Source organism: Geodermatophilus poikilotrophus (assembly GCF_900111455.1).
Taxonomy (GTDB): domain Bacteria; phylum Actinomycetota; class Actinomycetes; order Mycobacteriales; family Geodermatophilaceae; genus Geodermatophilus; species Geodermatophilus poikilotrophus.
In genome coordinates this window covers 1-226,542 of sequence record NZ_FOIE01000006.1, presented here as the reverse complement: position 1 = coordinate 226,542, position 226,542 = coordinate 1, and the positions used below count along the sequence as shown (strand labels likewise).

The window sequence follows — 226,542 nt, the reverse complement described above, 5'->3', positions numbered from 1 at the left end:
CGTAGCGCTCCCGCCAGCGGCCGACCACGGCGTACCCGGCGGAGAGGACGACGTCGCCGGTGCGCTCGCCGGGCTCGATCCGCTGGGCCAGCGCGGCGCTGGTCAGCCCGATCCGCGGCCGCAGCTCGAAGACGTCGACCGCGCCGAGGGTCTCGCCGAGCAGCGTGACCGTCCCCCGCGTGGGGTGCATCTGCGCCGCGGCCAGCTGCAGCAGCGTCGTCTTGCCCGCGCCGTTCGGACCGAGGACCACCCAGCGCTGGTCGGCCTCGACCGTCCAGTCGATCCCGCGCAGCAGGCACGTCTCCCCCCGGACGACGTCCACACCCTGCATCTCGACGACCGGATCGCTCGACACGCCCCCCATCCAACCAACCCGCACCGCACCCGCGCCGCTGCGACCCCGGGTCGGCCGGTGCTGTCAGGATCGCTGCCGTGCACAGCAGCCCGGACGAGTACGAGGTGTGGCCCGGTTCCCCCGCCCCCCTGGGAGCCCACTGGGACGGCACCGGGACCGACTTCGCGCTGTGGTCGGCCGGTGCGCACGCGGTCGACCTGTGCCTGTTCGACGACGACGGCACCGAGCACCGCCTCCGGCTGCGGGAGAACACCCACCAGGTCTGGCACGGCCGGCTGCCCGGCGTCGGCCCCGGCCAGCGCTACGGCTACCGCGTGCACGGCGGCTGGGACCCCAGCTCGGGGCTGCGGCACAACCCCGCCAAGCTGCTGCTGGACCCCTACGCCCGGGCGGTCGACGGCGACCAGGCCCTGCACCCGGCGCTGTTCGGCTTCCGGTACGAGGGTGGCGAGGGACCCGACCCGCGGGACTCCGCGCCGTACGTGCCGCGCGGCGTCGTGGTGCACGACTCCTTCCCGTGGGACGGCGACCGCTCCCCCACCACGCCGTGGTCGGACACGGTCATATACGAGGTGCACGTCAAGGGCGCGACGATCCGGCACCCCGACGTCCCGCCGGCTCTGCGCGGCACCTACGCGGGCCTGGCCCACCCCGCGTTCATCGAGCACCTGCAGTCCCTCGGCGTGACCGCCGTCGAGCTCCTGCCCGTGCACCACTTCGTCAGCGAACCGCACCTGCTGCGCCGCGGACTGAGCAACTACTGGGGCTACAACACGCTGGGCTACTTCGCCCCGCACGCGGCCTACAGCTCCTCCGGCACCGCCGGGCAGCAGGTCACCGAGTTCAAGGCGATGGTCAAGTCGCTGCACGCCGCGGGCATCGAGGTCGTCCTCGACGTCGTCTACAACCACACCGCCGAGGGCGACCACACCGGCCCGACCCTGTCCTTCAAGGGCATCGACAACGGCGGCTACTACCGGCTGCGCGAGGGCGACCCGTCCCGCTACCAGGACTACACCGGCTGCGGCAACACCCTCGACGTCCGCCGTCCCCAGGTGCTGGCGCTGCTCATGGACTCGCTGCGCTACTGGGTGACCGAGATGCACGTCGACGGCTTCCGCTTCGACCTCGCCGCGGCGCTGGCTCGCTCGATGCACGACGTCGACCGGCTCTCGGCCTTCTTCGACGTCATCCACCAGGACCCGGTGGTCAGCCGGGTCAAGCTCATCGCCGAGCCCTGGGACGTCGGCCCCGGCGGCTACCAGGTCGGCAACTTCCCGCCGCTGTGGACCGAGTGGAACGGGCAGTACCGCGACACCGTGCGCGACGTGTGGTCCGGCGCCCGCGTGGGGGTGCGCGACCTGGCCTACCGGCTGACCGGCTCCTCGGACCTCTACCGCTCCGACGGCCGCCGTCCCTTCGCGAGCGTCAACTTCGTCACCGCCCACGACGGCTTCCCCCTGGCCGACCTGGTCACCTACGAGCGCAAGCTCAACGAGGCCAACGGCGAGGAGAACCGGGACGGCGAGAGCCACAACCGGAACTGGAACTGCGGCGTCGAGGGCCCGACCGACGACCCGCAGGTCACCGCGCTGCGGGCGCGGCAGGTGCGCAACCACCTGGCCACGCTGCTGCTGTCGACCGGCGTCCCCATGCTCACCGCCGGCGACGAGCTCGGCCGGACGCAGGGCGGCAACAACAACGCCTACTGCCAGGACAACGAGATCTCCTGGCTCGACTGGGCCGACGTGGACGAGGACCTGCGCGCCTTCGTCGCCCGCCTGGTGCGGCTGCGCCGGGACTCCCCGGTGCTGCGGCAGGAGGCGTTCTTCGAGGGGCACGAGCTCCCCGACACCGGCGGCACGCGCGACCTGGCCTGGTTCGCCCCGGGCGGTGCGCAGCTGGACACCGCCGGCTGGTTCGACACCGGGCTGCAGACGATCGGGATGTACCTCGACGGCCGGGGCATCCGGCACCGCGACGAGCGCGGCCGGCCGGTGCAGGACGACTCCTACCTCGTGCAGCTGCACGCCGGCGCAGAGCCCGTGACCGTGCACCTGCCCGGCGCCCCGTGGGCCGACGGCTACGAGTTCGTCGTGTCGACCGAGTGGACGACGGTCGCGCCGCCGCGGCCGACCGTGGTCGCGCCCGGCCCGATCGAGGTGCCGCCGCGCTGCGTCTGGCTGCTCCGAGTCCTCCGCCGGCCCTGACGCCGCGGCCCGGTGCCGTCCCCTGCCGCACCGCCGGGGTCCCTCGTGCTGTGCCGGTACCGCAGCGTCGGCACAGCGCGGGGAACGCCGGCAGTGGCCGGCTCAACGCTCTCGCGGGCACGGCCACCCTTCAGGGTCCCGCGCCGAGCCTGCGAGGCGTCGGGGGAAGGGTGGTCCTTCCTCAGTCGGGCTGCTGCTCGAAGGTGATGACCGTCCACCCCAGCAGCAGGCGGTCGCCGTCGGAGAGCGGGTGGGCCACGCCGGGCTCGAGCTGGGTCCACTCGGTGGCCTCGGGACCGGCGACGTGCGTGCCGTTGAGCGACCCGAGGTCGACCAGCGACACCTCGCGGCCGTTGCGCTGGATCGCGGCGTGCGCCGAGGAGAGCACGTTCTGGGTGTCGGCGATGGGCACCGGCCGGGCGGAGCCCGCGGTGACCAGCTCGTGGTTGTCCGGACGGCGGCCGAGCACGAGGTCCTCGTCGACGGTCACGACCAGGCCGTCGTCGAAGCGCAGCACCGGCGCGGGGGCGGCCTCCGGCTTCCAGAAGGCGGTCGCCTCGCCCTCGTCGTCCTGTGGGCGCGAGGGGGCGGCCGTCGCGCCGTACCCGGAGGACCCGGCGCTGCTGAAGCCCGCGTCGGAGCCTGCGGTGAACGACGGCGCCGCCTGCGGGGCGGCGGCCGACGACGGGTGTGCTGCCGCGGCCAGCTGCAGCATCGCCCCCGAGCCGGGGACGGTGCCCTCGATCAGGTCGTAGGCGACCCCCGGCGGCATGGTGGGCACCGGCTGGCCGGGGCCGACGTAGAGGGTCTGGCCGAGCTGGAAGCCGCTGGCGAGGGTGCAGCCGTCGACCGACGAGCCCGACACCGGGACGCCGTCCACGGCCGGCTGGCCCTTGCCGCACCACAGCGCGGTGCCGTTGCCCGAGCCGCCCGCGGTGTCGACGAGGACGAGCGCGAAGGACGCCGAGCTGCCGCCGAGGACGGCGACCTGACCGGCGACCGCCGCGAGGACGCGCTCCGCGCCGGGGCCGGCCACCCCCAGGCAGGCGTGCAGCGCGGCGACCAGGGCCGGCGAGCCGGGGGCGTCCACCCACAGCAGGCCGCCTCCACGTCGCGCGACGACGGAGTCGCCTGGCAGGACTTCACAGCGGTCGGGCATGGCGTCCAGCCTAGAGGCGACTCGCCCGACTGGGTGATCCGTCCTCCCCGCCACGCCGATCACCGGGCGGGCGGTCGGGACCGGTGCGACCGGCGTGGCAGATGTGTCCTCCGTGGCCCACTCCGAGCACGTGGACCGGGCAGGCGGCGGCCCCGTCCCGGGTCCCGCCCTGTGCTCGCGGAGGGTGGGGAGGACGGGCCTCCTTCAGGCGCTCGCCACGACCCCCAGCTCGGCCGGGTCCGCCAGGTGCTCCGAGTGCGGCAGCACGCGCACCGTGTAGCCGAAGGCGCCGGTGCGCTCCAGGGGCAGCGTGGCGGAGAACCAGTGCCGCGACCCGTCGGTGTGCTCGTGCGCCATCGGCAGGGTGGTCACCTCGTGGAGGCCGTCGGCGTCGTCGACCCGTCCGTAGGCGGCCTGCACCTGGACGTCGGACGGCGTGAGCCCCGGCAGCTCCACCTCCGCGCGCAGCGCCAGCGTCGAGCCGATCTCCGGGGTGTCGCCGGCGCCGGTGGCCTCGACGTGGGCGACCCGCACGGTGCTCCAGCGGTCGAGCAGCTTGGCGCGCCAGCCGGCCTCGGTGCGGGCCGCGCCGTAACCGGACTCGGCCATGTCCCGGGACGAGCCGGCCGCCGGCACGTACAGCTGCTGCACGTAGTCGCGCACCATCCGGGTCGCCAGCACCTTGGGGCCGGTCTCGCGCAGCGTGTGCCGCACCATCTCGACCCACCGGCTGGGGACGCCGTCCCGGTCGGTCTCGTAGAAGCGCGGGATCACCTGGCTGCTGAGCAGCTCGTAGATGGCCCGGGCCTCGATGTCGTCGCGGCGCTCGGGGTCGGCGACGCCGTCGGCGGTGGGGATGGCCCACCCGTTCTGGCCGTCGAACCACTCGTCCCACCAGCCGTCGCGGATGGAGAGGTTCAGCCCGCCGTTGAGCGCGGCCTTCATGCCCGAGGTACCGCACGCCTCCAGCGGGCGCAGCGGGTTGTTCAGCCAGACGTCGCACCCCCAGTAGAGGTAGCGCGCCATGCCGATGTCGTAGCCGGGCAGGAAGGCGATGCGGTGCCGGATCTCGGGGTCGTCGGCGAACTTCACCATCTGCTGGATGAGCTGCTTGCCGCCGTCGTCGGCCGGGTGGCTCTTGCCGGCGATGACCAGCTGCACCGGGCGCTCGGGGTCCAGCAGCAGCGCCCTCAGCCGCTCGGGGTCGCGCAGCATGAGGGTCAGCCGCTTGTAGGACGGGACCCGGCGGGCGAAGCCGATCGTGAGGACGTCGGGGTCGAACGCGCTGTCGGTCCACCCCACCTCGGACTCCGCGGCGCCGCGGGAGAGGGCGGTGTCCCGCAGCCGGCGGCGCACCTCCTCGACCAGCCGGCCGCGCAGCATCCGGCGGGTGCTCCACAGCTCGCCGGAGGGGATCCGGTCCACGCCGTCGAAGTGCACCTCGCCGCCGGCCTCGACCGGGTCGCCCTGGCTGCTGGCCTGGGTGCCCATCTCGACCAGCTCGCGGGCGGTCCACGTCGGTGCGTGCACGCCGTTGGTGATCGAGCTGATCGGCACGTCGCCCTTGTCGAAACCCGGCCACAGGTAGTTGAACATGCCCCGGCTGACGTGCCCGTGCAGCCGGCTGACGCCGTTGGCGCGCTGACCCAGCCGCAGGCCCATGTGGGCCATGTTGAACTTCGTCGGGTCAGCCTCGGCGCCCAGCGGGATCAGCTGGTCCAGGGGGACCCCGAAGCCGGCGAAGTAGCGCTCGATCAGCGCCCGCGGGAAGCGGTCGATGCCGGCCGGCACCGGCGTGTGGGTGGTGAACACCGTGCCGGCGCGCACCGCCTGCAGCGCCTCGGGGAACGACAGCCCGTGCGACTCGGTGAGCTCGCGGATCCGCTCGATGCCGAGGAAGCCCGCGTGCCCCTCGTTGGCGTGGTAGACCTCCGGCGCCGGCGTCCCGGTGAGCTGGCAGTAGGCGCGCAGCGCACGCACGCCGCCGATGCCGAGCAGCATCTCCTGGCGCAGCCGGTGGTCCTCGTCGCCGCCGTACAGGCGGTCGGTGACCCCGCGCTCGGCCGGGGTGTTCTCCTCGATGTCGCTGTCGAGCAGCAGCAGCGACACCCGGCCGACCTGGGCCCGCCAGACGTGCGCGAACAGCGTGCGCCCCTCGGGCAGCGGGACGTTGATGACGACGGCGGTGCCGTCGGGCTGGCGCAGCAGCTTCAGCGGCAGGCCGTGCGGGTCCAGCGACGGGTAGTGCTCCAGTTGCCAGCCGTCGGCCGACAGGCCCTGCTCGAAGTAGCCGGCCCGGTACAGCAGCCCCACGCCGATCAGCGGGACACCGAGGTCGGAGGCGGCCTTGAGGTGGTCGCCGGCGAGGATGCCCAGCCCGCCGGAGTACTGCGGCAGCACCTCGGTGATACCGAACTCCGCGGAGAAGTAGGCGACCGTCGCCGGCGCGCCCTCCCCCAGCGACTGGTACCAGTGCGGCGCGGACAGGTACTCCTCCAGGTCGTCGACGACGTCCTGCAGCCGGCGCACGAACCGCCGGTCCCTCGCGAGGGTGGCCAGCCGCTCGGCCGAGACCTCGCCGAGGACCTTGACCGGGTCGCCGTTGCAGGTCCGCCACAGCTCCGGGTCGAGCGCCTCGAAGAGGTCGCGGGTCTCGGCGTGCCAGGACCAGCGGAGGTTGGTGACGAGGTGGGACAGCGGCACCAGCTCCTCGGGGAGCGATGCCCGGACGGTGAACCGGCGGAGAGCGCGCACGGGGCGAGACTACTGACGGGCGCCACGGCCGCCGCCAGAGCGGTGCAGCGCCGGACGCGTCAGGATGAGCCATGGCCAGCCGACGCCCCGGTCACCCCGCCGTCCCGCCCGTCCCGCACCGCGAACGGCAGGCCACGGCGGCCGATGTGCTCACCCGACGGGCCCTCGATAGCGTGGCCGGGATGACTGGCCGCGCTGACCTCCGCCTCGGCATCACCGATGTCGCCCCCGTCGTGTCCTGCGGCGCGTTCTCCGCGCGCGCCGTGGTCGGTGAGCACCTGCCGATCACCGCGACCGTCTTCCGCGAGGGCCACGACGCCGTCGCCGCGAACGTCGTCTGGACCCCACCGGGCGGGGACGGCGCCGCGCCGTCCCTGCACCGGATGGAGCGCTTCGGCGACCAGCCCGACCGCTGGCTGACCACCGTCGTCCCGGACCGCGAGGGCCGGTGGACCTATCGGGTGGAGGCCTGGAGCGACCCGCTCGCGACCTGGCACCACGCCGTCGAGGTCAAGATCGCCGCCGGTCAGGGGCCCGAGGAGCTCGCCAACGACCTGGAGGAGGGCGCCCGGCTGCTCGACCGGGTGGCCGCCGAGGCCGACGCCGACTGGCGCGACCGCGTCACCGAGGCCGCCGCCGCGCTGCGCGACACCTCCCGGGAGCTGCCCGCCCGGGTCGCCCCGGCGCTGGCCGAGGCGGTGCAGCGGTACCTGCACGACCACCCGGTGCGCGAGCTGGTCACCCCGGGGCCGGAGTACGAGGTCTGGGTCGACCGGCCCCGCGCGCTGTTCGGTTCCTGGTACGAGTTCTTCCCCCGTTCCACCGGCCCGGTCGTCGACGGCCGCCCCACGCACGGCACGTTCGCCACCTCGGCCGAGCGGCTGCCCGCCATCGCCGACATGGGCTTCGACGTGGTGTACCTGCCGCCGATCCACCCGATCGGCACGGTCAACCGCAAGGGCCCGAACACCGCCCAGTTCCCGGGCGGCAACCCCTACGAGATCGGGCCGGACGACCCGGGCTCGCCGTGGGCCATCGGCAGCGCCGAGGGCGGGCACGACGCCGTCCACCCGCAGCTGGGCACGATGGAGGACTTCCGCGCCTTCGTCGACCGCACCCGCGAGCTGGGCATGGAGGTGGCGCTGGACTTCGCGCTGCAGGCCGCGCCCGACCACCCCTGGGTCGAGGCGCACCCGGAGTGGTTCACCACCAAGCCCGACGGCACGATCGCCTACGCGGAGAACCCGCCGAAGAAGTACCAGGACATCTACCCGGTCAACTTCGACAACGACCCCGAGGGCATCTACGCCGAGTGCCTGCGGGTCATCCGGGTGTGGATGGACGCCGGGGTGCGGGTCTTCCGCGTCGACAACCCGCACACCAAGCCGCTGAACTTCTGGCACTGGCTGATCTGGACGGTCAAGGAGACCGACCCGGACGTGCTCTTCCTCGCCGAGGCCTTCACCCGGCCGGCGATGATGCACCAGCTGGCCCGCATCGGGTACACGCAGTCCTACACGTACTTCACGTGGCGCACCGGGCGCGAGGAGCTCGAGGAGTACGGCCGCGAGCTGGCCACCAACAGCCACTACATGCGGCCGAACTTCTTCGTGAACACCCCGGACATCCTGCACGCGTCGCTGCAGCTCGGCGGCCCGCCGATGTTCAAGATCCGCGCCGTCCTGGCGGCGATGATGAGCCCGACGTGGGGTGTCTACTCGGGCTTCGAGCTCTTCGAGCACGTCGCGGTGCGCCCCGGCAGCGAGGAGTACCTCGACAGCGAGAAGTACCAGCTGCGGCCGCGCGACTGGGCCGCCGCCGAGTCCTCCGGGCGCAGCCTCGCGCCCTACCTGCGCCGGCTCAACGAGATCCGGCGCGCCCACCCGGCCCTCCAGCAGCTGCGCACGCTGCGGTTCCACTCCGTGGACAACCCGAACCTGATCTGCTTCACCAAGACCGACCCCGGCTCGCAGGACGCCGTCCTGGTGGTGGTGAACCTCTCCAGCCACCACACCCAGATCGGCACGACGTCCCTGGACCTGCCGGCGATCGGACTGGACTGGTACGAGCGGTTCACCGTGACCGACGAGCTGACCGGCAACAGCTGGGACTGGGGCCAGTTCAACTACGTCGAGCTCGACCCCTACCGGGAGCCGGCGCACGTCTTCTCGATCGCCTATCCCCGGCAGGTCCGGGTACCGCCGCCGGTGTCCTGAGAGAGGACCCGCCTCCCCCCACCGCTCGCCAGCTCGCGACGGGCCCCGTACCCACCCGCTCCCCCCTGCAGAACCGAGGGCGACTTCCTGCGATGACCGTTCCCGTCCCCGACCTCCCAGCCGGCCGCCCCGAGGCGGCGCCGTCGGCGCTGCCGGCACCCGGCACCGACCCCGAGTGGTACAAGCGCGCGCTCTTCTACGAGGTGCTGGTCCGCGGCTTCGCCGACAGCAACGCCGACGGCGTCGGCGACCTGCGCGGCATGATCGACAAACTGGACTACCTGCAGTGGCTCGGCGTCGACTGCCTGTGGCTGCCGCCGTTCTTCGCCTCCCCGCTGCGGGACGGCGGCTACGACGTCAGCGACTACACCGCGGTGCTGCCCGAGTTCGGCGACATCGAGGACTTCACCGAGTTCCTCGCCGCCGCCCACGCCCGCGGCATCCGCGTGATCATCGACTTCGTCATGAACCACACCTCGGACCAGCACCCCTGGTTCCAGGCCAGCCGCAGCGACCCCGACGGCCCCTACGGCGACTTCTACGTGTGGAGCGACGACGACACCCGCTACGCCGACGCGCGGATCATCTTCGTCGACACCGAGAGCTCGAACTGGACCTTCGACCCGGTGCGCAAGCAGTACTTCTGGCACCGGTTCTTCTCCCACCAGCCCGACCTCAACTTCGAGAACCCGCGGGTGACCGAGGCGATCCTGGACGCCCTGCGGTTCTGGCTGGACCTGGGCATCGACGGTTTCCGGCTGGACGCCGTGCCGTACCTGATCGAGGAGGAGGGCACCAACTGCGAGAACCTGCCGGGGACCCACGAGATCCTCAAGCAGGTCCGCAAGGTCGTCGAGGCCGACTACCCCGACCGGGTGCTGCTGTGCGAGGCCAACCAGTGGCCGGCCGACGTCGTCGAGTACTTCGGCGAGGACGGCGACGAGTGCCAGATGGCCTTCCACTTCCCGGTGATGCCGCGCCTGTTCATGGCCGTCCGGCGGGAACAGCGGTTCCCGATCTCGGAGATCATGGCGCAGACGCCGGAGATCCCGGACAACTGCCAGTGGGGCATCTTCCTGCGCAACCACGACGAGCTGACCCTCGAGATGGTCACCGACGAGGAACGCGACTACATGTGGGCGGAGTACGCCAAGGACCCCCGCATGAAGGCCAACATCGGCATCCGCCGGCGGCTGGCGCCGCTGCTGGACAACGACATGGACACCCTCGAGCTGTTCAACGCGCTGCTGCTGTCGCTGCCCGGCTCGCCGGTCCTCTACTACGGCGACGAGATCGCCATGGGCGACAACATCTGGCTCGGTGACCGCGACGGCGTGCGCACCCCGATGCAGTGGACGCCGGACCGCAACGGCGGCTTCTCCACCGCCGACCCGCAGCGGATGTACCTGCCGCTGAACCAGGACCCGGTCTACGGCTACCAGGTCACCAACGTCGAGTCCCAGCTGCGCAACACCAACTCGATGCTGCACTGGCTGCGGCAGATGATCCACGTGCGCAAGCAGCACCCGACCTTCGGCCGGGGCAGCTACGCCGAGATCGGCTCGCGCAACCCGACGGTGCTCTCCTTCGTCCGCGAGTTCGGCGACGACGTGGTGCTCTGCGTCAACAACCTCTCCCGGTTCCCGCAGCCGGTGGAGCTGGACCTGCGCCGCTTCGAGGGCTACACCCCGATCGAGCTGACCGGCCGGGTGGAGTTCCCGCAGATCGGCGTCCTGCCCTACATGCTCACCCTCTCCGGTCACGGCTTCTACTGGTTCGAGCTGGCCAAGCCCGCCGAGCCGGTGGAGGAGCCCACCGAGACCGACGACACCGCGGTGGCCGACTCCCTGCTGGCCGCGGGCCTCGTCGGCTCCGGCGAGGAACCAGCTGCAGGCGACACGGCCGACACCGGAGGAGCCCGATGAACGCCCTGACCGGACTGCTCCGGGAGTGGATGCCGTCGCAGCGCTGGTTCGGCAGCAAGGGACGGGAGTGGGCAGGCGTCACGGAGGAGAGCTTCTTCCTCGACCGCTCCCACCCCGTCCTGTCCATCCACCGGGTGACGGTGACCTACAGCGACGGCGCCACGGAGACCTACCTGGTCCCGCTGTCCTGGCGGGACCACCCGGCCGAGGAGCTGAGCGCGGCGCTCGTCGGCACCGTGCCCCACGAGAACGGCGAGAACTACGCCTACGACGCGATGCGCGACCGCGAGGCGACCGCCACCTGGCTCACCCACCTCGCCGAGGCGGCGACGGTCGGCCCGATGCGCTTCGTGCCGGGCGAGGGCGCCGAGATCCCGGCCGGGCTCCCCGGCGACGTCCTGTCCGCCGAGCAGAGCAACACCTCGCTGGTGTACGGGCAGGAGGCGATCCTCAAGCTGTTCCGGCGGCTCGAGCCCGGCCTCAACCCGGACGTCGAGGTCCACAGCGCCCTGCGCCGGACCGGCAACCCGCACATCGCGCCGCTGCTCGGGCACGCCGAGATCGACCACGACCGGGACGCCGACACCCCGCCGGCGACGGTCCTCATGCTGCAGCGGTTCGTGCCCAACGCCAGCGACGGGTGGCGGCTGGCCACCGCCAGCGTGCGCGACCTCTACGCCGAGGGCGACCTGCACGCCGACGAGGTGGGCGGGGACTTCGCCGCCGACAGCGAGCGGCTCGGCGCGGCCACCGCCTCGGTGCACGCCGACATGGCGCAGGTGCTGCCGACCGAGGAGGCCGACCGCGACTGGTTCAACACCGTCGCCCGGCAGATGACCGAGCGGCTCGACGCCGCGATCGAGGTCGTCCCGCAACTGGCCGAGCACGCCGACGGGCTGCGTGCGGTCTACGCGGCCGTGGCGGAGAACCCCGAGCCCGTCGTCCGCCAGCGGGTGCACGGCGACCTCCACCTGGGCCAGGTGCTGCGCACCGCCACCGGGTGGATCGTGCTCGACTTCGAGGGCGAACCCGCCCGCCCGCTGGCCGCGCGCCGCGAGCTGGACAGCCCGATGCGGGACGTGGCCGGGATGCTGCGGAGCTTCGACTACGCCGCCCGCCACATGCTCGTGGAGCAGCCGGGTGATCAACAGCGCGCTTACCGCGCGCAGGAGTGGGCAGAGCGCAACCGGAGCGCGTTCTGCGCGGGCTACGCGGCCGCGAGCGGCATGGATGCGTGCGGCAACAGCCCGTTGCTGCGCGCCTTCGAGGCGGACAAGGCCGTCTACGAGTGCGTCTACGAGGCGCGCAACCGCCCGCACTGGCTGATGATCCCGCTGCAGTCGCTGTCCCGGCTCACCGCCGCGGGTCAGCGCGGCGAGCCACGAACCTGAACACCGGCACCGAAGAGGACGGCGAGCCATGACACCCCCGGACGACACCGAGCGCACCACCGACTCCCCCGGTACCGACGGGCGCGCTCCCGCGACGCGGGAGGAGCTGCAGGCCGTCGTCGAGGAGCGGACCGCCGAGGCGCAGGCGGCGGAGGCGGAGCCGATCGTCAACGCCACCCCGGCGCGCAAGCGGGCGGCGGCGAAGAAGGCCCCCGCCGCCAAGAAGGCCCCCGCCGCCAAGAAGGACGCGCCGGCGACGAAGGCTGCCGGGGGGACGACGACGAAGCGGACGACGGCCAAGAAGACGGCGGCTGCGGCGGCCGACGGCGAGACGCCCGCGAAGCGGGCGCCCAAGCGCGCGCCGCGCGCGCAGGCTCCCCAGGGCGACGTCGTCGCAGAGCAGGGTGGCACCGCCGAGCCGGTGGTCGCCCCGGCGCCGATCGCCGAGCCGGGCAGTCCGAGCGGCGCTCCGGCCGGCCAGCCGGAGCCGCCGAGCCCGGACCCGGCGGAGCCGAGCACCCCGCAGGCCCCGGACGAGGACGGCGGCGCGGGCCCGGCCGAGACCGCGCCCGCGGGGACCCAGCCGCCGGGGACCCAGCCATCGGAGACCCGGCCCGCCGAGGACACCACGTCCGGCACCGGGCCGGAGGCGGCGGCGGCGACCGTCCCCGAGGGGCAGGCGCCCGCCGAGGAGGGCCTCGCCCAGCAGGAGGCACCCGCCGAGGTCAGCGAGGAGCAGTTGCGCGCCGTCGTCGACGGCTGGTCCCACGCCCCGCACAGCGTGCTCGGTGCCCACCCGGCCCGCGACGGGTGGGTGGTCCGCACGCTGCGGCCCGACGCGGTCTCGGTGACCGTCGTCGACGAGGACGGCGCCCGCTACGACGCCCGGCAGCTGCACGGCGGCATCCACGAGGCCCACCTGCCCGGGCAGCCCGGTGACTACCGGGTCGAGGTGACCTACGGCGACGGCGAGGGCGGCACCAACACCTTCGTCGTCGACGACCCCTACCGCTGGCTGCCCACGGTCGGCGAGATCGACCAGCACCTCATCCGCGAGGGACGGCACGAGCGGCTGTGGGAGGTGCTCGGCTCGCACGTGCGGCGCTACGACACCCCGCGCGGCCGGGTCGAGGGCGTCTCCTTCGCGGTCTGGGCGCCCAACGCCCAGGGCGTGCGGGTGACCGGCGACTTCGACTACTGGGAGGCGCGCGCCTACCCGATGCGGTCGCTGGGCGCCTCCGGCGTCTGGGAGGTCTTCATCCCCGGCGTCCAGGTGGGTGTGAAGTACCGCTACCACGTGCTCGGCCGCGACGGCGTGTGGCGGCACAAGTCCGACCCGCTGGCCTTCGAGACCGAGGTGCCGCCGCTCAACGCCTCGATCGTCACCGAGTCCCACCACGAGTGGGCCGACGACGAGTGGCTGGCCGAGCGGGCCCGCAGCGGCTGGCACGAGCGGCCGATGAGCATCTACGAGGTGCACGCGGGCTCGTGGCGGCAGGGCCTCTCCTACCGGCAGCTGGCCGACGAGCTGGTCGACTACGTCGTCGAGCACGGCTTCACCCACATCGAGTTCATGCCGCTGGCCGAGCACCCGTTCGGTGGCTCGTGGGGCTACCAGGTCACCTCCTACTACGCGCCGACCTCCCGCTTCGGCAGCCCCGACGACCTGCGCTACCTCATCGACCGGGCACACCAGGCCGGCATCGGCGTCATCGTCGACTGGGTCCCGGCGCACTTCCCCAAGGACGACTGGGCGCTGGCCCGCTTCGACGGCACCCCGCTGTACGAGCACGGCGACCCGCGCCGCGGCGAGCAGCTGGACTGGGGCACCTACGTCTTCGACTTCGGCCGCTCCGAGGTCCGCAACTTCCTCGTCGCCAACGCGCTGTACTGGTGCAAGGAGTTCCACGTCGACGGCATCCGCGTCGACGCGGTCGCCTCGATGCTCTACCTGGACTACTCCCGCGACGAGTGGGTGCCCAACGTGCACGGCGGCCGGGAGAACCTGGAGGCGATGGCGTTCCTGCAGGAGATGAACGCCACCGTCTACCGCGAGGTCCCCGGCGTCGTCACCATCGCCGAGGAGTCGACCGCCTGGCCCGGCGTCACCCGGCCCACCCACCTCGGCGGCCTGGGCTTCGGCTTCAAGTGGAACATGGGCTGGATGCACGACTCGCTGGGCTACATGTCCAAGGAGCCGGTGTACCGCGGCTACCACCACAACCAGCTGACCTTCTCGATGGTCTACGCCTACTCCGAGAACTACGTGCTGCCGATCAGCCACGACGAGGTCGTCTACGGCAAGGGCTCGCTGCTGCGGAAGATGCCCGGTGACCGGTGGCAGCAGCTGGCCAACCTGCGCGGCTACCTCGCCTACATGTGGGCCCACCCCGGCAAGCAGCTGCTGTTCATGGGGTCGGAGTTCGGCCAGGACGCCGAGTGGGCCGAGAGCCACTCGCTGGACTGGTGGCACCTCGACGACCCGGCGCACCGCGGCGTCCTGCAGCTGGTGACCGACCTCAACGCCCGGTACAGGGAGACCGCCGCGCTGTGGTCCCAGGACGTCGACCCCGCCGGTTTCCAGTGGATCGACGCCAACGACGCCTCGGGCAACGTGCTGTCCTTCCTGCGCTACGGCCGCCCGGAGGCCGCCGGGGACGGCTCGGAGGGCGCCGATGGCGAGGCGCTGGCCTGCGTCGCGAACTTCTCGGGCACCCCCCACCACGGCTACCGCATCGGCCTGCCGCGGCCGGGCACCTGGCGCGAGGTGCTCAACACCGACGCCGAGGGGTACGGCGGCTCGGGCGTCGGCAACCACGGCTCCGTCGAGGCGGTCGAGGAGCCCTGGCACGGCCAGCCCTACTCGGCCACCCTCGCCGTCCCGCCCCTGGGCACCGTCTGGTTCGTGCACGACTGAGGACCTCCCCGCCCCCCACCAGTCGGTGAAGGGCCCCGTCCCCCTCACTCCTCGCACGCTCGGGGTGGGCCTCCGGACGGGGCCCGCGGGGCCCTGGAGAGGGGCCGTTCCCGCACGTCACGGGGTCGCGCCGACGCCCGGCGTCGCAGCTCCGGGGGCGACGGCACCACCGCGATGGGACGATCCCAGGGACATGCCTGCCTCCTCCGTGCGCCGCGCAGCCGTGGCCCTGCTCACCACGGCCGCGCTGCTGCTGGTGTCCGGCTGCTCGGTCGCCGTCGTCGGCCTGCCCAGTGCAGCCCGGCCCCCGGCCTCCGACATCCCCTCCGCCGAGCTGCAGGTGGTCGGCGCCACCGGCGGCCCGATCGACACCCTGGCGCGCAACGCCCTGGCCGACCTCGAGGCCTACTGGGCCCAGCAGTTCCCCGACGTCTTCGGGCAGGACTTCGTGCCGCTCCAGGGCGGCTACTTCAGCGCCGACCCCAGCGACGTCGACCCCGGCGCGTACCCGCAGGGCATCGGCTGCGGCTCCGACCCCCGCGACGTGGAGGGCAACGCCTTCTACTGCCAGGCACCGGACGCGCCGAACTCCGACTCCATCAGCTACGACCGCGCCTTCCTGCAGGAGCTCGCCGAGCAGTACGGCCGCTTCATCCCCGCGCTGGTGATGGCCCACGAGTTCGGCCACGCGGTGCAGGGTCGCGTCGGCTACCCCGACTACTCCATCTCGGTGGAGACCCAGGCCGACTGCTTCGCCGGCGCCTGGACGGCGTGGGTCGCCGACGGGGAGAGCGAGCACACGCAGATCCGCGCACCCGAGCTCGACGAGGTGCTGCGCGGCTACCTGCTGCTGCGCGACCCGGTGGGCACCAGCATCGACACCGAGGCGGCGCACGGCTCCTACTTCGACCGCATCTCGGCGTTCCAGGAGGGCTTCCAGGCCGGCCCGACCGCCTGCCGTGACAACTTCTCCGCCCAGCGCCCCTACACCCAGGGCGCCTTCTCGACAGCCAGCGAGGCAGCGAGCGGCGGGAACGCGCCCTTCGGCGAGGCGCAGCAGATCACGGCCGACGCCCTGTCGGAGTTCTGGGGCCTCGCGTTCAACCAGGTCTTCGGCCAGGCGTTCACCCCGCCGCAGCTCGAGCCCTTCGAGGGCAGCCCGCCGAGCTGCGCCGCCGACGACCTGGACCTGGTGTTCTGCGCCGACGAGGACCTCGTGGGCTACGACGTCGAGGACCTGGTCGGCCCGGCCTACGAGGAGCTCGGCGGCGGCGACTACGCCGTCATCACCGCCGTGTCGCTGCCCTACGCCCTCGCCGCGCGCGACCAGCTGGGCCTGTCCACCGACGACGAGGCGGCCATCCGGTCCTCGGTGTGCCTCACCGGCTGGTTCTCGTCGGCCTTCTTCGACGACGAGCTGACGGCCGCCGACATCTCCCCCGGCGACATCGACGAGGCCGTGCAGTTCCTGCTGGCCTACGGCACCGACCCGTCGGTGGTGCCCGAGGTCTCGCTGACCGGCTTCCAGCTGGTCGACCTGTTCCGCAACGGCTTCTTCGAGGGCGCCGCCGCCTGCGACGTCGGCCTGTAGCAGAGGCCCCCTGCAGGGGCCGCCGCGAGCCTGCGAGCGGTGCGGAGGACGGGGTCGGCTCTCAGTACAGGGCGAGGGTGAGCTGGCGGCGGGCTGCGGCGACCCGCGGGTCCTGGTCGCCGACGACGCCGAAGAGCTCCACCAGGTGCCGGCGCGCCTGGTCGCGGTCGTCCCCGGCGGTCCGGCGGACGACGTCCAGCAGCCGCTCGAAGGCACCCTCGACGTCCCCGGTGCCCAGCAGGAAGTCCGCGGCCCGCGCCTGTGCGGCGACGTCGTCCGGAGCGGCGTCGGCGGCGGCGAGCGCATCCGGCCCGGCCTCGTCGGCGCGGCGGAACAGCTGCACCTGGCGCAGCGCGAGGCCCGCCACCGGGTGGTCGGGCTCGGCGTCGAGGATCGACTGGTAGGCGGCCTCGGCGGCGGTCAGGTCACCGCGCTCGAGGGCGGCCTCGGCGACGTCCAGCCGTGGGTCCTCGGCTTCGCCGGGCTCCTCACCGGCACCCGGGACGGCGCCACCGGTGGTCGCCCGCACCAGCTCCGTGACGAACTGCCGCGCCTGCTCCTCCGGGATGGCACCGGTGAACTCGGCGACCAGCTGCCCCTGCCAGACCGCCTTGACCGCGGGGATGCCCTGCACCCGCAGGCCCTGGGCCAGTGCCGGGTTGGCGTCGACGTCGACCTTGGCCAGCACCCAGGAGCCGCCGCCCTCGGCGGCCAGCCGCTCGAGCACCGGGGAGAGCTGCTTGCACGGCCCGCACCACTCGGCCCACAGGTCGAGCACGACCGGCACCTGGAAGGAGCGGTCGAGCACCTCGGCCTGGAAGGTGGCCTCGGTGACGTCGACGACGGCGGCCCCCGGGGCGCCGTCCGGCGCGGCGGCACTCGGCGGGGGCGCGGTCTGGGCCCGTGCCGCGGCCTCGGAGCGGGCCTTGACGGCGGCGAGGTCGACCGCGCCGGCGAGGGAGGCGGCCAGCTGTGCCTGCTGGGCCTGCGCGCGCGGGTCGGGGCGTCCGGGACGGGTGGGCTGCATGACCTCGATCATCCCACCGCGGCCGGAGCGGTGTCGGGGGTGCCGGGGCTCAGCGCCCCGCCGTGCCGTCGTCCGCCACGTCGCCGGCGCCGCGACGGACCCGCTCGAGGATGGCGAACAGCGTCTCCAGCTCGGCGTCGGGCACGTCGCCGAGGCCGAAGTCCAGTGCGGTCAGGGCGGCGGTCGCCTCCTCGACGACGACCCGCCCGCGGTCGGTGATCGCGGCGAGCACCCCCCGCCCGTCGGCGGGGTTGGGACGCCGGTCGACGTAGCCGGCGGCGACCAGCCGGTCGATCGCGTTGGTGACGCTGGTCGGGTGCACCATCAGCCGGCTGCCGATCACCTTCAACGGCAGCTCGCCGGTGCGGCTGAAGGTGAGCAGCACCAGCACCTCGTAGCGGGCGAAGGTCAGCGCGTGCGGCCGCAGCGCCTCGTCGAAGCGGGCGAGCAGGATCTGCTGCACCCGGAAGACCGAGGTCGCGGCGCGCATCGCCGCGGCGGGGCCGAAGCGCTGCTCCCACGACTCCCCGGCGCGCGCGATGGGATCGAACGGCAACCCCAGCGGACGGACCATGGCCCCAGAGGCTACGGGGACCGGCGCGCCGCCTCGTCGACCGGCGAGCCGGGCGGCTACCGGCGTCCGGAGACCACGCCGACCCACCACCGAACGAGCCGGGCGGCTACCGCGGGGCGGGGCTCAGCCGGGGGACGTGCCGCAGCCCGAACACCTCGCGCAGCGCCACCTGCGCGGCGTTGTCGCCGCAGGCACCGTGCACGGCCGGCCCGGGCGGCGTCGCCGACGAGGCGAGGTAGACGCCCTCGACCGGCGTCTTGTAGGTGTTCCAGCGCGGCACCGGCCGGGCCAGCATCTGGCGCAGCGTCGCCTGGCCGTTGGAGATGTCCCCGCCGAGGTAGGTCGGGTTCCACGCCTCCATCTGGACGGCGTTCTTCGTGGCCCGCTCGACGACCGTGTCCTTGAAGCCCGGCGCGAAGCGCTCGATCTGGTCCTCGATGGGCCCGGTCATGTCGATGTCCGAGCCGTGCGGCACGTGCACGTAGGCCCAGAAGACGTGCCCGCCCTCGGGAGCGCGCGTCGGGTCCGGCACGGTCGGCTGGACGGCCAGCACGTACGGGCGGTCGGTGGACCTCCGCTCGTTGGGGGCCCGCTCGCCCTCGATCGTCTCCTCGAGGGTCCCGGCGACGTGGATGGTCCCGGCCCGCCGCACCTCGGGGTTGGTCCAGGGCACCGGCTCGGACAGGATCCAGTCGACCTTGAAGACGCCCGCACCGTGCTCGTAGCGGTCCACCCAGCGGCGGTAGCCCTCGTGCACCCGGTCGCCGGCCATCGACACGAACGCCTCGGGCGTGGTGTCCAGCAGCACGGCCGGGACGCCGTCGAACTCGCGCAGGTCGGTGACCAGGTGGTCGGTCTCGACCTCGCCGCCCTGCTGCTCCAGGGCGGTCACCATCGCGTCCGCGAGGTTCTGCGACCCGCCCTCGACCAGCGGCCAGCCGACGTGGTGGCCGAGCATCGTCAGCAGCATCCCGAGCGCGGAGGTGAGCGGCCGGGTCAGGTCGAGCATCCCGTGCGCGGCCGCCCCGCCCAGCAGCGCGCGGGCACCCTCGGTCTCGAAGTGGCGGTGCGCGAGCCAGCGCACGTTGGGCAGCCCGTTGAGCCCGAAGTGCGCGATCTGCGGCACGCTGCGGGTGGGCAGCCGGCGCAGCCGGCTCGTCAGGAAGAAGTCGACGACGTCCTCCCCGTGCTCCACGAGCGGCTCGAACAGCCGGCGGTAGGCCGGCCCGTCCGGCCCGAGGCCGGCCGCGGTCTCCGCCAGCGAGTGGTAGGCGACCGAGGCGCCGCCGCCGTCGAGGGGGTGGGCGAAGTTGACCTCCGGCTGCACGAGGCGGACGCCCCGGCTGGGCAGGTCGAACTCGCGGAAGAACGGCGCCGCGGCGGCCATCGGCTGCACGATCGAGCAGACGTCGTGCCGGTACCCCGGCCGCATGAGCTCCTCGGTGCGCATCCCGCCGCCCGGGCGGCCGGCGGCCTCGACGACCTGCACCCGCAGCCCGGCGGCAGCCAGGCGGAGGGCAGCGGCGAGCCCGTTCGGCCCGCTCCCGACGACGACGGCGTCCGGCTTCCCGTTCACCCCGTCATCGTGCCCTCAGCGGCTCACAGCCGCCCGAGCAGCGCGTCGGCGGCGCGGAACGGGTCGCTCTCCCCCGCCACCACCTGCTCGGCCAGCGTGCCCAGCGCCGCGGCGCCGCGGACGTCACCCATCCGCTCCCGCAGCCCGGCCAGCGCGATCGCCTCGATCTCACGTGCCGCGCGGACCACCCGGCGGCGGTGCCCCTCGCCCGAGGAGCCCAGCCACGCGCGGTGCTCCCCGATCGTCCCGACGAGCTCGTCGATGCCGGTGTCCGAGGCCGCCACCGTGCGGCGGATCGGCGGGCGCCAGGCGCCGGGGAGGTCGTGCCGGCCGCCGAGGGAGAGCGTGTGGCGCAGGTCCCGCACGATCTGGTCGGCGCCGTCCCGGTCGGCCTTGTTCACCACCAGGACGTCGGCGACCTCGAGGATCCCGGCCTTCGCCGCCTGAATGCCGTCGCCCATGCCCGGCGCGAGCAGCACCAGCGTGGTGTCGGCGAGCGAGGCGACCTCCAGCTCGGACTGCCCCACGCCGACGGTCTCGACCAGCACGACGTCGCACCCGGCGGCGTCCAGCACCCGCAGCGCCTGCGGCGTGGCCCAGGCCAGCCCGCCGAGGTGGCCGCGCGAGGCCATGGAGCGGATGTAGACGCCGGCGTCCCCGGCGTGATCCTGCATGCGCACCCGGTCGCCGAGCAGCGCCCCACCGGAGAAGGGGGACGACGGGTCGACCGCGAGGACGCCGACCCGCAGCCCGCACTCGCGGTAGGCGCGGACCAGCGCGGTCGTCGTCGTGGACTTGCCCACCCCGGGCGAGCCGGTGAGCCCGATGACCTGGGCCGACCCGGTGTGCGGTGCCAGCGCGGCGGCGACCTCGCGCAGCGCCGGGCTGGCGTCCTCGACCAGCGAGATCAGCCGCGCCACCGCGCGGGCCTCGCCGTCCCGGGCGCGGGCGACGAGGTCCGGGACGTCCACGGCACGCCGCCCCCGCCGCCCACGGGGGGCGGCGGGGGCGGGCGTCCGGACGACGGTGTCCTCCGAGGTCACGCCTTCGCGGGCACGTGCAGGATCAGCGCGTCGCCCTGCCCGCCACCGCCGCACAGCGCGGCGGCACCCACGCCACCGCCGCGGCGGCGCAGCTCCAGCGCCACGTCGAGCACGACCCGGGCGCCGCTCATGCCGATCGGGTGGCCGAGGGCGATCGCGCCGCCGTTGGGGTTGACCTTCTCCGGGTCGATCCCGAGCTCCTTGGTGGAGGCCAGCGCGACGGCGGCGAACGCCTCGTTGAACTCGACGACGTCGAGGTCCGCGGGGTCGATGCCCTCGCGCTCGCAGGCCCGCTTGACGGCGCGCGACGGCTGGCTCTGCAGCGTCGCGTCGGGCCCGGCCACGACGCCGTGGGCGCCGATCTCCGCGATCGGGGTGATCCCCAGCTCGGCGGCCTTCTCGGCGCTCATGACCACGACCGCGCAGGCGCCGTCGGAGATCTGCGAGGCGGTGCCGGCGGTGATCGTGCCGTCGGGGGCGAAGGCCGGCTTGAGCCGCGACAGGGTCTCCACCGTGGTGTCGGCGCGGACGCCCTCGTCGTCGCGGAACTCGATCGGGTCGCCCTTGCGCTGCGGGATGAGCACGGGGGTGATCGCCTCGTCGAAGACGCCGTTCTTGCCCGCGCGGGCGGCCTTCTGGTGGCTCTCGGCAGCGAAGGCGTCCTGCTCCTCGCGGGTCAGGTCGTACCGGCTGTTGGCCTGCTCGGTCAGCGCACCCATGGCGACCTGGTCGAAGGTGTCCGACAGCCCGTCGTGGGCCATCGCGTCGACCAGCGTGGCGTCGCCGTACTTCGTGCCGGTGCGGGAGCCCGGCAGCAGGTGCGGCGCCTGGGTCATCGACTCCTGGCCACCGGCCACGACGACGTCGAACTCGCCGGCGCGGATGAGCTGGTCGGCCATCGCGATGGCGCTCATGCCGGAGAGGCAGACCTTGTTGACGGTGATCGCGGGCACCGTCATCGGGATGCCTGCGGCGACGGCTGCGGGACGGGCCGGGTTCTGGCCGGCACCGGCCTGCAGCACCTGCCCCATGATCACGTACTCGACCTGGTCGCCGGCGATGCCGGCCCGCTCCAGCGCCGCCTTGATCGCGATCCCACCGAGGTCGGCGGCGGAGAAGTCCTTGAGCGAGCCGAGCAGCCGACCCATGGGGGTGCGGGCGCCGCTGACGATGACCGAACGGGACATGACTGCCTCCAGGGGCGGGCCGCCGACGCCGGCGACCGCGGGGTCGGTAGCGCCGCACCGCGGGGACACGGCGCTGATCCCTCGCAGGATAGGACGCGGGCGGCGGCGCGGTCACCGGCGTGACGAGCGTCTCGGTGCGTCCGACGGTACGCCGCCGGGTAGCGCACGAGAGACCAGTGATCTAAGACGAGGGAGGCTCCCGTGCCCCACCTGGACGTCGGCACCGAGAACGGACACCCGATCCGGCTGCACCACCAGGACGTCGGCGCCGGACGCCCGGTCGTGCTGATCCACGGGTGGCCGCTGTCCGGCCGCTCCTGGGAGGCGCAGGTCGGCCCGCTGGTCGAGGCCGGCCACCGCGTCGTCACCTACGACCGCCGCGGCTTCGGCGACTCGTCGCAGCCGTGGGACGGCTACGACTACGACACCTTCACCGCCGACCTGCACGCCCTGCTCGAGCACCTGGACCTGCACGACGTCGCGCTCGTGGGCTTTTCCATGGGCGGTGGCGAGGTCGTCCGCTACCTCGCCACCCACGGCACCGAGCGGGTCAGCCGTGCGGTGCTCGCCGCCGCCGTCCCGCCGTACCTGTACAGGTCCGACGACAACCCGGACGGCGGCCTGGACGACGCCACCATCGAGCAGTTCCAGCGGGGAGTCGTCACCGACCGCCTCGCCTTCCTCGACGGCTTCACGACGACCTTCTTCTCGGCCGGCGACCGGGGCCTGCAGGTCAGCGAGCAGCAGCGGCAGTACGCGCTGCACATCGCCGCGGCCGCCTCGCCGAAGGGCACGCTCGACTGCATCACCGCCTTCGGCCGCACCGACTTCCGCGGAGACGTCGCCGGGATCACCGTGCCGACCCTGGTCGTCCACGGCGACTCGGACGCGATCGTGCCCTTCGAGGTCAGCGGCGAGCGCTCGCACGAGCTGATCCCGGACAGCGAGCTGGTCGTCATCGAGGGCGGGCCGCACGGGCTCAACGCCTCGCACCCCGGGCAGTTCAACGAGGCGCTGATCGGCTTCCTGCGTCGCTGACGGAGGACCCGGCCGCCCCCACCGCGGAAGGACCCCTGCAGCCAGGTACCCGAGGGCCCGTCGCGCACCTGTGTGCGGCGGACCCTCCCCTGTGTGTGTCCGACCCACCTGTCGTCTGAGACGTCTGGTCCGGGAGGATGCCGCGATGACCACCGATCCGCGCACCGGCCTGCCGGCCGAGCTGTTCACCACGATCGACCACGTCGGCATCGCCGTCCCGGACCTGGACGAGGCGCTGGCCTTCTACGCCCAGGCCTTCGGCGTGCACTCGGTGCACGAGGAGGTCAACGAGGAGCAGGGCGTCCGCGAGGCGATGCTCGCCGTCGGCGACGGCGACACCCGCATCCAGCTGCTCGCCCCGCTGACCCCCGAGTCGACGATCGCCAAGTTCATCGGCCGCTCCGGCCCGGGCCTGCAGCAGCTGGCCTTCCGCGTGACCGACGTCGAGGCGGTCAGCGCGACGCTGCGGGAGCGCGGCCTCCGGCTGCTCTACGACGCCCCGAAGAGGGGGACGTCGGACAGCCGGGTCAACTTCGTCCACCCCAAGGACGCCGGCGGTGTCCTCGTCGAGCTCGTCGAGCCGGCGGCGTCCGCGCACTGACCGCCCGCACCCGACCACCCGACGGGTGGGCTGACGCTCTACCTACCGGCCGGTAACATCTCGCGCCACCGCACTGCCGCTCCACCGACTCACGAGCCGACGAAGACCCGGGAGACCCACGTGTTCGAGATCAGGGACGCCATCCTCGCCGACCAGCTGGATGCCCTCGCCGGGCTGCCGGTGCCGGAGTCCTACCGGGCCGTGCTGGTCCGCAAGGACGAGCAGGACATGTTCGCCGGCCTGCCCGCCAAGGACAAGGACCCGCGCAAGTCGCTGCACGTGGAGGAGGTGGCCACCCCGGAGCTGGGCCCGGGCGAGGCGATCGTGGCGGTGATGGCCTCCAGCGTGAACTACAACACCGTCTGGACGTCGATCTTCGAGCCGGTCTCCACCTTCGGGTTCCTCGAGCGCTACGGCCGGCTGCACGACCTGGCCCGCCGGCACGACCTGCCCTACCACGTGGTCGGCTCGGACCTGGCCGGCGTCGTGCTGCGGACCGGCCCGGGCGTGAACCGGTGGAAGCCCGGTGACGAGGTGGTCGCGCACTGCCTGTCGGTGGAGCTGGAGGACCCGGCCGGCCACGACGACACGATGCTGGACCCGCAGCAGCGGATCTGGGGCTTCGAGACCAACTTCGGTGGCCTGGCCGAGCTCGCGCTGGTCAAGAGCAACCAGCTGCTGCCCAAGCCGGCGCACCTGACGTGGGAGGAGGCGGCCGCTCCGGGGCTGGTCAACTCCACCGCCTACCGGCAGCTGGTCAGCCGCAACGGCGCGGGCATGAAGCAGGGCGACGTCGTGCTGATCTGGGGCGCCTCGGGCGGGCTGGGCTCCTACGCCACCCAGATGGCGCTCAACGGCGGCGCCATCCCGGTCTGCGTGGTCTCCAGCCCGGAGAAGGCGGCCATCGTCCGCTCCATGGGTGCGGAGCTGGTCATCGACCGCTCGGCGGAGGGCTACCGGTTCTGGAAGGACGAGGACACCCAGGACCCCAGGGAGTGGCAGCGGTTCGGCAAGCGGATCCGCGAGCTGACCGGCGGGGACGACGTCGACATCGTGTTCGAGCACCCGGGCCGGGAGACCTTCGGTGCCAGCGTCTACGTCGCCAAGAAGGGCGGCACGATCGTGACCTGCGCCTCCACCAGCGGGTTCCTGCACCAGTACGACAACCGCTACCTGTGGATGAACCTCAAGCGGATCGTCGGCTCCCACTTCGCCAACTACAAGGAGGCGTGGGAGGCCAACCGGCTCATCGACAAGGGCCTCATCCACCCCACGCTGTCCAAGGTCTACCCGATGGAGGAGGTCGGGCAGGCCGCCTGCGACGTGAAGAACAACTGCCACCAGGGCAAGGTCGGCGTGCTCACCCTCGCCCCCACCGAGGGCCTCGGCGTCACGGACGCCGAGAAGCGCGAGCAGCACCTCGCCGCGATCAACCGGTTCCGGGGCGTCTGAGAGGACCCCCTGCCCCCGCCGTTGGAGGACCCCGTCCTCCCCGTCCCTGGCGAGCCCGGGATGAGCCCCTGGACGGGCCGGCGGCGGGACCCTGCAGGAGGGCCGTTCCGGGAGGTCGCCGGGCTCGGCGCGGGCCCCTGGAGGGCGGCCGCCCTGCGCTCTGCGGGGTGCGGGCACGTGGCGCTGGCCGGTGCCGTGCTGGCACCCTGCAGGGTGGGCCTGACGACACGCCGGCCCGCCCGCCGACTCTGCGAGGATGACCGCATGACCGATCCCCGCCGCGACATGCTGCCGATGCGCGAGGCCCAGCACTCGTTCGACGTGGTGCTCCGGGGCTACGACCGGCACCAGGTGGCCGAGACGATCGAGCGCCTCGAGGCCGACATCCAGGTCGCCCTGGCCGACCGCGACGCGGCGATGAGCCGCTCGTCCGACCTCGCCGGCCAGCTCTCGGCGCTGCACGGGGAGGTCGACCAGCTGCGGCGCAAGGCCGCGTCCTCCGGGCCGACCACCTTCGAGAACCTCAGCGAGCGCATCCAGCACATGCTGCGGCTCGCCGAGGAGGAGGCGGCGGAGATCCGCCGGTCCGCCGAGCAGGAGGCCCAGGCGCTGCGGGAGCACACCGCCGCCGAGGAGCGGGCGATGCACGAGCGCCACGCCGCCGGGCAGGCCGAGGTCGACCGGATGATCGCCGAGGCCCGGCAGAGCGCCGAGCAGATCGCCAGCAAGGCGCAGATCCGCGCCGACGAGCTGGTCGCCAAGGCCCAGGAGAAGGTGGCCCGGCTCGACGCCGAGTCCCAGGCCCGGCGGGCGAAGGTCGAGGAGGACTTCGAGATCGCCCAGCGGGCCCGCCGGCAGGAGGCGGCGCGGCTGGACGAGGAGCGCGACCGCTCGTCGGCCCAGGCCGCCGCGCAGCGGGTCGCCGCTGCCGAGAAGCACGCCACCCAGCTGGTCAGCGACGCCGAGGCCGCCGCGGCGGCCATCCGCGCGGTGCGCGACGAGCTCACCGGCCGGCTGCTCGAGGCGCGTTCGCTGCTCGAGCGGCTGCCCGACCTCGGCGACCGGCGTCCCGAGCCGCAGGCCGGTTCCCGGCGGCCGGCGCCGGCAGTCCGCCCGCAGCCGACCCCGCGCTCCTCGCAGGCCCAGCCCGAGGCGGCCCGCGACGAGCAGCGGCCGGCGCAGCCGATCGGGCCGGTCACGGCTCAGCAGCCGGTGGCGCGGCCCACGACGGCACCCCAGCCGGCGCAGCGCCCCGAGCCGCCCGCGGGCAACGGCGAGGCGGCCGCGGCACGTCAGCCCACCCGCCCCCCGGCCCCGCCGACGCAGCCCGCCCTCACCCCGGCGGCCGACGCACCGGCCCAGCACGGAACGCCGGACCAGGAGACGACCCAGCAGCTGCGGCCGGTGGCCCTGGGCAGCACCGCGACCCCGGCGCCGTCCAGGGTCGACCCGCCGACGCTCGTCCAGCCGGCGGTCCAGCCCGACGCCGCCGACACCGGCAGCCAGCCCGCCGTCCCCGGCCGGCGCTGATCGCGGGCCGCTCCTCCTCGGCAGCAAGCGCCGCACGCCCGCTCCTGGGCGGCCCCGGCCACGGACGCCGGGACAGGGGCGCGGTGCTGCTCCGCCGCGCCCGGTCCGCCCACGTCTGACGGGCGGCTCGGCGTCCTGCTGCGCGGCCGGGGCGTGCGCGGAGGAACGCCAGGACCGGCGCCCGGCCCTGAGACCGCTGGAGGAACCGTGTCCCGCTGGACCCGCGTGCTGGCCGTCACCGCCGTGACCGCCGGGGCGGTGCTCGTGCCCCCGTCCGCGGCCGGCGCCGCCGGGACCGGGCTGTTGCGCCTGGCCCACCTGTCCCCCGACACCCCGGCGGTCGACGTGTACGTCGACCCGGTCGCCGACCCCGGTGACGGGACGGCGCTGCTCACCGTGCCCGGCGTCGGCTACGGGACCATCTCCGGCTACCAGGACCTGCCCGAGGGCGCCTACACCGTCAGCGTGCGCGCGGCCGGGGCCGACCCGGCCACCCCGCCGGTGCTGTCCACCACCGTGCAGGTCGGCAGCGACAGCGCACGCACCGTCGCCGGGGTGGGCCGCTTCGCCGACCTGGGTCTGGAGGTGCTCGAGGACGACCTCGCGCCCCCGCCGTCCGGGCAGGCGCGCGTGCGGGTGGTGTCCGCCGCGGCCAGCGCGCCGACCCTCGACGCCGCAGCCGGCGGCACCGGGATCGCCGGGGACCTGGCCTTCGCCGAGACCGGTGGGTACACCGCCGTGCCCGGCGACGCGGCCCACCTGCAGGTGACCGTGGACGGCGAGCCGACCGAGCTGCCGCTCGACCTCGCCGCGGGCTCGGTCTACAGCCTGTTCGTCCTCGACCGGCCCGAGGGCGGGCTGACCGTGCGCACCGTCCTGGACGGCGCGGGCTCCGGTGTGGTGCCGACCGGCGGCGTGGAGACCGGCGCCGGCGGTACCGCGGCCAGGGAGCTGGAGCCGGGTCTCGTCGGCGGCGCGGTCGGGCTCACCCTGCTGACCGGCCTGGTCCTGGCCCGGCGGTCGCGGCGGGGCTCCCCGCGGCACGCCGTCCGGTCCTGAGGCCCGGCCGGTGAGCCGTTCCCAGCCGCGGCGGCCACTGCTGCCGCTGGTCCGGGGGCTGCTCGCCGCCACCGCGGTGGTCGCCGGCACGGTGGCACTGGTCCTCCCGGCGCCGGGAGGGACCGCCGGGGCAGCGCCGGCCGCGCACTCCCCCGTCCCGGTGGTCGCCGAGCGCGGCACGGAGCGGGCGGCGACGCCGCCGGTACGCGTGCGCGTGCCGGCCATCGGCGTGGACAGCGAGCTGCTGCGGCTCGGCACCGACGCCACTGGCGTCCTGGTGCCGCCGGACGACGTCGACCGGGCCGGGTGGTTCGCCGACGGCGCCGTTCCGGGCGACGTGGGTCCGGCGGTGGTCGCCGGGCACGTCGACTCGGTCGACGGGCCGGCCGTCTTCGCGCGCCTGGGTGAGCTCGGGCCCGGTGCCGAGGTGCTCGTCGACCGCGAGGACGGGACCACAGCGCGGTTCGCCGTCACCGGGGTCGAGCGGCACCCGAAGCGCGACTTCCCGACCGAGTCGGTCTACGGGCCCACCCCGCGGGCGGAGCTGCACCTGGTCACCTGCGGCGGCGAGTTCGACCGCTCCACCCGCAGCTACGAGGACAACGTCGTGGTGACGGCGGTCCTGACGTGATGGAACGGCCTCCTGCAGGGGCCCGCCGCGAGCGTGCGAGCGGTGGGGGGCAAGAGGTCCTCCCTCAACGGCGGTGCACCCGCGCGGACCAGCAGGGCGCGTGCCAGTGCCGGCGCCGTTCGGCGGCCGACTCGGTGTCCCAGGGGTCGAGGTCGGAGTCGCGCGGGTAGGCCGGCCAGGTCACCAGGTGCGGCGTCCTCGGCAGGATCTCCTGGTCGCACCCCGGGCAGCGGTAGGTCTTGCCGCTCGCGGCGCCGGTGATCCGGCGCACCACCCAGTCGCCGTCGGCCGCCTCCTCCACGACCTCGGGACGGCGGAACGGGGCGCGGCCCGCAGGCCGCGACCCGTTGCGCCCGCTGCGGCGCGGCACCGGCTCAGCGGCGCGCGTGGTCCCGGAACCCGCGGCCGGTCTTGCGGCCCAGGTACCCGGCGGTGACCAGGTGCTCGAGGAGCGGGGCCGGCGCGAAGCCGGGCTCGCGGAACTCGGTGTAGAGCTCCCGTTCGATGGCCAGGGACACGTCGAGGCCGACGACGTCCAGCAGCTCGAACGGCCCCATCGGGTAGCCGCAGCCGACCTTCATGGCGGCGTCGATGTCGTCGGCGGTCGCGTAGTGCGCCTCGAGCATCTTCACCGCGTCGTTGAGGTACGGGAACAGCAGCGCGTTGACGATGAACCCGGCCCGGTCGGTGCAGGACACCGCGTGCTTGGCCAGGCGCTGCGACACCGCGTGCGCGGTCGCCGCGACGTCGGGCGCGGTGGAGATCGTCGAGACGACCTCCACCAGCTTCATCACCTGCGCCGGGTTGAAGAAGTGCATGCCGACGACGTCCTCCGGCCGGCCGCTGGCCTGGGCGCACTCGATGACCGGGAGGCTGGAGGTCGTCGTGGCCAGCACGGCGCCGGGCTCGGCGATCTCGCCGAGGGCGGCGAACAGCGCCTCCTTGACCGGCAGCGACTCGACGACGGCCTCGATGACCAGGTCGCGGTCGGCGAGGTCGTCGAGCGACGTCGTCCCGCCGACCCGGGCGAGCACCTCGTCGCGCGCGGCCTCGTCGAGCCGGCCGCGCTGCACCTGCTTCTCCAGCGACCTCGCCAGCTCCCGGTGCACCGCCTCGACCTTCTCCGGCGACCGGGCGACGAAGCGGACGTCGTAGCCGCCCTTGGCGACGACCTCGATGATCCCGGTGGCCATCGTCCCGGAGCCGACGACGCCCACCGTGCGCACCTCACGCGCGCCCTGCGCGGCTCCGCCCTCGGCCGGGGTCTGCGCGTCGGGCACCACCTCCGCGGAGTCCCGGCCGGCGTAGGTGTAGAAGCCGCGGCCGGTCTTCCGGCCCAGCAGGCCCGCGGTCATCATCTGCTTGATGATCGGGGTGGGCGCGTGCAGCCGGTCGCGGGACTGCCGGTACATCGTCTCGAGGATCTCGTAGGCGGTGTCGATGCCGATGAGGTCCATGAGGGCCAGCGGGCCCATCGGCAGGCCGCAGCCCAGCCGCATGGCCGCGTCGATGTCCTCACGGCTGGCGTAGCGGTTCTCGTACATGGAGACCGCGTGGTTGAGGTAGCCGAACAGCAGCGCGTTGGCGATGAAGCCGGCCTTGTCGCCGATGGTGACGTCGACCTTGCCCAGCCGCTCGGCCAGCGCCTCGACGTCCTCGACCACCGGCTGCTCGGTCACCACCGTGCGCACCACCTCGACCAGCTTCATGACCGGCGCCGGGTTGAAGAAGTGCATCCCGATGACCTTGCCCGGCCGCCCGGTCGCCACCGAGATCTCGGTGACCGACAGGCTCGAGGTGTTGGTGGCCAGGATGGTGTCCGGCGGGCAGATCTTGTCCAGCGCCGAGAAGATCTCGCGCTTGAGCTCCAGCCGCTCGGGCACGGCCTCGATGACGAGCTCGGCCTGCGCCAGGTCCTCCAGCGAGGTGCCGAACCGGATCCGGCCGAGGATGGCGTCGCGCTCGGCGGCGTCGAGCTTGCCGCGCTGGACCGCTCGTCCGGTGGAGTGCTCCAGGTGCTCCCGTCCGCGGGCCACGGCTGCCTCGTCGACGTCCACGGCGGTCACCGACAGGCCCGCCCGGGCGAGCACCTCGGCGATGCCGGCGCCCATGGTGCCCAGTCCCACCACGCCGACCTCGGTCAGTTCTCTGGCCACGCTGCCATCTCCTCTGCGCCGGCACCCGGCCCCGGGCACCCCGTCCGCGATCGGGGGCAGTCTCGCACCCGGACCGCTCGCGCCTGCTGCCGGCCGGTAAGCCGGGCGGCCGCTCTGCAGGGGCCCGCCGCCGGCCCCGTCCCGAGGCTCACCCCCGAGCCTGCAAGGGGTGAGGAGGACGGGGTCCTTGTTCGGTGGGGGCAGAGGGTCCCCTCTCAGAACAGCCGCTGCGAGGGGTCGTCGGTGCCCTTGAGGACGGCGTAGTCGACGGTCAGGCACTCGATGCCGCGGTCGCCCGCGAGCACCCGCGCCTGGGGCTTGATCTCCTGGGCGGCGAAGACCCCGCGCACCGGCGCCAGCAGCGGGTCGCGGTTGAGCAGCTCGAGGTAGCGGGTCAGCTGCTCCACGCCGTCGATCTCACCGCGGCGCTTGACCTCGACGGCCACGGTGCTGCCGTCGGCGTCGCGGCAGAGCAGGTCCACCGGGCCGATCGCGGTCGGGTACTCGCGGCGGACCAGCGACCAGCCGGCCCCGAAGGTCTCGACGTGCAGCGCGAGCAGCCGCTGCAGCTCGGCCTCCACGCCGTCCTTCTGCAGGCCCGGGTCGACCCCGAGCTCGTGGGAGCTGTCGTGCTCGACGGACTCGATGGTGATGATCAGCTGCTCGCCGGCCTTGTTGGTGACCGTCCAGGTGCCCGCGCCGTCGACCAGCTCGTCCCTGAACGAGCACGGCGGGGTCATCCAGTTCAGCGGTTTGTAGGCGCGGTCGTCGGCGTGCACCGACACCGACCCGTCGGCCTTGACCAGCAGCAGCCGCGGCGCCATGGGCAGGTGGGCGGTCAACCGCCCCACGTAGTCGACCGAGCAGCGGGCGATGACCAGACGCACGGGGACCGACGGTACCGAACCGGCAACGAACGGCCCGGGGCGACGGGGGGCCCGCCGCAGCACGGCATCCTGGCCCGGTGAGACGCGCCGCGCTGCCCGCCGTCCTGGCCCTGCTCGCGCTGGTGACCGGCTGCGCCGGCAGCGGTGGCGGCGGTGGCGGCAACGCCGCAGCTCCCCGGCCGACGCCCGTCGCCGACGGGCCGGGCCGGCTGGTGCTGGCGGTCGAGCACGTCCGCGGCTTCACCACGCCGGAGGCGCTGGCCGCCCGGGTGCCGCTGGTCGCCGTGTACGGCGACGGTCGGGTCGTGGCCCCCGGAGCGCAGATCGAGGTCTACCCGCCGCCGGCGTTGCCGTCCCTGCAGGTGTGGCGGCTGGACGCCGACGGCGTGCAGACGGTCGTCGACCGCGCCGTCGCGGCCGGCGTGACCGACACCGCCGACCTGGGCACCCCACCGGTCGCGGACGCCCCGGCGACCCGGTTCACCCTCGTCACCGACGAGGGGACGGCGGTGCGCGAGGTCGAGGCGCTGTTCGAACTGCCCGAGGACAGCGGGCTCACTCCGGAGCAGCAGGCGGCGCGCGGGGAGCTGCTCGGCCTGCTGGAGGTGCTGACGTCGCCGGAGCCGCTGGGCACCACCGGCTCCGGGCTCTACGAGGCCGAGGCGGTGGCCGCGGTCGTCGCACCGTGGACGCCGCCCGCCGACCCCGCGCTGGTGCAGCCGGAGGCGTCCTGGCCCGGCCCGGCGCTGCCCGGCGAGCCGCTGCCGGGCGGGCTGGGCCTGTCCTGCGTCGTCGCCCGCGGCGCCGAGGCCGAGGCCGTGCTCACCGCCGCGGCGTCGGCCACCACGCTGACGCCGTGGGTCGCCGGCGACGGCAGCCGGTGGTCGCTGACGCTGCGCCCGCTGCTCCCGCACGAGGCCGGCTGCGCCGACCTCGCCGGCGGCTGAGACGACGCAGGCCCGGCTCCTCCGGACGGGAGGGCCGGGCCTGCCGGTGGCCGGGCGGCCCCGTCCCGGGTCCCACCCCGAGCCGGCGAAGGGTGGGGAGGACGGGGTCCTCCTTCAGGCGACCGCGGGCTGGCGCAGGTCGTCGTCCACCTCGACCCGGGCCACCGGGTCCACCGTCGAGTTCGACCGGTAGCGGTCAACGTCGAGGATGCCCTCGCGCTTGGCGACGATCGTCGGGACCAGCGCCTGGCCGGCGACGTTCACCGCGGTCCGCCCCATGTCCAGGATCGGGTCGATCGCCAGCAGCAGGCCGACGCCGGCCAGCGGCAGGCCCAGCGTGGAGAGGGTCAGCGTCAGCATGACCACCGCGCCGGTGACCCCGGCCGTGGCCGCCGAGCCGACGACCGAGACGAGCGCGATCAGCAGGTAGTCGGTGAGCGACAGGTCCACGCCGAAGAACTGGGCCACGAAGATCGCGGCCAGGGCCGGGTAGATCGCCGCGCAGCCGTCCATCTTCGTCGTCGCGCCGAGCGGCACGGCGAACGAGGCGTAGGACCGCGGGACGCCGAGGTTCTGCTCGGTCACCCGCTCGGTCACCGGCAGCGTGCCGATCGAGGAGCGGGAGACGAAGGCCAGCTGGATGGCCGGCCAGGCGCCGGCGAAGTACCGCAGCGGCGAGAGGCCGTGCAGCCGCAGCAGCACCGGGTAGACGACGAACAGCACGAGCGCGAGGCCGGCGTACACGGAGCCGGCGAAGACGCCGAGCGAGCCGAGGGACTCCCAGCCGTAGCTGGCCACCGCGTTGCCGATCAGGCCGACGGTGCCGATCGGGGCCAGCAGGATGACCCACCACAGCAGCTTCTGGACGATCGCCAGCGCCGAGCGGGTCAGCGCCAGGAACGGCTCGGCCGGCTCGCCGACCTTGAGCGCGGCCACGCCGATCGCCACGGCCAGCACGATCAGCTGGAGCACGTTGAAGGACAGCCCACCCTCGGCCGAGGACTGCAGACCGAGGATGTTGGCGGGCACCAGACCGGTGAGGAAGTCCCACCAGGAACCGGTGGTCTCCGGCGGGGCCTGGGCGGCCGCGTCCACGGAGCTGTTGCGGCCCGGCTGGGTGAGCAGGCCCAGGCCGATGCCGAGGGAGACCGCGACGAGGGCGGTGATCGCGAACCACAGCAGCGTCTGCCCGGCCAGCCGGGCGGCGTTCGAGACCTGCCGGAGGTTGGCGATGCTGACGATCACCGCAGTGACGACCAGCGGCGGGACGAGGACCTTCAGCAGCGTGACGAAGGTGCTGCCGACGGTCTGGAGGGTGCTGGTCAGCCAGTTGGGCGTGCCGTCGGCGACGGGACCCAGGTCGCGGGCGACGAGCCCGAGGGCGACGCCCAGCACGAGGGCGAGGAGGACCTGCGCCGCGAACGGGACGCGGCGGAGACGAGCGAGCACGGGAGTGCCTTCCGGGGACTGGTGCGGGAGGGGACGACGGGGCGCGCGGGCGCTCAGGAGTCGGCCGTCATCCGTCCGAAGTCGAGCGCACGCCGCCGGGTGAGGTCCCATCTGTCGCGCACGTCAGAGGACAAGGCGCAGCCGGCGTCGCTCCCATCCCCCGTGTGTCCACTCTCACCGTGCGACCCCCTGCAGCCACGTCGGCCCCGTGCCGGGCCCCGCCGTGAGCTCGTGGAGGGTGGGCAGGACGGGGCCCTAGTCGGCCCAGACCGGGCGCCGCTTCTCCAGGAACGCCGACATGCCCTCGACCGCCCCGGGGAGCTGGCTCGCGGCGGCCATCACCTCGACCGCGGTCGTGTAGGCGTCCCGCTCGGGCCGGCCCAGCTGGGCGTGCATCGTCTGCTTGCCCCACGCCTTGCTCGCCCGGGACCCGCGGGTCGCCCGGGCCATGAGGTCGGCGACGGCGTCGTCCAGCTCGGCGTCGGGCACCACCCGGTTGACCAGCCCCCAGTCCAGCGCGGTCGCCGCGTCGATGACGTCACCGGTCAGCGCGAGCTCCATCGCGCGCTTGCGGCCGACGTCGCGGGCGATGGCCACCATCGGCGTGTGGCAGAACCAGCCGCCCTTGCCACCCGGGGCGGCGAAGCCGGCCGACTCGGCGGCGACGGCCAGGTCGCAGGAGGCCACCAGCTGGCAGCCGGCCGCGGTGGCCAGGGCGTGCACGCGGGCCAGCACCACCTGCGGGACGTCGTGCAGGGCCTGCATCAGCTCGGTGCACAACTGCAGCAGGCTGCGCACCTCGGGGACCGGCCGGCCGGCGACGTCGGCGAAGTCGTGGCCGGCGCTGAAGACCGGCCCCTCCGCGGCGATCACCAGGCCGGCCGCGTCGCTCTCCCCCACGGCCGTGACGGCGGCCAGCAGCTGGGTCAGGTGGTCGCGGGACAGGGCGTTGCGCTTCGCCGGCCGGCACATCGTGAGGGTGACGACGTCGCCGTCGCGTTCGACCCGGGGTGCGCCCTCAGCAGTCATGCAGCGACCACACCACGGGGAGGCGGGTGGGGGCAACGGGCTGGCAGTCTCGGGGCGTGGAACCCGAGCCGGTCACCGGCACCGCACCCCGGCCGGCCGGGCGCACCGTGTTCACGCAGGGCTGGCGCGACGTCACCTTCCTGCACTGGGCGGTGGACCCGGCACTCGTCGCCCCGCTGCTCCCGGCGGGCACCCGTCCCGACCTGCTGGACGGCGCCACGTACGTCGGGCTGATCCCCTTCCGGATGCGCCGGATCGGCGTGCTCGGCGCGCCCGGCCTGCCGTGGGCCGGGTCCTTCGCCGAGACCAACGTCCGGCTGTACTCGGTCGACGACCGGGGACGGCGCGGCGTGGTGTTCCGGTCGCTCGACGCCGACCGGCTGCTGCCCGTGCTCGCCGCTCGCTGGGTGGCCGGCCTGCCCTACTGCTGGGCGCGGATGCGGGTGCGCCGCGACGGCGACCTCGTCACCTACACCTCCCGCCGGCGCTGGCCCGGTGCGCGCGGCACGGGCGGGCGGATCGTCGTCCGGGTCGGTGCCCGGCTGCCGGACCCCGGTCCCCTGGCCGGTTTCCTCACCGGCCGCTGGGGGCTGCACCAGACGGCGTCCGGCCGCCTGGCCTATTGGCCCAACGAGCACCCTGCCTGGCCGCTGCACGCCGCCGAGCTCGTCACGTGCGAGGAGGACCTGCTGGCGGCGGGCGGCCTGCCCACCGTCCGCGGCGCACCCGACAGCGTGCTGTTCTCCCCGGGCGTCGACGTCCGCTTCGGCCCCCGCCTGCGGTGACCCGGGCCGGGCATGATCGCGGCATGGACCCCGTGCGCTTCGGACTGGTCGGGTACGGCTTCGGCGGCCGGTACTTCCACGCCCCCCTGCTGGCTGCTGCGCCGGAGGTCGACCTCCTCGGCGTGGTGACGACGTCGGCCGAGCGCCGGGCGCAGGTGACCGCCGAGCACCCCGGCCTGCGCACGTTCGGCTCGCTCGAGGAGCTGGCCGACGCCGGCGCCGAGGCGGTGGCGATCTCCACGCCGGCGGACACGCACACCCCGCTGACCGAGCAGGCACTGGGTCTGGACCTCGCCGTGGTCTGCGACAAGCCCTTCGCGCTGGACGCCCCGGCCGCGGAGGGGACGGTGCGGCTGGCCGCGGCCCGCCGGCTGGCGCTGGCGCCGTACCAGAACCGCCGCTGGGACTCCGACTTCCGCACCGTCCGGGCACTGGTCGACGCCGGCCGGCTCGGCACGGTGACCCGGTTCGAGTCGCGCTTCGAGCGGTTCCAGGCCGAGCCCGGCCCGCCGGCCGCGGGCGGCGGCACCCTGCTGGACTTCGGCAGCCACCTGGTCGACCAGGCCCTCGTGCTGCTCGGCCCGGTGACGAGCGTCTACGCCGAGTGGCGGCTGCGGGAGACGGGCCTGGACGACGACGTCTTCGTCGCGCTCACCCACGCCGGCGGCGCCCACTCGCACCTGTGGGGCAGCTGGAGCCAGGGCGCTCCCGGTGACCGCTTCCGGGTGAGCGGCACGGAGGGCGCCTACGTCGTCGGCGGGCCGATGGACGGGCAGGAGGCCGCGCTGCTGGCCGGGCAGACGCCGGCCACGCTGGGCGAGCGGTGGGGCGCCGAGCCCGAGGAGCGCTGGGGGCGGCTGCGGCGCGGTGTCGAGGGTGTCGTGGTGCCCACCGAGCGCGGCCGCTGGGACACCTTCTACCCCGCCTTCGCCGCCGCCGTCCGAGCAGAGGGGCCGGTGCCGGTCGACCCGCAGGACGCCGTCGCCACCGCCACGGTGCTCGACGCCGCCCGCCGCAGCGCCATCGAGGGCGTCGTCGTCCAGCTCTGACCTGACCGGCCCCGTCCAGAGGCTCACCGCGAGCCTGCGAGCGGTGAGCCTCTGGACGGGGTCCTCTCAGAGGCCGTTGGCCTCGCGGACCACGTCGACGATCTGGCCCATGATGTCGGTCAGCCCGAAGTCCTTGGGCGTGAAGACCCGGGCCACGCCCTGCTCGCGCAGCAGGCGGGCGTCCCCGTCGGGCACGATCCCGCCGACGACCACGGGGACGTCGTCCAGGCCGGCCTCCCGCATCCCGCGCAGCACGGCCGGGACCACCTGCAGGTGCGAGCCGGAGAGCACCGACAGGCCGACGACGTGCACGTCCTCCTCGACCGCGGCGCTCACGATCTGCGCCGGGGTCAGCCGGATGCCCTGGTAGACCACCTCGAAGCCGGCGTCGCGCGCGCGGACGGCGATCTGCTCGGCGCCGTTGGAGTGTCCGTCGAGGCCGGGCTTGCCGACCAGGAAGCGCAGCCGCCCGCCGAGCTCCTCGCCGGTGGCGCGGACCCGCTCCCGGACGTCGGCCAGCGTCCGGTCGGCCGCACCGCCCCCGGCGGCCGCGGCGACCCCGGTGGGCGCCCGGTACTCGCCGAACACCTCGCGCAGCACGCCGGCCCACTCCCCCGTCGTCACGCCGGCGCGGGCGCAGTCGAGGGTGGCGTCCATCAGGTTCTCCTCGGTGGCGGCGACCGCGCGCAGCCGCTCGAGCGCCTTCTGCACCGGCTCCGGGTCGCGCTCGGCACGCCACGCCCGCACCGACTCGCACGCCGCGGCCTCCACGGCCGGGTCGACGACCTGGATCGCCGCGTCGAGGTCGGCCAGCAGGGGGTTGGGCTCGGTGCCCTCGAACCGGTTCACGCCGACGACGACGTCGTCCCCGTTCTCCATCCGGCGGCGCCGTTCGGCGAGCGAGGCGACCAGCTGGCCCTTCATGTAGCCGGACTCGACGGCGGCGACCGCGCCGCCCATCTCCTGCACCCGGGCCATCTCCCCGCGGGCGCCCTCGACCAGCTCGGCGACCTTCCGCTCCACCACGACCGATCCGGTGAACAGGTCGTCGTACTCCAGCAGGTCGGTCTCGTAGGCCAGCACCTGCTGCAGGCGCAGCGACCACTGCTGGTCCCACGGCCGGGGCAGGCCCAGCGCCTCGTTCCACGCCGGCAGCTGCACGGCGCGGGCGCGGGCGTCCCTGGAGAGGGTGACCGCGAGCATCTCCAGCACGATCCGCTGGACGTTGTTCTCCGGCTGCGCCTCGGTCAGGCCCAGCGAGTTGACCTGGACGCCGTAGCGGAACCGGCGGTGCTCGGGACGCTCGACGCCGTAGCGCTCGAGGGTCAGCTCGTCCCACAGCTGCGTGAACGCGCGCATCTTGCACATCTCCTCGACGAAGCGGACGCCCGCGTTGACGAAGAAGGAGATGCGCGCGACCACCTCGCCGAAGCGTTCCGGCGGCACCTGGCCGGAGTCGCGCACCGAGTCCAGGACGGCGATCGCGGTGCTCATCGCGTAGGCGATCTCCTGCACCGGCGTCGCCCCGGCCTCCTGCAGGTGGTAGCTGCAGATGTTGACCGGGTTCCACCGGGGCATCGCCGAGACCGTGTAGGCGACCATGTCGGTGATCAGCCGCATCGAGGGCCCGGGTGGGAAGACGTAGGTCCCCCGCGACAGGTACTCCTTGATGATGTCGTTCTGCGTCGTCCCGGCCAGCTCGCCGACGTCGTGCCCCTGCTCCTCGGCGACCGCCTGGTAGAGCGCCAGCAGCCACATCGCGGTGGCGTTGATCGTCATCGACGTGTTCATCCCGTCGAGCGGGATGCCGTCGAAGAGCGTGCGCACGTCGCCGATGTGGGTCACCGGCACGCCGACCTTGCCGACCTCACCGACGGACAGCTCGTCGTCGGGGTCGTAGCCGGTCTGCGTGGGCAGGTCGAAGGCGACCGACAGACCCGTCTGCCCCTTGCCGAGGTTCCGCCGGTACAGCGCGTTGGACTCGGCCGGCGACGAGTGGCCGGCGTAGGTGCGCATGACCCAGGGGCGGTCGCGCTCCTCCGAGGACGAAGGGAACGGCATGCCAGCGGAGTGTAGGGGTGTTACTGACCAGTAGCGAGGCCCCCTCCGGGTGTCCCCCGGTGGCACACTCGCAGGCGCCGAGAGGAGGCCGGATGACACCCGTGGCCGGTACGCACTACCTGGCGGGACCGGTGATCGCGTTCGCCGTGATCGCCGGGCTGGCGCTGTTCCTGCGGTGGGCGTTCCGCGGTGAGCCGCGCCGTCGTCCCCCGGCGGACGACGGTCTGCTCACCCGCGTCGCCACGCTGTCCGGGCGGGAGTCGGCCCTGGCGCTGCGCGCGGTGCTCTCCGACGCGGGGATCCGCTCCACGGTGCGCGCCACCGGCGCCCACCGCGCGGAGGTGCTGGTCTTCCCCGAGGACGTCGATCGCGCCCGCGTGCTGGCCTCGTCGTTCCCCGCCGGCTGACGGGGCCCTCGTGCCCCCGGACCTCGCTCCGCTCGGCCACCCTGCACGAGGCCCGATCGGGGTTCAGAGCGGGCGATCGGGCGGCGCGGCCGGGTCCGGCGGTTCCTCGGCCTCGCTGCAGCGGCTGACCAGCCACGGCTGCAGGTCGTCGAAGCCGCGGACCGAGCGGCGGTGGAGCGGCTCGATCCGGTAGCCGGGGTGCTGCCGGAGCCGGGCGGCCAGCTCCCGGTCGACGAGGACGCTCCCGGCGCGGGCCACCGTGGTCAGCCGGCTGGCCAGGTTCACCACTGACGAGTAGACGTCCCCGAGCCGGGTGAGCACCCGGCCGTGCGCCAGGCCGACCCGCAGCGGCGGCCGGTCCACGGCCCCCCACCGCTCGGGCAGCGACAGCCCGATCTCCGCCGCGGCGGCCGGGTCCGCGGCGGTGAAGAGCACCCCGTCGCCGACGGTCTTCACCACCCGCCCGCCGCCGCGCGCGACCACCTCGGCAGCGGTCGCCTCGAAGTCCTCCACCATGACGGCCAGCTCCGCGCCGCTCATGCCGCGGGTGCGGGTCGTGTAGCCGACGAGGTCGGCGAAGCCGACGGCCAGCTCGCGCTCCTCGCCACCGGCCGGTGCGGCCGGCGCCCGCTCGACCGCTGCGGCCAGGTGGCGGCGCCACACGTGGTCCTGCACCTCGCGCAGCAGCGACAGCAGCGCGTCGACCGCCGGCGGCACGTCGCCGGGCGTGCTGCCCGGCCGGGCGGGTCCTCCGTCGCGGTCGCGGGCGAGCGCGCCGGTCAGCAGAGCGTTCTGCCAGTCGGCCAGCCGCGCCAACGGCTGCGCCAGCGCACGGGCGAACGAGGCCTCGGTGCCCGGGACGACGAACCCGGCCTCGACGAGGTCCGCCAGCGCGTGCAGCGCGGCGACGTCGCCGTCGGTGAACGCCGCGTCGTCCTCGGCGGCCTCGCGGAACCCCAGCGCGTGCCACAGCCGCCGGAAGCCGTCCGGCGGCATGCCGGACAGCGCGGCCACCTGCGCCCGGGTGTACCGCCGGCGGCCGCCCAGCAGCAGCCGGTCGAGCTCGGCGGCAGGCTCGGTGCGACGCGTCCCGTCCTCGTCGTGCACCTGCCCGAGTGTGCGGTACACCCGGGTGGTCGTGCTCGGGCTCAGCCGGGCCGCTCGACCCGCTCGATGTGCGCGCCCAGGCCGCGCAGCTGGTCGACGAAGTCGGGGTAGCCGCGGTCGACGTGGTGCACGTCCTGCACCTCGGTGACGCCGTCGGAGACCAGACCGGCCAGGACCAGGCCGGCGCCGGCGCGGATGTCGGTGGCCACCACCGGCGCGCTGGAGAGCCGCTCCCGGCCCCGGACGACGGCGTGGTGCCCGTCGGTGCGCACCGAGGCACCGAGCCGGACCAGCTCGTTGACGAACATGAAGCGGCCCTCGAACACGTTCTCGGTGATCAGCGCCGTCCCCGTGGAGACCGCCGCCAGCGCCACCGCCATCGGCTGCAGGTCGGTCGGGAACCCCGGGTAGGGCAGCGTGACGACGTCCACGCAGCGCGGGCGGCCGTCCATCGCCACCCGCAGCCCGTCGGGTAGCGGCTCGACGTGCGCCCCGGCGTCGCTGAGCTTGGCGAGTGCGACGGTGAGGTGGTCGGCGACGGCCCGCTCGATGACGACGTCCCCGCGCGTCATGACCGCGCCGATCGCCCAGGTGCCGGCGACGATCCGGTCGGGCACCGTCGTGTAGGTGACCGCCTTGAGGGCCGGCACCCCCTCGACGGTGATCGTCGAGGTGCCGGCGCCCTCGATCTGGGCTCCCATCGCGGCGAGCATCGCGCAGAGGTCGACGATCTCCGGCTCGCGCGCGGCGTTGTCGATGACCGTGGCCCCCTCGGCCAGCACCGCGGCCATGACCAGGTTCTCGGTGGCACCCACCGAGGGGAAGTCCAGCCAGATGCTGGTGCCGGTCAGCCGCGGAGCCGAGGCGACCAGGAAGCCGTGCTCGCTGTGGATGGTGGCGCCGAGCCGCTCCAGGCCTGAGATGTGCATGTCCAGACCGCGCGAGCCGATCGCGTCACCGCCGGGCAGCGCCACCTTGGCCGAGCCGCAGCGGGCGACGAGCGGGCCCAGCACGCTGATCGAGGCCCGCATCCGGCGGACCAGGTCGTAGTCGGTCTCCGTGGCGGGCTCGTCGGGGACGTCGACGACCAGCCGGCCGCCACCGCCGTGCGGGTGCCGCTCGTAGCTCACCTCGCACCCGAGCCGGCGCAGCACCTCGCTCATGATGGCCACGTCGAGGATGTCCGGTACCTCGTCGATGGTGGTCCGCCCGGCGGCCAGCAGCGCGGCCGCCATGAGCTTCAGCGCGCTGTTCTTGGCGCCGGTGACCCGCACCCTCCCGGTCAGGGCCGTGCCGCCGGTGACCTCGAAGCACTCCACCGGCCCACCCTACGGTGGCCCCGCTGCAGGGCCCCACCGCCGGCCCGGTCCAGCGGCTCGTCCCGAGCGTGCGAGGGATGAGGAGGACGGGGTCCTCCCACGGTGGGGGGCAGCGGGGTCCTTCTTCTAGGCTCGCGGCCATGACCGTCCGGCTGACCCGCATCTACACGAAGACCGGCGACGCCGGTCAGACGCACCTCGGGGACATGAGCCGGGTGGCCAAGACCGATCCGCGCCTGGTGGCCTACGCCGACGTCGACGAGGCCAACAGCGTCCTCGGCGTCGCCCTGGCTCTCGGGTCGCCGTCCTCCGAGCTCATCGAGCTGCTGCGCAGCGTGCAGAACGACCTGTTCGACGTCGGGGCCGACCTCTCCACCCCGGTCACCCCCGACCCGCAGTACCCGCCGCTGCGGGTGACCGCCGCCTACACCGAGCGGCTGGAGGCGGCCTGCGACCGCTACAACGAGGCGCTGCCGAAGCTGACCAGCTTCATCCTGCCGGGCGGCACCCCGCTGGCCGCGCTGCTGCACCAGGCCCGGGTCGTCACCCGACGGGCCGAGCGCAGCGTGTGGGCGCTGCTGGAGGCCGACGGCGAGCGCAGCAACGCCGAGACCGCCCGCTACCTGAACCGGCTGTCGGACCTGCTGTTCATCCTCGCCCGCGTCGCGAACCCGGACGGTGACGTGCTGTGGGAGCCCGGCGCGCACAGCGGGGTCCACGCACAGCGCGCGGCCCGCGAGTAGCAGGACCCCCTCCCTCGCACGCTCCGAGCGGCGCCCTGGCGGGGGTCCTTCACCGCACCGGCGGCGCGGACTCGACCCAGGACAGGAAGCCGGTCACCGTCGAGGTGTCCATGGCCAGCTCCCGGGGGCCGGCCGCGGTGCTGCACGAGAGGACGACGACGTCCTCGGGCAGAGCGACGTCCCCGGCACCCGCACGGCGCCGTCCCTGCACGCGGAACTCCGCGCGGCAGAGCCGCTGCTGCGGGCGCACCGACAGCGACAGCGCCCGGTACCAGAGCAGCGAGTCACCGCCGTACCAGGCGACCCCCACCGACCAGCGGGGCGAACCCGTCGGGCGCAACCACATGGTGACCGCGCCGAGCCCGGAGAGCAGGAAGTGGCGGCGCAGCAGGAAGGCGACGACCAGTCCGACGAGGACCACCGCGACGGCCAGGACGAGCAGTTCGGTCGTCATCCGGGGCGCCGGGGGTCAGGCGGGACGTCGTCAGGGGCTCAGGCGTCCTGACCCGCGGCGCGCAGTCGTGACTGGGCGCGCCGGGCGGCGGCCAGGGCGTCGGGGTCGTCCCCCGCCTCCTCGGCGCGGCGCAGGGCCTCGCGGGCCCGCTCGACGTCGATCTCCGAGGAGATCTCGGCGGTCTCGGCGAGGATCGAGACACCGCGGTCGGTGACCGAGAGGAAGCCCCCGTGGGCCGCGACGACCATGTCCTCGCCCTCGACCGTTCGGACGGTCACGATGCCGCCCTCGGCGAGCTGGCCCAGCAGCGGGGCGTGCCCCGGCAGCACACCGAGCTCGCCCTCCGTGGTGCGCGCGACGACCATGTTGGCCTCGCCGGACCAGATCATCCGCTCGACGGCCACCAACTCGACATGCAGGGTCGCCACGACACTCCTCGGGGGTCCACCGACCGGCGGTTCGGCTCGCCGGGTCCCGGCTGGACACGGCGACGGTCGCCTCCACTCTAGTGGCGCACCCGCCCGGCCCCCGCCGAGGTCCCCCGTCAGGGTCCCGGCAGCCCCGCCCTGGCCCCTGGGCGGGGGGCCTGCCTCAGGCGCAGCGGCGGTACAGCAGGGTCCAGCGCCCGACGCGCACCCACGGACGGCGGACCGTCGAGGCCGGCGCCCAGCTCTCGGTGTGGAACTGCCGGCCGCCGACGTAGGGCACCGCAGCGGACGGAGGCCAGCTCCAGTCGCCGCCGTCCGCCCTGCTCCCGGTGAAGCCGTCCACGTCGTCTCTCCCGCTCGTCGCCCAGCCGCTCCGGGCGTCCCCGCACGAGATCGGCACGGCGTGGCTCGCCCTTGAGGCGACCCGCACCACACCAGCCGGCCGGTGTCGCCGGCCGAGTGCTACCCGCACCGGGCCGGAACACACGGAACGGCCGGGTCCCGTTCGGGACCCGGCCGTTCTCGGCGGCGCGATCGGCCCCACCGGCCCCGTCCCGGGCCCCGCCCCGAGCTCGCAAGGGGCGGGGAGGACGGGGTCCTCCTACGAGTGGCGGGGGCAGGAGGGTCCTCCTTCAGGCCCGCTTCAGCTTGTCGGCGTTGCGCTCGAGGTCCTCGAGGCCACCGCACATGAAGAACGCCTGCTCGGGCACGTTGTCGTACTCACCGTCGGTGATCGCCTTGAACGCCTGCAGCGTCTCCGAGACCGGGACGAACGAGCCCGGCTGACCGGTGAAGGCCTCGGCGACGAACATGTTCTGCGAGAGGAAGCGCTCGACGCGCCGGGCCCGGTTGACCGTGACCTTGTCCTCCTCGGAGAGCTCGTCGATGCCGAGGATGGCGATGATGTCCTGCAGCTCCTGGTAGCGCTGCAGCACCTGCTTCACCGTCTGGGCGATGGCGTAGTGCTCCTGCCCGACGTACTGCGGGTCGAGGATCCGGCTGGTGGAGTCCAGCGGGTCCACGGCCGGGTAGATGCCCTTCTCCGAGATCGGCCGGCTGAGCACCGTCGTCGCGTCGAGGTGCGCGAAGGTGGTGTGCGGCGCCGGGTCGGTGATGTCGTCGGCGGGCACGTAGATCGCCTGCAGCGAGGTGATCGAGTGACCCCGCGTCGAGGTGATCCGCTCCTGCAGCTCGCCCATCTCGTCGGCGAGGGTCGGCTGGTAGCCCACGGCGGAGGGCATGCGGCCCAGCAGCGTGGAGACCTCGGACCCGGCCTGCGTGAACCGGAAGATGTTGTCGATGAAGAGCAGCACGTCCTGGTTCTGCTCGTCGCGGAAGTACTCCGCCATGGTCAGCGCCGACAGCGCGACCCGCAGCCGGGTGCCCGGCGGCTCGTCCATCTGGCCGAAGACCAGCGCGGTCGACTCGATGACACCGGACTCGGTCATCTCGGTGATGAGGTCGTTGCCCTCACGGGTGCGCTCGCCGACGCCGGCGAACACCGAGACGCCACCGAACTCCTGCGCGACGCGGCGGATCATCTCCTGGATGAGCACCGTCTTGCCCACGCCGGCACCACCGAACAGGCCGATCTTCCCGCCGGCCACGTAGGGCGTGAGCAGGTCGATGACCTTGATGCCGGTCTCCAGCATCTCGGTGCGGCCCTCGAGCTGGTCGAACCGCGGCGCGTGCCGGTGGATCGTCCAGCGAGGGGCGTCCAGGCCGTAGCCGGGGGTGTCCAGGCACTGGCCGAGGGCGTTCCAGACGTGCCCGGTGGTGACGTCACCGACGGGCACGGAGATCGCCGAGCCGGTGTCCCGGACGTCGGCACCCCGGACCAGACCGTCGGTCGGCTGCATCGAGATGGTGCGGACCACGTTGTCCCCCAGGTGCTGGGCCACCTCGAGGGTCAGCGTCTTGCCCAGGTCGGCGAGGGTGACCTCCACCTCCAGGGCGTTGAACAGGTCGGGCATCGCGTCGCGCGGGAACTCGACGTCGACGACCGGCCCGGTGACCCGGACGACGCGGCCGGTCGTCTGGGTGGTCGGACGGTCCTCGGTGACGGTCATCTGTACTGCTCTCCTGCCCTCGGGCTCGGTGGATCCGCGTCTTCGGTGTCCCCGCCGCGGCAGCGGTCGGGGGTGGGGTCAGTCGTCGGCGCCGGCCGACACGAGCGCGTCGGCACCGCCGACGATCTCGCTGATCTCCTGGGTGATCTCCGCCTGGCGGGCCTGGTTCGCCTGCCGGGAGAGGTTCTTCGCCAGCTCCTCGGCGTTGTCCGAGGCCGACTTCATCGCCCGCCGCCGGGACGCCGACTCCGACGCCGCCGACTCCAGCATCGCCGCGAAGATCCGCGTCGTCACGTACTTGGGCAGCAGGGCGTCGAGCAGCGCGTCGGGCGAGGGCTCGAACTCGTACGACGTGGGCACCCCGGAGTCACCGGTGCCGGCGGTCACGCCGCTGTCCCGGTCCTCACGCTCGTAGTCGAACTCCTCGACCTCCTCGACCTCCAGCGGAGCCATCCGCTTGGCGACGGGGATCTGCGCGAGCAGCGACCGGAACTCGGTGTAGACGATGTGCAGCTCGTCCACCCCGAGGATCCCGTCGGCGCCGGCACCGGTCTCGTCGTCGTCCTCACCGGCGGTGAAGGCCGCGATCAGCTGCTCCCCCACGCGCTGGGCGTCGGCGTAGCCCGGCTGCTCGGAGAACCCGGTGAAGGTCTCGGCCACCGCGCGGTTCCGGAAGGAGTAGTAGGTCTCCCCCTTGCGGCCCACCACGTAGAGGACCGGCTCCTTGCCCTCCTGGCGGAGCAGCGAGAGCAGCTCCTCGGTGCGGCGCAGCACGTTGACGTTGTACGAGCCGGCGAAGCCGCGGTCGGAGGTGATGACGAGCACTGCCGCCCGACGCGCGTCCTGCCGCTCGGTCAGCAGCGGGTGGTCCAGCGACGCCGACGACGCCAGGGCCGACAGCACCCGGGTGATCTCCCGGGCATAGGGCTTGGAGGCCTCCACCCGGGCCTGGGCGCGCACGATGCGGGCACCGGCGATCAGCTCCTGGGCCGAGAAGATCTTCTTCGTCGACTTCGTGGAGCGGATGCGGCGCCGCAGCGCGCGGAGGTTGCTGGCCACGGTCAGGCGCTCCGCTTGACCTGGACGCGCTCCTGGCCGCGCTCGGACGCGTCCATCGCCTCGGCCTCGTCCTCGTGGACCCGCAGCCTCTCGCCCTCGGCGGTCTGGAACTGGCCGTAGAACTCCTCGACCGCCCGCTCCAGGCCGGAGACCGCGTCGTCGCCGAGCGCGCGGCTCTGCCGGATCCCGTCGTAGACGCCGCCGTGGCTGCGGGCGACGAAGTCCAGGAACTCGCGCTCGAAGCGGCGGACCTCGGGAACCGGCACCTTGTCCAGCTTGCCTGTGGTGCCCAGCCAGATGGAGACGACCTCGCGCTCCACCGGGTAGGGCTGGTACTGGCCCTGCTTGAGCAGCTCGACCAGCCGCTGACCGCGCTCGAGCGTGGCCCGGCTGGAGGCGTCGAGGTCGGAGGAGAACGAGGCGAAGGCCTCCAGCTCGCGGTACTGGGCGAGGTCCAGCCGCAGCCGGCCGGCGACGGACTTCATCGCCTTGATCTGCGCCGAGCCGCCGACGCGGGACACCGAGATGCCCACGTTGATCGCCGGGCGGACACCGGAGTTGAACAGACCGGTCTCGAGGAAGATCTGCCCATCGGTGATCGAGATGACGTTGGTCGGGATGTACGCCGACACGTCGTTGCCCTTGGTCTCGACCAGCGGCAGGCCGGTCATCGAGCCGGCACCCAGGTCGTCGGAGAGCTTCGCGCAGCGCTCCAGCAGGCGGGAGTGGAGGTAGAAGACGTCGCCGGGGTAGGCCTCGCGGCCCGGCGGACGGCGCAGCAGCAGGGAGACCGCGCGGTAGGCCTCGGCCTGCTTGGACAGGTCGTCGAAGACGATCAGGACGTGCTTGCCCTCGTACATCCAGTGCTGGCCGATGGCCGAGCCGGTGTAGGGGGCGATGTACTTGAAGCCCGCGGCCTCCGAGGCGGGGGCGGCGACGATCGTCGTGTACTCCATCGCGCCGGCCTCCTCGAGGGAGGCGCGGATGGCCGCGATCGTCGAGCCCTTCTGGCCGACGGCGACGTAGATGCAGCGCACCTGCTGGCTCGGGTCCCCGGTGGCCCAGGCCTGCTTCTGGTTGATGATCGTGTCGGTGACGATCGCGGTCTTGCCGGTCTGCCGGTCACCGATGACCAGCTGGCGCTGGCCACGGCCGATCGGCGTCATGGCGTCGATCGCCTTGATGCCGGTCTGCATCGGCTCGTGCACCGACTGCCGCTGGACCACGGTGGGGGCCTGCAGCTCGAGCGCGCGACGGGCGGTGGTGGTGATCGGGCCGGCACCGTCGATCGGGTTGCCCAGCGGGTCGACCACGCGGCCGAGGTAGCCGTCGCCGACCGGCACGGAGAGGACCTCGCCGGTCCGGCGGACCTGCTGGCCCTCCTCGATGCCGGAGTAGTCGCCCAGGACGACGACGCCGACCTCGCGGACGTCGAGGTTCAGCGCCAGGCCGCGGACGCCGCTCTCGAACTCGAGCAGCTCGTTGGTCATGACCGAGGGCAGGCCCTCGACGCGGGCGATGCCGTCGCCGGCCTCGGTGACGATCCCGACCTCTTCCCGCGACACGTCGGGCGAGTACTCGGTGACGTAGTTCTGGATGGCACTGCGGATCTCGTCAGCGGAGATCGTCAGCTCGGCCATGGCGTGGTGTCCTCTTCCCTGCAGGGTGGTGTCTGGGTGGGGGGCCGGGTCGCGGTCAGCCGACGAGCCGTCGGCCGGCGGCCTCGAGGCGGTGGGCGATGCTGCCGTCGATGACCTCGTCACCCACGCGGATGACCAAGCCACCGAGCACGTCGGGGTCGACGACCACCTGCAGGCCGATCGGCCGGTTGTAGAGCCGCCCCAGGAGCTCGGCGAGCCGGCGCTCCTGCGCATCGCTCAGCGGCACGGCGGTCGTCACGCGCGCCACCGACTGCCCGCGGCGGGTCGAGGCCGCCTCGGAGAGCCGCTCGACGGCGTTCTCCGCGTTGCCGACGGACCGCCCGGTGAGGTGGTTGCGCAGCAGCATCGCGGTGATCGGGCTGACCCGGCCGGAGAGCAGCCGCTCCAGCAGCTCCGCCTTGCCGGCGGCCGGAGCGCTGCGGTCGCTGAGGATCCGGGACAGTTCCGCATCTCCCGCGACGATACGCCCGAAGCGGAACAGCTCGTCCTCGACGCCGTCGAGCTCGCCGCGGGTCTCGGCGGCGTCGAGCGCGGCGTCCGTGGCCAGGGTCTCGGTCGCCTCCACCAGGTCCAGCGGCCGTGACCAGCGCTGCCGGGCCGCGGTCTCGACCAGGTCGAGCGTGGCCCCCGAGACCCGGCCGGAGAGCAGTCGCCGCGCGACGCCGGCCCGGTCGGCCGGTGAAGCCGAGGGGTCCGACAGCGCCCGGCGCAGCGTGACCTGCCCGTCCAGGAGGTGGCCGACGGCGAACAGCTCGTCGGCCAGGGCCACGAGCTCCTCGTCGGTCGCGGCCCGCTCCTGGCCGGTCAGCCGGTCCCGCGCCCGCTCCAGCAGGCCGGAGGCCGGCCGGGTGAGCTCGGTCAGGCGCTCCCGCACTCCGCGGAGCGCCTCGCGGCTGGAGGCGTCCATCAGCGGTCGCCCTGCACGTACACAGAGCTACCGGTGGCGCCGCCCCGGCCGTCCGGCGAGGCGCCGGCGCCCGCGCCGGCGGCCATGCCGTCGAGCTGGTCGAGGAAGCGGTCGACCGTGCCGCTGCGGCGCGCCTGGTCCTCGAGGGACTCGCCGACCACCCGGCCGGCCAGCTCGACCGCGAGCTGCCCGATCTGGCCGCGCAGCTCGTTGACGACCTGCTGGCGCGAGGTGGCCAGCTGCTCCTCGCCGCGGGCGACGATCCGCGCGGACTCCTGCTGGGCCTGCGCCCGCAGCTCCTCGAGGATCTGCTGCCCCTCGGCGCGGGCCTGGTCGCGGATCTGCGCGGCCTCGGTGCGCGCCTCGGCCAGCTGCGCCTGGTACCGCTCGAGAGCGGCCTTGGCCTCGGCCTGCATGGTCTCGGCCCGCTCGATGCCGCCCTCGATCGCCTCGCGGCGGGCCCGGAAGACCTGCTCGAAGCGCGGCCAGACGAACTTGCCCAGGACGAAGAAGGCGATCGCGAAGGTGATCGTCCCGACGATGATCTCGCCGACCGGCGGGAGGAGCGGGTTCGCCGACTCCGCAGCCAGGGTGTTCATGCTCTCCACGTCCCTACGTCAGAGGAAGCTGCTCGAGGCACCGATCAGCCGGCGTTGCCGGGCCCGAAGATGAAGGGGACGACCAGGCCGATGAGCGCCAGCGCCTCGGAGAGCGCGGCGCCGAGGAAGGCGTAGGTCCGGGTCAGGCCGGCCGACTCGGGCTGACGGGCGGTCGCCTGGATGTAGGCGGCCCAGACGATGCCGACGCCGATGCCCGGGCCGATGGCGGCGAGGCCGTAGCCGACCGAGCCGATGCTGCCGACGAGCTCTGCCAGGACGTCCATGCGGGGGTCCATGCGGGGTGGTTCCTCCTGTGTCGGTCGCCCGGGGGGTCCCCGGGCGGCTGGCTGGGGGTGGTACGGGGTGGTGCGGTCAGTGAGCGGGCTCGACGGCGCCGTTGAGGTAGGTGGCCGTGAGCACGACGAAGACGTAGGCCTGCAGGAAGATGACCAGCAGCTCGAAGAAGGTCATGATCAGCGCCATCAGGAACGACAGCGGCGCGAAGACCACCGAGAAGTTGCCGACGTTCAGCAGGTAGACGGCGCCGAGCGAGAACACCACCAGCAGCATGTGGCCGGCGAACATGTTCGCGAAGAGCCGGACGGCCAGGGTGAACGGCCGGATGACGAAGACCTGCAGCAGCTCGATCGGCGTGACCAGGATCAGCGCGGCGGCCGGGACGCCGGGCGGGATGGCGGCGTCCTTGAAGTAGCGGGCGGCGCCCTGCTCCTTGATGCCGATGTAGTTGTAGAGCACCCAGACGATGACCGCGAGCAGCAGCGGGATCGCGAACCGCGAGTTCGGGGAGATCTGCGCGAACGGGAAGATGCTCATGAAGTTGTTCGCGAGGATGAAGAAGAACAGCGAGGCCAGGAACGGCGCGAACGGCAGCCCCTTGGGGCCGATCACGTCGCGGGCCATGCCGTCGCGCACGAGGGAGTAGCCGCTCTCCCCCAGGTACTGCAGCTTGTTCGGCACGACCGACGCCTTGCGGGCGGCCAGCACCAGCAGCGTGAGGATCGCGGCGGTGGCGATCCACATGATGATCGTGATCCGGGTGATCTCGAAGTCGATGCCCAGGACCGAGAACTCGGCGACAGCGGGCGGGTAGAACTCCGCGATGGTGGGAGACTGGAAACCGCTGTCCCCACCGCCCTCGGCGGCGAGCACGTCGATGAGCGCGTGGGCGCTGGAGGTCACCGTTGTCCCTTCTGCGTCCTGGTCGGGCTGCGGCGCCCGCCCCGGGTGGAGCCGGTGCGCCCGGGCCCCTCGGCCGGGGGCAGGGCGCCGTACTTGACGACCACCAGGTAGATGGCCACCGTCAGGCCGAGGAGCACGCCGATGAGGGCGACGAAGCGAGTGCCCCACCAGCGGTCGAGCAACAGCCCGACCCCGCCCCACACGATGATCCCCGAGAGCATGGTCCCGGTGATCCCCCAGCCGATGTCGGCCCCACTGGGCTGACGCGCGGCGGGCGGTGCAGGTCGAGGTCGAGAACCCCCGCGCGCGGAGCTGTCCTCGGCCATCGGCCGGGACACTATCAGCCGCGTGTCGCGGGGCTCTCCGGCGGCGGCGGGGTTCCCCCGGTCGAGGGCGGTGCCGGGGTCCGCGCACGGGGCGGGGCGGGTGGGGTCACGTAGTACAGCCGCCGGGTCCAGACCCAGCGCTGCTGGACGACGCTCCACAGCAGCGCTCCGGCGACCACCGTCCACGCCAGCGTGCGGCGGTCCACCCAGCCGTCGGCCGGGAGCGACTGGAGCACCGCGGCGAGCACCAGGATCTTGACGAAGAACGAGCCGAGGGCGGCCGGCAGCGTGAAGGCGTCACCGTGCTTGCCCGCCCAGGCGATGACCAGACCGGACAGGGCGAAGAAGAACGTGACGACCGCGGCGCCGAGCAGCACCGCGACGGCGGCGTCCCACCCCGCGAGCAGCCCGGCGACCGGCGCGGCCACGGCGGTGAGCGCCGCGGTCACCGCCGTCCCCACGCGGAGGAAGGACAGGTCCCACGGGACCTGCTGCTCGGTCCCGGTGACGGTCATCGGACTCCCTGGGGCGACGGCTTGCCGGCCGGGTCGGCCGGCCGACCGGGGACGGAGGGGGCGGGGGCGCGCAGCGCCCGCGCCGTGGGGTGGTCGGCCCGGCTGCGCTGCCGCTGGGCCTCGAGCTCGGCGGCCCGGGCTTCACGGGCGGCTCGCCGGGCGCGCGGGCTGAGGACGACCACGACGCCGAGGACGAGCAGCACCGCGATGCCGACGAGCAGCTCCACCTTGCCGCCGGTGATCGACAGCATCACTGCCCCGAAGGAGAGCAGCGCCGCCCAGAAGTACATGACGAGCACCGCACGCCGGTGCGAGTGGCCGATCGCCAGCAGCCGGTGGTGCAGGTGCATCTTGTCCGGCGAGAACGGTGAGCGGCCGCGGAGGCTGCGGCGGATGACCGCCATCACCAGGTCGATGAACGGGATCGACAGGACGGCGATCGGGACCAGCAGCGGCAGGGCCAGCGGGAGCAGGGTGGCCGCGGAGTCGAACGTCTGCGGATCGGCCTGCCCGGTGGCCGAGACCGCGGCCGCGGACAGCATCAGGCCGACCAGCATCGAGCCGGAGTCGCCCATGAAGATGCGGGCCGGGCTGAAGTTGTGCGGCAGGAACCCCAGGCAGGCGCCGGCCAGCACCGCGGTGATCAGGGCCGGGGCGCTCGCGATGTCGTCGTAGCCCTCGACCCCGAGGTGGTAGCTGTAGGCGAAGAACGCCAGCGCGGCGATCGCGGAGACGCCCGCGGCCAGACCGTCGAGCCCGTCGATGAAGTTCAGCGCGTTGACCGTGAGCACGGTGAGCAGCAGGGTCAGCGGGACGCCGATGTCGGGTCCGAGCGAAAGCGTGCCGATGTCGGCCACCGGCAGGAAGACGAACGCCAGCTGGACGCCGAGCAGCACCATCACGCCGGCGGCGGCGATCTGGCCGGTGAGCTTGGTCAGCGCGTCCAGGCCCCACTTGTCGTCGAGGACGCCCAGCGCGCAGATCAGCCCGCCGGCGGCCAGGACGGCGGCGGTCTGGGAGTCGTCGAAGGTGCGCTGCAGCGCGGGCAGCCGGGTGGCGACCAGCACCGCCGCGGCGACCCCCAGGTACATCGCGACGCCGCCCCCGCGCGGGGTGGGGATGACGTGCACGTCGCGTTCGCGCGGCGCGGCCATCATCCGCAGTCGGACCGCCGCCAGCCGCACCACCGGGGTCGCCAGGTAGGTGACCAGCCCGGCGGTGAGCAGGACGACGGCGTACTCGCGCATGGATCAGGCGGCGCCGGGGACGGTCACGGGCGGGCGCGTCCGACCGGAGGCGGTGCCCCAGGAGCGGGTGCTCATCGCGGCGGATCTCCCGGGGATCGACGACGGACTGGAGTCTCACGGTATCGCTCCGGCGCGTCGCCCACCGTCAGCTGTTGAGCGGCGGTCGCTCTAGTCGACGATCCCGGGGACGACCTCGCGCAGCCGGTCGACCGGGATGGCACCGACCCGCAGCACCCGCGGGGCCGGCACGGTGCAGTCGACGATCGTGCTCGCGGCGGACCCGGCGCGCGGTCCGCCGTCCAGGACGACGGCCGCGTGCGCCCCCAGCTGGGCGACGGCCTCGCCTGCGGTGGTGGCGGCCGGGCGGCCGGACCGGTTGGCGCTGGAGACCGCGAGCGGGCCGGTGCGCCGCAGCAGGTCGCGGGCGACCTCGTCGTCGGGCAGCCGGACGGCGACGGTGCCCTCGGCGTCCCCCAGGTCCCAGGCCAGGGACGACGCGTGCTCGAGGACCAGGGTCAGCCCTCCGGGCCAGAACGCCTCGGCCAGCTCCGTAGCGACCGGCGGGACCACGGTGACCAGCCCGACCAGCGTCGACGCCTCACCGATGAGGACCGGGACCGGCATCGTGCGGCCGCGGTTCTTGGCCGCCAGCAGCGCGGCGACCGCCGGTGGGGCGAAGGCGTCAGCAGCGACGCCGTACACGGTGTCGGTGGGCATCAGCACCAGCTCGCCGTTGCCGATCGCCGCCGCCGCGGCGTCCAGCCCGGCGGCGCGGGCGTCGGGATCGGAGCAGTCGTAGGTCGCCGGGGTCGAAGACGGAGCCACGGAGGGCGAGTCTGTCATCCCCCGCTCCGGTGCGCGGTGGTGTACCGCGGACGGCCGGCCAGGTCGGGGTGGTCCTCGACGTCGGTCCAGCTGCCGGAGGCCCGCACCAGCGCGGGCAGCGCACTGCCCTGCTGGTCGGCGTGCTCGATGCCCAGCCCGCCACCGGGCCGCAGCAGCCGGGCGGCGGTCCGCAGCAGACCGCGGACGACGTCGAGACCGTCCGGCCCGCCCCACAGCGCCAGCGGCGGGTCGTGGTCGGCGACCTCGCGCGGCACCGTCGCACCGACCGGCACGTACGGCGGGTTGGAGACGACGAGGTCGACCGTGCCGTCGAGCTCCCGCAGCAGGCCCGGGTGGGTCATGTCCCCGGACAGCACGTCGACGGGGGTGTCCCCCGCCGCGGCACGGGTGGCGGCGTTGTGCCGGGTCCACCCGATCGCGCCGGGGTCGCGCTCGACGGCGGTCACCCGCGCGCCGGGGTGCTCGTGCGCGATGGACAGCGCGATGGCGCCCGAGCCGCTGCCCAGGTCGACGACGACCGGCTCGGCCCGACCGGCCAGCCGGGCGAGCGCCCACTCGACGAGCTGCTCGGTCTCCGGTCGCGGCACGAAGACGCCGGGGCCGACGGCGAGCTCCAGGTGGCGGAACGGCGCCCGGCCGGTGAGGTGCTGCAGCGGCACCCGGTCGGCGCGCTGTCCGGTGAGGTCCTCGAAGCGGGCGACCGCGTCGTCCGGCACCTCGCCGAGGGTGAGCAGGCCGGCGCGGGAGACGCCGAGCACGTGGGCGAGCAGCAGTTCGGCGTCCACCCGTGGTGACTCGACACCGGCGTCGGCGAGCCGCCGGGACGCGTCGGCCAGCAGGGCGCGGGCGTTCAGGTTCAGGACCCGGCCGACAGCAGCTCGGCGGTGTGCGCGCGGGTGAGCGCGTCGATGACGGGGTCGAGCTCCCCGTCGAGCACCTGGTCGAGGTTGTGCGCCTTGAAGCCGACCCGGTGGTCGGAGATCCGGCTCTCCGGGAAGTTGTAGGTGCGCACCCGCTCGCTGCGGTCGACGGTGCGGACCTGGCTGCGGCGCTGGTCGCTGGCGGCCGCGGCGGCCTCCTCGCGAGCGGCGGCCAGCAGCCGGGAGCGCAGCACGCGCAGCGCCGACTCGCGGTTCTGCAGCTGGCTCTTCTCGTTCTGCGAGCTGACCACGATGCCGGTCGGCAGGTGCGTGATCCGGACGGCGGAGTCGGTGGTGTTCACGCTCTGCCCACCGGGGCCCGAGGAGCGGAAGACGTCGATGCGCAGGTCGTTCGGGTCCACGGTCACGTCGACCTCCTCGGCCTCGGGGAGCACCAGCACGCCGACGGCCGAGGTGTGGATGCGGCCCTGCGACTCGGTGACCGGCACCCGCTGGACCCGGTGCACGCCGCCCTCGAACTTCAGCCGCGACCAGATGCCCTCGTCGCCGCGGGACTTCACCGCGATGGCGACGTCCTTGTAGCCGCCCAGGTCGGCGGGGACGGCGTCGAGCACCTCGGTGGCCCAGCCGCGCCGCTCGGCGTAACGCAGGTACATGCGCAGCAGGTCGCCGGCGAACAGCGCCGACTCCGCGCCCCCCTCCCCCGCCTTGATCTCGAGGATGACGTCCTTGTCGTCGTCGGGGTCCTCGGGGATCAGCAAGGAGCGCAGCCGCTCCTCCAGCTCGGGCACCCGCTGCTCGAGGGCGGCTGCCTCGGCGGCGAAGGAGGCGTCCTCGTCGGCGAGCTCGCGGGCGGCGGCGAGGTCGTCGCGGACGGCGTCCAGCGCGCGCTTGGTCTCGACCAGCGGGGCCAGCTGCGCGTAGCGGCGGCCCAGCCGGCGGGCCCGGGAGGCGTCGGCGTGCACGGCGGGGTCGGCCAGCTCGGTCTCCAGCGCGGCGTGCTCGGCCAGCAGCCCGCTCAGGCGATCGCTCGCCCCACCCGACCCGGCGTCGGTGCTGCTGCTCATGGGTGGTCCTCTCAGGGGTGGTACCCGGGGCTGGACACGACGACGGCGCCCGCCCCACACGAGGTGGGGCGGGCGCCGTCGGGGGGACTACTGGCCGGCGTTGGCGTTGCGCTTGCCGAACCGCTTCTCGAAGCGGGCCACGCGGCCGCCGGTGTCCAGGATCCGCTGCTTGCCCGTGTAGAAGGGGTGGCAGGCGGAGCAGGTCTCGACGGTCAGCGTGCCGCCGGGCGCCGTGCTGCGGGTGGTGAAGGTGTTCCCGCAACCACAGGTCACCGTGGTGGTGTGGTAGTCGGGGTGGATGCCGGGCTTCATGTCGCCTCTTCCGGTGGTCTGTGCCGTTCAGGTGGTCGAACGCCGGCGGCCGGCTGGTCATTCCGGCCGCGCAGCGGGGCTCGGTCGCCCAGTGTCCCTGACGCCTGGCGACGTGCTGGAACCGGCCCCGCTGCAGGGCCCCGCCGCGAGCGTGCGCGCGGCGGGGGCAGCGGGGTCCTCAGTCGTTGCCGGGGCCGAGTGTCGTCTTCTGGATCTGCATGAGGAACTCGATGTTGTTGCGCGTCTTGCGCAGCTTGTCGAGCAGCAGCTCCAGCGCCTGCTGCGGCTCGAGCGCGGCGAGCACCCGGCGCAGCTTGATGACGATGGCCAGCTCGTCGGGCGACATGAGGATCTCCTCCTTGCGCGTGCCCGACGCGTTGACGTCGACGGCCGGGAAGACCCGCTTGTCCGCCAGGCGACGGTCCAGCTTGATCTCCGCGTTACCGGTGCCCTTGAACTCCTCGAAGATGACCGTGTCCATCGTGGAGCCGGTCTCCACCAGCGCCGAGGCGATGATGGTCAGCGAGCCGCCGTTCTCGATGTTGCGGGCGGCGCCGAGGAAGCGCTTGGGCGGGTAGAGCGCCGTGGAGTCGACACCACCGGAGAGGATGCGCCCGCTGGCGGGGGCCGCCAGGTTGTAGGCGCGGCCCAGGCGGGTGATCGAGTCCAGCAGGACGACGACGTCGTGGCCCATCTCGACCAGGCGCTTGGCCCGCTCGATGGACAGCTCGGCGACCGTGGTGTGGTCCGACGGCGGCCGGTCGAAGGTCGAGGCGATGACCTCGCCCTTCACCGAGCGCTGCATGTCGGTGACCTCCTCGGGCCGCTCGTCGACGAGGACGACCATGAGGTGGCACTCGGGGTTGTTCGTCGTGATCGCGTTGGCGATCGACTGCAGCACCATCGTCTTGCCGGCCTTGGGAGGCGACACGATGAGCGCCCGCTGCCCCTTGCCGATCGGCATGACCAGGTCGATGACCCGGGTCGTCAGCTGGTGCGACTCGGTCTCCAGCCGCAGGCGCTCCTGCGGGTAGAGCGGGGTCAGCTTGGTGAACTCCGGGCGCTGCCGGGCCTGCTCGGGCTCCAGGCCGTTGACGGTGTCCAGCCGGACCAGCGCGTTGTACTTGTCCTTGCGCTCGCCCTCGCGGGGCTGGCGGACGGCGCCGGTGATCGCGTCACCGCGGCGCAGGCCGTAGCGGCGCACCTGCGACAGCGAGACGTAGACGTCGTTTGGGCCGGTCAGGTAGCCCGAGGTGCGGACGAACGCGTAGTTGTCGAGCACGTCGAGGATGCCGGCGACCGGCAGCAGGACGTCGTCCTCGCTGACGGTCGGCTCGTTCTGGTCGAACCGCTCGCGGCTGTTGGTGCCCCGGCGGTTGCGGTCCCGGTAGCGGCGACCCCGGCGGCCGCGACCGCCCTCGAAGTCGTCGTCGTCCTCGTCGTTGCCGTTGCGGTTGTCGTTCCCGCGCTCGGTGCGGTCGTTGCGGTTGTCGTTCCGGTTGTCCGGCCGGCCGCCGCGCTCGCCCCGGTCGGGACCGCGGTTGCCGTCCCGCTCGCTCCGGCTGCCGTCGCGCTCGTTGCGGTTGGCGTCGCGGTCGCTGCGGTTGGCGTCGCGGTCGCTGCGGTTGCCGCGCTCGGCGCGGTCGCCGCCGTCCCGGTTGCCCTCGCGCTCGCGGGCGTCGCCCCGGTTGCCGCCGTCGCGCTCGCCGCGGCTGCGCCCACGGTCGCGGTTGCGCTGCGGACGGTCTCCCTCGGTGCGCTCGTCGTCGGCCTGCTCGGGAGCCGTACCGGCGGCGGAGGCAGGGGTCTCGGCGCGCGGCTCGGGCGCGCTCGGCGCGGCCTCGACCGCCGGAGCGGAGCCCTCGGCCACCGGAGCGGAGCCCTCGGCCGCCGGAGCGGTGCCCTCGATCGCCGGGGCGCCGGCCGGCCGGCTGGCCGCACGACGGCGGCGCGGTGCGGCCTCGGTGCCCGCGTCGGACGAGGAGGTCAGCGGGCCGCCGTTGGCGCCACCGCTGATCGGGGCCTCGACCGGTGTGGCCGTGGCGGCCACCCCGCGGGCGGTGTCGGCGCCACGGGCGGCCGGGATGTCGGCGGAGGCGCCGTTGGTGGAGGCGCCACCAGTGCTCTCCCCGCCCACCTGGCGGGCGGAGATGGCGGCGACCAGGTCGCCCTTGCGCATCCGGCCGGTGCCGGAGATGCCGAGCTCGGCGGCCAGTCGCTGCAACTCGGGCAGCAGCATGCCGGAGAGCCCGCTGCCGCGGCGACGGGTGCGGCCCGTCGTCCCAGAAGCGGCAGGTGCCTCGTCGTTGCCTGCGCCCTGCGGCGCGGTGACGAGGTCGGTGGTCTCGCTCACGTACAGGTCCTTCCCTGCGGAGACCTGCGCCTACCAGCGCAGGGGGTGATCCGGTCCCTCCCGCCCGAACGTGGAGCGGACAGCAAGAGAAACGGGATCTACTGGGTGCGGAGCGGTTCTGCGGCGACGGACATCAGATCGTCTGCAACGCCCCGCGCGAGGCTCGCCCGACTGGGCGGCTACGCCGTGAGCCTAGTGCTGGCCCACGGACGAGACAACACCGATCGGAACCGGCGTGTTCCTCGTTATCAAGACGATACCCCAGGGGTCCCGACCTGCAGGTCTGCACCGCCGGGATCGACGTCCAGGACCCGCACGGACCAACCCCGAGGGGTGAGGTCTCCCACCTCGCGCAGGACGTCCTCGCCGGCGGAGCGGCGGGTGAGGACGAGCAGGCTCGGTCCCGCACCGGAGACGACGGCGGCGTGACCGGCCGCGCGCAGCCGGTCGAGCAGCTGCGCGGAGTCGGGCATGGCCGCCGCGCGCTGCCGCTGGTGCAGCCGGTCCTCGGTCGCGTCGAAGAGCAGGCCGGGCGCGGCGGTCAGCGCGTGCACCAGCAGCGCGGCCCGCCCGGCGTTGAACGAGGCGTCGGCGTGCGGGACGGCGTCGGGCAGCAGGCCGCGGGCGACGTGGGTGGACAGCGTCCCGTCGGGGACGAGCACCACCGGCACCAGGTCGGGCGAGACCTCGAGCTGCTCGGCGCGGGCGCCGCCAGCGGTCACCCACGACAGCGTCGCGCCGCCGAGCAGGCACGGGGCGACGTTGTCCGGGTGCCCCTCCAGCTCGGTGGCGAGCCGCAGCACGGCGTCCCGGTCGACGCCCCGGACCTCGGGGCACAGCGCCCACGCGCCGACCAGACCGGCGACCACCGCGGCGGCCGACGAGCCCATCCCCCGCCCCTGCGGGATGCCGTTCCGCGCGACGACGGCCAGCCCCGGCGGCGTCCAGCCGAGCGCGTCGCACCCGGCGCGGAACGCCCGGACGACGAGGTGCGACTCGTCGGTGGGCAGCGTGCGCGCCCCCTCGCCGGTCAGCGCGACCTCGAGGCCGCTGCGCCGGACGGCGAACTCGACGACATCGTGGCAGGTCAGCGCCAGCCCGGCGCTGTCGAACGCCGGGCCGAGGTTGGCGCTGGTCGCGGGCACGCGGACGCGCACCACGGGGGTCTCGGCCGCGTCCGGGGTCGGCCCGCTGCAGGCTCGCGCGGTGGGGGGCAGGGGGTCCCCCTCCGGGTGGCGGGCAGGACGTGGTCGCCCCGGATCGCTCACAGGCCGAGCTGCGCGGCGGCGGCTGCGGCGTCGACCGGCACGGTCACCGGGGCCGGCGCGCCGGAGATCGCCCACTCCGGGTCCTTGAGCCCGTTGCCGGTGACGGTGCAGACGACCCGCTGCCCCGGCTCGAGCCCGCCGGCCTCGGCGACCTGCAGCAGACCGGCCACCGACGCGGCGGACGCCGGCTCGACGAAGACCGCCTCGGTGCGGGCCAGCAGCCGGTAGGCCGCGAGGATGGCCCGGTCGGTGACGGCGTCGATCCGGCCGCCGGACTCGTCCCGGGCGGCCAGCGCCTTGGTCCAGGACGCCGGGTTGCCGATGCGGATGGCGGTGGCGATGGTCTGCGGCTGCTCGACGACCTGCCCGGTGACGATCGGGGCGGCGCCGGCGGCCTGGAAGCCCCACATGCGCGGCGTCCTCGTGGCGGTGCCGTCGGCGGCGTACTCGCGGTAGCCCTGCCAGTACGCGGTGATGTTGCCGGCGTTGCCGACCGGCAGGCAGTGGACGTCCGGGGCGTCGCCGAGCACGTCGACGATCTCGAACGAGGCGGTCTTCTGCCCCTCGATCCGGTACTGGTTGACGCTGTTGACCAGGCTGACCGGGTAGTCGATCGCCAGCTTGCTGGCCAGCGCGAGGCAGTCGTCGAAGTTGCCGTCGACCTGCAGCAGCTTGGCGCCGTGCACCAGTGCCTGCGCCAGCTTGCCCAGCGCGATCTTCCCCTGCGGGACCAGGACGGCGCAGACCATCCCGGCGCGGGCCGCGTAGGCGGCGGCGCTGGCGCTGGTGTTGCCGGTGGACGCGCAGATGACCGCCTGGGCGCCCTCCTCCTTGGCCTTGGTGATGGCCATGGTCATCCCGCGGTCCTTGAACGACCCGGTCGGGTTGGCGCCCTCGACCTTGAGGTAGACGTCGCAGCCGGTGCGGCGGGACAGCTCCTGCGCCGGCACCAGCGGGGTCGCCCCCTCCTGGAGGGTGACCACCGGGGTGCTGTCGCTGACCGGCAGCCGCGAGCGGTAGGCCTCGATGAGTCCCGGCCACAGCGGGGAGACCGAGCCCCGGACGGGCAGCTGCGTCGTCATGACAGTCCCTCCACACGCAGGATGCTGGTGACGCCGCGCACGGCGGGCATCCCCCGGAGCGCGGTCACCGTCGCCGAGAGGGCCGCGTCCGGGGCGCTGTGCGTCACGATGACCAGCGTCGCGGCGTCCCCGTGCCCGTCCTGGCGCACGGTGGCGATGCTGACCCCGTGGCGGGCGAACTCCTGCGCCACCGTCGCGAGCACGCCCGGCTTGTCGGCCACGTCGAGGCTGACGTGGTACCGGGTCGGGGTCTCGGCGATCGGCCGCGCGGGCAGGCCGGCGTAGGCGGTGACGCCGGGGCCGGCGACCCCGGCGACCCGGTTGCGCGCCACGGCGACCAGGTCGCCCAGGACCGCGCTGGCGGTCGCGTCCCCGCCGGCGCCCTGGCCGTAGAACATCAGCTGCCCGGCGGCCTCGGCCTCGACGAACACGGCGTTGAACGCCCCGCCGACCGAGGCCAGCGGGTGCGTGGTCGGGATCATCGCGGGGTGCACGCGGACGGCGACGGAGTCCCCGCCCTCGCCCGGCACCCGCTCGCAGATCGCCAGCAGCTTCACCGTGCAGCCGATCTCGGCGGCGCGCGCGACGTCGGTCGAGGTGACCGCGGAGATGCCCTCGCGGTACACGTCGGCGGCCGACACCGGGGTGTGGAAGGCGAGCGAGGCGAGGATGGCGGCCTTGGCGGCGGCGTCGAAGCCGTCGACGTCGGCGGTCGGGTCGGCCTCGGCGTAGCCGAGGTCGGTGGCCTCGGCCAGCGCCTCGGTGAAGCCGTGCCCGGTCTCGGCCATGCGGGACAGGATGTAGTTCGTCGTGCCGTTGACGATGCCGACCACCCGGCGCAGCTGATCCCCGGCCAATGACTCCCGCAGCGGGCGCAGCAGCGGGATCGCGCCGGCCACGGAGGCCTCGTAGTACAGGTCGACACCGGCCTCGGCCGCGGCCGCGTGCAGCTCGACGCCGTCGTCGGCCAGCAGCGCCTTGTTCGCGCTGACCACCGACTTGCCCGCCCCGAAGGCGGCCAGCAGCAGCGAGCGCACCGGCTCGATGCCGCCGATGACCTCGACGACGAGGTCCACGTCGTCCCGCGTCACCAGCCCGTGCGCGTCGGTGGTGAGCAGGGCTGCCGGGACGTCGGGGTGCCGGTCGGGACGGCGGACCGCGACGCCGACGACCTCGACAGGACGGCCGATGCGGGCGGCGAGGTCGGGCGCCTGCTCCTCCAGCAGCCGCAGCACCGCACTGCCCACGGTGCCGCAGCCCAGCAGGGCGACCCGCAGCGGCGCCGTCACGAGGTCACCCCGGCGGGGTGCTCGGGCGCGGGCTGGGACGGCGCGACCGCGGGCGCGGGCACGTCGGCGAGGACGGCATCGAGGGCGAACACGTCCGACAGTGTCTGACGCCGGACGATCTCCGTGGCGGCGCCGTCCCGGACGGCGACCACCGGGGGCTTGAGCAGGTAGTTGTAGTTGCTCGCCATCGACCAGCAGTAGGCGCCGGTCGCGGCGACCGCGAGCAGGTCGCCGGGCTGGACGTCGGCGGGCAGCCACAGGTCGCGGACCAGGACGTCCCCGCTCTCGCAGTGCTTGCCGACCACCCGGCACAACGCCGGCGGGGCGTCGGACTCCCGGTTGGCCAGCACGCAGGTGTAGGAGGCGTCGTAGAGGGCGGTGCGGATGTTGTCGCTCATCCCGCCGTCGACGGACACGTAGTTGCGCACCTGCGGGGCGCCCTGCCCGCCGCTGCCGAGCCGGACCGGCTTGATCGTGCCGATCTCGTAGAGCGTCACCGTGCCGGGGCCGGCGATGGCGCGCCCGGGCTCGACGGCCAGCCGGGGCACCGGCAGCCCGAGCGCGTCGCACTCGGCGGCGACGGCGCTGCGCAGCCGCCGGGCGACGTCGCCGGGGGTGACCGGGTCGTCGTCGGGCAGGTAGGCGATGCCGAAGCCGCCGCCGAGGTTGAGCTCCGCCAGCACCTGGCCGGTGGCCTGCCGCACCTGGCCGAGCAGGCCCACCACCCGGTGCGCGGCCGCCTCGAACCCGGCGGTGTCGAAGATCTGCGAGCCGATGTGACTGTGCAGGCCGGTCAGCCGCAGCGCCGGCTCGCGGATCACCCGGACCGCGGCGGTGAGCGCGTCGCCGGTGGCCAGCGAGAAGCCGAACTTCTGGTCCTCGTGGGCGGTGGCGATGAACTCGTGGGTGTGCGCCTCGATGCCGACCGTCGTCCGGATCAGCACCGGCACCGGCGCGCCGCCGGTGGCGACCCGGGCGGTGGCCAGCGGGACCAGCCGGTCGATCTCGTCGAAGGAGTCGAGGACGACGTGGCCGATGCCGGCGTCGACGGCCAGCTGCAGCTCGACGAGGGACTTGTTGTTGCCGTGCAGCGCGATCCGCTCGGCCGGGAAGCCGGCGGCCAGGGCGAGGGCCAGCTCGTTGCCCGAGCAGGCGTCGAGGTGCAGGCCGTCGTCGGCGATCCAGCGGGCGACCTGACCGCAGAGGAACGCCTTGGAGGCGTAGTGCACGTCCGCGTCGGCGAAGGCGGCGGCGAAGTCGGCCGCGCGGCCCCGGAAGTCACCCTCGTCGAGGACGAACAGCGGCGTGCCGTGGGTGCGCGCCAGCTCGGTGACCGGCCGGCCGCCCAGGTGCAGCTCACCGTCGACCCGCCGGGCCGAGCGCGGCCAGACCAGCGGGTCGAGCGCGCCGAGGTCGGCCGGTGGCAGGCCGACGGACGGCGGCGGGGTCATCCCCCCGTGCAGCGGCCCTGCGGGGTGCGCTCTCACATCCGCTCCGGTGCGCTCACGCCGAGCACGCCGAGGCCGTTGCGCAGCACCACGGCGGTCGCCGCGCACAGCCACAGCCGGGCGACGGCCAGCGGGGTCGTCTCCTCGTCGCCGCGGGGCAGCACCCGGCAGGAGTCGTAGAAGCGGTGGTAGGTGCCGGCCAGCTCCTCCAGGTACCGGGCGACCCGGTGCGGGGCGCGCAGCTCCGCGGCCGACGTCAGCACCCGCGGGAACTCCCCGATGGCGCGGAGGAGCGTGTTCTCCCGCTCGTGGGTCAGCTGCGCGACGTCGACGTCCCCCGGGTCCCCCAGCACCACCCCGAGGTCGGCGGCGTTGCGCAGCACCGAGGAGATGCGCGCGTGCGCGTACTGGACGTAGAAGACCGGGTTGTCGTTGGTCTGCCGGCTCCACAGGTCGAGGTCCAGGTCGATCTGCTGGTCGACCGAGGCCCGGGCCAGCGCGTAGCGGGCGGCGTCCGCGCCGACGGCCTCCACGAGGTCCTCGAGCAGGACGACGGTGCCGGCCCGCTTGCTCATCCGCACCGGCTCGCCGTCGCGGACCAGGTTGACCAGCTGGCCGAGCAGGATCTCCAGGTTGGCGTCGGGGTCGTCGCCGACCGCGGCGACCAGCGCCCGGTACCGGCCGACGTACCCGGCGTGGTCGGCGCCGAGCATGATCACTACCTTGTCGAAGCCCCGGGAGCGCTTGTCCAGGTAGTAGGCGCAGTCGGCGGCGAAGTAGGTCGGGTCGCCGTCGCTCTTGACCAGGGGCCGGTCCTTGTCGTCACCGAAGTCGGTGGTGCGCAGCCAGGTGGCACCGTCGGCCTCGTAGACGTGGCCGTTCTCCCGCAGCCGGGCAATCGCCTTCTCCAGCGCGCCGGTCTCGTGCAGCGTGCGCTCGCTGAAGTAGACGTCGAACTCGACGCCGAACGCGGCGAGCGTCCGCTTGATCTCGGCGAACATCAGCTCGACGCCGCGCTCGCGGAAGCGCTCCTGCTGCTGCTCCTCGGGCAGCTCGAGCACGCCCGGTTCGGCCGCCACGACCTGGGTCGCGATCTCGCCGATGTAGTCGCCGGCGTAGCCGTCCCCGGGGACCGGGCGGCCGGCTGCGGCGGCCATCAGGCTGCGGGCGAAGCGGTCGATCTGCGCCCCGGCGTCGTTGAAGTAGTACTCCCGCGTCACCGCGGCGCCACTGGCCTCCAGCAGCCGCCCCAGGGCGTCGCCGACGGCTGCCCAGCGGGTGCCGCCGATGTGCACCGGGCCAGTCGGGTTGGCCGAGACGAACTCCAGGTTGAGCCGCTGCCCGGCGAGGGTGCCGGTGTGCCCGTAGGTGGGACCGGTGGTGACCGCGTCGACGGCGATCCTGCCGAGCGCGCCCTGCGCCAGGGTGATGTTGAGGAAGCCGGGGCCCGCGACGTCGACGGAGGCGATGCCCGGGTGCGCCCGCAGCTCCTCGGCGAGCAGCCCGGCCACCTCGCGCGGCGGGCGCCCGGCCGGCTTGGCCAGGCGGAGCGCCACGTTGGTGGCGTAGTCGCCGTGCTCCGGGTTCTTCGGGCGCTCGACGACGACCTCGGCGGGCACCTCGACGGGCAGCGCGCCTCGCTCGACGACCGCGCCGACGGCGGTGCGTACGACGGCCTGCAGCTGCTCGGGTGTCACCGCACGAGCGTACTGACCGGGCGTCCGCGTCCCGTGCGGGCTTCCTCACCCTCTCCCCCTCGCTCCCAGGGGGCGTTCACCTCGCGCACCTAGACTCGGCGCCCGGAACCGCCGCGCAGGAGTCGTCGCGTGGCGCACCGGCACGCGCACGGACGCGACCGGCGAGGACACCGAGCACCAGAGGAGAGGCCTTGGCCAAGGACCGCACACCCGGGACCGGTCGCACGAGCGGCGGAGCGAGCCGGTCGGGCGCGGGCGGCGGGCGGGGTGGGCGCACGCGCCCGCCGGTGACGAACGTCGTCACCCCGCAGCGGCCGTGGGGGCTGATCGCCGCCGCCGTCGCCGTCCTGGTGTTCGCCGCCGCCGTCCTCACCTACGCCGTCCTGCAGGTCAACGAGGCCGAGGAGAACCGGGTCGACGCCGTCGACGAGATCGCCGGCGTCCAGACCTTCGGCTACGCCGCCGGCCAGGAGCACGTGACGACCCCGGTCACCTACGAGCAGTCCCCGCCGGTCGGCGGTCCGCACGACGGCGAGTGGGCCGACTGCACCGGCACCGTCTACGACGTGCCGGTCCGGCAGGAGAACGCCGTCCACAGCCTCGAGCACGGCGCCGTCTGGATCACCTACGACCCCGCGGTCGTCAGCGGGGACGCGCTGGACACGCTCACCGCGTTCGCCGACGAGTCCGGCCGGATGGTCTCCCCCAACCCCGGCCAGGACTCCCCGATCAGCCTGCAGTCCTGGAACCACCAGCTGAAGGTCGACTCGGCCGACGACCCGCGGATCGAGCAGTTCGCCGACTTCCTGACCTACAACCAGGAGTTCTACCCGGAGCCGGGCGCCAGCTGCGAGAACCCGCAGTTCATCAGCGACCCGCTGGTCGTGGGCGACGGCAGCCGCGGCGCCGGGTCGATGACGACCGACGCCCCGACCACGCCGACGGCCGGGGCCGAGACCGGCGCTCCGTGACCCCCGCGCGCAGCCCGCTGCGGGCGGCCCTGCTGGCGGTCATCGCCGTCGGGCTGGTCCTGATCGGCGGGGGCGCCGCGGTGGGACTCGGCCTGGGCCGGGGCGAGCCGGCACCGACGGCGGACTCCGTGGCGGCCGGGTTCGCCCGCGACATGTCCCGGCACCACCTGCAGGGCGTGGAGATGGCCAACCTGGCACCGGAGCGGAGCACCGACCCGGAGGTCCGCCAGCTCGCGTTCGACATCGCCGAGACCCAGCAGAACCAGGTGGGGCGGATGCAGGGCTGGCTGGCGCTGTGGGGCCTGCCGCCGACCGGCGGGGACACCATGGCCTGGATGGCCTCCGCCGAGGGGCACGGCGGGCACGACACGGGCGCGGCGGACGGCGGGCTGATGCCGGGGATGGCCACCGACGAGGAGCTGGCCCGGCTGCGCGACCTGTCGGGCACCGGGTTCGACGTGGAGTTCCTGCGGCTGATGATCCGGCACCACCAGGGCGGCTTCGAGATGGCGCAGTACGCCGCCGAGCACGCCGGTGTGCCCGCCGTCGCGGGGCTGGCCGGCACCATCGCCGAGACCCAGGCGGCGGAGGTGACGACGATGGAGCGGATGCTCACCGCCCGCGGCGGCACCCCGCTCCCCGCGCCCTGAGCACCGCCCTCGGGACGCCGCGGCGGGGCTGGTAGGTTCTACGACGCCCCACCGCAGAGCCCCCGTAGCTCAGGGGATAGAGCACCGCCCTCCGGAGGCGGGTGCGCAGGTTCGAATCCTGCCGGGGGCACCCAGCACCGAGAGGCCCCGCCGTCCGCGGCGGGGCCTCTCGTGCGTCCGGGCGGCTCTCGTGACGTCGATCCGGGGGGATCATCGGCAGGTGGCTGCCACCATCTGCGTGTCGGGGAGCCAGCCACCGGTGACCACGGGCACCCCGGGAGGAGCGGCGGTCAGCTGGTGAGCAGCCCGCCCTCGACCGGCAGCGTCGTCCCGGTCACGTACCCGCCGGCGTCGCTGACCAGGAAGACCAGCGCGGCGGCCAGCTCCACGGGGTCGCCCTTGCGGCCGGCCAGCACGCGGGTCATCTGACCCTCGATGTAGCCCTCGGGGTACTGGTCGGTCATCTCCGACTCGAAGAAGCCCGGGGCCAGCGCGTTCACCCGGATGCCCTTGCGGCCGGTCCACTGCTGCGCCAGGTCGCGGGTGAGCCCGATCAGGCCGGCCTTGCTCGCCGCGTAGGCCGCCTGCGGCAGCCCGGCCGTGGTCAGCCCGAGGATGCTCGAGATGTTGACGATCGAGCTGCCCGGCTGCATGACCCGCGCGCAGGCCTGCGCCATCCAGTAGCAGCCGTTGAGGTTCACGTCGATCACCGAGCGGAACTGCTCCGGGGTCTCCCGGGTGGCCGGCACGGCCGTGCCGACGCCCGCGTTGTTCACCAGGACGTCGACCCTCCCGAACTCGGCCACGGTGGCGTCCACCAGGCCCTGGCAGTCCTCGGGCCGGGAGACGTCGGTGCGCACGGTGATCGCCCGCCGTCCGGCCGCCTCCACGGCCGCGCGGGTGTCGCCCAGCCGGTCCTCGCGGCGGGCGCCCAGCGCGACGTCGGCGCCGGCCTCGGCCAGCGCGCGGGCGAACACCGCGCCGAGGCCGGACGACGCCCCCGTCACGATGGCCACCCGGCCGTCCAGCCGGAACATGTCGAGGACCGTCCTGTCCGTCACGTGCGCTCCCGTCGTCGTCGTGGGCCCTGAGCCTGTCGCTCCGGCGGCCGGCCCGCCACCCGCGGCCCCGACCCGCGACCTCCCGGTCCGTGGGGTAGACCACATCCCTGACGGGTAGGGGGCGCACCCGATCCGGATCGGTGGGGAGGACCCGTGGCCAACCTGGCACAACACCTGCTCGACACCGCGGCGCAGCACGGCGACCGGCCGGCACTGCGCATGGACGACGCCGTGCTGACCTACGACGGCTTCCGCGACGCCGCGGCCGCCGTGGCCGCGGGACTGCGGGCACGGGGCGTGCAGCCCGGCGACCGGGTGGGGATGGTCCTGCCGAACGTGCTGAGCTTCCCGGTCGTCTTCTACGGCGCGCTGACCGCCGGGGCCGCCGTCGTCCCGATGAACCCGTTGCTGAAGGCGCGCGAGGTCGAGTACTACCTGCGCGACTCCGGCGCCCGGATCGTCGTCGCGCTGGACTCGATCGCCGACGCGGCCACCGAGGCCGCGGCGGCCGTGGGCATCGACGCGGTGACCGTCGGCCCGGTCGACGCCGGCGCGACGCTGGGCGGGGCCGGCAGCGGGGAGCTCGAGCCGCGGGAGGACCGGGATGCCGCGGTCATCCTCTACACCTCGGGGACCACCGGCCCGCCGAAGGGTGCCGAGCTGACCCACGCCAACCTGAGCGGCAACGCGCGCACCACGCAGGAGACCCTGCTGGAGGGCACGCCGGACGACGTGATCATGGGGTGCCTGCCGCTGTTCCACGTCTTCGGGCTGACCTGCGCGCTCAACGCCGGCGTCCTGTCCGGGGCCTGCCTGACCCTGCTCCCCCGCTTCGACGGTGCGAAGGCGTTGTCGGTCGTCGAGCGGGACCGGGTGACCGTCTTCGAGGGCGTGCCGACGATGTTCGCGGCGATGCTGCACCAGGCCGACCGGGACCGGTACGACGTCTCCAGCCTGCGCCTGTGCGTCTCCGGCGGCTCGGCGATGCCGGTCGAGGTCATGCGCGGCTTCGAGGAGGCCTTCGGCTGCATCGTCCTGGAGGGGTACGGCCTCTCCGAGACCTCCCCGGTCGCCTCGTTCAACCACCCGCACGCCGAGCGCAGGCCCGGGACCATCGGGACGCCGATCCGCGGCGTGGAGATGCGGCTGGTGGACGACGAGGGCCGCGACGTGGCCGACGGCGACGTCGGGGAGATCGCGATCCGCGGCGAGAACGTCATGAAGGGCTACTGGGGCAAGCCGGAGGAGACGGCGAAGGCCATCCCGGACGGCTGGTTCCGCACCGGTGACCTGGCCCGGCGGGACGAGGACGGCTACTACGCGATCGTCGACCGCAAGAAGGAGATGATCATCCGCGGGGGCTACAACGTCTACCCGCGGGAGATCGAGGAGGCGCTCTACGAGCACCCCGCGGTCGCCGAGGCGGCGTGCGTCGGCGTCCCCCACCCCGACCTCGGCGAGGAGGTCGCCGCCGCGGTCGCGCTCAAGCCCGGCACGCAGGTCGACGCCGGCGAGCTGCAGGCCTGGGTCAAGGAGCGGGTGGCCGCCTACAAGTACCCGCGGCACGTCTGGCTGGTCGAGTCCCTGCCGAAGGGCCCCACCGGCGAGATCCTCCGCCGCGCCGTCGAGGTCCCCGCCGAGGTGGCGGGGTGAGGCAGCCGGGGGCGCCGGTGTGACCCCGTCCACCTGACCGCGTCCACCTGACCCCGTCCGGCCCGAGCCCAGGGAGAGCAACCGTGGCAGACCCCAGCCCGCCGCTGTGGCGGCAGGCCTTCGACGCCGTCGAGCGGCGCGTCACCCCGCGCGCCGAGGAGTTCGTCCGCACCGAGACCTTCGCGGTCGGTGCGGCCCTGACCCGCCGGGCGGTGACCCTGGCCCGCGACACCGCGCGCGGGGCCACGACCCGCTTCTGGCACCTGATCGACCTGCCGGCCGGGACCGACGTGAGCCGGCTCCGCGCCCAGGTCGGCGCGCTGGACCGCGAGGTCCGCCGGCTGACCCTGCAACTCGAGGCGGAGCGCCGCCGCACCCCCGAGGAGACCGATGTCGACAGTGCCCAGCCCGCAGACGGTCCTCGACCGCGTCCGGCGCGACGTCGAACGCAACGCCCTGCGCGCCCGTAACGGCCTCCGGCTGGTCAGCGGGGTCGCCCGGCCGAACGTCGGGCAGACCCCCAAGGACGTCGTCTGGCAGCGGGGACGGACGCAGCTGTGGCACTACCGCAACGACCCGGAGACCTCCGGCGGGGTCCGGTACTCGCCGCCGCTGCTCATCGTGTTCAGCATGGTCAGCCGCAGCTACATCCTCGACCTGGCACCGGGCAACAGCTTCGTCGAGCAGCTGCTGGCAGCCGGCTTCGACGTCTACCTGCTCGACTGGGGTGAGCCGGACGAGCGGGACGCGGCCAACACCCTCGAGGACTACGTCGACGACTACATCCCGGCCGGCGTGCAGCGGGTCCTGGAGATCTCCGGGGCCGAGGAGGTCACCCTGTTCGGGTACTGCTTCGGCGGGGACCTCGCGCTGCTCTACGCCGCGCACCACCCCGACGCGCCGGTCCGCAGCCTCACCGTGCTGGCCACCCCGGTGGACTTCCGGCACATGGGCCCGCTGGCCGACCTGTTCCGGGTCGGCGGCCTGGAGGTGTCCGCCGTGCTCGACGCCGACGGCAACGTGCCCCCGCGGGTCGTCGTCCAGGGCTTCCGGGCACTGACCCCGACCTCCGAGGTGACCCGCTACGTGACGCTCTGGGAACGGCTCTGGAACGACGAGTACGTGGCCGGCTACCAGGCCATGACCGGCTGGGCGGACGACCACGTGCCCTTCCCCGGGGCCGCCGCGGAGCAGACGGTGCGGATGCTGGTGCGCGACAACGGGATGGTCACCGACCGGCTGACGGTGGGCGGCGACCGGGTGCACCTGTCCGACGTCCGGGTGCCGTTCCTGACCGTGCGGGCCGACCGCGACCACATCGTCCCGCCGGATGCGACCGCGCCGCTGGTCGACCTGGTCGGCTCCCCGGACAAGCACGAGCTGCGGCTCCCGGCCGGGCACATGGGCCTGGTGGTCGGGCGGACGGCGGCCCGGACGACCGTGCCGACGATCATCGACTTCCTCCGGCGGCGCAGCGAGCCGCTGCCGGCCGGGCAGGACGCCCGGTGACCACCGTCGTCCCGCTGACCGACGCGCACTGCGACGCCCTGGTGCGCTTCTTCGCCGAGCTGCCCGAGGGCGACCGGACCTTCATCCGCGAGGACGTCACCGACCCCGACGTCGTGCGCGGCTGGGCCGCCGGCTCGCCCGGTGTCGACCGCTGGGTCGCGGTGGACGACGGCGACCGGGTGCTCGGGTACGTCGCCGTCCTCCGGCTGCCCGGCTGGTCCGACCACGTGGGCGAGGTGCGGCTGGTGGTCGCGCCCGCCGGCCGCGGCTCCGGGCTGGGCGGGGAGCTGGCCAGGCACGCCATGGTGCACGCCCTCGAGGCCGGGCTGACCAAGCTCGTCGTCGAGGTCGTCGCCGACCAGGGTGCGGCGCTGGCCCTGTTCACCGGGCTGGGGTTCACCGGCGAGGCGCTGCTGGTCGACCACATCCGCGACCGGGACGGGCAGCTGCGCGACCTCATGGTGCTGGCCCACCACGTCGGCGACACCTGGGCCGGCATGAGCGCGGTCGGGCTGACCGAGGCGCTCGGGGACCCCTCCTGACGCGGTCGTCCGCCGACCGTCCCGCCGCGGACCCCTGACGGTCACCGGCCGGACACCTGCAGCCGCCACGCTCGGCGTACGCGGGCCCGTCCCGGGGCCCCGAGCGCGCCGGAGGTCCCCCGTGACCCGTCCGTCCAGCCCGACCACCGACGGCTCACGCCTGCTGCGTGCCGGCGCCGTCCTGGCCGCCGAGCGGCTGCGCCCGCCGGTGGGCGACGCCCGGCGCCGGACCGTCTGCGGAGCGGCCCGCCTGCTGACCGGCCTCGGGGTGCGCGTCGCCGTCCACGTGCCGGCCGAGGCCTGGCCGCGCACCCGCACCGGGCCGGGCCTGCTGCTCGTGGCGAACTCCGCCTCGCCCCTGGACCCGCTGGTGCTGCTCACCGTGCTGCGGGGGGTGGTGGTCGCCGCGCCCGCCCCCGAGCGCGTCGCCGGCGTCCCGTGCCCGAGCGTCCGAGCGACCGTGGCCGACGTCGCGGCGGCGCTGGCCCGGGGGACGTCGGTCCTCGTCCGCCCCGAGCTGCCCACCGACGGCGGGACGGCGCTGGGCCGGTTCTCCCCCGACCTGCTCGCCGCCGCCGTCGCCACCGGGGCGCCCGTGTGCCCGGTCGCCGTCCGCTGCTCGGGGGGCGCGCCGGGACCGGCGTCGGGCGCGCGGTCGCTCCGGGCGGCGCTGCGCTGGACCGGCGGCGCCGACGTCCTGGCCGACGTCCACCTGCTGCCGGCGCTGTCCTCGGCCGGCGCGACGCCGCAGGAGCTGGCGACGACGGCCGAGTACGCGGTCGCCGCCGTCCTGGGGGCCGGCCACGCTGCAGCAGGAGGACCCCGCCCTCCCCGCCCGTCGCCGGCCCGGCGCGGTGCCCTGGACGGGGCCGGGGGTGGGGGGCAGCGAGGTCCCGCTACTCGGTGACCCGGCCGTCCTCGACGGTGAGCCGGCGGGTGGTGTCCACCGCGGCCAGCATCCGCCGGTCGTGGGTGACCAGCAGCAGCGTCCCGCGGTAGCCCGACACCGCCTGCTCGAGCTGCTCGATGGCCGGCAGGTCGAGGTGGTTGGTCGGCTCGTCGAGGACGAGCACGTTGACCCCCCGGGCCTGCAGGAGCGCGAGCCCGGCCCGGGTCCGCTCGCCCGGCGAGAGGGTGTCGGCCGGGCGCAGCACGTGCTCGGCGGTCAGCCCGAACTTGGCCAGCAGGGTGCGCACCTCGGCGGTGGGCCGGTCGGGCACCTCCGCGGCGAACGCCTCCAGCAGCGGCTCCGAGCCGAGGAACGCCCCGCGCGCCTGGTCGATCTCGCCGATCCGCACCGACGGCCCGAGGCCGCCGCGGCCCTCGTCCAGCGGCACCCGGCCCAGCAGGGCGGCGAGCAGCGTGGACTTGCCGCTGCCGTTGGGGCCGGTGATCACGACGCGGTCGCCCCAGTCCACCTGCAGGTCGACCGGACCGAGGGTGAAGTCACCGCGGCGCGCGACCGCGCCGGCGAGGGTGGCGACCACCGCGCCGGCCCGCGGTGCGGCGGCGATCTCCATCCGCAGCTCCCACTCCTTGCGCGGCTCCTCCACGACCTCCAGCCGCTCGATCCGCCGCTCGGTCTGCTTGGCCTTGGCCCCCTGCTTCTCCGCCGTCGCCCGGTTGTGGGCCTTGATGAACTTGTCCGGGTCCTTCTGCTTCTTGACGGCGTCCCGCACGCCCTTGGCCAGCCAGTTGCGCTGCATGCGCGCCCGGGCCTCGAGGTCGGCCCTGGTGCCGGCGTACTCCTCGTACTCCTCGCGCGCGTGCCGCCGGGCCACCTCGCGCTCGACCAGGTACGCCTCGTAGCCGCCGTCGTGCACCCGCACCAGCTGCTGGGCGAGGTCGAGCTCCACCACGCGGGTCACCGTGCGGGCGAGGAACTCCCGGTCGTGGCTGACGACGACGATGCCGCTGCGCGCCCCGCTGACGAAGCGCTCCAGCTGCTCCAGGCCGGCCAGGTCCAGGTCGTTGGTGGGCTCGTCGAGCAGCAGCACGTCGTAGCGGGAGAGCAGCAGCCCGGCCAGCCCGACCCGTGCTGCCTGCCCGCCGGACAGGCCGGCCGTCGGGGCGTCGAGGGGCACTCCGGGGGCCACCTCACCGACGACCTGCTCCGCCCGCTCGTCGAGGTCGGCCCCGCCCAGCGCCAGCCAGCGCTCCAGGGCCTCCTCGTAGGCGTCGTCGGCGCCGTCCGCGCCCGCGGCGAGCGCCCCGGTCGCGGCGTCGAGCTCGACCTGCGCGGCCGCGACGCCCGTCCGGCGGGCCAGGGCCCGGCGCACCGTCTCCCCCGGCCGCCGCTCGTGCTCCTGCGGGAGGTACCCGAGGGTCGCCGTCGGCGGGCTGACGGTCACGCTGCCCGACTCGGCCGGCAGCTCGCCGGCCAGGGTGCGCAGCAGGGTGGACTTGCCGGCGCCGTTGACCCCGACCAGCCCGACGACGTCGCCGGGGGCGACGACGAGGTCGAGGTCGGAGAACAGGACGCGGGCACCGTGGCCGGCGGCCAGGCCGCGGGCGACGAGCGTGGCACTCACGGGGGACCAGGGTGCCAAGCCGGCCCGGGACGGCGCCAACGGGTTGGTCCCGGCCCGCTGCAGGGTCCCGCCGCGAGCTCGCGAGTGGCGGGCGGCCGGGGGTCCGTCCTCAGTCCTCCAGGTCGTTCTCCAGGTCGTCGTCCTCGAGGACGTCGTCGGCCATCTCGTCGAGCATGGACTCCAGCGCGAGGTCGGCCTCCCCCGCCGGACGGCGCTGCACCAGCCAGGGCTGCAGGTCGTCGTAGCCGCGCACCGACACCCGGCGCAGCGGCCGCACCCGGTAGCGGGGCAGCCCGCGCAGGTGCCGGGCGAGGTCCCGGTCGACCAGCAGGGTGCCGGGCCGGGCGATCGAGGTGAGCCGGCTGGCCAGGTTCACCACCGGCGAGTAGACGTCGCCCAGGTGCGTGAGCACGGTGCCGAAGGCGGCGCCCACCCGCAGCGGCGGGCGGTCCTCGGCCTGCCAGGCCTCGGGCAGCTCCAGCCCGATCTCCACGGCGTCGATCGCGGAGACGGCGGTGTAGAGGACGCCGTCCCCCACCATCTTGACCACCCGGCCGTGGTGGCGGGCGATGACCTCGCTGGCGGTGCTCTCGAAGTCCTCCACCATCGCGCCGAGCTCCCGCCCGCCCATCCCCCGGCTGCGGCTGGTGTAGCCGACCAGGTCGGCGAAGCCGACGGCGAGCTCCCTCCGGTCGACGGCGGCCGCCGGGGTGAGCAGCCGGTCGGCGTTGGCCGCCAGGTGCCGTCGCCACACGTAGTCCTGCACGTCCCGCAGCAGCGGGAAGAGGCGGTGCGCGGCGGCCACCGCCTCCCCCGGCGGGACGGCGCGCCGCCCGGGGTCGTTCCCGCTGCGGGACAGGGCGTCGGCCAGCAGGTCGGTCTGCCAGTCGGCCAGCCGCGACAGCGACTGCGCCATCGCGCGGGCGATCGAGGCCTCCGTCCCCGGCTCGACGAACCCGGAGTCGATGAGCGCGCGCAGCAGCTCCAGCGCCCGGACGTCGGCGTCGGCGAAGACCGGGTCGTCGTCGGCGGCGTCGGGGAAGCCGAGCGCCCGCCACAGCCGCCGGGTGTGCTCGGGGGGCAGCCCGGCCATCGCTGCGATCTGCAGCCGGGTGTAGCGGCGCGGACCCTCCAGCAGCAGGCGCAGCAGCGCCTCGTGGGCGTCGCCGGCGTCCGCCACCACGTCCGGGTCCTGAGGGGTGTCGGACAGCGTCGTCAGCCCGTGGTGTGGACGACCAGGACGTCGACCGACGAGCGGCGGGTCACGTCGGCCGGGACGGACCCCATCAGCCTGCTCCTGATGCCGTTGAGCCCGCGGTTGCCCACGACCAGCAGGTCGGCCTGCGCCCGGGTGACGACGTCGAGCAGCGTCTCGACCGGCGAGCCGACGACGGCGACCTGCTCGACCTCGCCCGCACCGGCGGCGACGGCCTCCTCGGCGGCGCCGCGCACGGTGTCCTCCGCGGGCGCGGACCCGACGACCTCGGTGGCGCCCTCCCCGAGCTGCTCGTGCGCACGGCGGTGCTCGCGGTCGTCGGCCCGCGGCGGCAGGTACGCGCAGACGATGACCAGCCGGGCCTCGCAGGCCCCCGCGAGGGCCCCGGCGCGCCGCACCGCGCGCAGCGAGGACTCCGACCCGTCGGTCCCGACCACCACCGTGCGGTAGGCGCTCACGGACCCTCCTCGCTCGCGCTCCTGGGCCGCCCGGGGCGGCGCTTCGGACTCGCCGGGAGGCCGGCTCGCCCGCCTGACCGCGGAACCTACCGAAGGTGCCGGTCAGGCGGTGTGCCCGGGGCCACGTCCGGACACGCCCGGATCGGACCACGGGGTGCCGGAACGGCCGCCCGGTGCGCTTGGATGGAGCCGTCGCCCGGCCCACGCGAGGAGAGCGCCATCGACTCCGGCAGCAGCCCCCACCGTCGTCCCGTGCGGGTCGAGGTCCACGGCCTCAGCAAGAGCTTCGGCGCCGTCCGCGCCGTCGACGACCTGAGCTTCACCGTCGAGCCGGGGTCGATCACCGGCTTCCTCGGCCCCAACGGGGCCGGCAAGACCACCACGCTGCGGATGGCCCTCGGCCTGGAGCAGCCCGACGCGGGGACGGCGACCTTCGACGGCACCCCCTACCCCGACCTCCCGTCGCCGGTGCGCACGGTCGGTGCGGTGCTCGAGACGGCCTTCCACCCGGCGCGGTCCGGGCGCAACCACCTGCGGGTGTACTGCCGGGCCGCGGGGCTGCCGGTGTCGCGCGCCGACGAGGTGCTCTCCCAGGTCGGCCTCGCCGACGCCGGCCGGCGCCGGGCGGGCGGCTACTCGCTGGGCATGCGCCAGCGGCTGGCGCTGGCCACCGCGCTGCTGGGCGACCCGGCGGTGCTGGTGCTCGACGAGCCGGCCAACGGACTGGACCCCGAGGGCATCCACTGGCTGCGCGGGTTCCTGCGCCAGCTGGCGCACACCGAGGGGCGCACCGTGCTGGTCTCCAGCCACCTGCTCGCCGAGATGGAGCAGACGGCCGACCGCGTGGTGATCGTCGGCGCCGGGCGGCTGGTCCGCGAGGGCTCGATCACCGAGCTGCGCTCCGGTGCGCAGGGCAGCGGGGCGGTGCTGGTGCGCAGTCCGGAGGCCGGGCGGCTGACCGAGGTCCTCGGGGCCGCCGGCTTCACGGTCGCGCCCAGCGAGGACGGCCGGGTGACGGTGACCGGGACGACGCCGGACGCCGTCGGCGCGCAGGCCTTCCGGGCGGGTGTGGAGCTGCACGAGCTGCGCGCGGAGACCAGCGGCCTCGAGGAGCTGTACTTCCGGCTCACCGCCGGCCAGGAGCAGTACGCCGCAGCCGAGGGGAGCCGACGGTGACCGCGCTCGTCCGCGCCGAGTGGACCAAGCTCTTCACCACCCGCGTCTGGCTCGGGCTCCTGCTGGGCGCCTGCGTGCTGGTGGCCGGGTTCGTGGTGCTGTTCACCTCCTTCGCCGGCAGCACCCCGGGCGGCGGCCAGGGCGGCCCTCCCGGCGGGCTCCCGGCCGTCGGCACGGAGCAGTTCGAGCAGCTCGTGCTGGCCACCGGCGCCAACGTCACCGTGCTGTTCCTGATCCTCGGCATCATCGGGATGACCCAGGAGTACCGGCACCGCACGGCCACGCCGACCTTCCTCACCACGCCGCGGCGCGGCCGGGTGGTGATCGCCAAACTGGCGGCCTACGCCCTGGTCGCGGTCCCCTTCGCGCTCGTCGTGCTGGCCGTCAACTACGGCGTGGCGGCCGTGGCCGCCGGAGCCCGGGGTGCGGTGCCGGCACTGAGCGGCGAGAACCTGCAGGTCCTCGCCAACAGCGGTCTGGCCCTGGTCGTCTACACCGTCATCGGGGTCGGCCTCGGCGCACTGGTGCGCAACCAGGTGGGCGCGATCGTCGGCGGGCTCGTGTACCTGTTCGTGGTCGAGGCGATCGTGCGGCAGATCAGCGCGATCGCCGACGCCTACAAGTGGCTGCCCGGCGGTGCCCTCGAGGCACTGACCGCGACCCTCCAGGGTCCGGACCTCCTCGGACGCTGGCAGGGTGGTCTGCTGCTGCTCGGCTACGGTCTGGTGGCGGCACTGCTGGGCACCCTGCTCGCCGTCCGCCGCGACGTCGTCTGAAAGAGGACCCCCTGCCCCCCACCGCTCGCAGGCTCGCGGCGGGGCCCTTCAGGGGGCCGGGCAGAGCTCGAGCGCACGGAGCACCGTCCTCCCGAACGGAACGGGGATCCCCCATGACCACGCGCATGACCGCCCCACGGCTGGGCCGGCTGATCGCCGACGGCGACGTCGAGACCGTCCGCGCCGCCGTCCACGACTCCTCCCGGCTGCTGACCGCCACGGTGGAGCGCGGCGGCCAGGGCGGCTGGACGCCGCTGCACGTGGCGGTCGCCGAGGGGCGGGCCGAGGTCGTGCGGCTGCTGGTCGAGGCCGGCGCCGACCTCTCGGCCCGGACCGAGCACGGCCGGGACCCGCTGCACACGGCGCTGGAGTCCGCGCCGGACCTCGTCCCGCTGCTGCGCCAGCTGGGCGCACCGGTGGACGCGGCCAGCGCGGCCTACCTGGACGACGTCGGGCGACTGCGCAGCGCGCTGGACGGCGGCGCCCCGCTGAGCGACCCGGTGACCGGGGTGGACCTGCTGACCCTCGCCGCGGCCGGCGGCGCGGCCGGCACAGCCCGGGAGCTGCTGGACCGCGGCGCCGACGTCGACGGCGGGGCACTGCAGGCCGCAGCGGGCGGCACCCGGCCGGAACTGGTCCGGCTGCTGCTGGACGCCGGCGCCGACGTCAACCGGCGGGACCCCGACACCGGCCGGTCCGCGCTGCACGCCGCGGTGGCCGCCGGCGGGAGCCGCGACGCGCCCGAGGTGGTCCGCCAACTGCTCGACGCGGGAGCCGACGTCGACGCCACCACCGCCGACGGCGCCAGCGCCCTGGACATCAGCCGGGTCGCCGCGGCGCGCAACCGCCGGGACGACGCAGGTCAGGCGACCGCGCACGACGCGCTGGCCGACCTCCTCGTGTCCCGTGGCGCCACGGAGTGAGCGAGGACCCCGTCCTGCCCGCACCTCGCCCACCTCGGGCCGGAACCCCGGACGGGGCCGTTCCACACCCGGTCAGCCCGCAGGTGCGGGCGTAGACTCCATCCCCGGTCCAGAGACGTGCACCGACGACGAAGAAGGCACTCGACCTGTGTCAAGCGTGAGCTCACCCCGGCCGTCCTCCACCTCCAACTCCTCAGCGGTGGCGGGATTCGGCACCAACGAGTGGCTGGTCGAGGAGATGTACCAGCAGTACCTCGCCGATCCCTCCAGCGTGGACCAGGCGTGGCACGAGTTCTTCGCCGACTACCGGCCGGGCAGCCCGGTGGCCGCGAGCGACGACCGGGACGCACCGGTCGCCGACTCGCAGGCCGGGCCCGCCCCGGAGACGCCGTCGGCCCCGGCCCCGGCCGCCCGGCAGGAGGCGCCCGACCAGGAGCCCACCGCCGGCGCCGGCGCACCCTCCCGGGCCACCCGCGTCCAGGAGCGCTCCGAGGACACCGTCGTGGCCCGGGCCGCCGACCGGACCGCCCAGCAGCAGCCGGCCGTCAAAGCCGCGCCCGCACCGGCCGCCGCGCCCGCACCGGCCGCGAAGCCCGCCAAGCCCGCACCGGCCGCGAAGCCCGCCGCCCAGGCCGGCCAGCCCGCCGGTGACGGCCCCAGGCGCGTCCCGCTCCGGGGGGCCGCGGCCAGCGTCGTCAAGAACATGAACGCCTCGCTGACCGTCCCGACGGCGACCAGCGTGCGCGCGGTGCCGGCCAAGCTGCTGGCCGACAACCGCATCGTCATCAACAACCACCTCAAGCGCTCGCGCGGCGGGAAGGTCTCGTTCACCCACCTGATCGGCTACGCGCTGGTCCGGGCGCTCGACGACTTCCCGAACATGAACGCGGCCTTCGCCGAGGTCGACGGCAAGCCGACCCTGGTGCAGCCCGAGCACGTCAACTTCGGCCTCGCGATCGACCTGCCCAAGGCCGACGGCTCCCGCTCGCTCGTCGTCGCCTCGATCAAGGGCGCCGAGCAGATGGACTTCGCCCAGTTCTGGGGCGCCTACGAGGACGTCATCCGCCGCGCCCGCGCGGGCAAGCTGACCCTCGAGGACTTCTCCGGTACCACGATCAGCCTCACCAACCCGGGCACGATCGGCACCGTCCACTCGGTGCCCCGGCTGACCGCCGGCCAGGGCGCGATCGTCGGCGTCGGCGCCATGGAGTACCCGGCCGAGTTCCAGGGGATGAGCCAGGAGGCGCTGACCGACCTCGGCATCTCCAAGATCATCACGCTGACCTCGACGTATGACCACCGGATCATCCAGGGTGCCGAGTCGGGCGACTTCCTCCGTCGCCTGCACCAGCTGCTGCTCGGCGAGGACGGCTTCTACGACGACGTCTTCCGCTCGCTGCGCATCCCGTACGCCCCGGTGCGCTGGATGCCCGACGTGCGGGTCAGCCACGAGGGCGAGATCGACAAGGAAGCCCGGGTCATCGAGGTCATCGAGGCCTACCGGCGCAACGGCCACCTCATGGCCGACACCGACCCGCTGGAGTACCGGGTCCGCAGCCACCCCGACCTCGACATCCTCGAGCACAGCCTGACGCTGTGGGACCTCGACCGCCAGTTCCCGGTCGGCGGCTTCGCCGGCGAGCGGATGATGGCGCTGCGCGACATCCTGGGTGTGCTGCGCAACTCCTACTGCCGCACGGTCGGGGTGGAGTACATGCACATCACCGACCCCGAGGAGCGCGAGTGGCTCCAGAAGCGGGTCGAGGTCAAGGCCGATCAGCCCGACCGGGAGAAGCAGAAGCACATCCTCGGTCGGCTCAACGCCGCTGAGGCGTTCGAGACCTTCCTGCAGACCAAGTACGTCGGCCAGAAGCGGTTCAGCCTCGAGGGCGGGGAGTCGGTCATCCCGATCCTCGACGAGGTGCTCATCGCCGGCACCGAGCACGGCCTCGACGAGGTCGCGATCGGCATGGCCCACCGCGGCCGGCTCAACGTGCTGGCCAACGTGCTCGGCAAGAGCTACAGCAAGATCTTCGGCGAGTTCGAGGGCAACATCGATCCGGGCACCGTCCAGGGCTCCGGCGACGTGAAGTACCACCTGGGCGCCGAGGGCACCTTCGAGAACCCGTTCACGCCGGGTGCGGAGATCGCCGTCTCCCTGGCCAGCAACCCCTCGCACCTGGAGACGGTCAACCCCGTCCTCGAGGGCGTCGTCCGCGCCAAGCAGGACATGATCGACAAGGGCGAGCAGGGCTTCACCGTCCTGCCGGTGCTGCTGCACGGGGACGCGGCCTTCGCCGGCCAGGGCGTCGTCGCGGAGACGCTCAACCTCTCGCAGCTGCGCGGCTACCGCACCGGCGGCACCGTGCACGTGGTCATCAACAACCAGGTCGGCTTCACCACCAGCCCGGCGCAGTCCCGCTCGAGCCTGTACTCCACGGACGTGGCGCGGATGGTCAACGCGCCGATCTTCCACGTCAACGGCGACGACCCCGAGGCGTGCGTCCGGGTGGCCCGGCTGGCGGTCGACTACCGGCAGGCGTTCAAGAAGGACGTCGTCGTTGACATGATCTGCTACCGCCGGCGCGGCCACAACGAGGGCGACGACCCGTCGATGACGCAGCCGCTGATGTACGACATCATCGACCGCAAGCGCTCGGTCCGGAAGCTGTACACCGAGTCACTCATCGGCCGCGGCGACATCACGCTGGCCGAGGCGGAGGAGGCGCTCAAGGACTACCGCGACCAACTGGAGCGGGCCTTCGCCGAGACGCACGACGCGCAGGAGACCTCGAAGCCGCGGCCGATCATGGATCAGCCCGCGCAGGAGCAGCCGGTCGCCACGGCGATCACCACCGAGGTGCTCAAGGCGATCGGCGACGCGCACGTGTCCTTCCCCGAGCACTTCATCCCGCACCCGAAGCTCCAGCGGATGCTGGAGCGGCGCGCGGCGATGGTCAGCGAGGGCGGCATCGACTGGGCGATGGGCGAGCTGTTGGCCTTCGGGTCCCTGCTCATGCAGGGCGTCCCGGTGCGGCTGGCCGGTCAGGACTCCCGCCGGGGCACCTTCGTGCAGCGTCACTCGGTGCTCATCGACCGGGAGTCCGCCGCGGAGTACACGCCGCTGGCGCACCTGTCCCCGGAGCAGGCGAAGTTCTTCGTCTACGACTCGCTGCTGTCGGAGTACGCCGCGGTCGGCTTCGAGTACGGGTACTCGGTGGCCAACCCCAAGGCCCTGGTGCTGTGGGAGGCGCAGTTCGGCGACTTCGTCAACGGCGCCCAGATGGTCATCGACGAGTTCATCAGCTCCGGCGAGGCCAAGTGGGGCCAGCGCTCCGGTGTCGTCATGCTGCTGCCGCACGGTCTCGAGGGCCAGGGCCCTGACCACTCGAGCGGCCGGATCGAGCGGTTCCTGCAGCTGGCGGCGGAGAACAACATGACCGTCGCCAACTGCTCGACGCCGGGCAACTACTTCCACCTGCTCCGCCGGCAGGCGCTCTCCGACGTGCACCGGCCGCTGGTCGTGTTCACGCCCAAGTCGCTGCTGCGGGCCAAGGCCGCCGTCAGCCCGGTCTCGGACTTCACCGACGAGACCTTCCGGCCGGTGCTGCCCGACCCGGGGGTGGGCGGCGAGCCGCTCGACAACGGTGCGGTGCGCAGGGTCCTGCTGTGCAGCGGCAAGGTCGCCTACGACCTGCTCGCCCAGCGCGAGGCCAGCGGCACCGCGGACACCGCGGTCGTGCGGGTCGAGCAGCTCTACCCGCTGCCGGCCCAGGAGATCGTGCAGCAGCTCGAGCGCTACCCGAACGCGGACGACGTCGTCTGGGTGCAGGAGGAGCCGGCCAACATGGGCGCCTGGCAGTTCATGGCCGTCAACCTGCCCGAGCACCTGCCGTCCGGACGCCGCCTGCGCCGGGTCAGCCGCCGCGCGTCGGCCAGCCCGGCCGTCGGCTCGGCGAAGGTGCACGAGGCCGAGCAGAAGGACCTCGTCGCGCAGGCCTTCGCCGGCTGACGGGAACTCCACCGACCGTGTACTTCACTGACAGGGGCCTGGAGGAGCTGGCCGGCCGGCGGGGCGAGGAGCAGGTGACCCTCGCCTGGCTGGCCGACCAGCTGCAGGCCTTCGTCGACCAGCACCCCGACTTCGAGGTGCCCGTCGAGCGGCTGGCCACCTGGCTGGCCCGCGGCGGCACGGACGACGACCTGGACGGCTGAGCTCCCCTCGCCCCAGCGCGACGGTCATGGAGCTGCGGTGGCGACACACCGTCGGGTATCGGCGTGTCGCCACCGCAGCGTCGTGATCACCCTGGGAGCGCACTCGGCCCGCTGGGACACGCCGGATGGCTCGCCTTCGCAGCGGTACGGATCGGCGGAGGCACGCTGTGTCCGTGCTCGGTCACTCCCACGCGCTCTCCGGGCTCGCCGCCGGCGCCGCCACGCTGCCCTGGGCCCCGGTCGGGGGCACCGTCGGTCAGGTCGCCTGGATCGCCGCCGTCGGCGGCATGGCGATGCTGCCGGACCTCGACCACAGCGGCTCGACGGTCTCGGACATGTGGGGCCCGCTCACCGACGTCCCCTCCGGCGCCGTGGGGCGGCTGGCCCAGGGCCACCGCTGGGGCACCCACGACGCCGTCCTGGCCCCGCTGGCCTTCGGCGCGCTGGCGCTGGCCGCGGCCCACGCCTCCTGGTCCAGCCTGCTGCTCATGGCGCTGGCGATCGGGTTGGCGCTGCGGGCGCTGCACTTCGTCATCCCGGGACGGGCGGAGAACACCGTCGTCGGCAACCTGGTGCTCTCCTGGGCCGGCGCCTGGCTGCTGCTCGCGCACTCACCCAGCCCGGCGTGGCTGCCCTGGGCGGTCGCGCTCGGGGTGCTGACCCACATCGCCGGGGACGCCCTCACCACGCAGGGCGTGCCGGTTCCGGTGCTCTGGCTGCTGCGCCGCTCCCGGCTGGCGCTGACCCCGCTGCGCACCGGGACGACCCTGGAGAAGGTCGTGCTGGTGCCGGCGTTCGTGCTGGTGACCCTGTACTGCGTCTACCTGAACACCGACGTCCGCGCGACGGTCGACCCGCTGCTGGCCGACCTGCGCCTCGGCTGAGAGCGACCCCCTCGCAGGGAGGAGGACCCCGTCCTCCGCACCCCTCGCGAGCTCGCGGCGGGCCTCTGGACGGGGCCTGGCGCGAGCCCCCGAGGGGAGGGGGAAGGGAGTGCAGTCTCAGCGGGTGATGCCCTCCTCGCGGGCGCAGGCGGCCACCGCGGTCGCCACCGCCTCGGCGACCCGGCGGTCCAGCGGGCTGGGCACCACGTAGTCGGCCCGCACCTCGTCCCCCACGACGTCGGCGATCGCCGTCGCAGCAGCCAGCTTCATCGCCTCGGTGATGCCGGTGGCACGAGCGTCGATCGCACCGCGGAACACACCGGGGAAGGCGAGCACGTTGTTGATCTGGTTGGGCTCCCCGCTGCGACCGGTGGCGACGACGGCCGCGTACCGGGCCGCCATCTCCGGGTCCACCTCGGGGATCGGGTTGGCCAGCGAGAAGACGATGCAGTCGCGCGCCATGGAGGCGATCACCGACTCGGGCACCGAGCCCCCGGACAGGCCCAGGTAGACGTCGGCACCCTCCAGCGCGCCGGCCATCGTGCCCGCGTGGCCGGACCGGTTGGTGTTCTCGGCGAGCCAGCGCTTGATCGGCGTGAGGTCCTCGCGGCCGGTGTGCAGCACGCCCCGCGAGTCGGCCACGGCGATGTCGCCGACGCCGGCCCCCAGCAGGATCTTGGTGCAGGCGACCCCGGCCGCACCGGCGCCGGAGACGACGACCCGCAGCGACCCGAGCTCCCGGCCGACCACCCGCGCGGCGTTGCGCAGCGCGGCCAGGACGACGATCGCCGTCCCGTGCTGGTCGTCGTGCATGACCGGGATGTCGAGCCGCTCGCGCAGCCGGTCCTCGATCTCGAAGCAGCGCGGAGCGCTGATGTCCTCGAGGTTGATGCCGCCGAAGGACGGCGCGATCGCCGCCACCGTCTCCACGATCGCGTCCACGTCGGTCGTCGAGAGCACCACCGGCACCGACGAGAGCCCGGCGAACTCGCTGAACAGGCAGGCCTTGCCCTCCATGACCGGCAGGGCCGCGGCCGGGCCGATGTCCCCCAGCCCCAGGACGGCGGTGCCGTCGGAGACGACCGCGACCACCCGCGGTGCCCAGGTGTACCGGTCGGCCAGGGCCGGCTCGCTGGCTATCGCGCTGGAGACCCGGGCGACGCCGGGCGTGTAGGTGAGCGCGAGGTCCGCGGTCGTCTCGATCGGCCGGGTCGGGCGTATGACGAGCTTGCCGCCCTCGTGCACCGCGAACGCCGGGTCGTCGGCGAAGCGGTCGGCAGTACCGTCGTGCTCCTGGACGCTCATGGACCCGGGAGCGTAATCCAGTACGGACCGGTACTCCCCCGTCGTCCCGCTCCTCGGGATACGGCCTCCGAGCGGAACTCCGCCGCCCGGTCACCACGGCGGAGCTGGCTACGGTCCTGGCGTGCAGATGCGCCAGCTCGCCGTCGGCGACGCCTACGTCCTCGACCTCGTGCCGCACGGCGATGCCCGTGGCCGCTTCACGGAGTGGTACCGCGCCGACGTGCTGGCCGGCGTCGTCGGCCACGGCCTGTCGCTGGCCCAGGCCAACCACAGCGTCTCCGCCCGGGGCGTGCTGCGCGGCGTCCACTTCGCCCTGGTCCCGCCCGGACAGGCCAAGTACGTCTACTGCCCGGCCGGCCGGGTGCTCGACGTCGTCGTCGACGTCCGGGACGGCTCGCCCACCTTCGGCGTGCACGACGCGGTCGTCCTCGACAGCGAGCAGCCGCGGGCGGTGTACCTGGCCGAGGGCCTCGGCCACGCCTTCCTGTCGCTGGCCGACGGCAGCTCGGTCACCTACCTGGTCTCCAGCGGCTACGACCCGACCCGGGAATTCGGCGTCTCGCCGGTGGACCCGGAGCTCGACCTGCCGTGGCCCGACGACGTCCAGTTCGAGCTGTCGGCCAAGGACCAGCAGGCGCCCACCCTGGCCGAGGCCCGCGCGCAGGGGCTGCTGCCGACGATCGAGCAGTGCCGCGCCCGCTACGCGGAGCTGGGCGCGGGCTAGGCAGGACGACCGGGCAGCCGGCCCGGTTGCGGCCACAGCCGGCCGACCACCCGACCGACGACGACGGCCGGACCGAACGCGCGGCTGTCGTCGGTGACGAGGGGGTTGTCACCCTCGACCCAGTGCCCGCCCGGCACCGGGCGGCGCACCCGCTTGACGACCAGCAGCTCCGGCCGGGCGGGGAAGCGGGCGAGGACGACGGCGCCCTCGTCGACCGGATCCCCGGAGGCGACCCGGCGCACCAGCAGCCGGTCGCCGGAGCGGACCGTGGGGGTCATCGACGGACCGGACACCCGCGCCACCACCCAGGGCGTGACCAGCGGCTCGACGTCCGTCGTCCGCCCTGCTCCGGACGTGTCCCCGCTGCTCACCGGGAGTAGGGTCGCAGACGAACCGACCCCACAGAACCGGAGGCTCAGCCCATGCGTTTCCGCATGTTCTCCGCCGTGGAGGCCACCGCTCACTGCGACCTCCCCTGCGGCGTGTACGACCCGGCCCAGGCCCGCATCGAGGCGGAGTCCGTCAAGGCCCTCCAGGAGAAGTACCAGGCCAACGAGGACCCGGTGTTCCGCACCCGCGCCATCCTGATCAAGGAGCAGCGAGCGGACCTGGTCAAGCACCACCTGTGGGTGCTGTGGACCGACTACTTCAAGGCCCCGCACTTCGAGAAGTACCCGCAGCTGCACGAGCTGTTCAACAAGGCGACCAAGCAGGCCGGCGCCTCCGGCGCCAAGGGCAGCATGGACCCGGCCGAGGGCCAGAAGCTGCTCGACTACATCGCCGAGATCGACAAGATCTTCTGGGAGACGAAGGCCGCCGCCTAGGGCCTCCCGCAGCACGGCACCGGCCGGCGAGCACTCCGCTCGCCGGCCGGTGCCGTCCCCGGCGTCCCGCCGCCCGAGGAGGGCCCGATGGGCATCGAGTACGTCCTGACGTCGCTGGTGCTCGCGGTGACGCCCGGCACCGGGGTGCTCTACACGGTGACCGCCGGCCTCAGCCGCGGCACACGCGCTGGCCTGGTGGCCGCCCTGGGCTGCACGCTGGGCATCGTCCCGCACGTGGCCGCGGCCGTGACCGGCCTGGCTGCGGTGCTGCACACCAGCGCGGTGGCCTTCCAGGTGCTCAAGTTCCTGGGGGTGGCCTACCTGCTCTTCCTGGCGTGGCGCACCTTGCGGGACCGCAGCGCCTTCGACGTGCACGCCGACCCGGCCACTCCCCGTTCGGCCCGGCGGGTCGTCCTCTCGGCCGTGCTGGTGAACGTCCTCAACCCCAAGCTGACGATCTTCTTCGTCGCGTTCCTCCCTCAGTTCGTCGGCAACAGCCCCGACGCGGTGTGGCAGATGCTCGAACTCTCCGCCGTGTTCATGCTGGTCACCCTGGTGGTCTTCGCCGGCTACGGATGGGGTGCCGCCGCCGTCCGCACCCACGTGCTGACCCGCCCCCGGGTGCTCTCCTGGCTGCGGCGCACGTTCGCCATGGCCTTCGTCGCGCTGAGCGCGAGGCTCGCCACGGCCGAACGCTGAGCCCCCTCCCGGCCGCGGGCGATCAGTTCCGGCGATCGGGCCGGTCTGCGTCCTGACACCCGCACCCGTCGCCACACCCAGGAGATCCCATGGCTGCCCGTCTGAACCCGTACCTGCACTTCTCCGGCACCGCCCGCGAGGCGATGGAGTTCTACCGCTCCGTCCTCGGCGGAGAGCTCGACGTGATGACCTTCGGCGACGCCGGCGGCGGCGGGGACCAGTACCCCGACGACGGCGTCATGCACGCGTTCCTGCGCACCGCCGACGGGCTCGAACTGATGGCCTCCGACGGCCACGACCCCGACGCCGCCGGCCCCGACCGGGTCTCGTTGTCGCTGTCCGGCGACGACGCGCCCACGCTGACCCGGTGGTTCGAGGCGCTGGCCGAGGGCGGCAAGGTCGACGTCCCGCTGGAGCAGCAGGTGTGGGGCGACACCTTCGGCCAGGTCACCGACCGCTACGCGGTGCGCTGGCTGGTGAACATCGGCACCGCGTCGGCCTGAGAAGGGCCCCCGCTGCTCCCCGCCGTGGACGGACCCCGTCCTGGGAGGACCTGCTGCTCCCCGTCGCTCGCGAGCTCGTGGCGGGATCCTGCAGGGGCCGGCGGAACCCGGGACGGGGCCGCGGCCGGCCCGTGCAGCGGAGCCGGACCACAGTCTGCCGGGCCCGCCACGACCCGGTCGTCTCCCGGACACCGACCGGTCGTGACGTGCGACTGCTCCCCGGTACCGTCTGACCTCGATGCGTATCGACCCGGCCGGGTGGCCGTTCATCACCGGGCCCCTGGCACCCGCCGCCCTCTTCGCCGCCGCCGGGCGGGCCAGCGGCCGTCGGAGCCTCCGACTCGCCGCCTGGCCCTTCGCCCTCCTGGCGACCTACATGGCGCTGTTCTTCCGCGACCCCGACCGGCGGTGCGACGTCGAGCCGCCGGCCCCCGACGACGTCCTCTCCCCCGCCGACGGCGTGGTGATGGTCGCCGGAGAGCCGCAGGAGGGCGTCGCTCCGGAACCCGCCCCCGAGGGCGGCTGGCAGCAGGTCAGCGTGTTCCTGTCCGTCGTCGACGTGCACGTCAACCGCTCGCCGTACCACGGTGAGGTGGTGGAGAGCTCCTACCGCAGGGGCAGCTTCCTGGCCGCCTACCGCAAGGAGTCGGCGCACCGGAACGAGCGCAGCGAGCTGTGCCTGCGCGACGGGGACCGCACCGTGGTCTTCCGGCAGATCGTCGGCGTGCTCGCCCGCCGCATCGTGACCCGCACCGGCGTCGGCCGGCGGCTGGCGACCGGCGAGCGGATGGGCTTGATGAAGTTCGGCTCCCGCATGGACGTCTTCGTCCCCCGCGACTGCGCGGTGCTCGTCCGGGTGGGCCAGCGGGTGCGCGGCGGCGAGACCGTCATCGCCCGCTGGTCCGACGCTCGCTGAGGAGGCCCTCGGTGCCCAGCTCCTCGTCCGGCGCCCGCCTCCCGCAGACCCGGCGGACGGCGACCGTCGAGTTCGTCCGCGGATCGGTGCGCGGCACCCGGCGACGGGCGCTGGCGACGCTGCCCAGCCTGTTCACGCTGGCCAACATGATGTGCGGCTTCGTCGCGATCCTGGTCTCCATCCGGGGCCAGTACGCGCTCGCCGCCGTCCTGGTCGGGCTGTCGGTGGTCCTCGACATCGCCGACGGGGCGGTGGCGCGGCTGGTCGGGGCGGTGACGCCCTTCGGCCTGCAGTTCGACTCGCTGGCCGACCTGGTGTCCTTCGGGCTGGCCCCGGCGGTGGTCGCCTTCACGCTGTTCTCCGAGGGCCGCGATGCCTGGGACCCGCTGGGCTGGGTCGCCTGCGGGCTGTGGGTGGCCTGCGCGGCCATCCGGCTGGCGCGCTTCAACACCACCATCGACCCGACCGCGGACAAGCGGTACTTCACCGGCATGCCGAGCCCGGGTGCCGCCGGGGTCGTGCTGGCCTCGGTCTTCGCGTTCGGTGACCAGATGCAGGGCCGGGAGCGGCTGTGGGTGCTGCTCATCGTCGCCGTCCCGGCGCTGCTGATGGTCAGCACGATCCGCTTCCGCTCGTTCCGCTCGCTGGTCAGCCCGAAGAGCGGCCGCCCCTACGGGCTGGTCGCCGCGGCGCTCGCCGTCGTCATCGGGTTCGCGTTCGTGCCCGTCGTGACCGGCTGCGCACTGGCCTACGGCTACCTGCTGGCGCCGGTCCTCGTGCCGGTGCTCTCCCCCCTGGGCCGGTTGGTGCCGGCCCGGCTCAAGGAGCTGCTCACGTGAGCGTCCGGCCCGTGGCCCCCGACGACGTCGCCGCCCTGGTGGACCTGGTGCGGGAGCTGGCCGGGTACGAGGAGGCCCCGCACGAGGCCCGGATGACCGAGGAGCAGCTGTCCGCGGCGCTGTTCGCCGAGTCCCCCGGGCTCTTCGGTCACGTCGCCGAGGCCGGCGGGCAGGTCGTCGGGATGGCGCTGTGGTTCCTCACCTTCTCCACCTGGCGCGGCACCCACGGCATCCACCTCGAGGACCTCTACGTCCAGCCGCAGCACCGCGGCAGCGGGCTGGGCCGGGAGCTGCTGCGCACGCTGGCCGACCTGTGCCTGCAGCGCGGGTACAGCCGACTCGAGTGGTCGGTGCTGGACTGGAACACCCCCTCGATCGAGTTCTACGAGGCGGCGGGTGCCGTGCCGATGGACGGGTGGACGGTCTTCCGGCTCACCGACGACGCCCTGACCGACTTCGCGGCCGACCGCCGCGGGCTCCGCTGAGCAGGACCGCGAGGGGGTCGGCAGGATCACCGGGGTGAGCATCGACCGCAAGCCGGCGGAGTGCTGGCTGACCGACATGGACGGCGTCCTGGTGCACGAGGGCCTGGCACTGCCCGGCGCCGCCGACTTCCTCGACCGCCTGGTCGCGGCGGGCCGGCGCTTCCTGGTCCTCACCAACAACTCGATCTTCACGCCACGGGACCTCTCGGCGCGGCTGGCGCGGTCGGGCCTGCAGGTCCCCGAGGCGTCGATCTGGACCTCGGCGCTGGCGACCGCGGACTTCCTGTCCACCCAGCTGCCGAACGGCTCGGCCTACGTCATCGGCGAGGCCGGCCTCACCACCGCGCTGTACGAGGCCGGCTACACGCTCACCGACACCGAGCCGGACTACGTCGTCCTCGGCGAGACCCGCACGTACTCGTTCGAGGCCATCACGCGGGCCATCCGGCTGGTCGGCGCCGGGGCCCGCTTCATCGCGACCAACCCCGACGTCACCGGCCCCTCACCCGAGGGCCCGTTGCCGGCCACCGGCTCGGTCGCGGCGATGATCACCCGCGCCACCGGCTCCGAGCCGTACTTCGTCGGCAAGCCCAACCCGATGATGTTCCGCAGCGCCATGAACCGGATCGAGGCGCACTCCGAGTCGACGGTGATGATCGGCGACCGGATGGACACCGACGTCGTCGCGGGCATCGAGGCCGGCCTGGACACCATCCTGGTGCTCACCGGTTCGACCCGGGCCTCCGACGTGGCGCGCTTCCCGTTCCGGCCGGGCCGGGTGCTCGACTCGATCGCCGACGTCGTCGACCTGGTCTGAGAGAGGACCCCGTCCTCCTCACCGCTCGCGAGCTCGCGGTGAGCCTCTGGACGGGGCCGGGGAACGGCGGGGTCCTCCGTCAGCGCTCGAGGAACGCCAGCCGGGCCTCGGGTGTGGCCAGGAGGTAGAGCTCGGTGGCCGCCAGCGCCAGGACGGGGACGCCGACCAGCGGCGCCCCCGCGGACGCCGAGTAGAAGCCGAAGAGCCCCAGGAACAACTGCATCGTGACGACCGGCGCACGCGTCCACTGCGCGACCCGCGCGAGCCCGGCAGCGGCAGTGCCGAGCAGGGCGGCGCCGAGGCCGACCAGCACGACCTCGGCCAGCGCCCGCCCGACGTCGTCGGGGGTCGAGGTGATGGTGAGCACGAGCAGCCAGAGCGAGACCGCGGCCAGCGCCGCGGCCTCCACCCCGGCGACCAGCGCCGCCCGGCGCACCGCGGGCGGGGCGGCCTGGTGCTGCCGCCCGGGGCGCGGGGGCGCCGGCTCGGCGGCGCCGCCGAGCAGCCGCTCCGCTCGCCGGCGGTCCCGCGGCGGCCTGGCTCCGGACTGCTCGGTCACGACCGGGAGGGTACGCGCCGGCGCACCGGCGGGACGGCGTCCCGGAGCACCGCCACCCCTGACCGGGCAGCCGCCGCGCGCCAGCGCCGGGGTGGGGCGCGTCGCTGGCTAGCCTGACTGTCATGCGCGCGCTCGTGGTGGCCAACCCCGCGGCGACGACGACCAACCGCGGCGTGCGCGACCGCGTGCTCACCACCCTGGCCGGCGAGCTGCAGGTCGAGGTCGCCGAGACCACGCACCGCGGGCACGGCAGCGAACTGGCCCGCAAGGCGTGCGTCGACGGGGTCGACGTCGTCCTCGCGCTCGGCGGCGACGGCACGGTCAACGAGGTGGTCAACGGCCTGCTGCACGACGGTCCCGGCGAGCACGTCCCGCCGCTGGCCGTGGTGCCCGGGGGCTCGACGAACGTCTTCTCCCGCGCGCTCGGTCGAGCCCGGGACCCGCTGGCCGCGACCCGCGAGGTCCTCGACTCGCTGCGCGTCGGGCGCACCCGGCAGATCTCACTGGGCACGGCCAGCGCCCGCGGCGCCACCACGGCGCCGGCCCGGTTGCCCGACCCGAAGCTGGCGCAGTCCGCGGCCGACGCCGGGGCCGCGGCGCACCCGGAGTGGGGCGAACCGCGCTGGTTCGCCTTCTCCGCCGGCCTGGGCTTCGACGCCGACGTCATCGGCCGGGTGGAGGCCCACCGCGCCCGCGGCCTCCGCTCCACCGGCCTGCTCTACGTGCTGGAGGCGACGGGCGCCTTCGTGTTCGGCCGTGAGCGCCGGGACCCGGCCATGTCGATCGAGCTGGCCGGCGAGCCCGCCATCGACGGGTTGTTCCTGTGCCTGGTCTCCAACGTCTCGCCGTGGACGTACCTGGGCGCCCGGGCGGTGAACCCGACGCCGGACGCCTCGTTCGACAGCGGCCTGGACGTGTTCGCGCTGGGCCGGACCGGCATCGCCCGCATGCTGCAGCACGTCCGCGAGGTGTTCGCCGCGCGGCCCGACGTCCGCGGCGACGGCGTGCACCGCTGGCACGACCAGGCCGAGCTGACCCTCACCGCGCACCGGCCGCAGGGCTGGCAGCTCGACGGCGACCACCTCGGGACGGCGACCGGGCTGCGGGTGCGCAGCGTGCCGTCCGCACTCACCGTCGTCGCCTGACGCGCGGGGACCGCACGGTTCCGGTATCGTGCACTTGACCTGCGGTTTCATGCACGGGACGAGACGGTTGTCAATGCAGCGCGCGGGAGGGCCGTCTGGTCGAGTGGCGGCTCTATCATGCCCGTGGTGAGCTTGCTCACGAGGGGTCGACCGATGCCCTCGTTCTGCTTGACAGGTGCCCTCGCCGTGAAAACATCGCGGTAGGAAAGCAACCTGTCGGTAACACATGCATGAAGTCGCTGTGCCATGGCGCTGGTCACCCCGGTGCCGGCCTGCGGATCGGTCCGAGGCCGGCGACGACTGCACCACACCGTAGACGACATCGAGGAGATCACGGCCATGGACTGGCGCCACCGCGCGCTCTGCCGCGACGAGGACCCGGAGCTGTTCTTCCCCATCGGGACGACCGGCCCCGCCCTCGTGCAGATCGAGCAGGCGAAGGGTGTGTGCCGGCGCTGCCCCGTCGTCGAGTCCTGCCTGGACTGGGCGCTGCGTTCGGGGCAGGACTCCGGCGTCTGGGGCGGACTCTCCGAGGACGAGCGGCGCGCGCTCAAGCGGCGCCAGGCTCGGACCCGCATCCGCACCGCCTGACACACCGCACCACTGCACCGCCACGAGGCCGGTCCGGAGTTCTCCGGACCGGCCTCGTCGCGTCGTCGGGGCCCTCCCCGCCCCGGCCGGCGGGTCTACCGGCGCAGCCGTGCCGCGCCGGGCAGGGTGAGGACCACCTCGGTGCCGGTGCCACCGTCGCCCGGGCGCCCCATGGCGAGGCTGCCGCCCAGCTCGCTGGCGACCAGCGTGCGCACGATCTGCAGGCCCAGCCCGTCGCTGGCGGAGAGGTCGAAGCCCTCGGGCAGACCCCGCCCGTCGTCCCGCACCCGGACCACCAGGTCGTCGCCGTCCCGCTCGGCCACCAGCTCGATGCTGCCCGGGCTGCCGTCGGGGAAGGCGTGCTCGGCGGCGTTGTGCAGCAGCTCGGTGACCACCAGCACCAGCGGGGTGGCGGCCTCCGCCGGGAGCTCGCCGAACTGGCCGACCCGCCGCGTCCGCGCCGCCGGACCCACGGAGGTCAGGTCACCGAGCATCGGCAGCACCCGGTCCAGGACGTCGTCGACGTCCACCACGTCCTCGCGGCTGCCGGCCAGCGTCTCGTGGACCACCGCGATGGACGACACCCGCCGCACCGACTCCTCCAGCGCCTCGCGGACCGCGGGTTCGGTCATCCGGCGCGCCTGCAGCCGCAGCAGCGCGGCCACCGTCTGCAGGTTGTTCTTCACCCGGTGGTGGATCTCCCGGATGGTGGCGTCCTTGGTCAGCAGCGCGCGGTCCCGCCGGCGGAGGTCGGTGACGTCGCGCACCAGCACCAGCGCACCCGCCTCGGCGCCGGGTGCCTGCAGCGGCAGCGCCCGCACGAGCAGGGTCGCCGCCACGCTCTCGACGTCCATCGGGTCGGGGAACCGCCCGGCCACCGCGGCCCGGATGCCGGCGGCGACCGCCTCGCCGCCCACCCGGTCGGCCGCGGCGTCCCGGGTGAGGCGGGCCAGGTCGGCGCCGACGACGTCCCCGGTGACCCCGAGACGGCGGTAGGCCGACAGCGCGTTGGGGCTGGCGTAGACCGCGCGGCCGTCGGCGTCCAGCCGCACCAGCCCGTCCCCCACCCGCGGGCTCAGCTCGCCGTCGAGCGGCTTCTGCGGCGGGAAGGTGCCGGCCGAGACCATGAGGCAGAGGTCGGCGGCGATGTCGAGGTAGGTCAGCTCCAGGGTGGACGGCGACCGGGTCACCGCCAGGTTGGTGTCCCGCGCCAGGACGGCGACGACGACACCGTCGTGGCGCACCGGGACGACCTCCCGCCGCCGCGGGGTGCTGCCCGACCAGTCCGGCTCCCCCTCGGTCACCGGGCGGCCCTCGCGGTGGGCGACCAGGAACGGCCCGGCGGCCGGCCCCTCCACCTCCGAGCCGACGAGGTCCTCGGGCTGGCTGGTGGGTGCGGTGAGCGGGCGCACCTGCGCGACGCACCACCACGCGCCGGTGCGCAGCGGCACCCACAGCGTCAGGTCGGCGAAGGACAGGTCGGCGAGCAGCTGCCAGTCGGCGACCAGCCGGCGGGCGTGGTCGACCTGGGCCGGCGCCGAGGCGGAGCCGCGGGTGAGGCGTTCGGAGAGGCTGTTCATGGTGGCTCCGAGGGTATGAGAGAGGACTCCCCTGCCCCCCACCGTGGAAGGACCCCGTCCTCCCACCTCTCGTACGCTCAGGGTGGGACCCGGGGCGCGGCCGGCGGCGGGGCCGCTACCGGGGGGGCCGCCGGGCTCGCGGGGGTGGGTGAGGCCGGAGCCCGCTTAGGCTCGTCGTCGTGTCCTCGTCCCCCGACGCACCGGCCCGGGCCGTCGACCGCGCCCGTCCCGACGACTTCGCGCGGATCGGGCAGCTCACCGCAGACGTCTACGTGGGCGGTGGGCTGGCCTCCGCCGCGTACGGCGAGCAGCTGCGCGACGTCGCCGGGCGGGCCGACCGGGCCGAGCTGCTCGTCGTGCGGGACGACGAGGGTCGCGTGGTCGGCAGCGTCGCGCTGGTCCTCGAGGGCGACTTCGGCGAGGTCACCGAGTCCGACGACGAGGCGGCGTTCCGGATGCTGGTCGTCGACCCGGCCGTGCAGGGCCGCGGCATCGGTGAGCTGCTGGTGACCGCCTGCCTGGAGCGGGCGCGGACGGCCGGCAAGCGGCGCGTGGTCCTGTCCACCGACCGGCGGATGACGACGGCGCAGCGCCTCTACGAGCGGCTGGGGTTCACCCGGCTGCCGGAGCGCGACTGGGAGCCTGCGCCCGGCATCGACCTGCTGGTGTACGTCAGGGAGCTGTGAGGCGGCTCCGTCGGCCCCCTGCAGGGTCCCGCCGCGAGCCTGCGAGTGGCGGGGGGCAGGGGGTCCTTCAACCGTCGACCGTGGCGATGAGGTCGCCCTCCTGGAGCACCTCGCCCTCGACGACGTGCAGCTCGCGGACGGTGCCCGCCTGCTCGGTGAGGACGGGGATCTCCATCTTCATCGACTCGAGGATCACCAGGGTGTCACCGGCGGCCACCTCGCTGCCGGGCTGCACGAGCACCTTCCACACGCTCGACACCATCTCGGCGTGGATCTCCTCGACCACCACCAGCACCTCCTCGACCGTCCTGCCGCCCATCCTGGCACGCGCCCTGTCCCGGGAACCCGCGTCAGGCCTCTGCGGCACCGCCGGACGCCAGCCGCTCGAGCACCGCGCACACCTCCGGGCCGTCGTGCGGCACGCCGACCTCGGGCACGGCGTTGAGCACGTCCCTGACGGCGCGGGCCGCGGTGACGGTCTCCCGGGCCCCGGCGCTGACGGTCGCCAGCAGGGCGTCGTACCAGCGGTCCAGCCGGTCCCCGGGGTCGTAGCCGCTCACCGCCACCACGTCGACGCCGCGCGCTCCGCCGGTGAGCCGGCCCGACCGCGGCAGCCGACCGGTGATCCGACCACCCTGACCCGGGGGCAGGGTGGACCGCAGCTGGACGGCCACCGCCCGCCGCGGCGGCGCGCCCGTCCCGGCATCGGCGGCCGACGCGCCCGTCGCGCTGCGCAGCGCGAGCTCGACGGCGTCCACGCCGTACGCCCGCTCCAGCACCGGCGTGTCCAGGGAGAAGCCGGCCGCCACCTCGGCGAGCTCGCCGTCCGGGGCGATGCCGACGGTGACCAGCCCGCGCCAGCCGATCTCCGGCAGCCGCTTGGCCGCCGGAGGCAGCTCGAACGGCTCGTCGGGGGTCCAGGAGACCCGGGCGATGCCGGCCGCGCGGTCGCGGGACACCGGGGTCGTGCAGCGCAGGCCGCCGTCGCTGACCAGGGCGAGGAAGCCGCGCTCGCTGGCCGGCTCGACGCCGTCCCCCCCGAGCCGCTCGAGCACCGCGGCGGAGGGACCGACCCAGGTGAGGCCGGCGGCCACCACCGCACCGGCGAGCCGGGCGTTGCCGGCCAGTGCCGGGGGCACCGGGAGGACGGCCTGCACACCGCTGCGGCGGGCGGCCTCGACGATGCGGTCCACGGCCAGGTAGGACTCCGCGGCCGGCGCGGGGCCGAGCAGGATCGCGTCGTCGGCCAGCCGCACGTGGCGGGCGGAGCGGTCGGCCTCGGAGTGGACGGCGACCGTCTTCACGCCCAGGCGGGAGCAGGCCGCCACCACCGCGCACGCAGCCGGCCCTCGGCCCGCCACCAGCACGCTCTCGATCCCGACGTGTGCCACGTCCCGAACCGCCTTCCACCGACCTCGGCGTCGTTCCGCTCCCCAGCCTGACCCGTCGCCCCGCGGGACCGCCACAGGGGGGGTGGTGCCGCACCGGCTCGTGAGAGGCTGGGGGTCCAGCCTGACGGGTCTCCCCGGGGTCGCAGCACCGCACGCGCCCCGAGTCACCCAGAGGTGTCCAGGGGCCCGCACCGGGTCCGCAGCAGCAACGAGGGAAGGAGGGCGGCGATGTCCAAGCGTGGACGCAAGCGGCGCTCCCGCAAGGGGAACAAGGCCAACCACGGCAAGCGCCCCAACGCCTGACGGAGGACCCCTGCCCCCACCGCTCGCAGGCTCGCGGCGGGGCCCGGCAGGGGGCCGTGCGCGAGAGGCCCAGAACCCGGCGGGTTCTGGGCCTCTGGCGTACGTGGGTCCGTCAGGCGGTGGCGGGGCGCTCCTGGGTGCGCTCCACGCTGATCCGCTCGACGCTGACCTGGGTGCCGTCCTCCTCGAAGGAGACGCTGGTCAGCTGCAGCCTGATCCGGTCCCGCAGCCCCGGGGGCGGGGTGTCGCCGCCGCAGCGGCGGCGCACCAGGGCCTTGAACTCCTGTTCGATGCCGAACTGGCGCAGACAGGGCGAGCAGTCCTCGAGGTGCTCGGCGATGACCTGCCGCCGCGCGGGTTCGGTCTCGTGGTCGAGGAACTCGAACACGTGGGACAGGACGTCGTCACAGGAGTCGACCGAGATCGGCTCCTCCGCGTCCGGACGCTGGTCGCTGGTCACGAACGGCTCGCCCCCTCCCCGGCACCGGCCCGGACGAAACCGCGCTCCCGGGCGTAGTCGGCCAACAGCTTCTGCAGCCCGCGGCGCCCGCGGTGCAGGCGGGACATCACCGTGCCGATGGGCGTGCCCATGATCTCGGCGATCTCCTTGTAGGCGAACCCCTCGACGTCGGCGAGGTAGACCGCCAGGCGGAAGTCCTCCGGCAGCTGCTGGAGGGCCTCCTTGATGTCGGAGTCCGGCAGGTGGTCCAGCGCCTCGATCTCGGCCGAGCGCAGGCCGCTGGAGCTGTGCTCCTCGGCGGCGTACAGCTGCCAGTCCTGCACCTGGTCGGTGGGGTACTGCTGCGGCTGCCGCTGCTTCTTGCGGTAGCTGTTGATGTAGGTGTTGGTCAGGATCCGGTACAGCCAGGCCTTGAGGTTGGTGCCCTCGGCGAACTGGTGGAAGGCCGAGTAGGCCTTGACGAACGTCTCCTGCACCAGGTCCTCGGCGTCGGCCGGGTTGCGGGTCATCCGCAGAGCCGCCGGGTAGAGCTGGTCGAGGTAGGGCAGCGCGTCGCGCTCGAAGCGGGCGTCGCGCTCGGCACGGGTCTCGTCGACCTCCGTGCGGCTGCCGCCCTCGCGCGCCTCGGGCACCTCGACCGGCGAGGTCTCCTCGACGGCGTCGGTGGTCGTGGTCTCGGGCGTGCGGTCCGCGGACTCCTCAGGCACCGACCGTCCTCTCTGCGGCGCCCGGACGCGGGCCACCACCTCCGACGATCCTAGCCGCGCGGCCCCGGGCCGGCCCGGGGGCCGCCGGAGCGCGGGGCGCTGGCGGGCGCTGGTGGAGAGGGTGCTGCTCACGCCCGGTCCAACCGTGCAGGCCGCGGTCCCCATTCCCCACGGCCGCGGACGCGGACGCGGTCGTCACAACTAGGCTGCGGCGCCGTGGCGGCGACCCCGGCGGTGCGGGCTCTCGAACGGGCCCGGGTGGCCCACACCCTGCACCCGTACGACCCCGAGCACCCCGCCGACCAGGGGCACGGCGAGGCGGCGGTGGCCGCGCTCGGCGCCGACCCGCGGCAGGTGTTCAAGACGCTGGTCGCCCGGGTCGACGGCGCACTGACCGTCGCGGTCGTCCCGGTCGCCGGCAGCCTGGACCTCAAGGCGCTCGCCGCGGCCGCCGGGGGCCGGAAGGCGGCGATGGCCGACCCGGCCGACGCCGAGCGGACCACCGGGTACGTCCTCGGCGGCATCAGCCCGCTCGGTCAGCGCAAGGCGCTGCCGACGGTCGTCGACGAGTCGGCGCTGGCCTTCCCCACCGTGATGGTCAGCGCCGGACGGCGGGGCCTGCAGGTGGAGCTGGCGCCGGCGGACCTGGTGCGGCTGACCCGGGCACGCACCTCCGCGATCGGCCGGTGAACGTCGACGCCCCCGACGCCCCGGACGATCGTGGACCCGCGGTGGCGACGCGCCGTCCATCGTGGGTGCGTCACCACCGCGGCTCCGTGACCACCGCCAGGGTGCGGGCGCAGGTGTGCGTGGCCGGCCCGGGCCTGAGCGGCCCGGGCCTCAGCTGGCCGGTGCGGCGTACGGGGTGAGCAGCTGGTCGACCGGCGCGTGGTCGTCGGTGAGCACCTGCGCGTCGCCCGCGAGGACGGCCACCTCCTCGGCGGAGGCGACCTGCCAGGTGGAGTCCTGGGCGAGCAGCGCCCGGGCCAGCGCCGTCTCCTCCGGCGGCCGGTGCGAGGCGACGGCGACCAGGTTGCCGCCGTCCTCCCCGTCGAGGACAGGGGCGCGGGCCAGCAGGAGGACGTGCGGCCAGACCTGTCGCATGGTGGCCAGCTCGGCGCGGACGAAGGCCAGCGGCGGGTGGTCGATGAGGTTGGCCACGTAGACGCCGTCGTCGGTCAGCGCGCGGTCGACCAGCCCCAGGGCCTCCACGGTGGTCAGCTGCCAGGGCACCGACAGGCCGCCGAAGGCGTCGCCGACGACGAGGTCGCGGGTGTCCGCGTCCTCCTCGGCCAGCCCGACCCGGGCGTCGCCGACCCGCACCTCGAGGTCGGCGGACTCGACCAGCCCCAGCTGCTCGCGGTCGATCTCCACCACGCCCGGGTCCACCTCGAGCACGCGGCTGACCGTGCCCGGGCGCACCTCGGCGAGGTAGCGCGGCACGGTCGCCCCGCCGCCGCCGAGGTGCAACGCCGACAGCGGCTCGCCCGCCGGGGCCATCGCGTCGGTGACCGCCGCGATCGCCCGGACGTAGTCGAACTCCACGTGCGTCGGGTCGGCCAGGTCGACGTAGGAGTGCCGCAGCGTGTCCAGCACCAGCACCCGGCCGCTGTCGCGCTCGGGGTCGGCGGCCACCCGCGCGCAGTGGTAGGCGGTCTCGGCCTGGCAGCGGCTGGGCGCGACCGCCGCCAGCAGCGAGCCGGCCACGGCCAGCAGGAGCAGCGCCGCAGGCACCCGCCCGGCCGCGCCGCCGGTCCGTCGCCGCAGCAGCACACCGACCGTGATCCCCGTCAGCACGGCGACCAGGCCGGTGCCGACGAGGATGCCGCTGGTCGGGAAGACCGCGACCAGCAGGAAGCCGGTGAGGAAGGTGGCCGCGATGCCACCGAGGGTGCCGATGCCCGACAGCCGGCCGACCACCGAGCCGGTCTCGGCGAGGCTGGCCAGTTGCAGCTTGACCACCATGGGCGGCACCGCCGACAGCAGCGCGGCGGGGACGACGACGGCGACGGCGGCCAGCAGCAGCACGCTGCCGGCGTCGGCGCCGGTGAGCACCGACCCGGCGAAGCGCACCAGCGGCAGGACGGCGACGACGAGTGCACCTCCGGCCACCAGCAGCGGCGCGATCAGCCGGCGCGGGTCGGTGCGGTCGGCCAGCGCGCCGCCAGTCCACGCGCCGACGGCGATCGCTGCGAGCGCGAAGCCGATGACCGCGGTGTTGGTCTGCAGGGTGATCCCGACGTAGGGGGCGATCAGCCGCAGCCCGGCGATCTCGAGCACCAGCACGGCGCCGGAGGACAGGAAGGTGACGACGGCGGCCACCCAGTCGGGCAGCGCGGCCGAGCGGCTCCGGTCCCCGGTCTCGGCCAGGGCCTCCTCGGTGCCGGCCACCTCAGAAGAGCGCGGGCTGGTCGGCCGGGGCGGCGACCGACTCGACGCGGGCGGTCAGCTCGACGCCGTTGTGCTTCACGCTGTTGACCGACGGGCTCACCGGCCGCAGCTCCAGGCCCTCCACCAGCTCCGGCGGGGTCGGGGCGGCCAGCTCGGCGACGTCCTCCCGGGCCGGGTCCAGCCAGTCGGCCCAGCGGTCGCGGGGCAGCACCAGCGGCATCCGGTCGTGGATCTCGGTGAGCGCCCCGACGGCCGGCTCGGTGATGACCGTGCAGGTGTACAGCCGGTCGTCGCCCTCCCCCCAGACCTCCCACAGTCCGGCGAAGGCGAGCACCGAGCCGTCCCGCGGGGTCATGTAGTAGGGCTGCTTGCCGGGACCGTCGAGCTTCTTCGCCCACTCGTACCAGCCGTCGGCCGGCACCAGGCAGCGCCGGGAGCGGGCGGCGCGGCGGAAGGCCGGCTTCTCGGTCAGCGACTCGACGCGGGCGTTGAGCATCCGGTTGCCGATCGACGCGTCCTTGGCCCAGGAGGGCACCAGGCCCCAGCGGACGGCGCGCAGCTCGCGGTGCGCGGCACCGGTCGGCGCCCCCTCGGCGTCGCGCTCCCGCTTGGTGCGGACGACGTACACGTCCTTGGTCGGGGCGACGTTGTAGTCGGCCGGCAGCGGGGACTGCCCCTCGGCCGGGACCGCCTCGAACTCCAGGACGAGGTCCTCGGGACGGCGGCTGGCGGCGTAGCGGCCACACACGGTGGTACCTCCCGGTCGGGGCCGGCTGATGCGGTCACCTGCGACTGTAGGCCGGGCCGGGGACGGTTCCCGGCGGCGGGAGACGGGCAGGCCGGGTCGACGTCCCGACTCCCGGGAGACGAGGATCACGCACGTGACCGCGACCCAGAACCCACCGACCGAGCACCCCAAGACCGCCAGCGAGTCCGGCGAGCGCCGCTACGCGACGGTCAACCCCTTCACCGGCGAGACGGAGCAGGAGTTCGACTTCACCCCGACCGAGGAGATCGACGGGATCATCGAGCGGGCGCACGCCGCCTACCAGGAGTGGCAGCAGCGCCCGGTCGAGGACCGCGCCGCCGTCGTCCGGCGGGCCGCGGAGCTCATGGACGAGCGCCGCGAGGACCTCGCGAAGCTGATCACCACCGAGATGGGCAAGCGGCACGACGAGGCCACGGGCGAGCTCTACCTGTGCTCGATGATCCTCAAGTACTACGCCGACAACGGCCCCGGCTTCCTCGAGCCCCAGCCGATCCAGCCGCTGATGGGCAAGGGCGAGGCGGTCGTCGAGACCCGCCCGATCGGCGTCCTGCTGGCCATCGAGCCGTGGAACTACCCCTTCTACCAGGTGGTCCGGGTGGCCGGCCCGAACCTGGTGCTGGGCAACACGGTCATCCTCAAGCACGCCGAGATCACCCCGCAGTGCGCGGTGGCGATCGAGCAGCTGTTCACCGACGCCGGGGCTCCCGAGGGCGTCTTCACCAACACCTTCCTGCGCATCGCCGACGTCGAGCAGGTCATCGCCGACCCGCGCATCCAGGGCGTGACGCTGACCGGCAGCGAGCGGGCCGGCAGCGCGGTCGGCGCCCTGGCCGGGAAGCACCTGAAGAAGTCGGTGCTGGAGCTGGGCGGCAGCGACCCGTTCATCGTGCTCGACGCCGAGGACCTGGGTGCCACCGTCAAGGCCGCCACCATGGGCCGGATGCAGAACACCGGCCAGGCGTGCACCGCGTCCAAGCGGCTGATCGTGACCGAGGAGCTCTACGAGCCCTTCGTCGAGGGCCTCAAGCAGGCGTTCTCGACCTTCGCCCCCGGCGACCCGGCCGACCCGTCGACGTCGCTGGCCCCGCTGTCCTCGGAGCGGGCGGCGCAGGACCTGCACGCGCAGATCCAGGACGCCATCGACAAGGGCGCGACCGTGGTCGCCGGCGGCAAGCGGCCCGAGCACCCGGGCGCGTTCGTGGAGGCCACCATCCTCACCGACGTCACCCCGGAGATGCGCGCCTTCCGCGAGGAGCTGTTCGGCCCCGCGGCCGTCGTCTACAAGGTCAAGGACGCCGACGAGGCCGTGGCGCTGGCCAACGACAGCGACTTCGGCCTGGGGGCCACCGTCATGAGCAGCGACCTCGAGCGCGCGCGGGCGGTGGCCGAGCGGCTCGAGGCCGGCATGGTGTGGATCAACCAGCCCACCGGCTCCTCCCCCGAACTGCCCTTCGGCGGGATCAAGCGGTCCGGCTACGGCCGCGAGCTGTCCGAGCTGGCGGTGTTCGAGTTCGCCAACCGGCGCCTGGTGCGCACGGTGCCGGTGAAGAGGGCCGACCGGCCGGTCGGGGGCTGAAGCGCGCACGGTGCGGTGCCGCCGACCGGGCAGGATGGACGCATGAGCCAGGTCTGGACGACGCCGCACCGCGCGACCCCGGTCGACGCGGTCGTGGCCCTGCCCGGGTCCAAGTCGCTGACCGCCCGGGCACTGGTCCTGGCCGCGCTCGCCGACGGCCCGAGCCGGCTGGTCCGGCCGCTGCGGGCCCGGGACACCGACCTGATGGCGGCGGCGCTGCGCGCCCTGGGCGTCTCGGTCGACGAGGACGGCGGGGACTGGGTCGTCACCCCCGGCGGGCTGCGCGGCCCGGCCGAGGTGGACGCCGGTCTGGCCGGCACCGTGCTGCGGTTCCTGCCGCCGGTCGCCGCGCTGGCCGACGGCCCGGTGCGGGTGGACGGCGACCCGCGCCTGCGCGAGCGTCCCAACGCCGGGCTGGTCGCCGCACTGCGGGACCTCGGCGTGCAGGTGGACGACGGCGGGCGCGGCCGGGCGCCGTTCACCGTGCACGGCACCGGGCGGGTGCGCGGCGGCGCGGTCACCGTGGACGCGAGCGAGTCCTCGCAGATCGTCTCCGGGCTGCTGCTGGCCGCGGCCCGGTTCGACCGCGGGGTCGACCTCGCCCTCGCCGGCGGGGTGCCGTCGATGCCGCACGTGGAGATGACCGTCGAGTCGCTGCGCGAGCGGGGCGTCGACGTCGTCCGCACCGAGCAGGGCTGGCGGGTCGCCCCCGGCCCGGTCGCCGCGCGGGACGAGGTGCTGGAGCCCGACCTGTCCAACGCGGCTCCCTTCCTCGCGGCCGCCCTGGTCACCGGGGGGCGGGTGACGGTCCGCGACTGGCCCGCGGAGACGACGCAGCCCGGCGGCCGGCTGGACGCGCTGCTGGGCGCGATGGGGGCGCACGTCGAGCGCACCGGCGAGGGGCTGCGGGTGACCGGCAGCGGGACCGTCCGCCCGCTGGTCGCCGACCTCGGCGAGGTGGGTGAGCTGACGCCGGTGCTGGCGGCGCTCTGCGCGCTGGCCGACGGCACGTCCCGGTTGACCGGCGTGGGCCACCTGCGCGGCCACGAGACCGACCGGCTGCAGGCGCTGGACGAGGTGCTGACGTCCGTCGGCGCCCGCGTCGAGCAGCTGCCCGACGGCCTGGTCGTCGCACCGGGGCCGCTCCGGGCCGCGCGGCTGGGCAGCTACGCCGACCACCGGATGGTGCACGCCGCGGCCGTCCTCGGGCTCGCCGTCGACGGCGTCGAGGTCCGCGACCCGGGCGCGGTGAGCAAGACGCTGCCGGACTTCGTGGACCGGTGGAACGCGATGCTGGCGACGCCCGCCGGAGCCCTGCCCTGAGTCCCCGCAGGCACGACGCCCGGTCGGACGAGGACGACGTCCGGGTCCGGCCCAGCCGGCGCGGCTCCCGGCCGCGCACCCGCACCCGGCCGACCCACTCCGACGCCGTCCCGGGCCTGGTGGTCGCCGTCGACCGCGGCCGGATGACGGTGCGGATCGAGGGCCCCGACGGCGTTCCGCTCGAGGTGACCGCGATGCGTGCCCGCGAGCTCGGCCGGCACGGCGTCGTCGTCGGCGACCGGGTGCGGCTGGTCGGCGACACCAGCGGCCGGCCGGACTCCCTCGCCCGCATCGTCGTCATCGAGGACCGGACGACGTCCCTGCGCCGCACCGCCGACGACACCGACCCCACCGAGCGGGTCGTGGTGGCCAACGCCGACCAGCTGGTCATCGTCACCGCGGTCGCCGACCCCGACCCCGCGCTGGGCTTCCTCGACCGCTGCGTGGTGGCCGCCTACGCCGGGGGGCTGGAGCCGCTGCTCTGCCTCACCAAGACCGACCTGGCCAGCCCCCAGCCGCTGCTCGACCGCTACGCCGGCCTGGACGTCGACGCCGTCCCGATGTCGCGGGAGGCGCCGCTGGACGCGCTGCTGGAGCGGCTGCACGGGCGGATGAGCGTGCTCGTCGGCCAGTCCGGCGTCGGCAAGTCCACGCTGGTCAACCGGCTCGTCCCCGACGCCTTCCGGGCCACCGGCGACGTCAGCAAGGTCGGCAAGGGCCGGCACACGTCGTCCTCGGCGGTGCTGCTGGACCTGCCCGGCGGCGGCACCGTCATCGACACCCCCGGCATCCGCTCGTTCGGCCTGGCGCACGTGACCGCCGAGGACGTCGTCGCGGCCTTCGACGACGTCGCCGAGGCAGCGGTCGACTGCCCGCCCGGCTGCGGGCACACCGCCGAGGACCCCGACTGCGCACTGGACGCCTGGGCCGACGCCGGCCCAGGCGCCCGCCGGGAGCGGCTGGAGAGCCTGCGGCGGCTGCTGGAGGCCGTCGGCCAGCTCGGCCCCGGCTACTGAAAGGACCCTCCTGCCCCCGCCACTCGCGCGCTCGCGGCGGGACCCTGCAGGAGGGCCGCTCACGGGGGTCACCACGGAGGTCACGATGAAACAGCAGGTCCACGTCACCACCCTGGCCACCGCCGACCTCGAGGCCGCACGCCGGTTCTACGTCGAGGGCCTGGGCTGGCGCCCACTGCTCGACGTCCCCGGCGAGATCGTCTTCTTCCAGATCGCCCCGGGCACGGTGCTGGCCTTCTTCGAGGCGGGGAAGTTCGCCCAGGACCTCGGCCGCGGCCCGGGCCGGCCGGAGGTCTCCGGCGTGACGCTGGCGCACAACGTGGCCGACCGGGACGCCGTCCGCGCGGTCGTCGACGCGATGTCGGCGGCCGGGGGCACGGTGCTCACCGCTCCGGAGGAGGGCGCCTTCGGCGGGGTCTTCCACGCGCTGGTGGCCGACCCCAACGGCGTCGTCTGGGAGGTCGCGCACAACCCGGGCTGGTCGGTCGACGCCGACGGCACCGTCCGGCTCGGCTAGCGCAGGCACCGGGTGCCCAGCACCGAGTGGCGACCTGCCGTCGTCCCAGCGGTCGGGAGACCACGACGCCCCGCCGCTCGACGGCGGGTCGGGGACCTCAGACGTCGACCCAGCCGCCGCTGCGCCAGTAGAGGCCGGCCTCGCGGGTGAGCAGACCCTCGTCGACCAGGTGGCGGCGCAGCGCGGCGGTGTCCGGGTGCCAGACCGCCAGCAGCGCGTTGACCTCGCGCTCGGGGTAGCGGATGCCGACGTCGAAGACCCGCACCAGGTGCTCCAGGACGATGCGCCGCTTGCTCTGCTGCGCCGGGATGGACACCAGCCGGCCGTCGCGGACGAACGCCGACAGGACGGCGTCCTCGGCGGGGTCGTCGGACAGCGGCTCGGGCGGCGGAGCGGCCTCGGCGGCGGCGCGCGCCGCGGCGCCGAAGCGCTCGGTCAGCAGCTCCAGCTCGTGCCGGTCGCGGCGGACCAGGCCCGCCCGGCCCAGCCGGCGCGCGGCGAGGGCGACGTCCTTGAGCGGCAGCCCGGTGACCTCGGCGACCTGCTCGATGGTGTCCGCGCCCAGGGCCAGGGCGGCGACGACCTTGAGGCGGGTGGGGTCGGCGAGCAGCCCGGCGATCGTCGCGGCGTGCACTCCCCGACGGTATCCGCGCATCGGCCGCGGTGGACGCGGGTAGGCCGGGGTCATGGTGAGCCCCATCGACATCCAGAAGGCCCTCAAGGGGATGGACTACCCGGCCACGAAGGAGCAGATCCTCGAGCACGCCAAGAGCGGCGGCGACAAGGACGTGCTCGACGCGCTCAACAAGATCGACGACCGGGAGTACGAGGGACCCAGCGGGGTCAGTGCCGCGGTCTTCGACTGAGCGCCCGCTAGGTTCGGTGCCCATGACACCGGGCCGGGACTACACGGGGGACATGCACCTGGCGCACGTGCTGGCCGACCAGGCGGACTCGATCAGCCTCGACCGCTTCCGTGCGCTGGACCTCCAGGTCGACACCAAGCCGGACCTCACGCCGGTCACCGACGCCGACCGGGCCGTGGAGGAGCAGCTGCGCATCACGCTGGCCCGCGCGCGGACCCGCGACGCGGTGCTCGGCGAGGAGATGGGCGCGACCGGCCACGGCCCGCGGCGCTGGGTGCTCGACCCGATCGACGGGACCAAGAACTTCGTACGGGGCGTGCCCGTGTGGGCCACCCTCATCGCGCTGTTCGACGGCGACGAGCCGGTCGTCGGGCTGGTCTCGGCGCCGGCGCTCAACCGCCGCTGGTGGGCGGCCAAGGGCGTCGGCGCCTGGACCGGCCGGCGGCTGGAGTCGGCGACCCGCTGCACGGTCTCGGGCATCGGCGAGCTGGCCGATGCGAGCCTGTCGTACTCCAGCCTCGCCGGCTGGGAGGAGCGCGGGCTGCTCGGCGGCTTCCTCGACCTCACCCGGTCGGTGTGGCGCACCCGCGCCTACGGCGACTTCTGGAGCTACGTGCTGCTGGCCGAGGGGTCGGTGGACGTGGCCTGCGAACCCGAGGTCTCGGTGTGGGACCTCGCCGCCCTCGACGTCATCGTGCGGGAGGCCGGCGGCGCGTTCACCGACCTCACCGGCGTCCCAGGGCCGGCCGGCGGCAGCGCTCTGGCCACCAACGGCCTGCTGCACGACGCCGCCCTCGGCCGGCTGCGCCCGCCCGACCAGGCAGCCTGAAGAAGGACCTCCCCGCACCCCGCCACTGGCAAGCCCGCGGCGGGACCCGCAGGGAGGCCACCCTGCACCTAACGGCCGCGGCCGCCCTGGAACCGGCGACGGGCGTCGTCGATCTTCGCCCGGGTCTTCGGGTCCTTGGCCAGCTGCTGCGCCTTGTCGGTGGCCTGCGCGATGACCTGCCGGCCCTTCGGCGTGTTCGCGAACTGTGCCAGCTTGCTGAACAGCGACGCCATCCCTGGGTCCTCCTCGCGTCGTCGGGGCGGCGGCTCCGCCCTCCTGACCGGGTCAACGCAGCTCCCCTGAGGGTCGTTCCGCGGACGACTCCGGCCCGGGCGAGCGCAACCGCCAACCCGCTGGTGCCGTCGTCGGCATCGGGCAGGACGCCCGTCACGCGCCCCCTCCGCCGGCGCTGTCGACCCGTGGCCGAGGGTCCTGCGCATCCGCGCGAGCCCGCTCACGTCGGGCGGTGGGCGAACCCGCCGCTGCGGCCGTTGCGGTCGGCCAGCAGCCCGGCGAGCGTGCTCAACGCGATCTCGGCCGGGGTCCGCGAGCCGATGTCCAGCCCGATCGGCCGGTGCACGCGGGCGACCTCCTCCGGCGGCACGCCGAGGACGGCCAGCGCCGCGACGTGCGGTCCCTCGTGGCGCGGGTTGCCCATGACGCCGACCCAGCGCACCGGCCGGGCCAGCGCGTCGCGCAGCACCTCGCCGAGCTCGGGTCGGTGGTGGTCGGTCACGATGACGTCGGCGTCGACGAGCTCGCCGTCGACCTCCGCGAAGCCGCCGAGGTCCGCGCCGCGTGCGGGGTCGGGGTCGAGCAGCCGGGCGCGGAAGCCCAGCTCGGGTGCCCAGCGCAGCAGCACCTCGGCCACCGGCGAGGCGAAGACCGCGACCAGCACCCGGCCGGTGGCCTCGTCGGCGGGCGCACCGTGCGCCACCCCGCAGCCCGGGTCGGTCACGACGCCTCCCCGAGGAAGTCGGCCAGCGCCGTGGCGAAGGCCGGCGTCCGGAGCGTGGTCGAGTGGTCGCCGGGGACGACGGTCACCCGGGCACCGGGGATGGCCGCGGCGAGCGCCTCCGGGCGGGCCGCCAGCGGATCGGCGTCGCCGGCGAGGACGAGCGTGGGCGCGGTGATCGCTGCCAGGTCCACCTCGCGGGTGTGCACGGCGCGGGCGTGCGCGGCCAGGGCGTGCCGGTCGGCGGCGAGGGCGTCGGCCATCCGGCGGAAGGCGACGGTGGCCGGGTCGCGCACGTCGGCGACGTCGGCCGTCTCCAGCGCGGCGGCCAGCCCGGCCATGAGGACGCGGTGGCGCTCGGCACCCCCCGGCTCGACGAACGCGGCGCCGGCACCACCCACCACCAGCCGGCGCACCCTCCGGTCGGCGGCTGCGGTCAGCATCGCGACCGTCGCGCCCATCGAGTAGCCGGCCAGGTCGAAGGAGTCGTGGCCGAGTGCGTCGGCCACCCGTCGCAGGTCGTCGGCCATCCGGAGCTCCCCGTAGGCGGCGGGGTCGTGCGGCTTGTCCGACCGCCCGTGCCCGCGGGCGTCGACGCCGACGACCTCCCGCCCGGCCGACAGGAGGACACCGACGGTCCCGGTGCCGACCCAGTTGAGCCGGGTGTCCGCGACGAAGCCGTGCTGGAGGTAGACCGGCGGCAGGTCACCGGGGGCGCCCCACCGGTGCACGGCGACCTCGACGCCGTCGGCGCCGGGCACCCGCCGCCTCGTCGCCGGCACGGTCACGCCGCGCGCTCCGGGCTGTCGCCGTACGCGTAAGAGCTGTCGACGTAGCGCCCGCCCTGGGCCACCCCGGGCGGCGCGATGTCGCCGAGCCGCGCGAGGTCGTCGTCCGAGAGCTCGACGGCGGCGGCCGCGACGTTCTCCTCCAGGTAGCTGCGCCGCTTGGTGCCGGGGATCGGCACGACGTCGTCCCCCTGGGCGAGGACCCAGGCCAGCGCCAGCTGGCCGGGCGTGCAGCCCTTCTCCTCGGCCAGCGCCCGGACCGCGTCGACCAGCCGGAGGTTGGCCGCGAAGGCCTCGCCGGTGAAGCGCGGGTGGCCGCGGCGCCAGTCGTCCTCGGCGAAGTCCTCCGGGCTGCGGATCGCGCCGGTCAGGAAGCCGCGGCCCAGCGGGCTGAACGGCACGATGCCGATGCCGTGCTCGCGGGCGACACCCAGCACCTCGGCTTCCAGGTCGCGGGTCCACAGCGACCACTCGCTCTGCAGCGCGGCGATCGGGTGGACGGCGACGGCGCGGCGGATCGACGCGGCGCTGGCCTCCGACAGCCCCAGGTACCGGACCTTGCCCTGCTGCACGAGCTCGGCCATCGCGCCGACGGTGTCCTCGATCGGCACCGTCGGGTCGACCCGGTGCTGGTAGTACAGGTCGATCACGTCGACCCGGAGCCGGCGCAGGCTGGCCTCGACGCGGGCCCGCACGTTCTCCGGGCGGCCGTCGATGTCCATGCCCCCGCGGTCGTTGCGCGAGAGCGAGAACTTGGTGGCCAGCTGCACCTCGTCCCGCCGTCCGGCGATCGCCTCCCCCACCAGCTCCTCGTTGTGCCCGTCGCCGTAGACGTCGGACGTGTCGAGGAAGGTGACGCCGAGGTCGAGCGCGCGGTGCACGGTCGCGATCGACTCGTCGCGGTCGGCCGCGCCGTACATCTGGCTCATGCCCATGCAGCCGAGGCCGAGGGCGGGGACGACCAGGCCGTCGCGGCCGAGCGTGCGGGTACCGACAGGAGAGGGAGAGGTCACCCCGGCATCCTCGTCCCGCCCCTCGGGAGCCCGCCACCGCCCGGCTAACTACGCGGAGGCGCTCCCCGCGGCCGCGGGGCGCAGCACCACCGGCAGCTGCTCCAGGGCGTGGACGATGACGCTGCGCCGGTGGTGCAGGTCCTCCGGGGGCACGGCCAGGCGCAGGTCGGGGTACCGGTCGAGCAGCGAGCGCAGGGCCACCTCCCCCTCCAGACGCGCCAGGGGTGCGCCCAGGCAGTAGTGCAGCCCGTGGCCGAAGGCCAGGTGCCCACCGGCGTCGCGGTCGGGGTCGAGCAGCTCGGGCCGGTCGAAGCGTCCCGGGTCGCGGTTGGCCGCGCCCACGGAGAGCGTGACCACCGAACCCGCGGGGATGGTGGTGCCCGAGTACTCGACGTCCTCGGCGGCGAAGCGCAGGGGGGCGTTGTGCACGGGGCCGTCCCAGCGCAGGAACTCCTCGACCGCCGCGGGGATCCGCTGCGGGTCGGCGAGCAGGTGCTCGCGCAGCGCGGCGTCGGTGGCCACGCCCAGCACCGCGTTGCCGATGAGGTTGGCCGTGGTCTCGTGGCCGGCGATGAGCAGCAGCACGCCCATCGCGACGACCTCCTCGGTGCTGAGCTGGTCACCGGCGTCGGAGACCTCGACCAGGGCCGAGATCAGGGCGCCGTCCGGGGTGCTCCGCTTGGTCTCGACGAGGGCGTACAGGTACTCGGCCAGCCCCGCGGTGGCCTGCTGCTGGTCCACGTCGTCGTGGTCGTCGACCAGCGCGCGCGACCAGGTGCCGAAGGCGTCGCGGTCGGGATCGGGCACCCCGAGCAGCTCGCAGATGACGGCCATGGGCAACGGCACCGCGTAGCCGGCCAGCAGGTCCACCGGCTCGGCCTCCGGCACCGCGTCGAGCAGGGCGGCGGCCAGCACCTCGATGCGGGGGCGCAGCTCGGCGGTGCGTCGCGCGGTGAAGGCCCGGGAGACCAGCCGGCGCAGCCGGGTGTGGTCCGGCGGGTCGAGCAGGATCATCATCGAGCCGAAGGGGCCCGGCAGGCGCGGGGCCTGCGCGCGGACCTCCGGCGGCAGGGTCGCGCGGTGGTCCTTGACCAGGCGGGGGTCGGTGAAGGCCGCCCGCACGTCGTCGTACCGGGTCACCAGCCACGTGGTGCCGCCCCGCGGCAGCGCCACCTCGCGCACCGGCGCCTGGGCGCGCAGCCGCTCGTAGGCGGGATAGGGGTCGCGCCAGAAGGAGCCCTCGAAGACCGAGGCGTCGACCGCCGTCATCTCAGGACCCCCTGCTCAGCCGGCTCATCGACCCAGCCTCGGGGCGGGGGACGCAGGCGGCAAGGCCGGACGGCGTGTCACCGGCGTGCTCCGCCGCGGCTCAGACCTCCGCCAGGCCGTCGATCCGGGCGACCTCGTCGTCGGTGAGCGAGAAACCGTCGATCGCCAGGTTGGCCCGGATCCGCTCCGGGGTGGCCGACTTGGGGATGACGACGACGCCGTGCTCGACGTGCCAGCGCAGCACCACCTGCGCCGGGGTGACGCCGTGCGCGTCGGCGACCTCGCGCAGCACCGGGTCGCCGAGGTCGGTGTTCTTGAACGGGCTGTAGCCCTCCAGGACGACGCCGCGTTCCCGGTGCCCGGCCTCGACGGCCGGGTCGTACAGCGACGGGGCCCAGCTGACCTGGTTGACCTGCGGCGTCACGCCGGTCGCACCGGTCAGCTCGTCGACCTGCTCCAGCGAGTAGTTGCTCACGCCGATCGCCCGGGCGCGGCCGGCCTCGCGGGCGGCGACGAAGCGCTCCCAGACGTCCGGCCGGGCACCGCCGGGCGGCCAGTGGACGAGCCACAGGTCGACCGCGTCGACGCCGAGCGCGTCGAGGGACCCCGCCAGCACCTGGTCGGCCTGGTCGGCTCGTGGCGGCGGCAGCTTGGTCGTCAGGAAGACCTCGTCCCGCTCGACGCCGGAGTCGCGCAGCGCCCGCCCGACCTCGGGCTCGTTGCGGTAGATCGCCGCGGTGTCGAGGTGCCGGTAGCCGGCGTCCAGGGCGGTGCGGACGGCCTCGTAGCACTCCGAGCCGTTCATCAGCCAGGTCCCGAAGCCGAGCAGCGGCATGCCGGGGGCACCGTCGAGCGGCACGGTGGGGAAGCTCTCGGTCATGCCGCATCGTCCCGGCTGACCGGCTCCGCCGACAACACCCGGGGATCCGGTCAGCCGAGGAACCCGTCGACGACCCCGGCCAACTCGGTGCGTACCCCTCGTCGACCCGCAGGTCCGTCGTCGTCATGCTGGTCGGACGGCTCCCCGGCGCGGGAGTCGTCGGCGGTGGTGGGATGGGGCGCCGAGCGCCCGTCCGGGGCGCCGGTCGAGGAGGTCTGCGTGCAGTACGTCGAGAACGTCATCGAACTGGTCGGGCACACCCCGCTGGTCCGGCTGACGTCCGTGACCCGCGACCTCGGGCCGGACGCGCCCCTGGTGCTGGCCAAGGTCGAGTACCTCAACCCCGGCGGCTCGGTGAAGGACCGGATCGCCGTGCGGATGGTCGACGCCGCCGAGGCCAGCGGTGCGCTGCGGCCCGGCGGCACCATCGTGGAGCCGACCAGCGGCAACACCGGCATCGGGCTGGCCCTGGTCGCGCAGCAGCGCGGCTACCGCTGCGTCTTCGTCTGCCCCGACAAGGTGGGCAAGGAGAAGATCGACGTGCTCAAGGCCTACGGCGCCGAGGTGCACGTCTGCCCGACCGCCGTCGACCCGGCCGACCCGCGCTCCTACTACTCGGTCTCCGACCGGCTGGCCCGCGAGATCCCCGGTGGCTGGAAGCCCGACCAGTACGCCAACCCGGCCAACCCGCAGTCGCACTACGAGAGCACCGGCCCGGAGATCTGGGAGCAGACCGACGGCCGGGTGACCTGCTTCGTCACCGGCGTCGGCACCGGCGGCACGATCAGCGGCACCGGCCGCTACCTCAAGGAGGCCTCCGGCGGGCGGGTGCGGGTGGTCGGCGTCGACCCGGAGGGGTCGGTCTACTCCGGTGGCACCGGACGCCCCTACCTGGTCGAGGGCGTGGGCGAGGACTTCTGGCCCGACGCCTACGACCGCTCCATCGCCGACGAGATCGTCGCCGTCAGCGACGGGGACTCCTTCGCGATGACCCGCCGGCTGGCCCGCGAGGAGGGGTTGCTGGTGGGCGGCTCGTGCGGCATGGCGGTGGCCGGCGCGCTGCGTGCCGCCGAGCGGCTGACCCGGGACGACGTCGTGGTGGTGCTGCTGCCCGACGGCGGCCGCGGCTACCTCGGCAAGATCTACAACGACGACTGGATGGCCGACTACGGCTTCCTGGAGCAGGCCACCGAGGGCACCGTCGGCGAGCTGCTCGCCGGCAAGGGCGGGGCGACGCCGGAGCTGGTGCACACCCACCCCAACGAGACCGTGCGCGACGCCATCGACATCCTCCGCGAGTACGGCGTCAGCCAGCTGCCGGTGGTGCGTGCCGAGCCCCCGGTGACCGCCGGGGAGGTCGTCGGGTCGGTCGAGGAGAAGGCGCTGCTCGACGCGCTGTTCGCCGGGCGGGCCAACCTCGCCGACCGGGTGGAGCGGCACATGTCCCCGCCGCTGCCGATCATCGGCTCCGGCGAGCCGGTCAGCGCCGCGGTCGCGGCCCTGGGGACGGCGGACGCGCTGCTGGTGCACGAGGAGGGCAAGCCGGCCGGCGTCGTCACCAGGCAGGACGTGCTCGGGCACCTCGCCGGGCCGGCTCCTACCGTCGAGTCATGAGCCCCACGCACGGCTTCAACACCCGCGCCATCCACGCCGGGCAGGACCCGGACCCGGCGACCGGCGACGTCGTCGTCCCGCTGCACCTGGCGACCACCTTCAAACAGGACGGCGTCGGCGGGCTGCGCGGCGGCTACGAGTACGCCCGCAGCGCCAACCCCACCCGCACGGCGCTGCAGGAGGCGCTGGCCGCCCTCGAACAGGGCCGCACCGGGCTGGCGTTCGCCTCCGGCCTGGCCGCCGAGGACACGCTGCTGCGGACGTTCTGCGAGCCGGGCAGCCACGTCGTCCTCGGGGGCGACGCCTACGGCGGGACGTTCCGCCTCATCTCCAAGGTGGCCTCCCGCTGGGGCGTCGAGCACACGCCCGCCGACCTCAACGACCCCGACGCGCTGCGGGCGGCGATCCGGCCCAGCACGCGGGTCGTCTGGTGCGAGACGCCGACCAACCCGCTGCTCAACATCGCCGACATCGCGCTGACCGCCGAGGTCGCCCACGACGCCGGTGCGCTGCTCGTCGTCGACAACACCTTCGCCTCGCCCTACCTGCAGCAGCCGCTGACCCTGGGCGCCGACGTCGTCGTCCACTCGACGACGAAGTACCTCGGTGGGCACTCCGACGTCGTCGGCGGCGCGCTGGTGGTCGGGGACGACCCGGAGCTCGCCGAGCAGCTGGCCTTCTCGCAGAACGCGATGGGTGCCGTCTCCGGCCCGCTGGCCGACTGGCTGGTGCTGCGCGGGATCAAGACCCTCGGCGTCCGGATGGACCGGCACCAGGACAACGCCGCCCGGGTGGCGGAGTTCCTGCTCGGCCACCCCGCCGTCGCCTCGGTGCGCTACCCGGGCCTGCCCGACCACCCCGGGCACGAGATCGCCGCCAAGCAGATGTCCGGGTTCGGCGGGATGCTCTCGTTCCGGCTGGCCGGCGGGGAGGAGGTCGCGCTGCGGGTGTGCGAGCGGGCGCAGGTCTTCACCCTCGCGGAGTCCCTGGGCGGGGTGGAGTCGCTGATCGAGCACCCGGCGCGGATGACCCACGCCAGCGCGGCCGGCTCGCCGCTGGAGGTGCCGGCCGACCTGGTCCGCCTCTCGGTCGGCATCGAGGACGTCGAGGACCTGATCGCCGACCTGGACCAGGCCCTGGGGTGACCCCGGGTCCGGCGGAGTGGTGACGGGGCGGCAGCACCGGTGACGACGGGGTACACGGTCCGCCCGGTGCCCTTGTCGAACGAGGCCGCGCCGATGGCCTTCGTCGAGTCCCACGACGACGCAGTGGCCCGTCCTGACGAGTTCTGGCAGGGCGGGCCCGGGCCTCCTCGCTCGACGCCGGCCCCCGTGCCCGCGTCCGCGGCTGCGGGAGCGGGGGGCGTCCCGCGCGCGGCTGTACGTCCACGCGGACAACACCCGGGCGCAGCGCTGCCACGGAAGGTCCGGGTCCCGGCCCACCGGAGCACGGTCCACCGGCACGATGGGCCTCAAGTTGGAGACGGCCCGCGCTCTCTGACGCCCCCGTGGTGATCAGCGCGGGGCGGTGAGGATCCGGGGGCCGTCCTCGGTGACCGCGACGGTGTGCTCGACGTGCGCCGCGCGGCTGCCGTCGGCGCTGTACAGCGTCCAGCCGTCGGCGGCGACCCGGTAGTCGTCGCTGCCACCGGCGAGGAACCAGGGCTCGATCGCGATCACCAGGCCGGGGCGCAGCGGCAGCCCGCGGCCGGGGCGGCCCTCGTTCGGGACGGACGGCGGCTCGTGCATCGAGCGGCCCACACCGTGCCCGCCCTGGTCGGTGTTGATCCCGCAGCCCCCGGCCCGGCCCACCGCGCCGATCGCCGCCGAGATGTCGCCGACGCGGTTGCCGACGACGGCCGCGGCGATCCCGGCCGCCAGCGCGCGCTCGGTGGTCGCGACGAGCTCGAGGTCCTCCGGTCGCGGCGTGCCCACCGGGAAGGTGATCGCGGCATCGCCCACCCAGCCGTCGAGGGTGGCTCCGGCGTCGACGCTGAGCAGGTCGCCGTCCTGGAGCTCCTCCGGTGTCGGGATGCCGTGCAGCGCGACGTCGTTGACCGACAGGCAGACGACACCGGGGAACGGCGGCGTGGTGGCCAGCGGTGCGTAGCCGAGGAACGGTGAGGTGGCGCCGGCATCGGCCAGGACGGCCCGGGCCACCTCGTCCAACTCGGTCAGCCTGACGCCCGGGGTCGCGGCGGCGCGGACGGCGGCCAGCATGTCGGCCACGACCGCTCCGGCGGCGCGCATGGCGTCCAGCTCACCCGGGGTGCGCAGCTCGATCATCGGTCCTCCTCGGGCGGCGAGATCGGCGATCTCGCACGGATACGGGCCTCACAGGGGGCGGGATCGGCGATCCCGCCGCGGGAGCGGGGGGCTCAGCCGGCCAGCTGCTCCTCGAACCAGGCGCGCGCCCGGGCGTTGCCGGCACGGCCCCGCTCCCCCGCCGCACGCACCCGCTCGGCCAGCTCACCGGACAGGCAGCGCTCCAGAGCGGCATCGAGGGCCTCGGCGGTGAGCTCCTCGACCGGGACGACGAGTGGCCAGTCGAGCGCGGTGGCCTGGCTGGTCACCTTGGCGCCTCCGCTGATCGGGTCGCAGGCGACGACCGGCCGGCCGTGCTTGAGGCCGAGCACCAGCGCGTGCAGCCGCATGCTCACCACGACGTCGGCCCGCCGGACCAGCGCCTCCACCTGGGCCGGACGGCGCGCGTGCGGCTTCTCGAAGAGGTCCATGTCGAGCTCGAACCAGGGCAGCGCCCGGTCGGCCAGCCACTCCTCGATGGCGCCGCGGACCCGCTCGGCCTGGCTGGCCTCGCCGTACTCGCCCTGCACCGGCGTGAACGCCACCGCGAGCACCGGCACCTCCGGCTCGGGGCCCTCGACGGCGAGGTCGGGACGGGCCAGGCCGGCGGCGTCGCGCTCCCAGACCCGGTCGAACAGCCCGCGCGCGGACTCCTGCACCACCGAGACGTTGACCGCCCAGCGCTGCGCACCGGCGAAGGCCTCGGTGAGCTCGCGCAGCAGCGGCCGGTCGGCCAGCGGGCCGCTGACGAAGACCAGGTGGGTGTAGTCGGCCGGGTCGACGTCCCGCCAGTCCACACCGCGTTCCAGGTACGGCGCCCAGGCGACGTCGTGGTCGACGCCCAGGTCGGTGAGCCAGCCGGCCACCACGTCGGCGCCGAGCTCGTCGCCGATGGTGGCGATCACCTCGTCGAAGCTGAACCACCCGGCGACGAGGACACGCATGGTCACCAGCCTCGCACCCACGGGTGACCGGGACCTGTCGAGGGAACGAGATCCTGGTCGCAGCGGTTGTCCCGACCGTCGTCCGACCCCGAGGAGAGCCCCGTGAGCGACACCGCCAGCGACCTCGACCTGACCGCCATCGAGCAGGAGCGCACCCGCATCCGGGAGGCGCACCTCAGGCCTGCCGGGGAGCGGCCGTCGTCCACCGCCCGCGGCCTGCACCACACCGCGCTGATCAGCAGCGACGTGGAGCGGACCGTCCGCTTCTACCAGGACGTGCTCGGCTTCCCGCTCACCGAGCTGATCGAGAACCGCGACTACCCGGGCTCCTCGCACTTCTTCTTCGACATCGGCCACGGCAACCTGCTGGCCTTCTTCGACTTCCCCGGCCTGGACGTCGGCCCGTACGCCGAGGTGCTCGGCGGGCTGCACCACATGGCGATCAGCGTCGACCCCGACCGCTGGCAGGACCTGGTGCAGCGGCTGACCGAGGCCGGGGTGGAGCACGAGGTGCACAGCGGCGTCTCGGTCTACTTCCGCGACCCCGACGGCGCCCGCATCGAGCTGATCGCCGACCCGCTCGGCGAGATGTACGGCCACCAGGTGCTCTGAGGGAGGACCCCCTGCCCCCCACCGCTCGCGCGCTCGCGGCGGGATCCTGCAGGCGGCCGCCGTCCTCCTCCCCGCTCGCGAGCTCGCGGCGAGCCTCTGGACGGAGCCGCCCCGGGGCGGGGCCGTCTCAGGCGGGGGTGTCGACCAGGTCGGCGTAGTCGGGGTGCCGGTCGATCCAGGCGCGGACGAAGGAGCAGCGCGGCACCGCCCGCAGCCCGTGCGCCCGGACGTCGTCCAGGGCACCGCGGACCAGCGTGCTGCCCACTCCGTCGCCCTCGGCGTCCGGGTCGACCTCGGTGTGGGTGAACACGACCCGGTCGCCCTGCCGCTGGTAGGCGGCCAGGCCGAGCACGCGGTCGCCGGCCCGGGCCTCGTAGCGGCCGGCCTGGGGGACGTCGGTGACGGTGAGATCCATGCCGGTTTCCTACCCCGCTCGCGGCGCGGAACCGCCCGAACACGACGAGGGCCCGGTCACCGTGGTGACCGGGCCCTCGTGTGCGAGTAGCGGGGACAGGATTCGAACCTGTGACCTCTGGGTTATGAGCCCAGCGAGCTACCGAGCTGCTCCACCCCGCGTCGGTGACACCACCATACACGCCCCCGAGCGGCCCACTCCCGAGCCCCCGGGACCCGGGACGTACCGGTGCGGACGACCTGCCCGGCGAGCCGGGCGACCTGGACGTGCGGCGCGTGCTCCCCTGACCGAGGACGGAGCCGTCAGGCGGGGGCCTGCGCGGGCTCCTCGGACCGGCGAGGCGTCTCCGCCGTCCCACCGGACGGCGCGGTCCGGCGCGTCCGCGCCCGGAACAACCGCGACAGCGCCGTGGGGTGTCCGAAGGCCGCCGTCAGCCGGTCGAGGAAGATCGCGAGCAGGACGACCGCGAGACCGCCCTCGAACCCGGAGGCGACGTCGAGCTGGGTCACCGCCCGCACCACGACCGCACCGAGGCCGGCGGCGCCGAGGAGTCCGGCGGTGACCACCATCGACAGCGCCAGCATGATCACCTGGTTGATGCCGGCCATGATCGACGGCAGCGCGAGCGGGAGCTGGACCTCCCGCAGGATCTGGCCGGGCCGGGCGCCGAAGGCGTGGGCCGCCTCGACGACCTCGCGGTCGACCTGCCGGATGCCGAGCTCGGTCAGCCGCACGCCGGGCGGGATGGCGAACAGGATCGTCGCCACGACGCCGGGCACCACACCCACGCCGAAGAAGAAGACGGCCGGGATGAGGTAGACGAACACCGGCGTGGTCTGCATGGAGTCCAGCACCGGACGGACGACGACGCTCAGCGCACGGTTGCGGGCCGCCAGGATCCCGATCGGCACCCCGATCGCCGTGGCGATCACCGCCGCCACGAGGACCAGCGCGAGGGTCTGCATCGTCTCGACCCACAGCTCCAGCGAGACCACGAGCAGGAACGCCAGCACCGTGTAGAGCGCCAGCCCCCACCCGCGGATGAGCAGGGCGACCAGCGTGAACAGGACGATCCACACCACCGGCGGCGGCGTGGCCAGCGCGCCGGTCAGGCCGTCGACGAGGACCTGCATGACCGCCGAGATCGCGTCGAACAGCCACGGCACCGTCGCCAGCAGCCAGTCGATGAAGTCCGAGACCCACTGCCCGAGGGGGATGTCCGGCACCGTCAGCCCTCCCGTCGCGCGGGGACGACGGCCAGCGCATCGAGCACCGCCGCCCGTGGCACCACGCCCAGCAGCCGACCGTCGTCGTCCACGACCCCCAACGGCACCGGGTGGCGCCCGACGAGGTGCACGAACTCGACCAGTGGGCGGTCCGGCGTGGTCGTGGTGTAGTCGGCGACCAGCTCGCGCGGGCCGACGGCCGACCGACCGTCCTGCACCGCGCGGGCGAGCAGGTCGTCGCGCGCCACGCCGGCGATGCGCCGGTCGGCGTCGAGGACATACACCCCGTTGGCCTCCGCGGCGCCGAGCGCGCGCAGCACCTCCCCGGTGGACTGGCCGAGCTGGGCGGTCATCCGCGGCTCGCGCAGCAGGTCACCGGCGGTGAGCACCCGGGTCCGGTCCACGTCGGAGGTGAAGTCGGCGACGTAGTCGTCGGCCGGCGCGGAGATGATCTCCGGCCCGGTGCCCAGCTGGACCGTCCGGCCGTCCTTGAGCATCAGGATGCGGTCGCCCAGCCGCATGGCCTCGTTGAGGTCGTGGGTGATGAAGACGATGGTCTTGTGCAGCTCGGTCTGCAGCCGCACCAGCAGGTCCTGCATGTCGCGCCGGATGAGCGGGTCCAACGCGGAGAACGGCTCGTCCATGAGGAGCACCTCGGAGTCCGCGGCGAGCGCGCGGGCCAGGCCCACGCGCTGCTGCATCCCCCCGGAGAGCTGCTCGGGCCGGGCGTCGGCCCGGTCGAGCAGCCCCACTGTGCGCAGCGCCCAGTCGGCTCGCTCCCGCTGCTCGCCGGCCCCGACCCCGCGCACCTTGAGCCCGTAGGCCGCGTTCTCGCGCACGGTGCGGTGCGGGAGGAGCGCGAAGTGCTGGAACACCATGCTGACCTTCTGGTTGCGCAGCGTCCGCAGGTCGGCGTCACCGAGCGCCCGCAGGTCCTGGCCGTCGACCTCCACCGTGCCGGCGCTGGGCTCGATCAGCCGGTTGAGCAGCCGGACGAGGGTCGACTTGCCGGACCCCGACAGCCCCATGACGACGAACAGCTCCCCCCGCTCGACGGCGAAGCCCACGTCGTGGACGGCGAGCGTGCTCCCGGTCTGCCGGTGGATCTCGTCGCGCCGGACCCCCTCGCCGGCCAGCCGCAGTGCCTCCTTCTCGCGTGGCCCGAAGACCTTCGTCAGGCCGGTGGCGCGCAGCACCGGGGGCACGGTCAGCCGACCCACTCGTCGATCTGGGCGGCGTGCTCGTCGACCCACTGCCGGGCGACGGTCCCCACGTCCTCGCCGTCGACGTCCACCTGCTTCTGCATCTGCTCCATCTCCTCCACCGAGATGCGCAGGTCGACCAGCAGGTCGGCGAACTCGGGAGCCTGCTCCTGCAGCTCCGTGCTCGCGGCGACGTTGGCGCTGTACGAGGGCATGGCGCAGGCGCCGTTCCCGGTGGTCAGGCAGCCCTCGGTGTAGGGCGTGGGCTCCTCGAGCTGGACCATGTCGTACTGCGCGAAGACCGCGTGCGGGTGGTACAGGTACAGCACGATCGGCTCCTGGCGGCTGTAGCTGTTCTCCAGCTGCGCCAGCTCGGCCGCCTCGCTGGAGACGACGTGCTCCAGCGTGATCCCGTAGCCCGCGAGCCGCTTGGCGTTCTGCTCGGTGGTGATGTAGCCGGGATCGGCGTCGTAGAACTTGCCGCCCAGCTGGTCGGCGTAGTCGTTGAGCTGGGTGACGCTGGTCAGGCCCTCGAGCGGGCCGCCGGGCTCGACGGCGTAAGCGGGCACGAACCAGCCCTGCGCGGCATCGCCGTAGGTCTCCGAGACCATCTCGACCCGCTCGGCGGCGCTGTCGGCGAGCTCCTGCTGGTTGGGGAGGGCGACCTCGGTCAGCAGGTCGATGTCCCCGCGCTGCGCACCGGCCCACGCCGCGGCCGGGTCCAGCTGCGTCGTCTGCAGCGTGGCCACGCCCAGCTCGGGACGGTCGGCGGCGATCTCGCTGAGGATGGAGTTCGTCAGACCGGCGGCCGTCCAGCTGAACTGCGCGGCCTGGACGGTGATGCCGTCCCCACCGCCGGTCGCGCTGTCGGCGCCCTCCTCGGCGCTGCACCCGGTGACGGTCGCGGCGAGGACGGCGGCCAGCGCCACCGCGGATGCCCGGGGACGGATCGTGGTGCGCAGCATGGGGTTCTTCTCTCGTTGCGGCGCCGGGCACGGGCTCGCCGGCGGAGGGGGGTCGTGCGGCGAAGCGCAGGCCCCGGAGGGGACCTGCGCCTCGCCGTGCGGTCAGTTCTCGGGACGAGCGTCGTGCACGTGCCCGGTCAGGCGCCAGTCGGACCGACCGGCTGGTCCCCCCGGAGCGTGATGCGGTGCATGACACGGCGCTGGTCACCGTAGTCGCGGTTCGCGTAGTGCACCGTCGACCGGTTGTCCCACATCACGACGTCCCCCACCGACCAGCGGTGCCGGACGATGTGCTCCGGCTTGGTGATGTGGGCGTAGAACAGGTCGAGCAGGTACCGGCTCTCGGCGTCGGACACGTCCTTCAGGTGCGAGACGAATCCGGGGTTGACGAACAGGCCCTTGCGGCCCGTCTCGGGGTGTACCCGCACCACCGGGTGCTCGATCGGGACGAGGGCCTGGAACTGCTCGCCCTCCCACTTCGTCCGCTCCTCGCGCTGGGCCAGGTAGTAGCCGAACTCGCGGGTGCCGTCGTGCACCGCGACCAGCTGGTCGGCCAGGCGCTGCAGCGGCCCGCTGAGTGACTCGTAGGCCAGCTGGAGGTCCGCCCACTGGGTGTCCCCGCCCGTGGGCGGGAGGACGACGGCGCGCAGCACCGAGCCCAGCGGCGGCCGGCGGACGAAGGTGACGTCGGTGTGCCAGACGTCGGCGAACCCGCCCGAGGCGCTGTCGAGCGCGTAGATCTCGGGGTGCTCCTCGTCGACTCCCGGCACCACGGGGTGGGACTCGGTGACGTCACCCAGGCGGCGGCCGAGCGCGATCTGGCTGTCGGGGTGCAGTGCGTGCTGTCCCGAGAAGAACAGCACCTTGTGGTCGGCGAGCGCGGTGCGGATGGCGCGGACCTGCTCGTCGGTGGCGGAGGCGAGGTCGACCCCGTGGACGCGGGCGCCGAACCCGGGCGCGAGGCGTTCCAGGTCGAGGGTCGTCGGGGCGGTGGACGTCACCAGGGCAGGCAGGACGGGGACGGTGAGGGTCATGACGGGGACTCCGGTGGGGTGGATGGTGGCGGGCTCGGGCGGCGTCAGGCCGTACAGAGCGCGCTCGCGCACCGGAGCAGGTCGATGTGACGGCGCACGACGAGTGCAAACCGCACAATCCCGACCGGACTCATAGGGATTACCGTAGCGGTTGCCCCGCCCCCTGTGTCGACGGGTCCCCGTGTCCTGCCGGTCCGGCTGTCGCCCCGGGAGGGGCGGTCCCACGGCCCGGACCGGTCGACGCCCGCCTCGTCACGCGCGCCGCGGCCGGCCCGCGTCGGCGGGCGCACGGTGGGGTCACCCCCGAACAGCACAGGACCCGGCCCCTCGTGAGAGGGACCGGGTCCTGTCGTGGCAGCGGGGAACCGGCGGGACCACCGCCCCCCTCAGGTCAGGTCCTCGTGCGTGGGCGTCTGCACACCCCCGTCCGGGCCGATTCCCGAGCCACCACCTCGGCGCATCGGGGATGTGCGCCGGTCTCGACACGCACGCCGGACACCCTCGATCTCCAGCACGACCCCTCCCAGCCTCGACGCCCTCACCTCGTCAGGCACGGGTGAGCTCGATGACGGTGACCTCCGGGCGGGCGCCGATCCGCATCGGCGGACCCCAGTAGCCGCCACCGGCGGTGACGTAGAGCTGGGTGTCACCGTGCCGGGACAGGCCCTCGACGGCGGGCTGGTCGAGCCGGATGGCGGTTGGTGTAGCGGACCGGGGTACGGATGACCTCGTCCGACACGGCGAAGGTGCAGCCGTCGGCCTGCAGCGTCATGGGAGTCCCTTCTCTCGGCTGTGCTCTGCTGGGAACGACTCCACGGAACGCCGCCGCGCGCAGGCGTGGGAGGGCGGGTTTGTGGGGGGTAGAAGCGCGACCTCCCTGGATCGGCGCGTCGCCCTACCGTCGAGGAGGTGGACAACCGCTCCGACATCCGCGACTTCCTCGCCACACGACGCGCCCGGATCACGCCGGAGCAGGCCGGGCTGCTGCCCGGTGCCGGCCGGCGGCGGGTGGCCGGCCTGCGCCGCGAGGAGGTCGCCGTCCTCGCCGGGGTGAGCACCGACTGGTACACCCGGCTGGAGAAGGGCCACATCGCCGGCGTCTCCGAGGACGTCCTGGAGGCGGTCGCCCGTGCGCTGCAGCTCGACGAGGCCGAGCGGCGCTACCTGTTCGACCTCGCCCGCGCCGCCCGGCCCAGCCGCGCACCCCGGCGGCGCAGCAAGGCCCCGGTGCCCCCGCGGGTGCAGTGGATGCTGGACTCGATGACCGACTCGGCGGCGTTCGTCGCCAACGGCCGGCTGGACATCGTCGCCGCCAACACGCTGGCCCGGGCGCTGTACTCGCCGGTGTTCGACGAGCCGCGGTGGCGATCGAACATCGCCCGCTTCCAGTTCCTCGACCCGCGGGCGCGGGACTACCACGTGGACTGGGACGCCGCGGCCAACGTCACGGTCGCGCTGCTGCGCACCGAGGCCGGCCGCGACCCGCACGACAAGGACCTGCGTGAGCTGGTCGGCGAGCTGTCCACCGTCAGTGAGGAGTTCCGCACCCGCTGGGCGGCGCACGACGTGCGGCTGCACCAGGCCGGGGCCAAGCAGTTCCGCCACCCTGCCGTCGGCACCCTCGAGGTGGTGTTCCACAGCTTCGACCTGGCGACCGCGGACCAGCGCAAGCTCGTCATGACCGTCTACACCGCCGAGCCCGGCACCCCGAACGAGGACGGGCTCAAGCTGCTGGCCAGCTGGGCCGCGACCCATCCGACCGCTGCACCCGACCCGGCTCCCTCCCCGGCCGACACCGTCTGACCGGGCACCCGGGACGGTCGGACGCCTCGACGGTTCCCACCTGACCGGCGATCACGTTCCGGTCGCGAGCGAGCGACACGGCGGAAGGACGCCATGCACCGCGTCTTCATCACCGGCTCCGCCGACGGCCTCGGCCGAGCGGCGGCGCAGACCCTGCTCGACGACGGACACGAGGTCGTGGTGCACGCGCGCAGCGAGGCACGTCTCGCCGCCGTCAGCGATCTCGTCGGCCGCGGGGCCGTGCCCGTCGTCGGCGACCTGGCCGACCTGGACCAGACCCGGGACGTCGCCGAGCAGGTCAACCGGATCGGCCGCGTGGACGCCGTCATCCACAACGCCGGCGTCTCCACCGGCCCGACCGTCCTGCCGGTCAACGTCGTCGCCCCGTACCTGCTCACCGCCCTCGTCCACCGGCCTCAGCGGCTGGTGTACCTCAGCAGCGACATGCACCCCGGCGGGCGGGCCGACCTGACCGGCATGGACTGGAGCGGTCGCTCAGCGACCGGCTCCTACTCCGACAGCAAGCTCTTCGTCACGACTCTCGCCCTTGCGGTCGCCCGGATCGTGCCGGGCGTCGTCAGCAACGCCGTCGACCCCGGCTGGGTGCCCACCCGGATGGGCGGCCCGAACGCCCCTGACGACCTCCGACTCGGTTGCCTCACCCAGGCGTGGCTCGCCGTCAGCAACGATCCCGACGCGCGCACCACCGGCGGCTACTGGCACCACCAGCGGCTCCAGGAGCCGCACCCGGCTGTCCACGACCAGCGCTTCCAGGACGAACTGCTCGACGCGCTCGCCCGCTCCACCACCACATCCCTGATCTGACGTCAGCTACGGCAGCAGGTCGGGTGCGCGCCGGAACCGCCGTCCCATCATGGCGCCGTGAAGGCGGCTCAACTGCTGGGAGGAGTGGTGCCCGTGCGGGGCGCGCTCGGCGTAGTCCGGCGAGCTCCCCGCTCCTGCGCCGGCGTCCGGAGGACTGCCACCGGGGCGGTGCAGTGCGCCGGCTCGTGGAGCACGATCCGGCCAGTCCCCCTATCGCACCGGGACGGGGAGTCAGTGGCTCGATCGGATGGCGTGAGGGTGGGAGGCCCGCCGCAGCGGTGCGTCGGGCCTCCCACCGGTGGCCCACTCGCCGGCGATGACGATCTCGTCGGTCCACTCACCCGAGGGGCGGTTGTACTGGTCCCAGTAGGTGTCGGTGATGAGGTCGGGGTCGAGCGCGGTGCCCGGGGCGATCGCGCCGGAGATCCGGGTGCTGACCGCGTGCACGCCGTCGGCCTTGAGCTCCGGGTGCACGAGCGCGACGGCGGTGCGGACGCCGGCCTTGCCGAGGGCGATGGTGGCGTAGCCGGGGTGGGGGTCCACCCAGGCGTAGCCGCCGCTGCCGATGAAGGTGCCGGCACCTGCGGCGCGCATGGCGGGGGTGAACACCTGGGCGGCGCTGATCGCACCGAACGCGTCGGCGTTGTACGCGGTCACGAGGTACTCGAGGTCAGCCTCGAGGACGTTGTCGGGGCGACGATCGCGGCGTTGTAGACCACCACGCCCGGGGTGATCCGCTCGGCGAGCTGCTGCAGGGACGCCTCGAACTTCAGGGCGTCGCCGGCGTCGGCGACGAAGTGTCGGCAGTGCCGCCGGCGTCGCGGATCTGCGTCGCGAGGTCGTCGAGGGCTTCCTGACGGCGGCCGACGACGGTCACGGTGAAGCCCTCGCGGGCGAAGCGGCGGGCGACAGCGGAGCCGAGGCCGGGGCCGGGGCCGATGACGAGCACGTGGTCGAGGTCGATCGGGGTGGGCATTGCTGTCCTCCTCTCGGTCAGGCCCGGGCCGCGGTTCGGCTCGGTGCCCAGGGGGTGTGACCTCACGCCCGCAGGGCCGGGGGTGAGGCGGTTCGTGGGGGTCAGCGGTCGGCCGCGGTGAGCAGGGCGCGCAGCGGCCCGAGGTCGAACTGCGCGGCGGAGCGGAGGACCACGTGCTGGACGCCCGCGGCGAGGTGGTCGTCCAGGCGGTCCAGCTCGCGGGGGTCGTCAGGGACACGGTCCGCTCGATGTCGGCCGGGTCGCGTCCCACTCGGGCGCACCACTGGTCGAGGACGGCGTTCTTGGCCGCCCAGTGCTCCAGCGGGCTGAAGGTGTTCCACATGTCGGCGTACTGGGCGACCAACCGCAGGGTCACCTTCTCGCCGGCGCCGCCGAGGAGCACCGGCAGCTCGCCGACCGGCGGGGTCACCAGCCGGGGCAGCCGGGCGCGGATCCGCTGCAGCGACGCCTCCAGCTGCCGCAGCCGATCGCCGGGAGTGCCGTAGTCGTAGCCGTACTCGCGGAAGTCCCGTTCGCTCCAGCCGGCGCCGATGCCGAGGATCGCGCGCCCGTCGCTGAGGTGGTCGACGGTGCGGGCCATGTCGGCGAGCAGGGGCCGCGAGATGCTCTCCCGTTCGACGGGCTCGGCACGGTTACGGTCCCTCGGATGACGGACTCTGGGTCGCTGGGAGCGCGGTCAGGCGCGCATCGGCTGCTGCGGGCGGCGGCGGCCACGGTGCTGGCCCTCCACGGCCTGATCCACCTGCTGGGTGTCGCGCTCCTGTGGCGGTGGGGGCAGCCGGGTGAGCTGGGCTACGAGGACGTGTCGCCGGCAGCAGGATCGCTGCCCGGGATGATCATGGGAGGCGTGTGGCTGGTGGCCACGCTGCTGTTCCTGCTGACCGCGGTCCTGCTGGTCGCGAGGCGCACTGCGTGGCGGCCGGTCGGTCTGCTCGCTGCCCTGGTGTCGATCGCGGTGCTGCTGCCGTCGGCCTCGATCGCCCTGGCCGGTCTGGCCGTCGACGCCGCCGTGCTGCTCGCCGTCGGCGTTGCCGTCGCCGCGGCACATCGCAGGCCGATGCGTTCGGGTACCGGAGGGCCTCGGTGACCAGCTCCTCGGTGCCCCGGGCTGCGCGCAGCGTGCGCCGTGAGTGGGACCTGTTGTGCCGCAGCACGGGCCACCTGGAGGCCTTCGAACCTTCGATGGTCGCCGATCTACCGGAGCCGGCGCGCCGCTGGCTCACCCACGCAATCGCCCCCGGGACCCCGCTGTGGCAGTCGGTGGAGCTGAGCATGCGCGGACAGATCCGCCTCGGCGCGTGGCGGCCGTTCACCGCGCGGCAGGTGCTCGCTCCGCCCCGGGGCTTCATCTGGGCGGCGACCGCCCACCTGCTCGGGCTCCCGGTGGTTGGTTTTGACCGGCTCACTTCCGGATCGGGCCAGATGCGCTGGCGGCTGGGTGGGCTGGTCCCCGTCCTGTCCACCACCGGCCCGGACGTCACCCGCAGCGCCGCGGGCCGCCTTGCCGGGGAGATGGCCCTGGTGCCGACCACCTTCGCCGCCGCGACCTGGACCGCCGGCTCCGACGACGACCGCGTCGTCGTCACTTGGCGGATCGACGAGCAGGAGGAGAGCGCAGAACTCCACATCGGGCCGGACGGACGGCTGCTCGGCGTCCTGATGCAGCGCTGGGGCAACCCCGACGGGGTGCCTTTCGGGCGCTACCCCTTCGGTGTCGCCATCGAGGCAGAGCGGACCTTCGCCGGCGTGACGATCGGCTCGGTGCTCCGCGCGGGCTGGTGGTGGGCCACGGACCGGCAGCCCGAAGGCGAGTTCTTCCGAGCCGAGATCACCGAGGCCACGTTCCGGTGAAGTGCGCCCATCACACGTGGCCGGTGGTGGAGGCGGGTGTGGTGCTGTGCTCGGCAGCGGCGACGCGCAGCCCGGCCGAGCCGTCGTGGAGCGACCTGCGCTGAGCGGGGAGCGCGCTCAGACCCGCGTCATGAGGGTCGCGAACCAGCGCCGTCGGCACCCGGCCTCCCGGTAGTGGGGAGACGCGTCGCCGGCCTGCGACGTCCGGGCCGGATGGCTCCGCGTGGCCTGTGTCCGGGATGAGCAACTCCGGTTGCACCTCGGCGGCACACTGCCGCTTCCTGTGCGTCCGAGGTCGGAGCCTCGTCCTGCACGGTCGACGTCGAAGCACCGCCACGGCAGGTCTGCCGCCTCGGCCAACGGCTGCATCGCCTCCTCGCGCCGTCCGGCGAGGACCGGCGACAGACGGCGCCGTCTCGCCTCAGCGACGACCAGACGCCCGTGTAGCCGTTGCTCCCGTAGATCGTCCAGCGCCCCTCCGACATGCCTCCCAGCGTCAGGCGAGTAACGCCCGGGGTCAGCGGCCGGACACGGCAGGAGCCGGTCCGTTCACGCCACGGGGGCCAGGACGCCCGACGCCTCGACAGGTTGGGGCGGGGAGCCGGCCGGAGGACGGAGCTCAGGACCCGAGCGACCGCGCGAGGCGGAACCCGACGTCGTCGATGCGGAAGGTGGGATGGCTGCGGCGCCGCACCGAGGCCCGGCAGCTCCAGTGCTCGTCGAACCACCCCCCGCCGCGGAGCACCCGGTAAGAGCCGTAGACCTCGGCGTCGTAGACGTCCCAGCACCACTCCCAGACGTTGCCCAGCATGTCGTGCAGACCCCACGGGTTGGGCCGCTTGCCGCCCACCGGACGGAGCCGCTCCTGCGAGTTGCCGCGATGCCAGGCGACGTCCTCGAGAGGCCCGTACCGCGGCCCGGTCGTCCCGGCACGGCAGCCGTGCTCCCACTCACCCTCGGTCGGGAGCCGATAGCCGTCCGCCGACGTGTCCCACTCGATCCCCTCGCCATCGGGATGCAGGTGGTAGGCAGGGGTCAGCCGCTCCTGCCGGGACAGGGCGTTGCAGAACCGCACCGCGTCCCACCACGAGACCCCCTCCACGGGCAGTCGATCGCCCCGAGCGGAGCTCGGCCGCAGACCCGTGACCTGCGCGTACTCCTCCTGTGTCACCGGGTACGCACCCAGCTGGTACGGCGCGAGCTGAACCCACCAGCTACGACGGAGCCGCCGGTCCGACAGCACCACGCTGCCCGCCGGGATGGGGACCATCGCGTTCCGCGTGCCCGGCCTCATGGAGTCGGGACGCTACCGACGCCTGCCAGGGCCGACGCCGACCCCCGGCCCGACGGAGGAGCGCTCATTGCCCGCCCACGCCGCATCTCGACAGAGCGTGGGTCTCAGACCCCTGCACAGACGACAGAGGCCCTCACAGTTACTGTGAGGGCCTCTGTCGGTTGGTAGCGGGGGCAGGATTCGAACCTGCGACCTCTGGGTTATGAGCCCAGCGAGCTACCGAGCTGCTCCACCCCGCGTCGGTGAGACCACCATACCCCCGCGCTGCCCGGGCGTGCAGCGCGGGCCGGCGTGGGCCCCACCACAGGGGCGGGGCCCACGCCGGGCTCGGGCTCAGCCCCCCGGTGTCGTGGCCGCCTGGGCCTGCGCGGTCTGGTACGCCGTGACGGCGGCCTGCAGGTCCTCCAGCGCCTGCCCCTGCCCGGCGAAGTCGCCGTTGCGCTGCGCCGTCTCGAGCGCGGCCAGCGCGCTGTTGATGGCCTGCACCGCCGACTGCATCTCCGGGGTGCTCGGGGTGTCCGCCGTCCCGCCGTCGGCCGGCGGGGCCGGGGTCGCCGGCGCATCGGGCTGGTCGGTGGGTGCGGGGGCGCCGTCGTTGTCGACGGCCGCCTGCCCCGCCCCGGCGCCGAACACCTGGTCCAGCGCCTCGGCGAGGGTGTTGGCGTACCCGACCCGGTCGCCGTAGTTGACCAGCACCTTCTGCAGCAGCGGGAAGGAGTTCTCACCCGTGCCCTCGACGTACAGCGGCTCGACGTAGAGCAGGCCGTTGTCGCCGATCGGCAGGGTGAGCAGGTTGCCGAACACCGCCCGGGACTCCGCGCTGTTGAATAGCGTGAGGTCCGGGCGCACCTGGTTGTTGGTGATAAACGACTGCTGGACCTGCTGCGGGCCCCGGAACGGCGTGTTGCCCGGGAGGGTCAGCACCTGGATCTGCCCGTAGGTCTCCGGCGCGCTGGACGCCGAGACGAAGGACGACAGGTTCTCGCGGCGGAAGGCGTTGAGCGCGCTGGTCAGCTGGAAGCTCGCCTGCGGGTCGCCCGGCCGCTGGGCCAGGATGTAGTACGGCGGCTGCGGCTCCTGGGTGTCCTGCGTCGGGTCGGCGGGGACGGCCCAGCGGTCGTTGCCGCTGTAGAAGTCGCCCGGGTCGCTGACGTGGTAACGGGTCAGGATGTCCCGCTGGACCTTGAACAGGTCCTCCGGGTAGCGGACGTGGCTGACCAGGTCCGACGACATGTCCTCACGAGGCTCGACCAGCCCGGGGAAGGCCTTCATGTAGGTCTGCAGGACCGGGTCCTCGGTGTCCCACTCGTAGAGCGTGACCGTGCCGTCGTAGGCGTCGACGGTGGCCTTCACCGAGTTGCGGATGTAGTTGAACGTCTCGTTCGGCAGCGCCGTCGTCCCGGTGCCGGTCAGCGCGTCGGTGGCCGCCTCGCCCAGCTCCATCTGCTCGGCGTAGGGGTAGGAACCCGAGGTGGTGTAGCCGTCGAGGATCCACTGCACCCGGCCGTCGATGACCGCGGGGTACGGGTCGCCGTCCACCGTGAGGAACGGCGCGGCCTTCTCCACCCGGTCCATCGGGTCGCGAACGTACAGCACCTTGGAGGCGTCGTTGACGGCGCTGGAGAGCAGGAAGTTCCGCTCCCGGTAGAAGATCGCGAAGGTCAGCTGACGGAAGAAGCTGCCGATCTCGACGCCGCCCCGGCCGTCGTAGGTGTTGTTGATCTGCCCCTCGCCGTCGCTGCCCTCGGGCAGGTCGAACTCCCGCGGCTCACCACCCTCGGGGGCGCCGACGACCGAGTAGTCCTGCATCAGCTCGCCGTAGTAGATCCGCGCACCGTCGTCGCTGACCTCGATGGTGCCGCGGGTGGGCAGGTCCCGGGTGGTGAAGCGCGGCTCGCCGCCCTCTTGGCCGGCGACGACCTGGTTGGCCGGCGCGGCCACGAACCCGTTGCCGTGCGTGTAGACGGTGTGCCGGTTGATCCAGGTGTCCTGGTTCTCGCTGAGCCCCTGGCTGTTGAGCTCGCGGACGGCGACCACGTAGTCCTGCGTCTCGCCGTTGATCGTGTAGCGGTCGATGTCGAGCTTCTCGGGGAAGCCGTACACGTTGCGGATCTGCTGGCGCGCGGTGAACGTGGCGGACAGGACGTTGGGGTCCAGCAGCCGGGCGTTGGGGATGGTCTCGGTGTCGTTGCGCAGCTCGGCCAGCGCCGCGGTCGGGTCCACCTCCTCGCCGGTCTCCTGCTGGGCGTAGTCGACGTACCTCACGTCGGCCAGGCCGTAGGCCTGGCGGGTCGACTCGATCGCACGGGCGATGAAGTCGGCCTCGCGCTCGTTGGCGCTGGGCCGGACGACGAACTGCTGCACGATCGCCGGGTAGGCCACGCCGATCACCAGGCTGGAGATCAGCAGCAGTACCAGCGCCGCGGCCGGCAACCGGAAGTTGCGGACGACGACGTTGGCGAGGAAGGCGACCGCGCAGACGGCCGCGGCGAAGACCAGGATCGTCTTGGCCGGCAGCAGCGCGTTGACGTCGGTGTAGCTGGCGCCGGTGAACAGGCCGCCGCGGTCGGAGTAGACCAGCGCGTAGCGGTCCAGCCAGTAGGCGACGGCCTTCAGCGCGACGAACAGCCCGAGCAGCACCGACAGCTGCACCATGGCCGCGCCGGTGAGCTTCTGTCCCGGGGTCTGCAGCCGCAGGCCACCGAACACGTAGTGGGTCAGCAGCGAGCCGATCAGCGCGAGGATGACGATCGCGAAACCGAAGCCCAGCAGCAGCCGGTAGAAGGGGTAGTCGAAGACGAAAAAGGAGATGTCCAGGCCGAACTCCGGGTCGACCCGGCCGAAGTCGGTGCTGTTGCGGAACTGCAGCCAGGTCTCCCAGCTGCCCTGCGCGGTGAACCCGGCGAACAGGCCCAGCACGACGGCGACCGAGGTCAGCACCAGGGTGCGGCGCGGCTCGATCGACTGCCGGTAGCGCTCCAGGTTCTGCTGCTCCAGGGACATCGGCCGGAACGTCGGGCGGAACCGGTAGGCCAGGTGGATCGCCAGCGCGGTGAGCCCGCCGGTGGCCACGCCGGCCACGGCGAACAGCAGGGCGCGGGTCTGCAGCTCGGTCCAGAAGACCTCGGTGAACCCGGTCTCGTCGAACCACAGGTAGTCGACGTAGACGTTGGTGAGCGTCCCGATGGCGGTGAACAGCACCAGCAGGACGGCGATGGCCCCGATGACCACCTTCGCGCGCCGCGACAGGGTCGGCACGGACACGGGGGGCCGCATGGCCACGAGGGTCTCCTTCAGTTGCGGTCGCGGCGGAGCGCCACGGACGGTGCCGGCTCCGGGCGGTCGGGTCGGCCCCGGCTCGGGCCCCCGGGCACCGATCCGGTCGCCCAGACCAACGCTCGGGGCCGTGCGGGGTTCCCCGGCCGCCCGCTCCGCCGACAGCTTCCCCCACCGAGGGGCGTCTGTGTCGCCGGGGCGGCGTCAGCAGGGCTGCGGGGTCCGGCCGGCGCGCAGGTCCTCGAGCGCGGTCAGGGCCTCGGCCAGGTTCGAGACCCGGGCGAGGGTGAGGCCCGGCCGGGGTGCGCCGACGGCGTCGGCGCAGTTGTCGGCCGGGACGAGGAAGAGCTCGGCGCCGATGTGCTCGGCGGCGATCATCTTCAGCTGGATGCCGCCGATCGGGCCGACCTCACCGGTGGCGGTGATGGTGCCGGTGCCGGCCACCGTGGCGCCGCCGGTCAGGTCGGTGTCGCCGACCAGGTCGAGGATGCCGAGGGTCAGCATCAGCCCGGCCGACGGGCCGCCGACGTCCTCGACGGCGATGTCGACGTCGTAGGGCGCCGCGGGCTGCTCGCGGACGACCACGCCAAGCAGCGAGCCCTCGCGCTCCTCGGCGTCCGCCGGGCCGTCGGTCTGCTCCGCGTCGGCGGCGGACCGCGTCGTGACCGTGGCGGTCCCGGGCTGTCCGAGGCGCGTGTAACCGACATCCACCGTCGTGCCGCCGGGGATCGAGCGCAGGACGGCGTCGAGTGTCGCGAGATCGGGCGTCGGTCGGCCGTCGACGGTCTCGACGGCGTCACCCTCCTGCAGCCTGCCCTCGGCCGGGGAGTCCTCGGACAGCCCGCGGACGACGACCTTGACCGGGTGTCCGAGCTCGGCCAGCGCCGCGGCCTCGGCCGCCTCCTCGGAGGTGAGGAAGGCCTGCCGGTTGGCGTCGCGGGTCTGCTGCTCGGTGCGCCCCGGCGGGTAGACGGTCTCCTCGGGGACGATGCTGACCTCGCCGTCGAACCAGCCCTGCACCGCTTCGACCAGGCTCAGCCCGGCCCGGCTGACGCCGACGGTGGTCAGCGTCAACTGCCCCTCGGTCTCGTTGCGCTCGCGGCCCTCGACGCTGATGATCGGTTCGCCGTCGATCTCGCCCAGCGTGTTGAAGGTCGGCCCCGGCACCTGCGCGACGTAGGGCACCGGCACGGCCGCACCCAGGACGCCGAACACCACCAGCAGCACGACACCGACGCTGAGGACGGCCATCCGACGGGTCACGACCGGCGAGCTTAGAGAAGGGACCTCCCTGCCCCTGCGCCTCGTGGGAGGACCCCGCGGGGAGGCCGCCTCTGCCCCCGCCACTCGCGGGCTCGCAGCGGGGGCCACGGCAGGGGCCGCTCGTCCGCTGCCAGCGGACGCAGCGTCCGCGGAGGGGCTGCGCGGCTACCGTGGGGGCATGAGCGATGTCCCGTTCGGCTTCGGTGTCCCCGACCGCGACCCCGAGCGTCGCGACCAGTCCGGGTCAGGCCCCGGGAACGACCCCTTCGGGTCCGCGGGTGGCAACGACCCGTTCGGGTTCGGTGCTCTGTTCGGGGGCGCCGGTGGGGGGACGCCGGAGGAGCTGCTCGCCAAGATGCCGCTGTTCGCCGAGCTGCAGAAGCTGATGACCTGGTCCGGCGGCCCGGTCAACTGGGACCTGGCGCGGCAGGGGGCGATCAGCTCGCTGGCCGCCGGTTCGCAGCCGACCTCCGACGCCGAGCGCGCCGCCGTCGCCGACGCCCTGCGCCTGGCCGACCTGTGGCTCGACCAGGTCACCGAGCTGCCCTCCGGCGTGGACCGGCCGCTGGCCTGGTCCCGCGTGGAGTGGGTGGAGCAGACGCTGCCCGCCTGGAGCAGCCTCATCGACCCGCTGGCCGAGCGCGTCGTCGGCGCCATGACCAGCGCCCTCCCCGCCGAGGCAGCCGCGATGGCCGGCCCGCTCGCCGGGATCATGGGCCGGATGGGCGGCCTGATGTTCGGCGCCCAGGTCGGCCAGGCGCTCGGCCGGCTGTCCGGTGAGGTCCTCACCAGCAGCGAGATCGGCATCCCGCTGGCCCCGGCCGGCGCCGGCGTCCTGCTGCCGCAGAACGTCGCTGAGTTCGCGGCCGGCCTCGACCGCCCCGCCGAGGAGGTGCGGCTGTTCCTCGCGCTGCGCGAGGCGGCCTCGCAGCGGCTGTTCGTGCACGTGCCGTGGCTGCGCCAGCAGCTGCACGACGCCGTCCACGCGTACGCACGCGGCATCCACGTCGACCGCGAGGCAATCGAGCGCGGCATCAACGAGGCGATGGGGTCGATGGGCGGGATCGACCCGACCAACCCCGAGGGCATCCAGGCCCTGCTGGGCAGCGGGCTGCTCGAGCCGGAGGAGACCCCCGAGCAGCAGGCGGCGCTGCGCCGGCTGGAGACGCTGCTCGCGCTCGTCGAGGGCTGGGTCGACAGCGTGGTGGCCGCTGCCGCCGGCGACCGGCTGCCCGGGCACGGGGCGCTGGCCGAGACGATGCGCCGCCGTCGCGCCTCCGGCGGACCGGCCGAGCAGACCTTCGCGACCCTGGTGGGCCTGGAGCTGCGCCCGCGGCGGCTGCGCGACGCGGCTACCGTCTGGGGTGCCATGTCCCAGCGGCACGGCAACGCCGAGCGCGACCGGCTGTGGTCGCACCCGGACCTGCTGCCGACGTCGGACGACCTGGACGAGCCGCTGGACTTCGTCGCCCGCCAGGGTGCTGAAGACGAGCTGCGCCACCTCACCGCCGACGACGCCCAGGAGCCCGGCACCGGGAAGCCCGACACCGAGGGCCGCGACAGCGGGGACTGAACCGGCTCCTGGCCGGGGGTGCCGGCCGGTCGGCCCGTCGACGTCCTCAGTCCAGGTCGTCGTCCCCGGCGGACGAGGTGCCGTGCGCGCTGCCCAGCTCGACGCCCTCGAGGAAGCCGCGCGCCCGCTCAGCCCGCGGGTAGCGCGCCACCAGTGACCAGAAGCGCGCGTCGTGGCTGGGCTCCACCAGGTGCGCCAGCTCGTGCACCAGCACGTAGTCGACGACGTACTCCGGCATGGCGCGCAGCCGGGTGGAGAGCCGGATGGTGCGGTCGGCCGGCGTGCACGAGCCCCAGCGCCGGTTCTGGTTGTCCACCCAGCGGACGCTGGCCGGCTGCGGCACCCCGTCGAGGTGCGCCGCGGAGAGCGCCCGAGCGCGGGCCATCAGTTCGTCGTCCCCACCGAGGGACCGGCGGCGCCGTTCCTCCCGGGTCTGCAGCTTGGCGACCATCTGCGCCACCCAGCGCCGCTCCTCGGCCGGGCTGAAGGCCGCGGGGATGAGCACGACCGTGCGGCCGGACTCCCGGTAGGCGGTGACCGTCCGCCGCCGTCTGCTGCTGCGCCGCACCTCGACGTCCCCTCCGGGCAGCGTCGCGCCCGACGTCCGCGCCGACCGGTCGGCGGGGACCGCGCGGGAGCCCCGCACGTCCCCTGCCACCGAGAGGTCGGGGACGGGGCGACGCTGGGTGTCGGGAGGCGTTCCAGGCACGGGGGAACCGTAGCCACCACGACGGCGGCACGCTCCGGCAGCCGCACGGCGGCGGTGCCATGTCGCACGGACGGTGGACAACAGCCCGCCCGGTCCGGGGACGGGTCCCCGCGAGTGGCCGTCCACAGGGACGTGGCGGACGTTCCCGCAGGTGGGAAGGGCGTCGCGCGGTACTGCACCGGCGCCGTCCGGGCGGCTGTCCCCCGGCCGCGCACAGCGACACGCCGCCGGTTCCCCACGTGCTCCACAGGCCTGTCCACAGGCTGTGGGCAGTGCGGGCGGGCCGGACCGCCGCCGCTCCGGGAACCGCGTGCGCCCCGGGTAGCGTTCGAGGGGACGGCGCCCCGCGCGGGGACGTCGAGCGGACCCGGACGAGGAGGCACCGTGGCGGAGAGCTACAACGGCTACTGCGTGAAGTGCAAGGAGAAGCGCGACTTCGACGGCGAGGTCAAGGTCAGCGAGTCCGGCCGCCGCATGGCGCAGGGCACCTGCCCGGTGTGCGGCACCAAGATGAACCGGATCCTCGGCAAGGCCTGAGAGGACCACCCCTCCCCCTGGAGGGTGGCCGTTCCAGCGGCTGACCGGACCACGAACGGCGGTGCCCGCACGGCGGGCGCCGCCGTTCGCCGTCTCCACCGGGCGCCTGTGGACGGCCGGAGCGCGCCGGGCCGGTGCGCTGGCACCCTGCCCCGGTGTCCGACACCGCGCACCCCCTGCTGCCCGCGAGCATCCCGCTGCTGCACCTGGCCGGGGCGGGCGGCACCGAGGACCTCCAGGTCGGCGGCGCCGACTCTGCCGACGGGCTGCTCGTCTCCCCCGGCACAGCCGGACTCACCACCCTGCTGCGCGGACTGGACGGCCGCCGGCCACAGCGCACGGTCCTCGCCGAGGCCACCAGGGACGGCCACGACCCCACGGTGGTGGCCGCGGTGCTCGACGCCCTGCGCTCCACCGGTCTGCTCGTCGACCTCGACCCCGCCGACCTGCTGGCCTCCGCCGTCGGGCCGGCCGCCGCCGCCCGCACGCGGACCGAACTGCCGACCGCCACGAGCCGGGACTCCGGGTCGCGCTGGCGGCGCCGTCGGGCTGCGACGGTGGTCGTCGACGGCGCGACGAGGGTCGGCGTGCCGCTCGCCGCGGTGCTGGCCGCGAGCGGCGTGGGCCGGGTCAGCGTCCGGGACGACGGGCTGACCACGGCCGGGGACGCCGTCGTGGGCGGGCTGGGTGCCGACGACGAGGGCCGCCCGCGTGCCCTGGCCGCCGCCGACGCCGTCCGCCGGGCCAGCCCGCTCACCGACCTGCGCCCCCTCCCCGCGGGCAGCGCAGCCGACCTCGTCGTCCTCACCCGGACGTGGGCCGCCTCGGACCCGCTCGCAGCCGACCTGCAGCGGCGCGGGGTGCGGCACCTGGTGGCGACCGTCCGCGGGGAGACTGGCGTGGTGGGGCCGCTGGTCGTGCCCGGTGCCACCAGCTGCCTGCGCTGTGCGGACCTGCACCGCCGGGACGCCGACCCGCGGTGGCCGGCGCTGGCCGCCCAGCTGACCTCGGGCGAGGCGCCGCCCGGTGGGGCGACGGTGACCTGCCTGGCGACGGCGGTGACGGCGGCCGTGCAGGTCCTGACCGTGCTCGACGGCGCAGGCGCCCCGGCCAGCCTGGGGACGACCGTGGAGCTCCGCCCGCCGGACCTCCTTCCCCGCACCCGCCGGTGGCCGGCGCACCCGGACTGCGGGTGCGTGCCCCGCGGCGCCGACGAACAGGCCGGAGCTGCTCCGTCAGCGGCGCTGTCGCACATCGGGGGACAATGGTCCCCGAGTGCGCCTCCGGGCCCGGACCGGGCCGGCGCCGCCGCGACCGCGGCCGACTGACCGCCGAGGAGGAGCGCCCGTGACCGAGCCTGACCGGGGTATCCCACGAGGCTCGGTCTCACGGACCGCACGCCTGGCCTCGCTGCCCCTGGGTGCGGCCGGCCGGGCGACCCTCGGCATCGGCAAGCGGCTGTCCGGCCGCCCCGCCGAGGCGGTGAACGCGGAGCTGCAGCAGCGCACCGCCGAGCAGCTGTTCGCCGTCCTGGGGCAGCTCAAGGGCGGGGCGATGAAGCTCGGGCAGACCCTCTCGGTGTTCGAGGCGGCCGTGCCGGAGGAGGTCGCCGCGCCGTACCGGGAGGCGCTGGTGAAGCTGCAGGAGGAGGCGCCGCCGATGCCGGTGCGCACGGTGCACGCGGTGCTGGCCCAGCAGCTCGGCGGCACGTGGCGCACGCGCTTCAAGGAGTTCGACGACGCGCCGGCGGCCGCGGCCAGCATCGGGCAGGTGCACCGGGCGACCTGGCGGGACGGCCGCGACGTCGCCGTCAAGATCCAGTACCCGGGTGCGGCCACCGCCCTCATGGCCGACCTCAACCAGCTGGCCCGCTTCGCCCGGCTGTTCGCCGCCCTGTTCCCCGGCCTGGACGTCAAGCCGCTGATCACCGAGCTCAAGGCCCGGGTGGTCGAGGAGCTGGACTACGGCCTGGAGGCCGACGCGCAGCGGACCTTCGCCGCCGCGTACGCCGACGACCCGCAGATCGTCGTCCCCCGGGTGGTCGCCAGCGCGCCCAAGGTGATCGTCTCCGAGTGGCTCGAGGGGACGCCGCTGTCGAAGGTGATCGCCTCGGGCAGCCGCGAGGAGCGCAACCGCGCCGGGCACCTGCTCGCGGTGCTGCACTTCTCCGGTCCGCAGCGGGCCGGGCTGCTGCACGCCGACCCGCACCCGGGCAACTTCCGGCTGACCCCCGACGGCCGCTTCGGGGTCATCGACTTCGGCGCCACCGCACGGCTGCCCGACGGTCACCCCGAGCCGATCGGCCGCCTGGTCCGCTGGGCGCTGCAGGGCCGGGCCGAGGACGTGCTGGCCGACCTGCGCACCGAGGGCTTCGTCCGCCCCGGCGTGGAGGTCGACGCCCAGGGGGTGCTGGAGTACCTGCTGCCGTTGCTCGAGCCGATCCGGCAGCCGCGCTTCCACTTCACGCGGGCGTGGATGCAGGAGCAGGCCACCCGGATCGCCGACCCCCGCACCGAGGCCAACCGGCTGGGCCGGATGCTCAACCTGCCGCCGGCGTACCTGCTCATCCACCGGGTGACGATCGGGTCCATCGGGGTGCTCTGCCAGCTCGACGCGGAGGACGACTACCGCAGCGTGGTCGAGGAGTGGTTGCCCGGCTTCACCGGGTGAGGACCCGGTCCTCCCCTCCCCGGCGTGGGGAGGACCGGGTCGCCCCGCTGGAGGAGCCCACCGCCGACCCCTGCGGGGTCCCGAGGCTCACCGGCCCCTGCAGGTGGGAGGACCCCGTCGTCCGCACCGCTCGCAGGCCCGCGGCGAGCCTCTGGACGGGGCCTGAGCGGGCCTGCGAGCGGTGGGGGCAGGGGGTCCTCCCTCAGCGGACGGCGGCGCTGGCCCGCGCCGCACGCCGCGTGGCGTACTCCGCACGGCGGGCCCAGCGGCGGGCGGCCCGCAGGCGGCGGGCGCGCGCCTCGGCGTCGGCCTCGGCGCGCAGGCTGCGCAACCGGTCGACGGCCAGTTCGTACTCGATGCTGTACACGTCAGGTCCTCACGTCGTCGTGGGTGGCCCGCCGTCGGCGGACCGGTGGTGTCGTGTGTCGACTGGGACTGCGTGCCGGTCGCTCACGCGACCGCCACCTTGCGGGGGCGACCCCGCGGGCGCTTGCGCGGGATGACCACACCCCGCTCGAAGATCTCCCCGCCCCAGACGCCCCACGGCTCGCCGCGGTCCAGCGCGCCGGCCAGGCAGGCGTCGCGGACGGGGCACTCCGTGCAGCGGACCTTGGCCTCCTCCAGCCCTGCCGGGGTCTCGGCGAACCACAGGTCCGGGTCGGTCCGGCACGGCAGCGGGCGCCGCACCGGTGCCGGCGCCACCTGGGGCGCCGGCCGTCGGGGAAGGGGGCCACCGATCCGGGGCAGCCCGGTTCGGCGGTGGGACGTCGGACGGTCGGCCGTCGACTGCACTGCCGCTCCTCCTCGTACTCGTCGTCTGCGACCGGCGGGAACCCGCCGACCGGGAGTCGGGGCCGGGTACCGCGGAGGAGATGAGAGAGGCCGCGGATCCCGGTTCGGGTTCCGCGGCCTCGAGGAGGTCCTGTCGAGCGCTAGCTCGAGGGTCTCCTCGAGGAGTGGATCCCGAGGGTGGTGCCGTTGTGCTCGGTGGTGGTGCGCCGGCTGACCTGCTGCGCGTAGCCGGTGCCGAAGGCGTCGACCGCCGGCAGGGCGAAGACGCCGATGCCGGTGAGGCCGGGGACACGGGTGCCGGGGCGCCGGGTGGCGGGCGGGGTCACCGGGAGGGCGCGCAGGCGGGCGACCACGGGCGACTCGACGGCGCAGGCAGCCGTACGCACGGCGAGGCCCACCGGGCCACGAGCCCCGGCGGGGGCGAAGGTCCACGTCGTGCTGATCACGTCGCCCACCTCCTCCGGGGGTCGGATCGCGGCCGCTCGGCCGGTCTCGGGTCTGGTGCGCTCGCGGTGCCCGCGAGGCGCGATCAGGACAGTAGGGGGCCGCCGCGGAGACGGTCAACGCAATTAACCGGGCCGTGTCCGGGTGGCTCCGGACGCCCGACCGCCGTGACCGCCCGCGACGGGTCAGGATCCGAGAGTGCTCAGCACGTCCTCGCCGTAGAGCTCCAGCTTGCGGGCCCCGATGCCCGGCAGTGCGGCCAGCTCACGCAGCGATGCGGGACGGGTCTCCGCGATCGCCTGCAGCGTGGCGTCGGTGAAGACGACGTAGGCCGGGACCGATGCCGAGGCCGCCGCCTCGCTGCGCCAGGCCCGCAGCCGCTCGAACAGCTCCCCCGCCTCGCCCTCCAGGACGACCTTGGCGCGCTTCTGCCGGCGCTGCGGCGGCGCCGCCGTCGGCGTGGACCCGGGGACCAGCCCGTCGAGGAAACGACTGCGCGGCCGGGACCGGCGCCCGCCGGGGTTGCGGGCCAGCGACCACGAGAGGTTCAGCTGCTCCCGGGCGCGGGTGACGGCGACGTAGAGCAGCCGCCGCTCCTCCTCGACCGCGTCCGGGCGGGACAGCGACTGGGAGATCGGGAGGACGCCGTCGACCAGGCCGACGACGAAGACGGCATCCCACTCCAGGCCCTTGGCCGCGTGCATCGAGGCCAGCGTGACGCCCTGCACGGTGGGAGCGTGCTGGGCGTCGGCGCGGGCGGCCAGGTGCGACACGAAGCCCGCGAGGTCCAACGTCGGGTCCTCCGCCACGAGGTCCACGGCGAGGTCGACCAGCGCGGCGAGGGACTGCCAGCGGTCGCGGGCCGCTCCCCCGGGCGGCGGGCGGTGCTCCACCCAGCCGGTGGAGGCCAGCACGTCGCGCACGGTCGGCACCAGCGCGCCGGGCTCGGTGCCGCCGGCCGCGGCGCCGCGCAGCAGCAGCACCGCCTCCCGCACCTCCGGCCGCTCGAAGAAGCGCTCACCGCCGCGGAGCACGTAGGGCACGCCGACGGCGGCGAGCGCGTTCTCGTAGACCTCGGACTGGGCGTTGATCCGGAAGAGGACGGCGATCTCCGCGGCCGGGGTCCCCGCGTCGACCAGCGCCCGGCACGCCCGGGCGACCGCGGCGGCCTCGGTGGGCTCGTCGGGGTGCTCGGCGAAGCGCGGCGCGGGCCCCTCGGCGCGCTGGCCCAGCAGCCGCAGCCCGGGCAGGCCCTTGCGCGGCGGCGCCTGCCCGATGAGCTTGTTGGCCAGGGCCACGACCTGCGGCGTGGAGCGGTAGTCGCGCTCCAGCTTGACGACCTCGGCGTCCGGGTAGCGGTCGGCGAAGCCGAGCAGGTAGTCGGGGTCGGCGCCGGTGAACGAGTAGATCGTCTGGTTCGGGTCACCCACCACGCAGACGTCGGCCCGGCCGCCCAGCCAGGCGTCGAGCAGCCGCTGCTGCAGCGGGTTGACGTCCTGGTACTCGTCGACGACGAAGTACCGGTACTGCCCGCGCACCTGCCGGGCGACGTCCGGGTGCTCCTCGAGGGCGAAGGCGGTGACCAGCAGCAGGTCCTCGAAGTCCAGCGCGCCGTCCCGCTGCTTGGCCGACTCGTAGCCGGCGTAGACCCGGGCCACCGCCGCCGGCTCGAACGGCGGCTCGCGGCCGGCGGCCTGGGCCCGGGCCGGGTAGTCGTCGGGCGTGGCCAGCGTGGTCTTGGCCCACTCGATCTCGCTGGCGAGGTCACGCAGGCTGGTGCGGTCGGTCGACAGCCGGGAGCGGGACGCCGCGGCGGCCACGAGGCGGAGCTTGTTCTCCACCAGCTCGGGCATCGGGCCGCCGAGGACGCGGGGTGCGAAGTACCGCAGCTGGCGCATGGCCGCGGCGTGGAACGTGCGGGCCTGGACGCCGCCCACCCCCAGCCCGGCCAACCGGGACCGCAGCTCCCCCGCGGCCCGGGCGGTGAAGGTGACGGCGAGGACCTGCTCCGGCACGAACGCCCCGGTGTGCACGCCGTAGGCGATCCGGTGGGTGATGGTCCGGGTCTTGCCGGTGCCCGCACCGGCGAGGATGCAGACCGGCCCGGACACCGCCTGGGCGGCGGTGCGCTGCTCGTCGTCCAGCTGGGCGAGCACGGCCTCGGCGCCCGCGACCCGGACGTCCCCGGGTGCACCGGCGATCTGCGACATCGGCCTCCCCGTCTCCCGTCGATGGCCGGTGCCCATCCTCCCAGCCGTCACCGACAGAGGGGGGAAGCATCCCCGGAGGCGCGGCGTTGTCGCGCCGTGACGGACGGGCCCCGGTGCCCGGACCCCGCACCGACCAGGAGGAGATCCTCGATGACCGCCGCTCCCGCCGCCGTGACCATGTACACCACCACCTGGTGCGGGTACTGCGTCCGGTTGAAGAAGCTCATGCAGCGCGAGGGCATCGAGTACGCCGAGGTCAACATCGAGCAGGACGCGACCGCGGCCGACCTGGTCATGCAGGCCAACGGGGGCAACCGCACCGTCCCGACGCTGCTCTTCCCCGACGGCAGCGCCCTGACCAACCCCACCATCGACCAGGTCAAGGCGCAGCTGGCACAGTCCATGGGGTCATGACGGCGGGTGGTCCCTCCGCAGCACTGCGCGAGGGGGCATAGTCGGCGTGGCCGGCTCGTTGCCGTAGCCCTCTCCTCCCCGGCTGCCCGCCGGGCCCAGCCCCTCGCGGAGGCCGCCCAGTGAGTGAGCGCACAGAACCAGCGGAGCGCCCGCCGACGGCACCGTCGGCCGGTTCCGAGGAGGCCGGGTGAGCCAGGGCCGAGAGGACGCAACGGCGGCGGACGGCCCGTGCGGCGCCGAGCAGCCCACCGTGGTGGTGGCCCGCACCGGCCGCGGCTGGTCGGTGTTCGCCCCCGGTCGCGCGGAGGACGTCGACGACCTCGTTGAGGGCATGACCCTCGCCGACCTGGTCAGCGAGGAGCTCGGCGCGACGGTCGAACCGGACCGCGGAGCCCGCCGCGCGGCCCGAGGTGCCGCCGCCGGGCCCGACCCCGACGGCGACCCGCGGGACGCCCGGATCGCTGCGCTTGAGCGCACCGTCGCCCAGCTCGAACACGCCCTGGCCGCCCGGGTCTCCACCGAGCGGGCCATCGGCGTGCTCGCCGAACGTCAGGGCACGACGCCGCAGGCCGCCTTCGAGCAGCTGCGGCGCGACGCCCGCTCGCAGGGGCGGCCGGTGCCCGAGTTGGCCCGCGGGGTCCTCGACGACCTGGCCGTGCGGCCGGTCCCGGCGGAGGCCGACGCCCCCGCCCGGGTGCCACCGGCTCCGCGGCCGCCCGTCCGCGAGGCCGGACGGGCGCCCCGCACCCGCAGCCGGGCCGGGCGCGGGCCCGCGGAGGGCCGGTCCTGACCCGTCCTGAGCCGCTCACCCCGCGGGCGCTGGCCGACCGGCTGGCCGAGCTGCTGGCCGGCACCGAGCCCGACCCGGGGGCGTCCGCACTCCGGGTGGCCGTCGACGGCCCCGACGTCGCACGGCCCGTCGAGCTGGCGACCGCGGTCGCCGAACGCCTCCCGCCGCTGGGTCGCCCTGCCGTCGTCGTGCCGGCCGGCGGGTTCCTGCGCCCGGCGTCGCTGCGGCTCGAGCACGGCCGCACCGACCCCGACGCCCGCTACACCGACTGGCTGGACTCCGGCGCGCTGGCCCGCGAGGTGCTCGACCGGGTGGGGCCCGGCGGCTCCGGGGAGTACCTGCCGGTCCTGTGGGACGTCGAGCGCGACCGGGCCGCCCGCGCCGTCCCCCGACCGATGCAGCATCGCGGGGTGCTGCTCGTGCCCGGCGCCCTGCTGCAGGGGCTGGGGCTGGCCTTCGACGTCGTCGTCCACCTGCGGGTGGCCCCGCCGGCCCGCCGGCGTCGCACGCCGCAGGAGCAGGCGTGGGAGCTGCCCGCCTATGACCGCTACGACGACGAGGTGGACCCGGTGTCCCTGGCCGACGCCGTGGTGCTGGCCGACTCCCCCGACCACCCCGCGCTCGTGCTCCAGGGCCGCTTCAGCTGAGGCAGGGCTCCGGCCACCCGCCCCGTGGCAGGCGCCTGCCCGGTCACCGATCGCGGGATCGGTGCGGAGCACCCGGGGCCCGGAGGGACGGGGGTCTCGGGAGGCCGTCGGCCTACAGCTCGCCGTCGACCCAGCGGTCGATGATGTGCCGGGCGATGGACACCGCCGGTGGCAGCGCCCGCGGGCCGGCGCCGGAGCGCAGCTCGTCGCGGGTGAACCAGCGGGCCTCCTCGATCTCGGTGGGGTCCAGGTGCAGCGTCGGGTCGCCCTCGACCCGGGCGGTGTAGCCCAGCATCAGCGACTGCGGGAACGGCCACGGCTGGCTGCCCACGTAGCGGATGTCGGTGACCTGCACGCCGACCTCCTCGGCGACCTCGCGGGCCACCGCCCCCTCCGCGGACTCCCCCGGCTCGACGAAACCGGCGAGGATGGAGAAGCGGCCCGGCGGCCACACCGCCTGGCGGCCGAGCACGCACCGGTCGCCGCCGTCGTGGACCAGCATGATCACCGCCGGGTCGGTGCGGGGGAACAGCTCCGCGCCGGTCTCCGGGTCCCGTTGCACCCAGCCGGCCCGCTCGATCGTCGTCCGCGCGCCGGACAGCGGGCTGAACCGGTGCCGCTCGTGCCACTCGACCATGGCGACCGCCTCGGCGAGCAGGCCGGCGTCGAGGTCGTCGAGGTCGGCTCCGAGGTCGCGCAGGCCGGCCCAGGTGTCCGCCGGGCGGCCGCCGACGGTCAGCCGCCGGTCGCCGCGGACGGCGGCGTAGGGCACGCCGTCGGCCTCACCCAGGTAGATCGCGCCCTCGGGCAGCGCGGTCCGCTCCTCCCACAGCAGCCGCGGCCGGCCCCCGTCCTCCTCGACGGGCACGGTGCGCCGCTCGTCGACCGTGAGCACCCGCACCGGGCGGCCGCCGGTCGGGTCGGGCAGCAGGCGGGCCAGGTGGCTGCGGTCGTGCGCGGACCGGGACAGCACCGGTACCGCGCCGACCGGCGAGGGGCTGCTCTCCGGCCACGCGACGCCGTCGCCGGACGGCGTCGGGTTGTCGGCCGGGCTGCTGCCGCCGTCCGGGACGCTCATGCCTGGTCCGCCCGGGAGACGACCTCGACCGGTCCGAACGTCCGCAGCGGGTCGGCGACCTGCCCCGCGTCGCCGACGACGACGGCGGTCAGCGCGGCCGGCTGCAGGACGCGGCGGGCCGCCTCCTGCACCTCCTCGACCGTGACCCCGGCCAGCGCCTGCTGGTGCTCGGCCAGCCACTGCGGCGGCAGGCCCGAACCGGTGATCGCGGAGAGCGTGCTGGCCAGCCCCGCGTGCGTGGCGGTGGACAGCGCCATGCTGCCGAGGACGTAGCGGCGGGCGGCGTCCAGCTCCTCCTCTGTCACCGGCGCCAGCGCCATGCGGCCCAGCTCGTACCAGGTCTCGAGGAACGCCGGTCCGGTGACCTCGGTGGCGACGTCGGCCTCGACCATGAACGAGGAGGCGGCGGCCAGGTGGTCGACCGAGCTGCGCGGGCTGTAGCTGTAGCCGCGCCGCTCGCGGATGTTCTCCACCAGGCGGGAGGAGAAGTAGCCGCCGTAGACCATGTTGGCCAGCCGCACGGCGGGCAGGTCGGGGTCGGTGCGGCTGGGCGCGGGGCCGCCCAGGCGCAGGTTCGACTGCACCGCTCCGGGCCGGTCGACCACCTGCAGCGCCCCGGGTGCCGGCTGCGGCACCGGCGGGGCGGCGACCGCCGTCCCCTCGCCGGTCCAGCCGGCCAGCGCGGTGCCGACGGCGTCGACGGCCGCGGCCGGGTCGAGGTCGCCGACCAGCACCAGGGTGCTGCCGGCGGGGAGCACCCGCTCCCGGTGCAGCTTGCGCAGCGCCTGGCTGCGGACCGCGTCCACCAGCTCGACGGCGGGCAGCTGCTCGGCGTAGGGGTGGGCGCCGTAGCGGCGGGCGGCCAGCGCGGTGCGCGCGATGATGCCGGGCTGGGAGCGGGCGATGGAGATCCGCTCGGCGACGCGCGCGCGCTCGGCCTCCACCCGGTCGGCCGGGTACGTCGCGTCGGTCAGCACCTCGGCCAGCACACCCAGCACGGGGGTGAGCCCCTCGGCGAGCAACGTGGTGGCGAACAGCAGCCGGTCGGGGTCGGTGGAGACCGACAGCTCGCCGCCGTGGGCCTGCACGGCCTCGGCGATGCCGGTGGCGTCGTGCTCTCCGGTGCCCAGCAGGACGGCACCGGAGAGCACCGAGGCGCGGGCGGTGTGCTGCGCGGCGGTGCGGGCGGTCGCCGCCGCGAAGGGCACCCGCAGTCGCAGCTCGACGAGCGGGACGCCCGGCCGCGGGACGACGACCAGCCGGAGACCGTTGGGCAGCGTCTCCTCGGTGACGGCCAGCTCGGGTTGCGGCCGGGGCTCACCCAGCGGCGGGACCAGCACGGGCGCGCTCACGAGCCCTCCTGGCTGGCGCTCGTCGGCCGCGTTCGCGGCGCTGCTGTGTTCACGGATGAGCTCGCGAGCTCGCTCATCGACGTCCCCCCGTGGCCCGCAGCTCCAGGACCGCGACGGTGCCGGGGTCCAGCCCCCGGGCGGCGGCCTGCACCCGTTCGGGGCCGACGGCGGCCAGCCGGGCGGCGAGCTCGCCGGCCAGCTCGGCGCGGCCGTGGACCAGCTCCGCGGTGGCGAAGGCCAGGGTGCGGCCGAGCACCGAGTCGGCCTGGCGCAGCAGCTGGGCCTCGGTGCGCGCCTGCACGCGGGCCAGCTCGTCGGCGCCGACGCCGTCCTGGGCGATCCGGTCGATCTCCTCGTGCACCGCGGTGACGACCTTCTCGACCGGGACCGACGCCGGGTGGTGCACCTGGGTGGTGAGCAGCGTGGCGTCCCGGACGTCGAACGGGTCCCCGAACAGGCCCACGTAGCTGCTCTGCGCGATGGCCAGCTGGTCGTCGTGGACCAGCCGGCGCTCCAGCCGGGAGGCGTCGCCCTCGCTGAGCAGCTCGGCGAGCAGCACCGTGCCGAGGTAGGTGTCGAGGTCGCCGACCGGGTCCGGGACGCGCCAGCCGAGGGCGACCGCGGGCGCCGGGGCCAGCGGGTCCTCGACCACGCCGGAGCGCACGCTCGTCGGCGACGGCTCGCCGGTGGGCGGGGTCGGCGGCACCTCGCGGGCGGCGATCGGTCCGAACCAGCGGCGCACCAGCTGCTCGGTCTCCTCGACGTCGAGGTCGCCGCCCAGGCACAGGACGGCGTTGCCCGGCGCGTAGTAGCGGTGGAAGAAGTCCGTGGCGTCGTCGACGGTCGAGGACTCCAGGTCGACGAAGGAGCCGTAGCCGTCGTGGGTGTTGGCGAAGCTCTCGAAGGCGATCGCGGGCAGCTGCAGCCACGGGAAGGCGCCGTACGGGCGGTTGAGCACGTTGACCCGGATCTCCTCCTTCACCACGTCGATCTGGTTGCGGAGGTTCTCCTCGGTGATGGCCGGCGCCGCCATGCGGTCGGCCTCGAGGAAGAGGGCGCGCTCGAGGGCCTCGGCGGGGAGGGCCTCGTAGTAGTTCGTGTAGTCCTGGTGGGTGGAGCCGTTGAAGGTGCCGCCCGCGGCCTGGACCAGGCGGGCGTGCTCCATCTTCGGGACGTTGGCCGAGCCCTGGAACATCAGGTGCTCGAAGAGGTGGGCGAAACCGGTGCGGCCCTGGGGCTCGTTGCGCATCCCGACGTCGTAGGAGACGGTCACGGCGACCACCGGGACGCTGCGGTCCGGCGCCAGCACGACGCGCAGCCCGTTCTCCAGTCGGAAACGCTGCACCGGGTGCCGGAGGGTGAGGTCGGCCCCAGCTGCAGTCACGTGCCCGACCCTAACCGCGCCCGGGGACGGCCGCCCCGGACGGCAGGCCTGCGACCGCCGTTCCCGGCAGGTGCCTCGCCGGCCGGGCGGGCGCTTGCGGTCGCCGACACACGCGGACACGCCGCGCCGACCGACCGCGATCGCGTTCTCAAGGTCCTGGGCCGGTGTCACAGCACGTCGACGCCCTCGACCACCCGGTCGATGACCCCGTACAGCTCCGCGTGGGTGTTGGGGACGGAGATGTACAGCAGTGCGGGGGCCGGGCGACCGACGTCGACGATCAGCAGGGCGACCCGCTCCGCCGACGCCTCGTAGCCGTCCACGTCCCAGGACAGGTCGAACTCGAGCAGGTGCGCGGGGACGCCGTCGACGGTCCGGGCCTCGTCGCGCAGGACCTCCTGCTCGTTGGGGATCGGGTAGTAGTGCAGGCGCACGCTGTCGGCGACCCGGGCGAGGGCCGGCTGCAGACCGCCCGCCCCGGGGTGGAGGCCCGGCGACAGCGGACCGGAGGTGCACTGGGCGATGAACAGACCGCCGTCCGGTGTCACGTCCTGCGTGACGAGGTACTGCCCGGCCACCGACGTCGTCTCGACCATGTCCTGCAGGTCGTACTCGAGCCAGCCCTGGCCGAGGTAGGGGTAGGCGATGCCGGCGGCCTCGTCGACGATCCGCACGGTGTCGGGCGGGAACGGCGAACCGCTCGGCGGGGGCGGTGCGGCGGCGCCCCGGTCGTCGTCCGGTCCGCTGGGCCGGCCGACGAGGAAGCCGATGAGGACGACCAGCACCAGCCCGAGGACCGACAGCCCGACCACCCAGGCGGTGCGCTGCGGCGGCCGTCCCGGCCCGGGCGGCGGACCCTGCGCGGGCGCCACGGGCGCCGGGGCCGGCGGTGCGACCGGCGCCTGCACGGCCACGCCGGGACCGGCCGGGGTGGTGACGTCGGACCAGCCGGCGCCGCTCCACCAGCGCACCACCCCCGGCGTGCCGTCGGGGTCGGGGTACCAGCCCGGCGGCGCGCTCGACTGACCGGTCACGGCGTCACCCTAGGACCGCCGCCTGCGAGCTCCGGTCACCGACGGTCGGCGGCGTCGTCCCGCCAGGGGACCGGCTCCCGCAGCTCGTCCTCCCCGCCGCCGCGCACCCCGGGGACGGCCGGCGTGCCGGTGTCGTCCCAGGTCCGGTGGTGGCCGGACCACCCGCCGTGGTCCGACCCGGTCAGCGCGGGCGCAGCGGCACGGTCGCGAGCTCCCGCCACAGGTGCGCGGCGGCCTCGGCCCCGCGGTACAGCATCGGCAGCAGCACCCGCTCGTTCGGTGAGTGGATGCGGTCGGTGGGCAGCCCCGCGCCGAGGAACACCAGCGGCGCACCGAGGACGTCGACCAGGTCGGCCTCCGGTCCGCTGCCGCCCTCGCGGGTGGACAGGACGTCGGCGGGGTCGCGGTCGAAGGCCTGCCCGATCGCGGTGAGCAGGGCGGCCATCGCGGGGGAGTCCAGGTCGCTGGCGCACGGCGAGACGCCGCCGGCCGGGACGTGCACGTCGGCCTGGATGCCCGCCGGCAGGTTCGCTGCCACCCAGCCGCGCACCTGCTCGGCGAGATCGGCAGGGCGCTGGTCGGCGACCAGCCGGAAGGTGATCTTGGCGTGCGCCTCGGCCGGGATGATCGTCTTGTGCCCGGGGCCGGTGTAGCCACCCCACATGCCGTTGACCTCGGCGGTGGGCCGGGCGCCGATCCGCTCCAGGGTGGTGAAGCCGTCCTCCCCGGTGGCGAGCCGGGAGGCGGCGGGACCGGTCAGCCAGGCCTGCTCGTCGAAGGGCACGCGGGCCATGAGGTCGCGCTCCCGGTCGGTGAGCGGGCGGACCCGGTCGTAGAAGCCGGGCAGGGTGACCCGCCCGTGGGCGTCGTGCAGGCTCGCCAGCAGGGTCGCCATGGCGTGCAGTGGGTTGGGGACGCCGCCGCCGAAGGAGCCCGAGTGCAGGTCGACGGCGGGCCCGCGCAGGGTGATCTCGGCGTCGGCCAGGCCGCGCATCGCCACGACGGCGCTGGGGACGTCGGGGGCGGCCATCCCGGTGTCGCTGACCACCACGACGTTGCAGCGCAGCCGCTCGGCCCGCTCCCGGAGCAGGGCTGCGAAGTGCGGTGAGCCGGACTCCTCCTCGCCCTCGACCAGCACCTTGACGGTCACCGCGGGGGTCTCGCGGCCGGCGGCGGCCAGGTGTGCACGCATGCCGAGCAGGTGCATCGCGACGTTGCCCTTGTCGTCGATGGCGCCGCGGGCGTGCAGCTCCGGGCCGTCGGGGCCCTCGACGCGGGCGGGCTCGAACGGCGGGTGCTCCCACAGCTCCAGCGGGTCGACCGGCTGGACGTCGTGGTGCCCGTAGACCAGGGCCACCGGCGCGCCGTCGTCCGCCGACGGCCACTCGGCGTAGACGGCGGGGGCGCCGGCGGTCTCCCACACCTCCACGACGGGGAAGCCGGTGCGGCGCAGCGCGGCGGCCAGCCACTCGGCGCTGGCGGCGACGTCGGGCGCGTGCGCGGGGTCGGCGGAGATCGACGGGATCCGCAACCAGGCGTCGAGATCGGCGTGCAGGTCGTCGAGGTGCGCGCTGACGAAGTCGCGTTCCGGGCTGCTCACGACTCCCGACGGTAGCGTCGCGACCATGTCGGGACAGCTCCTGCGCGTGGACGTCGGCGACCTCACCTTCGACGTCCGGGCCGACGGGCCGGACGACGGCCGGCCGGTGCTGCTGCTGCACGGCTTCCCGGAGACGTCGGCGTCGTGGGCGGCGGTGACCCCGCAGCTGGCCGAGGCGGGACTGCGCACCTACGCCGTCGACCAGCTCGGCTACTCCCCCGGCGCGCGGCCGGCCGAGGTCGAGGCCTACGCGCTGACCAACCTGGCGCAGGTGACCGCCGACCTGATGACGGCGATGGACGTGCCGGTGGCCGACGTCGTCGGGCACGACTGGGGCGCCAACGTGGCCTGGGCGCTGGCCGCCTGGCACGAGGACCGGGTGCGCTCGCTGACCGCGGTCTCGGTGCCGCACCCGACGGCGTTCACCACGGCGTGGCGCTCGGACCCCGAGCAGCAGGAGCGGTCGGCCTACATCCGCCTCTTCTGGCAGCAGGGCAAGGCCGAGGAGGTGCTGCTCGCCGACGACGCCCGGCGGCTGCGGCGGATGTTCGGGGACGCCGTCCCGGCCGAGGCCGTCGACGAGTACGTGGCCGTGCTCTCGGCGCCGGGCGCGCTGACCGCCGCGCTCAACTGGTACCGCGCGATGAGCTCGTCCACCCCGGTCGACGACGTCCCGGTGCCGACCACCTACGTGTGGAGCGACGGGGACGTCGCCATCGGGCGGCGGGCCGCGGAGGGCTGCGCCGAGCACGTCGCCGGCGACTACCGGTTCGTGGAGCTGACCCGGGTGAGCCACTGGATCCCCGAGGAGGCCCCCGAGCAGCTGACGATCGCGATCCTGGACCGCATCGCCTCCACCTGAGAGGACCCAGGAGGACCCGTCCTCCCCACCGCCCGCAGGCTCGCGGCGGTGCCCTGGACGGGGCCGCACCGCGTGGGTCAGTACTCCTCCGGCTCGGGCTCGGCGGGGAGGTCGTCGCTCCGCCCGGTGACCAGGGCGAGCAGGCCGGCCTCGTCGAGCAGGTCGACCGGGCGCACGGTGACGCTGGCGGCGACGTGGTGGAACCCGGCGCTGACCCGTTCGACCGGGACGCCGGTCAGCCGTGACCAGCCCAGCCGGTACGCGGCCAGCTGCACCGCCGCGGCGGCGAGCTCCGCGCCCGCCGGCGGCGGGCCGGTCTTCCAGTCGACGACCTCGAAGCCACCACTGCCGTCGTCGAAGACCGCGTCGATGCGCCCCCGCAGGGTGAGCGGGCCCAGGGGCGTCTCGAAGGGCACCTCGACCTCGACGGGCTGCCGGTCGGCCCAGGGGCTGGCGAGGAACGCCTCCTGCAACGCGCTCAGCGCGCCGTCGGGGGCCGCGGACTCGTCGCCGGAGCCGGGCAGCTCGTCGAGGTCGAGCAGCCGGGCGACGCTGAAGCGCTCCTCCAGCCAGGCGTGGAAGGCGGTGCCGCGGCGGGCCAGCGGCGCGGGCGCGGCGGGCATCGGCCGGCGCAGCCGCCGGGCGAGCTCGGCCGGGTCGCGGCGCAACGTGACCAGCTCGGACACCGACAGGTGGCTGGGCAGCGGCACCTCGACGGTCGGTCGGGCGGTCCGTCGTCGCTCGCGCAGCAGCAGGTCGGCGTCGCGCACCCACCGCTCCACCTCCGGGTCGCCGGTGCCGAGGACGGCGGCGGCCTCCAGCGGGTGCGGCGCGGCACCGGCCACCAGCTCGGCGGCGGCGGTGAGCGCCCGGCGGCGCGGTGGCGAGAGCGGGTCGGCCGGCCACACGCCCACCGGCCACTCCTCCAGCGCCGGGTTGGGAGCGCCCTCCTCGGGGCGTTCGGCCCACGCGACGACGACGCCGGCACCGGCGGAGCACGCGCGGCGGACGGTGTCGAGCAGCACCGACGGGCCGTTCGGCTTCACGCCCTCGCGCCACCAGCTGCCCGAGCACAGCAGCAGGTGCTTGGCGCGGGTGACCGCCACGTAGCCCAGCCGGATCTCCTCGGCCTCGCCGAAGCCCTTCCACTCCTCGACGTAGTCCTCGAGCGCGGCGCGCACCGCGGCCTGGTCGCCGGAGCCGGGCACCGGCAGGCGCAGCTGCGGCAGCTCCTGGCGATCGGTGGTGCGCAGGTCGACCGGGACGGCGCCGGGGTCCTTGACCCACGAGTCGCTGGTGTCGGTGCGGGAGGGGAACTGGTCGGCGGTCATGCCCGGCACGGCGACGACGTCCCACTCCAGGCCCTTGGCCGAGTGGCCGGTGAGCAGCTGGATCGACTCCGGGTCGACCGCGACCTCGCCGGGCTCGAGGCCACGCTCGCGCTCCTCGGCGTCGCGCAGGTAGCCGAGGAAGGCCGGCAGCGAGGGCAGCTCGGCCAGCTCGGTGAACTCCGCGGCGACCGCGTGCAGCGCGTCGAGGTGCGCCCGCGCCGCGCCTGGGCTCACGCCGGGAGCGCTGGCCAGCTCGGTCTCCAGGCCGAGCACCCGCACGACGTCGTCGACCATGTCGGGCAGCGGCTCCCCCAGCCGGCCGCGCAGGTGCGCCAGCTCCGTGGCCAGCCGGCGCAGCCGTCGGTAGGCCGCGGGCGAGAAGGCCGACGGGTCCCCCAGGTCGTCGAGCGCCTCGACGATGCTGCCGCGCTCGGACGGGCGGGCAGCGGTGTCGTCGTCGTCCTCGCGGGCCGGACGACGGGCGTGCACCAGCGCGCGGGCGCGGGACTCGAGCGCGGCGAGGTCGCGGGGGCCGATCCGCCAGCGGGCGCCGGTGAGCAGCCGGCCCATCGCGTCGCCGGCGGTGGGGTCGACCAGCACGGTCAGCGTCGCGACGACGTCGGAGACCTCGGGCACCTCCAGCAGCCCGCCCAGGCCGACGACGGTCACCGGCAGGCCGCGGGCGCGCAGCGCAGCGGCGATGCCGGGCAGCTGCTTGCGGGTGCGCACCAGCACCGCCGTGGTCGGGGACCGCCCGTCGGCGCGCGGCGGCAGCGCCGGGTCCTCGCCGCGCCAGCAGGCGGCCAGCCGGTCGGCGAGCGCCTCGGTCTCCTCCGCCACGGTCGGGTAGAGGCCGGCGGTGACCAGCCCGTGGCCGGCGCCGGGCGCCGGCGCGAGGTCGGGCAGCGGAACCTCGGGCGCCGGCAGCAGCCCGGCGACGTCGTTGGCGACGGTGAGCACCGCGCCGTCGTTGCGCCAGCTGGTGGCCAGGGTGAGCCGCTGCGCCTCCCGGCCGCGGACGCCGGGGAAGGTGCGGGAGAAGCGCTCGATCGTCCCCGCCGACGCGCCGCGCCAGCCGTAGATCGACTGCCGCGGGTCCCCGACGGCGAGCACCGCGTGCCCGGTGGTGCGGCCGAACAGCGCCTCGAGCATCCGCAGCTGACCGACGCTGGTGTCCTGGTACTCGTCGAGCAGCACGATCCGCCAGCGGGCCCGCTCGCGGCGGCCGACCTCGGGCGCGCTGACGGCGATCCGCGCGGCCAGCGCCACCTGGTCGGAGTGGTCGATCGCCCCGGCGGCCCGCTTGCGCGCCTCGAACGCCTCGACCAGCGGCAGCAGCGCCACGCGGGCGCGCTGGCGGGCCAGCATGTCGAGCACCGGCTTGTAGGGGCCGCGCTTGCCCTTCGCATCGGGGTAGCCGGCGATCCGCCGCTCCAGCTGCGCGGTCCACGCGCGCAGCCGGTCGGCGGTGATGTCGTGCTCGCCGAGCTCGCCGGCCAGCGCCAGCACGTCCTCGACGGTGGTCAGCGGGGTGAGCTGGACGTCATCCATGTCGCCGGTCCAGCCGGACACGACGGACGCCGCCTGCCCCCAGCACATCGCCGGGCCCAGCACGCCGGCACCGGGCTCGACGCCGATCCGCAGCCCGTGCTCGCTGACCAGCGAGGCGGCGTAGCCGTGGTAGGTCGACACCGTCGGCATCGCGACGGCCAGCCGCTCCCGCAGGTCCGGATCGGTCCCCGGGTGCCGGGACAGCGCGCCCAGCCGGATCCGGATGCGCTCGTTGAGCTCGCTGGCCGCCTTGCGGGTGAAGGTCAGCCCCAGGATCGCGTCGGGGGCGACCAGCTCGTTGGCCACCAGCCAGCAGACGCGGGCGGCCATCGTCTCGGTCTTGCCCGACCCGGCCCCGGCGACGACGACCAGCGGCCGGTCGGCCGGCGCCGACACCACCCGCGCCTGCTCGTCGGAGGGCGCGTAGGCCAGTCCGCAGCGCGCGGCGACCTCGGCCGGGGTGAGCAGCCGGCGCGCCCGCACCGGCTCGGGCGCGGCACCGAAGAGAGCGTCGTCGAAGGAGAGCTGGGCCTCCGGCGGCGTGGGCGTACGCCGACTCACGAGTCCTCCTCGCCGGCGCCCGTCGGCCGCGTTCCCGCGGTTGCCGTGCCCGTGCGTGCGCTCGCGAGCCCGCTCACGACGTCACCTGCCGGCCGCGCTCGTGCAGCGGGCAGCTGCGCCGGGCCGGGCACCGGGAGCAGTGGCTGCCGGTGCGCACCTCGAAGGTGCCCGCGCCCATGCCGTCGCCGACCTGCGCCACCAGCTCCCCGGCCCAGGTCTCCCCCACCGGGACGCCGGGGGGCAGCGGGCCCTGTGCCTGCTCCTTGGCCTTGCTCCCGGTGCCCACCTGCAGCAGCGCCGCTCCGCCCGGTGCGTCGCCGTGCTCGCCGAACGCGCCGGCGGCGACGGCCACCTGGTAGGCGGCCAGCTGCCCGTGGGTGTCGATGTCGCGCGCGGCGGTGCGCCCGGTCTTGAGGTCGACCACGACCAGCCGGCCGGCGCCGTCGCGCTCGAGCCGGTCGACCTGGCCGCGGATGCGGGCCCGCCCCACGGTGACGTCGAAGTCGGCCTCGGCGGCGAGCAGCTCACGGCCGTTGGCGGCGTGCCAGCGCAGGAACCGGTCGAGCATGTCGCGGGCGGCGATCCGCTGCCGCTGGTCGGCCCAGCCGGGGCCGAGGTCGAGCTGGTCGAGCTCCGCGGCCAGCGCGGCGGGTGCCTCGGCGGCGGGCAGCCCCTCGGCCACCTGCTGCGCGACGGCGTGCACCGCCGAGCCGACGGTGCGGGTCGCGTCGGGCGAGGCCTCGGCGCCGACCGCGCCGAGCACCCACTTCAGCGGGCAGCGCTGGAAGGTCTCGATCGCCGACGGGCGCACCCGCACCGCCTCGCCGTCGGGCACCAGCGGAGCGTCGTCGGACAGCGGCGCCAGGCCCCACCAGTCGGCCGGGGAGGCGCCGGGCACGCCCTCGTCGGCCAGCCGGCGCAGCACTGCGGCCGCGGCGGACCGGCGGGCCGGCTCGGTCTGCGGGTCGCTGACCGCCCGCCGCAGCTCGGCGACCAGCGCGGGCAGGGTGAGCGAACGCGGCAGCGGCGTCAGCGGCCGTCCGTCGTCGGGCGGGGGGACGACGAGGTCGAGGAACCGGGAGGCCGTGGCGCCGGCGTCGGGTCCGTCCAGGGCGCCCTCGACGGCGGTGACCACCAGCCGCCGGCGGGCGCGGGTGCACGCGACGTAGAACAGCCGCCGCTCCTCGGCCAGCATCTGCACGCGCCGGTCGAGGACGGCGCCGTCGATGCCCGCCACCCGCTCGACCAGCAGCTCGGTGCCCAGCAGCGTGCCGCGGTCGCGCAGGTCGGGCCAGATGCCCTCCTGCACGCCGGCCACGCAGACGACGTCCCACTCCAGGCCCTTGGACGCGTGCGCGGTGAGCAGCCGGACGGCGTCGGTCGCCGACTCCCGGCCCGCGTCGCTGACCCCGGGCAGCTCCTGCGCCGACAGGTGCTCGACGAACGCGCCGACGGTGGCCGAGGGCAGCCGGTCGACGAAGCCGGCCGCGGCGTCGAAGAGCGCGACGACCGCGTCGAGGTCGCGGTCGGCGACCGCTCCGGCCGCCCCGCCGGCGGCGCTGGCCCGCGCCCACCGGGCGGCCAGGCCACTGCGCTGCCACATCGCCCAGAGCACGTCCTCCGCGGACCCGTCGAGGGCCAGCGCCACCCGGCCGGCGGCCAGCACGTCCGCGACCCGGCGCGCGGGTCGGGCGACGGCGTCGGGCAGCTCCTCGAGCAACCCCTCGTCGGTGAGCGCGGTGGCCAGCGGCGCGCCCCGCTCGTCGGCATCGACCCCGCGCTGGGCCTGGGCGATCCGCACGGCACGGCGCAGCCGGCGCAGGTCCAGCACGGTCGCGCCGCCCAGCGCGGAGGTGAGCAACGCCTCGGCGCCGGGCTCGTCGAGGGCCAGGGTGCCCGGCTCGGCGCCCGGCGGCGGCAGCAGGGCGCCGAGCGCGGCCAGCAGCGGGGCGACGGCCGGCTGTGCGGCGAGCGGCAGGTCGTCGGTGCCGACCTCGACCGGGACGCCGGCCGAGGTGAGCGCCCGCCGCAGCGGCCCGACGGCCAGCGCGGTGCGCACGACGACGGCCATCCCCGACCACGGGACGCCGTCGACCAGGTGCGCGCGGCGCAGGGTGTCGGCGACGTAGGCGGCCTCCACCGACGCCGAGCCGAACACGTGCACCTCGGCGCTGCCCTCCTCGGCGCCCCCGACGGCGGTCAGCCGGCGGTGCTCCCAGGGACCGGGCAGCGCCTCGGCGACCCTCCGGCTGACCTCCAGCAACGCGGGGCCCGAGCGCCGGCACACGCCCAGCGACAGCCGCGGTGCGGGCCGGCCGCTCACGGTGCGGAACCGCTCGGGGAACTCGACGATGCCGCGCGGCTCGGCGCCGCGGAAGGTGTAGACGGCCTGGTCGGGGTCGCCGACGACGACCAGGTCGGCCCCGCCACCGGCGAGCAGCTGCAGCAGTTCCACCTGCGCCGGGTCGGTGTCCTGGTACTCGTCGACGAACAGCCAACGGGCCCGCTCGCGCTCGGCGCGCAGCAGCGCCGGGTCGTCCTCGAGCTCGGCGATCGCGGCCCGGACCAGCTCGGCGGGGTCGTAGCCCGACGCGTCACCGCCGCCGGCGGTGGAGAAGGCGGTGACCGCCTCGTACTGCTCCTGGAAGGCCGCGGCGTGCAGCCACGCCTCGTTGCCGGTCTCCCGGCTCCAGGCGGCCAGCAGCTCCGGGTCGACCCCCCGCTCGGTGGCCCGCAGCAGCAGCTCGCGCAGTTCGCCGCGGAAACCGGCGGTGGTCAGCGCCGGCAGCAGCGACTCCGGCCACCGCACCGCGCCCTCCCCGGCCAGGTCACCGCGCAGCAGCTCGGCGACGAGGGCGTCCTGCTCGGCGGCGGTGAGCAGCCGCGGGGGCGCCTCCCCGCGCAGCAGCGCCGCCCGGCGCAGCACGCCGTAGGCGTAGGAGTGGAAGGTGCGGGCCAGCGGCTCGCGGATGGTGCGCGCCACCCGCGCGGTGACGCGGTCGCGCAGCTCGGCCGCGGCGCGGCGGCTGAAGGTCAGGACGAGGATCTGCTCGGGGTCGACGCCGTGGTCGATCCGCGCGGCGACCGCCTCGACGATCGTCGTCGTCTTGCCCGTGCCGGGGCCGGCGAGCACCAGCAGCGGGCCGCCCGGGTGGTCGACGACGGCCTGCTGGGTGGGGTCGAGCCGGGGCGCTGGCGCCGGCACCGCGGCCGGCTGCAACAGGCGGTAGATCGGCGTCGACTCGTCCCCCCGCAGTGCCACACCCCGATGACACCACGAGCGTCCGACGTTCTCGGAGGGTCGGGCACCCGGCGCGGCGCGGCTCTCGTCGAGCGGCACGCCGACGCACCAGGGGACCGGCACCGCGCCGGCGGTGCGGTCCCCGGCCCCGGCAGGACCGCTGCCTCCGGCCGGCTCAGGGCCAGCCGACGGCGGCCAGGTCGACCCGGCCGTTGCGCGCCGGCACGCCCTCGGCGGCCAGCAGCCCGAGCTGCTCGACCCGGACCGCCTCGGCGGCCGAGCCGTCGGCGCGCACCACCCGGTGCCACGGCACCGCTCCCCCGCCCAGCGACAGCGCGCGGGCGACCCGCCGCGGCCCGACGCCGACCAGCCGCCCGATGGCGCCGTAGGTGCTGACCCGGCCGGCCGGGATCCGCTCGACGACGTCGAGGACGGCCTCGTCGACGTCCAGCGGCGAGGCGCCCGGGGACGGCGGTCCGCCGGGTCTCGCCGGGCTCACGGCACGCACGCCCGACCCGGGCCGGCGGACGGACCGGAGGTCTTCCGTGCCGGGGGTGGCTGGCTCGTGCAGGGGGCACCTCCTGCCGATCTCGAACAGCGGCAGCCTAGGGGCGGGGGCGACGGGCGGCGCCCCTCGATCGCGGAGCCGTTCCGGTCAGCCCCGGCGGCCGTACCGCCCCAGCAGACGGGCCTGCGGCGGAGCGGTCCGCGGCACGTCCAGCGGCGGGTCGAACAGGCCGGGCACGCCCGCCTCGGGGAGCCGGTCGGCGACGACGAGGGCCGCCGTGACCAGCGCCGGGTCCAGTTCGGTGTCGCCGTGGGTGGCCCGGGCGAGGTCCCAGGAGTGCACCGTGAGGTCGGCGGTCATCTCCTCGATGTACTCCCCGGCCGAGAGCGGCCCGCGGGACAGGTGCACGGTGTGCAGCAGCGCCCGGTCCTGCGCGAAGGCGGCCAGCGCGCCGTCGGCGGCGGACTCCCAGCCGGTCAGCGGGTCGTCTCCCAGCAGGTCGCTGGTGTCGTCGGGGAAGCGGCCGTCGATGAGGTCGAACGGCTCCCCGGCCAGCAGCGGCGGCACCCAGAGCGCCTCGGACACCAGGTGCGCGACGAGGTCGGCGACCGTCCATCCGGGCAGCGCCTCGTCGTCCCACTGCTCCGGCTCGACCGCGTCGACGCGGTCGGTGAACGCGGCCTGCGCGCGCTGGAAGAGCGCGATCAGCTCGGTCGGGGCGAAGTCGGGCATGCGGTCAGTAGACAGCGCCAGGGCCCGGTCCGCCCCGTACGGGAGAGGACCAAGCCCTGGCGACGTACTGGAACGGCAGGTGACGTACTGGAACGGCCCCGCTGCAGGGCCCCGCCGCGAGCGGCGGGGGGCAGCGGGGTCCTCTCAGTAGGTCGGCAGCGTCTTGTCGATGCGCGTCGCCCAGGCCGTCACGCCGCCCTGGACGTGGACGGCGTCGGAGAAGCCCGCGTTCTTCACCGCGGCGAGCACCTCGGCCGAACGGACGCCGGTCTTGCAGTGCAGCACGATCGGCTTGTCCTGCGGCAGCTGCGCCAGCGCCCGGCCGGAGAGGATCTCGTCCTTGGGGATGAGCGTCGCGCCGGGGATCGACACGATCTCGTACTCGTTGGGCTCCCGGACGTCGATCAGCTCGAAGTCCTTGCCGGCGTCCATCATGTCCTTGAGCTCGTCGACGGTGATCGTCGAGCCCGCGGCGGCCTGCTGGGCCTCGTCGGAGACCACACCGCAGAAGGTCTCGTAGTCGATGAGCCCGGTGATCGGCTCGCCCTCCGGGTCCTTGCGCACCTTGATGGTGCGGAAGGTCATCTCCAGGGCGTCGTAGACCATCAGCCGGCCGAGCAGCGTCTCGCCGATGCCGGTGATCAGCTTGACCGCCTCGGTGGCCTGGATGGCACCGATGGTCGCGCACAGGACGCCGAGCACGCCGCCCTCGGCGCAGCTGGGCACCATGCCGGGGGGCGGGGGCACCGGGTAGAGGTCGCGGTAGTTCGGGCCGTGCTCGTTCCAGAACACCGAGACCTGGCCGTCGAACCGGTAGATCGAGCCCCAGACGTAGGGCTTGCCCAGCAGCACGCAGGCGTCGTTGACCAGGTAGCGCGTGGCGAAGTTGTCGGTGCCGTCGACGATGAGGTCGTACTGGCTAAAGATCTCCATCACGTTGTCGCTGTCCAGCCGCGTCTGGTGCAGGCGGACGTCGACGTAGGGGTTGATCTCCGTGATGGAGTCGCGCGCGCTCTCGGCCTTGGACCGGCCCACGTCGGACCTGCCGTGGATGATCTGGCGCTGCAGGTTCGACTCGTCGACGACGTCGAACTCGACGATGCCCAGCGTCCCGACCCCGGCCGCGGCCAGGTACATCAGCACGGGCGAACCGAGGCCGCCGGCGCCGACGGCGAGCACCTTGGCGTTCTTCAGTCGCTTCTGGCCGTCCATCCCGACGTCCGGGATGATCAGGTGACGGCTGTACCGGCGGACCTCGTCGATCGTGAGATCGGCGGCGGGCTCCACCAGGGGTGGCAGGGACACGAGCTGCTCCTCAGTACTCGACAGCGGCCCAGCGCAGGCCGGCGTTCGTCGGGTCAACAGCGTGGCACGCCCGCATGATTCCCCGACCACCGGAGCCGCGTACGAGCAGCGGTGCCCTCAGCTCCTGGCGGCCAGGCGCTTGAGCGTCTGGCCCACGTAGACGACCGACAGCACGAAGAAGACGGCGCCCACCGCAGCCCTCACCTGGTCGTCGGTCAGCCCGGAGTTCCGGGCGACCGGGTCGGCCACCGCGTCGGCCAGCTTCGCGCGCCAGCCCTGCAGACCGGCCTTGCCGAACGAGATCGCGTCCATGCCGACCCCCTACCCGGGGAGGGGCGCGCGGACGCGCGGGGAGGGCTCGGCGCAGCCGGGAGACGCACCCGCCGGCGGTGTCGGCCGGGGGGGCGACCCCGTCAGGGGTACGGCCAGGCGTTCTTGGCGCAGCCCTCGAGCCCGAGGGTCTGCTGCTGCATGACCGGTGCCGGCCGGCCGGGTCCGGGGCACTCCTGGTGCCCGTTGCCGAGCGCGTGGCCGACCTCGTGGTTCACCACGTAGTGCCGGTAGGTGGGGATGTCGCCCTGGTAGTCCGGGACGGCGGTCGCCCAGCGGGCCAGGTTGATGACGGCCCGGTCGCCGTACCGGCAGGACGTGTACCCGCCGGTGCCGACGCCGGGGCAGTACCGCTCCATGTTGCCGGGGCTGATCAGCGTCACCTTGAACGCGTAGTCGCCGGCCGCGGCCTCCTCCTGGCCGACCCGCTGGAACGACATCCGCCCGCCGTTGCCCCACGACCGCGGGTCGGCCAGCGTCTCCTCGACCGCGGCGGCGAACGACGGCCCGTCCACCTCGATGCCGTCCTCGACCTCGACGACGAAGCGCTGCAGCGGGCCGGTCCCGCGGACCTGCGAGGTGCCGGGGACGACGGTCACGCTCCCGGCGCCCTGCTGGACGAAGCCGGGGGCGCCCGCGGCGGTCTCCGGCGCCTCGGTCGGTGCGGCGTCGATCTCGGCCGGCGCCGTCGGGGTCGCCGAGGGTTCCGCGACCGCCTCCGCGGTGATGGGGGCACCGGCCGAGGGCGTCGGCGCGGCGGTGGCCGACCCGCCCGTGCCGGCTCCGCCGGACGCGAGGTCCACGAGCGTGACCACGGTCGCCAGGACGAGCAGCGGGATCGCGTAGGCGCGCCAGCCCCACCGGGTGACGAACCGGCGGAACCGGCCGCCTCCGCCGCCGGTGGTCCCCGACCGGGTGCGGCCGGTGACGACGACGCGGGTCCCCCCGGTGCGGGGGTCGGCGGGGATCCGCCCGGGTGCGCCGTCGGTGGCGACGGGACGGCGGACCCGCGGGCGCTCGGTGCGGCTCGGGGACTCCGACCGGGTCACCACCGGGTTGGTGTCGGCGAACCGCGGGGGCTGCTGCGGCTCGGCGCGGCGGGCGACGGGCGGGGGCACGCGCGGCAGGCCGCGGACCGGCTCCTCGGCGCGAGCGGGACGACCGGGCGGGCCGGCGTCCGGCGCAGGTCGCGTGCGCCCGTTCGGCCCGCGGCCTGGGAAGGCGTCCGCGGGACTCACCTGGTCAGACTCTCACGGCCTCCCGGCTCCGGTGGAGACCGCGCGGTGACGGCGTGTGGCCGGGCGCCGACGCGCCGCAGGCCAGGAGGCGCGCGCCTGGTCGGGCACGGCCGCCGCGGCGGCGTCCTCGGCCAGTGCCAGCACCGCCCGCGCCGTCGGCTCGGGGGCCTCCAGCATCGCGACGTGCCCGACGCCCTCAAGGACCTGCAGGCGCGCGTCCGGGACGGCGGCTGCCAGCCGCGGTGCGAGGGCGGGGTCGACCAACCGGTCGCGGTCGCCCCAGACCACCAGCGTCGGCGGCCGCAGCGACCGGGCCAGCCGCCAGGCGTTGCGCGGGCCCACGCGCAGGTAGGAGGTGATCAGCCCGCGCATGCTGCGGGTCAGCGCCCGCGTCGCCCACGGCTGCCCGGCGCGCTCGCGCATCTCGGCCAGCGCCTGGTCCAGCCGCGCCCTCGGCACCCGCCGCGGGTCGCCGAAGCACACCTGCACCATCCCGCGGACCTGCTGCTCGGGTGTCACGCCGGACAACCGGCGCTCGGCCAGTGCCGGGATCCCGGGCAGCAGGAGCAGCAGCAGCGTGCGGCTGAAGGCGCCCGGCACGCGGTAGACCGGCATCGCCGGGGACACGAGGGTGAGGGTGGCGACCAGGTCGGGACGACTGGCCGCGACGAACAGCGAGACCAGGCCGCCGAGGGAGTTGCCCAGCAGGTGCACCGGCCGGCCGGCGGCCTCCCCGGGCTCGGCGACGATCCGCTCCAGGACGTCGACGACCGCCGCCACGTGCCCGCGGACCGAGTAGGAGGTGCGCGCCGGCGGCCGCGAGCGGCCGAAACCGGGGAGGTCCAGCGCCCAGCCGTCGAAGCGGACGGCGAGCAGCGCGGCGAGGTCGGTCCAGTTGGTCGAGGCGCCGCCGAGCCCGTGCACGTAGAGCGCCCGCTCCCGCGGCGCACCCGCGGCAGCGCCGTCCACCGGGCCGGTCCACGGCGTCCGCCGGACGAACACCTCTCCCCCGCGGACGGCGACCTGCTCCCCCGGCCACGGCGGCGGGAGGCGGTCGGTGCCCGGTAGCGGGACCGCCGACAGGCGGGCCGGCCGGGCGGGGTGCCCGTCCGCGGCGGCGCGGGCGTCGGGACCGTCGGGCACCCGGCAGACGCTAGGTCAGCGCGGACGGCGGCGCGCGAGCGGGTGACCGGTCGGTAACATCCCCCCGCCATGCACGTATCCCGGTCAGCGCCCGCGCCCGTCCGCCGCTCGTCCCGTCTGCCGCGGGGCGCCCGCCGCGCGCAGCTGCTGCAGGCCGCGCAGGAGGTCTTCGTCGCCCAGGGCTACCACGCCGCGGCGATGGACGAGATCGCCGACCGGGCCGGGGTCAGCAAGCCCGTGCTGTACCAGCACTTCCCGGGCAAGCGGGAGCTCTACCTGGCGCTGCTCGAGGAGCAGGTCACCGCGCTCACCGACCGGGTGCGCGAGGCGATGGAGGGCACCGACGACAACCGCACCCGCGTCAACGGCGCCGTCGGGGCGTACTTCGACTTCATCAACGCCGACGGCGCCGCGTTCCGGCTGGTCTTCGAGTCCGACCTGAACAACGACGAGGACGTCCGCGAGCTGGCCGACCGCGGCCACCGGGCCTGCGTGGAGGCGATCGGCGAGGTCATCGCCGCCGACACCGGCCTGGACCGGGAGCGGGCGCTGCTGCTCGCCTCGGGCCTGACCGGGCTGTCCGAGACGAGCGCCCGCTGGTGGCTGCCCCGCAAGGGCACCGTGTCCCGCGACGAGGCGGTGTCGCTGCTGACCGCGCTGGCCTGGCGCGGCATCTCCGGCTTCCCCCGGGTCGAGGGCGGCGAGGGCGGCGCGCGCTGAAGAGGGGCCCGCTGCCCCCCGGCCCCGTCCCGAGGCTCGCCCCGAGCTTGCGAGGGGTGAGGAGGACGGGGTCCTCCCACTGCAGCGGGGCCACGTTCGCTGACGGCACACCTGCACCGCAGGTCGGCGGATCGCCCGCTGCACTAGCGTGGGGATCAGCCGCGCAACTCGAGGAGGCATCCCCCGTGGAAGTCAAGATCGGTGTCCAACACTCCCCCCGGGAGCTGGTCATCGACAGCCCCAAGACCCCCGACGAGATCGCTGCCGAGGTGGCGAAGGCCATGTCCGGCGCGACCAAGGACGGCCTGCTGACGCTGGTCGACGACCGTGGTCGCCGGGTGCTCGTCCCCGTCGACCGCATCGCCTACGTGGAGATCGCGCAGGCCGACCAGCGGCGCGTGGGCTTCATCGCGGGCGCCTGAGGGCCATCCGCACGTCCCGACGGGGCGTCTCCGCAGCGGCGGGGGCGCCCCGTCGTCGTGTCCGGGGATGCGCTCCCACCGGACACCGGTCACCCGGCCCCGGTGCAGGGGCCCGCGCCGAGCGCGCGGGGCACCGGGTCCGTCACGGGTTCAGGCCGAGGGTCTTCATCCGATCGGTGTACGCGCTGGTGATCCGCTCGACCAGCCGCCCGATGCCGTTGAGGTCGCCGGTGCCCTCGAGGATCAGCGCGGCGAGCTGGTCGCGCTCGGCGATCACCGCCTGCGCCTGCCGCATGGCCTCGCCCACCAGCCGCCGTCCCCACAGGGCCAGCCGGCCGGAGAGCGTGCGGTCGGTCGCGATCGCCGCCCGCACCTCGCGGACGGCGAAGTCGGCGTGGCCGGTGTCGGCGAGCACGTCGAGGATCAACCCCCGGTCGGGGTCGGGCAGGAAGCCGGCGATCTCCCGGTAGAACTCCGACGCCAGGCCGTCCCCCACGTAGGCCTTGACCAACCCCTCCAACCAGGTGCGCGGCCGGGTGGTCTCGTGGAAGGCGTCCAGCGCGGGGACGAACGGGCGCATCGCCGCGGTCGGCTCGGCGCCGAGCTCGGTGAGGCGCGCGGTCAGCCGGCGGTGGTGGTCGATCTCCGCGGCCGCCATCTGCGCCAGCGCGGCCCGGCCGTCCAGGGTGGGCGCCAGCCGCGCGTCCTCGGCCAGCCGGTCGAAGGCGGTCAGCTCCGCGTAGGACAGCACCCCCAGCAGGTCGACGACGGCTTGCTGGTCGACCGCGTCCACTGGCAGCTCCCGGGATCGGTGGGACGTTGGCGCCTGCCCCGGACGGGGTGGCTCGGCGCCCCGGACCGCGCGGCGGAGGGAGGCTAACCGGTGCGCACGCTAGACTGGGAATCGGCGAGCCCTCGGGTTCGCTGTGTATCTGTGCGCTGACGACCGCTGGAGACGATGCCCCGAGGGGTCCCCTCCCGGGTCGACACCGAGGTGTGGCCCGGTTCCTGCTGGCCGCGTCGGCGCTGGAACCGATCCCGCGACACCCGACCGGGACTGGTGCGACAGCGGCGCGATCGCGCCCCCGAGCCGGTCCCCCAGCAGACCAGAGGCGAGAGCACTGACCTCCACCGAGAACACCCCCACCACCCCCGAGCTCGAGCACGCCGAGACCGGCGCTCCCGCGCCCGAGCAGCTCGAGCAGACCGTCGAGGAGCTCGGCGGCGCCCCCGTCGCCGAGGACGCGCCGCTGTTCAGCGACTTCGACGTCCACCCCGACGTGGTCGCGGCGCTGGCCGAGGCCGGCATCACCCGGACCTTCGCCATCCAGGAGCTCACCCTCCCGCTGGCGCTGGCCGGCAACGACCTCATCGGCCAGGCCCGCACCGGCACCGGCAAGACCCTCGGCTTCGGCGTCCCGCTGCTGCAGCGCGTGGTCCCCGCCTCCGAGGGCGGCGACGGCGTCCCGCAGGCGCTGGTCGTGGTCCCCACCCGTGAGCTGTGCGTGCAGGTCGCCCGCGACCTCGGCACCGCCGGCGCCAAGCGCGGCGTCCGCGTGCAGGCCATCTACGGCGGCCGGGCCTTCGAGCCGCAGGTCGCCGCGCTGCAGGCCGGCGTCGAGGTCGTCGTCGGCACCCCGGGGCGGCTGCTCGACCTGGCTCAGCAGGGCCACCTGATCCTGGGGAAGGTCGGCGTCCTGGTCCTCGACGAGGCCGACGAGATGCTCGACCTGGGCTTCCTGCCCGACATCGAGCGGATCCTCGCGATGGTCCCGGAGAAGCGGCAGACGATGCTGTTCTCCGCGACGATGCCCGGCCCGATCGTGACGCTGTCGCGGTCCTTCATGACCCAGCCCACGCACATCCGGGCGCACGGCAACGACGAGGGGTCGACGGTCCCGCAGACCACCCAGTTCATCTACCGGGCGCACAACCTGGACAAGCCCGAGCTGCTCTCCCGGGTGCTGCAGTCCCGCGACCGCGGCCTGGCGATGGTGTTCTGCCGCACGAAGCGCACCGCGCAGAAGGTCGCCGACGAGCTGGTCGAGCGCGGGTTCGCCGCGGCGGCCGTGCACGGCGACCTCGGCCAGGGAGCCCGCGAGCAGGCGCTGCGCGCCTTCCGCAGCGGCAAGGTCGACGTCCTGGTTGCCACCGACGTCGCCGCCCGCGGCATCGACGTCACCGGCGTCAGCCACGTCGTGAACTACCAGTGCCCCGAGGACGAGAAGACCTACGTGCACCGGATCGGCCGCACCGGCCGCGCCGGCAGCACCGGCGTCGCGGTCACGCTGGTCGACTGGGACGACATCCCCCGGTGGCAGCTGATCAACAAGGCGCTGGACCTGGACTTCACCGACCCGCCGGAGACCTACTCCACCTCGCCGTGGGTCTACACCGACCTGGACGTGCCCGAGGGCGCGACCGGCCGGCTGCCCCGCGCGCAGCGCACCCGCGAGGGCCTGGACGCCGAGACCGTCGAGGACCTCGGCGAGACCGGCAAGCGCACCCGCTCCGGCGGCGGCCGCGGCCCGGGCCGTGAGGACGAGGAGAAGCCGGAGGGCGCCCGCAAGAGCCGTCCGCGCCGGCGCACCCGGAGCAGCGGTGCCGCCGCGGCCGGCGCCGCGGCCGCGGACGCCCCCGCGGAGGTGCCGGCCGGCGAGGCCGCCGCGACCGGCGAGTCCCCGGCCCGCAAGCGCCGCCGGCGTCGTCGCGGCGGGTCCGGCCGGGGTTCGGCCGAGCCCGCCGCCTAGAGGGAGGGCCCCTGCACAGGGTGGGCCGGCCGGTGGTGCGTCCGCCGCTGCGGGTGTGGGCGTGGACGGCGGCCGTCCTCGCGCTGGTCGTCGTCTCGATCCTGCTGTGGCGGGGCTCGGACGCGGCCGCCACCGTCAGCACCACCGCGGCACCGGCCGGCGTCCCCAGCGGGACACCGCCCGGTGCCGTCTCCGCCGCCTGGTCCGCCCCGACGACGCCGACCGGCGGCGCGGTCCGCGCGACCGCGGACGGCGGCCGCGTCGTCGTCGGCGACGGGCACGGGGTGCGCGCGCTCGGGGTCGACAGCGGCGAGGAGGCCTGGCGCTACACCCGCGCCAACGCCCGGCTCTGCGACTGGACCGTCGTCGGCGGCCGCGTCGTCGCCGTGTTCGGCACCGAGGACCGCTGCGACGAGGCGGTCGCGCTCGCCGTCGACACCGGCGTGCGAGCCTGGACCCGCAACCTCGACCTGCGTCCCGACGCAGTGCTGTCCAGCACCGAGGGCATCGTGCTGGCGACCAGCCCGACCGGCGTGCTCACCCTCGACCCGGTCGGCGACAGCATCCGCTGGCGGGCCGCTCCGGACGAGGGCTGCACGTTCGCGGACGGCGACGTCGGCGGCGCGGGCGTCGCCGTCCTGCAGACCTGCGGCGGGTCGGTGCAGGTGCGCCTCCTCGACGGCTACGACGGCACCCCGCTGTGGAGCCGGGACGTGACCGGGGGGACGACGCTGGCCGGCGTCGAGCAGGCGGTCGTGGTCGCCGGCGACGACGGCGTGCAGCTGCTCGCCGGCGTCGACGGCGCCCCGCTCGGTCCGCCCGTCGCGGAGGCCGCGGACGAGGTGCTCGCGACCGGCGTCGGCACCAGCGCGCTCGTGTGGGCCTACGGCACGCTGACCGTCGTCGACCAGGGCACCGGCGTGGTCTCCTGGCGCACCCCGGCCACCGGCGTGCCCGCCGGCGAGGCCGACCGGGCGCTGCTCCCCGCGGGGACGTCGATCCCGGTGCCCGAGGGCGACGCCGTCGTCCTCCGCGACCTCGCCACCGGCGACGAGCTGCAGCGCGTCGCCACCCCCGAGCTGGACGCCGGTGGGCTGGTCACCGTGGCCGGCCCGGTCGTCGTCCACCAGCTGCCCGACCGCGTCACCGCTCATCGCTGAAGGAGGACCCCGTCCTCCTCACCCGCTCGCAAGCTCGCGGCGAGCCTCTGGACGGGGCCGTGGCGGGTCGACTGCATGAGTGCCGTCGCCGATGTTCACTGGTGGGCATGGTGATGCCCGGCGGTCCGGACGACAGCGCTCCCGTCTCCATCGCGCCCGACGACCTCCGCCAGCTGGCCGAGCACGACGCGCGGCACCACGCGTTCGAAGGCGGCGCGGGTCCACTGGCGGCGCTGGACACCGGCGGCGACGCGGAGCGCGGCACCGTCCTGCTGGTCCCGGGCTTCACCGGCAGCAAGGAGGACTTCGCGCCGCTGCTGCGCCCGCTGTGCGCCGCCGGGTACCGCGTCGTCGCCCTCGACCAGCGGGGGCAGTTCGAGTCACCGGGGCCCGACGACCCGGCGCGCTACTCGGTCGCCGAGCTGGCCGGCGACCTCGTCGCCGTCGCGCGGCAGCTGCGTGCCGAGGGCCGGGCCACGCTGCACCTGGTCGGTCACTCCTTCGGCGGTCTGGTCAGCCGGGCCGCCGTCCTGGCCGAGCCGGCGGCGTTCGCCACGCTCACCCTGCTCGGCTCCGGCCCGTCGCGGCTGGGGGGCAGCCGGGCGCAGTTGCTCCAGCACCTCACCCCCCTGCTGGACGAGGGCGGCGTGCCGCTGGTGCACGAGACGCTCGAGCAGCTGGCGATGACCGACCCCAGGGCCCAGCTGGTGCCGGAGCCGACCCGCGAGTTCCTGGCCCGGCGGTTCCTCGCCAACAGCGCCGCGGGCCTGCGCGGGATGGCCGACGCGATGACCAGCGAACCCGACCGGGTCGCGGAGCTCGCGGCGACCGGCGTCCCGGTGCTGGTGGCGCACGGCGCCGCGGACGACGCGTGGACGCCGGCCGTGCAGGCGGACATGGCACGCCGGCTCGGCGCCCGGCACGAGGTCATCGCCGGCGCCGTCCACTCCCCCGCCATCGAGAACCCGCCCCGCACGTGTGCGGTCCTGCTCGACTTCTGGGCCTCCGTGCCGGCTCCGGCCGGAGCGCTCCGGTGAACCGGCTGCCGTCGGTCGACGACTTCACGGCCGAGGAGGACCTGCTCGGCTTCTTCGGCCCCGATAGCGTCAGCTGGCGGATCCACGCCGACCCGGCGTTCTCCGTCGGCGGCATCCGGGCGCTGCTGCTGCAGGCGCTGCACCCGGTCGCCATGGACGGCGTCGCCCGCTTCTCCACCGCCTTCGCCGAGGACCCGTGGGCGCGGCTGACCCGCACCGCGGAGTACGTCGCCACCCTGACCTTCGGCACCCGCCGCGACGTGCTGCGGTCGGTGCGCCGGGTGCGCGGCATGCACCGGCGCAAGTCGGCGGTCGAGGAGACCACCGGTCGCAGCTACGCCGTCGACGACGCCGACCTGCTGCTGTGGGTCCACTGCTGCGAGGTCGACTCCCTGCTGTCGGTCGCCCGGCGGGCCGGGGTGCCGCTGACCGACGCCGAGGCCGACCGCTACGTCGCCGAGCAGGTGACCGCCGCGGTGCTCATCGGCTGCGAGGCCGGCGACGTGCCGGCGAGCGTGGCGGAGCTGGACGCCTACCTGCAGCGCACCCGACTGCAGCTGGCGGTGACCCCGGCGGCGCGGGATGCCTCCCGCTTCGTCCTGCTGCCGCCGATGCCGGCCTGGGTGCAGCTGCTGACGCCGGCACGGCCCGCGTGGAGCACCCTGGCGGCCCTGGGGGCAGCCACGCTGCCCCGGTGGGCGCGCCGGCTCTACGGACTGCCGGGCTACGGCCTGACCGACACCGCGGCGACCGCCGCCGTGCGCGCGTTCCGCCGGGCGGCGCTGACGGTGCCGTCGCAGGTGCGCGAGTCGCCGATCGTGCGGTCGGCCCGGGAGCGCGTCGCGTCGGTCGAGCCGCTCACGGCCTGAAGAAGGACCCCGTCCTCCCCACCCTTCGCAAGCTCAGGGCGGGGCCCGGGACGAGGCCATCAGGCGTCGGCCGAGGTCTCCTCGGCGAGGAAGCTCCACGTGTCCCGCGGCGGGGTGGCCGCCCGACCGACCGCGCAGCTGGGCCGGAAGTCGCACCAGCCGCACTGGCGGCCGGGAGCCGCGGGGAAGGCGGCGTCCGGGTCCTCCCCGCCGTCGACGGCCGCGGTGGCCGCGGTGATGTCGGCGGCGACGTCCTCGGCCCGCCGGACGTGGTTGGCCAGCGACCGGTCGGTGTGCTCGAAGGCGGCCACCGTGCCGGTGGGCAGGTGGTGCAGCTCGACCCGGCTGCACGGCCGGCGCAGGGTGCGGCGCACCCCCAGCACGTAGGCGGCCAGCGCGGGTGAGCCGCGGGCCTCGTCGTCTGTGCAGACCGAGCGGCCGGTCTTGTAGTCGACGACCACCAGCTCCTCGCCGCGCTGGTCGATCCGGTCGACCCGGCCGGACAGCGCCAGCCGCTCGGTGGTGGCGGCGACCTGGCGCTCGGTGCCGACCGGCTCGTCGGCGGGGTCGAGGCCGGTCACGTAGTCGGTGAGCCAGCCCGCCGCCCGGGCGCGCCACCGCTCGGACTGCTCGGCGTCGCGGAAGCCGGCCGCCGACCAGACGCCGTAGAGCAGCTGGCGCGCCGAGCCCGGGGTGCGCCTGGCCAGCGGCAGCTCCCAGAACGAGCGCAGCGCGGCGTGCACCGCCGAGCCCACGCTGTTGTGCGCCCAGGCCGGGCCCTTCGCCGGGCTGGGCCGGTCGACGTAGGCGTGCCGGTAGCGGCGCGGGCAGTCGCTGAAGGCGGCCAGCTTGCTCGGCGTGGCCGGGAACAGCCGCCGCGGCATGCCCGGCATCTCGAGCTGTGCGCCTCCCATGCCGGTCACGCTAACCGGAGGCGCCGGCGCTCCCGCCGAACGGCGCGGCGCCGGTGCTCGCCGCCAGCAGAGCGTCGAACTGGTCCGGCGCGGTGGCGCAGGCGCCGATCGGCGTCGTCTTGTTGCTGCCGTGGTAGTCGCTCGAGCCGGTGACCAGCAGCCCCAGCTCGCCGGCCAGGCCGCGCAGGTGGGCGCGCTCGTCCGGGTCGTGGTCGGGGTGGTCGACCTCCAGGCCGAGCAACCCCGCCTCGGCCATCGTCGCGATCGCCTCGTCCCCGACCACCCGGCCGCGCCGCGTCGCCAGCCCGTGGGCGAACACCGGCACCCCGCCGGCCGCGCGCACCAGCGCGATGCCGACGAGCACGTCGGTGTCGGCCTTGGCGACGTAGAAGGGGCTGCGGTGGTGCAGCAGCGTGGCGAAGGCGTGGTCGACCGACTCGACGACGCCGGCCTCGACCAGGGCCCGCGCCACGTGCGGCCGGCCCACCACCCCGCCGCCGGCGCGCTCGACGACGTCGCTCCAGGCGACCGGGTGGCCGGCGTCGGCGAGGGCGGTCACGATGCGCTCGCCGCGGCTGAGCCGCTCGTCGCGCAGCCGGGCCCGCTCCGCCGCCAGCGCCCGGTGCCCCGGGTCGAAGAGGTAGGCCAGCAGGTGCACGCTGATCGGCGGGGACCCCGCGGGGAACCAGCGGCAGGACAGCTCTGCGCCCGGGACGACGGTCAGCCCGTCGGGGCGGGCCCGCTCCGCCTCGGCCCAGCCCGCGGTGGTGTCGTGGTCGGTGAGCGCGACGACGTCCAGGCCGGCGGCCCGGGCCGCGGCGAGCAGCTCGGTGGGGCTGTCGGTGCCGTCGGACACCGACGAGTGGGTGTGCAGGTCGATCCGCATCAGCGCCCAGACTGCCGCATCCAACGGCCGGCCACAGGCCCGGCGCGACGGACCGGCGGCAGGGCGGAGCGCGGTGCGGCGTCCCGGCGCCCGCCGGTCCCCGTTCCGGGCGGCTCGGGTGCGGAGGCAGTGGCGGGCCGGCCTGCCGCGGCGACGGTGCGGTCCCGCCTTAGTCGTCCCCACCGCCGCCACCTCCGTTGCCGAACAGCAGCTCGCTCACGTCGTCGTAGACCCGCTTGTCCCTCGGCAGGAAGGTGATCTCCGACAGGCCCTGCTGCTGGCCCGCGGACTCGAAGCGGAAGGTGCCGTAGCGCAGCATCTTGCCGAGCGCCGTCTCCGCGTACGTGAAGTCGGTGATCCGGCGCAGGGGCAGCACGGCTACGGTCCGGACGACGATCCCGCGGGTCAGGAGCACCCGGCGGTTGGTGACGAAGAAGTGCCGCATCCACCACTCGCCTCCCCTCAGCGCCAGGTACCCCAGCGCCCCGAGCAGCACGATGAGACCGATGCTGGCGCTGACCCGGTTCTCCGGGTCGCGCACCATCAGCCAGAGGCCGACGGCCAGAACCGGTAACGCCTTGGCCACCGGGACGATGAGCACCGCCCAGTGCCGGCGGGTGGCGACGACGGGCGGCCTCTCGTTCGGCCGCAGGTACTTGTCGGCGTCCTTGCTCCACCGCGGTCGGTGGCCGTCGGGGCCGGCCACGCGGCCTAGGCGAGCGACTCGAAGAACGAGGCCAGCGAGGACGCCGCGTCACCCAGGGCCTGGCCGGCGGTGCGGACGAAGTCGGCCGAGCTCTCGGGCGCCGAGATGACGTAGAAGACGACGAAGGCGAGTGCCAGCCAGGTGAGGACCTTCTTCACCGTCACCTCCGCGGGTGGTGTCAGGTGGGCGCGCGGACGGGGCCGCCCGCACGGCGAGCCCCATGGGTAACACACGCCCCAGGGGTCCCTCCCGGGACACGCCGCCGGGGATGCGGTCCGGTCCGGTCCGTCACGGTCCGGGCAGCAGGTGCTCGCTGGGCGGGCCGAGCGGCAGGTCGGGGTAGAGACGCTCGCGCAGGTCGAGCAGCGTCAGCCGCTCGGCGAGCAGCCACGCGGCCGACATCGGCCACATGACCAGCCACAACCAGACGCCGTAGGCCTCTCCCACGAAGGCGGCCCGGTCGTCGGAGGTCGGCACCGCCCACAGCGGCGCGCGCTGCCCGGCGGCCTCGACGTCGGCCGACGAGGGGCCGGAGATGACGTCGCCGGGGTCGAGGCCGGGCAGCCCGGCGTACCCGCAGCCCACGCCCGTGCCCGGCTCCTCGGCCACGAGCACCAGCTCGGCCGAGCCGCCGAGCGGAGCGGGCCCGGCGCAGTCGACGACGATCGCCCGCGCGCCGGGCTCCCCGCCCCACGCCAGGCCGGTGACCGTCCAGCCCGACGGCATCGGGTCCGGGACCCACGCCGGGACCCGGGCGTCGGCGGTCACCGCGGCGATGGCGTCGTGCGCCACCAGGAGGGTGTGGTGCAGCGGTGTCACCGCCCCGTGCACGTGGCACCAGGCCTGGGCCGAGTTCCCGGGACGGACGACCACGCGCTGGCCGCAGCGGGGACAGACCGTGGTGGCAGTCATCGGGCATCACCGTCCTGGGACCTGACGGGTTCGTCAAGCGCTGACCCGGCGGGCCGTGCGTACCGTTCGGGGCGTGCCGCCCGCCGCCGACGCCCCCGTGCCGGTGGTCGCCTGCGTCGGTGCGGTGGTGTTCGACCCGCACGGCCGGCTGCTGCTGGTGCAGCGGGGCCACGAGCCCTCGCGCGGGCTGTGGTCGGTGCCCGGTGGACGGGTCGAGGCCGGCGAGTCGGTGGCCGCGGCGGTCGAGCGCGAGGTGCGCGAGGAGACCGGCCTCGCGGTGCAGGCCGGCGCCGAGGTGGGCCGGGTGCGGGTGCCCGGCCCCGGCGTCGTCTACGACGTCGTCGACCTGGCCTGCACGCTGCTGGACTCCTCGGCCACGCCGGTCGCCGGGGATGACGCGGACGCCGTCACCTTCGCCGACGCGGCCGACCTGGAGCGGCTGACCTGCACGCCGCGGCTGCTGGAGACGCTCCGCGGCTGGGGCGTGCTGCCGTCCTGACCGGGTGCGGCAGCACGCCGCCGGTCAGCTGCGGGGCCTGGGCTCCGGGCGGCCGGGCTGCTCGCCGCCGCGGGCCTCGCCGTAGGAGCGCTTGGGCACCATGACCTTGCGCCGGAAGACGCACACGACGGTGCCGTCCTGCTTGTAGCCGATCGTCTCGACGTGGACGACGCCGCGGTCGTCCTTCGACCTGGACTCGGTCTTGTCCAGCACCGTGGTCTCGCCGTAGACGGTGTCGCCGTGGAAGGTCGGCGCCACGTGCCGCAGCGACTCGATCTCGAGGTTGGCGATGGCCTTGCCCGACACGTCCGGGACGCTCATGCCGAGCAGCAGCGAGTAGACGTAGTTGCCGACGACGACGTTCCGGCCGAAGTCGGTGGTCTCCGCCGCGTAGTGGCTGTCCAGGTGCAGCGGGTGGTGGTTCATCGTGATCAGGCAGAACAGGTGGTCGTCGTACTCGGTGACGGTCTTGCCCGGCCAGTGCTTGTAAACCGCACCGACCTCGAACTCCTCGTAGTACCGACCGAACTGCACCTGCCGCCTCCCGACGTCGACGCTGACAGCGGGGCACCGGAGGAGTCGCAGGCGCGGGCCCACCACGCCCGGCGGGCCAGTTGCCCACCACGCGTCGGTGACCCACCTGGACGGCCGCCGATCCTACGATGCGCCCGTGGTACCGGCTCCCCCCGTTCCGGACACCGGGGAGACCGGTGTCCTGACGCTCTCCCCCTCGGGCCGGCGGGTGCGGCTCGCCGCCACCGCCGTGGTGCTCGCGCTGCTGCTCGGCGGCACCCTGTGGGGCAACGACTCTGAGTTCCCGTTCGGCCCGTTCCGGATGTACTCAACGCGTGCCGACCCCGACCGGCCGGTGGTCTCCACCAGCGTGGTGGGCGTGACCGCCGACGGCGACGAGGTGCGCCTTTCCGGTGGCGAGGTGGGCCTGCGCCGGGCGGAGTTCGAGGGGCAGCTGCCTCGCCTCGTCGAGGAGCCGCAGCTGCTCGGGTTGCTGGCCGAGTCCTACGCCGCCGGCCACCCCGACGCCGAGCCGCTGGTGGCGGTGCGGGTGGTGCAGCGCCGCCACGCGCTCGACGACGGACGGCGCACCGGTGAGATCACCGAGAGCGTGCTCGTCGACCACTCCGTGACGCCCGGCCAGGAGGGCACCCCGTGAGCACGACCGCCTCCCCCGGGCCCGGCGCGACCGCCGCCGTGCCGTCGTCCGCGACGCGCCGGACGGAGTGGGACTGGTGGTTCCGGCCCGTCCCGCTGGCGCGGATCGCGGTGTTCCGCACCATCGCCTACCTGTTCGTGCCGGTCGACGTCTTTCTCACCACGGCGTGGGTGCGGGCGCACGCCGACGTCCCGACCGAGTGGTACGCGCCGCTGACCATCGGCCGGCTGCTGCCGCTGCCGACGCCCACCCCGGCGGTGGTGGTCGTCGTGCAGTGGGCCCTCGTCCTGGCCGCCCTGGCGGCGGCGACCGGCCGCGCCCCCCGCCTGCTCGGCACCGCGGTGTTCCTCCTCTACTTCGAGTGGATGGTCATCGCGATGAGCTACGGGAAGGTGGACCACGACCGGATCGCCTACCTCGTCGCGCTGGCGGTGCTGCCCACCATCGGGTGCGTGCGGTGGCGCGACAAGCGCTCCTCGGAGGCGGCCGGCTGGGCCATGGCGGCGGTCTTCGTCACCGTCGTGCTCACCTACTTCCTGGCCGCCTGGGCCAAGATGCGCTTCGGCGGCTGGGACTGGGCCACCGGCGCCACGCTGGCCCGGGCGATCGTGCGGCGCGGAACCGTGCTGTCGGACTGGCTCCTCGAGACGCCCGGCCTGTTGGTGGGCGCCCAGTGGGCGATGCTGGCGCTGGAGTTCGCCGCACCGCTCGCGCTGCTTGTCTGGTCGGCCCGCGCGCGCGTGGCGCTGGTGGTCTTCCTGGTCGGCTTCCACCTGGCCGTCTACGCCAGCGTGGCGATCATCTTCCTGCCGCACTGCGTCGCGATCCTGTCGATCCTGCCGTGGGAGCGCCTGCCCGAGGTTCCCCGCCGGCTGCGGTCCCCCACCGGCGGCGAGCGCCCGGCCGAGGTCTCCCCGGCCGGGGCCGCACCACCGGGCTGAGCCCGCACCCGGGGGACGGCGTCAGAGCAGCGCCCCGATGCGGGCCGCCACGTCCGCCTCGTGCTGCTGGTAGGACGCCGCCACGCCGTCGAGGAGGCCGCCCATCCCGGTGAGCGCGTCGCTGACCCCCTGGGCGCTGAGCCGCCACTGCTCGTAGAGCTCGGTGAAGCGGGCCGCGGCCTGGCTGTCGGTCCAGCCCTCGAGCACCGAGGCGTCGACGGTGCTCGACAGGGCCGTGTGCCGGGCAGCGGTGTCGGCGGCCTCGGCGCGGCACTGGCCGGCGAGCGTCTGCAGGGTGGCGATCTCGACCTTCACGTGTCCTCCTCGTCGTCCGGGTCCTTCCCGGTCGGGGCGGACGGTAGGGGTCCTCGCCCGGCACCCGGCCCCGGCCGTCCACAGCCCGCCCGGCGTCCACAGATCCGCGCGCGGACCCGGTGAGCGGTCTGCGGCGAGCAGGGGTCGCGGCGTGCCCGCCCGCTCCCCCACCACCCGCTGCTGGACCCTCGTCGCGCCCACCGGCGCACTCGACGTGGCGGTCTCGGCCCGGGACGACGACCGGCTGGGCGCGGTCCTGCCGCCACTGGCCGCTGCGCTGCGCCTGCCGTCCGCGGAGCTCTGGTCCGGCAGCACCCGGCTGGACGACGAGCTGCCGCTGAGCGACCCGGCGCTGGCGCACGGGGCGCTGCTGGGACTGGGCCGGCCCGGCCCGCGCCCGGCTGCCGCCGCGCGGTCGAGCGCGCTGCAACTGCACGTCGTCGGGGGCCCGGACGCCGGCACGGCCGTGCCCCTGGAGCGGGGCAGGCACGTCGTCGGCCGCGGCGGTGAGGCCACCGCCCGGCTGACCGATCCGGACGTGTCGCGCCGGCACCTGCTGGTGGAGGTCGGCACCGGGGACCTCACCGTGCGCGACCTCGGGTCCAGCAACGGCAGCGAGCTGGACGGCGTGCCGCTCGACGGGGAGCCGCGGCCCTGGCCCGCGGGCGCGCCGATCCGGCTGGGGTCCAGCACGCTGCGGACCGCCGGGCCCGGTGGCGCCCGGGCCACCCTCCGGCCCGGGGACGGCGGACGGCTGCGCCTGGATCCGGGTCCGCGGCTGCACCCACCGCGCGAGGACGTCGAGGTCACCTTCCCGGCCGCGCCTGCCGCCGCGCCGTCCCGCCGGCTGGCGTGGGTCGCCGTGGCGCTGCCGGCGGTGGGCGGTGTGGTCCTGGCCTGGGTGCTGGACGCGCCGCACTTCCTCTTCTTCGCCCTGCTGAGCCCGGTGGTGGCGGTCGGTACCTGGTTGTCGGACCGGTGGTCGGGCCGGCGCAGCTCGCGACGCGCCCGGGCCACCCACGCAGCCGAGCTCACCGCGGCGCGGGACCGGCTGGCAGCAGCGCTCCGCGCCGACGAGCGCGCCGCGGCGGCCGCGCACCCGGACCTCGCCGCCCTCACCACCGCGGCGCGGCGGCGGTCCACCGACCTCTGGCAGCGCCGCCGGGGGGACGCCGACGCGCTGGCCGTGCGGATAGGGACCGGCCCCGGGGAGTCCCGCGTGGCGCGGGTGGAGTCCGACGGTCCCCGGCGGCGGGAGCCGTCGGACCTGCTGCCCGTCGTCGTCGAGCTCGCCGGCACCGGTGGGCTGGGGGTCGCCGGTCCGCGTGCCCCGGCGGTGGGCGTCCTCAGCGCCGTCCTCGGTCAGCTGGCAGCCCTGCACGCCCCCGGTGAGGTGGAGCTGGCGCTGCTCACCACACCGGACCGGCTGGCCGACTGGGCGTGGCTGCGGTGGCTCCCGCACCTCGCCGCCGAGGCGGTGCACGTGCACCCCGCTCCCCCGGCCGACGCGGCCGACGGGGACTCGCTCCGGTGGTTCGCCGCGCTGCTGTCCCGCCGGGCCGTCGCCCAGGACGGTGCACCCGGCTGGGTCGTCGTGCTGGTCGACCGGCCGGTCGGCGCCCGGCTGCTCGCCGCCCTGCGCACGGCCCGTTCCGCCGGCGTCGTCCCGCTGGCCTGCGGGTCGTCGACAGCCGACCTCCCCGGGCTGGGTGAGGCGGTGCTGCAGCTCGGTGGCGAGACCGGCGGCGAGGCTGCCCTCCTCCGGTCCGGTGCGGGCAGGCGGTCGGCCACGGCGGTCGACCGCCTGCCCCGCCGCGTGGCCGCGCAGCTGGCGCGCGACCTGGCCGCGCTAGCACCGGCCACCGTCGACGCCGCCCTCCCCCGGCACGTCCGGCTGCTCGACCTGCCGGCCGCCCGGGCGGTCCCCGCAGCCGCGGGCGCGCCGTCCGGCGGCTGGTCCCGAGCCCGGGACACGCTCGTCGCGACGCTGGGCCGCACCGCGACCGGCGACCTGTCGGTCGACCTGTGCCGGCACGGACCGCACGCCCTGGTGGCCGGGACGACGGGCTCCGGCAAGTCCGAGCTGCTGCAGACCCTCATCGCCGGCCTGGCCCTGGCCCACCCACCGGACCGCTGCTCGTTCCTGCTCGTCGACTACAAGGGCGGCGCGGCGTTCGCCGAGGCGGCCGCGCTCCCGCACACCGTCGGCCTGCTGACCGACCTCGCCGGTGCGGCCACCGCCCGCGCGCTCCGGTCGCTCACCGCCGAGCTCACCCGGCGCGAGTCCCTCCTCGCCGCGCACGGCGTACCGGACCTGGGCGCCCTGCCCGACGCGGTGGAGCTGGCCCGGCTGGTGATCGTCGTCGACGAGTTCGCCGGGCTGGCCGAGGAGCTGCCCGCCTTCCTGTCCGGTCTCGTCGGGATCGCGCAGCGGGGTCGCTCGCTGGGCGTGCACCTGGTCCTGGCCACCCAGCGGCCCGGCGGTGTCGTCTCCCCCGAGATCCGGGCCAACTGCACGCTGCGCGTCTGCCTGCGGACGACCGACGAGGCGGAGTCCCGGGACGTCCTCGGTTCCGCACAGGCCGCCGTCCTCCCGGTCGACACCCCCGGCCGCGGCTACCTGAGGGCCGGCGGGGGCGCCGCCGTGCTGTTCCAGGCCGCGAGGGTCGGCGGCGCCCCTCTCGACGTCCGGGACGGTGGACCGCAGGTGGCTCGCTGGCGCTGGCCGGCACCCCCGGCGCCCCCGGCGGAGGGGGAACCGGCCGGGCGCAGCGACCTCGCCGTGCTGACCGAGGCGCTGGTGCGCCGGGCCGGCGAGACGGGCCTGCCGCTGCCGCACCGGCCCTGGCGCCCCGCCCTCCCCGACCGCCTGACCGCCGAGGAGCTCGAGCACTTAGAGAGTCGGCCCGCCGCGGTGGACCGGTTGCGACTGGGGCTGCTGGACCGCCCGGACGTGCAGGCGCAGGAGCCGGTCGAGCTGGACCTGGCCCGCGCCGGCGGGTGGCTCGCGGTCGGCGGGCCCCGCAGCGGGCGGACGACGTTCCTGCGCAGCGCACTGGCCGAAGCGGTCACCGCACTGGGCCCTGACCGGCTGCATGTGCACGTGCTCGACCACGGCGGAGGCGGACTGGCCGCGGCGGTGGCCGGTCTGCCGCACGCCGGCACCGCGGTCGGCCGGGACGACGCCCTGCGCACCGTGCGGCTGCTGGACCGGCTGGCGCAGGAGGTGGCCGCGCGGCGCGCCGTCCCGCCGGAGGACCCGCCGCCGCACCTGCTGCTGCTCGTCGACGGCGCGGAGTCGGTCATGGCGCAGCTCGACGAGTCCGATCCGGGACGGGGGTCGGCGGCGTTGCTGCGCCTGGTCCGGGACGGCGGAGCGGCCGGGCTGACGTGCCTGCTCACCGCCGACCGGGCGGTGCCGGGCGGCCGGCTGGCCAACGCCGTCGACACCCGGCTGGTGCTGCCGCTGGCCGACCGGGCCGACTACGCCGTCGCCGGTGTCCCGGCCGGCGCCGTGCCCGGGCACCGGCCGCCGGGGCGCGCGCTGGTCGGCGAGGACGCCCGGGAGTGCCAGCTCGCGCTGCCCCGCCGGCTGCCCGGCACCTGGCCGGCTGCCACCCCGGGACGGCAGCGGCCGCTGTCGGTCCCCGAACTGCCGGCCGCGCCCGTGCTCCCGCTGCCGTGGTCGAGCGGCTCGGGGCACCCGCTGCTGCTGCCGATCGGTCCGGGCGGCGACGACGGCGGCGTGCTGACCGTCGACCTGGCCCGCACCGGGGGCCTGCTCGTCGCCGGGCCGCCCGGCAGCGGCCGGACCACGGCGCTGGAGTCCTGCGCCCGCCACCTCGCCACCGCGGGTGTCGCGGTCCTGCACGTGGTCCGGAGCACGCGGGACGCCGACGGTGCGCCGGGTCGGCTGTGGCTGGAGGCCACGGACGTCGCCGGGTGGCAGACGTGGCTCGCCGAGCTGCACGGCGCCCCGGCCGCCGTGGTCGTGGACGACTCCGCCCTGCTCGCCGACTCCGCGGTGCTCGGTGCACTGCCCGCGGCGGAGTCCGTCCCGGACGTCGTCCTCGTCGTGGCTGGGACGGCCGCCGAGCTGTCGGCCGCCTACCGGGGTCCGGTGCCCGCGCTGCGGCGGCGGCGCAGCGGCCTGCTGTTGTCCCCCGGTCCCGGGGACGCCGACCTGCTGGGCATCCGGCTCCCCCGCACGCCGGTCCCCGCGCGCCCCGGGTCGGGATGGCTGGTCGTCGCGGGCACCGCGCAGCGGGTCCAGGTGGCCCGCCGCGATCTGCCGGGGAGCGGCCCGGTCGAGGCGCTCACGGGCAGCGGGACGCGCGGAGCGGGGTGGTGACCGCCCGCTCCGGGCCGCGCTCAGAGCAGCTCGAGCAGCGCCCCGATCTCCTGGGTGGCGTACCAGGCGAGCTCGTGCCCCTCCGCCTGGTCGACGACGAACTGCGCGTCCTCGCTGCCGAGGTCGGCCTCGAGCACCACGTTGACCGCCGCCCGGACGTCGTCCTCGGCCTCGGCGTCGTCGACGTGCGCGCTGGCCACGTCGGCCAGGGCGACGTCCCCGGTGACGCGGACGGCACCGCGGTCGGCGTCGGGGTCCCCGATGTCGCTGACCGCGGCGTCGGGGACGTCGGCGGCCAGCACGACCCGGCGGCGGGCCGCCGAGGGGTCGACGTCGACGAGCCGGAGGCTGGCCCGCGCAGCCGCCAGCAGGGCGGCGTACTCGAGTTCCTCCTCGTCGGCTCCGGCGTCGCTGAGGGCGTAGAACTCCCGCAGGCCCGGGGTGACCGCGAAGGCGGTGAGCGGGCCGCGGAGCCGCCCGTCGTCCACGAGGGTCCCCAGGACGCTCGTCGTGGCGGGCAGGTAGACGCGCACCGGGCTGGCTCCTTCGTGCTGGGCGGACGCCCGACGGTATCCCGGCGCCCGGGTGGCTCCGCCCGCCCTGGGTCAGCCCGCGGTCTCCACCAGGCCGGCGAGCTCCTGCTCGATGAGGTCGGCGAGCACGTCGACGTCCCCGACGCCGTCGCGGTCGGCGTTCAGGCCGAAGAAGACACGGCCGTCGTAACTCGTGATGCCCACCGACAGGCCCTGCCCCGGAGCCAGCGGGACGACGGGGAAGACCTCCAGCATCCGGGCGCCGGCGGCGTAGAGCGGCACCTGCGGGCCCGGCACGTTGGTGACCACCAGGTTGGCCATCCGGCGGGACAGGCCGCGCGCCGCCCGGGCGCCGAGGGCGTGCAGCGTCGGCGGGGCGAAGCCGGTGAGCGCGATGAGCGTGTCCGCGCCGACCGACCGGCCGTGCTGGCTCACGCCGCGCATCGCGAAGCTCAGCCGCGCCAGCCGGACGCGCGGGTTGGGCTCCCCGACCGGCAGGTCCACCAGGTAGCTCGACACCCGGCTGCCCGGGACCTCCTCCTCCTCGCCCTGCACCGACACCGGCACCAGCGCCCGCACCGAGGTCGAGCCGAGGACCGCCTGACCCCGCGACAGCAGCCAGTCACGCAGCGCCCCGGTCACCACGGTCAGCAGCACGTCGTTGACCGTTCCGCCGTGCGCCTTGCGGACCCGCTTGACGTCGTCGAGCTCGGCCCGGGCCACCGCCACCCGGCGCTGGCTGCCGCTGACCGCGTTCAGAGGGCTGTGCGGCGCCGGGAACAGGGCCGACCGCGCCGCCCGCACCGCTCCACCGGCCGCGCTGGTCAGCCGCGCGCCGGTGGCCCGGGCGTCGGTGACGGCGTGCCGGGCGGTCTCCACGACCGCCGACGGGCGCTGCACGTACTCCTCCACCGCCTGGCCGACCAGCCGCAGCGCACCGGGCAACGGGCGGGGACGCCAGCGCTCCGGCTCGGGGAGGAACGCGTCGGGCGAGTCGTCGAGCAGGACCTGGCCGATGTCGACGGTCCCCAACCCGTCGACCAGCGCCGGGTGCGTCTTGGTGATCACCGCGACCCGGCCCTCGGGCAGGCCCTCCACGAGGTAGAGCTCCCACAGCGGCCGGTTCCGGTCCAGCGGCCGCGCGACCACCCGGGAGACCAGGTCCAGCAGCTGGGCCTGCGTCCCCGGCCGGGGCACCGCGGACCGGCGGACGTGGTACTCGACGTCGAAGTCCGGGTCGTCGGCCCACACCGAGTTGGCCAGGTGACCGGGCACCTCGAGGACACGCTGCCGGTAGCGCGGGACCAGAGGGAGACGGGCCGCCACCAGCGAGGCGAGCGCGTCCAGACCGCCCGCCGGCGGCTCCAGCACGAGCACGCCGGCCACGTGCATCGGGTTGTCCGGCTTCTCCAGGTAGAGGAACGACGCGTCCAGGGTGGTCAGGCGCTCCACCTCAGGTCTCCTCCCGGTCGGGGTCCCCACGCTACGACGCGGCACCGTCGGGAGGCATCCCGGACGTCAGTGGTCGCCGCCTCGGCCGACGCGGCGGCGCCGCCGCGGGCGCCCGCGACCGGCGGTCGGCACCGGCACGCCGGTGAGCGCCGCCGCCACGGACCGCAGCCCCTCCCGCAGCGGGGAGGACGGCGCCACCTCGGCCAGCGTGCGCCCCTCGGCCAGCGCCACATCGGTGGCGCGTCGGTCGGCGGGCAGAAAGAAGCCCACCTCGCGGCCGGCGAAGCGCTCCAGTGCGTTCGCGATCTCGCGGCGGGGGTCACCGGGCACCGGGCCACGCCGCACCTGGTTGACCACGACGACCGGCTCGACGTCGGCGAGCACGTCGCGCAGCTCCCCGAGGGCGCGGATGCTCCGCTGCAGTGCCACGGGGTCCGCTCCGCTGACGCAGAGCACGACGTCGGCGGCCTCGAGAACGGTGAGCGTCACGCCGTTGCGCCGGGGCGCGGCCGTGTCGAAGGAGAGCTCCTCGTCCTCCTCGAGGCTGAACGCGCAGTCCACCACGGTGAGCTCGGCACTGCGGCGCAGCTCGTCGAGGACGGCGGCCACGGCGTGCGGGCGCAGCTCGGGCCAGCGGTCCGCGCGTGCCAGGCCGGTGAGCACACCCAGCCGCGGGCGCACCGCCCACGCCAGGCGGCCGAGCGCCGCCTCGTCGAGGGTGCCCGCGGCCGCCTGCCGGGCCGCGCCGGCCAGGCCGGGTGACTCGTCGAGCAGGCCGAGCACCTGGGCCACCACACCGCCGTAGACGTCGGCGTCCACCAGCAGGGTCGGCACGCCCAGCCGCGCGGCCTCGTCGGCCAGCCCGACGGCCACCGTGGTGCGGCCCGGCGCGCCTGTCGGGCCCCAGACCGCGACCACCCGACCCCGGCCGGCCGGCCGTTCCGGCGCAGGCTCGGGCAACCCGTGCGCGGGCAGCGCCGCCCGGGGGTCGGCGATGTCCCGCCCGGGGGTCGGGCCTCCGGCTACCGCCTCGCGGAGCGCCCGGGCGATCTCCTCCGGCGCGGCGTCGGCCGGGAGCACCCGGCCGACCCCGAGGCCGCGCAGCCGGTCCGCGGCCCGCTCGTCCCCGGGGTCCACCAGCCCGACGACGGCCACCCCGGCCGCCGACAGCCGGGCGACGGCGTCCCCGTCGAGGCGGCGCAGGTCCGCCGACAGGAGGGCGGCCTGCGCCGTCCCGGTGGCCGCTGCGGCCAGCAGCTCGGAGACGTCCACGCACCGGCGGACGACGGTGACGCCGTGGTCGGCGCGGTCGAGGGCACCGACCAGCGCGGACTCCCAGCCGGCGCCGGTGACCGCGGTGACGACCTGCAGGGCCATCAGGGCGTCCCGGTCGCCGGGACGGTAGGCGTCGCAGCACCCGGCTCGCCGGCCGGCGAGCCGGGGGACGCAGCCGGCGGGACGGCCGGGTCCGTGGCCGTCGGAGTGGCCGGAGCGGCCGGCGGAGTCGGCGCGACCGGGGCGCCCGACGGGACCGTGGGCGCCGGCGGTGAAGCCGGTGACGACGTCGCGGTCGGGCGGGCGGACGGCCTCGCCGCCACACCGGCGGCGACGTCCACCGACCCGTGCACCACGACCACCAGCGGCCGGCCGCCGATCGCCTCCAGCACGACCGGCGCCTGGTCGACCGGCACCGAGACGACCACCTGCACCGTGGTCGTGGCCGTCGACAGCACGCCCTCGGTGCGCCCGGAGACGGCCTGCACCGGCGCCGCCGCCACGACCAGGGCCACGCTGCCGTCCCCCGTCGCGGTGGCCCCGGCAGCGGGGTCCGCGACGGCGTAGACGTCGACGACCTGCCCGCGGTCCAGCCCCGGCGGCACGTACCCGGCCTGCACGGGCAGCGCGAGCTGCACCAGCTCGGCCGGCTCCTCCAGCGCCGTGCGCGGCAGCAGCTCGCCGTTCCGCACGGCCCGGGCGAGGGTGCGGCCCTCGGGGTGGGTGCTCGTCGCGAGGTAGGCGCCGGCGACGTCGTCGAGCCGGACGTCCACGGCCACGAGGTCCCCGGAGGTGAGCACGGCGCCCGCGGCGAGGTCGCCCGCGGCCGACCAGACCGGGACCGTCGCGTCGGCGGCGGCGACCACGCGGGCTCCCAGCAGCACCGAGCCGAGCACCAGCAGGACGCCCAGGACCAGGCGCAGGTCCAGCCAGCGAGGGGGCCGGACCCGTCGCGGCGCCGACCCCGGCACGGGGGCGGCGGTGCCCGGGGTGACGGCTGCCGGGGCGGTGGGCACGGTTCGCGTGGCGCTCACAGCCAGCGGTTCCTCCATCTGCACGGACGCCGTGGACGGCCCGGGTGGGCCACGGTCGGACGCAGATGATGCGGCAGCGGAGCCGGTGCGTGCAGGCGCTGTCCACACGTTCGGGGTTGTGGACAGCGCGCCTGCCACCCGGACGGGGCTGCCAGAATGTCCGGGACCGGACGGAGACCTGATGCCCACACCGCGGTTCCTGACCCTCGACGACGTGGCCGAGATCCTCAACGTCTCCTGGTCCCAGGCCTACGCGCTGGTGCGCCGCAAGGAGCTGATCGCCATCCAGATCGGCGGTCGCGGCCAGTGGCGGGTCGAGAACGAGGAGCTCGAGCGCTTCATCGCGCGCAAGTACGCCGAGGCGCGCGCCGGTTCGGTGGCCTCGGAGCCCGCGGCCGGCGAGCAGACAGAGCAGGACGACGCGGCGAGCAGCCCCGGAGGGCGCGGCCGGGGCTGACCCCCCACGGCCCGGGCCGGTCAGAGCTGGTCGAGGCCGGGCGTCAACGTCCGCACCACCGCGACCGCCGCTAGGGCGATCGCCCGCACACCGCGCACGGCCGTGGCCCGGCGCGGCTGGTCGGCCGGGTGCTCGGCGAGCTCCACGTGGTCGGCGCCGACGCCGTCCACGGTGCCGACGTGCACCGCGCCGTCGTCCAGCACGACCTGCACGACACTCCGGTCGCGGGCCAGGCCTCGCAGCGCCCGCCGCAGGTCCAGCCGCGCCCGGACCGGACCGGGGTCCTCGGCCGGGGCCGTGACCCGCCCCAGTCCACCGACCGTCCGTACCGTCGAGGTCGCCACCAGGACCTCGCGGCGGCCGTCGTCGGTCAGCAGCAGCCAGTCGGCTCCCACCTCGACGAGGACGCCGGCGACGTCACCGGCGCCGCGGCACCGCAGGACCAGCGGGCGGCCGAGCGCGCCGGCCAGCCGGTCGACCAGCCGGACCGCCCCTGTCTCCGCGCGCCGGCGCGAGGCGTCCTCCGCCCGCTCGGCCGCGGCCTCCGCCTCGTCGAACTCCGCCTGCAGGTCGGCGAAGAGCCGTTGCCACCGCATCCCGCCACCTCCTCGGTTTCCACACTAGTGGACACCGATCCTTGCGTTTGCCTGTATTTGCTTGCTTTAGTCGGACCTCAGTCGATCGGTCGAGGAGGAGACATGTCGATCCGGCGCCTGCTGGGGACGACGGCCGCGATGGCTGTCGCTGCCGCCGGCCTGCGCGCGGTCACCCCGGACCTGACGGGTGTGACCGACACCGGTCCGGACCTGCAGCGCGCCGTCGACACCGCCGGCGCAGAAGGCGTGCTGCTCGCCGGTGTCGCGGTGCTGGCCTGGGTCGTCTGGCTCTGGGGCGCTCTCGGCCTGACGCTCACGGCGCTGTCCGCGCTGCCCGGGGCCGCGGGCACGCTGGCGCGGGCCCTGACCCGGTGGGTGCTGCCCGGCGGCGCCCGGCGCGCAGCTGCCCTGGCCCTCGGCGTCGGTCTGGTGACCGGGGGCCCGCTGCTGGCCGGTTGCACTCCGGCCTCGGGCGCGCTCCCCCGGGCCGTCGCCGTGGCCTCCGCGGACGTCGCCGTTCCCCCTGCGCAGGGGTCCGTCGCGGACTGGCCGGCCACGCCGGCCCCGGAGCCGCGGTCCGACCAGCCGCCGTCCGTAACGGCCGTGCCGGACTGGCCGGCCACGCCGGCCCCGCTGCCGGGCGAGCACGTCGTCCTGCGGGGCGAGTGCCTGTGGGACATCGCGGCGGGCGACCTCGCCCGGCGGACCGGCAGCACCCCGACCGACGGTGAGGTGGCCGCCTCCGTCGACGCCTGGTGGCACGCCAACGCCGCCGTGATCGGCCCCGACCCCGACGTCCTGCTGCCGGGCCAGGTGTTGCGCCCACCCCCGGCGTCCTGACGTCGCCCACCTGCCCGTTCCCGAGCCCCGGAGCACCCCGATGTCCGCGCCTGCCACACCCGTCCAGCCCGCCGCCGACGAGACCGCGCCCACGACCGGTCCGCAGCCGCTGCGCGCGGCCACGCCGCGGCTCACCGTCGTCCCCACACCGCAGCCACCGCTGGACCCGGAGCCGGTGCTGCGGCTGGTGCTGCCGGGCGCGGCGATGCCGCGGGTGCCGCACCGGCCGGGTCCGCGGCCCCGCCCGGAGGACCCGCCCGCGGGCTTTGCGCCGGGCTTCGAGCCGGCCTGGTCGGGCCGGGCCGACCTGCCCGACCCGCGGATCGCCGGCCGGCGGCTGCTGACCCTGGCCCTCGAGGCGCTGGCCGGGCGCAGGCCGCTGACCCAAGTGCAGCCGCTCACCGCCCTCGGCGTCTACGCGGCCCTCTCCAGCGGTCGCCGCCCCCGGTGGTGCGCCGGTGGGACCGCCCCGGTGCTGCTGGGCCCGGTGCACGTCTGCGAACCGGTCGACGGGGTCGCCGAGATCACCGCGGTGGCCCGCCGCGCCGGCCGGGCGCACGCGGTCGCCGCGCGGCTGGAGGGCATCGACGGCCGGTGGCGGTGCACGGCGCTGCAGATCGGCTGAACGGCCCCCTCCCGGCCCCGCCCTGGCCTGCGGAGGATGGGACCCGGGACGGCGGCCCCTGCAGGATCCCGCCGCGAGCTCGACAGTGGCGGGGAGCAGGGGTCCTGTTTCAGGCCCGCGAGGGGGCTCCGTGGCAGACCTTGTACTTCTTGCCCGAGCCGCACGGGCAGGGCGCGTTGCGCGAGGGCTCCTTGGTGCCGGTCACGGTCGCGCTCTTGGCCGCCTTGACCCGTCCGCTCTCCCGGGGCGAGGCGTCCAGGCTCGGCGCCGAGTAGCTGAGCTGGTCGCTGCGGTGCGGGTCGTCGAGGCCCTTCACCGACAGCTCCGGAGCGGTGCCCGAGGACACCGGCCCCTCGACCTCGGGGGTCACCGGGGCGAGGTCCTCCGGCGCGGCGTGCCGGCCACGCCGGGCCGTCCCCGTGCGGCGGGCCGCCGGGACGGGCTCGGCGGCCGGTGCGACGCCGTCGTCCTCGACCGGCGCAGGAGCCGGCTCGACCGGCGCCGAAGCCGGCTCGACCGGCGCCGGAGCCGCCTGGGCCACGGCGGGAGCCGGCTCGACGGGCGCCGGGACCGGCTGCGCCGGCGCGGGAGCGGGCGCAGCAGCAGCGGGCGCAGCGGCAGCAGGCGCCGACGCGGCGAGGTGCGGCTCGGCGTGGGTCGGCCGGGCCGGCGGTGCGGCAGCCGGGGCTGCGGGAGCCGCGGCCGCCTGCGCCGCCGCGGCCTGCGCGGCCGCCGCCTGCCGGGCCCGCACCCGCGCCGTCCCCTGCTGTGCCGCCGCCAGCGCCTTGGCCTCGGCCTCGGCCTGCGTGGCCCGCGCCTCGGCGTCCTGCTGCTCCTTGGTCTTGACCTCCAGGTTGAACAGGAAGCCGACCGACTCCTCCTTGATGCCGTCGAGCATCGACATGAACATGTCGTAGCCCTCGCGCTGGTACTCCACGACCGGGTCGCGGTTGGCCATCGCGCGCAGGTGGATGCCGGCCCGCAGGTAGTCCATCTCGTAGAGGTGCTCGCGCCACTTGCGGTCGAGCACCGACAGCAGCACGCGGCGCTCGAGCTCGCGCATGACCTCCGCGCCGAGGGTGGCCTCGCGCTCCTCGTAGGCCCGGTGGACGTCGTCGAGCAGCTCGCTCTTGAGGACGTCGGCGGTCAGCGCCGCCTGGTCGCCGTCGGCCACCCGGTCGATCAGCTCGTCGCGGTCCAGGCCCACCGGGTAGAGGGCCTTGAGGCCGGTCCACAGCTGCTCGAGGTCCCAGTCCTCGGCGTAGCCCATCTCGGTCGCGCCGTCGACGTAGGCGCTGACGACCTCGTCGACCATCGAGCGGACCTGCACGTGCAGGTCCTGGCCGTCGAGCACCTTGCGCCGCTCGGCGTAGATGACGGTGCGCTGGCGGTTGAGCACCTCGTCGTACTTCAGGACGTCCTTGCGGACCTCGAAGTTCTGCTGCTCGACCTGGGTCTGCGCCGACAGGATCGCCCGGCTGACCATCTTCGACTCGATCGGCTGGTCGTCGGGGACCCGCAGCGTGGTCATCATCGACTCGAGCATCGGGCCGTTGAACCGCCGCATGAGGTCGTCGCCCAGCGACAGGTAGAACCGGGACTCACCCGGGTCGCCCTGGCGGCCGGAGCGGCCCCGCAGCTGGTTGTCGATGCGCCGGCTCTCGTGCCGCTCGGTGCCCAGCACGTAGAGGCCGCCGGCCGCGGTGACCTCCTCGTGCTCGGCCTTCACCTGGTCCCGGGCCTTCTCCAGCGCGCTGTCCCAGGCCGCCTCGTACTCCTCCGGCGTCTCCGCCGGGGACAGTCCGCGGGCGCGCAGCGCCTCGTCGGCGATGAAGTCGGGGCTGCCACCGAGCTGGATGTCGGTGCCGCGGCCGGCCATGTTGGTGGCCACCGTGACCGCGCTCAGCCGGCCGGCCTGGGCCACGATGTGCGCCTCGCGCGCGTGGTTCTTCGCGTTGAGCACCTCGTGCTTGATGCCGCGCTGCAGGAGGAGCCTGGACAGCAGCTCGGACTTCTCGACGCTGGCCGTGCCGACCAGGATCGGCTGGCCGGCCTCGTGCCGCTCGGCGATGTCGTCGATGACGGCGTCGAACTTCGCCTGCTCGGTCTTGTAGATGACGTCGGAGCGGTCCTCCCGGACCATCGGCCGGTTGGTCGGGATCGGGACGACGCCCAGCCCGTAGGTCTGGGAGAGCTCGGCGGCCTCGGTCTGGGCCGTGCCCGTCATCCCGGAGAGCTTCTCGTAGAGCCGGAAGTAGTTCTGCAGGGTGATCGTGGCGAGGGTCTGGTTCTCGTCCTTGATCGGCACCCGCTCCTTGGCCTCGATGGCCTGGTGCATGCCCTCGTTGTAGCGCCGGCCCGACAGCACGCGGCCGGTGAACTCGTCGACGATGAGCACCTCGCCGTTGCTGACGATGTACTGCTGGTCGCGGTGGTAGAGCTCCTTGGCCTTCAGCGCGTTGTTCAGGAAGCTGATGAGCGGGGTGTTGGCCGCCTCGTAGAGGTTCTCGATGCCGATCTGGTCCTCGACGAACTCCACGCCCTCCTCGGTGATGGCGACCGTGCGCTTGCCCTCCTCCACCTCGTAGTGGACGTCGCGCAGCATCATCGGCGCCAGCCGCGCGAACTCGGTGTACCAGCGGTGCATCGCCGGGTCGCCGGCCGGGCCGCTGATGATCAGCGGCGTGCGGGCCTCGTCGATGAGGATCGAGTCGACCTCGTCGACGACGGCGAAGTGGTGCCCGCGCTGCACCAGGTCGGCCTTGTTCCAGGCCATGTTGTCGCGCAGGTAGTCGAAGCCGAACTCGTTGTTCGTGCCGTAGGTGATGTCGCAGGCGTACTGCTCGCGGCGCTGCGCCGGGCGCTCACCGGAGAGGATCACGCCGACGGAGAGGCCGAGGAAGCGGTGCACCCGGCCCATCCACTCCGCGTCGCGCTTGGCCAGGTAGTCGTTGACCGTGACCACGTGCACGCCCTGGCCGGTGAGCGCGTTGAGGTAGGCGGGCAGGACGCCGGTCAGCGTCTTGCCCTCACCGGTGCGCATCTCGGCGATGTTGCCCAGGTGCAGCGCGGCGCCGCCCATGACCTGCACGCGGAAGTGCCGCTGACCGAGGGTGCGGGTCGCGGCCTCGCGGACGACGGCGAAGGCCTCCGGGAGGAGCTGGTCGAGGGTCTCCCCCTCCGCCAGGCGCTCCTTGAACTCGTCGGTCCTGGCGCGCAGCTCCGCGTCGGTGAGGTCGGCAGTCTCCTCCGCCAGCGACTCGACCGCGTCGGCGATCTTGTTCAGTCGTCGGAGGAGCTTGCCCTCGCCGGCTCGGAGGATCTTCGAGAACACCACGTGCCCAGGGTAGGCGGCGCCACCGGCCGCCCGGGGCTGCCGGCGACGACCCGCCGTGGGCGACCGCGACGCTCAGCGGCGGACGAGCCGCTTCCCGCCCGGGTCGAGCACGATCTCCCGGCCGCCCTGCCGGAGCCCGTCGAGCACCGCCGCGACCAGCTCGGCGCGGTCGTGTCCCGGGGGGAGCCGCGGCGGGTCGCCGGCGAGGGCGCGGTCGACCAGCCCGGTGTCGATGTGCGGCGGCCGGACGTCGAGCACGGTGATCGAACGGGTCCGCAGCTCGCGGCGCAGCACACCGGCCCAGGCAGACAGCGCCGCCTTGCTCGCCGAGTACTCGGCCATCTGCAGCGTCGGGGCGTCGGCCACGATGGCCGACAGCAGCACGACCGCACCACCGTCGGGCAGGTGCGGCAGCGCGGCGCGGACCAGGCTCATCGGCGCCAGCGTGTTGACCGCGAACAGCTCCTCGGTCACCGCGTCGTCGGCCTCCGCCGCCGGGCCGAAGGCCACCACACCCCAGGCGACGACCACGGCGTCCAGGCCACCGAGGCCCGCCACCGCGGCGTCGACCGCGGCGCGGACCGCCTCGACGTCGACGGCGTCGACCACGACCGCGGGGACGCCCCCGAGCTCCCCGGCCAGCGCCTGCAGCGCGCCGCCGTCCCGGCCGGTCAGCGCCACCCCGGCCCCGGCGCGGTGCAGCGCCCGCGCCAGCTCCCCGCCGAGCACCCCGGTCGCCCCGGCGACGAGGACCCTCGCACCCGCGAGTTCCATGGACGGCGCATGCCCCGGTGGTGCACGACCTAACCTCGCCCCGTGGCCCACGACCTCGACGACCTGCCGGCCGGCCTGCTCACCTTCCTCACCGAGCGGCACCTGGCCACGCTGACCACGCTGCGCGCCGACGGCAGCCCGCACGTCGTCCCGGTCGGGGTCACCTACGACGCTGCCTCCCGCACCGCCCGGGTGATCACCTCGGGGACGTCGGCCAAGGCCCGGCACGTCCGCGCCGGCCAGGCGCGGGTGGCGGTGTGCCAGGTCGACGGCCGCCGCTGGGTGACCCTCGAGGGGACGGCGGTGGTGCGTGACGACCCGGCCGCGGTCGCCGACGCCGAGGCCCGCTACGCCCGCCGCTACCGCACCCCCCGGGAGAACCCGGCCCGGGTGGTCCTGGAGATCTCGGTCGACCGGGTGCTCGGCAACCCCTGAGACGGGGTCGGTGAGCACGGGGCCGGGCGATCCGGAGCCCTCACCGGAGGGGATGCGAGCACCGGCGTCCGAGCAGCGGCTGCCAGCCCCCGTCCGATCACGCCCGCGGCGGGGCAGCGGTGTCGCGCCCGGTCCGGTGGAGCCAGGACGCCAGCGCGGCCAGCAGCAGCAGGACCGACGGCGCGACGAGGACGAGACCGATGCCCAGGGCCGTGAGCAGCGCCCACGAGAGGGAGACCACCGCGAGGGCGGCGACGACCGCCGGAGCCAGCATCGTCCTGCTCGTGCCCTCGACCCACAGGGCGACGGCCGTGCACACCACCGGGATGCCGAACAGGACGAGGACGAACGGACCGCTGTCCGCCCAACCCGTTCGTCCGTACCAGGCCGCGAGGCCGAGGACGCACAGGAGCGCGACGACGATCAGCCGTCGGGCTCCCCGGGAGGCCGCCATGCCCAGTCACCTCGCGAGCCGGGATCGGGTCGTCGACGGCCCCGAGTCTGTCGCGATCCCGGCGCCGGCGCCCGGGCACCGTCCCTGCGTCCGTGGGCGGGCGGGCAGCCGAAGACGACGCGACGGCCGGCCGGACCCGGGTGGCCCGCGATCGGCGCCGTCCGCGTCCGGAGATCCCGGTCGACCGGGTGCCGGGGCAACCCGGACCATGGGCTGGTGGCCCTCGACCTCACCGGCGTCGACCTGACCACCGAGGTGGTCCGCACCGAGCGGCTCGTGCTGCGCCCGTTCCGCCCGGACGACGCGGACGCCGTCTTCCGGGCCTGCCAGGACCCCGGGCACCGGCGGTGGCTGCCGAACCTCCCCGAGCCCTACACGCGGGCCGACGCCGAGGAGTTCGTCATCGTGGCCGCCGCGCGCGGTCGCGCTGCGGGCACCGCGCTGGACACCGCCGTGGAGGCCGGGGGCAGCCTGGTCGGCGCCTGCGGGGTGCGGCACCTGGACGGAGGCGGAGGCCTGCTGGGGCCGGACGTCGGCTACTGGACCGCGCCCTGGGCCTGCGGCCGGGGCTACGCCACCGAGGCCGCCCGGGGGCTGGCCGACTGGGCCTTCCGGTACGGCGCGGAGCGGGTGCACCTGTTCGCCGACGTGGCCAACTTCGCGTCGCAGACGGTGGCCGAGCACGCCGGCTTCAGCCGTGAGGGCGTCGTCCGCCGGTGCCTGGCCTACCGCGACGGCCGCCGCGCGGACGCAGTGCTCTACGGGCGGCTGCGGGAAGGGTGAGCGGGGCGGGGGTGCGGGGTCGCCGCACCCCCGCCCCGGCGTCAGGCCCGGGTCGCCGCGGGCTCCGCGGGGGCGGCGGACTGCCGCGCGGCGGTGCCGTCCAGCGGTGCGTCGACGAGCCGGATGAGGCCGTAGTCGTAGGCGTGCCGGCGGTAGACGACCGTCGGCTGCCCGGTGTCAGCGCACAGGAAGAGGAAGAAGTCGTGGCCGACCAGCTCCATCTCGTGGAGGGCCTGGTCGACGTGCATCGGGGTGGCCGGGTGGTGCTTCTCTCGCACGATCTGGCCGGGGAGGTGCTCATCGAGGTCGGTGACGTGCGGCCCCTCCGCGAGCTCCCGGTCGCGGTCGAAGGTGTGGGTGACGTCGGTGCCGGGGGCGCTGCCGCCCACCCGCACGCTGGCCGGGGTCCGTCGTCCGTGGTGGACGCGGCGGCGGTCGGCGGCCTTGCGCAGCCGGTGGTCGAGCTTGCCGGCGGCCAGGTCCAGCGCCGCGTAGAAGTCGGGCGCGGCCGCCTCGGCGCGGACCACCGGGCCCTTGCCGCGCAGGGTGATCTCCACGCGCTGGCACTTGCCGGACTGGCGCGGGTTCTTCTCGTGGAAGAGCTCCACGTCGATGCGCAGGATCTTCAGCTTCCCGTCGAACCGATCGGATTGGCCGACCTTGTCCTCGACGTGCTGTCGGTAGTGTTCGGGGACTTCGACGTTCCGGCCACGGACCACGATCTCCATGAGACCTCCCGGTCGTTCGGGTTGTGATCGAACCCACGCTAGTCCGCGTCGCCGGGTCCCGACAGTCGATCAGCAGACCCCACGGGGACCTGGGGGGACGTGCTGCGGGGCTCGCGCCGCAGGCCGCCGCGGGGTCGCCGCGACGACCGCGGCGAGCACCGGGGGGCCGGCCGGGCCGGCGGCCGGCGCGAGCACCGCGGCCGCCTCGGTGAGCGTCGCGCCACTGGTGACGACGTCGTCGACGACCACCAGCACCGCCCCGTCGGGCAGCTCGGGCGCGCCGTCCCGGAGCACGAAGGTGCCGGCCAGGTTGGCCCGCCGCTGTGCCGCCGAGAGCCCCGCGGAGTCCGCGGCGCGTCCGCTGCGGCGCAGCAGCCGCACCTCGTCCGCGGGCACCCCCGCCGCCCGGAGCTCGGCGACCGCGCGCGCGGCGAGCTCGCGGACGTGGTCCCGGCCGCGGGCGCGCAGCGCGGCGGCGCCGCTGGGCACCGGGACCAGCCGCACCGGCCCCGACCGGGTGGGCAGCCCGGCGAGCACGCCGGCGACGGCCAGCGCCAGAGCGGCGCCCAGCGGACGGGCCAGCTCGGCCCGGCCGCGCTCCTTGAAGGCGTTGACCGCCGGACGCACCGGCCCGGCGTAGGCGCCGGCGGCCACCGTGGGCGGGAAGCCCGCCGGGAAACGCCGCGGCTGGGCGAGGTGCGGGACGGCGAGCAGCGCGGCACACCGCCGGCACAGGACCGCGCCCGGCACCCCGCACCCGGCGCACTCGCGCGGCAGCAGCAGGTCGGCCAGGGCCGCGAGCACTCCGCCGTCCACTCCCCCAGCTTCGTGCCCCGCGCGCGCCGCGCGCGGCGTCGCCGCGCACCTGTGGACGGTGACCTGCTGGAACGGCCCCGCACCAGCGGGAGGACCCCGTCCTCCGCACCCACCCCTCGCACGCTCGGGGCGGTGCCCTGGACGGGGCCACCGAGCCTGCGAGCGGCGGGGGGACGGTGACGTGCTGGAACGGCCCCGCGTCAGGGCCCCACCCGAGCGTGCGAGGGATGGGGGGACGCGGGGTCCCTTCTTCAGCCCGGGTAGAACGGCTCGGTGCCCGGTTGCGGCTGCTGGCCGCGGACCAGGGTCACCCAGGTCCCCCCGGCGACCTGCCACTCCCAGATCGTGCCGCCGGCGCTGACCAGCGGCGGGCGCTCGGGCGCCGCGGCGACCTGGGTCGCCTGGCTGGGCAGCCCGGCGGTGGGCACCGGCGAGAGGTCCCAGCCGTCGACGCCGACCAGGTAGGGCACGGTCCGCTCCTCGCCGGCGTCCCCGGCCAGCACCAGCAGGCTGCCGGAGGTCCGCCACGCGACGTCGACCACCTGGCCCAGCGCCGGGGCGACCTCGCGCCAGTCGCGCAGCGCCACCGGGCCGTCGTCCGAGCGCACCACGGTGCCCACGTGCAGGCTGCGCCGCTGGCCGTCCTCCACGACGACCGCGGCCCGGACCCCGTCGGGCGAGAGCTGCAGCGCGGTGGCCCGGCCCAGGCCCGGCAGGGTGACGGCGTTGACCGCCTGCGGGGGCCCGCCACCGGCGACCCGCACCACCGTCGAGCCGTCGCGGACCACCCAGAACTCCTGGCGGGCGGGGGCCACCGTCGGGACCGTCAGCGAGCCGCTCGGCAGCACCGGGGTGAGGTCGCCGTCGTAGGGGCCGGTGAGCAGCGTCGCCTGGCCGTCCCGCTGGGTCACCCCGACCATCTGGGTCAGCTCGCCGGTGCTCGGGTCCGTCGCGACCGCGGCGCTGGACAGCCCGTAGACCCCCGTGCCGGCCGGGCCGGGGGCCGGCGCCGGGGCGTCGGTCGCGGTCCACAGCGCGCCCTCGACCAGGTAGTGCCCGACCGCGTCCACCGGGGCGGCGTCGGGGTCCAGGGCGGTCCAGGTGTCGACGGTCTGCACCGCCGGCACGCCGTCGAGGGTCAGCGGGTCGCCGTCGACGAGGACCTCCACCGAGCGCACCGACGGCAGCTGGCCCAGCGTCCACACCAGCTGGGCCGCCAGTCCGGCCAGGCGGGTGGGCGTCGCGTCGGCCACCCCGGTCAGGTCGACGGTGACCGCCTGCGCGGAGACCGTCACCGTGCTGCCCAGCGCGGCGCCCTCGAGCTCGTTGCGGACGCCCGCGGCCAGCACCGCCGACGGCCCCGCGAGCAGCCGCTCGACCAGCACCGTCGGCTGGGCCTCCCCGGTGATCAGGTACCGCGGGTCGGGCACGAACCGCTGACCGGTCGGGTCGAGGAAGTAGAGGTCGCGCCGCTCGTAGAGGCGCTCGAAGTCCGGCTCGAGCATGAGCAGCCCGTCCGGCGGGTCGCTGATCCGCCACTCGCCGTCGACCTGCTCGAGGCGGAACTCCCGCGAGTAGACCTCCTGCCCGTCCACGGTGAACCCGCCCCGCTGGTCGATCGTGCCGACCAGCTCGCCGGTGACGCGGACGGTGCCGGCGTCGGTGGTGACGGTGGCGTAGTCGGCGCCGAGCAGGGTGATCCCCGCGTCGTCCGACCACGACCCCCGCGGCTCGGGAGCCAGGTGCTCGCGGGCCACCGGGTGCCCGCGCACGGTGCTGGCGGCGGCGTCGAGGAAGCCGCGGACGACCTCCTCGGGGGTGGCGCCGGTCTCCGGCGACAGCGGCTCGATGCCGACCGGGCTGTCCGCCCGCGGGGGCGTCTGCGTGATCTGCACGACCGGCGTGCTCGTCGGGACGGTGGAGCAGCCGCTCACCAACGCCAGCAGCACCGCCCCGAGGACGGCACCCCGGCGGGTCACCGGGCACCCCCGGGAGGGCGCAGGACCGCCGGCCGCAGCGGCAGCGGCGAGCTGGTGAGGTCGGTGCCCGCGGTCAGCGGCAGGGTCAGCCGGAACTGCGCACCGGCGCCGGGCTGCCCCCACACCTGCAGCCAGCCGCCGTGCAGCCGCGCGTCCTCCAGGCTGATCGACAGCCCCAGCCCGCTGCCGCCGACGGTGCGGACCCGCGAGGGGTCGGCGCGCCAGAAGCGGTCGAACACGTGCTGCGCCTCGGCCGGGGACAGCCCCACGCCGTGGTCGCGCACGGTGACCGCCGCCGCCGCCCGGTTGGCCGCCCAGGTGACCTCCACCGGCTTCCCGGTGCCGTGCTCGATCGCGTTGCCGACCAGGTTGCGCAGGATCCGCTCGACCCGGCGGGCGTCGACCTCGGCGATGACGTCCTGCGCGGGACCGGACACCGTGAGCTCGCAGCCGTGCCGCTCCGCGAGCGCCGACATCCCGGCCGCCACCCGGCGCACGAGCGCACCGAGGTCGGTCGGCTCCCAGTCGAGGACGGCGGCCCCGGCGTCGTAGCGGCTGATCTCCAGCAGGTCGGTGAGCAGCACCTCGAAGCGGTCGAGCTCGGCGTGCATCAGCTCCGCCGAGCGCGCCACGTGCGGCGGGAAGTCCGCACGGGACTCGTAGAGCACCTCGGCGGCCATCTGCACCGTGGTGAGCGGCGTGCGCAGCTCGTGGGACACGTCGGAGGTGAAGCGCTGCTGCAGCTGCGACAGCGACTCCAGCTGGGTGATCTGCCGCTGCAGGCTGTCGGCCATCGCGTTGAAGCTGGTCGCCAGCCGGGCCAGGTCGTCCTCGCCACGGACGGCCATCCGCTCCTCGAGCTGGCCCTCGGCCAGCCGCTGCGCGGTGCCCGCGGCCTGGCGCACCGGGTCGACCACCAGGCGGGTCACCAGGACGGCGATCCCGACCACCAGGACGGTGAGCGCGATGCCGCTGATGACCACCGTGGTGCGGAACAGCGACAGGCTCTCCGCCTCCTGGTCGAGCGGGAAGGCGTAGTACAGCTCGATCTGCTCCGCGCCGGCCGCGCCGGTCGGGACCGGAGCGCCGACGAGGTAGGTGGCCCGGGACTGCCCGCTGCCGTCGGGGACCATCGCGTACTGCGCGTACTGGCCCCCGGAGGCGACCTGGGCCCGCAGCTCGGCGGGGATGGCCGGGTAGATGCCGCGCTGGCTGACCGCGGGCGGCCGCTCGGAGTCGCCGGTCCGGTACACCATGACGACCTCGAAGTCACCGGCCGGACCGCTGCTCTCGCGCAGCTGCCGGACGGTGCGGTCCAGCGTCGCCCGCACGCTCGCGCTGTCGCCGGCGGCGATCCCCGCCACCTCGGTCTGCGCGTAGACGACGCCGGTCTGCACCTGGTCGATGGCCGCCTGCTCCTTGACCGACAGCAGCTGCTCGCGGATCTGGCTGAACAGCACCAGGCTCACGATGACCACCACCGTGCCGGCCACCAGCATGGTGATCGCGCCGATCCGGACGTGCAGCGACGAGCGCCAGGCCGCCACCGCCCGTGCGACCAGCCGCGTGGTCAGCCGGCGGGCCCGGACGGCGCGCCGCCGCAGCTCGCGGCGCAGCGCACCGAGGTCGGCCGACGGCGTCCGGCGCGGCACGGGAGCAGGCGCCTGCCCGGGGGTGCCGGAGGACGGCGAGGCCTCGGGCGGCGCACCGGCCGCGGGAGGCGCGGGCCGCGTGGAGCTCACGACCGACGGATCCGCCGGATCACGGTGCCCACCGGCCCGCCGCCGCGGTCCGCTCGTTCCTCGCCGCGGCGCCCGCGAGCCCGTCCGTTCACGGCGGGCCGGCCTTGTAGCCGACTCCCCGCACGGTCAGCACGATCTCCGGCTTCTCCGGGTCCCGCTCGATCTTCGCGCGCAGCCGCTGCACGTGGACGTTGACCAGCCGGGTGTCCGCGGCGTGCCGGTAGCCCCACACCTGCTCGAGCAGCAGCTCGCGGGTGAACACCTGGCGCGGCTTGAGGGCCAGGGCGACCAGCAGGTCGAACTCCAGCGGGGTCAGCGCGATCGGCACGCCGTCCCGGGTGACCTGGTGCGCCGGGACGTCGATCTGCACGTCGCCGATCGAGAGGTTCTCCGCCTGCCCGGTCTCGCCGCGGCGCAGCTGGGCACGCACCCGGGCCACCAGCTCGACCGGCTTGAACGGCTTGGTGACGTAGTCGTCGGCGCCGGCCTCGAGCCCCTGGACGACGTCGATGGTGTCGCCCTTGGCGGTGAGCATGACGATCGGGACGGTGGACTGGGTGCGGATGTCCTGGCAGATCTGCAGGCCGTTGCGGCCGGGCAGCATCAGGTCGAGCAGCACGATGTCGGGGCGGGTCTGCTGGAACGCGCCCACCGCGCGGTTGCCGTCGGAGACGAAGGCGGGGTCGTAGCCCTCGCGCCGGAGCACGATGCCGAGCATCTCGGCGAGGGCGGCGTCGTCGTCGACGACCAGGACTCGGCCGCGGGAGGGCCCGTTCTGGGCAGCGGTGGGTGGCACGGCGACCATTCTGCGCCGCTCGGCGGCACGGTGGTGGAATGCACAGGCGTGCCCTCCCCCTACCGGTGGAGCGGTGACCCACTGGGGCGGGTGGGACCTCAGAACACGAGCACCCGCGCGGCGCTCACCGGCTGCAGCGGTGCGCGCGCTGCCGTGACCGCGGCGACCAGGCGGTCCGCCACGCCTTCGGGGCACCACGCAGGGAAGGGACCTGGAACGACCGGTAGCGCTCCTCCTCGCGGGCCGGGTCGGCTCACACGCACGAGTGCCCCGGTTCGTCATCGACGAACCGGGGCACTCGTGCTGTCCGTGGCCGTCGGTCCCGGTGACGGCCACCGCCCGGGTGGGCGACCGTTCCTCAGTACCTGTAGTGGTCGCTCTTGTAGGGGCCCTCGACCGGGACGCCGATGTAGTCGGCCTGCACCTTGGTCAGCTCGGTGAGCTTCACGCCCAGGGCGGCGAGGTGCAGCCGGGCCACGTGCTCGTCGAGCTTCTTCGGCAGGACCGTCACCGACGGCTCCTGCCCCTGATAGGCGGCCCGGTTGGTCCACAGCTCGATCTGCGCGAGCACCTGGTTGGAGAAGGAGTTGCTCATCACGAAGCTGGGGTGACCGGTGGCGTTGCCCAGGTTCAGCAGCCGGCCCTCGGAGAGCACGATGATCGTGTGGCCGTCGGCGAAGCGCCACTCGTCGACCTGCGGCTTGATGGTCGTCCTCGTGATGCCCGGGGTGCGGGCCAGGCCGGCCATGTCGATCTCGTTGTCGAAGTGGCCGATGTTGCCGACGATCGCCTGGTGCTTGGTGCGGCCGAGCTGCTCGGCGGTGATGACGTCGCGGTTGCCGGTGGCCGTGACGATGATGTCGGCCTGGTCGATCACGTCGTCGAGCGTGCTGACCTGGTAGCCCTCCATCGCCGCCTGCAGGGCGTTGATCGGGTCGATCTCGGTCACGACCACCCGGGCGCCCTGGCCGCGCAGCGCCTCCGCGCACCCCTTGCCGACGTCGCCGTAGCCGCAGACGACCGCGACCTTGCCGCCGATCATCACGTCGGTAGCGCGGTTGAGGCCGTCGACCAGCGAGTGCCGGCAGCCGTAGAGGTTGTCGAACTTGCTCTTGGTCACCGAGTCGTTGACGTTGATGGCCGGGAACAGCAGCCGGCCGTCGCGGGCCAGCTCGTACAGACGCATGACACCGGTCGTCGTCTCCTCGGTGACGCCCTCGATGCCCTGGCCGATGCGGGTCCAGTAGCCGGCGTCGGCGGCCAGGGTGCCGCGCAGCGCCTCGAGGATGACGCCGTACTCCTCGGAGTCGGCCTCGGTGGTGTCCGGCACGGTGCCGTCGGTCTCGAAGCGGGTGCCCAGGTGCACCAGCAGGGTGGCGTCGCCGCCGTCGTCGAGCAGCATGTTCGGGCCGACGACGGTGCCGTCCTCGTCGCGGAACTCGAACAGGCGCTGGGTGCACCACCAGTACTCCTCCAGCGTCTCGCCCTTCCAGGCGAACACCGGGACGCCGGCGGGCTGCTCGGGGGTGCCGTCGCCGACGACGATCGCCGCGGCGGCGTGGTCCTGGGTGGAGAAGATGTTGCAGCTGACCCAGCGCACATCGGCGCCGAGCGCGACCAGGGTCTCGATGAGGACGGCGGTCTGCACGGTCATGTGCAGGGAGCCGGCGATGCGGGCCCCGGCCAGCGGCTGCTGGTCGCCGTACTCGGCGCGCAGGGCCATGAGGCCGGGCATCTCGTGCTCGGCGAGCCGGATCTCCTTGCGGCCGAAGCCGGCCAGCGAGAGGTCGGCGACCTTGAAGTCGCCGTCGGTCAGTACCCGGGTGCCGGTGGTGGTGGCGGTCATGTCGCTCCAGATCCGCCCGGCCCACGAGCCGGGCGATGCGTGTCGGATGCAGTGTCGCTGCGATCCCCGCACGGGCGGGGAGAGCGAGCATGCCGAGGCTTCGGCGGGGCTCGTGCCGCCACCCACGATACGCGAGCCGGCCTCGTCCTACTCGCAGCCGACCCCGTCACCGTCGCCGTCGAAGGCGTCGCTCCACCCCGGCTCGCCGCGCCGGATGGGCGCCGCACCGGCCGCCCGCACGGCCTCGCAGTCGGCGTAGGCGGTGCCCGCCGGCGCCGGCCGGCTCGCCGACGCCTCCGTCGCCGAGTCGCCGGGCAGCGGTTCGGCGGGGCAGCCGGCGAGCACGGTGGCGGCGGCGTTGCGCTCGGCGCGGGTGGCCCACAGCCCGTAACCGGTCTTCACCGCCACCTGCCGGGCGACGTAGGCGCACCGGTAGGCGGTGTTCGGCGGCAGCCAGGTCGCGGCGTCGCCGTCCCCCTTCTGCATGTTGAGCGGCCCGTCGACGGCGAGCAGGTTGAGCGGGTCGTTGGCGAAGGTCGTGCGCCGGTCGGCGTCCCAGCCCTGGGCACCCTTCTGCCAGGCGTCCGACAGCGCGACGACGTGGTCGATCTGCACGTCGTCGCTGGTCTCCTCACCGCGGCGGAACTCGATGGTGCGCCCGGAGTAGGGGTCCTCGAGGGTGCCGGAGACGACGACGCAGTCGCTGCCGGACCGGAACCGCTCGCCGGTCAGGTCGCGGGCCAGCACGTCGTTGCGGGTGTCGCAGCCGTTGCGGTCGGTGTCGGCCCAGCCGTCGCCGAAGCGGTCGCGCTCGTACCCGGTGCGCGGCGCCCGGCCCCGCACCTCGACGTCGGCGAGGGCGGCCAGCGCGGAGCCGGGCGGCGCGGCGGCGATCGCCCGGTCGGCGGCGGCGTCGTCCAGGACGCCGGTCGGTGCACTGCCGGGCGGCAGCACGCAGCCGGTCAGCAGGACCAGGACGGTCCCGCCGAGGAGGGCGCCGCGGCGGACCGTGGACGGCGGTGCGGGGGTGCGGGGGGTCACGGGACTCCTCCGACGCGCGGACGGGCGGTCCCGACGCTAGGCCGCCGACCGGGCGCCGGCGGGACGCCACGCCCGGGTCGGTCCCCGACGGGGATCCCGGACCGCGGCACGCGGACGACGACCTGCTCGTCGTCTGAGGGGTACCCCGCGGCCACCCGGTCCCGGTGCGCCGGAGCTGCCCCTGCCGGGCCCGGGCTCAGCGCAGGTTCGTCGTGCTCCGGTAGAGCAGCGCGGGACCGCGGGCGGTGACCGGCTCCCCGGCCGGGACGAACGCCGACTGCCCCCGCTCCAGGACCAGCTCGCCGTCCGCCGCCGCCAGCACCGCCCGGCCCTCGGTGCACAGCAGCACCTGCGGCCCGGAGGTGGTGAGCGTCCCGGTCCCGTCGTCGAGCTGGACCCGGGTCAGGTCGAAGTCCTCGACCGGCACGGGGTAGCGCAGCCCGCCCGGCCCGAGCACCGGGTGGATGACCGGGATCCGGCCGTCGGTGAAGTCGAGCACCTCGATCAGCGCCGCCAGGTCCACGTGCTTGCGGGTCAGTCCGCCGCGCAGCACGTTGTCCGAGCTGGCCATGACCTCGACCCCGGCGCCGCTCAGGTAGGCGTGCAGGTTGCCGGCCGGCAGGAACACCGCCTCGCCGGGCGCCAGCTTGAGGTGGTTGCACATGAGCGAGATGACGACGCCGGGGTCACCCGGGTAGGCCCCGGCGAGCGTCGCCGCCCAGCGGTAGGTGTTGATGAACTCCGGGTCGTGGGCGGCGACGAAGGACGCCGCCTTGGCCGCGACGGCCTCGACCAGGGAGGTCCGACGACGACCGGACAGCGCGATCAGCTGCGGGATGGCCGCTCGCAGCCCGCCGCGGGCGAGGGCGGCGATCGTCGGCTTGAGCTCGGGCAGCTGCAGCTTGGCCAGGCAGTGCAGCGACTCCTCGACCGGCCGGAAGCCGCACAGGGCCTCGAAGGTGGTCAGCGCCAGCAGCAGCTCGGGCTTGTGCCACGGGTCCTTGAACGTGCGCGTCGGGTCGTCCCTCGGGATGCCGGCGGCCTCCTCGGCGGCGTAGCCGGCCGCCGCCTGCTCCATCGTCGGGTGCGCCTGCAGCGACAGCGGCCGGTCGGCGGCCAGCACCTTCATGAGGAACGGCAGCCGCGGGCCGAAGCGCGTCACGACCGGCGCGCCGAGCAGCCGGTCGGGCTCCTGGGCGATGGCCCGGTCCAGCGGACGGCCGTCGGCCAGCAGGCTGGGCTCGTTCGGGTGCGCCCCCATCCAGAGCTCGGCGTGCGGCTGCTGCGCCGGACTGGGCTGCCCGAGCAGCTCGGGGATGACCGTACGGCTCCCCCACGGGTAGAAGCGGACGGCGCTGGTGAGGGACCACATCAGCCGGGAGGCTACTGGCCGTTCCGCCCCGTGGGCATGACGCGGACCACACCCGCCGGGGGAGCTCCCTCGATCGGGTCAGGCCGCCGTCCGCGCGGGGTCGGCCACCGCACGAGCGGTGCGCGCGGGGTCCCGGCCGAACCCGCCGGCCACGAGCGCGACGGTGGCCGGGGAGGTGTCGCCGCTCACGCGGAGGCGGACCTCTCGGCGTCCAGGGCCAGGGCCAGGTAGACGGCGGTGAAGTCCGCCACCGCCAGCTGCCGGGCCAGGCGGGGCAGCCGCCCGTAGCGCTCCGGGTCCCCGTGCTCGGCCAGTCCGCTCACCGGGACGTTGGCCACTGCTGCGCTGCGCAGCGCCTCGGACAGCGCCTCGCGGGCCGACCGGGGCTCGCGCTCGCCTCCGCCGTCGTGCTCGCCGGCGTCGGCGTCCCGGACCGTGAGCAGCCGCAGCCGGCGGCCGGTGTCCTCGGCGCGGTCGCGGAAGAAGTCGTCGTCGCCGCCTTCGGGCGCCAGCGGGCCGCGCAGCACCGCGCAGGCGGCGACCCGCTGGTCGGGCATCCGGAAGGTGGTGACCGGCAGCCCGGCCAGCGTGGCGAGCTGGTCGGCGATCCGGGTGGCGGCGGTACCGGCCAGCGGCCCCTCGGCGGCGATCACCGGCAACGCGTCGAGCAGCTCCAGGGCCAGCGTCTTGGCCGGGTTGACGAAGGACTCCCGGGCCGGCCCGCACTCCGCGGCGACCTCGTCGAGCGCCGCGGCGACCGCCTCCAGGTCGGCCGTGCCCTCCGACACCAGGTCCAGGCCGACGGCCAGCCGCAGCATCGGGGTGAGCAAGGACCAGAGCGTCGTGTGCCGCACCCGCGAGCGCGGCAGCGGGACGTAGGGCGCGCGGGCGGTCGAGCAGGCCGCGCGCAGCGGGGCGTCCTCCGCGCCGATGCCCAGCAGCGTCACGCCGCGCCGGGCCGCCTCGTAGGCCGGGGTGACGGCGTAGCGGCCGGCGCCGGTGCGGGTGGCGACGACGGCGATGTCGCTGGGGCCGGTCCACACCGGCAGGTCCGGCCCGGGGACGACGTCCACCGTGACCGGGCTGGCCGGGCCGAGCAGCGCCCGCAGCACCTGCGCGGCCACCGCCCCCTCCCGGCGGGCCACGATGACCAGCCCGCGCGGGCGGCCGCCGGTGGTGACCCGCTCGAGGCCGGCCTCCTCGGTCAGCCGCGAGGTCTCCCGGACCTGTGCACCGGCGCCGGCCACCGCGGGCAGCAGACCGCGCGGGTCCCGGGCGCGCAGCACGTCGAGGTCGTCGAGGACCTCCTCGGCCAGCTCCGGCGACGTCATGCCGCCCCCGTGCCCCGCTGCCGCGCCTCGTCCAGCAGCAGCACGGGGATGCCGTCGCGGACCGGGAACGCCCGGTCGCAGGTGCTGCAGACCAGCTCGCTCGCCGACTCGTCCACCACCAGCGGGCTGTGGTGGGTGTCGGGGCAGGCCAGGATCGCCAGCAGCGCGGGGTCCAGCCCCAGCGGGCCGGCCGGGTCGCGAGGTGGACTCGTGGTCATGCGCGCACCATCTCCAGCACTCGATCCCGCAGTTCGGTCATCCGCGCCCGGTCCGGCGCCTCGACGTTGAGCCGCAGCAGCGGCTCGGTGTTGCTGGCCCGCAGGTTGAACCACGAGCCGTCGGGCAGGTCCACGGTCAGCCCGTCGAGCTCGTCGACGGTGACGCCGTCCTGCTCCTCGAACGCCTCCCGCACGGCCCGCGTGCGGTCCGCGGCGTCGGCGACGGTCGAGTTGATCTCCCCCGAGGCGGCGTAGCGGGTGTAGCCGGCGGTCAGCTCCGACAGCGGCCGGCTCTGCTCCCCCAGCGCAGCGAGCACGTGCATGGCGGCGAGCATGCCCGTGTCGGCCCGCCAGAAGTCCCGGAAGTAGTAGTGGGCGGAGTGCTCCCCGCCGAAGACGGCGTCGGTACGGGCCATCTCGGCCTTGATGAAGGAGTGCCCGACGCGGGTGCGCACCGGCTCGCCGCCGTGCTCGCGGACGATCTCCGGCACGGCGCGGGAGGTGATCAGGTTGTGGATGATGGTCGTCCCCCGGCCCTTGGCCAGCTCGCGGACGGCGACCAGCGCGGTGATCGCCGAGGGGCTGACCGCCTCGCCGCGCTCGTCGACGACGAAGACCCGGTCGGCGTCGCCGTCGAAGGCCAGCCCGATGTCGGCGCCGGTGCGGCGCACCTCGGCCTGCAGGTCGACCAGGTTGGCGGGGTCCAGCGGGTTGGCCTCGTGGTTGGGGAAGGAGCCGTCCAGCTCGAAGTACAGCGGCAGCACCTCCAGCGGGAGGCCGGCGAGCACCACCGGGACGGTGTGCCCGCCCATGCCGTTGCCGGCGTCGACGACGACCCGCAGCGGCCGGATGGCCGAGAGGTCGACCAGCGAGCGCAGGTGCGCGGCGTACTCGGCGAGCAGGTCCCGCTGGTCGATCGACGCGGTGCGCCCGGGGACCCGGTCGTAGGCGTCCCGCTCGGCCCACTCCCGGAGGGTGGCCAGGCCCGACTCCTGCCCGACCGGGGTCGCGCCGGCGCGGCAGAGCTTGATGCCGTTGTACTGCGCGGGGTTGTGGCTGGCGGTGAACATCGCCCCGGGGACGCCGAGCGAGCCGGAGGCGAAGTACAGCAGGTCGGTGGACCCGAGGCCGGCCTCGAGGACGTCGACGCCGCGGGACAGCACGCCCTCGGCGAAGGCCCGCGACAGGGGCACCGAGGAGTCGCGCATGTCGTGCGCGGTCACCACCGCGGTCGCGCCGCTCTCCTGCCAGACGAGTTCGGCGAACGCCGCGCCGATCCGGCGGGCGGTCCCCTCGTCCCAATGGTCGGGGACGACGCCGCGGACGTCGTAGGCCTTGATGATCGTGGACAGGTCGCGCACGGACGGACCCTAGAGGACCCCGTCCTCCTCCCCCCTCGCAGGCTCGGGACGCGCCTCGGGACGGGGCCGACGGCGGGACCCCGCAGCGAGGTCGTGGCGTGGAGGGCTGGTCCTGGCTCAGGTGATGTCGGGCAGGACCCGCAGGTGGCCGCGGCGGGTGCCGCTGCCGTCGTCGGCGGGGTTGCGCGGCGGCTCGGGCCGGGCGGCCTCGCGGACGGCGTCGGCCAGGGCGAGCAGGTCGTCGCCGGTCGGGCCGGAGTCCTCGACGTCGATCTCGTGCCGGACGACCTCCCAGCCGCGCGGCACGGTGAGCCGCCCGGCGTGGAACTCGCAGAGGTCGTAGCTGTGCGGCTCCGAGAACGTCGCCAACGGGCCGACGACAGCGGTCGACTCCGCGTACACGTAGGTCAAGGTCGCTGCCGCCGGTTGCGCGCAGCCGCTGCGCGAGCAGCGACGTGACTGCCTCACCACCGGTTCCTCACGGACCGCACAGTAGCCGCGTACCCGGGTGGTTGGCATCAGGCGCACCGGGTTTCGGCGCCCCCGCGGAGCAGCAGTCCCATCCTGCACGACGGCCCCGTGCACCCCGTCGCGCGCCCGCTGCGGCCCGTGCCCGGCCCCGCACCGGGCGCGCCCCCGATCCCCCCGGCCGTACGCTCGCACCCGTCATGAGCCGACCCGCCCGATCCCGCCGCGACCGGCACGGCCGGGGGCTGCGCGGCCGCCTGGTGCCCGACGGCGTCCCGCTGGCCCGCAGTCGCGCCGCGCAGTTCGACGACCTGGTCCTCGACGCGGTCGAGGACCTCGAGCGGCGGTGGGAGAAGGAGCTCGCCGGCGTCGAGTTCGCCGTCGAGGACGTGCCCTGGGTGGAGCACACCAGCCCCGACGAGGTGGTGCTCGACGCCGACGTGCTCGACGACGGCAGCGTGCCGCTGGCCCGGGTGCTGCCCGCGCACCGGGACGGCACCCGGGAGGTGCCGCCGCGGATCGTCGTCTACCGCCGGCCGCTGGAGCTGCGCGCGCACGACCGCGACGACCTCGCCGACCTGGTCCGCGACGTCGTCGTCGACCAGGTCGCCGTCCTGCTGGGGCGCGATCCGGAGGAGATCGACCCCACCGGGTGAGGCCCCCCGCTCGCGCGCTCGCGGTGGGACCCTGCAGGCGGCCGCCTCCACGGTCGCCCTCCCGGGCGGCTGCGATGCTCTGTCGCGATGGACTCCTCCGCGCCGGCCGCCGTCCCCTGGGTCGTGCTGGCCCTGGCGCTGCTGGCGCTGGCCGGCCTGGCCGCGGTGGCGCTGACCCGGCCGCGGAACCCGTCCCCTCCCCGCCCGAGGCGGGAACCGGCGGCGCCCGCCCGCCCCGCATCGCGCTGGCCGGACGACGACCTCCCGCGCTTCCTCCAGAGCCCGCCCGGCACGCCCGGCGCCCTCCCCGCGCCGGTCGCCGCACCCGTGGCGGACGTCGGCGGCGAGCCTGCCGGCACGCCGGGCGGCAGCCGCCGCGCGCTGGCCGGCATGGCGGCGGCCGGGCTGGTCCTGGTGGCCGCGCTGGCCGGCGTGGCGGTGGCGACCCGCGACGGGGGCGACCCGCCGCGCACCCCCGCTCCCGGCCCGGTGGCGCCGCCCCCGCCGGTGGGCACCACCCCGGCCCCGGCCACCTCCCCGGCGCTGCCTGCCGTGCCCGTGGACCCGCTGCCGGGCGAGGGCGGCGCGGGGGTGCTGGCCGACCGGTCGGTGCCGCTGGGCGAGGACGGCGTGGTGGCCCGGCTGGCGTTCGGCGGCATCGTCGTCGAGCGGCAGGCCGTGGGGACGACGGTGGCCTACCCGTCGGTGAGCGTGACCGCGGCCGGGGACGGGCGGACGGCGCTGGCCCACCTGCGGCTGCCGACCTGGAACTGCCTGGCCCTCGAGCCGCCCACCGACCCCGCCGCCGCGGGCTGCGTGCGGTCGCGGACCGAGCACGCCGACCTGCCCGCTCCTGCCCTCACCGTGACGAGGGACGGCCGCGACCTCCGGCTGACCGGCCGCTTCCCCACCTACACGCGGCCGATCGGCAGCGCGCCGGCCTACACCGGGCGGGGGTACGACCTGACGGTCACCGTCTCCCCCGCCGGGCCGGTCCGCAACGGCGCGGCGGCCGCCGAGGGCACGCTGTTCCTCGGCACCGACCGCGCCGCCAGCGTCGACGAGCCGGGACTCAACGCCGTCCGGTACGCCGGCTGAGCCGGGTCGCCGGCCCGCCGCCGCGCAGGGTCGGGGCGGCGCCGTGGACGGGGCCGCCCCTCATCGTCACCGCCGGCGCAGCAGCGCCGCGGGCCCGCCACCGGGCAGGGTGAGCGAGACCAGCGGCGCGCCCATCTCGGTGCGCAGGCCGGCATCCGGGGTGGCCCACCACGGCCGCCGGTCGGCGCCGTCGACCAGCGTCAGCAGTCCGGCTCGCAGCCGGTCGCCGTCGGCCACCGTGGCGAGCTCGACCTGGCCGATCGCGGCGTGCAGCCGGGTGGCCACCCGCAGCGCGGTGCGGACCCGGCGGTCGGGCTCTGCGGCCAGCAGCTCGGGCAGCCGGCGCTCGACCTCGGCGGGGTCCCGGGTGCGGCGCACCGGACCGGCCTCGCCGAGGGTGTCGACGAGGCGGGCGCTGCGGGCGTTGGCGAACGCCGCCTGGGGCCGCAGCCGGCCGATCGCGCGCAGCGTGGGGTCGCCCAGGGGCAACCCGGCCAGCCGCAGCGTCCAGGGCCGGCGCACCCGGTCGAGCAGGTCCAGCACGCCGGCCGCCAGCCGCTCGGCAGCGGCGTCGTCCCGGGCCGGCAGTCGGGCCGGGGCCGCGCCGCCGGGCACCGGCAGGCCGTCGCCGAGCAGCGTGACGGTGAGCCGCGGGCCGCCGCGCAGGACCAGGGTCGCGAGCGCCCGCGGGGCACCCGTGCCGCCGGGCGGGTCGACCACGACGGCGACGGGTCGGGGGCCGGCGACGAGGGCCAGCGCGGCGGTCAGCCAGGGAGGGCGGGCGGTCACCGGGGCGTGCAGCGCCGCGAGCAGCGGGCCGGCCGCGCGGAGCTCGCGCACCACGCCGGTCCGGCCGCTCACGGTGCGCACACCCGGGGTCGCCACGCCCCGAACAACACCACAGCCGCCGACGGGGTCCGTCGGCGGCTGTGGGAACAGCTCGGGGTGGTGTCACACGGCGCTGTGTGCGGGCGGCTCGGCCCCCAGCAGGGTCCCGCCGCGAGCCTGCGAGCGGCGGGGGGCAGGGGGTCCCTTCTCAGCCCGCGCGGCGGCGCAGCCGGCGGCGCTCACGCTCGGAGAGCCCGCCCCAGATGCCGAAGCGCTCGTCGTTGGCCAGCGCGTACTCGAGGCACTCGGCCTTGACCTCGCAGCCGGTGCAGATCTTCTTGGCCTCGCGGGTGGAGCCACCCTTCTCCGGGAAGAACGCCTCGGGGTCGGTCTCGGCGCACAGGGCGCGCTCCTGCCAGGACTGGGCCTCGGCCGCCAGGCCCATGCTCCACAGGCCCGCGAAGCCCTGCTCGTGGCCCGCCGGGCCGCGGTCGGCGGTCCGCTCCGACGCGCTGACGTAGTCGCTCAACCACGAGACCTCTGCCATGACGATGCGTCCCCTCTCGCTGCCGTCCCGATGTGCGTTCCACGGGACGTTCCCGGGCCGCTCGGCACTCGTTGACACCGCGGGAATTACACGCGTGTCGTTGTGGGGGCGTCAACTCCGCCCGGTGTAAGCGCCACGTCACACCAGCCCCGGCAGTCACACGGTGTTCGTCACTTCTCGCTGCACACCTCGACACGCCCGGCGAACAGTGGACAAGTGCCCATCGGGCACGATGACTTTCGTGCACATCGTCGTCCTCGCCGGAGGGGTCGGCGGGGCCCGGTTCCTGGCCGGACTCCGCGCGGCCGCGCCCGGTGCGCGGCTCACCGCGGTGGTCAACACCGGGGACGACGTGACGGTGCACGGGCTGCGCATCTGCCCGGACCTCGACACCGTGATGTACACCCTCGGCGGCGGCATCGACCCCGAGCGGGGGTGGGGCCGGGCCGGCGAGAGCTGGACGGTCAAGGAGGAGCTGGCCGCCTACGGGGCCGAGCCGACCTGGTTCGGCCTGGGCGACCGCGACCTGGCCACCCACCTGGTGCGCACCCGGATGCTCGACGCCGGCTACCCGCTGTCCCAGGTGACCGCGGCGCTCGCCGACCGCTGGCAGCCGGGCGTGGAGCTGCTGCCGATGAGCGACCAGCGGGTGGAGACCCACGTCGTGGTCGCTGACCCGGGGACCGGGCGGCAGCAGGCGGTGCACTTCCAGGAGTGGTGGGTGCGGCACCGCGCCGAGCCCGAGGCCCGCGCCTTCGTGCAGGTGGGGGTGGACGCCGCGAAGCCGGCCCCCGGGGTGGTGGAGGCGTTCGCCGGCGCCGACGCGGTGCTGCTGGCGCCGTCGAACCCGGTGGTGTCGGTCGGCACCATCCTGGGCGTCCCCGGGCTGCGGCAGGCGCTGCTGGCGACCCGGGGCCAGGTCGTGGGCGTCTCCCCGATCGTCTCGGGCGCGGTGGTGCGCGGGATGGCCGACCGCTGCCTGCCGGTCCTCGGCGTCGAGGTCAGCGCCGAGGGGGTCGGGCGGCACTACGGCGCCCGCTCCGCCGGCGGGCTGCTCGACGCCTGGCTGGTGCACACCGGCGACCGCGCCGACGTCCCCGGTGTCGACGTCCGCGCCGTCCCGCTGCTCATGTCCTCCCCCGAGGCGACCGCGGCGATGGCACGGGCCGCGCTCGACGCCGCCCGTGCCTGAGAAAGGACCCCCCTGCCCCCCACCGCTCGCAGGCTCGCGGCGGGGCCCTGCAGGGGCGCCACCCCCCGGGGTCCCGGATGGGATCTCGGTCCACCCGGTCGCCGGGCTGCCGGAGTTCGCCCCCGGCGACGACCTCGCCGCGGCGGTGGCCGGTGCGGCGCCCTGGCTGGCCGACGGCGACGTCGTCGTCGTCACCTCCAAGGTGGTGTCCAAGGTCGAGGGCCGGCTGGTGCCCGTCGCGCCCGGTGAGGACCGGGAGGCCGTGCGGCAGCGGGCGATCGACGCGGAGACGGTGCGCGTGGTCGCCCGGCGCGGCCCGCTGAAGATCGTCGAGACGCCGCAGGGCTGGGTGGTCGCGGCGGCCGGGATCGACGCCTCCAACGTGTCCGGCGACGCGCTGGTGCTGCTCCCCGAGGACGCCGACGCCTCGGCCCGGGCCCTGCGCGACCGGCTGCGCGGGCTGCTCGGCGTCGAGGTCGCGGTCATCGTCAGTGACACCTTCGGCCGCACCTGGCGGGACGGACTGACCGACGTCGCCGTCGGTTCGGCCGGCATCCCCGCGCTGGTCGACCACCGCGGCGCGGTCGACGCCCACGGCAACCGGCTGGAGACCACCCAGGTGGCCCTCGTCGACGAGCTGGCCGCTGCCGCGGACCTGGTGAAGGGCAAGCTGGCCGGCATCCCGGTGGCCGTCGTCCGCGGGCTGCCGTTCGACCCGCCGGCCGAGGACGCCGGCACCCGGCCGCTGGTCCGCCTCGGGCCCGGCGACCTGTTCCCCTACGGCAGCCGCGACCTGGTGGCCACGCGGGTGCCCGGCGGGGACCTGGTCCCCCGCGACGGCGAGCTCGACGCCGTCGCCGCCGCCTTCCGGGTGGCGACCGCGGCCCTGCCGGAGTTCCCGGTGGTCATCCGCTACGGCGGCGAGGGCGACGGCGTGGTCGACGTGCACCTGCCGGAGCGGGCCACCACGACCGCCGCGCTGAACCTCGGGGCGCTGGTCGGTGCGGTCGTCGTGCAGCTGCACGCCGAGGGCTGGACGACCCGCTGGGAGCCGGTGGGCACCCCCGGCGGGAGCTCGCTGGTCGGCAGGTTGTGGCTCGGGTCGCCTGCGTCCTGAGCTCCGCCGCGCCGGTAGCGTCGCCGGGCATGCGGGGCATCATCCTGGCCGGGGGCACCGGGAGCCGTCTGTTCCCGATCACGCAGGCGGTCAGCAAGCAGCTGATGCCGGTCTACGACAAGCCGATGGTCTACTACCCGCTCTCGACGCTGATGATGGCCGGCGTCCGCGAGGTCCTGGTGATCACCACGCCCGGCGACCAGGATGCGTTCCGCGCGCTGCTGGGCGACGGCACCCGGCTGGGCATGCGCATCGAGTACGCCGTCCAGCCACGGCCCGAGGGACTGGCCCAGGCCTTCCTCATCGGCGCGGAGTTCGTCGGCGACCGGTCGGTGGCCCTGGTGCTCGGCGACAACATCTTCTACGGCGCGGGCCTGGGCACGGCACTGGGCCGGCTGCCCGACCCCGACGGCGGGCACGTGTTCGCCTACCACGTGGCCAACCCGCAGGACTACGGCGTCGTGGACTTCGACGCCGACCGCCGCGTGCTCTCCATCGAGGAGAAGCCGGCCACGCCGAAGAGCTCCTACGCCGTCCCGGGGCTGTACTTCTACGAGTCGTCGGTGGTCGACGTGGCGCGCAGCATCCGGCCCAGCGCCCGCGGCGAGCTGGAGATCACCGCGGTCAACGAGCACTACCTGCACCAGGGCCGGCTCACCGTGACCGTCCTCGACCGCGGCACGGCCTGGCTGGACACCGGCACCTTCGCCTCGCTGCGCCAGGCCACCGAGTTCGTGTCGGTGGTCGAGGAGCGGCAGGGGCTCAAGATCGGCTGCATCGAGGAGGTCGCCTGGCGGCAGGGCTGGCTGGACGACGACGGCCTGCGCCGCGCCGCCGAGCCGCTGGGCAGGAGCGGCTACGGCGACTACCTGCTGCGCCTGCTCGACGACCCCGTCCTCTGAGCGCCCGCCCGGCGCCTCAGATCCGGCGGTAGTTCGTCGGGGCGTTGCGCGGGCCGCGCCTGGGCGGGCGGCTGCCGCCGATGCCCAGCAGCCGGACGACGCGCTGGCGCTGCCCCCGCCAGGGCTCGAGCAGCTCCATCATCCCATCGTCGTCGGTCCTGCGGCCGGCCAGCGACCAGCCGACCAGGTTCTTCAGGTGGTAGTCGCCGTAGCTGACCGTGTCCGGGCAGCCGAACACCCGCTGCACCACCTCGGCCGCCGTCCAGACGCCGATGCCGGGCACCGTCTGCAGCCGGCGCCGCAGGTCCGGGCAGTCCACGGCCTCCCCCGGCTCCAGCCGGGCGGCGACGCTCGCCACGGCCCGCAGCGCCCGGCGGCGGGCGCCGTCCAGGCCGCAGCGGTGCCACTCCCAGTCGGTCACCGCCAGCACCCGCTGCGGGGTGGGGGGTACGCGCATCCCCTCGGGGGCCGGGCCCGGCGCCGGCTCGCCGGCCAGCCGCAGCAGCGCCCGCCAGACGCGGTGCGCCTCGATGACGGTGACCTTCTGCTCGAGGACGGCGGGCACCAGCGCGTCCCAGGTGCACCCGGTGCGGCCCAGCCGCAGCCACGGCGAGGCGCGGTGCACGCGGGCGAGCAGCGGGTGACTGCCCGGGTCGAACTCCTCGGGGCGGTCCTCCGCCCCCAGCCACGCGGGCACCGCCGCCCCGGCGCGCTCGGCACCGGGCCCCCACGCCGACACCCGCACCTCGCCGCCGCAGACGGTGAGGTGCACGGTCGCGGGGCCGTCGGGCGTGCTGACGACCCGCCAGCAGCCGTCGTCGACGTGGCGCAGGGCCGGGTCACCGGTGCTGCGCTGGTGCGGGAAGAGGGTGCGCCGGAGGTCCAGCGGCCAGTCCGGCCGCCAGACGTCGGTGAACGCCGGGGCGTCCAGCGTGGTGGTGCTCAGGTGGTGCTCCCCGGGGAAGAGGGATCGGTCGTCAGCAGCACCTCGTCAGCGAGGTGCCATCCGCAGCGCGCCGTCCATCCGGATCACCTCGCCGTTGAGGTAGCCGTGCTCGACGAGGTCCACGGCCAGCTGCGCGAAGTCCTCCGGGCGGCCGAGGCGCTTCGGGAAGGGTATGCCCGCCGCCAGCGCCTGCCGCGCCTCCTCCGGCAGGCTGCCCAGCAGGGGGGTGTCCACGAGCCCGGGGGCGATCGTGCAGACCCGGACGCCGACGCTGGACAGGTCGCGCGCCGCCGGCAGGGTCATGCCGACGATGCCGCCCTTGGACGCCGCGTAGGCCACCTGCCCGATCTGCCCGTCGTAGGCGGCGATCGAGGCGGTGTTCACGACGACGCCGCGCTCGCCGCCCTCCTCCGGCTCGGTGGCGGCCATCGCGGCGGCCGCCAGCCGCAGCACGTTGAAGGTGCCGACCAGGTTGACCATGACGGTGCGGACGAACGGGTCGAGGTCGTGGGGGACGTTGCCCCTGCCGACGGTGCGCTGCGCCCAGCCGATGCCGGCGCAGTTGACCGCGATCCGCAGCGGCCGGTCCTTGCCGGACGCGTCCTCGATCGCCGCCTGCACCGAGTCGGCGTCGGTGACGTCAGTGCGCACGAAGGTGGTGTGCCCGCCGAGCTCGGCGGCGAGCTCCCGCCCCTTCTCCTCCTGCAGGTCGAGGACGGTCACGGCGGCCCCGCGGGCGGTCAGCGCCCGGACGGTGGCCGCGCCGAGGCCGGAGGCCCCACCGGAGACGACAGCAGCGACGTCGAAGTTCTTCACGGCCCGGAGGCTATCGGCGCCCTCAGCTGAAGCGTGACCCGTGCCTCGCCTCGACGGCGGCCAGCAGCTGCTTGACCCGCTCGGCGTCGGACACCGGGCAGACCATCGTGACGTCGGCGGTGTGGACGACGACGCTGTCGCGGACGCCGACGAGGGCCACCAGGTGGTCCGGGTCGTCGCTGAAGACGATGTTGCCGGCGCTGTCGACGGTGACCGCCAGCCCCGAGACGGCGTCCTCCCCCACGCGCTCCAGCGTCTGCGCCAGGGCCGGCCACGAGCCGACGTCGAGCCAGTCGACGTCGAGGTCGGCGACCAGCACCCGGCCGGGCTCGGCCGCCGCGGGCTCCAGGACGGCGTAGTCGACGCTGATCTTCGGCAGTGTCGGGAAGACCTCGGCCAGGACGGCGTCCCGCTGCGGCCCGGCCGGGACGGCGACGACCCGCGCCAGGCCCTCGGCGGTGGCGGGCAGGTGGTCGGCCAGCGCCTGCAGGACGGTCGCGGCCCGCCAGACGAACATGCCGGAGTTCCACAGGTACTCCCCCGAGGCGAGGTAGGCCTCGGCGGTGGCGCGGTCGGGCTTCTCGCGGAAGGACGCCGCCTCGGCGACCCCGGGCACCTCGGTCGGCGCGCCGCGCTGCACGTAGCCGAAGCCGGTGGCCGGGGCGGTGGGCCGGATGCCCAGGGTGACCAGCGAGCGGGGCCGCGCGGCGAGGGCGTCGTAGGCGGTGGTCAGCGCCGCGGCGAACCGCTCGACCGGCCGGATGACGTGGTCGGCGCTGACGACGGCCAGCTCGGCGTCGGGGTCGACGTCGGCGACCAGGGCCGCGGCCAGGCCGACGGCGTTGGCGGTGTCGCGGGCGACCGGCTCGAGGACCAGCCGGTCCGGGCGCAGCTGCGGCAGCGCGGCGCGCACCTGCTCGCCGTAGCGCGCGGCGGTGCAGACCCAGATGCGGTCGGCGGGCAGCACCGCCTCCAGCCGGGCGAAGGCCTCGGCCAGCAGGCTGTGCGCCCCGCCGTCCCCGCCGGCGACGACGTCGAGCAGTTGCTTGGGGCGGCCGCCCCGGGACAGCGGCCACAGCCGCGTCCCGGAACCGCCGGCCATGACGACCGCGTGCCGCACCTCAGCTCCCCCCGCGGCGGCGCGCCGCCCGGCCGACACCCTCGGCGCGGCGCTGGAAGCGGGCGCCGGCGGCCACCCGGCCGCTGACGTAGGAGACGAGCATCCGGCCGCCCAGCCCGGCGCGCAGGGCCAGCCGGAGCGGGGCGTGGCGGCGCAGCGGGTACTGCCCGGAGAGGTAGCGCAGCGCGCTGGTGTGGTGCACCCGCTGCATGCGGTGCGGCTGGCGCCGGGTGGCGTGCCCGCCCTCGTGCTCCACCACCGCCGTCGGCGCGTAGACGTGCAGCCAGCCGCGGCGGGTGAGCCGCTCGGCGAGGTCGACGTCCTCGAAGTACATGAAGTAGCCGGGGTCGAAGCCGCCGACCGACCAGAAGGCCGCCACGTCGACCAGCAGGCAGGAGCCCGACAGCCAGCCGGCCGGCCGCTCGCGGGGCGCCTCGCGTTCCCGCCGGTAGCGCGCCGTCCACGGGTTGCCCGGCCAGGCCCACCCGAGCAGCGCGTGCCCGGCCCCGGTGGACAGCCGCGGCAGGTCGCGGGCCGAGGGATAGAGCTCGCCCTCCGGGGTCCGGATGGCCGGGCCGACGGTCGCCGCGCGGGGCCAGCGGGCGGCCACGGCCAGCAGCTCGTCAACCGAGCCGGGGTCGAAGCGGACGTCGGGGTTGGCGACGACGGCGTACCCCTCGGTCAGCCCGGCCATCCCGGCGTTGACCGCCGCGCCGTAGCCGATGTTGCCGCCGGTGCGCAGCAGCCGGACGTGCGGGTGGCGGGCCGCGGCGCGCTCGGGGGCGCCGTCGGTCGAGCCGTTGTCGGCGAGGACCACCTCGACCGGCCGCGTGGTGGCCTGTGCCAGCGACTCGACGAACCCCTCGAGGGCCTCGCCCGGCGAGTACGTCACCGCCACCACACGGAGCGGTGGGCTCCCCGGGGATGCGTTCACGGCTGTCGACCCTAGAGGCCCGGCATCGCCGTCCGGGGGCGGCGGGGAGGACGCAGGAGGCGGGCGGGGCCGGAGTTGCGCCCGTAGCATCGCGGGGGATCGGGCCTGGTCGCCCGCGACGACGACCGGCAGGCGCGAACAGGGAGTCCACCGCATGGCGAGCAGCGTGGAGACCGTCGACCACGAGGTGGGAACGGCCCCCGCGGCGCCCGCGCGGCGAACCGGTCGCTCGACGCCGGCCTGGGCGGCGGCCGGCGCCGTGGTGGGAGCGGCCGTCGTCTGGCTCACCCACGAGGCGCTCATCGACGACGCCTACATCACGCTGGCCTACGCCCGGAACGTGGCGACCGACCTGCACTGGGGGCTCATCCCGGGCGAGGAGGCCAACAGCGCGACCTCCCCGCTCAACGTCCTCGTCCTGGCGCTGGCGACCTGGCTGACCTCGCTGGTCACCGGCGACGTCCGGCCGGTGGTCGCGCTCGGCATCGTCACCGTCGTCCTCTCTGCCCTGCTGGCCGCCTGGTCGGCGGAGACGGCCCTCCGGTTCGGCCGCTCCGGCGCCTGGAGCCTGCCCGCGCTGGCGGTGGTCATGGCCAACCCCTTCGTCAACTCGGCCATCGGCCTGGAGGTGGTGCTGACCGCGGCGCTGCTCGCCGGGCTCACCGCGCAAGCCGTGGCCGGTCGGCCGGTGGCCTTCGGCGTCCTGGCCGGGCTGCTGGTGCTCACCCGGCTCGACCTCGGCGTGATCGTGGCCGCCGTCTACCTGGCCTCCTCCGCCGTCCGGCGCCGGTTCTGGGTGGCACCGGCCGTCGCCGTCGCGGTGGCGCTGCCCTGGTTCGCCTTCAGTTGGTGGCACTTCGGGTCGGCCATCCCGGACACGTTCGTCATCAAGACCCTGCAGCGCTCCTTCGGGGAGCAGACCTTCGCCAACGGGCTGTGGACCCTGTGGGCCGCCAGGGGGCTGTTCCCGCTGGCGCTGGCGCTCGTGCCCGCCGCCGTCGGACTGGCCACCGCGGTCGCGCTGCTCGTCCCCGCGGTGCGCCGACGGTGCCCCGCGGGCACCGGGCCACTGGTCGGGCTCGTCGTCGGCGGGCTGGCCTACTTCGGCGCCTATGCGGTGCTGGAGGTGCCGCCCTACCAGTGGTACTACGCGCCTTCGACCGTCGCGCTCGGGCTCGCCGGTGTCCTCGGCCTCTCGCTCCTCCTCCCCCGCCTGGGCCGCCGGGCCGGCACCGCGCTGCCCGTCGCGCTCGCCCTGGCCGTCGGGTTCCTGTTCGTGGGCACGTGGGAGAACCGCCCGGTCCCCTGGGACCGCCCGGTCTACTTCGGCGCCTGGGCGCTCCCGGCGGACTACCGCGTGGTGGGCGCCGCCGTCGGCGAGATCGTCGGCGACCGGGCGGTGAGCTCCCCCGGGGAGATCGGCACGCTGGCTTACGCCTGCAGGTGCCCCCTCGTGGACCCGTTCTCCGACCGCGGGATCACCGTGCAGCTGGTCGAGCAACGGCTCGCCGGGGCCGGCCCGCTGGCCCGCACGCTGCTGGAGTGGAACTTCGCGCGCCTGGACCGCCGGATCAAGCCGCGTCCGGTCGAGTTCCGGCTGGTCTGGACCCAGGGCCCGGTGCCCCCCGGCGTCCCGAGCTGGCCCACGAACTCACCGGCGACCGGGCCGGGGGTGCTCTTCCTCGAGCCGGTCAGCTGACCGGCCGACCGTGCGCGTGACCCGGGTTGGACCCGTTCGTCACACCCGTCACGGCGGCCCCGGCGCGTGTGCCGCCGAGATGGCTGCGGGCGCGCGTCCGGGTACCGTCGGTGCCCGTGACCGCTGCCAGACCTGACCTCGTCGTCGTCGGTTCCGGGTTCTTCGGCCTGACCGTCGCCGAGCGGGTCGCCACCCAGTTGGACAAGCGCGTGCTGGTCATCGACCGCCGCAGCCACATCGGGGGCAACGCGTACTCCGAGCCCGAGCCGGAGACCGGCATCGAGGTGCACGTCTACGGCGCGCACCTGTTCCACACGTCCAACGAGCGGGTCTGGCAGTACGTCAACCAGTTCACCGAGTTCACCGGCTACCAGCACCGCGTCTTCAGCATCTACCAGGACAAGACGTACTCGCTGCCGATCAACCTGGCCACGATCTGCCAGTACTTCGGCAAGAGCTTCTCCCCCGAGGAGGCCCGCGCCCTCGTCGCCGAGCAGTCCGGCGAGATCGACACCGCCGAGGCCGCCAACCTCGAGGAGAAGGCGATCTCGCTGATCGGCCGCCCGCTGTACGAGGCCTTCATCCGCGGCTACACCAAGAAGCAGTGGCAGACCGACCCGACCGAGCTGCCCGCCGCGGTCATCGCCCGCCTCCCGGTGCGGTACACGTTCGACAACCGGTACTTCAACGACACCTACGAGGGTCTGCCGAAGGACGGCTACACCGCCTGGCTGCAGCGGATGGCCGACCACCCGAACATCGAGGTCCGGCTGGACACCGACTACTTCGACGTCCGCGACGAGCTGCCCGCGGACGTCCCGACGGTGTTCACCGGACCGATCGACAGGTACTTCGGCTACGAGGCCGGCGAGCTCGGCTGGCGCACGTTGGACTTCGAGACCGAGGTCCTGCCGGTCGGCGACTTCCAGGGCACCTCGGTCATGAACTACGCCGACGAGGACGTGCCCTTCACCCGGATCCACGAGTTCCGGCACTTCCACCCCGAGCGCGACTACCCCACCGACAAGACCGTGGTCGTCCGCGAGTACTCCCGCTTCGCCGAGACCGGCGACGAGCCGTACTACCCGATCAACACGCCCGAGGACCGCGCCAAGTTGGAGCGCTACCGCGAGCTGGCCGCCAAGGAGGCCGCGGAGAAGCGGGTCCTCTTCGGCGGCCGGCTGGGCACCTACAAGTACCTGGACATGCACATGGCGATCGGCTCGGCGCTGACGATGTTCGAGAACCGCATCCGTCCGTTCTTCGCCGAGGGCGGCGCCCTCGACGGGCGCCTGGAGGACTGAATGCCCGCCACGACCGTCCCCGCCCCTGGCGGCCGACTCCCCGGGGAGCACGACCGGTGACCGACCCGCACGACCAGACCGGCGCCCGCCGGGTCTTCGAGATCCTCCAGGAGCCCGACTGGTTCTCCGGGTTGTCGCCCCGGGAGGCCCGCCTCCTCGACGGCGGGCTGGCCTTCCACTGCCTGGCGCGGCCCGGTGAGCGAATCCGCGCCACCGTGCTCCGCACCGACGGCCCGCACCTGCCCTCGCTGACCGACCACCGGACCCAGCGGATCGAGTGGGCCGACGACCGGCGGGTCGTGGGCACCATCGAGGCGCACGCCACCGGCACGCCCGTCCCGACCACCGGCGTCGTCGACGTGGTCCTCGACCTGGGCGGCCCGCCAGGGTCCCTCATGCGGCTCGAGCTGCCCCCCGGCCGGGTGCACGCCGTCCGCAGCGTGGTCCGCGGGCGGGCCCCCGTGGTCTTCGACGTCCTGCGTCAGCTGCGCACCGACCGCCTGGAGAACCGGCGGCTGTCCCGCCCCATCCCGCGCGTCGGCCGGGCGGACGTCACGTCCGCCGGTTCCTCCCGAGGTTCGACCAAGGCCGTCCTGTTCGGGCTGCACTGGCTCGAGCTCGGCGGTGCGGAGAAGTGGGCCGCCGAGACCATCGGCATGGCCCGGGCCGCGGGCCTGTTCCCGATCGTGGTCAGCGACCGCCCCTCGGGTCACCCGGACATCGCGCGGCCGGTCTTCGACGACGCGCTGGTGATCCCGCTGACCCACCCGGTCCCCGCCGAGCACGAGTCCCGGGTCCTCAGCCAGCTCTTCGAGCGCTTCGACATCCGCGGCGTGCACGTCCACCACTGCACCTGGCTCTACCAGCGGCTCCCCTGGATCCGGGCCCAGTACCCGGGCACCGAGCTCGTCGACTCCCTCCACGTGCTCGAGTGGCGGACCGGCGGCTTCGTCGACATCGCGCTGCGGATGTCCAACGTCATGGACCAGCACCACGTCATCTCCCCGCAGCTGCGGGACTACCTGGTCGACCAGCAGGGGCTGCCCCGCGAGAAGGTCAGCCTGGCCACCCTCGCCGACCTCACCGTCGACCCTTCGGGCCAGCGCGCCGAACCGGTGAGCACCCGCAAGGCGGGCGACCCGATGACCGTGGCCTTCGTCGGCCGCTTCACCCAGCAGAAGCGCCCATACCTCTTCCTGCGGCTGGCCGCCCGCCTGCGGGCGCGGCTCGGGGACCGGGTCCGGTTCATCGTGCACGGGGACGGCGAGCTCGCCTCCGAGGTGCGCGCCGACCACGCCCGGCTCGGCCTGGCCGGGAGCGTCCAGCTCCGCGGGACCGACCAGCCGGTCGCCCAGACGCTCGACGAGGCCGACGTCCTGGTGATCAGCTCGGACAACGAGGGCGTCACGCTGACCTCCTTCGAGGCCGACGCCCACGGCGTCCTGGTCGTCAGCAGCGACGTCGGCTCCCAGGCCTCCGTGGTCCTGCCCGAGCTGCTCCTCCCGCGCGCGCCCCTGCCGTTCCTGCGCGCCGCCGAGGACGTGCTCGTCTCGCTCTGCGAGGACGCCGAGCGCGCCGCGCACCTGCTCGTCGAGCAGCGCGGCAAGGTCGACGCCTTCGCCGACCTCCCCCGTGCCCGGGACTGGACCCGGTACCTCTACGAAAGGTGGGCCTCGTGACCACGACCAACGTGGCCGCGGTGATCGTCACGTACAACCGCGCCGACAAGCTGGGGAAGGTCATCGAGCAGGTCCTCGCCCAGGACCGGCCGGCCGACCAGGTGATCATCGTCGACAACGCGTCGACCGACGGCACCGCGGACGTGCTGACCGCGTTCGAGGGCCGCGCCACCGTGCACATCGAGCGGCTGGCGACCAACTCCGGCGGAGCCGGCGGCTTCGCGCACGGCATGGCGGTCGCCTACGAGCGCGGCGCCGACCACGTGTGGATCATGGACGACGACTGCTACGCCGACCCGGACGCGCTGCGCGAGCTGCTCGACGGCCACGCCTCGGCGGAGGCGAGCATGGGCATGCGGCTGCCCTACGCCTGCTCGGTGGTCCGCTGGACCGATGGCGAGATCTGCGAGATGAACAACCCCGAGCCCACGTGGGACTGGGGCAAGCTCCTGGTCCGCGGCGAACACAGCGTCCTCGTCAACTCGTGCTCGTTCGTGTCGGTCCTCTTCCCGCGCTGGGCCCTCACCCAGTTCGGGCTGCCGCTGGCGGAGTACTTCATCTGGTTCGACGACCAGGAGTACACCCGCCGCCTCACGGCGGCCGGCCCCGGCGTGCAGGTCCTGCGCAGCACGGTCACCCACGACCTCGGCGTGAACCGCGGTGTGAACTTCGGCGACGTCAACGACGGCAACATGTGGAAGTTCGAGTACGGCGTCCGCAACGAGGCCTCCTACCGCTGGCACCACGAGGACCCGTTCGCCGCCCTGCGGTTCGCCCAGCGGCTCCATCGCGGCCTCGCGGGTGGGCGGGTGCCCTGGCGGCTGCGCCGCCGGCTGGCCCGGAAGTGGCTCGAGGGGATCCGCTTCGACCCGAAGCCCGCGTTCCCGCGCACCGTCCTCTGACGGCCGCTCTGCGACGACGAGAGCCGCCGGCACCCGCACGGGCGCCGGCGGCTCTCGTCGTCGCAGGGGTGGCCCGCGGGCTCAGCGCCCCCCGGGCATGCTGAAGCGCTCCCGGCGCCCGGCCCGGGTCAGCGACAGCCACTCGCGCAGGCCCCGCAGGTCGCCGCGGCTGAGGAAGAACCAGCCGAACCGGACCAGCTCGAGCGGGAACAGCCAGCGCATCCCCGGCTGGGCCATGAGGTAGCCGCGGTTGCGGTAGGTGAAGTAGCGCTTGGCCGCGTCGCCCGGGTACTGGGCAGAGAGGCGCCCACCCAGGATCGGCACGAACTCGTCGCCGCCCTGGGGGTGCAGGTAGGTGACGCGCATCGTCGTCCCGAAGCGCAGGCCGGAGCGCGTGAGCCGGCGGTGGATCTCGGTCTCGTCACCGCGGATGAACAGCCGCAGGTCCGGGACGCCGACCGCGCGGAAGGTGCCGGCACGGAACAACGCGCCGTTGAACAGTGACGCGTAGGAGGGCAGGAACTCGCCGGCCGCGAAGTCGGCGACCGTCCTGCGCCAGCGCAGGCCCTGCCGCAGCGGGAAGGCGAGCTGGGTGGGGTCCGCCTCGTCGACCACCGCCGGGGAGACCTCCGCCAGGTCCCGGCGCCGGGCCTCCTCGAGCAGGACGGCCAGCGCGTCCGAGCTGCCGGGACGCCCGTCGTCGTCGGCGCACCAGACCCAGTCGGCCCCCCGGGAGAGCGCGGTGAGCAGTCCCAGCGCGAAGCCGCCGGCCCCGCCCAGGTTGGTGTGCGAGGGCAGGTAGACCGTGGGCACGGCGCACTCGCGCACGACCGCCTCGGTCTCGGGGTCGGCGCCGTTGTCGACGACGACCACGGCACTAACCGGATGTGTCTGGCCGGCGACTGCGGCGAGACTGGCGCGCAGCAGCCGGGGGCGGCGGTGCGTGACGATGACGGCGACGACGAGGTCGCCGTCGGTGCGGTCCTGAGCGCTCACGCGGCGCCGTGCGCCTCGTCGGGCCACGCGTCGGGGCCCTTGTAGGCCCGCAGGACCTCCTTGAGCGATCCCTGCTGCCTGATCTGTCCGTGCTCCATCCAGATGGCGCTGGTGCACAGCTGGCGGAGGAACTCGTCGGAGTGGGAGGCGAACACCAGCAGGCCGGCCCGCTCGACGAGGTCGCTCAGCCGCCCGCGGGCCTTCTCGAGGAAGGCGGCGTCCACCGCACCGATGCCCTCGTCGAGCAGCAGGATCTCGGGGTCGATGCTGGTGACCACGCCCAGCGCCAGCCGCACCCGCATACCGGTCGAGTAGGTCCGCAGCGGCATCGACAGGAAGTCGCCGAGCTCGGTGAACTCCGCGATGTCGTCGACCCGGGCCTCCATCTGCTTCCGGGTCATCCCGAGGAACAGGCCGCGGATGAGGATGTTCTCGTAGCCGGAGATCTCCGGGTCCATGCCGACCCCGAGGTCGAACACCGGGGCCACCTTGCCCTCCACCAGGGCGCTCCCCCGTGTCGGCTCGTAGATACCGGCGAGCAGCCGCAGCAGGGTGGACTTGCCGGCGCCGTTGTGGCCGACGAGACCGACGCGGGCACCGTGCTGCAGGTCGACGGTGACGTCGTGCAGCGCCTGGATGACCGGGACCTTCGCGTCACTGGCGATGTTCCCGCCGACGAGTCCCAGCACGGTCTTCTTCAGCGACCGGCTCTTGGCGTCGAAGATCGGGAAGTCGACCGACGCGTCGCGCGTCGTGATGCTGACCACGGGGTGCCTTTCTGTCGCGCTGGGGGTGGTCGCGTCAGACCCAGTAGGCCACGCGGGCCCGGTACCTGCGCATGACCACGAGCGTCATCACCCAGCCGACGACGGTGATCACCCCGACGACGACCCAGTGTCGCAGGTTCTGGTCGGCTCCCAGCATCGGCGACCTGATGATCTCGATGAAGTGCAGGAACGGGTTGAACTCGGCCAGCCGGGCCCGTTCGGCGATCGTCGGGTTGGGGTTGTTCAGGAAGTCCTCGTAGATCCAGACGATCGGCGTCATGAAGAACATCAGCTGGACGATGCTCTGGGTGATCGGTGTGAGGTCCCGGAAGCGGGTGCTGACGATACCGGCCAGGAGGGCGACCCAGGCGCCGTTCGCGACTAGGAGCGCGAAGGCCGGGATGGCCGCCAGCGACCTCCACGTCAGCGGCTGCGGGAACACGAGGAGCATCACCGCGTAGACGAGGAGGTTGTGCAGGAAGAACAGGACCTGGCGCCACACCAGCCGGTAGACGTGCACGCTGATCGGTGAGGGCAGGTGCTTGATCAGGCCCTCGTTGGCGATGAACACCTCCGAGCCCTCGTTGATGCAGCCGGCGATGAACCCCCACACGATGAACCCGACGAGGATGTACGGGAGCTGCTCCGCGAGCGAGTTGCCGAACAGCCCTGCGTAGAGGATGCCCAGGGCGATGGCGGTGACCGCCATGCTGATCGTGATCCAGATCGGGCCCAGCAGGGAACGGCGGTAGCGCTGCCGGATGTCCTGCCAGCCGAGGTGCCCCCAGAGCTCGCGCTGACCCCACCCGACCTGGAGATCGGACAGTGTCTTTGCCAGGGACGTGGGGGCGGTACGGGCCGAACTCACGCCGGGGACGGTACCCGCGCGAGGACGGCGCGGCGGGGAGGGCGTGGTCACGCCGGACGGGTCCGTCTCACGCTGGACCGGCCAGCCCCACTGGTCAACGGAGTCCCACCAGTCGCACGCCCGGACGAACCCGGAACGGCGGGCACGGGCCGCCCCCGGGCCGCCGGCGTGCAGCGGGGCCCGGGGGACGGCGCCGGCTCAGTCCAGCTGCACCGTCGCCTGGCCGGTGGCCGAGACCGTGACGGTCCCGCCCTGGAAGGTCTGACGGGTGCCGCCGGCGACGGCCTGCGGGTCACCGGTCGGGTAGCCCAGCCGGCCGTTCTCCCAGCCGGTGGCGGCCCAGGCGTCGCGGACCGCGATGGGCACCAGCCGGGCGCCGGTCGCCTGGGTC

216 protein-coding genes, 3 tRNA genes and 1 pseudogene (1 of these 220 only partly in view) are annotated in these 226,542 nt (G+C 74.9%); 89 read left to right on the top strand and 131 right to left on the bottom strand.

The window, feature by feature from the left end; genetic code table 11:
- Window positions 1-364, bottom strand: the start of a protein-coding gene (locus BMW27_RS24390) for an ABC transporter ATP-binding protein (protein WP_091445509.1). The gene continues 437 nt to the left of window position 1, outside the view; only the first 364 of its 801 coding nucleotides appear in the window; it begins with the start codon at window positions 362-364; its stop codon lies off the left edge, out of view.
- 68 nt (window positions 365-432) lie between these two features.
- Between BMW27_RS24390 and glgX the strand changes: the two genes are divergently transcribed.
- Complete coding sequence (glgX, locus tag BMW27_RS15170) at window positions 433-2,565, top strand: glycogen debranching protein GlgX (protein ID WP_091445507.1); 2,133 nt, start codon at window positions 433-435, stop codon at window positions 2,563-2,565.
- Window positions 2,566-2,746: 181 nt separating this feature from the next.
- Here the strand turns inward: glgX and BMW27_RS15165 are convergent, their stop codons facing one another.
- Together BMW27_RS15165 and glgP are read right to left on the bottom strand one after the other, a co-directional pair.
- Window positions 2,747-3,724: an FHA domain-containing protein gene (locus BMW27_RS15165; protein ID WP_091445505.1), complete on the bottom strand. Its 978-nt coding sequence runs from the start codon at window positions 3,722-3,724 to the stop codon at window positions 2,747-2,749.
- Window positions 3,725-3,928: 204 nt separating this feature from the next.
- Window positions 3,929-6,478 (bottom strand): alpha-glucan family phosphorylase, encoded by a 2,550-nt coding sequence (glgP, locus tag BMW27_RS15160; RefSeq protein WP_091445504.1) that lies wholly within the window; start codon window positions 6,476-6,478, stop codon window positions 3,929-3,931.
- A gap of 182 nt (window positions 6,479-6,660) precedes the next feature.
- Between glgP and BMW27_RS15155 the strand changes: the two genes are divergently transcribed.
- From BMW27_RS15155 to BMW27_RS15135, 5 genes are all read left to right on the top strand, one after another.
- On the top strand, window positions 6,661-8,694 hold the full coding sequence (locus BMW27_RS15155) for an alpha-1,4-glucan--maltose-1-phosphate maltosyltransferase (protein WP_091445783.1): 2,034 nt from the start codon (window positions 6,661-6,663) through the stop codon (window positions 8,692-8,694).
- A gap of 92 nt (window positions 8,695-8,786) precedes the next feature.
- Window positions 8,787-10,619, top strand: a complete 1,833-nt coding sequence (gene treS, locus BMW27_RS15150; protein ID WP_091445502.1) for a maltose alpha-D-glucosyltransferase — start codon at window positions 8,787-8,789, stop codon at window positions 10,617-10,619.
- The gene (locus tag BMW27_RS15145; protein WP_091445500.1) at window positions 10,616-12,010 is read left to right on the top strand and encodes a maltokinase N-terminal cap-like domain-containing protein; all 1,395 of its coding nucleotides are present in this window, start codon (window positions 10,616-10,618) and stop codon (window positions 12,008-12,010) included. Before treS ends, BMW27_RS15145 begins: the two co-directional genes overlap by 4 nt.
- A gap of 28 nt (window positions 12,011-12,038) precedes the next feature.
- Window positions 12,039-14,927 (top strand): 1,4-alpha-glucan branching protein GlgB, encoded by a 2,889-nt coding sequence (glgB, locus tag BMW27_RS15140; protein WP_091445498.1) that lies wholly within the window; start codon window positions 12,039-12,041, stop codon window positions 14,925-14,927.
- 193 nt (window positions 14,928-15,120) lie between these two features.
- Complete coding sequence (locus tag BMW27_RS15135; protein ID WP_245743610.1) at window positions 15,121-16,518, top strand: neutral zinc metallopeptidase; 1,398 nt, start codon at window positions 15,121-15,123, stop codon at window positions 16,516-16,518.
- Between the two features lie 61 nt (window positions 16,519-16,579).
- On the opposite strand, the gene BMW27_RS15130 is transcribed toward BMW27_RS15135, so the two are convergent.
- The 5 genes from BMW27_RS15130 to BMW27_RS15110 all read right to left on the bottom strand — a co-directional run bounded on the left by BMW27_RS15130 (window position 16,580) and on the right by BMW27_RS15110 (window position 21,925).
- Window positions 16,580-17,545 carry a tetratricopeptide repeat protein gene (locus tag BMW27_RS15130; protein WP_091445780.1) on the bottom strand — a complete coding sequence of 322 codons (966 nt, stop codon included), beginning with the start codon at window positions 17,543-17,545 and terminating at the stop codon, window positions 16,580-16,582.
- A 49-nt stretch (window positions 17,546-17,594) separates the two neighbouring features.
- Window positions 17,595-18,119: a MarR family winged helix-turn-helix transcriptional regulator gene (locus BMW27_RS15125; protein WP_091445494.1), complete on the bottom strand. Its 525-nt coding sequence runs from the start codon at window positions 18,117-18,119 to the stop codon at window positions 17,595-17,597.
- A 106-nt stretch (window positions 18,120-18,225) separates the two neighbouring features.
- Window positions 18,226-19,695, bottom strand: coding sequence for a phytoene desaturase family protein (locus BMW27_RS15120; RefSeq protein ID WP_091445493.1), 1,470 nt, complete (start codon window positions 19,693-19,695; stop codon window positions 18,226-18,228).
- Window positions 19,696-19,718: 23 nt separating this feature from the next.
- A complete protein-coding gene (gene meaB, locus BMW27_RS15115) occupies window positions 19,719-20,666 on the bottom strand; it encodes a methylmalonyl Co-A mutase-associated GTPase MeaB (RefSeq protein WP_091445778.1) in 948 nt (315 codons plus the stop codon).
- Window positions 20,667-20,734: 68 nt separating this feature from the next.
- Entirely contained in the window at window positions 20,735-21,925 is a 1,191-nt protein-coding gene (locus BMW27_RS15110; RefSeq protein WP_091445491.1) for an acetyl-CoA C-acetyltransferase, read from the bottom strand.
- A gap of 201 nt (window positions 21,926-22,126) precedes the next feature.
- Between BMW27_RS15110 and BMW27_RS15105 the strand changes: the two genes are divergently transcribed.
- From BMW27_RS15105 to BMW27_RS15080, 6 genes are all read left to right on the top strand, one after another.
- Entirely contained in the window at window positions 22,127-22,963 is an 837-nt protein-coding gene (locus BMW27_RS15105) for an alpha/beta fold hydrolase (RefSeq protein ID WP_091445489.1), read from the top strand.
- A gap of 145 nt (window positions 22,964-23,108) precedes the next feature.
- A complete protein-coding gene (mce, locus tag BMW27_RS15100; protein WP_091445488.1) occupies window positions 23,109-23,564 on the top strand; it encodes a methylmalonyl-CoA epimerase in 456 nt (151 codons plus the stop codon).
- Between the two features lie 120 nt (window positions 23,565-23,684).
- The gene (ccrA, locus tag BMW27_RS15095) at window positions 23,685-25,016 is read left to right on the top strand and encodes a crotonyl-CoA carboxylase/reductase (RefSeq protein WP_091445486.1); all 1,332 of its coding nucleotides are present in this window, start codon (window positions 23,685-23,687) and stop codon (window positions 25,014-25,016) included.
- 264 nt (window positions 25,017-25,280) lie between these two features.
- Window positions 25,281-26,546: a hypothetical protein gene (locus tag BMW27_RS15090; protein WP_091445484.1), complete on the top strand. Its 1,266-nt coding sequence runs from the start codon at window positions 25,281-25,283 to the stop codon at window positions 26,544-26,546.
- 207 nt (window positions 26,547-26,753) lie between these two features.
- The gene (locus BMW27_RS15085; protein WP_091445482.1) at window positions 26,754-27,605 is read left to right on the top strand and encodes a DUF4397 domain-containing protein; all 852 of its coding nucleotides are present in this window, start codon (window positions 26,754-26,756) and stop codon (window positions 27,603-27,605) included.
- Between the two features lie 10 nt (window positions 27,606-27,615).
- Window positions 27,616-28,236: a class F sortase gene (locus BMW27_RS15080; protein WP_091445480.1), complete on the top strand. Its 621-nt coding sequence runs from the start codon at window positions 27,616-27,618 to the stop codon at window positions 28,234-28,236.
- A gap of 64 nt (window positions 28,237-28,300) precedes the next feature.
- Here the strand turns inward: BMW27_RS15080 and BMW27_RS15075 are convergent, their stop codons facing one another.
- From BMW27_RS15075 to nucS, 3 genes are all read right to left on the bottom strand, one after another.
- The gene (locus tag BMW27_RS15075) at window positions 28,301-28,606 is read right to left on the bottom strand and encodes a hypothetical protein (protein WP_245743608.1); all 306 of its coding nucleotides are present in this window, start codon (window positions 28,604-28,606) and stop codon (window positions 28,301-28,303) included.
- Between the two features lie 4 nt (window positions 28,607-28,610).
- Window positions 28,611-30,392 (bottom strand): 3-hydroxyacyl-CoA dehydrogenase family protein, encoded by a 1,782-nt coding sequence (locus BMW27_RS15070; protein WP_091445477.1) that lies wholly within the window; start codon window positions 30,390-30,392, stop codon window positions 28,611-28,613.
- Between the two features lie 215 nt (window positions 30,393-30,607).
- Window positions 30,608-31,279, bottom strand: a complete 672-nt coding sequence (gene nucS / locus BMW27_RS15065) for an endonuclease NucS (RefSeq protein WP_091445475.1) — start codon at window positions 31,277-31,279, stop codon at window positions 30,608-30,610.
- A 77-nt stretch (window positions 31,280-31,356) separates the two neighbouring features.
- On the opposite strand from nucS, the gene BMW27_RS15060 reads away from it, so the two are divergent.
- Window positions 31,357-32,226: a hypothetical protein gene (locus tag BMW27_RS15060; protein WP_091445474.1), complete on the top strand. Its 870-nt coding sequence runs from the start codon at window positions 31,357-31,359 to the stop codon at window positions 32,224-32,226.
- A gap of 114 nt (window positions 32,227-32,340) precedes the next feature.
- Here BMW27_RS15060 and BMW27_RS15055 read toward each other — a convergent pair whose 3' ends face one another.
- Both BMW27_RS15055 and BMW27_RS15050 read right to left on the bottom strand, forming a co-directional pair.
- Window positions 32,341-33,675 carry a dicarboxylate/amino acid:cation symporter gene (locus BMW27_RS15055; RefSeq protein WP_091445471.1) on the bottom strand — a complete coding sequence of 445 codons (1,335 nt, stop codon included), beginning with the start codon at window positions 33,673-33,675 and terminating at the stop codon, window positions 32,341-32,343.
- Window positions 33,676-33,930: 255 nt separating this feature from the next.
- Window positions 33,931-34,704 (bottom strand): enoyl-CoA hydratase-related protein, encoded by a 774-nt coding sequence (locus BMW27_RS15050; protein ID WP_091445469.1) that lies wholly within the window; start codon window positions 34,702-34,704, stop codon window positions 33,931-33,933.
- 56 nt (window positions 34,705-34,760) lie between these two features.
- Here BMW27_RS15050 and BMW27_RS15045 point away from each other — a divergent pair, with 56 nt between their 5' ends.
- Both BMW27_RS15045 and BMW27_RS15040 read left to right on the top strand, forming a co-directional pair.
- Window positions 34,761-35,489 (top strand): YqjF family protein, encoded by a 729-nt coding sequence (locus BMW27_RS15045; protein ID WP_091445467.1) that lies wholly within the window; start codon window positions 34,761-34,763, stop codon window positions 35,487-35,489.
- Between the two features lie 23 nt (window positions 35,490-35,512).
- Window positions 35,513-36,538: a Gfo/Idh/MocA family protein gene (locus BMW27_RS15040; protein ID WP_091445465.1), complete on the top strand. Its 1,026-nt coding sequence runs from the start codon at window positions 35,513-35,515 to the stop codon at window positions 36,536-36,538.
- A gap of 66 nt (window positions 36,539-36,604) precedes the next feature.
- Here the strand turns inward: BMW27_RS15040 and BMW27_RS15035 are convergent, their stop codons facing one another.
- Entirely contained in the window at window positions 36,605-38,599 is a 1,995-nt protein-coding gene (locus BMW27_RS15035) for a protein meaA (RefSeq protein WP_091445463.1), read from the bottom strand.
- A gap of 92 nt (window positions 38,600-38,691) precedes the next feature.
- Between BMW27_RS15035 and BMW27_RS15030 the strand changes: the two genes are divergently transcribed.
- The gene (locus tag BMW27_RS15030; protein ID WP_091445461.1) at window positions 38,692-39,006 is read left to right on the top strand and encodes a hypothetical protein; all 315 of its coding nucleotides are present in this window, start codon (window positions 38,692-38,694) and stop codon (window positions 39,004-39,006) included.
- Window positions 39,007-39,069: 63 nt separating this feature from the next.
- Here the strand turns inward: BMW27_RS15030 and BMW27_RS15025 are convergent, their stop codons facing one another.
- Both BMW27_RS15025 and murA read right to left on the bottom strand, forming a co-directional pair.
- Window positions 39,070-40,134, bottom strand: a complete 1,065-nt coding sequence (locus BMW27_RS15025) for an adenylate/guanylate cyclase domain-containing protein (RefSeq protein ID WP_091445459.1) — start codon at window positions 40,132-40,134, stop codon at window positions 39,070-39,072.
- Window positions 40,135-40,154: 20 nt separating this feature from the next.
- On the bottom strand, window positions 40,155-41,432 hold the full coding sequence (gene murA, locus BMW27_RS15020) for a UDP-N-acetylglucosamine 1-carboxyvinyltransferase (RefSeq protein ID WP_091445457.1): 1,278 nt from the start codon (window positions 41,430-41,432) through the stop codon (window positions 40,155-40,157).
- A 140-nt stretch (window positions 41,433-41,572) separates the two neighbouring features.
- On the opposite strand from murA, the gene BMW27_RS15015 reads away from it, so the two are divergent.
- Window positions 41,573-42,175, top strand: a complete 603-nt coding sequence (locus tag BMW27_RS15015; RefSeq protein ID WP_091445456.1) for a cob(I)yrinic acid a,c-diamide adenosyltransferase — start codon at window positions 41,573-41,575, stop codon at window positions 42,173-42,175.
- A gap of 49 nt (window positions 42,176-42,224) precedes the next feature.
- On the opposite strand, the gene BMW27_RS15010 is transcribed toward BMW27_RS15015, so the two are convergent.
- The 23 genes from BMW27_RS15010 to argS form a co-directional block, all read right to left on the bottom strand.
- Window positions 42,225-42,629 carry a DUF2550 domain-containing protein gene (locus BMW27_RS15010; RefSeq protein WP_091445453.1) on the bottom strand — a complete coding sequence of 135 codons (405 nt, stop codon included), beginning with the start codon at window positions 42,627-42,629 and terminating at the stop codon, window positions 42,225-42,227.
- A 38-nt stretch (window positions 42,630-42,667) separates the two neighbouring features.
- Window positions 42,668-43,057, bottom strand: a complete 390-nt coding sequence (locus BMW27_RS15005) for a F0F1 ATP synthase subunit epsilon (protein WP_091445451.1) — start codon at window positions 43,055-43,057, stop codon at window positions 42,668-42,670.
- 163 nt (window positions 43,058-43,220) lie between these two features.
- Complete coding sequence (locus BMW27_RS15000) at window positions 43,221-43,400, bottom strand: hypothetical protein (RefSeq protein WP_091445449.1); 180 nt, start codon at window positions 43,398-43,400, stop codon at window positions 43,221-43,223.
- Window positions 43,401-43,689: 289 nt separating this feature from the next.
- Window positions 43,690-45,126 (bottom strand): F0F1 ATP synthase subunit beta, encoded by a 1,437-nt coding sequence (atpD, locus tag BMW27_RS14995; RefSeq protein ID WP_091445447.1) that lies wholly within the window; start codon window positions 45,124-45,126, stop codon window positions 43,690-43,692.
- Window positions 45,127-45,204: 78 nt separating this feature from the next.
- Window positions 45,205-46,185, bottom strand: coding sequence for a F0F1 ATP synthase subunit gamma (locus tag BMW27_RS14990; protein ID WP_012950125.1), 981 nt, complete (start codon window positions 46,183-46,185; stop codon window positions 45,205-45,207).
- Between the two features lie 2 nt (window positions 46,186-46,187).
- A complete protein-coding gene (gene atpA, locus BMW27_RS14985) occupies window positions 46,188-47,825 on the bottom strand; it encodes a F0F1 ATP synthase subunit alpha (protein ID WP_091445445.1) in 1,638 nt (545 codons plus the stop codon).
- Between the two features lie 55 nt (window positions 47,826-47,880).
- Window positions 47,881-48,753: a F0F1 ATP synthase subunit delta gene (locus tag BMW27_RS14980; protein ID WP_091445443.1), complete on the bottom strand. Its 873-nt coding sequence runs from the start codon at window positions 48,751-48,753 to the stop codon at window positions 47,881-47,883.
- A complete protein-coding gene (locus BMW27_RS14975) occupies window positions 48,753-49,352 on the bottom strand; it encodes a F0F1 ATP synthase subunit B (RefSeq protein WP_091445441.1) in 600 nt (199 codons plus the stop codon). The genes BMW27_RS14980 and BMW27_RS14975 overlap by 1 nt, the downstream gene beginning before the upstream one ends.
- Window positions 49,353-49,396: 44 nt before the next feature.
- Window positions 49,397-49,648: an ATP synthase F0 subunit C gene (gene atpE / locus BMW27_RS14970; protein ID WP_425431681.1), complete on the bottom strand. Its 252-nt coding sequence runs from the start codon at window positions 49,646-49,648 to the stop codon at window positions 49,397-49,399.
- A 76-nt stretch (window positions 49,649-49,724) separates the two neighbouring features.
- Window positions 49,725-50,552, bottom strand: a complete 828-nt coding sequence (gene atpB / locus BMW27_RS14965; protein WP_091445439.1) for a F0F1 ATP synthase subunit A — start codon at window positions 50,550-50,552, stop codon at window positions 49,725-49,727.
- Entirely contained in the window at window positions 50,549-50,773 is a 225-nt protein-coding gene (locus BMW27_RS14960; RefSeq protein WP_245743606.1) for an AtpZ/AtpI family protein, read from the bottom strand. The genes atpB and BMW27_RS14960 overlap by 4 nt, the downstream gene beginning before the upstream one ends.
- Before the next feature lie 119 nt (window positions 50,774-50,892).
- A complete protein-coding gene (locus BMW27_RS14955) occupies window positions 50,893-51,393 on the bottom strand; it encodes a Cg1360 family ATP-synthase-associated protein (RefSeq protein ID WP_091445437.1) in 501 nt (166 codons plus the stop codon).
- On the bottom strand, window positions 51,390-52,640 hold the full coding sequence (locus BMW27_RS14950; RefSeq protein ID WP_091445435.1) for a glycosyltransferase family 4 protein: 1,251 nt from the start codon (window positions 52,638-52,640) through the stop codon (window positions 51,390-51,392). The genes BMW27_RS14955 and BMW27_RS14950 overlap by 4 nt, the downstream gene beginning before the upstream one ends.
- A gap of 168 nt (window positions 52,641-52,808) precedes the next feature.
- Entirely contained in the window at window positions 52,809-53,465 is a 657-nt protein-coding gene (locus tag BMW27_RS14945) for an L-threonylcarbamoyladenylate synthase (RefSeq protein ID WP_245743605.1), read from the bottom strand.
- A gap of 14 nt (window positions 53,466-53,479) precedes the next feature.
- Complete coding sequence (gene prmC / locus BMW27_RS14940; protein ID WP_281244769.1) at window positions 53,480-54,322, bottom strand: peptide chain release factor N(5)-glutamine methyltransferase; 843 nt, start codon at window positions 54,320-54,322, stop codon at window positions 53,480-53,482.
- Window positions 54,323-54,342: 20 nt separating this feature from the next.
- Window positions 54,343-55,434, bottom strand: a complete 1,092-nt coding sequence (gene prfA, locus BMW27_RS14935) for a peptide chain release factor 1 (protein WP_091445431.1) — start codon at window positions 55,432-55,434, stop codon at window positions 54,343-54,345.
- Between the two features lie 87 nt (window positions 55,435-55,521).
- The gene (gene rpmE / locus BMW27_RS14930) at window positions 55,522-55,746 is read right to left on the bottom strand and encodes a 50S ribosomal protein L31 (protein WP_091212718.1); all 225 of its coding nucleotides are present in this window, start codon (window positions 55,744-55,746) and stop codon (window positions 55,522-55,524) included.
- A gap of 178 nt (window positions 55,747-55,924) precedes the next feature.
- A complete protein-coding gene (gene rho / locus BMW27_RS14925; RefSeq protein ID WP_091445429.1) occupies window positions 55,925-58,099 on the bottom strand; it encodes a transcription termination factor Rho in 2,175 nt (724 codons plus the stop codon).
- 248 nt (window positions 58,100-58,347) lie between these two features.
- The gene (gene thrB, locus BMW27_RS14920) at window positions 58,348-59,244 is read right to left on the bottom strand and encodes a homoserine kinase (RefSeq protein ID WP_245743602.1); all 897 of its coding nucleotides are present in this window, start codon (window positions 59,242-59,244) and stop codon (window positions 58,348-58,350) included.
- A 119-nt stretch (window positions 59,245-59,363) separates the two neighbouring features.
- A complete protein-coding gene (gene thrC, locus BMW27_RS14915; RefSeq protein WP_091445425.1) occupies window positions 59,364-60,449 on the bottom strand; it encodes a threonine synthase in 1,086 nt (361 codons plus the stop codon).
- Window positions 60,446-61,738: a homoserine dehydrogenase gene (locus tag BMW27_RS14910; RefSeq protein ID WP_091445423.1), complete on the bottom strand. Its 1,293-nt coding sequence runs from the start codon at window positions 61,736-61,738 to the stop codon at window positions 60,446-60,448. The genes thrC and BMW27_RS14910 overlap by 4 nt, the downstream gene beginning before the upstream one ends.
- Window positions 61,735-63,189, bottom strand: coding sequence for a diaminopimelate decarboxylase (gene lysA / locus BMW27_RS14905; RefSeq protein ID WP_175486523.1), 1,455 nt, complete (start codon window positions 63,187-63,189; stop codon window positions 61,735-61,737). The genes BMW27_RS14910 and lysA overlap by 4 nt, the downstream gene beginning before the upstream one ends.
- A gap of 32 nt (window positions 63,190-63,221) precedes the next feature.
- On the bottom strand, window positions 63,222-64,883 hold the full coding sequence (argS, locus tag BMW27_RS14900; protein ID WP_091445419.1) for an arginine--tRNA ligase: 1,662 nt from the start codon (window positions 64,881-64,883) through the stop codon (window positions 63,222-63,224).
- Window positions 64,884-65,170: 287 nt separating this feature from the next.
- On the opposite strand from argS, the gene BMW27_RS14895 reads away from it, so the two are divergent.
- The 3 genes from BMW27_RS14895 to BMW27_RS14885 all read left to right on the top strand — a co-directional run bounded on the left by BMW27_RS14895 (window position 65,171) and on the right by BMW27_RS14885 (window position 66,634).
- Window positions 65,171-65,854, top strand: a complete 684-nt coding sequence (locus BMW27_RS14895) for a thioredoxin-like domain-containing protein (RefSeq protein WP_245743601.1) — start codon at window positions 65,171-65,173, stop codon at window positions 65,852-65,854.
- Entirely contained in the window at window positions 65,851-66,504 is a 654-nt protein-coding gene (locus BMW27_RS14890) for a DUF305 domain-containing protein (protein ID WP_091445415.1), read from the top strand. The genes BMW27_RS14895 and BMW27_RS14890 overlap by 4 nt, the downstream gene beginning before the upstream one ends.
- A gap of 58 nt (window positions 66,505-66,562) precedes the next feature.
- Window positions 66,563-66,634, top strand: a tRNA-Arg gene (locus BMW27_RS14885).
- A 160-nt stretch (window positions 66,635-66,794) separates the two neighbouring features.
- Here the strand turns inward: BMW27_RS14885 and BMW27_RS14880 are convergent.
- Window positions 66,795-67,565 (bottom strand): SDR family NAD(P)-dependent oxidoreductase, encoded by a 771-nt coding sequence (locus tag BMW27_RS14880; protein ID WP_217638165.1) that lies wholly within the window; start codon window positions 67,563-67,565, stop codon window positions 66,795-66,797.
- A gap of 153 nt (window positions 67,566-67,718) precedes the next feature.
- On the opposite strand from BMW27_RS14880, the gene BMW27_RS14875 reads away from it, so the two are divergent.
- From BMW27_RS14875 to BMW27_RS14855, 5 genes are all read left to right on the top strand, one after another.
- Window positions 67,719-69,218: a long-chain-fatty-acid--CoA ligase gene (locus BMW27_RS14875; protein WP_091445414.1), complete on the top strand. Its 1,500-nt coding sequence runs from the start codon at window positions 67,719-67,721 to the stop codon at window positions 69,216-69,218.
- Window positions 69,219-69,301: 83 nt separating this feature from the next.
- Window positions 69,302-69,688 (top strand): hypothetical protein, encoded by a 387-nt coding sequence (locus BMW27_RS14870; protein ID WP_091445412.1) that lies wholly within the window; start codon window positions 69,302-69,304, stop codon window positions 69,686-69,688.
- Entirely contained in the window at window positions 69,609-70,727 is a 1,119-nt protein-coding gene (locus BMW27_RS14865) for an alpha/beta fold hydrolase (protein WP_091445411.1), read from the top strand. The genes BMW27_RS14870 and BMW27_RS14865 overlap by 80 nt, the downstream gene beginning before the upstream one ends.
- A complete protein-coding gene (locus BMW27_RS14860) occupies window positions 70,724-71,269 on the top strand; it encodes a GNAT family N-acetyltransferase (protein ID WP_091445409.1) in 546 nt (181 codons plus the stop codon). The genes BMW27_RS14865 and BMW27_RS14860 overlap by 4 nt, the downstream gene beginning before the upstream one ends.
- 121 nt (window positions 71,270-71,390) lie before the next feature.
- The gene (locus BMW27_RS14855; protein WP_091445407.1) at window positions 71,391-72,176 is read left to right on the top strand and encodes a lysophospholipid acyltransferase family protein; all 786 of its coding nucleotides are present in this window, start codon (window positions 71,391-71,393) and stop codon (window positions 72,174-72,176) included.
- Here BMW27_RS14855 and BMW27_RS14850 read toward each other — a convergent pair.
- The 3 genes from BMW27_RS14850 to BMW27_RS14840 all read right to left on the bottom strand — a co-directional run bounded on the left by BMW27_RS14850 (window position 72,166) and on the right by BMW27_RS14840 (window position 75,474).
- Window positions 72,166-73,800: an ABC-F family ATP-binding cassette domain-containing protein gene (locus BMW27_RS14850; protein ID WP_091445406.1), complete on the bottom strand. Its 1,635-nt coding sequence runs from the start codon at window positions 73,798-73,800 to the stop codon at window positions 72,166-72,168. The two genes, BMW27_RS14855 and BMW27_RS14850, sit on opposite strands and share 11 nt — an antisense overlap.
- Before the next feature lie 109 nt (window positions 73,801-73,909).
- Entirely contained in the window at window positions 73,910-74,983 is a 1,074-nt protein-coding gene (locus tag BMW27_RS14845) for an adenylate/guanylate cyclase domain-containing protein (protein ID WP_091445404.1), read from the bottom strand.
- A 32-nt stretch (window positions 74,984-75,015) separates the two neighbouring features.
- The gene (locus BMW27_RS14840; RefSeq protein WP_091445402.1) at window positions 75,016-75,474 is read right to left on the bottom strand and encodes a universal stress protein; all 459 of its coding nucleotides are present in this window, start codon (window positions 75,472-75,474) and stop codon (window positions 75,016-75,018) included.
- Between the two features lie 183 nt (window positions 75,475-75,657).
- On the opposite strand from BMW27_RS14840, the gene BMW27_RS14835 reads away from it, so the two are divergent.
- The 6 genes from BMW27_RS14835 (at window position 75,658) to BMW27_RS14810 (ending at window position 83,448) form a co-directional block, all read left to right on the top strand.
- Window positions 75,658-76,650: an ABC transporter ATP-binding protein gene (locus BMW27_RS14835; RefSeq protein ID WP_217638164.1), complete on the top strand. Its 993-nt coding sequence runs from the start codon at window positions 75,658-75,660 to the stop codon at window positions 76,648-76,650.
- Window positions 76,647-77,426, top strand: a complete 780-nt coding sequence (locus BMW27_RS14830) for an ABC transporter permease (RefSeq protein ID WP_091445401.1) — start codon at window positions 76,647-76,649, stop codon at window positions 77,424-77,426. Before BMW27_RS14835 ends, BMW27_RS14830 begins: the two co-directional genes overlap by 4 nt.
- Before the next feature lie 113 nt (window positions 77,427-77,539).
- On the top strand, window positions 77,540-78,349 hold the full coding sequence (locus tag BMW27_RS14825; RefSeq protein WP_091445399.1) for an ankyrin repeat domain-containing protein: 810 nt from the start codon (window positions 77,540-77,542) through the stop codon (window positions 78,347-78,349).
- Window positions 78,350-78,506: 157 nt separating this feature from the next.
- The gene (locus tag BMW27_RS14820; protein ID WP_245743599.1) at window positions 78,507-82,361 is read left to right on the top strand and encodes a multifunctional oxoglutarate decarboxylase/oxoglutarate dehydrogenase thiamine pyrophosphate-binding subunit/dihydrolipoyllysine-residue succinyltransferase subunit; all 3,855 of its coding nucleotides are present in this window, start codon (window positions 78,507-78,509) and stop codon (window positions 82,359-82,361) included.
- Between the two features lie 17 nt (window positions 82,362-82,378).
- Entirely contained in the window at window positions 82,379-82,564 is a 186-nt protein-coding gene (locus BMW27_RS14815; RefSeq protein WP_091445396.1) for a DUF6104 family protein, read from the top strand.
- 173 nt (window positions 82,565-82,737) lie between these two features.
- Entirely contained in the window at window positions 82,738-83,448 is a 711-nt protein-coding gene (locus BMW27_RS14810) for a metal-dependent hydrolase (RefSeq protein WP_091445766.1), read from the top strand.
- 117 nt (window positions 83,449-83,565) lie between these two features.
- Here BMW27_RS14810 and BMW27_RS14805 read toward each other — a convergent pair whose 3' ends face one another.
- Window positions 83,566-84,753, bottom strand: coding sequence for an NAD(P)-dependent malic enzyme (locus tag BMW27_RS14805; protein ID WP_091445395.1), 1,188 nt, complete (start codon window positions 84,751-84,753; stop codon window positions 83,566-83,568).
- Window positions 84,754-84,880: 127 nt separating this feature from the next.
- Here BMW27_RS14805 and BMW27_RS14800 point away from each other — a divergent pair, with 127 nt between their 5' ends.
- Window positions 84,881-85,477 carry a dTDP-4-dehydrorhamnose 3,5-epimerase family protein gene (locus BMW27_RS14800; RefSeq protein ID WP_091445764.1) on the top strand — a complete coding sequence of 199 codons (597 nt, stop codon included), beginning with the start codon at window positions 84,881-84,883 and terminating at the stop codon, window positions 85,475-85,477.
- Here BMW27_RS14800 and BMW27_RS14795 read toward each other — a convergent pair.
- Window positions 85,474-85,848, bottom strand: coding sequence for a S26 family signal peptidase (locus tag BMW27_RS14795; RefSeq protein ID WP_217638163.1), 375 nt, complete (start codon window positions 85,846-85,848; stop codon window positions 85,474-85,476). The genes BMW27_RS14800 and BMW27_RS14795 overlap by 4 nt on opposite strands.
- Before the next feature lie 51 nt (window positions 85,849-85,899).
- Here BMW27_RS14795 and sodN point away from each other — a divergent pair, with 51 nt between their 5' ends.
- The 7 genes from sodN to BMW27_RS14760 all read left to right on the top strand — a co-directional run bounded on the left by sodN (window position 85,900) and on the right by BMW27_RS14760 (window position 90,560).
- Window positions 85,900-86,301: a superoxide dismutase, Ni gene (sodN, locus tag BMW27_RS14790; protein ID WP_091212760.1), complete on the top strand. Its 402-nt coding sequence runs from the start codon at window positions 85,900-85,902 to the stop codon at window positions 86,299-86,301.
- Window positions 86,302-86,388: 87 nt separating this feature from the next.
- Window positions 86,389-87,000, top strand: a complete 612-nt coding sequence (locus BMW27_RS14785; protein WP_091445393.1) for a LysE family translocator — start codon at window positions 86,389-86,391, stop codon at window positions 86,998-87,000.
- An 89-nt stretch (window positions 87,001-87,089) separates the two neighbouring features.
- Window positions 87,090-87,503 carry a VOC family protein gene (locus BMW27_RS14780; RefSeq protein WP_091445392.1) on the top strand — a complete coding sequence of 138 codons (414 nt, stop codon included), beginning with the start codon at window positions 87,090-87,092 and terminating at the stop codon, window positions 87,501-87,503.
- 238 nt (window positions 87,504-87,741) lie between these two features.
- Window positions 87,742-88,419 carry a phosphatidylserine decarboxylase gene (locus BMW27_RS14775; RefSeq protein WP_091445389.1) on the top strand — a complete coding sequence of 226 codons (678 nt, stop codon included), beginning with the start codon at window positions 87,742-87,744 and terminating at the stop codon, window positions 88,417-88,419.
- A gap of 11 nt (window positions 88,420-88,430) precedes the next feature.
- Window positions 88,431-89,258, top strand: a complete 828-nt coding sequence (gene pssA, locus BMW27_RS14770; RefSeq protein ID WP_091445388.1) for a CDP-diacylglycerol--serine O-phosphatidyltransferase — start codon at window positions 88,431-88,433, stop codon at window positions 89,256-89,258.
- Window positions 89,255-89,743: a GNAT family N-acetyltransferase gene (locus BMW27_RS14765; RefSeq protein WP_091445386.1), complete on the top strand. Its 489-nt coding sequence runs from the start codon at window positions 89,255-89,257 to the stop codon at window positions 89,741-89,743. Before pssA ends, BMW27_RS14765 begins: the two co-directional genes overlap by 4 nt.
- A gap of 34 nt (window positions 89,744-89,777) precedes the next feature.
- Window positions 89,778-90,560, top strand: coding sequence for an HAD-IIA family hydrolase (locus tag BMW27_RS14760; protein WP_217638162.1), 783 nt, complete (start codon window positions 89,778-89,780; stop codon window positions 90,558-90,560).
- Window positions 90,561-90,639: 79 nt separating this feature from the next.
- Here BMW27_RS14760 and BMW27_RS14755 read toward each other — a convergent pair whose 3' ends face one another.
- A complete protein-coding gene (locus BMW27_RS14755) occupies window positions 90,640-91,119 on the bottom strand; it encodes a hypothetical protein (RefSeq protein ID WP_091445384.1) in 480 nt (159 codons plus the stop codon).
- A gap of 122 nt (window positions 91,120-91,241) precedes the next feature.
- Between BMW27_RS14755 and BMW27_RS14750 the strand changes: the two genes are divergently transcribed.
- A complete protein-coding gene (locus tag BMW27_RS14750) occupies window positions 91,242-92,264 on the top strand; it encodes a diacylglycerol/lipid kinase family protein (protein WP_091445382.1) in 1,023 nt (340 codons plus the stop codon).
- A gap of 339 nt (window positions 92,265-92,603) precedes the next feature.
- The gene (locus tag BMW27_RS14745) at window positions 92,604-92,855 is read left to right on the top strand and encodes a WhiB family transcriptional regulator (RefSeq protein ID WP_091445755.1); all 252 of its coding nucleotides are present in this window, start codon (window positions 92,604-92,606) and stop codon (window positions 92,853-92,855) included.
- A gap of 95 nt (window positions 92,856-92,950) precedes the next feature.
- Here BMW27_RS14745 and BMW27_RS14740 read toward each other — a convergent pair whose 3' ends face one another.
- Window positions 92,951-94,435 carry a sensor histidine kinase gene (locus BMW27_RS14740; RefSeq protein ID WP_091445380.1) on the bottom strand — a complete coding sequence of 495 codons (1,485 nt, stop codon included), beginning with the start codon at window positions 94,433-94,435 and terminating at the stop codon, window positions 92,951-92,953.
- Between the two features lie 179 nt (window positions 94,436-94,614).
- On the opposite strand from BMW27_RS14740, the gene BMW27_RS14735 reads away from it, so the two are divergent.
- A complete protein-coding gene (locus tag BMW27_RS14735) occupies window positions 94,615-95,121 on the top strand; it encodes a GNAT family N-acetyltransferase (protein ID WP_091445378.1) in 507 nt (168 codons plus the stop codon).
- Window positions 95,122-95,188: 67 nt separating this feature from the next.
- Here BMW27_RS14735 and BMW27_RS14730 read toward each other — a convergent pair whose 3' ends face one another.
- Both BMW27_RS14730 and BMW27_RS14725 read right to left on the bottom strand, forming a co-directional pair.
- Window positions 95,189-95,440, bottom strand: coding sequence for a biotin/lipoyl-binding carrier protein (locus tag BMW27_RS14730; protein ID WP_175486521.1), 252 nt, complete (start codon window positions 95,438-95,440; stop codon window positions 95,189-95,191).
- 31 nt (window positions 95,441-95,471) lie between these two features.
- Window positions 95,472-96,512 (bottom strand): biotin carboxylase N-terminal domain-containing protein, encoded by a 1,041-nt coding sequence (locus tag BMW27_RS14725; protein ID WP_091445376.1) that lies wholly within the window; start codon window positions 96,510-96,512, stop codon window positions 95,472-95,474.
- A 228-nt stretch (window positions 96,513-96,740) separates the two neighbouring features.
- Between BMW27_RS14725 and BMW27_RS24625 the strand changes: the two genes are divergently transcribed.
- Window positions 96,741-96,815, top strand: coding sequence for a 50S ribosomal protein bL37 (locus tag BMW27_RS24625; RefSeq protein WP_014377707.1), 75 nt, complete (start codon window positions 96,741-96,743; stop codon window positions 96,813-96,815).
- A 112-nt stretch (window positions 96,816-96,927) separates the two neighbouring features.
- Here the strand turns inward: BMW27_RS24625 and rsrA are convergent, their stop codons facing one another.
- Together rsrA and BMW27_RS14715 are read right to left on the bottom strand one after the other, a co-directional pair.
- Window positions 96,928-97,275 (bottom strand): mycothiol system anti-sigma-R factor, encoded by a 348-nt coding sequence (rsrA, locus tag BMW27_RS14720; RefSeq protein ID WP_091445374.1) that lies wholly within the window; start codon window positions 97,273-97,275, stop codon window positions 96,928-96,930.
- Window positions 97,272-97,982, bottom strand: a complete 711-nt coding sequence (locus tag BMW27_RS14715; protein ID WP_281244767.1) for a sigma-70 family RNA polymerase sigma factor — start codon at window positions 97,980-97,982, stop codon at window positions 97,272-97,274. Before BMW27_RS14715 ends, rsrA begins: the two co-directional genes overlap by 4 nt.
- A 216-nt stretch (window positions 97,983-98,198) precedes the next feature.
- Between BMW27_RS14715 and ybaK the strand changes: the two genes are divergently transcribed.
- Entirely contained in the window at window positions 98,199-98,672 is a 474-nt protein-coding gene (gene ybaK, locus BMW27_RS14710) for a Cys-tRNA(Pro) deacylase (protein ID WP_091445370.1), read from the top strand.
- 150 nt (window positions 98,673-98,822) lie between these two features.
- Here ybaK and BMW27_RS14705 read toward each other — a convergent pair whose 3' ends face one another.
- A complete protein-coding gene (locus tag BMW27_RS14705) occupies window positions 98,823-100,373 on the bottom strand; it encodes a fused MFS/spermidine synthase (RefSeq protein WP_091445368.1) in 1,551 nt (516 codons plus the stop codon).
- Window position 100,374: 1 nt separating this feature from the next.
- Window positions 100,375-101,121, bottom strand: a complete 747-nt coding sequence (locus tag BMW27_RS14700) for an SOS response-associated peptidase (protein WP_091445365.1) — start codon at window positions 101,119-101,121, stop codon at window positions 100,375-100,377.
- A 133-nt stretch (window positions 101,122-101,254) separates the two neighbouring features.
- Here BMW27_RS14700 and BMW27_RS14695 point away from each other — a divergent pair, with 133 nt between their 5' ends.
- The 4 genes from BMW27_RS14695 to BMW27_RS14680 all read left to right on the top strand — a co-directional run bounded on the left by BMW27_RS14695 (window position 101,255) and on the right by BMW27_RS14680 (window position 105,574).
- Window positions 101,255-102,718, top strand: a complete 1,464-nt coding sequence (locus BMW27_RS14695) for an NAD-dependent succinate-semialdehyde dehydrogenase (protein ID WP_091445364.1) — start codon at window positions 101,255-101,257, stop codon at window positions 102,716-102,718.
- A gap of 42 nt (window positions 102,719-102,760) precedes the next feature.
- Window positions 102,761-104,041: a 3-phosphoshikimate 1-carboxyvinyltransferase gene (aroA, locus tag BMW27_RS14690; protein ID WP_091445362.1), complete on the top strand. Its 1,281-nt coding sequence runs from the start codon at window positions 102,761-102,763 to the stop codon at window positions 104,039-104,041.
- Window positions 103,999-105,057 carry a ribosome small subunit-dependent GTPase A gene (rsgA, locus tag BMW27_RS14685; protein WP_091445361.1) on the top strand — a complete coding sequence of 353 codons (1,059 nt, stop codon included), beginning with the start codon at window positions 103,999-104,001 and terminating at the stop codon, window positions 105,055-105,057. Before aroA ends, rsgA begins: the two co-directional genes overlap by 43 nt.
- 85 nt (window positions 105,058-105,142) lie before the next feature.
- Window positions 105,143-105,574: a VOC family protein gene (locus BMW27_RS14680; protein WP_091445359.1), complete on the top strand. Its 432-nt coding sequence runs from the start codon at window positions 105,143-105,145 to the stop codon at window positions 105,572-105,574.
- 97 nt (window positions 105,575-105,671) lie between these two features.
- Here BMW27_RS14680 and BMW27_RS14675 read toward each other — a convergent pair whose 3' ends face one another.
- On the bottom strand, window positions 105,672-106,208 hold the full coding sequence (locus tag BMW27_RS14675) for a DUF2087 domain-containing protein (RefSeq protein WP_091445358.1): 537 nt from the start codon (window positions 106,206-106,208) through the stop codon (window positions 105,672-105,674).
- Window positions 106,209-106,260: 52 nt separating this feature from the next.
- Here BMW27_RS14675 and BMW27_RS14670 point away from each other — a divergent pair, with 52 nt between their 5' ends.
- Both BMW27_RS14670 and BMW27_RS14665 read left to right on the top strand, forming a co-directional pair.
- A complete protein-coding gene (locus BMW27_RS14670; protein WP_091445356.1) occupies window positions 106,261-106,440 on the top strand; it encodes a DUF2795 domain-containing protein in 180 nt (59 codons plus the stop codon).
- Between the two features lie 22 nt (window positions 106,441-106,462).
- Complete coding sequence (locus tag BMW27_RS14665; RefSeq protein ID WP_091445354.1) at window positions 106,463-107,269, top strand: inositol monophosphatase family protein; 807 nt, start codon at window positions 106,463-106,465, stop codon at window positions 107,267-107,269.
- A 68-nt stretch (window positions 107,270-107,337) separates the two neighbouring features.
- On the opposite strand, the gene BMW27_RS23465 is transcribed toward BMW27_RS14665, so the two are convergent.
- From BMW27_RS23465 to BMW27_RS14640, 6 genes are all read right to left on the bottom strand, one after another.
- The gene (locus BMW27_RS23465; protein WP_175486520.1) at window positions 107,338-107,502 is read right to left on the bottom strand and encodes a hypothetical protein; all 165 of its coding nucleotides are present in this window, start codon (window positions 107,500-107,502) and stop codon (window positions 107,338-107,340) included.
- Between the two features lie 221 nt (window positions 107,503-107,723).
- Entirely contained in the window at window positions 107,724-108,227 is a 504-nt protein-coding gene (locus BMW27_RS14660) for an XdhC family protein (protein WP_091445352.1), read from the bottom strand.
- Window positions 108,224-109,012 (bottom strand): alpha/beta fold hydrolase, encoded by a 789-nt coding sequence (locus BMW27_RS14655; RefSeq protein WP_091445351.1) that lies wholly within the window; start codon window positions 109,010-109,012, stop codon window positions 108,224-108,226. Before BMW27_RS14655 ends, BMW27_RS14660 begins: the two co-directional genes overlap by 4 nt.
- Window positions 109,009-110,025 carry an aldo/keto reductase gene (locus BMW27_RS14650; protein ID WP_091445349.1) on the bottom strand — a complete coding sequence of 339 codons (1,017 nt, stop codon included), beginning with the start codon at window positions 110,023-110,025 and terminating at the stop codon, window positions 109,009-109,011. Before BMW27_RS14650 ends, BMW27_RS14655 begins: the two co-directional genes overlap by 4 nt.
- A gap of 48 nt (window positions 110,026-110,073) precedes the next feature.
- The gene (locus BMW27_RS24385; protein ID WP_091445347.1) at window positions 110,074-111,294 is read right to left on the bottom strand and encodes a cytochrome P450 family protein; all 1,221 of its coding nucleotides are present in this window, start codon (window positions 111,292-111,294) and stop codon (window positions 110,074-110,076) included.
- Window positions 111,295-111,394: 100 nt separating this feature from the next.
- Window positions 111,395-112,174 (bottom strand): aldo/keto reductase, encoded by a 780-nt coding sequence (locus BMW27_RS14640; RefSeq protein ID WP_091445345.1) that lies wholly within the window; start codon window positions 112,172-112,174, stop codon window positions 111,395-111,397.
- Between the two features lie 219 nt (window positions 112,175-112,393).
- Between BMW27_RS14640 and BMW27_RS14635 the strand changes: the two genes are divergently transcribed.
- Window positions 112,394-113,788 carry a cystathionine beta-synthase gene (locus tag BMW27_RS14635; protein WP_091445754.1) on the top strand — a complete coding sequence of 465 codons (1,395 nt, stop codon included), beginning with the start codon at window positions 112,394-112,396 and terminating at the stop codon, window positions 113,786-113,788.
- Window positions 113,785-114,933 (top strand): cystathionine gamma-synthase, encoded by a 1,149-nt coding sequence (locus BMW27_RS14630; RefSeq protein ID WP_091445343.1) that lies wholly within the window; start codon window positions 113,785-113,787, stop codon window positions 114,931-114,933. The genes BMW27_RS14635 and BMW27_RS14630 overlap by 4 nt, the downstream gene beginning before the upstream one ends.
- 369 nt (window positions 114,934-115,302) lie before the next feature.
- Here BMW27_RS14630 and map read toward each other — a convergent pair whose 3' ends face one another.
- Both map and BMW27_RS14620 read right to left on the bottom strand, forming a co-directional pair.
- Window positions 115,303-116,073 (bottom strand): type I methionyl aminopeptidase, encoded by a 771-nt coding sequence (map, locus tag BMW27_RS14625; protein WP_091445341.1) that lies wholly within the window; start codon window positions 116,071-116,073, stop codon window positions 115,303-115,305.
- Window positions 116,074-116,165: 92 nt separating this feature from the next.
- Window positions 116,166-117,035, bottom strand: a complete 870-nt coding sequence (locus tag BMW27_RS14620) for a polysaccharide pyruvyl transferase family protein (protein ID WP_091445752.1) — start codon at window positions 117,033-117,035, stop codon at window positions 116,166-116,168.
- Window positions 117,036-117,137: 102 nt separating this feature from the next.
- Here BMW27_RS14620 and BMW27_RS14615 point away from each other — a divergent pair, with 102 nt between their 5' ends.
- On the top strand, window positions 117,138-117,647 hold the full coding sequence (locus BMW27_RS14615; RefSeq protein WP_091445339.1) for a VOC family protein: 510 nt from the start codon (window positions 117,138-117,140) through the stop codon (window positions 117,645-117,647).
- 127 nt (window positions 117,648-117,774) lie between these two features.
- On the opposite strand, the gene BMW27_RS14610 is transcribed toward BMW27_RS14615, so the two are convergent.
- From BMW27_RS14610 to BMW27_RS14585, 6 genes are all read right to left on the bottom strand, one after another.
- Entirely contained in the window at window positions 117,775-118,062 is a 288-nt protein-coding gene (locus BMW27_RS14610; protein ID WP_091445338.1) for a GNAT family N-acetyltransferase, read from the bottom strand.
- An 87-nt stretch (window positions 118,063-118,149) separates the two neighbouring features.
- A tRNA-Met gene (locus BMW27_RS14605) sits at window positions 118,150-118,223 on the bottom strand.
- A 141-nt stretch (window positions 118,224-118,364) separates the two neighbouring features.
- A complete protein-coding gene (locus BMW27_RS14600) occupies window positions 118,365-119,288 on the bottom strand; it encodes an ABC transporter permease (RefSeq protein WP_091445337.1) in 924 nt (307 codons plus the stop codon).
- A 2-nt stretch (window positions 119,289-119,290) separates the two neighbouring features.
- The gene (locus BMW27_RS14595; protein WP_245743597.1) at window positions 119,291-120,484 is read right to left on the bottom strand and encodes a quaternary amine ABC transporter ATP-binding protein; all 1,194 of its coding nucleotides are present in this window, start codon (window positions 120,482-120,484) and stop codon (window positions 119,291-119,293) included.
- 11 nt (window positions 120,485-120,495) lie between these two features.
- Window positions 120,496-121,455: a glycine betaine ABC transporter substrate-binding protein gene (locus tag BMW27_RS14590; RefSeq protein ID WP_091445335.1), complete on the bottom strand. Its 960-nt coding sequence runs from the start codon at window positions 121,453-121,455 to the stop codon at window positions 120,496-120,498.
- A gap of 137 nt (window positions 121,456-121,592) precedes the next feature.
- Entirely contained in the window at window positions 121,593-122,561 is a 969-nt protein-coding gene (locus BMW27_RS14585; RefSeq protein ID WP_217638161.1) for a TauD/TfdA dioxygenase family protein, read from the bottom strand.
- A gap of 837 nt (window positions 122,562-123,398) precedes the next feature.
- Here BMW27_RS14585 and BMW27_RS14580 point away from each other — a divergent pair.
- Both BMW27_RS14580 and BMW27_RS14575 read left to right on the top strand, forming a co-directional pair.
- A complete protein-coding gene (locus BMW27_RS14580; RefSeq protein ID WP_091445333.1) occupies window positions 123,399-124,292 on the top strand; it encodes a helix-turn-helix transcriptional regulator in 894 nt (297 codons plus the stop codon).
- A 93-nt stretch (window positions 124,293-124,385) separates the two neighbouring features.
- Entirely contained in the window at window positions 124,386-125,117 is a 732-nt protein-coding gene (locus BMW27_RS14575) for an SDR family NAD(P)-dependent oxidoreductase (RefSeq protein WP_091445331.1), read from the top strand.
- A 231-nt stretch (window positions 125,118-125,348) separates the two neighbouring features.
- Here the strand turns inward: BMW27_RS14575 and BMW27_RS14570 are convergent, their stop codons facing one another.
- The 3 genes and pseudogenes from BMW27_RS14570 to BMW27_RS24620 form a co-directional block, all read right to left on the bottom strand.
- Window positions 125,349-125,774, bottom strand: a complete 426-nt coding sequence (locus BMW27_RS14570) for a Rossmann-fold NAD(P)-binding domain-containing protein (RefSeq protein WP_091445330.1) — start codon at window positions 125,772-125,774, stop codon at window positions 125,349-125,351.
- A gap of 112 nt (window positions 125,775-125,886) precedes the next feature.
- Window positions 125,887-126,093 carry an SDR family NAD(P)-dependent oxidoreductase gene (locus tag BMW27_RS14565; protein WP_091445328.1) on the bottom strand — a complete coding sequence of 69 codons (207 nt, stop codon included), beginning with the start codon at window positions 126,091-126,093 and terminating at the stop codon, window positions 125,887-125,889.
- A gap of 286 nt (window positions 126,094-126,379) precedes the next feature.
- Window positions 126,380-126,694 (bottom strand): annotated as a pseudogene (locus tag BMW27_RS24620) (LLM class flavin-dependent oxidoreductase); the annotation flags it as partial.
- 66 nt (window positions 126,695-126,760) lie between these two features.
- On the opposite strand from BMW27_RS24620, the gene BMW27_RS14555 reads away from it, so the two are divergent.
- Complete coding sequence (locus tag BMW27_RS14555; RefSeq protein ID WP_091445326.1) at window positions 126,761-127,201, top strand: hypothetical protein; 441 nt, start codon at window positions 126,761-126,763, stop codon at window positions 127,199-127,201.
- The gene (locus BMW27_RS14550; protein ID WP_217638160.1) at window positions 127,198-127,965 is read left to right on the top strand and encodes a DUF6544 family protein; all 768 of its coding nucleotides are present in this window, start codon (window positions 127,198-127,200) and stop codon (window positions 127,963-127,965) included. Before BMW27_RS14555 ends, BMW27_RS14550 begins: the two co-directional genes overlap by 4 nt.
- 619 nt (window positions 127,966-128,584) lie before the next feature.
- Here BMW27_RS14550 and BMW27_RS14545 read toward each other — a convergent pair.
- From BMW27_RS14545 to BMW27_RS14530, 4 genes are all read right to left on the bottom strand, one after another.
- Window positions 128,585-129,235: a formylglycine-generating enzyme family protein gene (locus BMW27_RS14545; protein ID WP_091445324.1), complete on the bottom strand. Its 651-nt coding sequence runs from the start codon at window positions 129,233-129,235 to the stop codon at window positions 128,585-128,587.
- 186 nt (window positions 129,236-129,421) lie between these two features.
- A tRNA-Met gene (locus BMW27_RS14540) sits at window positions 129,422-129,498 on the bottom strand.
- 94 nt (window positions 129,499-129,592) lie between these two features.
- The gene (locus BMW27_RS14535) at window positions 129,593-132,535 is read right to left on the bottom strand and encodes a UPF0182 family membrane protein (protein WP_245743594.1); all 2,943 of its coding nucleotides are present in this window, start codon (window positions 132,533-132,535) and stop codon (window positions 129,593-129,595) included.
- Between the two features lie 204 nt (window positions 132,536-132,739).
- Window positions 132,740-133,798, bottom strand: a complete 1,059-nt coding sequence (locus tag BMW27_RS14530) for a YlbL family protein (protein WP_245743592.1) — start codon at window positions 133,796-133,798, stop codon at window positions 132,740-132,742.
- A gap of 178 nt (window positions 133,799-133,976) precedes the next feature.
- Between BMW27_RS14530 and BMW27_RS14525 the strand changes: the two genes are divergently transcribed.
- Window positions 133,977-135,371, top strand: coding sequence for a zinc-dependent metalloprotease (locus tag BMW27_RS14525; RefSeq protein WP_091445319.1), 1,395 nt, complete (start codon window positions 133,977-133,979; stop codon window positions 135,369-135,371).
- Between the two features lie 46 nt (window positions 135,372-135,417).
- On the opposite strand, the gene BMW27_RS14520 is transcribed toward BMW27_RS14525, so the two are convergent.
- Window positions 135,418-136,080 (bottom strand): M48 metallopeptidase family protein, encoded by a 663-nt coding sequence (locus tag BMW27_RS14520; RefSeq protein WP_245743590.1) that lies wholly within the window; start codon window positions 136,078-136,080, stop codon window positions 135,418-135,420.
- Between the two features lie 384 nt (window positions 136,081-136,464).
- On the opposite strand from BMW27_RS14520, the gene BMW27_RS23460 reads away from it, so the two are divergent.
- From BMW27_RS23460 to BMW27_RS14510, 3 genes are all read left to right on the top strand, one after another.
- Window positions 136,465-136,617, top strand: coding sequence for a DUF5679 domain-containing protein (locus BMW27_RS23460; RefSeq protein ID WP_012950213.1), 153 nt, complete (start codon window positions 136,465-136,467; stop codon window positions 136,615-136,617).
- A 155-nt stretch (window positions 136,618-136,772) separates the two neighbouring features.
- Window positions 136,773-137,945 (top strand): ThiF family adenylyltransferase, encoded by a 1,173-nt coding sequence (locus BMW27_RS14515; RefSeq protein WP_091445317.1) that lies wholly within the window; start codon window positions 136,773-136,775, stop codon window positions 137,943-137,945.
- Between the two features lie 19 nt (window positions 137,946-137,964).
- On the top strand, window positions 137,965-139,287 hold the full coding sequence (locus BMW27_RS14510; protein ID WP_091445315.1) for an ABC1 kinase family protein: 1,323 nt from the start codon (window positions 137,965-137,967) through the stop codon (window positions 139,285-139,287).
- 202 nt (window positions 139,288-139,489) lie between these two features.
- On the opposite strand, the gene BMW27_RS23455 is transcribed toward BMW27_RS14510, so the two are convergent.
- From BMW27_RS23455 to BMW27_RS14495, 4 genes are all read right to left on the bottom strand, one after another.
- A complete protein-coding gene (locus BMW27_RS23455) occupies window positions 139,490-139,654 on the bottom strand; it encodes a hypothetical protein (RefSeq protein WP_175486519.1) in 165 nt (54 codons plus the stop codon).
- A gap of 83 nt (window positions 139,655-139,737) precedes the next feature.
- Window positions 139,738-139,974, bottom strand: a complete 237-nt coding sequence (locus tag BMW27_RS14505) for a WhiB family transcriptional regulator (RefSeq protein WP_281244766.1) — start codon at window positions 139,972-139,974, stop codon at window positions 139,738-139,740.
- A 245-nt stretch (window positions 139,975-140,219) separates the two neighbouring features.
- A complete protein-coding gene (locus BMW27_RS14500) occupies window positions 140,220-140,525 on the bottom strand; it encodes a hypothetical protein (RefSeq protein ID WP_139206909.1) in 306 nt (101 codons plus the stop codon).
- A gap of 183 nt (window positions 140,526-140,708) precedes the next feature.
- Complete coding sequence (locus BMW27_RS14495) at window positions 140,709-142,733, bottom strand: ATP-dependent helicase (protein WP_091445308.1); 2,025 nt, start codon at window positions 142,731-142,733, stop codon at window positions 140,709-140,711.
- Window positions 142,734-142,883: 150 nt separating this feature from the next.
- Here BMW27_RS14495 and BMW27_RS14490 point away from each other — a divergent pair, with 150 nt between their 5' ends.
- The 3 genes from BMW27_RS14490 to BMW27_RS14480 all read left to right on the top strand — a co-directional run bounded on the left by BMW27_RS14490 (window position 142,884) and on the right by BMW27_RS14480 (window position 144,584).
- Window positions 142,884-143,147 (top strand): mycoredoxin, encoded by a 264-nt coding sequence (locus BMW27_RS14490; RefSeq protein ID WP_091445307.1) that lies wholly within the window; start codon window positions 142,884-142,886, stop codon window positions 143,145-143,147.
- A gap of 187 nt (window positions 143,148-143,334) precedes the next feature.
- Window positions 143,335-143,937 carry an ANTAR domain-containing protein gene (locus BMW27_RS14485; protein ID WP_091445305.1) on the top strand — a complete coding sequence of 201 codons (603 nt, stop codon included), beginning with the start codon at window positions 143,335-143,337 and terminating at the stop codon, window positions 143,935-143,937.
- 95 nt (window positions 143,938-144,032) lie between these two features.
- Window positions 144,033-144,584, top strand: a complete 552-nt coding sequence (locus tag BMW27_RS14480) for a nucleoside/nucleotide kinase family protein (protein ID WP_245743588.1) — start codon at window positions 144,033-144,035, stop codon at window positions 144,582-144,584.
- A gap of 112 nt (window positions 144,585-144,696) precedes the next feature.
- Here the strand turns inward: BMW27_RS14480 and nudC are convergent, their stop codons facing one another.
- The 5 genes from nudC to BMW27_RS14450 all read right to left on the bottom strand — a co-directional run bounded on the left by nudC (window position 144,697) and on the right by BMW27_RS14450 (window position 151,032).
- On the bottom strand, window positions 144,697-145,662 hold the full coding sequence (nudC, locus tag BMW27_RS14475; RefSeq protein ID WP_091445302.1) for an NAD(+) diphosphatase: 966 nt from the start codon (window positions 145,660-145,662) through the stop codon (window positions 144,697-144,699).
- Window positions 145,659-147,014, bottom strand: coding sequence for a M16 family metallopeptidase (locus BMW27_RS14470; RefSeq protein ID WP_091445299.1), 1,356 nt, complete (start codon window positions 147,012-147,014; stop codon window positions 145,659-145,661). Before BMW27_RS14470 ends, nudC begins: the two co-directional genes overlap by 4 nt.
- Before the next feature lie 73 nt (window positions 147,015-147,087).
- Window positions 147,088-148,398 (bottom strand): M16 family metallopeptidase, encoded by a 1,311-nt coding sequence (locus BMW27_RS14465; protein ID WP_091445297.1) that lies wholly within the window; start codon window positions 148,396-148,398, stop codon window positions 147,088-147,090.
- A gap of 167 nt (window positions 148,399-148,565) precedes the next feature.
- Entirely contained in the window at window positions 148,566-149,432 is an 867-nt protein-coding gene (locus tag BMW27_RS14460) for a DUF2510 domain-containing protein (RefSeq protein WP_091445295.1), read from the bottom strand.
- A gap of 181 nt (window positions 149,433-149,613) precedes the next feature.
- Window positions 149,614-151,032 carry a M20/M25/M40 family metallo-hydrolase gene (locus BMW27_RS14450; protein ID WP_245743587.1) on the bottom strand — a complete coding sequence of 473 codons (1,419 nt, stop codon included), beginning with the start codon at window positions 151,030-151,032 and terminating at the stop codon, window positions 149,614-149,616.
- A gap of 25 nt (window positions 151,033-151,057) precedes the next feature.
- Between BMW27_RS14450 and BMW27_RS14445 the strand changes: the two genes are divergently transcribed.
- Window positions 151,058-151,894, top strand: coding sequence for an alpha/beta fold hydrolase (locus BMW27_RS14445; RefSeq protein ID WP_091445289.1), 837 nt, complete (start codon window positions 151,058-151,060; stop codon window positions 151,892-151,894).
- Window positions 151,895-151,971: 77 nt separating this feature from the next.
- Here BMW27_RS14445 and BMW27_RS14440 read toward each other — a convergent pair whose 3' ends face one another.
- The 8 genes from BMW27_RS14440 to BMW27_RS14405 all read right to left on the bottom strand — a co-directional run bounded on the left by BMW27_RS14440 (window position 151,972) and on the right by BMW27_RS14405 (window position 163,834).
- On the bottom strand, window positions 151,972-155,337 hold the full coding sequence (locus BMW27_RS14440) for an ATP-dependent helicase (protein ID WP_091445287.1): 3,366 nt from the start codon (window positions 155,335-155,337) through the stop codon (window positions 151,972-151,974).
- A 73-nt stretch (window positions 155,338-155,410) separates the two neighbouring features.
- Window positions 155,411-158,599, bottom strand: a complete 3,189-nt coding sequence (locus BMW27_RS14435) for an ATP-dependent helicase (RefSeq protein WP_217638158.1) — start codon at window positions 158,597-158,599, stop codon at window positions 155,411-155,413.
- A 154-nt stretch (window positions 158,600-158,753) separates the two neighbouring features.
- The gene (locus BMW27_RS14430) at window positions 158,754-159,077 is read right to left on the bottom strand and encodes an MGMT family protein (protein WP_245743585.1); all 324 of its coding nucleotides are present in this window, start codon (window positions 159,075-159,077) and stop codon (window positions 158,754-158,756) included.
- 156 nt (window positions 159,078-159,233) lie between these two features.
- Window positions 159,234-159,818, bottom strand: a complete 585-nt coding sequence (locus tag BMW27_RS14425) for a TIGR03086 family metal-binding protein (protein WP_091445283.1) — start codon at window positions 159,816-159,818, stop codon at window positions 159,234-159,236.
- 144 nt (window positions 159,819-159,962) lie between these two features.
- Window positions 159,963-161,123, bottom strand: a complete 1,161-nt coding sequence (gene moeZ, locus BMW27_RS14420) for an adenylyltransferase/sulfurtransferase MoeZ (protein WP_091445281.1) — start codon at window positions 161,121-161,123, stop codon at window positions 159,963-159,965.
- 117 nt (window positions 161,124-161,240) lie between these two features.
- Complete coding sequence (locus BMW27_RS14415) at window positions 161,241-161,435, bottom strand: hypothetical protein (RefSeq protein WP_012950235.1); 195 nt, start codon at window positions 161,433-161,435, stop codon at window positions 161,241-161,243.
- Window positions 161,436-161,536: 101 nt separating this feature from the next.
- A complete protein-coding gene (locus BMW27_RS14410) occupies window positions 161,537-162,571 on the bottom strand; it encodes a DUF3152 domain-containing protein (RefSeq protein WP_245743584.1) in 1,035 nt (344 codons plus the stop codon).
- 132 nt (window positions 162,572-162,703) lie between these two features.
- Window positions 162,704-163,834, bottom strand: coding sequence for an alpha/beta fold hydrolase (locus BMW27_RS14405; protein WP_245743583.1), 1,131 nt, complete (start codon window positions 163,832-163,834; stop codon window positions 162,704-162,706).
- A gap of 69 nt (window positions 163,835-163,903) precedes the next feature.
- On the opposite strand from BMW27_RS14405, the gene BMW27_RS14400 reads away from it, so the two are divergent.
- Window positions 163,904-164,554, top strand: coding sequence for a TetR/AcrR family transcriptional regulator (locus BMW27_RS14400; RefSeq protein ID WP_091445278.1), 651 nt, complete (start codon window positions 163,904-163,906; stop codon window positions 164,552-164,554).
- Window positions 164,555-164,739: 185 nt separating this feature from the next.
- Window positions 164,740-164,976: a DUF3107 domain-containing protein gene (locus tag BMW27_RS14395; protein ID WP_012950239.1), complete on the top strand. Its 237-nt coding sequence runs from the start codon at window positions 164,740-164,742 to the stop codon at window positions 164,974-164,976.
- A 142-nt stretch (window positions 164,977-165,118) separates the two neighbouring features.
- On the opposite strand, the gene BMW27_RS14390 is transcribed toward BMW27_RS14395, so the two are convergent.
- A complete protein-coding gene (locus BMW27_RS14390; RefSeq protein WP_091445276.1) occupies window positions 165,119-165,769 on the bottom strand; it encodes a ferritin-like fold-containing protein in 651 nt (216 codons plus the stop codon).
- Window positions 165,770-165,902: 133 nt separating this feature from the next.
- Here BMW27_RS14390 and BMW27_RS14385 point away from each other — a divergent pair, with 133 nt between their 5' ends.
- The 4 genes from BMW27_RS14385 to BMW27_RS14370 all read left to right on the top strand — a co-directional run bounded on the left by BMW27_RS14385 (window position 165,903) and on the right by BMW27_RS14370 (window position 170,792).
- Window positions 165,903-167,726 carry a DEAD/DEAH box helicase gene (locus BMW27_RS14385; protein ID WP_091445275.1) on the top strand — a complete coding sequence of 608 codons (1,824 nt, stop codon included), beginning with the start codon at window positions 165,903-165,905 and terminating at the stop codon, window positions 167,724-167,726.
- 32 nt (window positions 167,727-167,758) lie between these two features.
- Complete coding sequence (locus BMW27_RS14380; RefSeq protein ID WP_091445740.1) at window positions 167,759-168,886, top strand: outer membrane protein assembly factor BamB family protein; 1,128 nt, start codon at window positions 167,759-167,761, stop codon at window positions 168,884-168,886.
- Window positions 168,887-168,993: 107 nt separating this feature from the next.
- Window positions 168,994-169,923, top strand: coding sequence for an alpha/beta fold hydrolase (locus BMW27_RS14375; protein ID WP_175486518.1), 930 nt, complete (start codon window positions 168,994-168,996; stop codon window positions 169,921-169,923).
- Window positions 169,920-170,792, top strand: a complete 873-nt coding sequence (locus tag BMW27_RS14370; protein ID WP_091445273.1) for an oxygenase MpaB family protein — start codon at window positions 169,920-169,922, stop codon at window positions 170,790-170,792. The genes BMW27_RS14375 and BMW27_RS14370 overlap by 4 nt, the downstream gene beginning before the upstream one ends.
- 59 nt (window positions 170,793-170,851) lie before the next feature.
- Here BMW27_RS14370 and BMW27_RS14365 read toward each other — a convergent pair whose 3' ends face one another.
- From BMW27_RS14365 to BMW27_RS14350, 5 genes are all read right to left on the bottom strand, one after another.
- The gene (locus tag BMW27_RS14365) at window positions 170,852-171,706 is read right to left on the bottom strand and encodes a RecB family exonuclease (protein ID WP_091445736.1); all 855 of its coding nucleotides are present in this window, start codon (window positions 171,704-171,706) and stop codon (window positions 170,852-170,854) included.
- A 10-nt stretch (window positions 171,707-171,716) separates the two neighbouring features.
- The gene (locus BMW27_RS14360; protein WP_091445271.1) at window positions 171,717-172,592 is read right to left on the bottom strand and encodes a PHP domain-containing protein; all 876 of its coding nucleotides are present in this window, start codon (window positions 172,590-172,592) and stop codon (window positions 171,717-171,719) included.
- 169 nt (window positions 172,593-172,761) lie between these two features.
- Window positions 172,762-173,298 (bottom strand): PH domain-containing protein, encoded by a 537-nt coding sequence (locus BMW27_RS14355; RefSeq protein WP_091445269.1) that lies wholly within the window; start codon window positions 173,296-173,298, stop codon window positions 172,762-172,764.
- Window positions 173,299-173,303: 5 nt separating this feature from the next.
- The gene (locus tag BMW27_RS23450) at window positions 173,304-173,456 is read right to left on the bottom strand and encodes a hypothetical protein (protein WP_175486517.1); all 153 of its coding nucleotides are present in this window, start codon (window positions 173,454-173,456) and stop codon (window positions 173,304-173,306) included.
- Between the two features lie 130 nt (window positions 173,457-173,586).
- Window positions 173,587-174,210: a DUF6758 family protein gene (locus BMW27_RS14350; protein ID WP_012950249.1), complete on the bottom strand. Its 624-nt coding sequence runs from the start codon at window positions 174,208-174,210 to the stop codon at window positions 173,587-173,589.
- A gap of 73 nt (window positions 174,211-174,283) precedes the next feature.
- Between BMW27_RS14350 and BMW27_RS14345 the strand changes: the two genes are divergently transcribed.
- A complete protein-coding gene (locus tag BMW27_RS14345) occupies window positions 174,284-174,709 on the top strand; it encodes an NUDIX hydrolase (protein ID WP_245743582.1) in 426 nt (141 codons plus the stop codon).
- Between the two features lie 24 nt (window positions 174,710-174,733).
- Here BMW27_RS14345 and BMW27_RS14340 read toward each other — a convergent pair whose 3' ends face one another.
- Window positions 174,734-175,243: a MaoC family dehydratase gene (locus tag BMW27_RS14340; protein ID WP_091445264.1), complete on the bottom strand. Its 510-nt coding sequence runs from the start codon at window positions 175,241-175,243 to the stop codon at window positions 174,734-174,736.
- A gap of 136 nt (window positions 175,244-175,379) precedes the next feature.
- Between BMW27_RS14340 and BMW27_RS14335 the strand changes: the two genes are divergently transcribed.
- Both BMW27_RS14335 and BMW27_RS14330 read left to right on the top strand, forming a co-directional pair.
- The gene (locus tag BMW27_RS14335; RefSeq protein WP_245743581.1) at window positions 175,380-175,880 is read left to right on the top strand and encodes a hypothetical protein; all 501 of its coding nucleotides are present in this window, start codon (window positions 175,380-175,382) and stop codon (window positions 175,878-175,880) included.
- Complete coding sequence (locus BMW27_RS14330) at window positions 175,877-176,821, top strand: HTTM domain-containing protein (RefSeq protein ID WP_091445259.1); 945 nt, start codon at window positions 175,877-175,879, stop codon at window positions 176,819-176,821. Before BMW27_RS14335 ends, BMW27_RS14330 begins: the two co-directional genes overlap by 4 nt.
- A 21-nt stretch (window positions 176,822-176,842) precedes the next feature.
- On the opposite strand, the gene BMW27_RS14325 is transcribed toward BMW27_RS14330, so the two are convergent.
- Window positions 176,843-177,136 (bottom strand): WXG100 family type VII secretion target, encoded by a 294-nt coding sequence (locus BMW27_RS14325; protein WP_091445734.1) that lies wholly within the window; start codon window positions 177,134-177,136, stop codon window positions 176,843-176,845.
- 151 nt (window positions 177,137-177,287) lie between these two features.
- Here BMW27_RS14325 and BMW27_RS14320 point away from each other — a divergent pair, with 151 nt between their 5' ends.
- Complete coding sequence (locus BMW27_RS14320) at window positions 177,288-181,487, top strand: type VII secretion EssC family protein (protein ID WP_175486516.1); 4,200 nt, start codon at window positions 177,288-177,290, stop codon at window positions 181,485-181,487.
- A gap of 20 nt (window positions 181,488-181,507) precedes the next feature.
- Here BMW27_RS14320 and BMW27_RS14315 read toward each other — a convergent pair whose 3' ends face one another.
- The 4 genes from BMW27_RS14315 to BMW27_RS14300 all read right to left on the bottom strand — a co-directional run bounded on the left by BMW27_RS14315 (window position 181,508) and on the right by BMW27_RS14300 (window position 185,781).
- Window positions 181,508-182,020 (bottom strand): DUF6912 family protein, encoded by a 513-nt coding sequence (locus BMW27_RS14315; protein ID WP_091445255.1) that lies wholly within the window; start codon window positions 182,018-182,020, stop codon window positions 181,508-181,510.
- A 72-nt stretch (window positions 182,021-182,092) separates the two neighbouring features.
- The gene (locus BMW27_RS14310) at window positions 182,093-183,472 is read right to left on the bottom strand and encodes a WS/DGAT/MGAT family O-acyltransferase (protein ID WP_091445254.1); all 1,380 of its coding nucleotides are present in this window, start codon (window positions 183,470-183,472) and stop codon (window positions 182,093-182,095) included.
- Between the two features lie 66 nt (window positions 183,473-183,538).
- Window positions 183,539-184,849, bottom strand: coding sequence for a CpaE/TadZ family protein (locus tag BMW27_RS14305; RefSeq protein ID WP_091445251.1), 1,311 nt, complete (start codon window positions 184,847-184,849; stop codon window positions 183,539-183,541).
- The gene (locus BMW27_RS14300; RefSeq protein WP_091445249.1) at window positions 184,849-185,781 is read right to left on the bottom strand and encodes an SAF domain-containing protein; all 933 of its coding nucleotides are present in this window, start codon (window positions 185,779-185,781) and stop codon (window positions 184,849-184,851) included. The genes BMW27_RS14305 and BMW27_RS14300 overlap by 1 nt, the downstream gene beginning before the upstream one ends.
- Window positions 185,782-185,962: 181 nt before the next feature.
- On the opposite strand from BMW27_RS14300, the gene BMW27_RS14295 reads away from it, so the two are divergent.
- Complete coding sequence (locus BMW27_RS14295) at window positions 185,963-186,238, top strand: helix-turn-helix domain-containing protein (RefSeq protein ID WP_091445247.1); 276 nt, start codon at window positions 185,963-185,965, stop codon at window positions 186,236-186,238.
- A 20-nt stretch (window positions 186,239-186,258) separates the two neighbouring features.
- Here BMW27_RS14295 and BMW27_RS14290 read toward each other — a convergent pair whose 3' ends face one another.
- A complete protein-coding gene (locus BMW27_RS14290) occupies window positions 186,259-186,834 on the bottom strand; it encodes a hypothetical protein (RefSeq protein ID WP_091445245.1) in 576 nt (191 codons plus the stop codon).
- Between the two features lie 102 nt (window positions 186,835-186,936).
- Here BMW27_RS14290 and BMW27_RS14285 point away from each other — a divergent pair, with 102 nt between their 5' ends.
- On the top strand, window positions 186,937-187,674 hold the full coding sequence (locus tag BMW27_RS14285; RefSeq protein WP_091445243.1) for a LysM peptidoglycan-binding domain-containing protein: 738 nt from the start codon (window positions 186,937-186,939) through the stop codon (window positions 187,672-187,674).
- Window positions 187,675-187,714: 40 nt separating this feature from the next.
- Window positions 187,715-188,299 carry an Rv3235 family protein gene (locus tag BMW27_RS14280; RefSeq protein WP_091445241.1) on the top strand — a complete coding sequence of 195 codons (585 nt, stop codon included), beginning with the start codon at window positions 187,715-187,717 and terminating at the stop codon, window positions 188,297-188,299.
- Between the two features lie 109 nt (window positions 188,300-188,408).
- On the opposite strand, the gene secA is transcribed toward BMW27_RS14280, so the two are convergent.
- Window positions 188,409-191,636 (bottom strand): preprotein translocase subunit SecA, encoded by a 3,228-nt coding sequence (secA, locus tag BMW27_RS14275; protein ID WP_091445239.1) that lies wholly within the window; start codon window positions 191,634-191,636, stop codon window positions 188,409-188,411.
- Window positions 191,637-191,708: 72 nt separating this feature from the next.
- Window positions 191,709-192,410, bottom strand: a complete 702-nt coding sequence (locus BMW27_RS14270) for an SDR family NAD(P)-dependent oxidoreductase (protein WP_091445237.1) — start codon at window positions 192,408-192,410, stop codon at window positions 191,709-191,711.
- 42 nt (window positions 192,411-192,452) lie between these two features.
- Between BMW27_RS14270 and BMW27_RS14265 the strand changes: the two genes are divergently transcribed.
- Entirely contained in the window at window positions 192,453-192,845 is a 393-nt protein-coding gene (locus tag BMW27_RS14265; protein ID WP_091445235.1) for a pyridoxamine 5'-phosphate oxidase family protein, read from the top strand.
- Between the two features lie 97 nt (window positions 192,846-192,942).
- Here BMW27_RS14265 and BMW27_RS23445 read toward each other — a convergent pair whose 3' ends face one another.
- Window positions 192,943-193,299 carry a hypothetical protein gene (locus tag BMW27_RS23445; RefSeq protein WP_175486515.1) on the bottom strand — a complete coding sequence of 119 codons (357 nt, stop codon included), beginning with the start codon at window positions 193,297-193,299 and terminating at the stop codon, window positions 192,943-192,945.
- Between the two features lie 216 nt (window positions 193,300-193,515).
- On the opposite strand from BMW27_RS23445, the gene BMW27_RS23440 reads away from it, so the two are divergent.
- Window positions 193,516-194,082, top strand: coding sequence for a GNAT family N-acetyltransferase (locus BMW27_RS23440; RefSeq protein WP_175486514.1), 567 nt, complete (start codon window positions 193,516-193,518; stop codon window positions 194,080-194,082).
- A 41-nt stretch (window positions 194,083-194,123) separates the two neighbouring features.
- Here the strand turns inward: BMW27_RS23440 and hpf are convergent, their stop codons facing one another.
- The 12 genes from hpf to BMW27_RS14200 form a co-directional block, all read right to left on the bottom strand.
- On the bottom strand, window positions 194,124-194,810 hold the full coding sequence (hpf, locus tag BMW27_RS14255) for a ribosome hibernation-promoting factor, HPF/YfiA family (RefSeq protein ID WP_091445230.1): 687 nt from the start codon (window positions 194,808-194,810) through the stop codon (window positions 194,124-194,126).
- Between the two features lie 69 nt (window positions 194,811-194,879).
- Window positions 194,880-195,626, bottom strand: a complete 747-nt coding sequence (locus BMW27_RS14250; protein ID WP_091445227.1) for a ComF family protein — start codon at window positions 195,624-195,626, stop codon at window positions 194,880-194,882.
- Between the two features lie 251 nt (window positions 195,627-195,877).
- A complete protein-coding gene (locus tag BMW27_RS14245) occupies window positions 195,878-197,605 on the bottom strand; it encodes an LpqB family beta-propeller domain-containing protein (protein ID WP_091445225.1) in 1,728 nt (575 codons plus the stop codon).
- On the bottom strand, window positions 197,602-199,347 hold the full coding sequence (gene mtrB, locus BMW27_RS14240; RefSeq protein WP_091445223.1) for an MtrAB system histidine kinase MtrB: 1,746 nt from the start codon (window positions 199,345-199,347) through the stop codon (window positions 197,602-197,604). Before mtrB ends, BMW27_RS14245 begins: the two co-directional genes overlap by 4 nt.
- An 88-nt stretch (window positions 199,348-199,435) precedes the next feature.
- Window positions 199,436-200,152, bottom strand: coding sequence for an MtrAB system response regulator MtrA (gene mtrA, locus BMW27_RS14235; RefSeq protein WP_091445221.1), 717 nt, complete (start codon window positions 200,150-200,152; stop codon window positions 199,436-199,438).
- A 349-nt stretch (window positions 200,153-200,501) separates the two neighbouring features.
- A complete protein-coding gene (gene ahcY / locus BMW27_RS14230) occupies window positions 200,502-201,989 on the bottom strand; it encodes an adenosylhomocysteinase (protein ID WP_091445219.1) in 1,488 nt (495 codons plus the stop codon).
- 147 nt (window positions 201,990-202,136) lie between these two features.
- The gene (locus BMW27_RS14225; protein ID WP_091445217.1) at window positions 202,137-203,030 is read right to left on the bottom strand and encodes a GmrSD restriction endonuclease domain-containing protein; all 894 of its coding nucleotides are present in this window, start codon (window positions 203,028-203,030) and stop codon (window positions 202,137-202,139) included.
- A gap of 196 nt (window positions 203,031-203,226) precedes the next feature.
- The gene (gene manA / locus BMW27_RS14220) at window positions 203,227-204,402 is read right to left on the bottom strand and encodes a mannose-6-phosphate isomerase, class I (protein WP_091445215.1); all 1,176 of its coding nucleotides are present in this window, start codon (window positions 204,400-204,402) and stop codon (window positions 203,227-203,229) included.
- 185 nt (window positions 204,403-204,587) lie between these two features.
- Window positions 204,588-205,733 carry an SIS domain-containing protein gene (locus BMW27_RS14215; protein ID WP_091445213.1) on the bottom strand — a complete coding sequence of 382 codons (1,146 nt, stop codon included), beginning with the start codon at window positions 205,731-205,733 and terminating at the stop codon, window positions 204,588-204,590.
- On the bottom strand, window positions 205,730-205,951 hold the full coding sequence (locus BMW27_RS14210; RefSeq protein ID WP_091445212.1) for a Trm112 family protein: 222 nt from the start codon (window positions 205,949-205,951) through the stop codon (window positions 205,730-205,732). Before BMW27_RS14210 ends, BMW27_RS14215 begins: the two co-directional genes overlap by 4 nt.
- On the bottom strand, window positions 205,948-207,312 hold the full coding sequence (locus BMW27_RS14205; RefSeq protein WP_091445210.1) for a phosphomannomutase/phosphoglucomutase: 1,365 nt from the start codon (window positions 207,310-207,312) through the stop codon (window positions 205,948-205,950). The genes BMW27_RS14210 and BMW27_RS14205 overlap by 4 nt, the downstream gene beginning before the upstream one ends.
- 117 nt (window positions 207,313-207,429) lie before the next feature.
- On the bottom strand, window positions 207,430-207,780 hold the full coding sequence (locus BMW27_RS14200) for a DUF3499 domain-containing protein (RefSeq protein WP_041241610.1): 351 nt from the start codon (window positions 207,778-207,780) through the stop codon (window positions 207,430-207,432).
- A 200-nt stretch (window positions 207,781-207,980) separates the two neighbouring features.
- On the opposite strand from BMW27_RS14200, the gene BMW27_RS14195 reads away from it, so the two are divergent.
- Window positions 207,981-208,436, top strand: a complete 456-nt coding sequence (locus tag BMW27_RS14195; protein ID WP_012950287.1) for a metallopeptidase family protein — start codon at window positions 207,981-207,983, stop codon at window positions 208,434-208,436.
- Between the two features lie 87 nt (window positions 208,437-208,523).
- Window positions 208,524-209,534, top strand: a complete 1,011-nt coding sequence (locus tag BMW27_RS14190) for a hypothetical protein (protein WP_091445208.1) — start codon at window positions 208,524-208,526, stop codon at window positions 209,532-209,534.
- Window positions 209,535-209,600: 66 nt separating this feature from the next.
- Here BMW27_RS14190 and BMW27_RS14185 read toward each other — a convergent pair whose 3' ends face one another.
- Together BMW27_RS14185 and BMW27_RS14180 are read right to left on the bottom strand one after the other, a co-directional pair.
- A complete protein-coding gene (locus tag BMW27_RS14185) occupies window positions 209,601-210,395 on the bottom strand; it encodes a hypothetical protein (RefSeq protein ID WP_091445733.1) in 795 nt (264 codons plus the stop codon).
- Window positions 210,396-210,570: 175 nt separating this feature from the next.
- A complete protein-coding gene (locus tag BMW27_RS14180) occupies window positions 210,571-210,807 on the bottom strand; it encodes a WhiB family transcriptional regulator (RefSeq protein WP_175486529.1) in 237 nt (78 codons plus the stop codon).
- Window positions 210,808-211,150: 343 nt separating this feature from the next.
- Between BMW27_RS14180 and cofD the strand changes: the two genes are divergently transcribed.
- The 3 genes from cofD to rfbA are packed head-to-tail and all read left to right on the top strand — an operon-like array spanning window position 211,151 to window position 214,120.
- Entirely contained in the window at window positions 211,151-212,101 is a 951-nt protein-coding gene (gene cofD, locus BMW27_RS14175; protein WP_091445204.1) for a 2-phospho-L-lactate transferase, read from the top strand.
- Window positions 212,094-213,218: a coenzyme F420-0:L-glutamate ligase gene (locus BMW27_RS14170; protein WP_425431679.1), complete on the top strand. Its 1,125-nt coding sequence runs from the start codon at window positions 212,094-212,096 to the stop codon at window positions 213,216-213,218. The genes cofD and BMW27_RS14170 overlap by 8 nt, the downstream gene beginning before the upstream one ends.
- A 29-nt stretch (window positions 213,219-213,247) precedes the next feature.
- Window positions 213,248-214,120 (top strand): glucose-1-phosphate thymidylyltransferase RfbA, encoded by an 873-nt coding sequence (rfbA, locus tag BMW27_RS14165; protein WP_091445730.1) that lies wholly within the window; start codon window positions 213,248-213,250, stop codon window positions 214,118-214,120.
- A 16-nt stretch (window positions 214,121-214,136) separates the two neighbouring features.
- Here the strand turns inward: rfbA and BMW27_RS14160 are convergent, their stop codons facing one another.
- From BMW27_RS14160 to BMW27_RS14145, 4 genes are all read right to left on the bottom strand, one after another.
- Complete coding sequence (locus BMW27_RS14160; protein ID WP_245743580.1) at window positions 214,137-214,892, bottom strand: DNA-3-methyladenine glycosylase family protein; 756 nt, start codon at window positions 214,890-214,892, stop codon at window positions 214,137-214,139.
- 219 nt (window positions 214,893-215,111) lie between these two features.
- A complete protein-coding gene (locus BMW27_RS14155) occupies window positions 215,112-215,882 on the bottom strand; it encodes an SDR family NAD(P)-dependent oxidoreductase (RefSeq protein ID WP_091445201.1) in 771 nt (256 codons plus the stop codon).
- Window positions 215,883-215,904: 22 nt separating this feature from the next.
- Entirely contained in the window at window positions 215,905-217,002 is a 1,098-nt protein-coding gene (locus tag BMW27_RS14150; RefSeq protein WP_091445728.1) for a mannose-1-phosphate guanylyltransferase, read from the bottom strand.
- 1 nt (window position 217,003) lies between these two features.
- Entirely contained in the window at window positions 217,004-217,936 is a 933-nt protein-coding gene (locus BMW27_RS14145) for a glycosyltransferase family 2 protein (protein WP_091445199.1), read from the bottom strand.
- 154 nt (window positions 217,937-218,090) lie between these two features.
- On the opposite strand from BMW27_RS14145, the gene BMW27_RS14140 reads away from it, so the two are divergent.
- The 4 genes from BMW27_RS14140 (at window position 218,091) to BMW27_RS14125 (ending at window position 223,520) form a co-directional block, all read left to right on the top strand.
- Window positions 218,091-219,635 carry a hypothetical protein gene (locus tag BMW27_RS14140; protein WP_091445197.1) on the top strand — a complete coding sequence of 515 codons (1,545 nt, stop codon included), beginning with the start codon at window positions 218,091-218,093 and terminating at the stop codon, window positions 219,633-219,635.
- 116 nt (window positions 219,636-219,751) lie between these two features.
- Window positions 219,752-220,939, top strand: a complete 1,188-nt coding sequence (glf, locus tag BMW27_RS14135) for a UDP-galactopyranose mutase (protein ID WP_091445726.1) — start codon at window positions 219,752-219,754, stop codon at window positions 220,937-220,939.
- 56 nt (window positions 220,940-220,995) lie between these two features.
- Window positions 220,996-222,618, top strand: coding sequence for a glycosyltransferase (locus BMW27_RS14130; RefSeq protein ID WP_217638157.1), 1,623 nt, complete (start codon window positions 220,996-220,998; stop codon window positions 222,616-222,618).
- Complete coding sequence (locus BMW27_RS14125; RefSeq protein ID WP_091445723.1) at window positions 222,615-223,520, top strand: glycosyltransferase family 2 protein; 906 nt, start codon at window positions 222,615-222,617, stop codon at window positions 223,518-223,520. The genes BMW27_RS14130 and BMW27_RS14125 overlap by 4 nt, the downstream gene beginning before the upstream one ends.
- A gap of 81 nt (window positions 223,521-223,601) precedes the next feature.
- On the opposite strand, the gene glfT1 is transcribed toward BMW27_RS14125, so the two are convergent.
- The 4 genes from glfT1 to BMW27_RS14105 all read right to left on the bottom strand — a co-directional run.
- Window positions 223,602-224,516 (bottom strand): galactofuranosyltransferase GlfT1, encoded by a 915-nt coding sequence (gene glfT1 / locus BMW27_RS14120; RefSeq protein ID WP_091445194.1) that lies wholly within the window; start codon window positions 224,514-224,516, stop codon window positions 223,602-223,604.
- Window positions 224,513-225,283 (bottom strand): galactan export ABC transporter ATP-binding subunit Wzt/RfbE, encoded by a 771-nt coding sequence (wzt, locus tag BMW27_RS14115; RefSeq protein WP_091445192.1) that lies wholly within the window; start codon window positions 225,281-225,283, stop codon window positions 224,513-224,515. The genes glfT1 and wzt overlap by 4 nt, the downstream gene beginning before the upstream one ends.
- A gap of 34 nt (window positions 225,284-225,317) precedes the next feature.
- The gene (gene wzm, locus BMW27_RS14110; RefSeq protein ID WP_175486513.1) at window positions 225,318-226,151 is read right to left on the bottom strand and encodes a galactan export ABC transporter permease subunit Wzm/RfbD; all 834 of its coding nucleotides are present in this window, start codon (window positions 226,149-226,151) and stop codon (window positions 225,318-225,320) included.
- A 198-nt stretch (window positions 226,152-226,349) separates the two neighbouring features.
- On the bottom strand, window positions 226,350-226,542 hold a 193-nt coding region (locus BMW27_RS14105; RefSeq protein ID WP_425431678.1), incomplete at its 5' end, for an LGFP repeat-containing protein.

What these genes read in the sequence shown, in the direction of transcription:
- BMW27_RS15165 (WP_091445505.1), bottom strand. Translation starts at nt 3,724, where the DNA reads ATGCCCGACCGCTGTGAAGTCCTGCCAGGCGACTCCGTCGTCGCGCGA.
- BMW27_RS15155 (WP_091445783.1), top strand. Translation starts at nt 6,661, where the DNA reads ATGACTGGCCGCGCTGACCTCCGCCTCGGCATCACCGATGTCGCCCCC.
- treS (WP_091445502.1), top strand. Translation starts at nt 8,787, where the DNA reads ATGACCGTTCCCGTCCCCGACCTCCCAGCCGGCCGCCCCGAGGCGGCG.
- BMW27_RS15145 (WP_091445500.1), top strand. Translation starts at nt 10,616, where the DNA reads ATGAACGCCCTGACCGGACTGCTCCGGGAGTGGATGCCGTCGCAGCGC.
- glgB (WP_091445498.1), top strand. Translation starts at nt 12,039, where the DNA reads ATGACACCCCCGGACGACACCGAGCGCACCACCGACTCCCCCGGTACC.
- BMW27_RS15135 (WP_245743610.1), top strand. Translation starts at nt 15,121, where the DNA reads ATGCCTGCCTCCTCCGTGCGCCGCGCAGCCGTGGCCCTGCTCACCACG.
- BMW27_RS15130 (WP_091445780.1), bottom strand. Translation starts at nt 17,545, where the DNA reads ATGCAGCCCACCCGTCCCGGACGCCCCGACCCGCGCGCGCAGGCCCAG.
- BMW27_RS15125 (WP_091445494.1), bottom strand. Translation starts at nt 18,119, where the DNA reads ATGGTCCGTCCGCTGGGGTTGCCGTTCGATCCCATCGCGCGCGCCGGG.
- BMW27_RS15110 (WP_091445491.1), bottom strand. Translation starts at nt 21,925, where the DNA reads ATGTCCCGTTCGGTCATCGTCAGCGGCGCCCGCACCCCCATGGGTCGG.
- mce (WP_091445488.1), top strand. Translation starts at nt 23,109, where the DNA reads ATGACCACCGATCCGCGCACCGGCCTGCCGGCCGAGCTGTTCACCACG.
- BMW27_RS15090 (WP_091445484.1), top strand. Translation starts at nt 25,281, where the DNA reads ATGACCGATCCCCGCCGCGACATGCTGCCGATGCGCGAGGCCCAGCAC.
- BMW27_RS15050 (WP_091445469.1), bottom strand. Translation starts at nt 34,704, where the DNA reads ATGACTGCTGAGGGCGCACCCCGGGTCGAACGCGACGGCGACGTCGTC.
- BMW27_RS15040 (WP_091445465.1), top strand. Translation starts at nt 35,513, where the DNA reads ATGGACCCCGTGCGCTTCGGACTGGTCGGGTACGGCTTCGGCGGCCGG.
- BMW27_RS15035 (WP_091445463.1), bottom strand. Translation starts at nt 38,599, where the DNA reads ATGCCGTTCCCTTCGTCCTCGGAGGAGCGCGACCGCCCCTGGGTCATG.
- BMW27_RS15030 (WP_091445461.1), top strand. Translation starts at nt 38,692, where the DNA reads ATGACACCCGTGGCCGGTACGCACTACCTGGCGGGACCGGTGATCGCG.
- BMW27_RS15015 (WP_091445456.1), top strand. Translation starts at nt 41,573, where the DNA reads ATGACCGTCCGGCTGACCCGCATCTACACGAAGACCGGCGACGCCGGT.
- BMW27_RS15010 (WP_091445453.1), bottom strand. Translation starts at nt 42,629, where the DNA reads ATGACGACCGAACTGCTCGTCCTGGCCGTCGCGGTGGTCCTCGTCGGA.
- atpD (WP_091445447.1), bottom strand. Translation starts at nt 45,126, where the DNA reads ATGACCGTCACCGAGGACCGTCCGACCACCCAGACGACCGGCCGCGTC.
- atpA (WP_091445445.1), bottom strand. Translation starts at nt 47,825, where the DNA reads ATGGCCGAGCTGACGATCTCCGCTGACGAGATCCGCAGTGCCATCCAG.
- BMW27_RS14980 (WP_091445443.1), bottom strand. Translation starts at nt 48,753, where the DNA reads ATGGACGCCTCCAGCCGCGAGGCGCTCCGCGGAGTGCGGGAGCGCCTG.
- BMW27_RS14975 (WP_091445441.1), bottom strand. Translation starts at nt 49,352, where the DNA reads ATGAACACCCTGGCTGCGGAGTCGGCGAACCCGCTCCTCCCGCCGGTC.
- atpE (WP_425431681.1), bottom strand. Translation starts at nt 49,648, where the DNA reads ATGGACCCCCGCATGGACGTCCTGGCAGAGCTCGTCGGCAGCATCGGC.
- BMW27_RS14960 (WP_245743606.1), bottom strand. Translation starts at nt 50,773, where the DNA reads ATGCTCTCGGGGATCATCGTGTGGGGCGGGGTCGGGCTGTTGCTCGAC.
- BMW27_RS14955 (WP_091445437.1), bottom strand. Translation starts at nt 51,393, where the DNA reads ATGACCGTCACCGGGACCGAGCAGCAGGTCCCGTGGGACCTGTCCTTC.
- BMW27_RS14950 (WP_091445435.1), bottom strand. Translation starts at nt 52,640, where the DNA reads ATGCGCGAGTACGCCGTCGTCCTGCTCACCGCCGGGCTGGTCACCTAC.
- prfA (WP_091445431.1), bottom strand. Translation starts at nt 55,434, where the DNA reads ATGAGCAGCAGCACCGACGCCGGGTCGGGTGGGGCGAGCGATCGCCTG.
- rpmE (WP_091212718.1), bottom strand. Translation starts at nt 55,746, where the DNA reads ATGAAGCCCGGCATCCACCCCGACTACCACACCACCACGGTGACCTGT.
- thrC (WP_091445425.1), bottom strand. Translation starts at nt 60,449, where the DNA reads ATGACGACGCAGCTGCCCGTCCGGGGCTCGGTCTCCCCGCTGTGGCCG.
- lysA (WP_175486523.1), bottom strand. Translation starts at nt 63,189, where the DNA reads ATGACCCCGCCGCCGTCCGTCGGCCTGCCACCGGCCGACCTCGGCGCG.
- BMW27_RS14865 (WP_091445411.1), top strand. Translation starts at nt 69,609, where the DNA reads ATGTCGACAGTGCCCAGCCCGCAGACGGTCCTCGACCGCGTCCGGCGC.
- BMW27_RS14835 (WP_217638164.1), top strand. Translation starts at nt 75,658, where the DNA reads ATGGAGCCGTCGCCCGGCCCACGCGAGGAGAGCGCCATCGACTCCGGC.
- BMW27_RS14825 (WP_091445399.1), top strand. Translation starts at nt 77,540, where the DNA reads ATGACCACGCGCATGACCGCCCCACGGCTGGGCCGGCTGATCGCCGAC.
- BMW27_RS14805 (WP_091445395.1), bottom strand. Translation starts at nt 84,753, where the DNA reads ATGAGCGTCCAGGAGCACGACGGTACTGCCGACCGCTTCGCCGACGAC.
- BMW27_RS14800 (WP_091445764.1), top strand. Translation starts at nt 84,881, where the DNA reads ATGCGCCAGCTCGCCGTCGGCGACGCCTACGTCCTCGACCTCGTGCCG.
- sodN (WP_091212760.1), top strand. Translation starts at nt 85,900, where the DNA reads ATGCGTTTCCGCATGTTCTCCGCCGTGGAGGCCACCGCTCACTGCGAC.
- BMW27_RS14785 (WP_091445393.1), top strand. Translation starts at nt 86,389, where the DNA reads ATGGGCATCGAGTACGTCCTGACGTCGCTGGTGCTCGCGGTGACGCCC.
- BMW27_RS14780 (WP_091445392.1), top strand. Translation starts at nt 87,090, where the DNA reads ATGGCTGCCCGTCTGAACCCGTACCTGCACTTCTCCGGCACCGCCCGC.
- BMW27_RS14775 (WP_091445389.1), top strand. Translation starts at nt 87,742, where the DNA reads ATGCGTATCGACCCGGCCGGGTGGCCGTTCATCACCGGGCCCCTGGCA.
- BMW27_RS14750 (WP_091445382.1), top strand. Translation starts at nt 91,242, where the DNA reads ATGCGCGCGCTCGTGGTGGCCAACCCCGCGGCGACGACGACCAACCGC.
- BMW27_RS14745 (WP_091445755.1), top strand. Translation starts at nt 92,604, where the DNA reads ATGGACTGGCGCCACCGCGCGCTCTGCCGCGACGAGGACCCGGAGCTG.
- BMW27_RS14740 (WP_091445380.1), bottom strand. Translation starts at nt 94,435, where the DNA reads ATGAACAGCCTCTCCGAACGCCTCACCCGCGGCTCCGCCTCGGCGCCG.
- BMW27_RS14730 (WP_175486521.1), bottom strand. Translation starts at nt 95,440, where the DNA reads ATGGGCGGCAGGACGGTCGAGGAGGTGCTGGTGGTGGTCGAGGAGATC.
- aroA (WP_091445362.1), top strand. Translation starts at nt 102,761, where the DNA reads ATGAGCCAGGTCTGGACGACGCCGCACCGCGCGACCCCGGTCGACGCG.
- BMW27_RS14680 (WP_091445359.1), top strand. Translation starts at nt 105,143, where the DNA reads ATGAAACAGCAGGTCCACGTCACCACCCTGGCCACCGCCGACCTCGAG.
- BMW27_RS14670 (WP_091445356.1), top strand. Translation starts at nt 106,261, where the DNA reads ATGGTGAGCCCCATCGACATCCAGAAGGCCCTCAAGGGGATGGACTAC.
- BMW27_RS14665 (WP_091445354.1), top strand. Translation starts at nt 106,463, where the DNA reads ATGACACCGGGCCGGGACTACACGGGGGACATGCACCTGGCGCACGTG.
- BMW27_RS23465 (WP_175486520.1), bottom strand. Translation starts at nt 107,502, where the DNA reads ATGGCGTCGCTGTTCAGCAAGCTGGCACAGTTCGCGAACACGCCGAAG.
- BMW27_RS24385 (WP_091445347.1), bottom strand. Translation starts at nt 111,294, where the DNA reads ATGACGGCGGTCGACGCCTCGGTCTTCGAGGGCTCCTTCTGGCGCGAC.
- BMW27_RS14640 (WP_091445345.1), bottom strand. Translation starts at nt 112,174, where the DNA reads ATGACCGAGAGCTTCCCCACCGTGCCGCTCGACGGTGCCCCCGGCATG.
- BMW27_RS14630 (WP_091445343.1), top strand. Translation starts at nt 113,785, where the DNA reads ATGAGCCCCACGCACGGCTTCAACACCCGCGCCATCCACGCCGGGCAG.
- map (WP_091445341.1), bottom strand. Translation starts at nt 116,073, where the DNA reads ATGATCGAGCTGCGCACCCCGGGTGAGCTGGACGCCATGCGCGCCGCC.
- BMW27_RS14620 (WP_091445752.1), bottom strand. Translation starts at nt 117,035, where the DNA reads ATGCGTGTCCTCGTCGCCGGGTGGTTCAGCTTCGACGAGGTGATCGCC.
- BMW27_RS14610 (WP_091445338.1), bottom strand. Translation starts at nt 118,062, where the DNA reads ATGGATCTCACCGTCACCGACGTCCCCCAGGCCGGCCGCTACGAGGCC.
- BMW27_RS14590 (WP_091445335.1), bottom strand. Translation starts at nt 121,455, where the DNA reads ATGCTGCGCACCACGATCCGTCCCCGGGCATCCGCGGTGGCGCTGGCC.
- BMW27_RS14575 (WP_091445331.1), top strand. Translation starts at nt 124,386, where the DNA reads ATGCACCGCGTCTTCATCACCGGCTCCGCCGACGGCCTCGGCCGAGCG.
- BMW27_RS14565 (WP_091445328.1), bottom strand. Translation starts at nt 126,093, where the DNA reads ATGCCCACCCCGATCGACCTCGACCACGTGCTCGTCATCGGCCCCGGC.
- BMW27_RS14555 (WP_091445326.1), top strand. Translation starts at nt 126,761, where the DNA reads ATGACGGACTCTGGGTCGCTGGGAGCGCGGTCAGGCGCGCATCGGCTG.
- BMW27_RS14545 (WP_091445324.1), bottom strand. Translation starts at nt 129,235, where the DNA reads ATGGTCCCCATCCCGGCGGGCAGCGTGGTGCTGTCGGACCGGCGGCTC.
- BMW27_RS14535 (WP_245743594.1), bottom strand. Translation starts at nt 132,535, where the DNA reads ATGCGGCCCCCCGTGTCCGTGCCGACCCTGTCGCGGCGCGCGAAGGTG.
- BMW27_RS14525 (WP_091445319.1), top strand. Translation starts at nt 133,977, where the DNA reads ATGAGCGATGTCCCGTTCGGCTTCGGTGTCCCCGACCGCGACCCCGAG.
- BMW27_RS14495 (WP_091445308.1), bottom strand. Translation starts at nt 142,733, where the DNA reads ATGTCGCAGATCGCCGGTGCACCCGGGGACGTCCGGGTCGCGGGCGCC.
- BMW27_RS14490 (WP_091445307.1), top strand. Translation starts at nt 142,884, where the DNA reads ATGACCGCCGCTCCCGCCGCCGTGACCATGTACACCACCACCTGGTGC.
- nudC (WP_091445302.1), bottom strand. Translation starts at nt 145,662, where the DNA reads ATGAGCGTCCCGGACGGCGGCAGCAGCCCGGCCGACAACCCGACGCCG.
- BMW27_RS14445 (WP_091445289.1), top strand. Translation starts at nt 151,058, where the DNA reads ATGTCGGGACAGCTCCTGCGCGTGGACGTCGGCGACCTCACCTTCGAC.
- BMW27_RS14425 (WP_091445283.1), bottom strand. Translation starts at nt 159,818, where the DNA reads ATGCCCGACTTCGCCCCGACCGAGCTGATCGCGCTCTTCCAGCGCGCG.
- BMW27_RS14415 (WP_012950235.1), bottom strand. Translation starts at nt 161,435, where the DNA reads ATGGACGCGATCTCGTTCGGCAAGGCCGGTCTGCAGGGCTGGCGCGCG.
- BMW27_RS14400 (WP_091445278.1), top strand. Translation starts at nt 163,904, where the DNA reads ATGCACGTATCCCGGTCAGCGCCCGCGCCCGTCCGCCGCTCGTCCCGT.
- BMW27_RS14375 (WP_175486518.1), top strand. Translation starts at nt 168,994, where the DNA reads ATGGTGATGCCCGGCGGTCCGGACGACAGCGCTCCCGTCTCCATCGCG.
- BMW27_RS14365 (WP_091445736.1), bottom strand. Translation starts at nt 171,706, where the DNA reads ATGGGAGGCGCACAGCTCGAGATGCCGGGCATGCCGCGGCGGCTGTTC.
- BMW27_RS14360 (WP_091445271.1), bottom strand. Translation starts at nt 172,592, where the DNA reads ATGCGGATCGACCTGCACACCCACTCGTCGGTGTCCGACGGCACCGAC.
- BMW27_RS14350 (WP_012950249.1), bottom strand. Translation starts at nt 174,210, where the DNA reads ATGACTGCCACCACGGTCTGTCCCCGCTGCGGCCAGCGCGTGGTCGTC.
- BMW27_RS14305 (WP_091445251.1), bottom strand. Translation starts at nt 184,849, where the DNA reads ATGGCCCTGCAGGTCGTCACCGCGGTCACCGGCGCCGGCTGGGAGTCC.
- BMW27_RS14295 (WP_091445247.1), top strand. Translation starts at nt 185,963, where the DNA reads ATGCCCACACCGCGGTTCCTGACCCTCGACGACGTGGCCGAGATCCTC.
- BMW27_RS14290 (WP_091445245.1), bottom strand. Translation starts at nt 186,834, where the DNA reads ATGCGGTGGCAACGGCTCTTCGCCGACCTGCAGGCGGAGTTCGACGAG.
- BMW27_RS14285 (WP_091445243.1), top strand. Translation starts at nt 186,937, where the DNA reads ATGTCGATCCGGCGCCTGCTGGGGACGACGGCCGCGATGGCTGTCGCT.
- BMW27_RS14280 (WP_091445241.1), top strand. Translation starts at nt 187,715, where the DNA reads ATGTCCGCGCCTGCCACACCCGTCCAGCCCGCCGCCGACGAGACCGCG.
- BMW27_RS14270 (WP_091445237.1), bottom strand. Translation starts at nt 192,410, where the DNA reads ATGGAACTCGCGGGTGCGAGGGTCCTCGTCGCCGGGGCGACCGGGGTG.
- BMW27_RS23445 (WP_175486515.1), bottom strand. Translation starts at nt 193,299, where the DNA reads ATGGCGGCCTCCCGGGGAGCCCGACGGCTGATCGTCGTCGCGCTCCTG.
- hpf (WP_091445230.1), bottom strand. Translation starts at nt 194,810, where the DNA reads ATGGAGATCGTGGTCCGTGGCCGGAACGTCGAAGTCCCCGAACACTAC.
- mtrA (WP_091445221.1), bottom strand. Translation starts at nt 200,152, where the DNA reads ATGGTCGCCGTGCCACCCACCGCTGCCCAGAACGGGCCCTCCCGCGGC.
- ahcY (WP_091445219.1), bottom strand. Translation starts at nt 201,989, where the DNA reads ATGACCGCCACCACCACCGGCACCCGGGTACTGACCGACGGCGACTTC.
- manA (WP_091445215.1), bottom strand. Translation starts at nt 204,402, where the DNA reads ATGTGGTCCCTCACCAGCGCCGTCCGCTTCTACCCGTGGGGGAGCCGT.
- BMW27_RS14215 (WP_091445213.1), bottom strand. Translation starts at nt 205,733, where the DNA reads ATGACGTCGCCGGAGCTGGCCGAGGAGGTCCTCGACGACCTCGACGTG.
- BMW27_RS14210 (WP_091445212.1), bottom strand. Translation starts at nt 205,951, where the DNA reads ATGACCACGAGTCCACCTCGCGACCCGGCCGGCCCGCTGGGGCTGGAC.
- BMW27_RS14195 (WP_012950287.1), top strand. Translation starts at nt 207,981, where the DNA reads ATGAGCCGACCCGCCCGATCCCGCCGCGACCGGCACGGCCGGGGGCTG.
- BMW27_RS14190 (WP_091445208.1), top strand. Translation starts at nt 208,524, where the DNA reads ATGGACTCCTCCGCGCCGGCCGCCGTCCCCTGGGTCGTGCTGGCCCTG.
- BMW27_RS14180 (WP_175486529.1), bottom strand. Translation starts at nt 210,807, where the DNA reads ATGGGCCTGGCGGCCGAGGCCCAGTCCTGGCAGGAGCGCGCCCTGTGC.
- rfbA (WP_091445730.1), top strand. Translation starts at nt 213,248, where the DNA reads ATGCGGGGCATCATCCTGGCCGGGGGCACCGGGAGCCGTCTGTTCCCG.
- BMW27_RS14140 (WP_091445197.1), top strand. Translation starts at nt 218,091, where the DNA reads ATGGCGAGCAGCGTGGAGACCGTCGACCACGAGGTGGGAACGGCCCCC.